This window comes from Clostridia bacterium, assembly GCA_017394805.1.
Classification (GTDB): Bacteria; Bacillota; Clostridia; order Christensenellales; family CAG-1252; genus RUG14300.
Genome location: JAFPXC010000013.1, coordinates 1 through 182,376, shown reverse-complemented (window position 1 = coordinate 182,376; position 182,376 = coordinate 1). Strand labels below are relative to the sequence as shown.

General features: G+C 52.2%; 155 protein-coding genes, 6 tRNA genes and 1 pseudogene. 55 read left to right on the top strand and 107 right to left on the bottom strand.

Features of this window, described 5'->3' with window-relative positions; translation table 11 throughout:
• From II896_03955 to II896_03870, 18 genes are all read right to left on the bottom strand, one after another.
• A partial coding sequence (locus tag II896_03955; GenBank protein ID MBQ4443798.1) for a ParB N-terminal domain-containing protein occupies positions 1-561 on the bottom strand: 561 nt, incomplete at its 3' end.
• Positions 562-856: 295 nt separating this feature from the next.
• Positions 857-1,414, bottom strand: a complete 558-nt coding sequence (locus tag II896_03950; GenBank protein MBQ4443797.1) for a hypothetical protein — start codon at positions 1,412-1,414, stop codon at positions 857-859.
• Positions 1,415-1,423: 9 nt separating this feature from the next.
• A complete protein-coding gene (locus tag II896_03945; protein ID MBQ4443796.1) occupies positions 1,424-1,978 on the bottom strand; it encodes a sigma-70 family RNA polymerase sigma factor in 555 nt (184 codons plus the stop codon).
• Positions 1,975-2,745 carry an HNH endonuclease gene (locus II896_03940; GenBank protein ID MBQ4443795.1) on the bottom strand — a complete coding sequence of 257 codons (771 nt, stop codon included), beginning with the start codon at positions 2,743-2,745 and terminating at the stop codon, positions 1,975-1,977. The genes II896_03945 and II896_03940 overlap by 4 nt, the downstream gene beginning before the upstream one ends.
• 25 nt (positions 2,746-2,770) lie before the next feature.
• Positions 2,771-3,025 carry a hypothetical protein gene (locus II896_03935; GenBank protein ID MBQ4443794.1) on the bottom strand — a complete coding sequence of 85 codons (255 nt, stop codon included), beginning with the start codon at positions 3,023-3,025 and terminating at the stop codon, positions 2,771-2,773.
• A gap of 3 nt (positions 3,026-3,028) precedes the next feature.
• Complete coding sequence (locus II896_03930) at positions 3,029-3,502, bottom strand: hypothetical protein (GenBank protein MBQ4443793.1); 474 nt, start codon at positions 3,500-3,502, stop codon at positions 3,029-3,031.
• A 90-nt stretch (positions 3,503-3,592) separates the two neighbouring features.
• A complete protein-coding gene (locus tag II896_03925; protein MBQ4443792.1) occupies positions 3,593-3,946 on the bottom strand; it encodes a hypothetical protein in 354 nt (117 codons plus the stop codon).
• Positions 3,946-5,016, bottom strand: coding sequence for a hypothetical protein (locus tag II896_03920; GenBank protein MBQ4443791.1), 1,071 nt, complete (start codon positions 5,014-5,016; stop codon positions 3,946-3,948). Before II896_03920 ends, II896_03925 begins: the two co-directional genes overlap by 1 nt.
• A complete protein-coding gene (locus II896_03915) occupies positions 5,006-5,293 on the bottom strand; it encodes a hypothetical protein (protein ID MBQ4443790.1) in 288 nt (95 codons plus the stop codon). The genes II896_03920 and II896_03915 overlap by 11 nt, the downstream gene beginning before the upstream one ends.
• Positions 5,293-5,688: a hypothetical protein gene (locus II896_03910; GenBank protein MBQ4443789.1), complete on the bottom strand. Its 396-nt coding sequence runs from the start codon at positions 5,686-5,688 to the stop codon at positions 5,293-5,295. The genes II896_03915 and II896_03910 overlap by 1 nt, the downstream gene beginning before the upstream one ends.
• 18 nt (positions 5,689-5,706) lie before the next feature.
• The gene (locus II896_03905; protein ID MBQ4443788.1) at positions 5,707-6,264 is read right to left on the bottom strand and encodes a hypothetical protein; all 558 of its coding nucleotides are present in this window, start codon (positions 6,262-6,264) and stop codon (positions 5,707-5,709) included.
• 33 nt (positions 6,265-6,297) lie between these two features.
• Positions 6,298-6,552 carry a hypothetical protein gene (locus II896_03900; protein ID MBQ4443787.1) on the bottom strand — a complete coding sequence of 85 codons (255 nt, stop codon included), beginning with the start codon at positions 6,550-6,552 and terminating at the stop codon, positions 6,298-6,300.
• Positions 6,552-7,565, bottom strand: coding sequence for a phage replisome organizer N-terminal domain-containing protein (locus II896_03895; GenBank protein MBQ4443786.1), 1,014 nt, complete (start codon positions 7,563-7,565; stop codon positions 6,552-6,554). Before II896_03895 ends, II896_03900 begins: the two co-directional genes overlap by 1 nt.
• Before the next feature lie 24 nt (positions 7,566-7,589).
• Positions 7,590-8,099 carry a hypothetical protein gene (locus II896_03890; protein MBQ4443785.1) on the bottom strand — a complete coding sequence of 170 codons (510 nt, stop codon included), beginning with the start codon at positions 8,097-8,099 and terminating at the stop codon, positions 7,590-7,592.
• A 9-nt stretch (positions 8,100-8,108) separates the two neighbouring features.
• Positions 8,109-8,315, bottom strand: a complete 207-nt coding sequence (locus tag II896_03885) for a hypothetical protein (GenBank protein ID MBQ4443784.1) — start codon at positions 8,313-8,315, stop codon at positions 8,109-8,111.
• 20 nt (positions 8,316-8,335) lie between these two features.
• A complete protein-coding gene (locus II896_03880) occupies positions 8,336-8,665 on the bottom strand; it encodes a DUF3846 domain-containing protein (GenBank protein ID MBQ4443783.1) in 330 nt (109 codons plus the stop codon).
• Positions 8,666-8,861: 196 nt separating this feature from the next.
• Entirely contained in the window at positions 8,862-9,176 is a 315-nt protein-coding gene (locus tag II896_03875) for a hypothetical protein (GenBank protein ID MBQ4443782.1), read from the bottom strand.
• Between the two features lie 13 nt (positions 9,177-9,189).
• Complete coding sequence (locus tag II896_03870; GenBank protein MBQ4443781.1) at positions 9,190-9,354, bottom strand: helix-turn-helix domain-containing protein; 165 nt, start codon at positions 9,352-9,354, stop codon at positions 9,190-9,192.
• Positions 9,355-9,560: 206 nt separating this feature from the next.
• Between II896_03870 and II896_03865 the strand changes: the two genes are divergently transcribed.
• From II896_03865 to II896_03850, 4 genes are all read left to right on the top strand, one after another.
• Positions 9,561-9,932, top strand: coding sequence for a helix-turn-helix transcriptional regulator (locus II896_03865; GenBank protein ID MBQ4443780.1), 372 nt, complete (start codon positions 9,561-9,563; stop codon positions 9,930-9,932).
• Positions 9,933-9,943: 11 nt separating this feature from the next.
• On the top strand, positions 9,944-11,293 hold the full coding sequence (locus tag II896_03860; protein ID MBQ4443779.1) for a hypothetical protein: 1,350 nt from the start codon (positions 9,944-9,946) through the stop codon (positions 11,291-11,293).
• Positions 11,294-11,392: 99 nt separating this feature from the next.
• Positions 11,393-12,520, top strand: coding sequence for a site-specific integrase (locus tag II896_03855; protein ID MBQ4443778.1), 1,128 nt, complete (start codon positions 11,393-11,395; stop codon positions 12,518-12,520).
• A gap of 11 nt (positions 12,521-12,531) precedes the next feature.
• Positions 12,532-13,281: a hypothetical protein gene (locus II896_03850; GenBank protein ID MBQ4443777.1), complete on the top strand. Its 750-nt coding sequence runs from the start codon at positions 12,532-12,534 to the stop codon at positions 13,279-13,281.
• A gap of 108 nt (positions 13,282-13,389) precedes the next feature.
• Here the strand turns inward: II896_03850 and II896_03845 are convergent.
• Positions 13,390-13,465, bottom strand: a tRNA-Val gene (locus II896_03845).
• Between the two features lie 243 nt (positions 13,466-13,708).
• On the opposite strand from II896_03845, the gene II896_03840 reads away from it, so the two are divergent.
• From II896_03840 to II896_03825, 4 genes are all read left to right on the top strand, one after another.
• A tRNA-Met gene (locus II896_03840) sits at positions 13,709-13,785 on the top strand.
• A gap of 62 nt (positions 13,786-13,847) precedes the next feature.
• A tRNA-Glu gene (locus II896_03835) sits at positions 13,848-13,922 on the top strand.
• Between the two features lie 571 nt (positions 13,923-14,493).
• Entirely contained in the window at positions 14,494-14,664 is a 171-nt protein-coding gene (locus tag II896_03830) for a hypothetical protein (GenBank protein ID MBQ4443776.1), read from the top strand.
• Positions 14,665-14,767: 103 nt separating this feature from the next.
• Complete coding sequence (locus II896_03825; GenBank protein ID MBQ4443775.1) at positions 14,768-14,944, top strand: hypothetical protein; 177 nt, start codon at positions 14,768-14,770, stop codon at positions 14,942-14,944.
• 60 nt (positions 14,945-15,004) lie between these two features.
• Here the strand turns inward: II896_03825 and II896_03820 are convergent, their stop codons facing one another.
• The 15 genes from II896_03820 to II896_03750 form a co-directional block, all read right to left on the bottom strand.
• Entirely contained in the window at positions 15,005-15,751 is a 747-nt protein-coding gene (locus tag II896_03820; protein MBQ4443774.1) for a histidinol-phosphatase, read from the bottom strand.
• Positions 15,748-16,395: a bifunctional phosphoribosyl-AMP cyclohydrolase/phosphoribosyl-ATP diphosphatase HisIE gene (locus II896_03815; protein MBQ4443773.1), complete on the bottom strand. Its 648-nt coding sequence runs from the start codon at positions 16,393-16,395 to the stop codon at positions 15,748-15,750. Before II896_03815 ends, II896_03820 begins: the two co-directional genes overlap by 4 nt.
• A gap of 24 nt (positions 16,396-16,419) precedes the next feature.
• Positions 16,420-17,181 carry an imidazole glycerol phosphate synthase subunit HisF gene (gene hisF / locus II896_03810; protein ID MBQ4443772.1) on the bottom strand — a complete coding sequence of 254 codons (762 nt, stop codon included), beginning with the start codon at positions 17,179-17,181 and terminating at the stop codon, positions 16,420-16,422.
• Positions 17,178-17,891 (bottom strand): 1-(5-phosphoribosyl)-5-[(5-phosphoribosylamino)methylideneamino]imidazole-4-carboxamide isomerase, encoded by a 714-nt coding sequence (gene hisA / locus II896_03805; GenBank protein MBQ4443771.1) that lies wholly within the window; start codon positions 17,889-17,891, stop codon positions 17,178-17,180. The genes hisF and hisA overlap by 4 nt, the downstream gene beginning before the upstream one ends.
• Positions 17,888-18,505, bottom strand: coding sequence for an imidazole glycerol phosphate synthase subunit HisH (gene hisH, locus II896_03800; protein ID MBQ4443770.1), 618 nt, complete (start codon positions 18,503-18,505; stop codon positions 17,888-17,890). Before hisH ends, hisA begins: the two co-directional genes overlap by 4 nt.
• Positions 18,505-19,092, bottom strand: coding sequence for an imidazoleglycerol-phosphate dehydratase HisB (gene hisB / locus II896_03795; protein ID MBQ4443769.1), 588 nt, complete (start codon positions 19,090-19,092; stop codon positions 18,505-18,507). The genes hisH and hisB overlap by 1 nt, the downstream gene beginning before the upstream one ends.
• Positions 19,089-20,153, bottom strand: coding sequence for a histidinol-phosphate transaminase (locus tag II896_03790; GenBank protein MBQ4443768.1), 1,065 nt, complete (start codon positions 20,151-20,153; stop codon positions 19,089-19,091). Before II896_03790 ends, hisB begins: the two co-directional genes overlap by 4 nt.
• A 1-nt stretch (position 20,154) precedes the next feature.
• Entirely contained in the window at positions 20,155-21,429 is a 1,275-nt protein-coding gene (gene hisD, locus II896_03785) for a histidinol dehydrogenase (GenBank protein ID MBQ4443767.1), read from the bottom strand.
• Positions 21,426-22,994, bottom strand: a complete 1,569-nt coding sequence (locus II896_03780; GenBank protein MBQ4443766.1) for an ATP phosphoribosyltransferase — start codon at positions 22,992-22,994, stop codon at positions 21,426-21,428. The genes hisD and II896_03780 overlap by 4 nt, the downstream gene beginning before the upstream one ends.
• Positions 22,994-23,293, bottom strand: a complete 300-nt coding sequence (locus II896_03775; protein MBQ4443765.1) for a TrpR-related protein YerC/YecD — start codon at positions 23,291-23,293, stop codon at positions 22,994-22,996. Before II896_03775 ends, II896_03780 begins: the two co-directional genes overlap by 1 nt.
• A 161-nt stretch (positions 23,294-23,454) precedes the next feature.
• Positions 23,455-24,642: a phosphoribosylaminoimidazolecarboxamide formyltransferase gene (locus II896_03770; protein MBQ4443764.1), complete on the bottom strand. Its 1,188-nt coding sequence runs from the start codon at positions 24,640-24,642 to the stop codon at positions 23,455-23,457.
• 12 nt (positions 24,643-24,654) lie between these two features.
• The gene (locus II896_03765; GenBank protein MBQ4443763.1) at positions 24,655-25,374 is read right to left on the bottom strand and encodes an inosine monophosphate cyclohydrolase; all 720 of its coding nucleotides are present in this window, start codon (positions 25,372-25,374) and stop codon (positions 24,655-24,657) included.
• A gap of 547 nt (positions 25,375-25,921) precedes the next feature.
• Positions 25,922-26,551, bottom strand: a complete 630-nt coding sequence (gene upp, locus II896_03760; protein ID MBQ4443762.1) for a uracil phosphoribosyltransferase — start codon at positions 26,549-26,551, stop codon at positions 25,922-25,924.
• A gap of 37 nt (positions 26,552-26,588) precedes the next feature.
• Positions 26,589-27,044 carry a ribose 5-phosphate isomerase B gene (gene rpiB, locus II896_03755; protein ID MBQ4443761.1) on the bottom strand — a complete coding sequence of 152 codons (456 nt, stop codon included), beginning with the start codon at positions 27,042-27,044 and terminating at the stop codon, positions 26,589-26,591.
• 106 nt (positions 27,045-27,150) lie between these two features.
• Positions 27,151-28,086, bottom strand: coding sequence for a DUF4037 domain-containing protein (locus II896_03750; protein ID MBQ4443760.1), 936 nt, complete (start codon positions 28,084-28,086; stop codon positions 27,151-27,153).
• 371 nt (positions 28,087-28,457) lie between these two features.
• Between II896_03750 and II896_03745 the strand changes: the two genes are divergently transcribed.
• A tRNA-Leu gene (locus tag II896_03745) sits at positions 28,458-28,545 on the top strand.
• Between the two features lie 335 nt (positions 28,546-28,880).
• Here II896_03745 and II896_03740 read toward each other — a convergent pair.
• Entirely contained in the window at positions 28,881-33,467 is a 4,587-nt protein-coding gene (locus tag II896_03740) for a DUF4011 domain-containing protein (protein ID MBQ4443759.1), read from the bottom strand.
• Between the two features lie 58 nt (positions 33,468-33,525).
• On the opposite strand from II896_03740, the gene II896_03735 reads away from it, so the two are divergent.
• Complete coding sequence (locus II896_03735) at positions 33,526-33,933, top strand: hypothetical protein (protein MBQ4443758.1); 408 nt, start codon at positions 33,526-33,528, stop codon at positions 33,931-33,933.
• A 354-nt stretch (positions 33,934-34,287) separates the two neighbouring features.
• On the opposite strand, the gene II896_03730 is transcribed toward II896_03735, so the two are convergent.
• From II896_03730 to yyaC, 8 genes are all read right to left on the bottom strand, one after another.
• The gene (locus II896_03730) at positions 34,288-36,498 is read right to left on the bottom strand and encodes an ATP-dependent RecD-like DNA helicase (protein ID MBQ4443757.1); all 2,211 of its coding nucleotides are present in this window, start codon (positions 36,496-36,498) and stop codon (positions 34,288-34,290) included.
• Positions 36,489-37,676, bottom strand: coding sequence for a methionine adenosyltransferase (gene metK, locus II896_03725; protein MBQ4443756.1), 1,188 nt, complete (start codon positions 37,674-37,676; stop codon positions 36,489-36,491). The genes II896_03730 and metK overlap by 10 nt, the downstream gene beginning before the upstream one ends.
• A gap of 70 nt (positions 37,677-37,746) precedes the next feature.
• Positions 37,747-41,373: a DNA-directed RNA polymerase subunit beta' gene (gene rpoC, locus II896_03720; protein MBQ4443755.1), complete on the bottom strand. Its 3,627-nt coding sequence runs from the start codon at positions 41,371-41,373 to the stop codon at positions 37,747-37,749.
• 14 nt (positions 41,374-41,387) lie between these two features.
• Entirely contained in the window at positions 41,388-45,116 is a 3,729-nt protein-coding gene (locus tag II896_03715; GenBank protein MBQ4443754.1) for a DNA-directed RNA polymerase subunit beta, read from the bottom strand.
• A 420-nt stretch (positions 45,117-45,536) separates the two neighbouring features.
• On the bottom strand, positions 45,537-46,418 hold the full coding sequence (locus tag II896_03710) for a cation diffusion facilitator family transporter (protein MBQ4443753.1): 882 nt from the start codon (positions 46,416-46,418) through the stop codon (positions 45,537-45,539).
• Positions 46,419-46,533: 115 nt separating this feature from the next.
• Positions 46,534-47,967 (bottom strand): glycosyl hydrolase 53 family protein, encoded by a 1,434-nt coding sequence (locus tag II896_03705; GenBank protein MBQ4443752.1) that lies wholly within the window; start codon positions 47,965-47,967, stop codon positions 46,534-46,536.
• 184 nt (positions 47,968-48,151) lie between these two features.
• Positions 48,152-48,850: a DUF421 domain-containing protein gene (locus II896_03700; protein MBQ4443751.1), complete on the bottom strand. Its 699-nt coding sequence runs from the start codon at positions 48,848-48,850 to the stop codon at positions 48,152-48,154.
• Complete coding sequence (gene yyaC, locus II896_03695) at positions 48,844-49,299, bottom strand: spore protease YyaC (protein ID MBQ4443750.1); 456 nt, start codon at positions 49,297-49,299, stop codon at positions 48,844-48,846. The genes II896_03700 and yyaC overlap by 7 nt, the downstream gene beginning before the upstream one ends.
• 118 nt (positions 49,300-49,417) lie before the next feature.
• Here yyaC and II896_03690 point away from each other — a divergent pair, with 118 nt between their 5' ends.
• From II896_03690 to II896_03680, 3 genes are all read left to right on the top strand, one after another.
• Positions 49,418-50,896 carry a metallophosphoesterase gene (locus II896_03690; GenBank protein ID MBQ4443749.1) on the top strand — a complete coding sequence of 493 codons (1,479 nt, stop codon included), beginning with the start codon at positions 49,418-49,420 and terminating at the stop codon, positions 50,894-50,896.
• A gap of 158 nt (positions 50,897-51,054) precedes the next feature.
• Entirely contained in the window at positions 51,055-52,869 is a 1,815-nt protein-coding gene (locus tag II896_03685) for an MFS transporter (GenBank protein ID MBQ4443748.1), read from the top strand.
• A 1-nt stretch (position 52,870) separates the two neighbouring features.
• Positions 52,871-53,857 carry a metallophosphoesterase gene (locus II896_03680; GenBank protein MBQ4443747.1) on the top strand — a complete coding sequence of 329 codons (987 nt, stop codon included), beginning with the start codon at positions 52,871-52,873 and terminating at the stop codon, positions 53,855-53,857.
• A gap of 56 nt (positions 53,858-53,913) precedes the next feature.
• Here II896_03680 and II896_03675 read toward each other — a convergent pair whose 3' ends face one another.
• The 4 genes from II896_03675 to II896_03660 all read right to left on the bottom strand — a co-directional run bounded on the left by II896_03675 (position 53,914) and on the right by II896_03660 (position 57,133).
• On the bottom strand, positions 53,914-55,332 hold the full coding sequence (locus tag II896_03675) for an MATE family efflux transporter (GenBank protein ID MBQ4443746.1): 1,419 nt from the start codon (positions 55,330-55,332) through the stop codon (positions 53,914-53,916).
• Positions 55,333-55,446: 114 nt separating this feature from the next.
• Positions 55,447-56,322, bottom strand: a complete 876-nt coding sequence (locus tag II896_03670) for a hypothetical protein (GenBank protein MBQ4443745.1) — start codon at positions 56,320-56,322, stop codon at positions 55,447-55,449.
• Position 56,323: 1 nt separating this feature from the next.
• A complete protein-coding gene (locus II896_03665) occupies positions 56,324-56,593 on the bottom strand; it encodes a hypothetical protein (GenBank protein MBQ4443744.1) in 270 nt (89 codons plus the stop codon).
• A 297-nt stretch (positions 56,594-56,890) separates the two neighbouring features.
• Positions 56,891-57,133: a helix-turn-helix transcriptional regulator gene (locus tag II896_03660; protein MBQ4443743.1), complete on the bottom strand. Its 243-nt coding sequence runs from the start codon at positions 57,131-57,133 to the stop codon at positions 56,891-56,893.
• A 184-nt stretch (positions 57,134-57,317) separates the two neighbouring features.
• Here II896_03660 and II896_03655 point away from each other — a divergent pair, with 184 nt between their 5' ends.
• From II896_03655 to II896_03645, 3 genes are all read left to right on the top strand, one after another.
• A complete protein-coding gene (locus II896_03655) occupies positions 57,318-59,414 on the top strand; it encodes a leucine-rich repeat domain-containing protein (GenBank protein ID MBQ4443742.1) in 2,097 nt (698 codons plus the stop codon).
• Between the two features lie 41 nt (positions 59,415-59,455).
• On the top strand, positions 59,456-60,868 hold the full coding sequence (locus tag II896_03650) for a hypothetical protein (protein MBQ4443741.1): 1,413 nt from the start codon (positions 59,456-59,458) through the stop codon (positions 60,866-60,868).
• 215 nt (positions 60,869-61,083) lie between these two features.
• Positions 61,084-62,172 carry a glycerate kinase gene (locus II896_03645; GenBank protein ID MBQ4443740.1) on the top strand — a complete coding sequence of 363 codons (1,089 nt, stop codon included), beginning with the start codon at positions 61,084-61,086 and terminating at the stop codon, positions 62,170-62,172.
• A gap of 82 nt (positions 62,173-62,254) precedes the next feature.
• Here II896_03645 and II896_03640 read toward each other — a convergent pair whose 3' ends face one another.
• The 3 genes from II896_03640 to II896_03630 are packed head-to-tail and all read right to left on the bottom strand — an operon-like array spanning position 62,255 to position 66,786.
• Complete coding sequence (locus tag II896_03640) at positions 62,255-63,133, bottom strand: alpha/beta hydrolase (protein MBQ4443739.1); 879 nt, start codon at positions 63,131-63,133, stop codon at positions 62,255-62,257.
• Positions 63,134-63,187: 54 nt separating this feature from the next.
• The gene (locus II896_03635; GenBank protein MBQ4443738.1) at positions 63,188-64,903 is read right to left on the bottom strand and encodes a hypothetical protein; all 1,716 of its coding nucleotides are present in this window, start codon (positions 64,901-64,903) and stop codon (positions 63,188-63,190) included.
• Entirely contained in the window at positions 64,903-66,786 is a 1,884-nt protein-coding gene (locus tag II896_03630; GenBank protein MBQ4443737.1) for a hypothetical protein, read from the bottom strand. Before II896_03630 ends, II896_03635 begins: the two co-directional genes overlap by 1 nt.
• A 257-nt stretch (positions 66,787-67,043) precedes the next feature.
• Between II896_03630 and II896_03625 the strand changes: the two genes are divergently transcribed.
• The 3 genes from II896_03625 to mgtE all read left to right on the top strand — a co-directional run bounded on the left by II896_03625 (position 67,044) and on the right by mgtE (position 70,430).
• Entirely contained in the window at positions 67,044-67,475 is a 432-nt protein-coding gene (locus tag II896_03625; protein ID MBQ4443736.1) for an NfeD family protein, read from the top strand.
• A gap of 22 nt (positions 67,476-67,497) precedes the next feature.
• Complete coding sequence (locus II896_03620) at positions 67,498-68,475, top strand: SPFH/Band 7/PHB domain protein (GenBank protein MBQ4443735.1); 978 nt, start codon at positions 67,498-67,500, stop codon at positions 68,473-68,475.
• Between the two features lie 533 nt (positions 68,476-69,008).
• Entirely contained in the window at positions 69,009-70,430 is a 1,422-nt protein-coding gene (gene mgtE / locus II896_03615) for a magnesium transporter (protein MBQ4443734.1), read from the top strand.
• Between the two features lie 96 nt (positions 70,431-70,526).
• Here the strand turns inward: mgtE and II896_03610 are convergent, their stop codons facing one another.
• Positions 70,527-71,369 (bottom strand): PrsW family intramembrane metalloprotease, encoded by an 843-nt coding sequence (locus tag II896_03610; protein MBQ4443733.1) that lies wholly within the window; start codon positions 71,367-71,369, stop codon positions 70,527-70,529.
• Positions 71,370-71,590: 221 nt separating this feature from the next.
• Here II896_03610 and rplM point away from each other — a divergent pair, with 221 nt between their 5' ends.
• Together rplM and rpsI are read left to right on the top strand one after the other, a co-directional pair.
• Entirely contained in the window at positions 71,591-72,040 is a 450-nt protein-coding gene (gene rplM, locus II896_03605; protein MBQ4443732.1) for a 50S ribosomal protein L13, read from the top strand.
• A gap of 14 nt (positions 72,041-72,054) precedes the next feature.
• Positions 72,055-72,474: a 30S ribosomal protein S9 gene (rpsI, locus tag II896_03600; protein ID MBQ4443731.1), complete on the top strand. Its 420-nt coding sequence runs from the start codon at positions 72,055-72,057 to the stop codon at positions 72,472-72,474.
• A 165-nt stretch (positions 72,475-72,639) separates the two neighbouring features.
• Here rpsI and II896_03595 read toward each other — a convergent pair whose 3' ends face one another.
• The 12 genes and pseudogenes from II896_03595 to II896_03540 form a co-directional block, all read right to left on the bottom strand.
• Positions 72,640-73,032, bottom strand: coding sequence for a hypothetical protein (locus tag II896_03595; protein ID MBQ4443730.1), 393 nt, complete (start codon positions 73,030-73,032; stop codon positions 72,640-72,642).
• A gap of 62 nt (positions 73,033-73,094) precedes the next feature.
• On the bottom strand, positions 73,095-74,018 hold the full coding sequence (locus II896_03590; protein ID MBQ4443729.1) for a SufD family Fe-S cluster assembly protein: 924 nt from the start codon (positions 74,016-74,018) through the stop codon (positions 73,095-73,097).
• Between the two features lie 9 nt (positions 74,019-74,027).
• Positions 74,028-74,744: an ATP-binding cassette domain-containing protein gene (locus II896_03585; protein MBQ4443728.1), complete on the bottom strand. Its 717-nt coding sequence runs from the start codon at positions 74,742-74,744 to the stop codon at positions 74,028-74,030.
• A gap of 251 nt (positions 74,745-74,995) precedes the next feature.
• Entirely contained in the window at positions 74,996-75,301 is a 306-nt protein-coding gene (locus II896_03580; GenBank protein MBQ4443727.1) for a hypothetical protein, read from the bottom strand.
• A gap of 3 nt (positions 75,302-75,304) precedes the next feature.
• Positions 75,305-76,573 carry an ABC transporter ATP-binding protein gene (locus tag II896_03575; protein MBQ4443726.1) on the bottom strand — a complete coding sequence of 423 codons (1,269 nt, stop codon included), beginning with the start codon at positions 76,571-76,573 and terminating at the stop codon, positions 75,305-75,307.
• Entirely contained in the window at positions 76,563-77,858 is a 1,296-nt protein-coding gene (locus II896_03570) for an ABC transporter ATP-binding protein (protein MBQ4443725.1), read from the bottom strand. The genes II896_03575 and II896_03570 overlap by 11 nt, the downstream gene beginning before the upstream one ends.
• Before the next feature lie 11 nt (positions 77,859-77,869).
• Positions 77,870-79,531 (bottom strand): ABC transporter permease, encoded by a 1,662-nt coding sequence (locus II896_03565; GenBank protein MBQ4443724.1) that lies wholly within the window; start codon positions 79,529-79,531, stop codon positions 77,870-77,872.
• Between the two features lie 237 nt (positions 79,532-79,768).
• Positions 79,769-79,903, bottom strand: a pseudogene (locus II896_03560) (ABC transporter permease).
• 155 nt (positions 79,904-80,058) lie between these two features.
• Positions 80,059-81,066 (bottom strand): ABC transporter permease, encoded by a 1,008-nt coding sequence (locus II896_03555; GenBank protein MBQ4443723.1) that lies wholly within the window; start codon positions 81,064-81,066, stop codon positions 80,059-80,061.
• A 149-nt stretch (positions 81,067-81,215) separates the two neighbouring features.
• Positions 81,216-83,945 carry an ABC transporter substrate-binding protein gene (locus II896_03550; protein ID MBQ4443722.1) on the bottom strand — a complete coding sequence of 910 codons (2,730 nt, stop codon included), beginning with the start codon at positions 83,943-83,945 and terminating at the stop codon, positions 81,216-81,218.
• A gap of 477 nt (positions 83,946-84,422) precedes the next feature.
• Positions 84,423-85,100 carry a hypothetical protein gene (locus tag II896_03545; protein ID MBQ4443721.1) on the bottom strand — a complete coding sequence of 226 codons (678 nt, stop codon included), beginning with the start codon at positions 85,098-85,100 and terminating at the stop codon, positions 84,423-84,425.
• Between the two features lie 233 nt (positions 85,101-85,333).
• Positions 85,334-86,191, bottom strand: a complete 858-nt coding sequence (locus II896_03540) for an uL15 family ribosomal protein (GenBank protein MBQ4443720.1) — start codon at positions 86,189-86,191, stop codon at positions 85,334-85,336.
• Between the two features lie 256 nt (positions 86,192-86,447).
• On the opposite strand from II896_03540, the gene II896_03535 reads away from it, so the two are divergent.
• From II896_03535 to II896_03520, 4 genes are read left to right on the top strand one after another with little or no spacing between them, the layout of a single operon-like run.
• Complete coding sequence (locus II896_03535; protein MBQ4443719.1) at positions 86,448-87,824, top strand: 2-isopropylmalate synthase; 1,377 nt, start codon at positions 86,448-86,450, stop codon at positions 87,822-87,824.
• 21 nt (positions 87,825-87,845) lie between these two features.
• Positions 87,846-88,496, top strand: a complete 651-nt coding sequence (locus II896_03530; GenBank protein ID MBQ4443718.1) for a GntR family transcriptional regulator — start codon at positions 87,846-87,848, stop codon at positions 88,494-88,496.
• The gene (locus II896_03525; protein ID MBQ4443717.1) at positions 88,496-90,427 is read left to right on the top strand and encodes an aconitate hydratase; all 1,932 of its coding nucleotides are present in this window, start codon (positions 88,496-88,498) and stop codon (positions 90,425-90,427) included. The genes II896_03530 and II896_03525 overlap by 1 nt, the downstream gene beginning before the upstream one ends.
• 8 nt (positions 90,428-90,435) lie before the next feature.
• Positions 90,436-91,584 (top strand): isocitrate/isopropylmalate dehydrogenase family protein, encoded by a 1,149-nt coding sequence (locus II896_03520; protein MBQ4443716.1) that lies wholly within the window; start codon positions 90,436-90,438, stop codon positions 91,582-91,584.
• 102 nt (positions 91,585-91,686) lie between these two features.
• Here the strand turns inward: II896_03520 and II896_03515 are convergent, their stop codons facing one another.
• From II896_03515 to II896_03505, 3 genes are all read right to left on the bottom strand, one after another.
• A complete protein-coding gene (locus tag II896_03515; protein MBQ4443715.1) occupies positions 91,687-92,790 on the bottom strand; it encodes an ATP-binding cassette domain-containing protein in 1,104 nt (367 codons plus the stop codon).
• A gap of 7 nt (positions 92,791-92,797) precedes the next feature.
• A complete protein-coding gene (locus II896_03510; protein MBQ4443714.1) occupies positions 92,798-93,439 on the bottom strand; it encodes an amino acid ABC transporter permease in 642 nt (213 codons plus the stop codon).
• 98 nt (positions 93,440-93,537) lie between these two features.
• Complete coding sequence (locus II896_03505) at positions 93,538-94,311, bottom strand: transporter substrate-binding domain-containing protein (GenBank protein MBQ4443713.1); 774 nt, start codon at positions 94,309-94,311, stop codon at positions 93,538-93,540.
• A 307-nt stretch (positions 94,312-94,618) separates the two neighbouring features.
• On the opposite strand from II896_03505, the gene II896_03500 reads away from it, so the two are divergent.
• The 7 genes from II896_03500 to II896_03470 all read left to right on the top strand — a co-directional run bounded on the left by II896_03500 (position 94,619) and on the right by II896_03470 (position 98,839).
• Entirely contained in the window at positions 94,619-95,695 is a 1,077-nt protein-coding gene (locus II896_03500) for an acyltransferase (protein MBQ4443712.1), read from the top strand.
• Between the two features lie 221 nt (positions 95,696-95,916).
• Positions 95,917-96,285: an XRE family transcriptional regulator gene (locus II896_03495; protein ID MBQ4443711.1), complete on the top strand. Its 369-nt coding sequence runs from the start codon at positions 95,917-95,919 to the stop codon at positions 96,283-96,285.
• Positions 96,275-96,838, top strand: a complete 564-nt coding sequence (locus II896_03490) for a hypothetical protein (protein MBQ4443710.1) — start codon at positions 96,275-96,277, stop codon at positions 96,836-96,838. The genes II896_03495 and II896_03490 overlap by 11 nt, the downstream gene beginning before the upstream one ends.
• A 238-nt stretch (positions 96,839-97,076) precedes the next feature.
• Positions 97,077-97,709, top strand: coding sequence for a DUF4417 domain-containing protein (locus tag II896_03485; GenBank protein MBQ4443709.1), 633 nt, complete (start codon positions 97,077-97,079; stop codon positions 97,707-97,709).
• Entirely contained in the window at positions 97,699-98,097 is a 399-nt protein-coding gene (locus tag II896_03480) for a hypothetical protein (GenBank protein ID MBQ4443708.1), read from the top strand. The genes II896_03485 and II896_03480 overlap by 11 nt, the downstream gene beginning before the upstream one ends.
• Complete coding sequence (locus II896_03475; GenBank protein ID MBQ4443707.1) at positions 98,094-98,372, top strand: hypothetical protein; 279 nt, start codon at positions 98,094-98,096, stop codon at positions 98,370-98,372. The genes II896_03480 and II896_03475 overlap by 4 nt, the downstream gene beginning before the upstream one ends.
• Before the next feature lie 185 nt (positions 98,373-98,557).
• The gene (locus II896_03470; protein ID MBQ4443706.1) at positions 98,558-98,839 is read left to right on the top strand and encodes a hypothetical protein; all 282 of its coding nucleotides are present in this window, start codon (positions 98,558-98,560) and stop codon (positions 98,837-98,839) included.
• Between the two features lie 85 nt (positions 98,840-98,924).
• Here II896_03470 and II896_03465 read toward each other — a convergent pair whose 3' ends face one another.
• From II896_03465 to II896_03420, 10 genes are all read right to left on the bottom strand, one after another.
• Positions 98,925-101,429: an AMP-binding protein gene (locus II896_03465; GenBank protein ID MBQ4443705.1), complete on the bottom strand. Its 2,505-nt coding sequence runs from the start codon at positions 101,427-101,429 to the stop codon at positions 98,925-98,927.
• Positions 101,429-102,781: a hypothetical protein gene (locus tag II896_03460; GenBank protein MBQ4443704.1), complete on the bottom strand. Its 1,353-nt coding sequence runs from the start codon at positions 102,779-102,781 to the stop codon at positions 101,429-101,431. The genes II896_03465 and II896_03460 overlap by 1 nt, the downstream gene beginning before the upstream one ends.
• A gap of 20 nt (positions 102,782-102,801) precedes the next feature.
• Positions 102,802-103,863 carry a branched-chain amino acid aminotransferase gene (locus II896_03455; GenBank protein MBQ4443703.1) on the bottom strand — a complete coding sequence of 354 codons (1,062 nt, stop codon included), beginning with the start codon at positions 103,861-103,863 and terminating at the stop codon, positions 102,802-102,804.
• A gap of 30 nt (positions 103,864-103,893) precedes the next feature.
• Positions 103,894-104,433, bottom strand: coding sequence for a 2-oxoacid:acceptor oxidoreductase family protein (locus II896_03450; GenBank protein MBQ4443702.1), 540 nt, complete (start codon positions 104,431-104,433; stop codon positions 103,894-103,896).
• Positions 104,433-105,185, bottom strand: coding sequence for a 2-oxoglutarate oxidoreductase (locus II896_03445; GenBank protein ID MBQ4443701.1), 753 nt, complete (start codon positions 105,183-105,185; stop codon positions 104,433-104,435). Before II896_03445 ends, II896_03450 begins: the two co-directional genes overlap by 1 nt.
• Entirely contained in the window at positions 105,182-106,243 is a 1,062-nt protein-coding gene (locus II896_03440) for a 3-methyl-2-oxobutanoate dehydrogenase subunit VorB (protein ID MBQ4443700.1), read from the bottom strand. The genes II896_03445 and II896_03440 overlap by 4 nt, the downstream gene beginning before the upstream one ends.
• Positions 106,244-106,246: 3 nt before the next feature.
• Complete coding sequence (locus II896_03435; GenBank protein MBQ4443699.1) at positions 106,247-106,453, bottom strand: 4Fe-4S binding protein; 207 nt, start codon at positions 106,451-106,453, stop codon at positions 106,247-106,249.
• Positions 106,454-106,481: 28 nt separating this feature from the next.
• Entirely contained in the window at positions 106,482-107,141 is a 660-nt protein-coding gene (locus II896_03430) for a hypothetical protein (protein ID MBQ4443698.1), read from the bottom strand.
• A complete protein-coding gene (locus II896_03425; GenBank protein MBQ4443697.1) occupies positions 107,138-109,333 on the bottom strand; it encodes an AMP-binding protein in 2,196 nt (731 codons plus the stop codon). Before II896_03425 ends, II896_03430 begins: the two co-directional genes overlap by 4 nt.
• A 93-nt stretch (positions 109,334-109,426) precedes the next feature.
• Positions 109,427-111,700 carry an AMP-binding protein gene (locus tag II896_03420; protein MBQ4443696.1) on the bottom strand — a complete coding sequence of 758 codons (2,274 nt, stop codon included), beginning with the start codon at positions 111,698-111,700 and terminating at the stop codon, positions 109,427-109,429.
• 272 nt (positions 111,701-111,972) lie between these two features.
• On the opposite strand from II896_03420, the gene II896_03415 reads away from it, so the two are divergent.
• The gene (locus tag II896_03415) at positions 111,973-112,767 is read left to right on the top strand and encodes an amidohydrolase family protein (GenBank protein MBQ4443695.1); all 795 of its coding nucleotides are present in this window, start codon (positions 111,973-111,975) and stop codon (positions 112,765-112,767) included.
• Between the two features lie 268 nt (positions 112,768-113,035).
• On the opposite strand, the gene II896_03410 is transcribed toward II896_03415, so the two are convergent.
• Positions 113,036-116,764 (bottom strand): hypothetical protein, encoded by a 3,729-nt coding sequence (locus tag II896_03410; GenBank protein ID MBQ4443694.1) that lies wholly within the window; start codon positions 116,762-116,764, stop codon positions 113,036-113,038.
• A 524-nt stretch (positions 116,765-117,288) separates the two neighbouring features.
• Positions 117,289-117,365 (bottom strand) — tRNA-Pro (locus II896_03405).
• Positions 117,366-117,490: 125 nt separating this feature from the next.
• Here II896_03405 and II896_03400 point away from each other — a divergent pair.
• The gene (locus II896_03400; protein ID MBQ4443693.1) at positions 117,491-119,074 is read left to right on the top strand and encodes an MFS transporter; all 1,584 of its coding nucleotides are present in this window, start codon (positions 117,491-117,493) and stop codon (positions 119,072-119,074) included.
• A 163-nt stretch (positions 119,075-119,237) separates the two neighbouring features.
• Here II896_03400 and II896_03395 read toward each other — a convergent pair whose 3' ends face one another.
• The gene (locus II896_03395; protein MBQ4443692.1) at positions 119,238-127,778 is read right to left on the bottom strand and encodes a leucine-rich repeat protein; all 8,541 of its coding nucleotides are present in this window, start codon (positions 127,776-127,778) and stop codon (positions 119,238-119,240) included.
• A 172-nt stretch (positions 127,779-127,950) separates the two neighbouring features.
• Between II896_03395 and II896_03390 the strand changes: the two genes are divergently transcribed.
• Positions 127,951-128,181, top strand: a complete 231-nt coding sequence (locus II896_03390; GenBank protein MBQ4443691.1) for a helix-turn-helix transcriptional regulator — start codon at positions 127,951-127,953, stop codon at positions 128,179-128,181.
• A gap of 106 nt (positions 128,182-128,287) precedes the next feature.
• Here II896_03390 and eno read toward each other — a convergent pair whose 3' ends face one another.
• A complete protein-coding gene (gene eno / locus II896_03385; GenBank protein MBQ4443690.1) occupies positions 128,288-129,583 on the bottom strand; it encodes a phosphopyruvate hydratase in 1,296 nt (431 codons plus the stop codon).
• A gap of 431 nt (positions 129,584-130,014) precedes the next feature.
• On the opposite strand from eno, the gene II896_03380 reads away from it, so the two are divergent.
• Positions 130,015-130,091: transfer RNA gene (locus tag II896_03380), tRNA-Arg, on the top strand.
• Positions 130,092-130,556: 465 nt separating this feature from the next.
• Here II896_03380 and II896_03375 read toward each other — a convergent pair.
• The 7 genes from II896_03375 to II896_03345 form a co-directional block, all read right to left on the bottom strand.
• Complete coding sequence (locus II896_03375; GenBank protein MBQ4443689.1) at positions 130,557-130,931, bottom strand: hypothetical protein; 375 nt, start codon at positions 130,929-130,931, stop codon at positions 130,557-130,559.
• Positions 130,932-130,936: 5 nt separating this feature from the next.
• Complete coding sequence (locus II896_03370) at positions 130,937-131,455, bottom strand: hypothetical protein (GenBank protein ID MBQ4443688.1); 519 nt, start codon at positions 131,453-131,455, stop codon at positions 130,937-130,939.
• 87 nt (positions 131,456-131,542) lie between these two features.
• Positions 131,543-134,152, bottom strand: a complete 2,610-nt coding sequence (locus II896_03365; protein MBQ4443687.1) for a DEAD/DEAH box helicase family protein — start codon at positions 134,150-134,152, stop codon at positions 131,543-131,545.
• An 11-nt stretch (positions 134,153-134,163) separates the two neighbouring features.
• Positions 134,164-135,783, bottom strand: a complete 1,620-nt coding sequence (locus II896_03360) for a site-specific DNA-methyltransferase (GenBank protein ID MBQ4443686.1) — start codon at positions 135,781-135,783, stop codon at positions 134,164-134,166.
• Entirely contained in the window at positions 135,784-136,101 is a 318-nt protein-coding gene (locus tag II896_03355) for a hypothetical protein (GenBank protein ID MBQ4443685.1), read from the bottom strand. It abuts the gene before it with no gap.
• A gap of 14 nt (positions 136,102-136,115) precedes the next feature.
• Positions 136,116-137,237 carry a DUF2971 domain-containing protein gene (locus II896_03350; GenBank protein ID MBQ4443684.1) on the bottom strand — a complete coding sequence of 374 codons (1,122 nt, stop codon included), beginning with the start codon at positions 137,235-137,237 and terminating at the stop codon, positions 136,116-136,118.
• Between the two features lie 160 nt (positions 137,238-137,397).
• Entirely contained in the window at positions 137,398-138,762 is a 1,365-nt protein-coding gene (locus II896_03345) for an ATP-binding protein (protein MBQ4443683.1), read from the bottom strand.
• 445 nt (positions 138,763-139,207) lie between these two features.
• On the opposite strand from II896_03345, the gene II896_03340 reads away from it, so the two are divergent.
• Positions 139,208-140,254 carry a hypothetical protein gene (locus II896_03340; GenBank protein MBQ4443682.1) on the top strand — a complete coding sequence of 349 codons (1,047 nt, stop codon included), beginning with the start codon at positions 139,208-139,210 and terminating at the stop codon, positions 140,252-140,254.
• 268 nt (positions 140,255-140,522) lie between these two features.
• Here II896_03340 and II896_03335 read toward each other — a convergent pair whose 3' ends face one another.
• The 17 genes from II896_03335 to II896_03255 all read right to left on the bottom strand — a co-directional run bounded on the left by II896_03335 (position 140,523) and on the right by II896_03255 (position 154,255).
• Positions 140,523-141,152: a site-specific integrase gene (locus tag II896_03335; protein ID MBQ4443681.1), complete on the bottom strand. Its 630-nt coding sequence runs from the start codon at positions 141,150-141,152 to the stop codon at positions 140,523-140,525.
• A 208-nt stretch (positions 141,153-141,360) separates the two neighbouring features.
• Positions 141,361-141,531, bottom strand: coding sequence for a hypothetical protein (locus tag II896_03330; GenBank protein ID MBQ4443680.1), 171 nt, complete (start codon positions 141,529-141,531; stop codon positions 141,361-141,363).
• A complete protein-coding gene (locus II896_03325) occupies positions 141,528-141,920 on the bottom strand; it encodes a flavodoxin (GenBank protein ID MBQ4443679.1) in 393 nt (130 codons plus the stop codon). The genes II896_03330 and II896_03325 overlap by 4 nt, the downstream gene beginning before the upstream one ends.
• A 40-nt stretch (positions 141,921-141,960) precedes the next feature.
• Complete coding sequence (locus tag II896_03320; protein MBQ4443678.1) at positions 141,961-142,773, bottom strand: nitroreductase; 813 nt, start codon at positions 142,771-142,773, stop codon at positions 141,961-141,963.
• Positions 142,774-142,789: 16 nt separating this feature from the next.
• Positions 142,790-144,220, bottom strand: a complete 1,431-nt coding sequence (locus tag II896_03315) for a GNAT family N-acetyltransferase (GenBank protein MBQ4443677.1) — start codon at positions 144,218-144,220, stop codon at positions 142,790-142,792.
• 3 nt (positions 144,221-144,223) lie between these two features.
• Positions 144,224-144,691, bottom strand: a complete 468-nt coding sequence (locus II896_03310; GenBank protein ID MBQ4443676.1) for a glutathione peroxidase — start codon at positions 144,689-144,691, stop codon at positions 144,224-144,226.
• Between the two features lie 35 nt (positions 144,692-144,726).
• Positions 144,727-145,635 (bottom strand): thioredoxin-disulfide reductase, encoded by a 909-nt coding sequence (gene trxB, locus II896_03305; GenBank protein ID MBQ4443675.1) that lies wholly within the window; start codon positions 145,633-145,635, stop codon positions 144,727-144,729.
• A gap of 3 nt (positions 145,636-145,638) precedes the next feature.
• The gene (trxA, locus tag II896_03300) at positions 145,639-145,950 is read right to left on the bottom strand and encodes a thioredoxin (protein ID MBQ4443674.1); all 312 of its coding nucleotides are present in this window, start codon (positions 145,948-145,950) and stop codon (positions 145,639-145,641) included.
• 34 nt (positions 145,951-145,984) lie between these two features.
• Positions 145,985-146,524 (bottom strand): glutathione peroxidase, encoded by a 540-nt coding sequence (locus II896_03295; GenBank protein ID MBQ4443673.1) that lies wholly within the window; start codon positions 146,522-146,524, stop codon positions 145,985-145,987.
• 45 nt (positions 146,525-146,569) lie between these two features.
• A complete protein-coding gene (locus tag II896_03290) occupies positions 146,570-147,034 on the bottom strand; it encodes a MarR family transcriptional regulator (GenBank protein MBQ4443672.1) in 465 nt (154 codons plus the stop codon).
• Between the two features lie 406 nt (positions 147,035-147,440).
• Complete coding sequence (locus II896_03285; GenBank protein ID MBQ4443671.1) at positions 147,441-148,028, bottom strand: ANTAR domain-containing protein; 588 nt, start codon at positions 148,026-148,028, stop codon at positions 147,441-147,443.
• Between the two features lie 4 nt (positions 148,029-148,032).
• On the bottom strand, positions 148,033-149,247 hold the full coding sequence (locus II896_03280; protein MBQ4443670.1) for a glutamine synthetase: 1,215 nt from the start codon (positions 149,245-149,247) through the stop codon (positions 148,033-148,035).
• 37 nt (positions 149,248-149,284) lie between these two features.
• Entirely contained in the window at positions 149,285-150,001 is a 717-nt protein-coding gene (locus tag II896_03275; GenBank protein MBQ4443669.1) for a glutamate synthase, read from the bottom strand.
• A complete protein-coding gene (locus II896_03270) occupies positions 150,001-151,224 on the bottom strand; it encodes an NAD(P)/FAD-dependent oxidoreductase (GenBank protein ID MBQ4443668.1) in 1,224 nt (407 codons plus the stop codon). Before II896_03270 ends, II896_03275 begins: the two co-directional genes overlap by 1 nt.
• 1 nt (position 151,225) lies before the next feature.
• Entirely contained in the window at positions 151,226-151,657 is a 432-nt protein-coding gene (locus II896_03265; protein ID MBQ4443667.1) for a 4Fe-4S dicluster domain-containing protein, read from the bottom strand.
• Position 151,658: 1 nt separating this feature from the next.
• Positions 151,659-153,164 carry a 4Fe-4S binding protein gene (locus II896_03260; protein ID MBQ4443666.1) on the bottom strand — a complete coding sequence of 502 codons (1,506 nt, stop codon included), beginning with the start codon at positions 153,162-153,164 and terminating at the stop codon, positions 151,659-151,661.
• Positions 153,161-154,255, bottom strand: coding sequence for a hypothetical protein (locus II896_03255; GenBank protein ID MBQ4443665.1), 1,095 nt, complete (start codon positions 154,253-154,255; stop codon positions 153,161-153,163). The genes II896_03260 and II896_03255 overlap by 4 nt, the downstream gene beginning before the upstream one ends.
• A 415-nt stretch (positions 154,256-154,670) precedes the next feature.
• On the opposite strand from II896_03255, the gene II896_03250 reads away from it, so the two are divergent.
• The 11 genes from II896_03250 to II896_03200 all read left to right on the top strand — a co-directional run bounded on the left by II896_03250 (position 154,671) and on the right by II896_03200 (position 169,685).
• Positions 154,671-156,767 carry a glutamine synthetase III gene (locus II896_03250; GenBank protein ID MBQ4443664.1) on the top strand — a complete coding sequence of 699 codons (2,097 nt, stop codon included), beginning with the start codon at positions 154,671-154,673 and terminating at the stop codon, positions 156,765-156,767.
• A gap of 47 nt (positions 156,768-156,814) precedes the next feature.
• Positions 156,815-158,584 (top strand): ammonium transporter, encoded by a 1,770-nt coding sequence (gene amt, locus II896_03245; protein MBQ4443663.1) that lies wholly within the window; start codon positions 156,815-156,817, stop codon positions 158,582-158,584.
• A gap of 61 nt (positions 158,585-158,645) precedes the next feature.
• A complete protein-coding gene (gene asnB, locus II896_03240) occupies positions 158,646-160,226 on the top strand; it encodes an asparagine synthase B (protein ID MBQ4443662.1) in 1,581 nt (526 codons plus the stop codon).
• Positions 160,227-160,292: 66 nt separating this feature from the next.
• Positions 160,293-161,894 (top strand): CTP synthase, encoded by a 1,602-nt coding sequence (locus II896_03235; GenBank protein ID MBQ4443661.1) that lies wholly within the window; start codon positions 160,293-160,295, stop codon positions 161,892-161,894.
• An 866-nt stretch (positions 161,895-162,760) separates the two neighbouring features.
• Entirely contained in the window at positions 162,761-163,462 is a 702-nt protein-coding gene (locus tag II896_03230) for a response regulator transcription factor (protein ID MBQ4443660.1), read from the top strand.
• A 1-nt stretch (position 163,463) separates the two neighbouring features.
• Positions 163,464-164,834, top strand: a complete 1,371-nt coding sequence (locus tag II896_03225) for a sensor histidine kinase (GenBank protein MBQ4443659.1) — start codon at positions 163,464-163,466, stop codon at positions 164,832-164,834.
• Positions 164,835-164,852: 18 nt separating this feature from the next.
• Complete coding sequence (locus II896_03220; GenBank protein ID MBQ4443658.1) at positions 164,853-166,109, top strand: hypothetical protein; 1,257 nt, start codon at positions 164,853-164,855, stop codon at positions 166,107-166,109.
• 122 nt (positions 166,110-166,231) lie between these two features.
• The gene (locus tag II896_03215) at positions 166,232-167,419 is read left to right on the top strand and encodes a glycosyltransferase (GenBank protein MBQ4443657.1); all 1,188 of its coding nucleotides are present in this window, start codon (positions 166,232-166,234) and stop codon (positions 167,417-167,419) included.
• 25 nt (positions 167,420-167,444) lie between these two features.
• The gene (locus tag II896_03210; protein MBQ4443656.1) at positions 167,445-168,431 is read left to right on the top strand and encodes an alpha/beta hydrolase; all 987 of its coding nucleotides are present in this window, start codon (positions 167,445-167,447) and stop codon (positions 168,429-168,431) included.
• A gap of 8 nt (positions 168,432-168,439) precedes the next feature.
• Entirely contained in the window at positions 168,440-168,637 is a 198-nt protein-coding gene (locus II896_03205) for a helix-turn-helix transcriptional regulator (protein ID MBQ4443655.1), read from the top strand.
• A 355-nt stretch (positions 168,638-168,992) separates the two neighbouring features.
• Positions 168,993-169,685, top strand: a complete 693-nt coding sequence (locus II896_03200; GenBank protein ID MBQ4443654.1) for a nicotinamide mononucleotide transporter — start codon at positions 168,993-168,995, stop codon at positions 169,683-169,685.
• Between the two features lie 252 nt (positions 169,686-169,937).
• Here II896_03200 and II896_03195 read toward each other — a convergent pair whose 3' ends face one another.
• Genes II896_03195 through II896_03185 form a run of 3 tightly spaced genes read right to left on the bottom strand, consistent with a single transcriptional unit; the run spans position 169,938 to position 172,495 of the window.
• Positions 169,938-171,152 carry a DUF4263 domain-containing protein gene (locus II896_03195; GenBank protein ID MBQ4443653.1) on the bottom strand — a complete coding sequence of 405 codons (1,215 nt, stop codon included), beginning with the start codon at positions 171,150-171,152 and terminating at the stop codon, positions 169,938-169,940.
• Positions 171,153-171,185: 33 nt separating this feature from the next.
• Positions 171,186-171,857: an Abi family protein gene (locus tag II896_03190; protein MBQ4443652.1), complete on the bottom strand. Its 672-nt coding sequence runs from the start codon at positions 171,855-171,857 to the stop codon at positions 171,186-171,188.
• Positions 171,854-172,495, bottom strand: coding sequence for a hypothetical protein (locus II896_03185; protein ID MBQ4443651.1), 642 nt, complete (start codon positions 172,493-172,495; stop codon positions 171,854-171,856). Before II896_03185 ends, II896_03190 begins: the two co-directional genes overlap by 4 nt.
• Positions 172,496-172,670: 175 nt before the next feature.
• Here II896_03185 and II896_03180 point away from each other — a divergent pair, with 175 nt between their 5' ends.
• The 7 genes from II896_03180 to II896_03150 all read left to right on the top strand — a co-directional run.
• A complete protein-coding gene (locus II896_03180; GenBank protein ID MBQ4443650.1) occupies positions 172,671-172,880 on the top strand; it encodes a helix-turn-helix transcriptional regulator in 210 nt (69 codons plus the stop codon).
• 17 nt (positions 172,881-172,897) lie between these two features.
• Positions 172,898-173,737 (top strand): GIY-YIG nuclease family protein, encoded by an 840-nt coding sequence (locus II896_03175; GenBank protein MBQ4443649.1) that lies wholly within the window; start codon positions 172,898-172,900, stop codon positions 173,735-173,737.
• 2 nt (positions 173,738-173,739) lie between these two features.
• Positions 173,740-176,241: a toll/interleukin-1 receptor domain-containing protein gene (locus II896_03170; protein MBQ4443648.1), complete on the top strand. Its 2,502-nt coding sequence runs from the start codon at positions 173,740-173,742 to the stop codon at positions 176,239-176,241.
• A 63-nt stretch (positions 176,242-176,304) separates the two neighbouring features.
• Positions 176,305-178,671 (top strand): DEAD/DEAH box helicase family protein, encoded by a 2,367-nt coding sequence (locus II896_03165; GenBank protein ID MBQ4443647.1) that lies wholly within the window; start codon positions 176,305-176,307, stop codon positions 178,669-178,671.
• Positions 178,672-178,674: 3 nt separating this feature from the next.
• On the top strand, positions 178,675-180,192 hold the full coding sequence (locus II896_03160; GenBank protein MBQ4443646.1) for an SAM-dependent DNA methyltransferase: 1,518 nt from the start codon (positions 178,675-178,677) through the stop codon (positions 180,190-180,192).
• A complete protein-coding gene (locus tag II896_03155) occupies positions 180,185-181,201 on the top strand; it encodes a DUF1016 family protein (GenBank protein MBQ4443645.1) in 1,017 nt (338 codons plus the stop codon). The genes II896_03160 and II896_03155 overlap by 8 nt, the downstream gene beginning before the upstream one ends.
• On the top strand, positions 181,198-182,376 hold a 1,179-nt coding region (locus II896_03150), incomplete at its 3' end, for a restriction endonuclease subunit S (protein MBQ4443644.1). The genes II896_03155 and II896_03150, both read left to right, overlap by 4 nt.

The window sequence follows — 182,376 nt, the reverse complement described above, 5'->3', positions numbered from 1 at the left end:
CAATAAAGCCCCCCCCCCCCCCCCCGTGGCTTTGTTCACAATTTCCTCTTTTGTGCTGTCGCCGCATACGAGGGTATGACGGCCGAGTTGCCAAACCTCGCCCAGCTTGACGCGGTCGGGAATATCCTCGCCGGGCGTATAGTCGTCCTCCACTACCGCCGCGCCTTCATCGACGGCTACAAGCAGGCCGAAGGCGGACATATCGGAGTTGATCAGACGTGACAATTCCTCTTGCACTTTTTGCATGTCCATTCCGGTGTCGAGCGTGATGGAGTTATGGACCAGCGTATACTCTCGCCGTTCCTCGTCGGTGAGGTGGTCGAGGCGGACGATGCACGGCACGGTCTTATAGCCGAGACGTTGCAATGCAATCACCCTGCCGTGTCCCTCTACTATCGTATTGTCGGGGCCCCACACCGCCACTGGGTCATTAAAGCCGTATCGGCGGATGGACTCCATGATTTCCTCGATCTGCGCGTCGGTGTGTATCTTTGCGTTGCCCTCATAGGGGTTGAGTTTTTCGATGTCAAAGTCCTCTACAAATACCAATTTTTTCTGCATAACTTCTCCTTTTTTCTGCAAACATCCGCCCTTTTTATACAATAGGGCGGCGATTTCTCAATTTTCCGTGAAAAATGTGTAAGAGGGTGTTCCTCCGCGTTGTTGTGTTGCAAGGGGTGGGGGTGTCGATGCCCCCCTCTCTCTGCGGACGACGACGCCATCGCCTGTCTGCATAGCAGACATTCAGCGCAGATTGCGCTGATATGGCGACGCATCACACTTGGTGCATGGTGCTTTGTGCCGGCTTGCGGGTGGTTGCGGTCACGGTTTCAAAATCTTTTGAAAAACCGCCTTCTTACGCGTCATTATCCAATAGCACGATGCCCTTTGCCAACTCCATCGCCGTTTTGATCTCGTCACGCATGCCGTCGGATATTCCATAGCGACAGCCAACAACGACATAGTCACATGCTTTCAACAAGGCAAGGCCGAGATCGAGGCCTCGCCGGCGTTCTATCGGGTCGTTGTCGTCCAGCACAGCGGGGATGTAGAGGTGCGGTGTGATAGGCGCAAAACCGCGCCTGATCGCTTGTGCCATAATCTCTTTTGCGTATGCCACGTTGCGCTCAACGTCGCCTCGGTAGGGGCTACACACATACGCTATCGGTGCTTGCTGATATCCGCCGCGCGCATTGGTTTCTATTCTTGCCATCTTGTCTTGTAGCCTGCGTTCAAAGAGTCGGCGAGCGTGGTTATCTGCTCGCTCTGCCGCGTGCTCTTTGGCGTCGGTAATCGGCCGATGGTTAAGGCATCCGCCTTGCATCGTGCAGGGGATACAGTCATGCGTGCCATTGTAGGCACAGTCGGAACAACTGTTTGATAACCACGCAAATGGGGGTTGTTGTATTCTCATATGTCCTCCTCAATCGCTCGTCGGCGGCCCTAACCGCCGCGCTTTTTCTACGATGCCCTTCCATTCCGGGAGCGCCTCGAATCCGGATCCACAGCGCTTAATACCCGCGTGTGCCGGCCGTAACACTACGTAGACTTCGGTGCGGCTCTTGCCATCGAGAAGGAGGCGCAGCACTTTGCGCTCTTTTCGGTTAAGCAACAGTCGCAATTCATCAAACCACGCCGAGATGTCGGCATCATGGTCGTCGGGCGGACGTTCCGCGCTCTCATCAAGGGGCACCTCATACATCCCTCGCCCGGCGTTGTAGTCTTTCACCCATCCGGCAAGTGCCTGCTTTGCGATGAGGAGGCAATAAGCGTAGACGGTGCTACGCGTGTTGTCGTATGTCCTCATTGCCTTCAGGCACCTGTCGAGGGCTATCTGCGCGAGGTCTTGGTGATACTCCTCGTATTGTTGATAGTTCTTGCGTAGCAAACGCCACACGACGGGTAGCATCATCTCGTAGATGTCATCGGCGGTCATCGCCTTGGTGCCCTCTTTGGTCTTGACTATGTACTCTTTCATGGCTTTTTCTTTTTCCTTTTGCCGATGGCAGTTGCGATTTTGGCAATCGCTATACCCGCTTGGGTTGCCTGTGGATCATCGTAGCGCAGGTGCATTTGATTGAGGCGTGCATTGGTCGGAAGATCCACGAGAGCCAAATTATCCGCCGCGCAGTTGATGGGGTTGCCATCGAGGAATATCACGGCGTGATGAGGCGGAATCGGACCGTTTTCTTGCTCCCATACGATTCGGTGCTTAAAGCGCCATATATTGGGCTCTGCTATCTTGACCTTGATGTATCCGTCTTTGGTCAGTCTCTCACTGCCAACTGTCAGATGGGTTTGTGGTATGTTCCCCTTTTGGAATCGCGTTGCTACCGTGCGCCGTATGGCATCCTCTGACATATACTCAGTTTGGCGCTTTCCTTTGTTATGCGACACGTGTCCCTTTTGAAAGCATCCGGAGTTGGGCACCCTCGTCTTCAGCCCGCTGACCGCTCCAACCTTGTATCGCTTCGCGTTGATCTGCGCAATCGTGAGCTGCGTGCCGAACGTTGCGTTGAATTGTGCCGTCAGGTCTTCGCTGTTTGTTCCCGGTCCGTGTTCTATGAGCCATGCTGCCCACTCGTGAGTCAGGCGCTCGCTATACCGCTTGGTGTGGATCTTATGGTTTTTTGCGTAAGAGTTCACCATGCACGCGGTCATTTGCACCCCAAATGTGCGCTCAAAACCCTCTGCGACGGTCGCGCACGACTGGAGAGGGATATGCTCTCTCAACCAGTCGTGCATCTCTTGTGTGTATCGCCGCGCCATGTCAGTCGGTTTTGTCGCCGATGAGGAGCGTTGCCGCATCGGAATCGCCGGATTCTACGCCGATGGTGTCCGTTGTTTTCATCGCCGCCAACATCAGTTGACCGTTGTTGATGATTGTTTGAGCGGTCTTATTGATGGCCGCCGCGCGACTGATTTCTTTTTTTTGCGCCTCCTCGTCCTTCATCGCCTCGTCATCGTTCAGACGTTCGAGCTCGGCAAACAGGATATCGTTCAGATCTACAAGTTTGTTTCTCATTGTCTACACCTCCATTGTGCCGGTATCCGTGTATGAGTACCGGACTTGCAACTTGCATTTGTTGTTGAGCTTGATTTTTACGCGCATCCGCATCCAGCGGCACACGAGTTCGCCGGCTTCGCCGTCCAAGACAAGGGTGCCGCCGCGCACAAGCATTTCTCTCGTCTTGTCGCCGAAGGGCACACTGTGATCCTCGCAGTATCGGGCGAGGTCGTCGAGACGGTCATTCAGGGCGGCGAGGTTGATTTCGCGCTGGCGTTCCTTTTCTCGCTTGATCCTGTGCTCGATGGCGCCGACACAGTTGCAGGACATCGCCGCATCCTCGTCGGCCTCCTGCTGGCTCTTATAAAAGCCCATCGGCAGCCGCTGCGCCCCGCAATAGGGGCAGGTCGGGGTGAAGGTCGGCGCATCCGTCGCGCCCTCGGAATCGGTGTCGAGATCTTCCTCGATGTAGCCGTTCAAATGTTTGTTGCTCATATCGCACCTCCTTTTGCGAAACTTGTTGTTTTCTTGTTTATGACCATGATTACATCGCCCTTCAGTTTGAGCGCAAACGCCCAAGCCGCGTCAGTCGTCAAACGGAAACGTCGATGCCATTGTTTGTTGTTGTCGCGCCACACTATTCGTGTCATCGCTTTCACCTCCTGTGTAGTTTCTTCCGAACTCCGCCGCGAATGGCTTGTCCGGGTATGCTTTTTCAAACGCATGTTGCCCTATGCGTCGCAGGTAGTCCATACGCTCGCGGTTGTGGTGGACGCCGTTCGGTGGCTCATTGTGGCAGTAATGGCATAGATACACCCATAGGCCGTAGTGCTCGCTTTTCTGCCTGAATGCGCCGCCGAATATGTGATGACGTTCCATCCATTGCGTCGAGCCACATAGATAGCAGATGCGTTGGTTGCTGATGATGGATTTTGCCATTATTTCTTGTCCACAAACTTTTCAAGAATTGTTCGCCTCAGCCCATCGAACAGTTCTTCGGCGTTAATGGGCCGGGTGGCGTTACCGTCGGGCACTCTGTCGTATTGGTGGGCAAAATAATACCGGCGAGCATATCCAGCCAGCCATAATCCGGCAGATCTATCTGCCTCGTGGAATAGGTTGCGAATCTCACGATTGACCTGATCGGAGAAGAACGCATAGAGGTCATCGACCATGAGGTTACAATTCTCACATTGGTCTTTCTTGTCGCCTTTGCCTGCGCAAAGATTATTGCACCCGACCGACGCGGCAAAGTTCTTGACGATGTTATGCAACTCATCAATGATGCTGTTTTCTCTCGGCAATACCTCGTGCCACCCGTTGGCGATGATGGTGTCCGCCATCCTTTTACAAAGGTCGCAGGCCTCACCGTGCTTTTCGACACAATGGCATTCCGTGACCGTGGTGATTATTTGTAGTAGTCTATCTTTTTGGGTTTGTTCAGTAAACATATCGCCTCCTATACTTCGTTTCCCCAGCAGTCCCATCCTTGACGTTGGCGCCGGGCATACATTTCGAGCCGCTTGGCATCCGGATACAATCTTTCGATGATCTCGTAGGACACATCGGGCTTGCGGCTGTGTTGCCTTCTCGGTGAACACGCTGTGGACCTTGCCGCGCTCGTCCCTTGCCACCGGGGGCAGTCTACCCTTGTACATGTACAGTAGATATTCGTGCCCAAAGCGAATGGTGAACGCCGCAGGGATGCCTGTTACTTTATTCCAAATCATCCGGGCGTGTAGCTTGTAGCCGAGGTCTGCCGCTATCTGCTCCGCCGCGCCGAGATACTTGTCAATCGTCCATAGGAACAGTACCGCGTTGTCCGTCGTGAGCGACGTGGCTTGCGCCAAGTGCTCTTTGATCTGAGCAAGGGTGCACGTCGGATAACTAAGGGGGATGCCGCTGCTCTTGGCGCGCACGGCCTTCTTGCCGCCGCGCGATTGTTGCCACGGAGGATCGGCGCAGATTAAGTCGTACCCCACCCCGCAGTTGAATATGTCAACGACCATTTTTCTTACCCCCTCTAAACTCATCGGCATTGGGGCAGGTTGCCCAATGGGGCACGTAACCGAGCCCAGTCAAATCCGACGGCTTGATGGTGCCGCCGTCCGGCAAGGTGCATCTGACGGTCTTGCCATTTGGTAGTACCACCGTACTCTTGCCGTTCTCATCCGCCATATAGGCTCGCTCCGCCGCATCGCAGGGCATGTTTTTGCCAGATGGCGTCCGAATCCACACGATCTCGGCGCCGCAGCGTTTGCATCTCGAAGTCTGCAGTTTCGTCATTAATCATCACCTCCGTTTGTTATAAGGGCGTTTAGGTCGCGCCGAGCAGTGTCAACGCAGGCCGACAATTCTTCGATCGTCCTGTCAATCTGTTCAAGCGTGACGACAAGTAGCCTGCGCGTGGCATCGTTCTCATATTGCTCATAGAGATACATGATGCTCTGATACTTTTTCTCGCCGATGTAGCCGTATCCGTAGGCGCTATGGATCTCGCCGATGTTACCATAATCTGCAAGGGCTTTTTTGAGCGGCGCATATTTTTTATTGAGATACTGGTCTACCGCCTTCGGCAATTCCTCGCGGTATAGCCTATATGCCGCTAAGTTGGCTTGATGGTTGCGTAGTCTTGTCCTTGCAAAGTTAATCGCTTTGTCTTTGCTTGTAGATCTGTCCATTGCCATCACTCCTCGCCCCTATTTGGATTTGGGATCATGCGCCGCTGTGGCGGTCAGTTGATAGTCCGTGCCGTGTTCCGCATTGAACGCATCGAGCTTTGCCTGCTCCAGCGACGTGAGGAACTCGGCAGCCGCCACCGCTTTGGCATAGTCGTCATACCAAGTGTGGTCGGTGCGCTCCGGCTGTTCCACGTTGAGCCGGTTAAGAAAATCGATATTTTCGTCCCGCCCATCGTGGTTGCCGTAGTAATACCCCTTCCCTACCTTACGATAGAGTTCAACCGTCACGGTGTGATAGGTGCTTGGTTTCCATTCGTCCGCCTCCACGCGGTCGCGGAATCCGTATACGCGGTATCTGCGGACGACGACGCGATGCACTCTCGATATCATCGCGCCCGGTTGTTGGCAGTGAGGGCAACGCTCGGTGATGCCGTTAATGGTGATCTGATGGGTGCCGTCGCACATCTTGCATTTGGCTTGTAGGTTGACGGTGTCCACCTCTTGCAGGCGGTAGAACACGTCGCCGATTTTGATGGGACGCGGTGCCTCGTAATTGATGGTTGTTTGATAGTTCATAGTTCACCTCCGTATCTGCCATGTTGGCAGTTATTATTCATCTTGCGGCGTCACCGTTTCGGTGACGGCCGGTGTTGCCGTCGGGACGGCTTTGATTGCGTAGTAAAAGAACTTGTCGTAGAGTTTGTTGGGCGGGTGGATGATTGCGCAATTGGGGTGCAGTGTGTAGATGTCGAAGGTATTGACAAACGGGTTATATACCAGCACCTGCGTCCCACTCGGCAGGGCGGCCGCCTCTTTTCGGGTGATCTCTACGGTTTCGATCTGATAGCCAAAGTGAAGATCCATTAGGCCACCATCCCTTGCTTGATGCGCGTATAAAGTGTTGCGACCAAATACGCCAGCTGATTGCCGATGCCCCCGTCTGCTTGCTTGTCGGTCACCTGCTGTAGGGCGGCGATGGTTGCTTTGGCGTTTCCGCTTGCCATTCCTTCGGTCAGGGTGTCCAGCACTTCGGATGCCGCAATGTCCTCATCGTGGATCCGGAACGTCGCCCGCCGCGCCACCTCGTGTCCGATGGTATCCATAATGCGTAGCATTTGGTCGTGGGTATCGACCGACATCCCGCCGGTCGGCCCATCCTCTCGGCACCAATACAGTTGGTCGATGTATCTCTCGTAGGCGTCGAGGTTGGCGGCATCGATGCGCTTATGGTTGCTCGCGTACACACACGCGCCCGCAATTTCTTTCTTTGCTATTTCTTTTAGATCATCACAGTCACTATCAGTCAGTCTGTCAGTCATCTCTATCTCTATCTCTCTATTTTCTTTGGGGGTTATGGGGGGCGTTTCTTTTGCCGATGTAACGCTCGATGTAACGGCGGTGTAACGTTCTTGTAACGGTTGTGTAACGTTACATTGCGTTACATCATTGTTACAATGTAACGCACCCACGGCCTGCCCATTACCCGGACCGAGTTCCTTTTGCGCGGCTCTGTATTTGCGGACACGCGCTGCGCTGGCGCCCTCGCTTCCGACCATGTCGTCAAAATTGGCGATCCACAGGATGCCGTCCTCTTGTTCATAGACAAGCCCAAAGCGCCGAAACAGATCCAGCGCGCAGATAATTTCGCTCTTTGTAAAATACTTACATTCTGTACGTATTTTTTCCGTGTCGAACGGGATGATGATGTCGCCGATGCGCGACGCCAATTCGCCGGCGTTGTTGAGCGTCTTCATGCACAGCATCTGATAGAGGACGATGTATCGGCTGCCGTCAGATTGACGCATGATGTAGTCGAACACCTCATTGTCGAAGAAGAAGTTGAATTGAAGCTTCAGCCAGTAGTATCTTTTTTCCATAGTTCACCTCCTATCCGCCGCGCCTTATATAACGGCGGCCACTTCTCTCACAATCTCGGCGAGACTGTCTTTTGTCACATTCACCCGCCGCGTCAGATTTGTCATTTCGCTGTCGCTGTAAAGCTCCACAACCTCGTCTTCGCCTCTCACCGTATATAGCACCTCGCGGATCCGCCAATCGCTCGCCTCTACCACCACATTGGCAAGGTATCGATGCACGAAATTCATCTTGTCGGCTCTTTCTTGGCAAAGCTCCATCTTTTGACTCCACAGATCTGCGAGCCCGGCAAATTCGCCAGCCTCGATTTCGTCGCTATCCCACGCTTGCGCATTGGTGAGTCGCAACAGCAGCTCCACTCCGTCCGGATCCTCCAGCCACCCAATAGCCTCGGTGATTGCGACATTAGGAGACATGTTTTGGAGGTCGGTGTAGTAGCGCAGCATTGCAACAAGGCCCTTTTGTTTGAGGCCAACCTTGCGTGCTAAACTGCGCAGCAGAATGTAGTTTTCGTCTTGTTTGATCATCTCGTCCATAGTCCCCTCCTACTGTTCGAGCCGGCGAATAAAGCAGGCGTCTTGAAAAGCGTAAAAGCCGGATTGGCTCTGCCGCTCCTCCAGCTCCTCGATGCGCTCGGCCTCGTACTCGGCGAGCTCGCGCTCGTAGTCGCGTTGCGCCCGGTCGAGGTCTATGGCCTCGCCATCCGGCGTGTTGTCGACTATCTCTTGCAGATATTCCTTGGGTATTTTCATGTGTTCACCTCCATGTTGTTCTATACCGACCTCACGTCCAACCAGTTGGTGGCGAAGGAGATCTCTCTTTTGTTCAGCCCGCGGAAGTCATCACCGCCGCGCGTGATGCCTGCGATCACAACGGGGCCCACCACGTAGTCCGTGATGTTCCCTTTGAATGGCAGCACGATATTGATGACACTGTCCCTCTTGAGCTTGCCTTCCTCGTCTGCGATGAGGACCAGCGTATCCGAGATGGGGACTGTTTCGATGTATCCGCCGACCGCTGCCTGCAATTCGGCGAGCAGGTCGCCCTCGTTGAACTCTTTGACTTCGGGGTATTGCCCCGGCTGTTTGACCAATAGTTTCATTGCTACGCCTCCTTGTCCACGAGTATCTCGCCGTGGTGTATTCCCATCAGACCGCCGCGTTTTGCGTATGCGATTGCACTGCGCAACGTGGGCGACAAGGTATATTCGTACGCGACTCCGGTGCCGACGGTGCCGCCGCGAGCAACTAAAAATGTTGCACTATACCCGTCGGTGCGTTTCTTTATCACCCAATACCTCACGTCGCACCTCCTGTCGATGGCGCCCTGACGCCGATGGCGTCTTGATTTTGGCGCTCGCGTTCGCGCAGTAGTTGCTGATACTCGCGCCATTGAATGAGCTCCGGCACGGTGATACCGGTAGCGTGGCAGTAGTCGCCAATGGTGATGGCCCCCGCCATGTTGCTGACGTCGCGCCCCTCTTTTTGGAGTGCGCGCTTGTAGTTGCCCATCTTTTCGGCGGCGGTGTTGTAGCACACGCCCAGTTGCTCCATCAGGTCGTTGACCGTTACAATGTCCATGCCGGCGGCTGTTTCGGTTGATTTCTTGGCCATAGTGTCCTCCTTGTTAAACAGCGCGATGCTCAAAGGCATCGATATCCTCTTGACGAACACGGTAGTAGCGGTCAATGCGAATGGCCTTCAGTTTCCCCTCTCGGATCCACTTCCAAACTGTTTTGACTGCTACCTTGTACATTTCGGCCACTTCCTCGCAGGTGTAATACTTTGTCATTTCGCCCTCCCTTTTTAATGATTTTTAGCGCCCCCCACTTGCTTTTAGTTCCTTTTAGTGATATACTAAAAAAAGAAAAGTGGAGCGAATGCGTGTTTTCAAGCCGTTGCCTTGCGTTGGCTCGATTTGTCTTGATTGTACTACCGTTTAGTGCCGTTGTCAACCCTTTTGTTCTCATTTTTCGCAATTTTTTCTTGGAGGCGCCTATGTTCTACGAAAAACTAAAAATGCTATGCGATCAAAAGGGGATATCGGTAACGCAGCTCACGAATGAGTTGGGATGCAGTCAAAGCAATGTCACGCGCTGGAAGGCCGGGGCAAATCCGCGGCCGGGTATCGTAAGAGCAGTGGCCGATTATTTTGGCGTGGATGTTTCCTTCTTTTACGGCGGAACAGCCGCGCAAGGCAACAACATTGTGCAAGGGATAAACCATAGCACGGTGACCATCACGAATGATAGTTCTCATACGCGGGAGCTGTCCGAAATAGAGGCGGAATTATTGAGGGTTTGCGAAAAACTCGATACTCGTAAAAAAGCAGAATTGCTTGCAAAAGCATATTCGCTTCTTGAGGAATAATGGGGTGATATATGGCAAAACTAAGATTACAAAAAGGCGAGAGCATGCTTGCATGCGTGGATAAATATGTAGTGATAGACATAGAAACAACCGGTCTTGATACGCGATGGGATTCCATCATCGAGGTTTGCGCGGTGCGTTTCGTTTCCGGGGAGCGTGTAGACAGTTATAAGAGTTTGGTTAATCCGCATCGTGAACTTGATGATTTTATTGTTGAACTGACTGGGATTACAAATGAAATGGTGTCTATTGCACCTGACATTGAGGAGGTTTTGTCATCACTGCTGGCATTCGTTGGCGATGCCGTTCTCGTTGGGCATAACATTAATTTTGATGTCAATTTTTTATATGACGAAGCAGAACGAATTGGGCTTGGCGGATTCTATAATAATTTCATCGACACAATGAGACTTGGTCGTCGAGTATTCCCCAATATGCCTAATCATAGGCTCGCCACTATGGTGGATGTCCTCGGAATCACAAGTAGACCTGCGCATCGCGCGGAGGCAGATTGCAATGCAACCGCTGCGCTTTACGAGCGAATCAAAGAGAGGATAGCGGCGGACAATATAGATCTTGCAACAAAACGCAAAACAAAAACGGGATTAAAGGCGACCGATATTGCCGCCTCGGTATCAGAGTTTGACGAGGAGCACCCGCTATTCGGGAAAGTGTGCGTTTTCACTGGAGCCTTATCTATCCCTCGACGAGAGGCGATGCAGTTGGTTGCCGATGTCGGCGGCATCAACGCGGACGGCGTGACAAAAACTACCAATTTTTTGATTTTAGGCAATACGGAGTACAATGCCTCACTGAAAGGTGCCAAGAGTTCAAAACAAAAGAAAGCAGAGGCTTATATCCTTGCCGGGCAGGATTTAACCATCCTTAGTGAGGTGACATTCTTTGATTTACTAAAAGATAGTCAGGTGAGGTCGCAACTTCCACTTCCTGAAAACAAAATGTCAGCCCTACAATACGAATACGCAGAGAGATTATTCGCGCTAATACAGGAGGCAAAATTAGATACAGAATACCTGAGGTTTTTTGCCGACGAAAAACACCTTGATTTGCGGTTTTACTATCAAGTGCTCCGTATAGAGTTCACGACGAAAAAGGTCTTTATAGTTGGCAAGGGCGATGGATCGAATTTCTTGTCAATCATTCCAACTGCTCCAATTATAAGGCTCACGCACAATTATCATATCGAACTCCTTACGCCCGATGATTTGATCTTATATCAAAGATACATCGTTGAGGAATACAAAAGGGCCGTCGAACAGTTGCGTGAACTATTAACCGAAATACCCGACGCTATGGAAAAATCGATAAAGCGCTACTGTAAAGACGGTATTGCTTTTTAGCATTTTTCGGTCGCAAATGTACATATATTCGGTTGATATTGTACATTTTTAATTGATTTCGTGCATTTTTCAACGAAAGATGCACGTTGCGGGGGCAGTATGTATTATATCAAATCTACCAAGTTCTCCACGCGCAAGCGCACTACCAAGAAGGGCGAGGTCTACGACGTCGTATTTCGCGTGGTGGACGAGCGCGGGGTGCAGCACCAAAAAACGCTTTGCGGCTACGAGACACCAAAGCTCGCCGCGAAGGCCTATCGGCAGTTCGTCACAACGCAATGTACCGAGCAACCGGCCAATCTTGAGGTCGCAAAAAAGCGGGTGCTATTCGATGACGCCTATCGGGACTATATAACCTACCTGACCGCCAGCACCAAAGAGTCCTCGCTTGTGACGGTCGAGGGCGCCATGCGCAACTTTGTTTTGCCCGCGTTCGCAGGCCGGGCGCTCGATTCTATCACCGAGGGAGATCTATACAGGTGGCAGGACGGAATGTTGGCGCGGCGCAAGTCGAATGGGCAATTATACGCGCGTGGGTATGTGCTACGCATTCAAAAGCGCTTCAAGACCTTTTTTGCGTGGGCGGCTTTGCGCTACAACGCGCGTAATCCGTTTGCCCGCGTGACAATGCCTCGCACCGTCCAAAAGTCGCTCGCAGGCCCAAAAATCGAGTTTTGGGAGCGCGACGAGTTTATGCAGTTTATCGACGTCGTGGATGACGACGTCTATCGCGCCCTGTTCACGCTGCTATTCTACACCGGCATCCGCAAAGGCGAGGCGTTCGCGTTGCGCCCAGAGGACTACGATGGATCCTCTCTGCGCATCAATAAGACGGTGACCACCAAGACCACCGACGACGCCGCGTGGAAGGTGACCAGCAATAAGACCGAAACCGACCACACCATTCCTCTCGCGGATCCTGCCCGCCGCGCCCTCGATGAATATATCACTAAGGTGGCGCCGGAGGGGCCGTTTCTCTTTGGCGGGGCGCGCCCCTTGCCGGCCGAAACCGTGCGCCGCAAGTTCGCCCGATACACCGCCGCGGCCGGCGTAAAAGCAATAAAAATACACGGACTCCGGCACTCTTTTGTATCCATGTGCATTCACGTTGGCGGCAATTACACGGTAATCGCCAGCCTGATCGGCGACACGCCCGAACAGGTGCTCAAGACCTACGGCCACATGTGGGCATCCGACAAAGATGCCATTATTAAACTATTAGATTAGGAGGAATAGCCATGGAATTTCAAGGCACAAGAGAGGAAATAATCACGCAATTAGTCCAATACATGTCGAAAGAAGATGCAATAAAATTCTTTTATAATGAATTTATAAGCATACCTGCTGTAACTAATAGAGGTCTCGGTAGTCGCAAACTCTCGCGAGTTAACTTACATTCACGGGCTCGTGCTCGCATGGGGAAAACTTATATTTACAGAAAACGAGTCGCGCGGAAGCGGAATATGATCAGAATTAAGTACGCGGCTAAACCGTCCACAGTTGTCTCCGTAAAAGGGAGGAGTATAGAAGACGATGGCCAAGAAATGGGTATTAACATAGAACCGGCACCTTATGCCAATGTTTATTCTCATTCTGATTCCGCAAAAGCTCATGACAATATACCTCTCGTAGAAATTAATAAGAAAAAAATATATTTTAGGAAGTATACAACTTTTGCCTTTATTATCGCATGTGTTGCATTGGACATTACGTTATCAATTACACTTGGTTTTGCGCCAATAACAATGATTGCGGGTATCACAGCGGCCGTTTCCCCTCGCGATGAATTAATGAGTGTAAAGCGCTGCATTATCGACACAGTTAAAAATGGTGGATGTCTACCAAAACGGATTAGGAATCGGAATTGTAAAAATATAAGTTGGAATTGCCCATTCGCAACTGGAATAAAATGCAAAATCCCGGAGAAAAAATACTACGAGATTGTATCTGAATTAATAGAATCAAACTATCTCATAATAAAACGATGATTTTATGTCACAATTTATGTCACACAAATAAGCAAAAGTATTCAAAAATATTGTGAAAAAAGTCCAAAAAATGAGAAAAACGCCTCGTTTCGGGGCGTTTTTGGTGGTTGGTGGAAACAACAGGGCTCGAACCTGTGACATCTACCTTGTAAGGGTAGCGCTCTACCAGCTGGGCTATGCTTCCATATATTCGGTGTTTGCATTATATACCCTCGCAACGATAAAGTCAAGCGTTTTTTTGGGCGTTTGCGGGCGGCGCATAAATATGGCTGCGGGGGTTGCATTATGTGCGCATACAAACTATATATAGTTTAGCCCAAAGAGAATGGAAACGCGCAAAGGTACGCAAGAAATCATTTTCAAAAAAATATGCGCAATTTTTGTTGACAAAAGGGCAAATAAAGGGTAAAATACAAAGGCATTATGTGGCGGCGTAGCTTAGTTGGTTAGAGCGGCCGGTTCATACCCGGCAGGTCGTTGGTTCGAATCTGACCGCCGCTACCAAAGAAAACAAGTGTGCCCTCGAGCCGCGCTTATAGTTTGTACGATTGGGTACAAACACCCGAGGCCCCATGGTCAAGTGGTTAAGACACCGCCCTTTCACGGCGGTCACCCGAGTTCGAACCTCGGTGGGGTCACCAAAAAGCAGGTCTTTATGGCCTGCTTTTTTGTTGCCCCCAAGCGGTTCGAACTCTCCGCGCCCGCCGTGAACACGACGGTTGCGCCATCACTACGCTCTGGGCAATAGACCACCCTCGTCCAAACCTCGGTGGGGTCACCCAAAAAAGCAGGTCTTTATGGCCTGCTTTTTGATTGCCCCAAGCGGTTCGAACTCTCCGCGCCCGCCGTGAACACGACGGTTGCGCCATTGCGCCTAAAGGGCAATAGACCGCTACGCTCCGAGCAATAGACCACCCTCGTCCGAACCTCGGTGGGGTCACCAAAGAATCGTTCGGTTATCGGACGATTCTTTATACCATTATGATTTGATAGATTCGGTGGGAAATGTGGAGGCGGTGGGGAAGGAAATATTGACATTCGGGAGAGGTTGGGGTATGATAGAAGAAGCGAACGCGTAAGCACGAGGTTTTGCATAATGCTTGCGCGACATTGCAACCGAACGCAAGGAACGGGGCAATCATCTATATATAATATAGATGCCATTTGGGAGAATGGACGTTCGCGTGGTCGCAGAGAAAAGGAGAACGAAGTATGGAAAAACAAACGATCGAGATTGTCATTCAAACGAAAGGGGACGTGTGCGAACTGTCGGACGAGGAAATCAAGGCGTGGTACGAAACCAACGTGGCGAAATTGTTTAATCCCGCGTACGGTACGCCCGAAATAAGCGTCCGCGTCACGCGCGAGAAAACGAACGATTAGGACGACAAAAAGAGCCTCGTTCCCGCTAGAAGCGGGCGCTATAGCGGCTTGACTTACAAAGAAAGGCGGCGCTCTCCGATCGGGTGCCCGTCAAGATACCGCCATCGACGAAGCGTGCAAAACGAGTGGAAAACCATACACCGTATCCATCTCGGCGGGTTACGCCCGCTGTGAAAACGCGAAACTGTCCCTCTCATCCTATATCGACCAGGCCGACGAAATGCTGTACAAAAACAAGCGCATTTCCCACGACGGAGCCGAGCAACGGCGGGCCTCGTAACGCGTTTCGGAAAAAATCGTCCATCGGGTAAGCTGATGGACTTTTTTGATTATTCTTTGTTTATAGGTCGGGGAAGCGGTCGAAGGCGAAGGCGATAAAGGCGGGGGCGTGGGCGTCGCTCGAAAGGACGAGGGGCGCGCCGATGCGGCGGATATAGGCGAGCAAGGGCGCGTTGGGATAGGGAACGGTGCGCAAGCCGCGCGCCATGGCGCCCGTGTTGATTTCGAAGGTTTTACCCGCCGCGGCGAGCAGGTCGACAGAGCGCTCGGCGGCCGCAAGGTAGCGGGGGTGCGTTTCGTCAAACAACGCGCCGCCCTCGTTGAACTTGGCGATGAGGTCGAAGTGCCCCACGATGGACACGTCCGCACGAGAGGCGAAGCGGGCCACCTCGGCGAAATAGGCCTCGGCAAGGGCGTAGAAATCCCCGCCGAACGCGGTGCGGCAGAGGTATTGCAACATCTCCGCGCTTTCGTCCAGCGGCCAGTAGCGGCCGCACGCGTAGAGGTAGTGGACCGAGCCGATGGCGTAGTCGAAGGGGGCTGTGCTTTGGTCGGAATAGAGGTCCTGCTCTACCCCGCAACGCACGGTGATACGGCCCGCGTAGGCCGTTTTGAGGGCGGCTATCTCGCGGACGTAGGCGGGGACTGCCACGCGCCGCATACAATAACTCTCGTCAAACGACGTGTACGAGTGGTCGGATATGCCTATCTCCGTAAGGCCTTTGCCGAGAGCGGCCTCCACCATCTCGGCGGGCGAAGCCGTGCCGTCGCTATAGGTGGTATGGGTGTGCAAATCGCGCCGTATCACACCATTTTCTCCTGCTTGACTTTTTTGTCGATGACGTGGCGGGAGGCCAACTCCTTGACGACGTCGTCAATGGAGATATCCATATCCACCATCAAAACCATCACGTGATAGACGAGGTCGGCGATCTCGTACACGGTTTCCTTTTTGTCGTCTGCCTTGCCCGCGATGATAACCTCGGTGCTCTCCTCCCCCACCTTTTTGAGTATCTTGTCGCGGCCTTTCTCGAAGAGGTAGGTCGTGTAGGAGCCCTCTTTCTTCTCGGTCTTGCGCCCCTCGATCTGCCGCATCAAGGTCTCCAACGAGAAGGAATAGTTGGTCTCGCTCTCACAGAGGGTGTTGAAGAAGCAGGACGTCGCGCCCGTGTGGCAGGCGGGGCCGTCGGGATTGACCAGTACCAACAGAGCGTCGTTGTCGCAGTCCGCCGTGATGGATACCACGTGTTGGTAGTTGCCGCTGGTCTCGCCCTTGAGCCACAGCGTCTGACGCGAACGGCTATAGAAACAGGTGAGTTCTTTCTCGAGCGTAATGCGCAGGCTCTCCTCGTTCATATAGGCAAGCGTGAGCACGCGCTTGGTGGCGGCGTCGGCCACGATGGCGGGGATGAGCCCCTTGTCGTCGAATTTCAGTTGGGAAATCTCTATCATAATCTCTCCTTTGGAGTGCTACTCCTATATTATTCTCGCGGGAATACCATTGGCGGCCATGGCGGCCTTGAGGTCCCGAATGGCGACCTCGCCGAAGTGGAAAATGGAGGCGGCAAGCCCCGCGTCCACCTTGGGCAAAGCCTTGAACAACGTGATGAAGTGGTCTATACAGCCCGCGCCGCCCGACGCGATGACGGGCACGTTGCTTATATCGCACACCGCCCGGAGCATCTCCAGGTCGAAGCCGTTTTTGACCCCGTCCGTGTCGATGGAATTGAGCACAATCTCGCCCGCGCCGTCGTCTATGCCGCGGCGTATCCAATCCAACGCGTCCAACCCCGTGTTTTCGCGCCCGCCCTTGGCGAAGACGGTGAAGCGACCGTCGACGCGCTTGACGTCCACCGACAGCACCACGCATTGGTTGCCGTACACCTTGGCGGCCTCGCGAATGAGCGAGGGGTTGCGAATGGCGCCCGAATTGACGCTGACCTTGTCCGCGCCGCATTTGAGCACACGGTCGAAGTCCTTGACCTCGTAGATGCCGCCGCCCACGGTGAGGGGGATGAAGACGTTGCGCGCGGTCTCCCGAAGAACGTCGGTGAAAATCTTGCGCCCGTCCGAGGAAGCGGTGATGTCGTAGAAGACCAACTCGTCCGCGCCCATTCGGCTGTACTCCTCGGCCAACGCCACGGGGGAAGATATCTCCCGAAGCCCCACGAAATTGGTACCTTTGACCACCTTGCCGTCTCTGACGTCCAGGCAAGGGATAATGCGTTTGGTAATCATTTGCTCACCTCTATCGCCTCGGTGAGGTCGATGGCGCCCACGTAGTAGGCCTTGCCGATGATGGCGCCGTACAAATTCATCCCTCGTAGGCGCAGTACGTCTTCCATAGAAGACACGCCGCCCGACGCCACAACGTTGAGCGAAAAGCGCGAAGCGAGCGCTTGGTACAAGCCCCCGTTGGCGCCCTGCATGGCGCCGTCGCGGCCTACGTCCGTGCATATCACGGTGCGCACGCCCTCGGCCTCCAAACGGGCGCAAAAGTCGAAGACGTCCAACCGCGAGGTCTCCGTCCAGCCTTTGATGGCCACCAGGTTGTCTTTGACATCCACGCCTACGGCGACTCTGTCGCGATAGGTCGCGGGAAGACGACGAATAAAGTCGGGATCTTCCACCGCCACCGTGCCCAATATGACGCGATCCACGCCCGCGTCGAGATAGGCCGCCACGTCCTCGTAGGTGCGGATGCCGCCGCCTACTTCGGTAAAAAGACCTGTACGATTTTTGATGGTCGCGATGAGGTCGAAGTGCGTCCGCGCCCCCGTCCTCGCGCCGTCCAAATCCACCAAATGGACGTGGGTGGCGCCCTTTCTTACGAAGTCTTCGGCCACCGACAAAGGGGAATCCGAATAGACGGTTTTTTGGCCGAAATCGCCCTTGTAGAGGCGCACGGCCCGACCTTCCGACAAATCTATGGCGGGGAATATGATCATAAGTCGCCCTCCTTGAGCGCGACGAACGCGCGCAGTATGTTCAACCCCACGTCACCGCTCTTCTCGGGGTGGAACTGGCACCCCATGACGTTGCCTCGGGCGACGGCCGCCGTGACGACGGTACCGTACTCGGTGGTGGCGACGAGCGAGTCGGCGCAACCGACCGCGTGATAGGAATGCACGAAATACACATAGTCTCCTTCCTTGACGTAGCGGAACAGGGGGTGCGGACGGGTGAATGCGAGCGCGTTCCACCCCATGTGGGGAATTTTGAGGGAAGGATCGGTCTCGATGGGACGTACCTCGCCGCGCAAAAGCCCCAACCCGCGATGCTCGCCGTATTCGAAACTGCGCTCGAACAGCAGTTGCATCCCGAGGCAAATGCCCATGACGGGCACGCCCTTTGCCGCGACCGAGCGCACCACGTCGGCAAGACCGCTGTCTTCCAACTTGCGCATGGCGTCCGCAAACGCGCCTACGCCCGGCAGAATGACGCGGTCGGCGCGGGCTATTTCGGCCCCGTCCGACGTGACCTTGGAGGCCTCGCCTATTTTGTTGAGGGAAGACGCGAGCGAAAACAGATTGCCCACGCCGTAGTCCACGATAACGGTCATCACAGCACTCCTTTGGTGGAGGGGATCTCCCCCGCAAACCGCGCGTCGTAGGTCACGGCCTCGCGCAAACTACGCGCCACCGATTTGAACATACCCTCGATGATATGGTGCGAATTGCGCCCCGAAAGTTGGCGCACGTGCAACGAACAACCCGCGTTGCGCACGAAGCCGTACCAAAATTCCTCCACGAGTTCGGTGTCGAAATCCCCCACCTTTTCGGTGGGAATGGCGGCGAAATAGCCGAGGTATACGCGCCCCGAAAAATCCACCGAGGACAAGATGACCGCCTCGTCCATATTGAGAATGCAGTCGCCGTAGCGGCAAATGCCGCGCTTGTCCGATAGGGCTTTGGCAAACGCCGCGCCCAACGCGATGCCGATATCCTCGGTGGTGTGATGGTAGTCCACCTCTACGTCGCCCACGCACTTGACCTCGAGGTCGAATTTGCCGTGCGCGGCGAACAGGGTGAGCATGTGGTTGAGAAACCCGCAGCCCGTGTCCACCGTGCTCTTGCCGCTACCATCGAGGTTGAGCGTAAGGGCGATATCCGTTTCCGCCGTTTTCCTCGTAAGCGTTGCCGTTCTCATAGGCGACCTCCCGTGATACGCGCGAGTTTTTGGGTAAGAACGGCCATCTCCGCCGCGCTGCCCACCGTGATACGCACGTACTCGCGCAATCTTTCCTTGTCGAAATAGCGCACCAACACGCCCTGCTCTTTGAGCCGACGATAGATTTCTTCGCCCGAAAGACGACTGTGCCTTGCGAAGATAAAATTGGCTTGAGAGGGCGTACACTCGAAGCCCAGCGCCGTCAAGGAAGCGATGGTCTGCTCTCTCATCTCGACGATGGCTTGGACGTTGGCGCGGAAATATTCCTCGTCCAACAACGCGCCCATGCCCGCCGCCGCGGTCATGGAATTGACGTTGTAGGGATTGAAGGAATACTTGATTTTTTTGAGGTCGGCAATGACCGCCGCCGAGGCGAAGCCCATGCCCAACCGACCGCCCGCAAGCGAGCGGGATTTGGAAAAGGTCTGCGTGACCAAGAGGTTGTCGTACTCCTTGACGAGGGGCAACACGCTCTCCTCGGCAAAGTCCACGTAGGCTTCGTCCACCACGACCATGCGCGTGGGGTCGGCAGCCACCAACCGCTCTATCTCCTCGGCGGGCAAGGCGATGCCCGTGGGCGCGTTGGGGTTAGCGATGAACACAGTGCCTTTCTCTCCAATATAGTCGTCTACATCCAACGTGAGATCCTCATTCAAAGGTATCTCGCGGTAGGGCACGCCGTTGCGGCGGGCGAACACGGGATAGAACCCGTAGGTCACGTCCGCAAACAGCGCGGGCGTGGAGGCGTCGCAAAAGGCCGCGAAGGCAAAGTCCAACACCTCGTCCGAGCCGTTGGTGAAGATGATATTGTCCGCAGTCAACCCGAACTTCTCCGCCGCGACCGAGGCAAGCGCGCTCGACTCGGGATCGCAATAGAGTTGCAACTCGGAGGCCGCCTGCCGCGCCAAACGCATGGCGAAAGGCGAAGGCGGGAAGGGGCTTTCGTTGGTGTTGAGTTTGACGTATTTTTTATCCTGCGGTTGCTCGCCCGGCACGTAGGCCGAAAGCACGTCGAACCGCTTGCTCATAAACTTGCTCATATCATTCTCCCTCGCGTATGGTCGCGCTGCGGGCGTGACCGGTCAAGCCCTCTTGGTTGGCGAAATAGGCGACGTCCTCGGCCACCTCGGACAAAGCCTCCCGCGTGTAGTAGGCGTATTGGGTCTTCTTGACGAAATCGTCCACCGACAAGGGGCTGGAAAACCGCGCCGTGCCGCAGGTGGGCAAGGTGTGGTTCATGCCCGCGTAGTAGTCGCCCAACGCCTCGGGGCAGTTCTCGCCGAGAAATACGCTGCCCGCGTTTTTCACCTTGTCAAGGTAGCGGAACGGCTCGCGCAAGACGAGCTCGAGGTGCTCGGGCGCAATCTCGTTGGCGATGGCGACGGCCTCGTCTATGGTGTCGGTGAGAATGATCTTGCCGTTGCGTTCGATGGACGTCCGCGCGATCTCCTCACGCGCCATGCCACGTAGCAACCGCTCTATCTCGGCGGCCACCGCCTCGCCCAACGCCACCGAAGGCGTGACGAGTACGGCGCTGGCGTTCTTGTCGTGCTCGGCCTGGGACAGCAAATCCGCCGCAAGGTGCGTGGGGTTCATACCCTCCTCGGCCACCACCAATATCTCGCTGGGGCCGGCAATCATGTCGATGGACACTTGGCCGAACACCTGCTTTTTGGCCTCCGCGACGAAGGCGTTGCCGGGACCTACGATCTTGTCCACTTGGGGCACGCTCTCGGTGCCGTAGGCCAAAGCGGCCACCGCCTGCGCGCCGCCCACTTTGTATATCTCGTCCACGCCGGCGACCATGGCCGCCGCGATGATGACGGGATTTAAGCGCCCGTCCTTGCCGGGGGGCGTGACGATGACCACTTTGTCGCACCCCGCGATCTTGGCGGGAATGGCGTCCATCAATACGGTGGACGGATAGGCCGCCGTGCCGCCCGGCACGTAGAGGCCCACCTTGGCCAACGGGGTGACTTTTTGTCCCAATACCACGCCGTTTGCCTTGCGTATTTCAAAGCCCTTTCGGCGCTGTCTCAGATGGAATTGGCGTATGTTGCGCGCCGAGCGGCGAAGTATGCGCAAAAACTTGGCGGGCACCACGGCCATCGCCTCCGCTATCTCGTCCTCGCTGACGCGTAAAGATTGCAATCGCGCGCCGTCGAATCGAGCGGTATATTCGTACAAAGCCGCGTCCCCGCGGGCCTTGACGTCCGCCAAAATGGCGGCCACCGCGTCGGCCACGTCGGCGGTGGGCGTCGGCGTGGACAAAATGGCGCGATCGACTACGTTTTTCGCTTCTATTATGCGTATCATTTGTTTTCCTCCACTACGCTGCCGAGGCTCTTGGCAAGCCCCGTGATCGTCTGCTGTTTGAACCGCATCGACGCCTTGTTTGCGATAAGACGCGCGCTGATGGGGAATATGGTCTCCACCACCTCGAGGTTGTTTTCGCGCAAGGTCGTGCCCGTCTCCACGATGTCCACGATGACGTCCGAAAGTCCCAGAATGGGGGCGATCTCAATGGAGCCGTTGAGGTGAATGACGTCGATATCACGCCCTCTGCCGCGATAGAACGCCCGCGCCACGTCGGCGAATTTGGTGGCTACGCGCAAGGGGCGCGACGCGTCCTCGACGAAGCCTTTTGGCGAGGCGACTGCCATCTTGCACACGCCTTTTTTGAGGTCCAACAACTCATACACGTCGGGGGCGTATTCGGCCAAAATATCCTTGCCCGCCACGCCCACGTCGGCCACGCCGCGCTCGACATAGATGGCCACGTCCGAGGGCTTCACCCAAAAGTAGCGCACCCGCTTTTCGACGTTTTCGAAGACGAGTTTGCGGCTCTCTTCCAACAAGGCGGGACAGGGATAGCCCGCTCGATCGAACATGGCGTATACCTTTTCGCCCAAGCGCCCTTTGGGCAGGGCCACGTTGAGCCAATCGTCCGAGGGAACGCCCGTCTCGCGCACGGTTTCGGAGGCGAGATCGGTGTAGACGGCAAAGCCGATGGCCGAGGCGTTGCGCTTGAACTTGCGCATGAGAAGATCGTAGCGCCCGCCAGACAGCACGGACGTGGGAATGCCCCGAAGGAACCCCTTGAATACGATGCCGTTGTAGTAGTTGACGTCGCCCACCACCGAAAAGTCCACGCGCATTTTGGCGGCTTCCGCACGCTCGGCGAGCAGGGACAGGACGGCGAGAAACTCGCGCGCCGCCTCGCCTACGCACAAGGGACTACTCTCGATGACAGCGATGGCTTGGGGCAAGGGGGCCGACACCCACAGTAGGCGCATGGCCTCGTCCGCGACCTCTTGCATGACGCCCTGCGCGGCGAATAATTCGGCCGCTTTGGCCTTGTTCTTCTGCTCCACGGCCTCGTACATGGCGCGCTTGTCGTCCGCGGAGAAACCGCACGCCGCGAAGACGGCTTCGGCCACCGCGAGGCTGGAAATGTCCACCACGCAGTCCTCGTTCATCATGCCGAGGCTCTTGACGGCGAGGGTGATGACCTCCGCCGTTTCGGCAATGCCCACGTCGCCGTAGCACTCCACGCCCGTCTGCCGTATCTCGCGGAAGCAGTCTTCGGGCGAAGGACGATAGACGTTTTCGCTGTAGAAGACCTTTTGCACGCCCATTTCGTCACGGCTCCCCTTGATGATGGAGAGCGTCACGTCGGGCTTGAGGGCCATCAACTTGCCGTTGACGTCCGTGAACGTGAGTACGCTGTCCGACACGAGAAAATCCTTGTTCATCGCGTAGAAGTCGTACTCCTCGAATTTGCTCATTCGATAGTAGCGATAGCCGCTATCGGCGTATAGTTTGCGCAACGCAAGCGCCGTGCGCTCGCTGCTTTGTAAAATGGCGTCGTCTATTTGCATTATCGTTCTCCCTTTTTGTCCTTGTAGATGGCGATGGCCTTGTCGTAGCCGCCCGCGCCGTATTTCAGGCAACGGCTGACGCGGCTTATGGTGGCGGCGCTCGTCTTGACCGTAGCCACGATATCCTGATAGGTCGCGCCGTCCGCGAGCATCAGCGCCGCCTCGAAGCGCTGGGCCATGTCCTGCAACTCCTTGACCGTGCATAAATCGGCGAAAAAGTCGTAGCAATCGTCAGCCGAATCCAGACGGGCAATCACTTCCATTAGGTTGTCGATGGTTTGATTACGTATTTTATCCATATTCTTTCCTCTTGCGCTTTAATGCTTTATCATTTTAGCACACTAAATTGATGATGTCAAACGATTGACGGGGGGAAAAACGCAACGAATCATAAAAAATGGGTGAAAAATCATAAAAAAAAGGGGGCAAAGCCCCCCTCTTGCGCACGACGCGCACAAAATCAATGGTGAAACAGGCGAATGCCCGAGAAGGTCATGACCATACCGTACTTGTCGGCTGTGGCGATGACGTCCTCGTCGCGCACCGAGCCGCCCGGTTGGACGACGTAGGTGACGCCGCTACGGTGGGCGCGTTCGATATTGTCCGCGAAGGGGAAGAACGCGTCGCTCACCACGGTGACGCCGCATATGCCCGCGAGGTAGGCGTCTTTCGCCGCCCGCGTGAAGGGTGCGGGGCGGGTGGTGAAATAGCGCGGCCAATTGGCGTCGGACAGCACGTCCTCCGCGTCGTAATCGGACAGATAGAGGTCGATGACGTTGTTTTTGTCCGCGCGTTTGAGGTCGGGACGGAAGGGCAAGGACAGCACCTCGTCCGTCTGCCGTAGGTGCCATAGGTCGGCTTTGCCCGCGGCAAGGCGGGTACAATGGATGCGGCTTTGCTGTCCCGCGCCCACGCCGATGGCTTGACCGTCGTAGGCAAAGCACACCGAGTTGGATTGGGTGTATTTGAGGGTGATGAGCGCAACGACGGCGTCTAATTGCTTGTCGGAGGGGAAGTCGGCGTTGGCGGTGACGACGCGCCCGAGGCTCTCCGTGGACAATGCCACGTCGTTGCGGCCTTGCTCGAAGGTGACGCCGAACACCTGCTTGCGCTCCACGGGGGCGGGCACGTAATCGGGATCTATGCGCACGACGCTGTAGTTGCCGCCGCGTTTGGTGCGAAGAAGCGCCAAGGCTTCGTCATTGTAGGCGGGCGCGATGATGCCGTCCGACACCTCGCGGGCGATGATTTTGGCAGTGGTGAGGTCGCACTCGTCCGAGAGGGCTATCCAATCGCCGAAAGAGGACATACGGTCGGTGCCGCGGGCACGCGCATAGGCGCAGGCGACGGGGGAATCGTTCAATCCCTCGATATCGTCCACGAAGCAGGACTGCATGAGGCGGGGCGAAAGGGGGTTGCCAATGGCGGCCGAGGTGGGCGATACGTGCTTGAACGAAGTGGCGGCAACCTGCCCCGTGGCCGCCTTGATCTCGCGGACGAGTTGCCACGAGTTGAGCGCGTCGAGGAAGTTGATATAGCCGGGGCGGCCGTTCAATATCTCGAAGGGCAATTCGGCGCCGTCTTCCATATAGACGCGCGCGGGTTTTTGGTGGGGATTGCAACCGTATTTCAAATAGAACTCTTGCATTTTTTATCTCCGTTACGCTTGATTTTTGTTGTAGATTTTCTCTTCCATTTCGCCCGTTTGTACGTTTTTGGCACATACGTATAGGGCTATTTTGTTACCTTCGTCCAACGAGGCCCACAGGCTGTCGCCCAAAGCGTCAAGGCTCGACGGCAGGCGCACCGCTCGCGGCGCACCGCAGAAAGAGGGCAAGGGATTGCCGTCCGTTTGGTAGGTGTGAATAAGATGGCCGAGCCCGTCCTTCCCCTCGTAATCGAAGTAGGCGCGAATGCAATCGGGGCTGTCGTCCGCTTTGCGAAGAATGCTCATGCCGTAGGTGTACGTGCCGCCTTCGCCAAAACTAAGCAAAGCGCTGATGCGCGGGGTGTAGTTGGGGGCGTCCGGCTCGTAGGTGCGTGTATCGAGTGCGTCCGCGAAGCCCTTGGCGCAAGACAGCGCGTCGTACACGGTATCGGTCTGGTCGCCGTTGGTGACGATGACGCCACGGGGCACGAAACGCGCCGCGCGATAGATGATAAGCGAAGGATCTTTGACCTTGCTCGCGTCGAATGGGCGCGTAAACAGGCTGTCGCCCTCGCGCACCAGCACGCGGTTGCGGCTGTTGTTGCTGCGCCCCATAATGAAGTAGGCAAAAACGGCGTATTTGCCGTCCGCGCTCTTGCCCACCAAGATCCCTCTGCCGGGATAGGCGTTGCCCGATAGCAATTCCTGCACGTTTTTCGCTTCCGTATCCATAGCCTCCTCCTTCACCTCGACCGCGTTTCTACAAAAAAGGCATACTCTCCCCGAGTATGCCCAGACGGTCGGCCTCTTGGTCCTTGCTCCCCGTGGTACGCTCCACTGATCCGTCAGTCACAAGAACGTATCCATTATACAACCATACGAACGCCGTAGTCAATAGTCCACCGCATTTTCGGTGGGAACGATGCGTAAATTATACGGAATTCAATCGCCCGTCGCCGTCGAATAACAAAACCGCTCCGTGAAAATCCGCGAAGCGGTTGCGTTCTACGACAAGTAGTCGCAGAATTGAGATGAGTGAGTGTGCTTTCTAACGAAGTGAATCGCGTGCCTAGTGTACTAGGCGTACACGGCGCAAGTGAACGAGCGAAGTGTTTTCACATAAAAACGTGGCTATACGAGAACGGGATAAGAAAGGCTCGGCTTTGTAATGAGAAAAGGGGCGTCCTAACGTCGCCGTCGAATACCCAGTGTACTATGACGTACACGGTATGAGCGGCAACGCGAACGTCCCCTTTTATCGCGCAAAGATGAGCCTTGTTTATTTCGTTCCGAAGATACGGTCGCCGGCATCCCCAAGACCGGGCACGATATACTTGTGCTCGTTGAGGTGGTCGTCCATGGCGGCGATGAAGATATCCACGTCGGGATGCGCTTCGGAGAGGGCTTTGAGGCCCTCGGGCGCGGCGATAAGGCACATGAACTTGATGGTCTTGACGCCCTTGGCCTTGATGAAGTTGATGGCCATGATGGCGCTACCGCCCGTGGCGAGCATGGGGTCGACCACGATGATCTCGCGTTGCTCGGCGTCAACGGGAAGTTTGCAGTAGTACTCCACGGGAGTGGCCGTCTCGGGATCGCGATAGCAACCGATATGCCCGACTTTCGCCGCGGGGACGAGCTTCAAAATGCCGTCCACCATGCCCAAGCCTGCACGCAAAATAGGCACGATACCGATTTGGCGCCCGGCCAACATCTTTTGTTTGGTTTTGCAAATGGGGGTTTCGATTTCCACTTCTTCCAAAGGAAGGTCACGCGTAACTTCGTAGCCCATGAGGAGAGAAATCTCGTCCAAGAGAGCGCGGAAATCCTTGCTCGGCGTGTTCTTGTCGCGCATCATGGTGACTTTGTGGGTGATAAGCGGATGATCGAAAATGACGATTTTGGACATATATGTAAACCTCCTAAAATTTTCTTACGTGTGACCGTCAGGAACGGCTCTTTTGACTCTTTTCGATAGCGGTGATTTTGTCGAGACGGTTTTGGTGGCGCCCGCCCGCATAGGGGGTGTTGAGCCAGATATCCACCAATTTGACGGCCTTCTCGGGGGTGACCACGCGCCCGCCAAGTCCCAAAATATTGGCGTTGTTGTGCTCGGCGGTGGCGGCGGCGCAAAACTCGTCGGACACGACGGCGGCGCGTATGCCGTCGAACTTGTTGGCGGCGATGGTGATGCCGATGCCCGTGCCGCACATCAATATACCTTTGTCGGCGGCGCCGCTCTGCACGGCCTCGGCGACGGGAACGGCGTAGTCTGGATAGTCCACCGAGTCGGTGGTGTAGGTGCCGTAATCTACGTATTCGATACCTTTGTCTTCCAAATATTTCAAAATGGCGGGTTTCAAAACGATGCCGCCGTGGTCGCAACCGATAGCAATGCGCATAGTGCTCTCCTCTCGTTTTTTGTATTGTACCCCATACCCGTCGGTGCTGTCAACGCATACGCGACAATAAGGTATCAAGAAATTTGATAGGGCATCGCCATTTTCGCTATACCCCGTGCATGACGTGCATGAGGCGCAAGGCAGAGTCCTTGATTTGACGGCGTACCTGGTAGGCGTGCGGCTCGAGATAGTCGTTGGGCGCGCAAGAAAGCCCCGCCTCGCGTAGGGCCTCGACTACCAGGCGGCACGCTTCGTCGATGAGCGCGACGTCCTCGCCCAACGTGGCGACCGTATGCGAACGGGTGAGCAACGCCGTAAGCTGCGGACGAACGGCCTGTCCCAAGGGGAACTCGTCCATGGCGCGCAACAGCCACTTGTAGTAGGGCGCGTATCGCCCCGCCAACAGGAACGCGGCCCTGGCTATATGCTCGACGAAGACGTGCAAGGCAAGCACCGCCGCGCCCTCTTCGCCGTGCGCCATACAGCGCGCGTAGTTGTACTGACCGCTCTGCGCGGCGAACAACAAATGCGCCGCGAGTTTTTTGAGCCGAACGTCCTCAGGGTAACGCAAAAGCCCCCTACGTATGCGGCTGAACGCATCCAAATCGTCGCGGAACACGACGCCGTTGGTCGCTTCGGCCAAGTAGGTTTCGTCGATGGCAAGCCACGCACGCAAATCCACGGGGGGCTGTACGTCGCCCACGTACGGACGGTAAAAATCGGATATGCGCATGACGCCGCGATAACTTTGGGCGTCCATGCCCGTGCGAGAAAGGCGCACGCCCTCGTACTCCTGCGGAAGATGGAGATAGGCGGTCTGGAGTTCTTGGCCGAACGAAAGATAGTCCTCGTCGGTGAGCCATAGGCAAAAGCCGCCACTGAAATCGTGATCGCGCGATACCTCGTCGTCATAGCCGAAGCACTCGCTGCCGTGCCCGACTAGACCGACGGCGATGCGATCGGCCACGTCGGCGAATTGCGCCGCTATCATGGGCGCGCCGAATTCTTTGTAGTAGCGTTTGGACAACTCTATTCCTTTCATACCGTCTCCTCTTTCGGTGCAGCGTGGCACGACTCGGGAGTATTATACAACCATACGAACGCCCATCCTTACGAATGGTATCTATACTGCGTATGGATTGGTCGCTGCGCTCCCTGCGTTCGGTTGCGATGGTGCGCAAGCGTTATGCAAATACTTCGCTTCGCTCGTGCTTGCACGCTTGCTTCGATTATAGCATACTTCGCCGCCTTGCGCCAAACGAATGAACGCAGCAAGACGATTCGGCCTTTCCTCTCCCCTTCTTGCGCCAACGCGACGCGCATACCGTCAAAACTTTTTGTGCCTTTCGGCAATTTTTTTATCAAAAATACTTGCCAAGCACCCGCCATTATGCTATTATTATTGAGCAATATGCCGAAGTGATGGAATTGGTAGACGTGATGGACTCAAAATCCATTGTACTAACCCTACGTGCGGGTTCGAGTCCCGCCTTCGGCACCAACACACAAGACACAGACCTCTAGGTCTGTGTTTTTTTGTGCGCGAAGTAGCATCTGTGCTTGCACAAGAGACGACTTTGCACACAAAAAATAGCACAGTATGTGCGTATCTTGTGTGTTGGTGCACGTCCCCCTTGGAAGGGCGGGACGGATTTTTCGCCACAGGCGAAAAATCTTGTACCACCTCTCACCATATCCAAATAAAACGAACCGTACTTCGCGGTTCGTTTTGTTTTACATGAAAGATTGCTTTGGGATAGGGTTTAGCAGGAATAATAACTTTTGAGTCTATTAGTATTTCTTGCATCCCATCTATGTTCAAAGCTCAATTACAAATCATTGATTAGGCTTTATATAGGAAAGTACTCCATTAGATTCCAAAACGTTTTTACACAATTTGAGTGCAGTATTTAGTCGACCATAGATTGCATCCCCGGTACGAGAAAAGCCTAGTTTTTGTACAATAAATTGGAAAAGATTGTTTTTATTTACCGTTACGTTCTGACGTACAATTTCCTCCAACCCGTTGGCCAATTCCTCTAAAGCTATATACTTGATTTCACGAGGAGAAAACTCGTTCTTGCCAGGTATACGCAACATGGGTATTGGGGCACCTATACGGTAAAGGAAGCCATCTTTTATGGCAATGCCTTTACTTTCGCATCCCCACATAAGCCTTTCATATTCATCACGAACCACGCTTGTTACTTTCTCTCTTCCGAAAATAGGAACTATCCGTTTCAACAGCCATTCCTCTGAAACAGGTGATTCTTTCTCGACTATAGAACGAATGAGGGCAAATGGATTGCTGTATGAATACTCTAATTCCCAAATTGAATAACTACGATAGATAGGGAAATCAAAACCAATGTCATCATTTGTAACCTCAAACGAAGGTGTGTCTTGCTTGGTGTCAACAGGTACTTCGGTAAAACATGTAGCCTTGAGCGCACTTGAGGCGGCGTCAAGAAGCTTTTGTTGTTCGATTGCTTTGTTTCTAAACCAATCAGTTGACCAAATACGATAGAACTTCCATCCCATACGCTCTAAGATTTCTTGACGTAATCTATCGCGGTCGCGTGCACTTCTTGAAGAATGATATGAAGCACCGTCACATTCGACGGCAAGGAGATAATGAGATGTGTTCGGTTCTTTTATTGCAATATCTATTCTAAACGAAGAGCAACCTACTTGTGTATCTATTGCATAGCCATTATCACGCAAATAATCACCAACTTCTAATTCAAAGTCAGAGTCATATTGTTCAAATGCATTCACTTGAATAGAACGCTCTAATGCTACTGTTCCATTCTCGGCATAATCCAAGTACTCTCGAAGCAAGCGAGTTCCATTAGAACTGGTTCGGGATAAATCGATGTTAAAAGCGTGAATGGATGATACAACTTTTACATTGTACTTAGCACGAGTAACAGCAACATTCAATCGCCGTTCTCCGCCATCTCTATTGAGGGGACCAAAATTCAAAATAAATCGACCTTGTGCATCTGGAGCGTAGGCAATACTAAAAATGATGGTATCTCTTTCATCGCCCTGCACGGTTTCAAGATTCTTTACAAAAAACGGTTCCGGTCGCTCAGTATTAAAAAAGCTTTCTTTAGAGACATCCTTTTGACGCCTCATTGAAATTAAACGATCTATCAATTCTTGTTGATTAATGTTGAATGCCACAACGCCCAAACTTCTATTTGGGAACTTTTCGAAATGGTCAAATACCATGTCAACAATAGCCTCTGCTTCAGCCCTATTTGTTTTTGTCTTTCTATCATATGTACCATTAGCGTTATAATAATTAACACCTACACCATCTCCATCTTGTAAAGCCGAAGGAAATGTGACAAGATCATTTTCATAAAAGTTTTTGTTTGAAAAGGCGATTAGTTGTTCGAATCTGCTTCGGTAATGCCACTTCAACCGAAGTTGCGGCATAAAAGACGAGCATATATCTAGTATTGATTCATAATCTGCAATACCTTCATCCTCATCTTCATCATCATCCTCTGTCAATGTCATAAAGAAATTGCTCGGTGGCATTTGCTTTGAGTCGCCAACAACAATCAACTGTTCTCCTCTATATATTGCGCCGACAGCATCCTGTGGCAGTATCTGAGATGCCTCATCAAATATAACAACATCAAACTTTGTTTCGGGGGCCAAGTAAGTGCTTACACTTAATGGTGACATTAAAAAGCAGGGCTTGATTGTTTGTATTAGTTCACCCGTTTCAAGGAGTAATGTTCGGATGCTTTTTAGTTTTCGTTTCTTTTCTCCTTCTCGCAAGATAATAGACGTTGAACTACCACCTGTAACCATATCCAAATCTGGGCGTTGTGCAGAAAGCTGTGATTTTATGTATGCGCGATTAATATCAAAACGCAAAGTGTCCTTTTGTCGGAACGTACTAATAGAATTATCATGCATAATACGTGTTAACGACACGAGAATAGGACTACTGTACATAATATTATCAATCCATTGAGTGATAAATACTTTTTCATATGCATCGCAAAGATCGTTGGCATGCAACCCTTTATCTATTGCAAAATCTATGAAGTCTTGAAGTCCCAAATCTTTAGCACTACCCATGAGCCTACTAAAATCGCTCCAATGCTCCATTAAATCGTATGATTTAAGCATAGCCTCCAATTTGTTTTGAACGCGATCAAACGAACTTCCTGCAATATCAAATTCGTCTGAGAAAAAGCTGTTTACAAGGCTATTATACTCTTGTTCCGTGCTATCTAATGTTTGCTGAATGATTTCGACATAGGGCTTGACATCCAACATTAACGTTTTGTAAGACTCATTAGTTATTGCACTAAATGCTGCTAAATCAAGCGTCCAAGTGTCAAGCTTGGATAGCCGATCCAACATCGTAATGATATCTTCATAACTATCAATGATTGTATCATCAACCTCGTCAAAATAGACGGCCAACGCTTCAAGTTCAGCCTTGTATTTTGCTTCGCTTTTTCTATAAGCACATATTTTTTCGAGTATTTCCGTCGCAGTTCGATAAGAAACCTTCTTCCCTCTTGAATAATTCTCAATTAAACAACAAATGTCCTTGTATTCTTTGGAAAACAATCGTGCGATAATACTGTGATACTTGTTCGTCAACAAATTATAATAACGTATCGCATCAATGGTTAAAATATCCTCATCGAAATATCTAGTAACTAAACCCCGAATCTCATTGAGGTTGTTTCTTCTTTCTTTTGCTTTCGTTAGAGCCACGCGACAACGCTTACGTGTTTCGGGTGCTATAAATAATGGATAGAACCATACGGATCCCGCCATTATTTCAAGCAATTCCTTTATTTGTACTATATCATTTGAACTGATAATTGCAATATGAAAGCGTGTTTGTATGCTTTCCGCTATAGCCGATAAGGCTATACCGCGGTTGATGACAGCCTCTAACGTATGCCTCAATTGTATTTTGGCTTCATATGTGCAACTACCCACCTTGAAACCATACCAAGGGGATTTGTGATAATCCTCCCCTATCGTTGAAGCAAAAACTGAATATCTTGATAATAATTCTAAAACATCTTTTAAATATGCCTTTCCTTTGTTTTGTATATTTGGGATAACATATTCTAGTGTTTGTGCAGAACGACAAGCTGCTGCGCTTTCAAACAACTGATACAAAGTCGTTTCTATAACAGGACGAACCGTATGCAACTCGGTTGTATAATCATCTAGACATTTTTGCGTACGGTATAATTCATCTAACTCTGTTTGTGCGCGAGGAGATACAATTGTTTTTGGTGCTTTAATGGTTCTTATGAGTTCTTTAACAACATCTTTTTTGTTTGCCTTATGACTATGCAACTCCAAACAAAAATCAGCCAACCCAACTCTTTTCAACTTATCATGCACGACATTTAGAGCTGCAAGCTTTTCAGAAACAAACAGCACCTTTTTCCCTGCGGAAAGACACTCGGCAATGATGTTAGTAATGGTTTGACTTTTCCCAGTCCCAGGAGGCCCTTGTATGACAAAACTCCTACCGCTTTGCGCCATACTTATCGCCTCAATTTGGCTGGAATCCGCATCTATTACTTCATGGATGTTTCTTATATCTATTGGTTGTTCGGTAGATTTTTCGTACTCAAATGATGCACTCTCCTGTTGATACTCATCCCCGAGCATACCTTTCACGTTCCCATTTTGGGCAATCAAAGCGGCATTATCTTTGATGTCCTGATACATATTTATTTTCAAAAACGAAAACAAACCTATTTTGCATTCATGAGAAACATCCCATTTGAGTTGAGATAGCAAGTCTGCAACATAATTGAGATATCCAATAACGCCTGTATCATCATAAGCGTGCAGTTTAATGCCATATTCGTTTTGTAGTTTATATGCAAACGTCGGGTTAACGATAATATCATCTACAACCGAGATATAAAAAGGATCGATCGAAGAATCATTGCGAATAGTAATGGGGGCAAGTAGTACAGGCGCACGCATAACGATTTCCGAGTCTTTGCTTTCAGTCCAATGTACAAACCCCATGGCAATATAAGCGACGTTAACACCAGTTTCCTCCATCGCGGATGCCGCTTTTTTCGAGATAGATTTTAGCACATTTAGATGCTTGCCTCTTTTGCTATAAACCACAATTTGGTTATGACGAATTGCCCCACGACAGGAGGCAATATAATTATCTTTTGAAATAGTTTCCGCGCCATCTTCATCGACAAACATCGGCAATGTTTCGGGGAAATAAACCTCTAACGTGCCATTAGAGCACACAAGGGAAAAAAGTCTATCAGGAGATGGAAGCACTATTTCCAAAGTAGAAGAAACAGTGTCTCTAAAATTGACTAGATTATTTCGTTTACCTGTGTCTAATAATAATTCAGCCCACCCGTCTATTCGTTCATTCGTCATAGCAGTACTCCATAGCATTTATCATACTATTCTTCGACACTAAAGTCAATAATGTGGCATGAAAACGACAGGTAGACTGGGAAAAGCCATCAATCTACAGATATTTCATATCCGCACTGTAGATGATTATTGTGAAAGTGCCTCCGCTATCCGTTCTAAGAACAACTTAACTTCTTCTATAGAAAGACATTGTTTACACCACTCTTCAACTATAATACTCCATATTTCTTGTTTCTATGCGCTGGTATTTGCCGTTACTCACGAATACGCCGAGTTCGGTGAGTGCTACTCTTTCCTCTATATCCCGGACGAGAAAGACGAATGGGACGATATAATTATGTTTTACAATACTCCTAATACCTACTACGCCTTTGCTTATGTCTGGAACAAGGACTATGTCTACGACAGCGAGTTCGGCTCAATCCTTGTGAAGACCCGTTACGGTGGTCTCAAACGCGTTGCTTAATGGAAGTGCTAAACAAGAAGTGTGATACAGCCTTTTATTCTATCCGCTGAACGACCAATTTGGCATGTTGGGTTGGGGCACGTCCCCTTTGGAAAGACGGGACGGATTTGGGGAGCATAGCGACCAAAATCTTATACCGCTTGTGTGGGAATAGACGAATACAAGAGAGGTTTGGGCAGCGGGGTTGGGGCGAAAAAGGGGGATACGTATGGGGGAAATTGGCACAAGAGCGAAGAAAGGTGACGAGGAAAAGGTTGCGGAAAAACGGGAGCGAACGCCGCTATCCCACAGGCTACGGCAAGTGCTCGACGATAGGTCGTGCCTCTATTTAGATTGGATTGGGGATAAGATAGGCTACGCCAGTTCCTTGATGAAGCGAACCAAGGCGGTGTAGCGGCGCTCGGTGCGCTTGTTGCGTACCATATATTGGAAAGTGCGCTTGTTGCCGACGAGAACGACCATCTCCTTGGCGCGGGTGACGGCGGTGTAGAGCAAATTTTTGTTAAGCACCATGGGATTGTACTGCGAAGCCACCACCAGCACTACGCGGAACTCGGAGCCCTGCGACTTGTGCACGCTGACGGCGTAGGCAAGCGAAACGTCCGAGAGTTCGTCCGCGCCGTACACCGCCACTCGGTCGTCCTCGAAGCGCACGGTGACGGTCATGCTGCCGCGGTCGATGGCGGACACGACGCCCACGTCACCGTTGAATACGCCCGTGCCCGAGGTGACTACACCCTCGTCCTCTTTGGTCCACTCGATGTCGTAGTTGTTGCAGGTTTGGATGACGCGGTCGCCCTCGCGCAGTACCAAATTCATACCCACGTTGATCTCTTTTTTGAACACGGCGGGAGGATTGACGGCGGCCTGCAAGACTTCGTTGAGGTGATTGACGCCCACTTCGCCCTTTTTGAGCGGTGCCAAAACCTGTATCTCGGCGGGAGTGACGTCCAGATAGGTGGAGATGCGCTTGGTGCAGAATTGCACGACGTCCTCGAGCATCTTGGACTCGTCGTCGGTATAGTCGAAGAAAAAGTCGCGGCTGGTCTTGTCCGGCTCGGGCAAGGTACCCTTGTTGATGAGGTGCGCGTTGGTGATGATGAAACTGCCCTCCTGCTGGCGGTAGATATGGTCGAGCATAACGACGGGCATGACGCCGCTCTCGATGATATCCGCAAGCACGCAACCCGCGCCCACCGAGGGCAGTTGGTCTTTGTCTCCCACAAGGATAAGTCGGGCGCCGCGCCTGACGGCACGCAATAAGGCGTAGAAAATACTCTCGTCCGCCATAGAGATTTCGTCTACTATGATGACGTCGGCGGGCAAGGGATTGTCCTCGTTGTAGGTGTAGGACACGTTGAGGGCCTTGGGCGTGAGAACGAGCAAGCGATGTATGGTCTTGGCCACGCGCTCGGTGGCCTCGCTCATGCGTTTGGCCGCCCTGCCCGTGGGCGCGGTGAGCACGTAGGAAGACTCCACGCGCTCCAAAAGGTGAATGATGCACTTGATGATGGTGGTTTTGCCCGTGCCAGGGCCGCCCGTAATGACCACGCCGCCCGAATTCATGGCGGCGGTGACCGCCTCGCGCTGTTTGGGGTGCAACCGAATATGGTATAGACTCTCGAAGAAGTCTATCTCGCGCTCGTAATCGAAGTGATACCGAATGGCCTCCTGCATGAGCTGCACCAACCGCTTGGCAATGGCTTGCTCGCGGTTGAAGTGCTTGAATAGCATCACGCCCGTGCCGCCGTCCGGCTCGTTGATACGCTTGACGTCGCCCACGATTTCCATAGACTCCAACGTGTCCATCACGAGGTTGGCCTGCTCCTCTTCGAACTCCAACAATTTGAGCGTCATGGCCACCACTTGCCCGTAGGGCAAATAGGTGTGTCCCAAACGATTGGCGCCGTCGTCCAAGGTGTGGCGAAGCCCCGCGCGCACGCGGTTGACGTCGTCTTTGGCCACGCCCATGCTCAAAGCGATGGTGTCGGCCGTGCGGAACCCCACGCCGTCGATATCCTCCACCAACTTGTAGGGGTTGGTCTTGATGATGCTCTCGGTGAGATCTTCGTAATGCTTGTAAATCTTGATGGCAAGGTTGAGGGAGACGTGATACTGCGTCAAAAACATAATGGACCGCTGCATTTTGCGCAATTCGACGTAGCGCTCGGTGATGGCGTCGGCCTTGCGGCGGGAAATGCCGCGTACCTCGGCCAATCTCGCGGGATTGAACTCGATGACGTCGAAGGTATCAGCACCGAACGTGCGCACGATGGAGCGCGCCGTCACTTCGCCTACGCCGGGGAACAGACCGCCCGACAGATAGCGCACCATGTTTTCGGGGCTTTTGGGCGGGGCGACGATGACCTGCGACACGACGAACTGGTCGCCGTAGCGGGCGTTCTTTTTGTACTCACCCACCAAGACCACGTCCTCACCCTCGGTGATAGGCGGAAAAATGCCCACAGCCGTAATCATCAAGCCGTGGGCGTCTACTGCCGCAACCGTATAACCGTTCTCGGCGTTGCGGAAAATCAAGCCTTCTACCGTGCCTCTTATTTCCAAGCAGCAAACTCCTTCTTCAATGCCTCTACTCTATCTACCTGCTCCCACGGCAAGTCGGGCTTGCCGAAATGGCCGTAGTTGGTCGTCCTCTTGTAAATAGGGCGTTTCAACCCCAGCTGGTCGATGATGGCGGCGGGACGGAAATCGAACACCTTGGCCACGATTTGCTCCAAGACGTCGTCCGCCACCAACCCCGTGCCGAACGTGGACACGCGAATGCTGATGGGGTGCGCGCGCCCGATGGCGTAGCTGACCTCGAGCTGACAGCGCTCCGCAAGGGAGGCCGCCACCACGTTTTTGCACACGTAGCGGGCGTAGTAGGCCGCGCTACGGTCCACCTTGCTGGCGTCCTTGCCCGAAAAAGCACCGCCGCCGTGCGGACAATAGCCACCGTACGTATCGACGATGATCTTGCGCCCAGTGAGGCCGCTGTCCCCGTCGGGGCCGCCGATAACGAAGCGCCCGGTGGGGTTGACGAAGATGCGCGTGCCCTCGTAGAGAAGGTCCGCGGGAAGCGCCTTTTGTATCACTTCCCTTATGACGTCCTCACGAATTTGGGTCTGCGACACCCATTCGTCGTGCTGGGTAGACACCACGACCGTGTGAATGCGCACGGGTTTGAGTCCGTCGTACTCCACCGTGACCTGCGCCTTGCCATCCGGACGAAGATAGGGCAAAACGCCCTCTTTGCGGACGGCGGTGAGCCGCGCGGTCAAGGCGTGCGCCAACGTGATGGGCAAGGGCATCAAACACTCGGTCTCGCGGCAAGCGAAACCGTACATCATGCCCTGGTCGCCCGCGCCCTGACGGTCGTACGCGTTGTCGTCCGCCTCTTCCTGCGCCTCTTCGGACGTGTCCACGCCCTTGGCGATATCGACGGACTGCGCGTGCAGTCGATTGATGACGGTAAGCGTATGGCTGTCGAACCCGCAACAATCGCGGTCGTAGCCGATATTCTTCACCGTATCACGAACGATTTGGTCTATGTCAACTCGTGCGTTAGAACGGATCTCGCCCATCACCAACACCATGTCGGTAGTGGCGCACGTCTCGCACGCACAATGCGCGTCCGAATCTACGGTCAGCACGGCATCCAACACGGCGTCCGATATGCTGTCGCACACCTTGTCGGGATGACCTTCGGTCACGCTTTCGCTGGTAAAAAGTCTGTATTTCATATTTCTCCTTGTCGGCAAGCCCCGCTTTGCCGAAAGCGAGGCTTTGCCGTAGTAACGCTTACGCTAATCTTTAGTCGTCGTCACCGATATCGGGAATGTCCACCTCGGCCTCTTGAATGTTGCTGACGGGCATGACCGTGATATCGTTATATTGCTTGAGACCGGTACCCGCGGGAATCAACTTGCCGAGGATAATGTTCTCTTTGAGACCGATCAAGGGATCGACCTTGCCTTTGATGGCGGCGTCGGTCAGCACGCGGGTCGTCTCTTGGAAAGAGGCGGCGGCGAGGAAGGACTCGGCGGCCAAAGAAGCCTTGGTGATGCCCAACAGGCAACGCTTGCCGAGGGCGGGCTTGCCGCCTTCGTCGATAGTCTTGGCGTTGACTTCTTGATATCTGGCGATATCGACCAACTCACCGGGCAGGAAGCTGGTGGTACCCGAATACTCCACGCGCACCTTGCGCAGCATCTGACGAATGATAATCTCGATGTGCTTGTCGTTGATGGTAACGCCCGAAGCTTGGTAGGCCTTTTTGACTTCCCACGTGAGGTAGTCCTGCACGGCACGCGCGTTGCGCACGCGCAACAACTCCTGCAAGTTGATGGCGCCGTGGGTAAGTTGAGCGCCCGCTTCGACCTCGTCGCCCGTCTTCACCAACAATTTGGCGTTGTAGGCGGGGTTGTAGGACTTGGCATCGCCGCCGTTCTTCGGCTCGATGGTAATGACCTTGCGCTTGTCTTGGTCAAGCACCGTAACGGTGCCCGCGATCTCCGAAATGATGGCTTGCGCCTTGGGAGGACGGCACTCGAACAACTCTTCGACTCTGGGCAAACCGGCGGTGATATCGTCGGCACCGGCAACGCCGCCCGTGTGGAAGGTACGCATGGTCAACTGCGTGCCCGGCTCACCGATGGATTGCGCCGCGATGACGCCCACGGCCTCTCCAATCTTGACCAACTGACCGTTGGACATATCCGCGCCGTAGCACTTGGCGCAAATGCCGTAGGGACGTTTGCACTCCAACACCGAACGAATGGCGACCTTCTCGATGCCCGCGTCTTCGACGGCTTTGGCTTGCGCCTCGGTGATCATGCTGTCGGCGGGAACCAACAACTCGCCCGTCCGAGGATGGCGAATCTCCTTGATGGAGAAGCGACCGATCAAACGCTCGTAGAGGTGCTCGATGATTTGACCTTGACCGTTGTAAATGTTGGTGACTTCGGTGCCGATGGTATCGCCGCAATCGTCCTCGCGAATGATGATGGGCTGGGCGATCTCGACCAAACGACGGGTGAGGTAGCCGGACTCGGCCGTCTTCAGAGCCGTATCGGCCAAACCTTTACGACCGCCGTGCGAACTGATGAAGTACTCCAACGCGTCCAAGCCCTCGCGGAAATTGGACTTGACGGGCAACTCGATGGTCTTACCGGTAGGATCCTTCATCAAGCCACGCATACCCGACAACTGACGGATCTGCTCCGTGCTACCACGGGCGCCCGAGTGTTGCATCATACGAATGGGGTTGAAGGTGTCCAAGCTGCCGTTCAATTCCTTGGTGACCTCGTTGGTGACGTCCGTCCAAATCTCGACGACCTTGCGCTCGCGCTCTTCGTCGGTGATGAAGCCGCGGTTGAAGAGGGCTTGCACTTTGCTGACCTCTTTGTCGGCGGCGGCGATGATGGACGCCTTCTTGGCGGGAATGTGCATATCGAACACGCAGGTGGTCAAGCCCGACAAGGTGCTGTACTTGTAGCCCAACGCCTTGATCTTGTCCAACGTGGCGGCGGTAACGGTGTTGCCGTGCGCACGGTAGCACTTGTCCACGATTTTCTTGAGTTCGTCCTTCTTGACCAAGAAGTCGACTTCCAAATCCAACTGTTGCTCGGGCGTCTCACGCGACACGAAACCGATATCCTGAGGAATGGCCTCGTTGAAAATCAAGCGACCGACCGTGGTCTTGATGAATTTGCTGTACACTTTGCCGTCGATTTCTTTGGAAACCTTGACGACAATGGGGTTTTGCAACCCGATATTCTTGGTTTGATAGGCCATCTTGGCCTCGTCCACCGAACCGTAGACGTGTTGGGTGCGACGCTTGTAGTCAAGCTCGCTCTCCCCCTCACGCTGCGCCTCGAAGGGACGCTCGATGGTGAGGTAGTAGCTGCCCAAAACCATGTCCTGCGTAGGCACGACGATAGGCTTGCCGTCCGACAGTTTGAGAATGTTGTTGGTGGACAGCATCAGGAAGCGGGCCTCGGACTGCGCCTCGATGGAAAGAGGAACGTGCACGGCCATTTGGTCGCCGTCGAAGTCGGCGTTGAACGCCGTACAAGCCAAGGGGTGCAACTTGAGCGCTCTGCCCTCGACCAACACGGGCTCGAAGGCCTGAATGCCCAAACGGTGCAACGTAGGCGCACGGTTGAGAAGCACGGGATGATCCTTGATGACGTCGTCCAAAACGTCCCACACTTCGCTGCGAACGCGCTCCACGTAACGCTTGGCGTTTTTGATGCTGTTGCAGTAGTTGCGGGCGACCAACTCCTTCATGATGAAGGGCTTGAAGAGTTCCAACGCCATCTCTTTGGGAAGACCGCATTGATACATTTTGAGCTCGGGACCGACGACGATAACCGAACGGCCCGAATAGTCCACGCGCTTGCCGAGCAGATTTTGACGGAAGCGGCCCTGCTTACCCGAAAGCATAGCGGACAGGCTCTTGAGCTCACGCGATTTGCCCGAGGTGGACTTGGCGCGTTTGGTGTTGTCGATGAGGTTGTCGACCGCCACTTGCAACATACGCTTCTCGTTGCGGATCATGGCGTCCACGCCGCCCGACTGCAAGAACTTCTTGAGACGGTCGTTGCGACTGACCACGAAACGATAGAGGTCATTGAGGTCGCTGGTGGCGTATCTGCCGCCCTCGAGGGGGATCATGGGGCGCAACTCGGGAGGCAACACGGGCAAGGCTTCCAAAATCATCCATTCGGGTTTGCTACCCGTCTCTTTGAAGGCCTCCAAAATATCCAGACGCTTGGCCGCCTTGACGATGTTGGCGCTGACGGTGGCCCTGTCTTTCTTGTTGGCCTCTTGGGCGGAAGCGATCTCCTTGCGCAACGCCTCGATCTCGGCGTCCAGATTTTTGCCGACTTCCATCAAGAAAATCTTGATGCTCTCGGCACCCATACCCACCTTGACGCTGTCGCGGCCATATTGCTCGATGATCTCGCCGTACTGCTTGTCGTTGATGATTTGCTTGCGCACCAAACCCGTCTCGGGCTTGGCCTCGAGGACGATATAACTCGCGTAATACACGACGTGTTCTACGTCTTTGGGGGGCAAAGCCAACACGGTGGCAATGCGCGAAGGGGCGCCTTTGAGATACCAGAGGTGCGCCACGGGGGCGGCCAACTCAATGTGTCCCATGCGCTCGCGGCGCACTTTGCTGTCCTCGACTTTGACGCCGCAACGCTCGCACACGATGCCCTTGTTGCGGGTGCGTTTGTATTTGCCGCAGGCGCATTCGCCCGTCTTGATGGGTCCGAAAATCTTTTGGCAGAACAGACCGTCCGGCTCGGGCTTTTGGGTGCGGTAGTTGATGGTTTCGGCGCGTTTTACTTCGCCGTGCGACCACTCCCTGATCTTTTCGGGAGAAGCCAAACCGATTTTGATGGAATCATAATTCTTTACTTCGTACATACTACCGTACCTCCTTAATTCAAGTTGCCGTCGTCGTCCGTATCCGTGCCGAAGAGACTTGCAAAGGGATCGTCTTCGTCAAATACGCTCTCCTCTTCCTCGGTGGATTGCATACCAGAGAAAATTTCGGAGAAGTCGATCTCGCTGGTGTTCTTGGGCTCGACTTCCTCCACGGTCTCGTCGGGCGTGCTGTCCGAAATCTCCTGGTTGCCCGCGCCGATGGGACGAATGTCCAACCCCAACGAACGCATTTCGCGTACCAACACGCGGAAGCTCTCGGGAATGCCCGGCTCGGCAATGTATTGACCGCTGGTGATGGAGGAATAGGCTCTGGCTCTGCCCTCGATGTCGTCCGACTTGACGGTCAGCATCTCCTGCAACACGTTGGCCGCGCCGTACGCCTCGATGGCCCACACTTCCATTTCGCCCAAACGCTGGCCGCCGAACTTGGCTTTGCCGCCCAAGGGCTGTTGGGTAACGAGGGCGTAGGAACCCGTGCTACGCGCGTGGATCTTGTCGTCGACCAAGTGGATAAGCTTGAGCATATACATATAACCGACGGTGATACGATTCTCAAAGGGCTCGCCGGTACGACCGTCGAACAACTGCATCTTGCCGTCCTCGGGCAAGCCGTTCTCGATGAGCAACTCCTGTATCTCCTGCTCGGTGGCACCGTCGAATACGGGGGTGGCAATGTGCCAACCGGCCGTCTTGCACACCAAACCCAAGTGGACTTCCAAAACCTGACCGATATTCATACGGCTGGGCACGCCCAAGGGGTTGAGCACGATTTGCAGGCTGGTGCCGTTGGCCATAAAAGGCATATCGGCCTTGGGCAACACGCGGGACACGACGCCCTTGTTGCCGTGACGACCGGCCATCTTGTCGCCCACGCCCAACTTACGCTTTTGCGCGATGAACACGCGCACCCACTTGGTGGAGCCGGTGTTCATATCGGCCTTGTTCTCTTTGGTGAAGACCTGCACGTCTACGACCACGCCGTGCTCGCCGTGCGGGACGGTCAAGCTGACGTCGCGGACGTCGCGGCTCTTCTCGCCGAAAATCATGCGGAGCAAGCGCTCTTCGGCGGTGGGATCGGCCTCGCCCTTGGGGGCGACTTTGCCGACCAGAATGTCTCCCGAACGCACTTCGGCGCCAACTCTGATGATGCCATCCTCGTCGAGGTCTTTGAGCATATCTTCGCCGCGGTTGGGAATGTCACGGGTGATCTCCTCGTTGCCCAACTTGGTGTTGCGCGCTTCGGTATCGTAGATGGAAATGTGCACGGACGTGAACACGTCGTCACGCACCAACTCGTCGCTGATGAGAATGGCGTCCTCGTAGTTGTAACCTTCCCACGTCATGAAACCGATGAGAATGTTGCGGCCGAGGGCCAACTCGCCGTGGTCGGTGGAGGGGCCGTCCGCCAAGACGTCGCCCACCTTGACCTGTTGACCGACCGACACGATGGGGCGTTGGTTGATGCAGGTCTCGTGGTTGCTACGCTCGAACTTCTGCAACTCGTACTCCTTGACGAAGCCGCCGTTCTCTACCGTGATGCGGTTGGCGGACACGTGGGTGACCACGCCGTCGGTCTCGGACAATACCATAACGCCCGAGTCGGTGGCCACTTTGTATTCGATGCCGGTGCCGACCATAGGCGCTTCGGGCTTGATGAGAGGCACGGCCTGACGCTGCATGTTGCTACCCATCAGGGCGCGGTTGGCGTCGTCGTTCTCGAGGAAGGGAATCAAGCTGGCGGCCACGGACACGACCTGCTTGGGCGAAACGTCCATATAGTCCACCTTTTTGGCGGGCACCTTGCGGATATCCTCACGGAAACGCGCGGCGACCTCGGCGTTGGCCAAGCGGCCGTCCTCGCCGATGGGCTCGGTGGATTGACAAATGATATATTGGTCTTCCACGTCCGCGGTCATATACTCGATATCGTCGGTGACGATGCCCGTCGCCTTGTCGATGCGACGATAGGGCGTCTCGATGAAACCGTACTCGTTGACGCGGGCGTAGGTAGACAAACTGTTGACCAAACCGATGTTTTGACCTTCGGGCGTTTCGATGGGGCACAGACGACCGTAGTGCGTATGGTTGACGTCGCGCACTTCCATACCCGCTCTCTCACGGTTGAGGCCGCCGGGGCCAAGGGCGGAAAGACGACGCTTGTGCGTCAACTCGGCGATGGGGTTCTGCTGATCCATGAACTGCGAAAGTTGCGCCGTGTTGAAGAACTCCTTGACCTTGCTGGTGACGGGCTTGGTGTTGATGAACTTCTTGATCTCGGCGTCGTCGGCCGACGTGGTGTTCATCTTCTCCATGATTTGACGCTCCATGTTTTGGAAACCTTTGCGCATTTCGAGTTGCAAAAGTTCGCCTACCGCACGGATACGACGATTGGAGAGGTGGTCGATATTGTCCAAAGAGCCGATGCCGTGAGGCAGGGCCAGATTGTAGTTGACGATGCTGACGATGTCCTCGATGCAGATCTGCTTGCGCACCAACTCGGGGATATGGGCTTTGACGGCCTCGATCTTCTCCTCTTCGGTGGCGCAATCCTTCCAAATCTCTTTGAGGGTGGGATAGTGCACCCACTCGGTGACGCCGATGCTGCGGGGATCGACCGAAATAAATCTGCCCAAGTCCACGGTGGCGTTGCCGATAATCTTGACCTTGACGCCGTCGTCGCCCACGACATAGGCTTGGTTGACGCCCATATTCTGAATGGCCCACGCAGTGTCGTAGTCCAATACGGTACCCTTTTCGGCAAGCACTTCGCCGCTTTCCTCGTCTACGATGTCCTCGGCCAACTCACGCTCGGCGATGCGGGCGGCAAGGGACAACTTCTTGTTGTACTTGTTGCGGCCGACGCGGGACAAATCGTAACGCTTCTTGTCGTAGAAAATAGAGGGAATGTTGGCGTTGACGCCCTCGTCCGTGATGACTTCGCCGCCGCGGATGTTGGAATACAACTCCTTCTTGGCTCTCATCAAATCGTGGAACTCCTCTTTGTCGTGCTCCAAGGTCTTGTTGAGCAAGTCGTCCTTGTCGCCGAACACGGCTTGGATATCGTCGTCGTCGACTTTGGAAGCGCCCTGTTTCATATTGAGTCCCAAAGCACGCAACAACAAAGTGGCGCTGATCTTCTTCTTGCGATCGACGTGCACCCACAAAATGTCCTTGTCCTGCTCGAACTCGAGCCAAGCGCCGTTCTTGGGAATGACCGTGCACTTGTAGCTGGCGTCGCCGTTCTTGTCCACCGATTTCTCGAAATAGACGCCCGGAGAACGCACCAGCTGGCTGACGACCACGCGCTCGGCACCGTTGATGATGAAGGAGCCGGTGTCCGTCATAAGGGGAATGTCGCCCAAGAAGATCTCGTCTTCTTTGATGAGGTCGCCCTTCTCGCGCAAAATCAAACGCACTTTGACCTTGAGCGGAGCACTATAGGTGGTGACGGCTTTGCATTTGCAGTCCCTGGCGCTCATCTTGGGCTCTTCGAAATAATAGTCGCCGAACTCCAATACGAAACGCTCTTGACCGCCGGTGGTGGCACGTTGCACGATAGGAGAAAACTCGTCCAAAATCTCGCGGATACCTTCTTCTTTGAACCGCTTGTACGAGTTAATTTGCAACTCCATCAAGTAGGGCAAATCCATTACCTGACGGGTCTTGGAAAAGCTCAATCTCTCGGTCGTGCCATACTTTACGATGTTCAATTTGTGAGACATATCTTCACTCCTCAAATAAAATTTTCTACGTTTGGCCTATATACGCGCGTGCGAGTATGCGCGAAATAAGGCAAGATACAATATAATTCATAAAAGTCAACTAAGTCAACTAAAAATATACAAATTGTATAAAATTAAATTACGGCTAAGATTATTAATTTTTTGATAATTTTTTATTCGTGCGAAAAATTCCGCAAAACGAGCCAGAAATCACGGGCAAGCAAGCCGACAATCGGCCTCGACGACGAAAAAAGCGCGTACGGTATTTCAAACAGGCGGACGATACGAACAAGGAAGGGAACGGTATATAAAACGCCCGCCATGCGGGGCGAGGGGAAACGGCGGCGTGCCCCTTACGCGCGACACGCGTAACATACAATTCGCGCGCAATATACGCGCATACGCCTACGCGCACATATATTACCCTGCCACGGCGTCCGTGCAAACGGGGACCAATCGAACGTCTACGCCCTCCTCGGCGAGAGAAGCGCGCACCTCGGCGGCCACCTCGGCCGCTTCCTCCACCGACAACGCGGGCGAGAACACGACCTCGGCGTAACCCGCCTTGCACCGATAGCCGAAATCGCTCAGCACGACCGCGCGCACCGCGTCTATCCCCACGGTAGCGGCAAGTACCCGTCGCACCGCGTCCCTCTCGGCCGACACGTCGCCCGCACCCAACAACAGGCGGGTATTGTCCACCACCATCTTGACGCCGAACGCCATGACGACCACGGACAACGCGATGCCGAACCAAGCGTCTGCCGCGTAAGAAGCGGCCTGTGAAATCGTAAACGAGGCGACGGACACGGCGGTAACCCCCACGTCCAACACGCTGTCCAACAGCAATGCGCGCAAGGCGTACGAGCGGACGCGGCGATTGACCAACCCGTAGGCCACGGTCATACCCACCTTGACGACGAGGGCGACCAAAATGATGATCATGCTGGACAAGCGATAGTACACCGGCTCGGCCATGGCCAATCTGCCCACCGAACGGAACAAAAACACCACGCCCATCACCACGGTGACGCACGCCACCACGAAGCCCGCGAGGTACTCCCCCCTGCCGAACCCGTGAGGGTGCCGTTCGGAACGCGGCACGAACAATACGCAAAAAGCCACCACGGTGACTACGCCCGTAGCGACGTCGAAAAAACTGTTCATTCCGTCCAACGTGACGACCAGCGAATTGCTGCGAAGCCCCACGTACATCTTGGCGATGGCCAATCCGAGGGAAGCGAGGAGGCAACTCGCCACCAACACGATGGCGGAAACCGTGCGTTGCTTGTCTTTGTCCATAATCGTATTATACCACTTCCGCGTGAAAATCGCAATACCTACGAAAAAAGGACGGGCAAGAAACGCGTTCTTGTCCGTCCTTTTGCATGAAATGCGTCCTTTCGGCCGGGTGGGCTTATTGCACCGCTTCTTTGAGCGCGTCAAACAGCACCTGCTTGGCCGTGGCCGTTTTGGCGGTATTGTCGAAATCGAACCAGGGATTGGCCCAATCGAGCTCGGGCGCCCAGGGACGAATGCCCGCCATACCGTTCTTCCTACCCCACGTGATGAGTTCCTTGAGGAATTTGGCGCCGTCTTCGTCGGTCAACTTATAGCCGTGCACCTCATTGTTCCAGCTGGCGAAGGTGCCCGAGGCAAGGCCGGTTTCGTTGGCGTAGCCGTATTCGGCCAACATCACGTTGACGTGGAGTTCACGATTGACGGCCAGCACGATTTGCTTGATTTGGGCGATCTTGTCCAAGATGACGCCCGTGGCGTTGGGATAGTAGCTGATGCCCGCTTGGTCGACCATATAGCCGTTTTCGGCAAGGGTCTTGAAATACTTGACGGTATAGTCCGCGCCCCAGGTGACAGTGGAGATATGCGAGGAGAACTTGGCCGCGGGATAGACCTCGACGATGCCCGCTTTGAGCGCCGCGAACATTTGCCCGTTGTAGCACCAGATATTCTTGGCGAGCCAATCCGCGCCGAAGTTCTTTTTGAGATAGGTGATCCAGAATTGCTTGGACGTGGCCTTGCTGACCGCGCTCTTCAAAGGCATCATCACGCCGCCGAAGCCGTAGTTGGTCTCGTTGCCGAGATCCCAATATTCCACGTCGGCGCCCACGGCCTTGACCTGCGTGGCGAGGAATTTGCCGTAGCCTTTGAGCACCAAGCAGATCTCCTCGATGGTCATATCTTTCCATTCTTTACGCACACCGTCCGCCGTGCGAGGATAGGTGATGCCCAATTCCTCGTCCGTATATTCGGAAAAGTCGGGATATTGGGACTCGAACGCGTCGCTGTACCCCGCGAAACACCCCACCTCTACGTTGATGGGCATACCCAACTCAACGGCCACTTGGCACGCTTTGAGCGACTCGTCCAAGCAGTGCATACGGGCGTGATAGAAGTCGTTGACGTCCGACTGGGGCGAGTGGCGCGTGGTGTTGATGCGCACGTACATTTCGGTAGCGCCGTACGCGTTGAACATCTCCTGCAACCCCTTGAGGTCGCCCGCATCCTTCTCCTCTCCGTTGAGGGTATATTTGTAGGTGTATTGGTAGTCGGCGTAATCGTAATCGTCGACGTTTTCCCAATGATTCATGGCCGACATACTCACGCGGAATTTCTCCACGGGGAACTCGGCCGCGTCGTCGAAGACCTGATAGTCCACCTTGTTCTTGTTGCGAATGAGGTTGCCCAACATAGACAAAGTGCCCGAAGCGACCGTCTGGTCCTTCTTGCTCTTGGCGACCGCCGCGCCCATAATGCTGACCAATATGATGACCACGGCCAACACGACGGCACCCGCTATAATTAAGGCTTTTGCTTTTTTGGTGAGTTGCATAGCGTTTATCCTTTGCTTTGATAGACGGATTATAGCATACGCACGGCGGTCTTGTCTAATATATTCGTTTCGTTCTTAAAATAATCGTTTCAAAATACGGTGCAAAAGGACGCGATTCGGCGAATTGCGCAGACGGCAAGACGGGGTGGGAGCGGCGCCGCACCGAAAACGCGCTGCGGACGACTTACCCGTCATTTTGCGGCAGGTGCTTGGGGTGCACGACCACCTCGTCCGTTTCGGCGAGGTAGTAGGCGATGGCGACGTCTTTGACGTCCACGCCGCCGAGTTTCGACCGAAGCCAGGCCTCGTCCTTGCCCAACTGCGCCAAGCACGCGTCTATCACCCTGCCGTCCATCACCACGTCCTTGCTGAGCGCGGCGGGGGCTTTGGGCCGTGCGCCCACGTCCAAGGCCGTGGCCGCTTCTCTGCCCGCTTTGGGCAAGACGGACAACTTGCCGCTGGTCTCGAAAATGCAATAGGCCACATCGTCCAGATTGAAATAGCCCTTTTCGCGGCAGAGGGACAAAAATTCGTTGAGGGACAGTTTGCTCTTGTTGAGATTGCGGTAATTGAGGCGGCCCTCTTCTATCAAAACGAGCGGCTTGCCCACGAAAACGCGCTTGAAAAAGTTGTTTTTGCGCCCCAATACGCTACACAGCAGATCCAAGACCGCAAACACGGCCATGCCCACGAGGTAGTACCATATCGGCCGCTCGATGTCGAAGGCCATATCCGCCGCGATGGACCCCAACGAGATGCCGATGGTGTAGTCCAGAAAGTCAAGTTGGGCGATTTGTTTCTTGCCGAGGATCTTGGCGATGACGAAAAGGAAAGCGAAACCGACAACGCTGTAGATAAGCACCTTTTCGAGCGCCGTCAACATACCGCCCGCAAGTCCTCCAACGCGGTCGCTATCCGGCGGGCGATATCCTCGGCCAACCGCTCCACCAAGGCGAAGGGCACCTCGAGCAAGGTGGAGATGGCGTCCTCGCCCTTGACGCCCACCACGCCCAGCACCGCCAACTGCCCTACGGCGGGGCTTTTGCGCCCCAACGCACAGCCCGCCTGCACGCCGCCCAAGCGATAGCGGATTTTGCCCACTTCGTCGACCTCGCCCAACGCCGCGTCCACCGCGATGACGGGCACGCCCGCGTAGTGCGCGTCCAAAAACCGACGGTACCGCTCGAGATTGGCACCGTTGACCGTGCGGCCCTCCACCCCGTACACGGGGCAAGGCACCGCGTAGCGATGGCGCAGGAGATTGCCCACCATGGGGCCCAAACTGTCGCCGCATATTTTGTCCGTTCCCACGCAAACGATCACACAATTCATACCGAAAGTGTTGCCCCTTTAGCCGCAGGTTATGCACGACTTTTGCGAAAAAGCGATATTGACAAACGCGCCAAACGATTATATAATAATAGTATTCTCAAAAGGAGAGGTAACGTCTATGACCGATATGGAAAATACGAACGACACGAACGTCCAAGAGGAAGCGACCGCCCAAGAGGAAACGGCCGTCCAAGAGCCCGTCCAAGAGCAAGCCGCCGCCGGCGTCGCCATCGAGGACAAAGAGCCTATGGAGCACACCAACCGCAACAAGAAAAAACGCAAACGCGGTTGCGCCATCGCCGCCATCGTGGTCGGCTCAATCGCTTTGGTGATTATCCTTCTCATCGCGCTCGTTCCCATTTTGAACGTCGTGACGACCAAGGCGCTTATCGAGCAGGCCAAGTCCTTCGAAAAAGTGGCCTACGCCGACCAACTCGTCCCCACCAAGGACGCGGACGGATACTACACCTTCACAACGGACAGAGATCTCAACGTATTGCAGTTGACGGACGTGCATATCGGCTCGGGATTTTTGAGCAAAGACGAGGATCCGTGGGCGATGAACGCCGTGGCCACCATGGTGCGCAAGAGCACGCCCGACCTCGTCATCATCACGGGCGACATATCCTACCCCGTGCCCTTTTCGTCGGGTTCGTTCAACAACCTCAACCCCGCCAAGGTGTTTGCCAACGAGATGGAAGCGTTGGGCGTATATTGGACGTTTGCCTTCGGCAACCACGACACCGAGGCCTATAGCTACTACACGCGCCAAGAGATTTGCGATTGGTACGCCGAGCAAAACTTCAAGTATTGCCTCTTCTCGGCCAACAACGATATCGCCGATAAGGACGAGGCCGAGAGTTTCGGCTACGGCAACAATATCATCAAGGTCAAAAACTCGGCGGGCGTCATCACCCAAGCGTTGGTCCTCTTCGACAGCCACAGTTATACGGACGGCGACGTCTTCGGCGCGCTGTGGAAATACGACAATATCCATCAAAACCAAATCGACTGGTACACGCAAGAGATGGCTAAGTTGCGCCAGCAAAACGCCGCGAAGGGCGTAGACGCACCCATCAAAAACCTCGCTTTCTTCCACATTCCTCTGCGCGAATACCGCGAAGCCTGGGGCGAATTGGTGGAGACCAACGGCAAAATGGGCGTGAGAGGCGAAGTGATGGCAAACAGCGAACACGTGGAATATATCTACGGCTACAACGACGAGATCACGGGCGCGTCCGCGAACCCCTTGGCCAAATCGGACGAAAATACCTACGGCGTGTTCTGCGGCGTCAAGAACGAGGCCCTCGCGGGCAAGTTCTGGGCGGCGGCCAAAGCCAACGCCATGCAGGGTGCGTTCTGCGGCCACGACCATATCAACAACTTCTCGGTGCGCTACACCAAAGACGACTACACCATGCGCCTGACCTACGGCATGAGCGTGGACTACCTGGCCTACGCGGGCATTTTCAAACAGCACAGCCAGCGCGGCTGCACCGCTATCGTCGTTCGTCCGGACGGCTCCTTCGATTGCCAACAACGCAACTATTACACCGACTTCAACGTGGACTACGAGGTGAAAGGCAGCGAAGAGTAATCGTATATCGTCAACAAACGAAGCAAAACGAAACCGCCGAGCGCACGCTCGACGGTTTTTTGTCGCCAAACGCCAAGCAATCGCCATTTGCCCCTTGAAACGGGAGAGGGATTGTGATATATTATATATATCAACGCACTTGGACGCGAGGTATTCCAGTGAAAAAAGAGAAACAACCGAAACCCTACGTAGATCCCAAAGACCGCGTGCCGATAGGGGAGATGATCGCCTACGGCTTGGGCGGCTTGATGGACGGCGGCGCGGTCGCCATGATTTCGTGTATCCTGTTGAAATATATGACGGATACGCTGTGCATTACCGCCGCGGCGGCCAGCACCATCATGATGCTGGCGAAGTTGTGGGACGCCGTCACCGACCCCGTGATGGGCTTTTTGTCCGACAATACCAGGGGACGTTGGGGGCGGCGCAAGCCCTATATGCTGGTGGGCGGCTTGTGCATCGTGGTGGCTCTGTTCCTCTTGTTCGCGCCCCTGCACCGTATGGGCATTACGTCCCAGGCGGGCATGATCGCGTGGATGCTGGTATTCTATCTCTTTTGGAGCACCTGCTCCACCGTGTCGCAAGTGCCGTACACCTCGATGGCGTCGGATATTTCGCCCTCTTTCCGCGAGCGCAACAACGCCAACACGGTCAAATTGGTCTTCACCTCGGCGGCGAGCGGTATCTCCTATATCGTTCCCCTCATTCTGCTGAACGCCTTGCAGGACAAAGGCACCCTCACCACCACGCAATTCTGGATCTTAACGGCGGTCGTATTCGGCAGTCTGTTTGGCGGCGGCCTCGTCGTCTGCTCTATCTTCGTCAAAGAGCGCGTCAAGCCCGCCCCGCACGAAAAGAAAGAGCGCTTCTCCTTCAAAAAATTCATCGAGGGCTACGTCAAGCCCTATAAGAATCGCTCGTACAAGTGGCATATCGCCATGTACGTCACCGCCTTTACCTGTATGGATATGCTGTCCGCCCTGGCCGCTTACTACGCCTCGCACGTGTGGCGCGGCTCGGTGCTGGATCTGGGCTTCACGACCATGCGGTTCAGCAGCCTGTTTATCGTCGCGCCCATGTCGGTGGCGGCCGTGCTGAGCTTCCCCTTGGTGCGCGTGATGATGGACAAAAAAGGCAAGGGATTCGCCTTCCGTATGGGCCTGCCCTTCTACATCGTGGGCGGCATCTTCTTCGCCGTGATGGATCCCTCGTGGTGCCCCTCGTGGCTGGTGCCCGTGGTCGCCTTCGTGATGGGCTTCGGCTTCGGCGGCGCGCAGATGATACCTTGGATGAACTTCCCCGACACGTTGGACGTGGCCGAACTCAAATTGGGCGAACACCCCACGGGTACGTATAGCGGTATGATGACCTTTGCGCGTAAGATAAGCGGCGCATTGGGCGTGGGCATGATAGGCTGGATATTGACGGGCGTGGGATACGACGGCTACAACGCCGCCGTGCAAGGCGCGGAAGCGTTGGTCAAAGAGGACGGCACGTCGGCCTTGGCCGAGGCCTACGCCGCCACCAAATCCACCACCATCGGCGATTTCTTTATGCAATTCAACGGGGAAATCACCGCCAAAGCGCAGGAATTGTCCCATTCGGGGCAACTCTCCATCAAGGCCGAAAACTTCTCCGCCGCGGCGGTGGGCGAACGAATCGGCGCGGTGCTGACGACCATACGCGTGCTGATGGGCGTGTCCATAGCCGTGCTCATCGCGTTGGCCATGTTCTCCTCTTTCCGCTTCAAACTCAACAACGCGGTGTTGACGCGCATACGCTTCTTTACGGACGCGGTGAAAGAAGGTAGATTCGACAGCCTCACCGAGGAAGAAAAAGCCGAGCGCGTCGCCCTCATCGAACGCCATTACGGCAAATACGACGCGGACGCGGACGCTAAGATGATAGCCGAAGCCAAGGCCGCGTGGGACGCCGCGCAACCCGCGACGCCGAGCGAGGACAAAAAGGACTGATATGAGAATAGAACGCACGGACGGCGGCGCCGTCATTTACAAGGAAAGAGGCAAACCCCTGCGCATTCTGCAACTGACCGACATCCACCTGGGGTGCGGTCTGTTGTGCCGCCGCAACGACAAATTGGCCCTCTCTGCCGTGGAGAAAATCGTACGTGCGGCCGAGGCCGATTTTTGCGTGATAACGGGGGACGTTGGGTATCCTTTCGTGACCTTGGGCGGCTCGCACGACAATCTCAAACCCTTCCGCATGGTAGGCGATCTGTTGGCCAAGTATCACCTGCCTTGGTGCGCCGTGTTCGGCAATCACGACACCGAGCCGCACGCACGCTACCAAAAGGAACAACTTGCCGACTATATGATCTCCCGGCCCGACTGCTACTTCGCCAAAGGCGAGGCGGGGCTGACGGGGTGCGGCAACTACTGCATTCCGCTCAAAGGGGAAGACGGCAAAGATATACTCGCGTTGATGTTCGTTGACAGCAACGCCTACGTCGGCAAGAGTTTTTTCTCGGGATTCGATATTATTCACCAAGACCAAGTGGATTGGTACGTCAAGACCATCAAAGATATGTCCGAGGACGTCGAACGCCCCCTGCCCTCTTTGGCATTTTTCCACATTCCGCCCAAAGAAATCAAAACGGCGTGGGATCATATCTATCGCGGAGAAACGGACGATGCCACCTATCATCTCGGCTTCGTGCAAGAGAAGGACAACTACTTCGGCTACCCCAAAACGCTGGAAGGCACGTTCTTCGCCGAAATGGTCAAGTTGGGCAGTTGCAAGGGTATGTTCTTCGGCCACGACCACCTCAATACGCTGTCCGCCACCTATCGGGGTATCCGTATGACGTACGGCATGAGCATAGACTACTTCGCCTACCCGCATATGCTCGAAAAACACACCCAACGCGGCGGCACGATCATCGAGATATACGATGACGCCACCTTCGACGTCAAATTGCTCCCATTGGACGATTTACAATAATTTTTTACTCCGAGTTTATTTAGAATAATAATAACCGCGCGCATTGCACGGGCGTTTTACGCTACGACGGGCGCGCCCTCGACGGGGGATTCGTCCGCGGGTTCGACGGGGGATTCATGCGTGCGTTCGCGGTAGAGGGTGTAGCCGTAGAGAACGCCCGACGAAACCACGTTGATGAGCCAGCTCAAGGGCCAGGACAAATAGAGCAACTCGGGCACGTGGTAGATTTGGCAAATCGTATTGACCCATATCACGCGGAAAACACATATACAGAAGAGGTTGGACATCATCGGCTTGACGGCGTGACCCATACCGCGCATACCGCCCGCGAACACCTCGGCCGTGCCGCACACGAAATAGAGGGGCAAGGTAACCCACAAACGGTTGTAGGCGTAGACGACGACCATGGGATCGTTGGTGTACAGCCCCAGGAAAAAGCGGCCGAATCCCAAAAAGAGTGCCGCGCCCAACCCGCACACCAAGCACTCCAACCCCACGCAGATGCCGACGGTGCGCTGTATGCGGTCGAAGCGCCGCGCGCCGAAGTTCTGCCCCGAAAAGGTGACGGACGCGTTGCCGACCGAGTTCATGCTGACGATGATGAAGCCTTCCAGACTGTTGCCGGTGGCCGAACCCGCGATGAGCGCGGCGCCGTAGGTGTTGACGTTGGACTGGATAAGCACGTTGGCGATGGAGAAAAAAGAACTCAATATGCCCGAGGGAAGCCCCACCTTGACGATTTGTATCAATTCGCGCTTGTAGAAGCGCAGATCCTTGAGAACGAGGCGGCAATAGCCTTTCTCCCTAACGAGGGCGGCGACGGTCAAAGCGCAACTGATATATTGGGAGACGATGGTGGCGAGCGCCACGCCCGCGACGTCCATCTTGGCGTAGATGACCAAGACCATATTGAGCCCCACGTTCAGTAGCCCCGCGGCAGCCAAATACAACAGCGGGCGGGTGGTGTCGCCCTTGGTCCGCAACACGGACACGCCGAAATTGAAGACGATATTGGCGGGCGCACCCGCAAAGTAGATGCGCAGATACGTCGTGGCCTTGTCGATGACCGTGGCGTCCGTCTGCATCCACTCGAGGAAAAGCCGCGCCATCGCGCAGCCTATGGCTGCGGTGGCCAACCCGCACACCACGGACAAGAGCATGGCGGTATGCAAAGCACGGTGCGCGCCTTCTTTGTCCCCTCGACCGATGGCCTGCCCCAACGCCACGTTGGCGCCCAAGGACAGCCCAATGGCCACGTTGATGATGAGACCGATGAGCGCCGTGTTGGAACTGACCGCCGCCAACGACACCGTGCTCGTCTCGGAATACTTGCCGATGACGACGAGATCCGCCGCGTTGAAGACGAGTTGCAAAATGCCCGACAACGCCAGCGGCAGAGCCACCGCCGCTATCTTGCCGAACAGACCGCCCTTAGTCATATCCATATCTTTGACGCGCATACCAGATCTCTTCATACTGCTATTGTAGTTTTGGATAGCGGATAATGTCAAATTATTGCCGAAACTATTTGCAAAACCGCACAAAAAAATAGCCGCAAAAACTTGCGGCTATCTCTTGTGATAACGTGATTATTCGCCGTCCGTGGTGTCGGTGGTGTCGGCAGCGGCCGTTTCGGCGGCGGCGGCACGCTCTGCCTCGGCTTTCAGGCGACGCGCTTCTCTGCGGGCGGCCTTCTTTTGCTCGGCGTTGTACACTCTCTCTTGCTCCAAATATTCGATGGTCAGGTCGGCAGTGCTCTTGGCTCTTGCCAAAGTATCTTCGTCAACCAAACGAATGGTGACGGGCGTGACCTTGATTTGCTTGGCACCCTCGGCGCGCATATAACGCTCCAGGCTGGAGTTGATCAACATGAATTGCAACGTGATGACGCCGCGACGCACGGTGGAAATGACCAAGCGGTCGGTCTTATATTTGAAGATGGCCTTGTTGGAAGTGGTGATCTGCTTGACGTTCTCCTTGGAGACCAAGTAGTTGACCAATTCCTCGTACAAAGCGTAAGTCTCTTTGTCCAAAGCGGCCAATTTGTCCAAATAGGTCTGCTTTTGCTCGGAAGCGATGAAGACCACTCTGCCCTCGGCGTCCAACTCGACTTCGCCCTCGGTGGCGTCGCCCGCAATCTCCTCCTCTGCGGCGGGTTGCTCGGCCTCGGCGGCTTGCTCCGCCTCGACTTCTTTGACGACTTCGACCTCTTTGACGACCTCTTTGACTACGACCTCGGCGGCGGGCAATTCTTTGATGACGTGTACGATACCGTCGGTAACGTGCAGATACACGTCCTCGCCCTCGGTGTGGGTGGTCACGTTCTCGATATCCAACTCGTTGGCGTTATCGGGGCGTTGCTTTTTGAGTTTGTTCTCCAACAGGCACAGCACGATGGCGCCGATGAAGTCCAGGCCCAACACGACTACGACTACAATCCAAAACACGGTAAACATAGTTGTCATATTACGCCTCCTCGCCGTCTGCGGCCACTACCACGTTGGTATCTTCTGCGGGAAGATCCTCCACTCCCTTGCAAAGAATGGTGGTCTCGCCTTGCTCTTGTGCGATGGCCAACACCTTGTAATCTTTCAACTCGATGGCGGCACCTTTCTTACTCTCTTTGTACCGAGCGTACACGGACGCGATTTTGATGATGACGCCGATGGTCAACAAGCCCAAAATCACGTAACCGATGATCATCACGGCCAAAAACAAACTGTTGTTATCCGTCATATATCCCTCCAAAATACACCTTACGATGCATAATCTATAACTATTCTATCACGCCCTCGCGTATTTTGCAATTCTTTTTAGACAAAAAATATACTAAAAGTATATGTTTTTTGCGCTTTTTTATGCCGATTTCAACCTGCGTGGGGGCGCAAATCCGCCGTTTGCCCCCCAACGAGACCGCGACGCGTGCTTTCACCGCCCGGCTCGGATGGGTCTACGCCCCTTTCGTTGCGATTTGCTCGGTACGTCCATGGGGTTTTCGGTTACGGCAGGCGCACTTTAAGAGGGGCGCGGGCACTATTTGATCTCCTGGTCCAAAGCGCTAAAGGGCTCTGCGTCAAAGAACTGCGCCAAACTCATATTCAATCCGTCGCAAAGGATTTTGATGGTAACAATGCCGGGGTTGCGGCTTTTCCCATACAGAATATTTTTGAGCGACGAACGGGACAAGCCCGCCTCTGTCGCCAATTTGTTGATGCTGATACCGCGTTGCGCACACAAGCTATAGATGCGCGTTTTGACTGCTTCACATACGTCCATAAGCCCTATCTCCTCTTGCAAAATCTCATCCTTTTCAAAATCGGGTGGGCTAATTGTAGCCCAAACTATTGACCTATGTGGGCTATATATGATACCATTATACTATTCTAATCATTTACCATATTTTTTTTGGGGCTCCCGATTGGCTTAACTGCGGAGCCCAAAACGTAAGGAGAACGAGAAAATGAAAAGATTTACGATTTGGCTGGGGATAGTTTTGACGATGGCGACCACTGCGCTTCTTTTGTCCGCGTGCGGTCCGTTATATTTGCAACGCATACAGCCTAACAAAAGTTTGGATCTGGAGTTTTCGGATGTGGGCGATGGTATGGCGGTCACAGGCTATTCCGTGAAGAATGACGATCGATTGGTCGCTTTTATCCCGCGCTCGTATAAAGGAAAACCTGTTGTCGCCATCAAGGACAGGGCTTTCGCGGGTTGCTCTAACTTGATTTCTATCAACATCCCCGATAGTGTAACCTCTATCGGAGAATATGCGTTCTCGGTCTGTAGCGGGTTGACTTCCATCACCATCCCCGACAGCGTGACCTCTATCGGGGGGTATGCGTTCTATGACTGTAGCGGGTTAATTTCTATCATCATTCCCGACAGCGTGACCTCTATTGGGGACGGTGCGTTCTATGGCTGTAGCGAATTGACCTCTGTCACGATACCCGACAGCGTGACCTCTATCGGGGAAGATGCGTTCAGCGGCTGTAGCAGGTTGAATCACGTGGTAATCGGCGCAAACGTGCGTAGAGTCGCGAGCCGGGCTTTCGAAGGATGCGACAGGTTGAGTACCGTCTTCTTTATGGGGGATAGCGAAGATTGGGACCGCATCGTTATTCAGATGTACAACCGTGACCTTGTCGCGGCAACTCGCTACTATTACAGCGAGACCGAGCCTATCGAAAAGGGCAATTTTTGGCATTACGTGGACGGCGTTCCCACCGAGTGGGAAGGAACGTCGAATTACTCTGCGCAGCAAGGGACGCAAGACTTTCAATATGCTTTGGCTGACGGTAAATATACCGTGACGGGATATATTGGTAGCGATACCGAGGTGGAAATCCCCGCGTTCTACCAAGACAAACTCGTGACCTCTATTGGGGACGGTGCGTTCTCTGGCTGTAGCGAATTGACCTCTATCACCATTCCCGAGGGTGTCATCTCTATCGGACAGGGTGCCTTTTACAATTGCACTCAACTTATATCCATTGTTTTGCCGCGAAGTATAGCCGAAATAGGAGGTAACGCGTGTTGCTATTGTGATCGATTGAATGCGGTTTTTTATCGCGGCACGTTTGAAGAGTACATTTCCATCGATATAGATGGGCTTAATCGAGGTTATATCGATGACGCTCTAATTCTGTACAGCGCCACCCAACCCACCGAGGCGGGTAACTACTGGCATTACGTGGACGGCGTTCCCACCGTGTGGGAAGAGACGGCTGGCCCCTCTGCACAGTCGGGTACCCAAGGCTTGCAGTACTATCTATCATTAAATGAATATCATGTTTCTAGATATATTGGTAGCGATACCGAGGTGGTAGTCCCCGCGATCTACCAAGGCAAACCCGTGACTGCGATTGGGAACCGGGCGTTCGAGAGCTGTAGCGGGTTGACCTCTATCACTATTCCCAATAGCGTGATCACTATCTGCGATCATGCATTCTCTCGCTGTAGCGGGTTGACCTCTATCACCATTCCCCATAGCGTGACCCATATTGGGGAATATGCATTCTATAAGTGTACTGGGTTGAACACTGTTACCTTTGCCGAGGGTAGCCAACTGACCACTATCTGGGATCATGCGTTCTATGGGTGTACTGGTTTGACATCTATCACCATCCCCGCGAGCGTGACCTATATCAGGGAATTTGCATTCTACAACTGTAGCAGATTGTACGATGTGGATATCCCCGGCAGTGTGACCTATATTTGGCCTTATGCGTTCAGTGGCTGTAGCGCATTGCCCTCTATTAGCATTCCAGACAGCATGACAACCATTGGAGAAGGCATGCTTCAGTACTGCTTTAACTTGACCGCTGTCTTTATCCCCGACAGTGTGACGTCTATTTGTTGGAGTGCATTCGATTACTGTAAAGCCTTGAGATTCGTCCTCTATAAGGGAACATCTGCGCAGTGGGAATCGATCGACATTATGTCAGGAAATACCGCATTGTTAGACGCCATCCGCTACTACTACAGCGCCACACAACCCACCGAGGCGGGTAACTACTGGCATTACGTGGACGGCGTTCCCACCCCGTGGAAATAAAACGACTAAATGATATTCATAAGGTTCAAAGGAGAAAGGACATGAAAAAAACCATTGGGATTACTATTATTATCTTCGGTGTTCTCGTCTTGCTACTGTCGATGACGGATGGGCTGTTTCAGTTGCTACCCGCGACAGGCGCTTGGGAGCATGGCGGTTCGGTGGATATTCCCGCACTCTTGCCCGCACTCTTGCCCTTGTTCGGCTCGATATTGGCGCTTTTGGTGGCGTTGATATTGGTAGGTATCGGCGTAAAAAAGGACAAAACGGGATTGCGGATCTGCGCGGCCGTTCTGTATGGCGGCGCACTGGGTTATTCTTTGTACGAACAAGTCCGATTATTCAGCACTCTCCTTGCCTTCACGGGATTGGGTGGCATAGCACCGTCCTACGTATCGGCAGCAGATGTATTTTATCCCCTTACGCGATGGCTCTTCCGAACACAGAGCGGATTGTATTTTTGGGCGGCGATTTGGGTCGCGCTATGCGCACTCACTTGTATCGTCTTCGTGTTGACCTGCGTCGAATGCGCATTGGCGCGGCAAACCGAAGAGGAAGAAGAGAGAAAGCCCGCGCGAGAGAAAACCCGCGGCGACGCGCCGCAGGCAGGCGCCCTTGCGCCCAACACGGTTCGTCCCACTTCGCCCGCCTATGCGCCATCCGCGACGAAACCCGCTTCGGCGCAGAGCGGCTTCCCAAGTGGTGCGGTCCGTCCCGTCGCAGGGAATGCCGTACCCGCACAATCGAACGGCAACGCGTACGGGGCCTTCTTGCCCGAGGAAGCGCGAGCGGAAGATGACGATTGGATGGATATAGACATCGCGCCGCGCGAAGACGCGTCTATGACGACGACGCAAGCGGTCGCCATTTCGGACGTGATATTCGATGACAAGCCGCCTTACAGCGACGAATTGGTCTTGCTGAGCGAGCCCAAAGTGCGACAGCCCAAAAACAAGAAGAAAAAGCCCAAAGAGCCGAAAGTCATCAAAAACTACGACAAAATGCACACGGCGGCGGTGGTTCTCGGTATCATCGCGTTGGTGTGCGTGGCCACGGGCGGCATTCTGCTGGGCGTGAAGGTGGGCGGTATGGCAGGATTAGCGGTCATCATCATCGGCGAATTGTGCCTCATCGTCGCAACCATTCTGTTCGCCAAAATCGGCTGTTCAAACGGGTTCGAAACCTTCCTTTACGTCATAGGGTGTATCCTTATCGTGATATTTGCCGTCGTGATGTTCATTCTCGAGCGGATGGCGGGCAACGACGACAATCAGTCCTCTTCGCGCAAGAAAAAAGAAGAGAAACCCGCCGAATACCAGGCCGGTTGCACCTATACGCGGATGGGCTCGACCTACCTTGCCACGAATAGTTGGAACCTGGTAGAGATGAAGACCTGGGACAAGGATAAACAAGAGGGAGAAGGAATAGACGGCAAAATCTACAAGGTCTGTTGACGACGATACGCAATCAAGGGAAATATACACAGCGCAGAACATTCTACCCGACAAGGGTACCGACCTCGGAACGATCCGACACCGCACAAAAACGGCATACAAAATGTGCCGCGCAGTCTTGGCAAACGGTGAGCGGATATGGTATACTGCCGATATAGGCGCCCACGCAAATGGGCACAAGAACGGCATTGGACCGAACACACGAGGAATGGGATATGAAGATCGTCATTGCAACGGATAGTTTCAAGGGCACGTTGTCTGCCGTGGAGATAGCCGACTGCGTAAGCGACCGCTTGCGCCGTCGTTTTCCGTCCGCGCAAATTTCCGCCGTGCCCGTATCGGACGGGGGCGAAGGATTGGTGGAATGTCTGGCGGCCGCCATGCCCGTCCGCACGATCAAGCGCACGGTGACGGGCCCCCTGTTTGAAAAGGTCGAAGCGCAGTTTCTGCTGGCGGGCGACCTCGCCGTCGTCGAAACGGCGCAAGCGGCGGGACTGCCCCTCGTCGATCCGCCCGACGTATTGCACGCCACCACCTACGGCGTGGGCGAAATGATACGCGAGGCCGAAGCGCTGGGTGCCAAACGCATTTTGTTGGGGTTGGGCGGCAGCGCCACCAACGACCTGGGGTGCGGCATGGCGGCGGCCTTGGGATGCCGCTTTTGGGACGGCGAACGCTACTTCGTGCCCACGGGCGGTACGCTCGCCGCGGTCCAACGCATAGAATACGCCGCGCCGCACGACGTAACGGCCCTCTGCGACGTCAAAAATCCCCTCTACGGCCCGAACGGCGCGGCCTACGTCTACGGCAGGCAAAAAGGCGCGACGGACGAAACCTTGCCCCTGTTGGACGAGGGATTGCGCAAAGTGGCCGCCATTCTCACAGCGGACGGCAAAACCGAGTTCGACGGGGAAGGCGCGGGCGCGGCGGGCGGTCTGGGCGCGGGCGTCGTGGCCTTTTTGGGCGGAAGAAGACGGCGCGGTATAGACGCCGTATTGGACGCCGTCGGATTCGACGAAACGGTACGCAACGCCGACCTCGTGGTGACGGGCGAAGGATGTCTGGACGACCAGAGTTTCCAAGGCAAGGTGATAGACGGCATTATCAGCCGCTGCAAGTCCAAAGTGGTCGCTTTGGTGGGACAGGCCCAAGCAGGGCTCGACTACGCGGCGTGGGGACTCGACGCGGTATTCACCACCGCCAAGTACCAAACCACCCCCGATTACCGCAAGGAAGCGCGAGAAACCTTACGCAAGGCAGCGGACGAATTGGCCGATTGGGTGGCGGATAATATCCGCCGATAACCGAAACAAAAACAAAGCGGCGAGGCACAGTCCTCGCCGCTTTTTGCTCGTTTCGGGGATATACGTATCCCCCCTATTTCGGTCACTCCGCCAAAAACGGCAACGTGACGGCCATCGTCCGCTCGGGCTCGTCGTAGAGGAAGACGTGCCCCGAACCCTCGAAGGTGACGAGACGCATCGCGGGCATGACTTTTTGCATAGTGGCCGCCTGGTAGTAGGGCATGGTCTTGTCCTCGGTGCCCCACACCACCAAAACGGGCACGCCCGACGCGGCCGTGCCGACGTAGCCTTTGAGGTCCTCGTCGAAATTGAGAATGGTGTGTCGAAGACTGCTCAGCACGCAACGCATCATTCCCTTGAATTGGGTGTAGTAGGCGAATTTGTCGCGGTAGGCGGCGACCACTTCGGGCGAACGGTGCGCCAACTCGGACGCGCAACCCTTGGTGAGGATCCCCGCTCCCAACGTGGCGAATAGCAAATCGCCGACGCCTTTGCACCGACAGAGTTTCATATAGGCGGGCGCGTCGAACACCATACCCGCAGAAGCGTACAATACCAATTTTTTGACGCGTTCGGGATGCGCCGCCACGTAGGTGGTCGTCACCGTGCCGCCCATGGACGTACCGAAGAGATAAAACCGCTCGTCGGGGATAAGCGCGTCGACCAACTGCGCAAGTTGGGCGCCCAACAGCGCGGGCGTGTAATCCGCCTCCACGCGCTCGGAAAGCCCCCGCCCCAATAGGTCGTACCGCAAAACGCGGTAGCCCGCCGCCACCAAAGCCGCCGCGACCTCGTCGTAGATGTACAAAGGCGTGGCATAGCCGTGGGTGAGCACGCACCACTCGCCCGTCTCGCCCTCGATTTTGTAATGGGTAAAGCCGCAAGGCAAGTCCACGAACGCGCCGTCCGCCGCTTGCTTCACTTCGTCGGTAATCTCTTGGCTGTTGACTTTGTATTTCATAATTCCCTCGCAAAAAATCCCCCGCAAGGCCGAGCCGTGCGGGGGCATGATTATTTATACGTCGAAGTCCAGAATGTCGCTGCCCGCCGCATCCTGCGGCTCCTCTTCCAACAAGTCGTCCGCGCTAACGTCGTTCTCTTGTTGCGGTTGCTCTTGCGAGGCCTGCTCGACCTTCTCTTGCTTCTTGTCTTTCTTGTCTTTCTTGGCTTTTTTCTCCTTCTTGGGGTTGGCCGAAGCAACGGCGCCGCCCTCCGCGAGTTTCTTCTCTTTCTCGCGAATGAGGCCCAACAAGACGGCGATCAATCCCATAAAGGGCGCGTAGGCGTAGAACAGCGTGCGCGTGGAGAACAAGGACACGATGATGTACAACAGACCTTGATTTTGCAACCAAGCGATCTCCATATAGCCCAATACGCCGCGATGGGCGTTAGAAGGCGTCAACGACAAAGTGCCCGTCTTGGCGTCCACGCTGATGTACAAAGGCGAACCCAAAAGTTCGTCCTCGGCGACGAGGTCGGCCACCACGGCCAACGCGTCGGGCACCAAATCGAGCTGGAACACGTCGGACACGAAACGCACGTTGAAGTTGGACAAAGCCGTCTTGATGCCGTCCTTGACGCCGGCTAGCGCGCCCTCCAAAGGCAGACTGTCGATAACGGCCAAGAGGTCGGTATCCATCATAGACTGCGACAGGAGATTTATATCCATCGCGGTGCCCATCATATCCAAAACGTGCCAACCGACGGAAGCCATGCGATAGTCGCCCACGAAATACTTGTCAAACTCTTCCTCGTGCGCGTACAACGCCGTGAGCGCCGCGCCTTTTGACTCGTATTGCGTCACTTCTTCGACGGTCTCGTTTTCGCGACGATCGATGATCTTGGTGACCAACGACCACTTGCCTTTGAACTTGCTGATGACGGCGACCTTGCTCGTATCGTATTGCACGTTGAGATCTTGGTCGGTCACGAAGAACGTGGCCGAGCCGTCCTTGTAGCCGTGATAGACGCGCACGTCCTCGTACAACAACTCGTCGTCCGTCTCACCCACCGAATACACGTCGTAGTAGGGTACGGCGATGGGGAGAGAGGGCAGATTGTTCTCTTTGGCGTAGTCGCTGTTGGCACCCTGCACGTTGCTGCGGTCGTCGAGGAACAGGTGCAGCAGGACGGGAATGGTCATGCGGTCGGCCTGCGCGTAGTCGATGGAGGGACCTTTGTAACTCGCGTAACCGTCGCTGTCTTCGCTGTGGAAGTCGGCGTTCAGCAGGGCTTTGAGTTCGGCGTTGCCGTTGGGCCCTTGCTTAATATAGTCCTCTTTGGTCTCGCCGTTGGGGGATTTGAGACGACCCAACTCGAAGTTCATCGTGACGTAGTCGTTGAGGAGTTTCTCCTGCACCTCGGCGCGAGCGCCCCAGTTGTCGGACAAGTCTTCCCAACGAAGGGTACTGCTGGTAGCGGTCTCGAGAGGCCCGGGGATAAAGGCGTCCAGCAAGGCCCAAAAACCGCACAGACAGCATATCGCCACGATGGCCACGATGATGTGCTGATTGCGAATGGAACGCTTCTTCTTGGTGCGCACCAAGAAGTAGGCGAGGTAGTAGACGAGCGCCATCACGGCGGCGACGATAACGCACACGAAGACGGCCAGGCCGTACATACTGCCGCCCGCAATGACGTTGCGGTTGAGGATAAACACCAACGCGATGAGCAAGGGCCACCCGACGACGTGCAAAATAACTTTGAAAACGGTAAGCAGAGTCTTATTCATTATTTCGCACCTCCTTTGACGTTATTGACCACAAGCGAGGCGATCACCTCGTTCTCGCGGTTGGCGAATTGGTAGAAGAGTACGATGCTCAAAAGCACGATACCCATAAAGATATACAGATAGCGACGGGCCGCCAACGCGGGGAACAGGGAAGGAATATACTCCTTGTCCGCTTTGAGTTGGTAGATTTGGTCCATCGTGAAGGCGTGCGACGCGGGATAGCCGGAAGTGGACATCGTGATTTGACCGATGTTGCCGTCCGCGTTGAGCAAAGCGCCCAAGCCGTCGTCGTTGTTGCCCACCAGCACCGAGCCGATGAAGGCGCCGTTGGTCTTGGCGTAGTAGCGCGCGTAGGCAAAGGTGCGCATTTCTTCCGCCGTGAAGGTGAGCGTCTTGGCGTCTTCGCCCACGCCCGTCTCTTTCTCAAAGTTGCCGATGAGGTTGCCGCCCGCATCTTTGGCTTCGCCAAAGAAATCGAACGCCGTGCGCACGGAAGGTGAATAGTAGTAGACGTAGTCCTCGAGAAGGGCCTGCAGATTCTCCTCGGTGATCAAAGCGGCGATGCCGTCCAAAGTCTCCTCGGGAATGAAGGCGACCAAGCCACCCTTGACCTCGTCGTTGAACCAATCGACCACGTCTTGCAACGTGTAATTCTCTTTGGCGAGCGTCTCGTTGAGTTTCTCCAAACTCAACAAACCGTTGACCATATCGTACAAGTCGGACACCACTTGGCTGCGTTTCAGGACGAACGTGACGTATTTGACCAACACGGGCAAAATCTCTTTGACCCGCTCGACCGTGAGCATATAGCCCTTGGCCGTGCCGTTTTCGCCATAGGCGGCGACGTACTCGTCGCTCGTTTGGTACGTCCTGTACTCTTCGCTCTCCTTGACGCGCTTGAGCTCGGCCTTGTACACGGCCTCCAACTTCTCTTGCGGCGTCATGGCGGCGATGCGCGCTCTGTATTGCGCGTCCGTTTCCAACTTCTCTTCGTGGCTCATCGCGGCGACGCGGGCCTTGTAATCGTTGGGCGTCTCGTCGTCGGCCATGGGTTGTTCCACCTCGATCTTGGCGACGTAGGGCGTCATATCCACGTTGAGGGTGGCGAACTTGTTGACGGCTTCGTAGTAGTTGATGAGCACGTTGAGCGCAAAATCGACCGAGTAGACGTAACTCTCGCTGACCACGCCGTTTTTGTTGAACGGAATGCCCGTGGCGGGATCGATGGTCGCCAAAGACAGGTCGGTATTGGTGACCGACTTGCCGTCCGCGGTGACCTTCTTGTTTTCGCCGTACAGGCTTACGTTATAAATGCGCTGGAAGTTGCCGAGCTCGGACAGGTAGGACTCGGTAACACTGCCGTAGCCGGGCGTAAGCGTGAGATAGTGACCTTTGAGGAAGTCGATGGTCTCGAACGTGACCGCCGTACTGCTCATCGTCCAAGTGGCGGTGCCCACTTTGCCGTCCGCACCCATACGGTAGGTGGGCACGGTGATCGTCTTGGCCGTGACGACCGTGTTGCCGTCCGCATCCTTGGTCTGGGTGGCGACGTAGCGCTCGTTCATATCCGCCATTACCTGCTTGCCGTTGAAGTCCAACGCCAAAGCGCAACCCAGCATACACACCGTGGAAACGATGCCGACGACCAAGGTCTTGAAGTATTGGTTTTGAGTAACGCAACCGAACGCTATCTGCAATATCGCGCCGACCAACCAGGGGATGAGCGCGATGACTATGCCGAGGTACCACGTGCCGCTGAACGCGCCCTCTTTCATAAAGGGCACGCTACCGATGGCGACGAACAGCACCATGAGGGGATAGCCCGCAAAATAGGCGATGGTCTTCAGTATACCCAACAACGTCTGCTTTCTTTTCAATTTCATATTCAGATGCATTTTGGTTATATCTCCTCGCCAAAAATCGAAATAGATACTATTCCGTATTTTCTATTATAATAGCAATTATCCTTTTCGTCAATACCATATTTTAAGTTTAGACACTTGTAAATATTTGGTGCGCTTATACCCGTGTTTCGCCGAAAAACACGTGAAAATGACGCGAGAGTATTGTCAATCGGGCGAAAAAGTCGTATAATAATCGTAAGCGCAAACGCGCTAACGCTAACAAGGAGGTGCGTTATATGCCTATTATGGTGTGGATTTGGCTGGGTATATTCGTCGTCACTTTGGTCGTCGAATTGGCCACGCCGCAATTCGTTTCGCTATGGTTCGCCATATCGTCTTTGCTGTGCTTGGGGCTGGCGTTCATCCCCGGGTTGCCTTGGTGGGCGCAAGTCATCATCTTCGTCGTCCTCTCCACGGTACTGCTCGTTTTCCTGCGCCCCATCTGCAACAAGTACTTTATGCACCGCCACCAAGCCACCAACACGGACAGCCTCATCGGCCGCGAAGTGCGCATGACGGTGGAGGCCAATTTCGACCAGCTTGGTCAGGCAAAGGTGGGGGACGTGGTATGGAGTATCAAGTCCAAAGACGACACGCCGCTTCCCGCGGGTGAAATCGTAACGATAATCGCTATCGACGGCAACAAGTTGATAGCCGAGCGCAAATAGCGCGTAAAATCAGGAGGTTTTTATGATTATTTTGGCAAGCATTTCGTCGGGTGCCATCGCCGGCATTATCATCGGCATTTTGGCATTCATCATTCTCATCATCGTCGCGTCGGGCATCAAGGTCGTGCGTCAATCCACCGCCGTCATCGTGGAGCGGCTGGGACGCTACCACCGCACGCTCAACACGGGTATCCATTGGATCATGCCCATATTGGACCGCGCGTCCAGACCTATCTCCCTCAAGGAGATCGTGGCCGACTTCAAGCCGCAACCCGTCATCACCAAAGATAACGTCACCATGCAGATAGACACCGTCGTCTATTTCGCCATCACCGATCCCAAACTGTACACCTACGGCGTCGACCGCCCCATCTCGGCTATCGAGAACCTGACGGCCACTACCCTGCGTAACATCGTAGGCGAATTGGAGTTGGACGAAACCCTTACCTCGCGCGACACCGTCAACAGCAAGATGCGTATCATTCTGGACGAAGCCACCGACCCCTGGGGCATCAAGATCAACCGCGTGGAACTCAAGAACATTTTGCCGCCCAAGGACATTCAGGAAGCCATGGAGAAGCAAATGCGCGCCGAGCGTGAACGCCGTGAGCAAATCCTCAAAGCCGAAGGTGAAAAGAAATCTTCCATCTTGATCGCCGAAGGTGAAAAGGAAAGCAAGATTTTGAGAGCGCAAGCCGATCGCGAAGCGCAACTATTGGCGGCGGACGCCCAAAAACAAGCGCGTATCATGGCCGCCGAGGCCGAGAAAGCCGCGCTCATCGCCGAAGGCGAAGGTAAAGCGCAAGCCATTACGTTGATTAATCAAGCCGCTCCCACCAACAGCTATCTCACCCTCGAAGGGTACGAGGCCTTGAAAGTGGTGGCGGACGGCAAGTCCACCAAGATCGTGGTGCCTACCGAAATCGCCAACGTCACCGGTCTTATCAAAGCCCTTGCCGAGACCACTACGGACAAGGTGGACAAGACGGACAAGAAATAAGCCGTCGCAAGGCGGTAACGAAAAAGCACGGGTACGTCCCGTGCTTTTTCGTTACCATACGCCCCGTCTCGCGGGCGAAAAGGCGGCGCGGACGACAAACGAAACGCGAGACGAAGTTTTTTGGCGGGAAGGGTTGACAGCACTACGCCGAGGGGCTTATACTGTATATATCTTAAAAAGGAGGTACGAGTCATGAAAGTTCACTTATGTGACGGAGACGATATCGGGCGAAGTAGCGTGGCTCGTTGCCTTGCTTGATTTTTCTCTTTTGACTCCATTTCACAATGGACAAAATTTTATTTGATTATTTGGCGGCCGACAATTACGAAGCGGCGGCCCGTTTGCTGGAGGAAAAAACCCTCGAGCAAATTGCCGCCGTACTCTCCGAACTGCCTCACGACCGACTCGTCGGCGTGTGTTCGGAAATAGACAGCGGGCTCTTGGCGGACGTATTGGTCCTCTTGGGGAAAGAAACGCAACGAATAATCCTCGAAGGCTTGCACGACAGGGAACTCGACGAAGTGTTGGACGAAATGAGCACCGACCAAACCACCGACCTATTGCGCGAGTTGCCCACGGACACGGCCTTGCGTATCGCCGAAAGCGACGACATAGTGGCCCTTTTGCGCGCGCGCGATTTCTCCACGTTGAAGCCGCTTTTGGCCCAAATGAACGCGGTGGATATCGCCCACGTCTTCGACGGGCTGGAGGACTACGAAACGCCCCTTTTGTTCCGCCTGCTGCCCAAAGACCTGGCGGCCGAAACATTCGTCGAATTGGACAGCGATCGGCAAGAGGCGTTGATCGAGCGGCTGAACAACCTGGAATTGCGCGCGGTGATGGACGAATTGTTCGTGGACGACGTGGTGGACATCGTGGAAGAAATGCCCGCCAACGTCGTCAAGCGCATCCTCGCGCAAAGCGACAGTGAAACACGCGCCTACGTCAACGATATTTTGAAATATCCCAAGGACAGCGCGGGGAGCATTATGACGGTGGAATTCGTTTCGTTGCGCCCCCAAATGACCGTGGACGAAGCCTACGACAAAATACGCGAAACCGCCATAGACAAAGAGACCATCTACACGTGCTACGTCGTGGACGACCACAACTACCTTGCAGGTATCGTCACCGCCAAGGACCTCTTGCTCGCGGACAAGCAAAAACGAGTGGGCGACATAATGGAAACGAATCCCGTCTACGCGCACACGACGGACGACAGGGAATATACGGCCAGACTGCTGACCGAATACGGCTTCTTGGCCATTCCCGTCGTGGACGACGAAATGCGCTTGGTGGGCATCGTCACGGTGGACGACGCCATCGACGTACTGCAAGAGGAAAACACCGAGGATATCGCCAAGATGGCGGCCGTCAAGCCGAGCGACAAGCCCTACCTCAAGACGAGCGTATGGGCCATTTGGCGCAACCGTATTCCGTGGCTTTTGGTCCTGATGGTGTCCGCCACCTTCACGGGATTGATCCTCAACAAGTACGAGCACAAATTGGCCATCATCAGCTCCGTCCTGTTCGCCTGCGTGCCTATGATCATGGACACGGGCGGCAACGCGGGCTCGCAAGCCTCGGTCACGGTCATCCGCGCGTTGGCGCTCGGCGAACTGACCACCAAAGACGGCTTGCGCGTGCTGTGGAAAGAGACGCGCGTTTCGGTGCTTCTCGGCGCGTCTTTAGCCGTGGCGTGCTTTGGCAAATTGATGGTCGTGGACAACCTTATCTTCGGCTACAAGGATTACACGGTATTCACCTGCGCCGTGGTGTCCTTGGCGTTGATGTGCACGGTGGTCATCGCCAAAGTCGTGGGCTGTATGCTGCCTATGCTCGCCAAAAAAGTGCGCTTGGACCCCGCCGTGGTGGCCAGCCCCTTCATCACCACCATCGTGGACGCGTTGAGCCTAATACTCTATTGCGGATTGGCAATCGCCATGCTGGGATAATTTCTTACGCGATTCATTACCGTTTACAAGAACACGCTACGACGTTTGGCACGAATACCACCCCTACGTAGCGTGTTTTTTGCACCGCGAAAGCGATCAGTCGAAATAGTCGTCGGGCGCGTCGGAAGAGGGATCGTCCGCTCCTTGCCGCTTGTCGCGCCAAGTGACGTTGGCCGCCGAGGCGCTGTCGTCGGGCGCGTCGGGCGTGCCGTCTATATAGCGGTCGCGCTTGGACGTACGCTTGACGAGAATAAAGGACACGATGAACAGCAACACGACGAACCCCACGAATATCCAACTGTACGTCCGGTCCGTCAACGTGGTGAGATAGTCGTAGGTGCCGTGCAACAGCATGGGCACGACGAGCGAAAGAATGCGGAACAAAACGCTCTTCTTGCGGTCGCCCAGATAGTCGTAGCGCTTGGCGATGCCGTAGCCTATGCCCATAAAGACGCCGAAACACGCGTGGCCGGGAATGGCCGTGACCGCGCGGACCAAAGCGGTGGACAGCCCGTCGAAGTGCAGAACGTAACTGATATTCTCCCACAAGGCGAAGCCCAACGAAACGAACACGGCGTACACCACGCCGTCGTATTGGCAGTTGAACTCGGGGCTTTTCCAGGTGCGGCGATACATCAACAGATATTTGGCGCCTTCTTCTGCGCCCGCGACGATGATGAAATAGAGAATGACGTTGTAGGCCGGCGAAGTTTCTGCGACGGTTTTGTCGAGAATAAAGGACAGTACGCGCTCGACGAGCAAGGCGATAAGCGCGGAGAGAATGCCCGCAAAGACGAGATTGCGCAAAAGCCGAGGGCTCTCTTTCTCCAATTTGTCGGCCTTGGCGACGAAAATCATCAGCGCCACGGCGGGTATGACGGCGGCGACGATGAGAATGGCGTTGTAGCCCAAGTTGGGTTGTGTCAAGAAGTAGAACATAGCGATACCTCTCCTATATAATACAATGTATCACGAATAAAATCAAGCATACCCCGCAAAAGTATGTGAAAATTGCTTGACAAGGTGGATAATACATAGTATTATAGTTAGGCAATATCATCGGGCAGTCTGCGAATTAGCCCCTCGCGGAGGTCGGATTAGGCGTCGCTATCCAAGTCGCCTTGGGATATTAACGTTAGAAAATCAGATGGAGGATTACCATGAAAACTTATATGGCAAAACCTGCTACCGTCGAGAGAAAGTGGTACGTCGTGGACGCCGAAGGTCAACCTTTGGGTCGCGTCGCCAGCCAAGTGGCGGCCGTGTTGCGCGGCAAGAATAAGCCCACCTTTACTCCCAACGTGGATACAGGCGATTACGTGATTATCATCAACTGCGCCAAAGTCGTGCTGACGGGCGACAAGTTGAATCAAAAGATGTATAGACATCACTCCGGCTACGTGGGTGGCCTCAAAGAGAAGACCGCCAAAGACGTGATGGAGCAAAACCCCTGCTTCGCCGTGCGTCAAGCCGTCAAAGGTATGTTGCCCAAGAACGCGTTGGGCCGCAAGATGTTCAAGAAATTGTTCGTCTACGAGGGCGCCGAGCACAAGCAACAAGCCCAACAACCCGAAGTGTTGGAGTTGGTGACCAAGTCCTACAACAAATAAGCGAGGTGTGAATTATGGCTACTAAGAAAACCGCGAAAAAGAAAATTCAATTTTGGGGCACCGGCCGTAGAAAACACGCCGTCGCTCGCGTTCGCTTGATTCCCGAAGGCGAAGGCACCATCATCATCAACAAAAAGACCATCGACGAGTACTTCGGCGGTTTGGAAATCGTGAAGTCCATCGTGCGTCAACCCCTTACCCTCACCGAGACCTTGGGCGCCTACGACGTGTACGTCAACGTGTCGGGCGGCGGCTACAACGGTCAAGCCGGTGCTATCCGTCACGGCATCGCCCGTGCCTTGGTCGAGGCGCAACCCGAGCTCAAGTCTACCATCAAAGCGGCAGGCTACCTCACCCGCGATCCTCGTATGAAAGAGCGCAAGAAATACGGCCTCAAGAAAGCCCGTAAAGCGCCCCAATTCAGCAAGCGTTAAGCGCACGCGAAAACAAAATCAACCGCACGATTTCGTGCGGTTTTTTGTTGCGAAAAAAAACCGACGCGGAATGCGTCGGTCATATTGGTTTCGGTATTTTTTTGCTCGTTTCGGTATTTTCTTTGGGATAGCCTTCGAAGAAATGGCGTGATGACGCCGCAGGTGCTATTCGTCCCAATAGAAGGAGAAACTGCCTTGATGGTGGTCGGCGGTCAACCGCACGGTGTAGGTACCCTTGGGGTAGTTGACGCCGAACCCGCCCGAAGCAACGTCCTCTTGGTCGTACATTACTTCGCCGTCTTCGTCCGTGATAAGGCAACTCAACTTGCCTTTGACCGTCTCGAAGCGCAGATTGACCTCGGTGGTCTTCTTCAAGGTAAATTTGTAGATGCGGTAGCCGTCGAACGACTCGTACTCCATCGAAAAAGAAGTGGGCGTTTGCTTGGATATGCACATCGTCACCAAATACTTGCCCTGTGACGAGCAGCCGACCAACGCGGCTGTCAGCACGCACACCACGAGGCAAGTCGCAATTAGGATTATACTCGTTCTTCTCATACGCTTCTCCCGTATCAAAATCGCTTTACGCCGGCGCAATTTCCTTCGTAGCGCAAACGCCGCTATTTCAAGAAACCGTTGATGATCATCTCTTCGGCCTGGCTCTCCGAAAGCCCCAACGTCATGAGTTTGTCCAACTGCTCGCCCGCAATCTTGCCGATGGCGGCCTCGTGCACTAGACGCGCGTCCACGTTGTTGGCGTTGACCTTGGGCACGGCCGACACCGTGCCGTGATCCAGCACGATGGCGTCGCACTCGGTATGCCCTACCGAGCGAGCGTTACCGTCCACCGACAAAAGGAAAGTCTGGTGCGACTCGCCCTTGGCGACCGAACGCGACACGACGTGCGCCGAACTGCCGTCGCCATTCAACGCCACGTCGAAGTCGGTGGTAGCCGTTTGGTGACCGTGCGTCATGATCTTCTCGGTGATAAGCAACTTGGCGTCCGCTTGCAACGTGGCGGAGGTGCGGCGATAGGTGCTGTCCACCCCTTTGATCTGCACGGTGTCCATCTCCAAACTGCCGCCCTCGTCGATATAAATGACGGTGGTGGGGTTGAGCACGCGCTCACCCGAACCGTCACCCTCGCCGTAGTGCTTCTCGATATACTTGGCGTGCGCACCCTTCGCTATGTGGAAGGTGTGAATGCCGTCGTGTTGGGACAATTCGGAGCCGTCGTTGTGAATGCCGCAACCCGCGACGATGACTACGTCCGCGCCCTCGCCGATATAAAAATCGTTGTACACCAAGTCCTTTAGCCCCGTCTTGGTGAGTACGACGGGAATGTCCACGCGCTCGTTCTTGGTGCCCGCCTTGACGATGATGTCGATGCCGGGCTTGTCCGTCTTGGTGACGATGTCGATATTGGCGGTGGTGTTGCGCCCCGCCAGCGCCCCGTCCGCACGGACGTTGTAGGCGCCCTCGGGCACGGACTCGATATCGGCGATGGTCTTCAACAGTTGCATTTTGACAGGATCTAATTTCATAGCCGCCTCCTACGCCCGTTTGAGCCTATCGCAATAGGTCGTGGTGAGCAATTTGGGCAGCACCTCTTCTTTGGTGCCGTCGTGTTCTATCCTACCGGAGGCCAGCACGATGATGCGGTCGGCGATATTGAGAATGCGCTCCTGGTGCGAAATGATGAGCATAGAGCCTTTGATTTTGGCGTACATATCCTCGAATACTTTGATGAGATTGGTGAAACTCCACAAGTCGATGCCCGCCTCGGGCTCGTCAAACACGGTAAACGCGGCGCTGCGAGCGGTGACGGTGGCTATCTCGATGCGTTTGAGTTCGCCGCCCGACAACTTGGCGTCGATTTCGCGGTTGATATATTCCTTGGCGCAGAGGCCGACCTCTGCGAGATAATTGCACGCCTCGGACACCGTGAGCGTGCGCCCCGCGGCCACGTTCAAGAGGTCGTGTACGGTGATGCCCTTGAACCGAACGGGTTGTTGGAAGCCGTAGCAAATGCCCATTTGGGCGCGCTCGGTGACGGACAGATCGGTGATATCGGTACCGTTGAAGATAATGCGCCCCGACGTAGGACGATACAGGCCCATAATCAACTTGGCCAAGGTGGACTTGCCGCCGCCGTTGGGCCCCGTGAAGGCGACGAAGCGCTCGGACAACACGAGACTGACGTCGTCGATGATACGCTTGACGCCCTCTTCCGTTTGCACTTCAAACACGATATTTCGTAATTCCAGCATATATATACACCTCTTAGTGAGTTTCGCTCAAATCATACACAGTATACCATATTTCCGCATAAAAAGATAGCGTTTTGTCGCAGTGGTTTGGGAAAAAAAGCGGTCCGTCCATCGGGACGAGCCGCTCTTGTTTTTACGACGTTTTATATAGGGGGCGCTCCGCTTCTATCGTATCGCGTGGACAGCGGCGTATACTTGCCGCAAAAATGGACGGAATGCGCGAGACAAGTCGTATAAGACTTGCGCCCGCATTAGCGCCACACCGCCCACAGAATGAGCACGACCACCGCCCCCGCGCCCACGAAGAGCAACAGATAGGGCAAAAATTGGCGTATCACGCCGCGAATGATGGCGTTGGTCTCCTTGCGATAGGCCTTCTTTTCCTCTTTGGAAAGGGAATTGTAGTCGAAATCGTCTTCTTGGGCCTTGCCGTCGTCGCCCAAAACCTTGTCCACGATGAGGTGGCGGTCGTGCCACGGCATCCCGTCTACGTTCATCGGGGCTATCACACGACCGTCATCATCGTCGTATTGTTTGCGTTTGCGCTCTTTCGCCATACCTTATTCGGCGTCCGTACCCGCGTGCTCAGCGAACAAGTGGCACTTCACGTAGTGCCCGTTGCCCAAGTCCACGGTGGGAGGCGCGACCTTCTTGCACACTTCCATACATTTGCTGCAACGCGTATGGAATTTACAACCCTTGGGAGGATTGGCGGGGGAAGGAATGGAACCCTCGAGAATGATGCGGTTCATCTTGCTCTTGGGATCGGGAATGGGAATGGCGCTGAACAAGGCCTGCGTGTAGGGGTGCGCGGGATGGGCGAACAACTCGTCCGTCTCGGCGTACTCGACCAAGTCGCCCAAGTACATGACGCCGACCGTGTCCGAAATATGCTCGACGACCGAGAGGTCGTGCGAGATGAACAGGTAGGTCAAACCGTATTCCTTCTGCAAATCCTTGAACAGGTTGATGATCTGCGCCTGAATACTCACGTCCAGAGCGGACACGGGCTCGTCGCAAACGATGAATTGAGGATTCAACGCCAAGGCGCGCGCGATACAGATACGTTGGCGTTGGCCGCCCGAAAACTCGTGCGGATAGCGCTCTTTGTAATACTCGGGCAAGCCGCAGTCGCGCATGATCTTGGTGATATACTCTTCGTATTGCTCCTTGGGCACTATTTTGTGCTCGCGCACGGCCTCGCCGATAATCTCGGCGACGGGCAGACGGGGCGACAAACTCGAATAGGGGTCCTGGAAGACGATTTGGATCTTGGGACGGAAATGCCTGAGCTCGCGCTTGGACATGGAAAAGATCTCCTTGCCGTCGAATAAAACCTGTCCCGCCGTCTTCTTGTACAAGCGCAGAATGGTACGGCCGGTCGTGGTCTTGCCGCAGCCCGACTCACCCACCAAGCCCATGGTGGTACCGCGCTTGATATTGAACGTGATGCCGTCCACCGCGCGCACGTAGCCCACGGTATGTTTGAAGAACCCCGCTTTGATGGGGAAGTATTGGCACAGGTTTTTGACCTCGAGCAAGTTGTCGGGATCGTGTTCGATGGGCTCGCCGTCGGACAGATTGAGCTTGGGCGCTTTGGGGAACACCTTGTCGACGAACTTGGCAAAGCCATTCTTAGCGGGGGCCGCGGGTGCGGACTGCTCTTCCGCCTTTTCTTCCTCGGCGGCCTCGTTGACTTCCTCTTCGACTTCGGCGACGTCCACGACGCCTTTCTCGTTGAGGACCTCTTGCTCGTTGAGGGCTTCCTCGTTGAAGACTTCTTCGTTGGGAATCTCTTGCGTTACGTTGTTTTCAAAATCACTCTTCATCTTTGCCCTCCATATCGCGGTAGCAGGCTACGAAGTGACCCTTCGATACCTCCACCAACTCGGGATATTGCCCGTCGCAACGGTCGCAACGATAATCGCAACGATCGCGGAAATAGCAGTAGTCGGGCATATTGACGGGGTTGGGTACGTTGCCGGGAATGTTGTACAAGCGGTCGATCTTGACACCTACGACGGGTTTGGAATGCATCAAGCCCAAGGTGTAGGGATGGCAGGGATTCTCGAAGATGTCTTCGGCGGTGCCCTTTTCGACCACTTTGCCCGAATACATAACGACCACGTAATCGGCCATTTCGGCAATGACGCCCAAGTCGTGCGTGATGAGCATAATGGACGTGCCCAACTTCTCCTTGATGTTGCGCAATAGTTCCAATATCTGCGCCTGAATGGTGACGTCCAAAGCCGTGGTCGGCTCGTCGGCGATGATCAAATTGGGGTTGCAGGCCAAAGCCATAGCGATCATAACGCGCTGACGCATACCGCCCGACAACTCGTGGGGATACATCTTATAAACGCCCTTGGAGTTGGCGATGCCCACCAATTCCAACAATTCGATGGCCTTGCGCTTGTTGCGCTCCTTGTTGGTCTCGAACTCCAACGCGTGCTCGGCCAACGCTTTGGAACGCTCCTCTTTGGACACCGTGCTGAGGGAGGCCAAAAACTCTTTCTTGGCCTTGCGATGGGCGCGCTCTTCCTCTTTGGTGTAGATATTGTCGTGCAACTCCAGCACTTCTTCCAATTGGTCGCCGATCTTGAACACGGGGTTCAAACTGGTCATAGGCTCTTGGAAGATCATACTCATCTTGTTGCCGCGCAACTTCTCCATCACCTTGGTGGGGGTTTTGACCACGTTGTAGACCTTGTCGCCGTCGTGGAAACGAATCTCGCCCGACACGGTCTGACCGGCGGGGCGCTGCACCAACTGCATCAAGGACAGGCTGGTGACGGACTTGCCGCAACCCGACTCGCCCACCACGCCCACGGTCTTACCCTTGGGCACGTTGAAACTGACGCCGTTGACGGCTTTGACCGTACCGACCGAGGTGAAGAAGTAGGTGTGCACGTCGTCGAACTCCACCACGTTTTGGGGATCTTTCATCTCGGAGAGGTACTCGGACTCGGGCACGTTCTTGCGATTGTGCTCCTTCTCCATCGCGCGGGTGATCTTGCGGTTCTCACGGGTGATACGCGCGGATTCCTTGACGGAGATATAGTTGGCGTCTCTGCGTTTTTCTCTCTTCTCTTTCAATTTGTCGATAACACTCATAAGACACCTCCTTATCTGCTCATCTTGGGATCGAACGCGTCACGCAAGCCGTCGCCCACGAAGTTGAAGGCGATAACCGCCAAACAGATGAGTGCGCCGACGGGTATCCAAATATAGGTATACGTCTGCATAGCGTCGATATCCTTGACGCTGTTGATGATCTGGCCCCACGTGGCGATGGGGAATTTGACGCCCAAACCCAAGAAGGACAGGGTGCTCTCGAGAAGGATAACGCCGCCCAAACCCATGGTGGCTTGCACGATGAGCTGGGGAATGACGTTGGGGATAAGGTGCCGCGCGATCTTGCGCTTGGCGGTAAGACCGCTCGCTTCGGCCGCGATCATGAAGTCCTGCTCGCGCAGGCTGAGGATCTGACCACGCACCAAACGCGCAATGCCCGGCCAACCGAGGAAACCGAGTATCATCATCATATAGACTACGCGCAAGGTGTTGTCTACCTTGAGGGTATTGAACATAGCGCCCAAAATGATGAGGATAGGCATCGTGGGTATACAGTAGAAGATATCCACGATACGCATGATAATATTGTCGACTATGCCGCCGAAGTAGCCCGAGATACCACCCATAATGGAGCCCAGGATGATTTCGATAAACACGACGATGAAGCCGATAAGCAAGGAGATACGGCCGCCGTACATGATACGCGCCAGCACGTCCATCGCGTTGCCGTCCAGGCCCAGGATATGCTCTTTCGAGGGGGGCGCGTTGATATCCGCCACCATCTTCTCTTGGTTGTTACGGAACACGAACTGTTGGCCGAAGCCTTTGTCCTCGGTCTTGATGTAGAATTCTTCGTCCGCGAATTGCAACGTACCGTCCTCGTCGTAGACGTAGTTGCCTTCGTCCAAATCTTCCATCTCGATCGTGGTCTCGTATTCTTTCTTTTCTGCAGCGATCATGCTGTCCATCACCGCGCGGAAAGCCAACTTGGTACGCACCGAGATGGTATCTTCACCCGTGTAGCGACGGATAGAATAGCTGCTCATATACACGTATTGCACGGTATCGCCACCCTCTTGATAGGTGATTTCGTAGTGGTCGTCCACCGCCGTGACGGTGTACTCTTTGCCACCCACGGTATACGTAGTGGTCGTAGCGGCGGCTGCAGCCATCGTGCCCAACGCATTGAAGGTCTCTTCTTTGAACTCCAGGGACAACTCCTCCGAGAGATTGTAGCGGTCGAAGTTCAACGTGGTGGCGTACAGCACGGGATAATCCTCCAGCAACTCGACGTGATAGCCCACGTTGCCCTTGCTGTTGTAGGTGCGCACGTAGAAGGTCTGCGAGCCCACGGAATAGCGATCACCCAGATGGTTATACGCTTCGTTGATGATTTCGTCGCCGAATTCGGGCAGTCGCGCACCCGTGTCCTCGGTCAATGCGGCGAACGTGCAAACCACCACTTTGTCGGTCTTGTCCAAAGTGTAGGTCGCGCCCTCGTATACCACGCTCACGTTCTCCACTTTCTTGGCCTTGGCGTTCCAATCGTCCTTTAGCAGTTGTTCCAAAGTGGCGTTGGCCTCGGTCAAACTGATGTTGATACCGATCTTATCCGCACTGAACGTACCCACGCTCTTGCTGGTTTGCAGATCCGCGACCTGCGTCCAGCCGTTATACTCCAGTTTGTACACCTTGTCGGCCAATTTGGTCATGACGTAGCGCGTGTCGTCGGAAGAGATCAACGCGCTTGCGCCGCCCTCGGCGATTTGCTTATCCAGATCCTTGATATAGATGTTGACCGAGTTACGCACGGTAGACTTGGGCATTCTATATTCGGGCACCACGTTCATATTGTTGTACGTCGTGTTGATTTTGGCGAAAGCATAGTCCACCTCGATCTCTTTGATGGTGGTAAAGGTTTCGCTTTGGCTGTAGGGATAGATAGCCGCGCCCAAGAAGCAGAACAGGAAGAGCACCACCAGGATGGTGAGGCCTGCCATAGCCAACTTATTGCGGAAGAAACGCTTGACGACCAATAGCCCCGGAGAGACGGCTTTGACGCGGCGAGCGTCGTCCAATTTCATCTCTTCGGCCACGTCGCTACCCTGCTGCACCAAACCGAGATTGAGGTTATCCTCTTTCTCTGCGCCTACTGCGCCATGGTCTACGTCTGCGTGCTTGGCGGGGGCGTTGTCTTGATCTTTTTCAAATCTGATTTTCGTACTCATAGCCACACCTCCTACTCAAGTCTTACGCGCGGGTCGACCAACGCGTAGCAAATATCGCTTATCAAGTTGCCTAAGAGCGTCAAGATGGCCATAAAGGTCAAATAAAACATCGTGAACGGTATATCGCCGTTGATCATGGCGTTATAAGAGGCGAAGCCGATACCCTCGATAGAGAACAAGGTCTCGGTAATGAGTGCGCCCGAGAAAAGACCGGGCAGGGAGCCGCCCAACATCGTCACCAAGGGAATGAGGGTGTTGCGGAACGCGTGTTTGTAGATGACCTTGTGCTCACTCACACCTTTGGCGCGAGCGGTACGGATATAGTCTGCGTTCAGCACCTCCAGCATATTGGTACGCGTATAACGCATCAATCCGCCGATACTCACGATAATCAAGGTCAGCGCAGGCAACACGAAGTGCCCTACGCTATCGAAGAAGTACTTGGCGTACGATGCGTCGCCCGACAGATAACTGGCGTATATACGCGGGTCATGCATACCACCCAACTCGAACCAGCCCAGTTTCATAGAGAACACCAGCTGCAGCAAAGCCGCGGTGAAGAAGGTCGGGAGCGAGATACCGATAAGGGAGATAACCGTCACGGCATAGTCTGTTTTGCTGTACTGTTTGCGTGCCGCCAACACACCCAAGGGGATGGCGATTAGCAATTCGGCAATGAAGGAAATCACGCCCAAGAGGAAGCTGTTCCAGATGGTCTTATGGAATTCCTGAGTTACGGGGATGGTATAGAACCAACTGTCGCCGAAATTACCGGTAAAGAAGCTGCGCAAATAGATAAAATAGCCTCCGAAAAGGCCTTTGTCCAAGCCATAACGCGCTTTCATCTCCGTCACCAACTGGTCAAAGGTCAGCAGGTTGCCGGGGCGCATGGCCAAAGCCCTCGCTTGCGTATCCACGAAGCTATGGGGCAAGGAATACATCAACGCGTAAATGCAGAACATCACGAACAGCAAGATGACCGCGCTGATAAGTAACCTTTTGATGATAAACTTAAACATAATACTCTCCTGCGGTGCAGTTTACACGTATACACGTGCGCCTGCGCATTTTAAAAAAACAAGGAAATGCGGACAACCCAAGAGTTGCCGCACCTAAAATAGGATTGTAGGGGCGAAATAAATTCGCCCCTATTTCACCTATAGGTTGATTACTCGTTGACTTCGAGTTTGTAGATCTCGGCCAAGTAGCTCCAGAAAGGCGTGGTGTCGGGAGTGATGGTGCTCACTTTGACGTTGTTGCCGTTGAAGACGTGGCAGTTCTTACGTTGATAGGTGGGAATTTCCACAGCCCAGTCGAGGATGATATCCAAGCACTCTTTGTAAGTGTTCTTACGGAAGGTCTTGTCGTCCTTGGTACGAGCTTCCATGATCTTCTCATCCAACGTAGTGTCGGCGATACGATAGTGGTTACTGCCCGTAGCATTGCTGCTGTGGTAGACTTGATACATATCGGGATCGATGGAGTTGCCCCAAGCAGCGACGAACATATCGACGTTACCTGCTTCCATACGGTCGAACAGGTTGTCGCTATCGTCGGTGATCTCGAGGGTGATGCCCACCGAGGCCAACACCTCTTTGCACTTGACGAGCAAAGCATAGGTGGGGTGATCGCCGGTGCCGTCGCCGCCGATGATGACTTCATAGCTCATCTTGGCGCCTTCGGGAGCAGCGGTGAACTTGGAGGTACCCTCGTCCCAGGTGTAACCGGCAGCTTTCAAGTAGCCGATCATAGCGGTCTTGGCAGCGGCCCAGCGTTGTTCTTCGGTCATACCATCGGTGTAGATAGCGGCGCCGTTCACATCGGTGGAGTAGGCGATCGCATAACCCTCATCAGCGGGTTGGGGAGCAGCCCAAGACGTGTTGGAGATGGGGTATTGGATGACAGAGGCACGAGGACCATAGTAGCTGTTGACGGTGTACTCTCTGTACGCGGCGAACAAGGTCGCGATACCTTTACGCAGGTTCTTGCTGGCCTCGCTGGCTTTGTCGGTACCGACCAAAACTCTGTCAGAGTTCAAGCCGATGTAGCCGTAACCGTTGTTGTCAACCAGGTCGGTCACGACGGTCAAGCCCTCTTCACGAGAGAGTTTGTTATTGCCGTTGGCTTTATTGATTTGGCTGACGGTGGAGTCGTTGAGGCTGGGCTCGGCGACGTCGATTTGACCTTTGGCCACAGAGGGCAGCTTGTTGGCATCGCTCATCTCTTTGAACATGATGTTCTTGATCTTGGGGGTGCCCTCCCAGTAGTTGTCGTTGGAAACGAAGGTCACGATACCGTCTTTGTACTCGACGAACTTGTAGGGACCTGCGCCCATGGGTTGGGTGGTCTTGGCACGCACGCCGTTCAAGTCGCCACGGGTGAAGCCGTAGCTACCCTCGGCGGGATTCCACAGAGCGGTGTTGCCGTAGTAGTGCATAGGAGCGATGGTGACGCCCAATTGATACACGGTGGTAGCGCTGAACTCGGTGGTGTGCACGTTGATCCAGTTCTCTTCGATGCTATAGGTGATACCGCTGATGCTGTTGACGTTCTCGTCACCCATTTCGGCTTTACCGGAGGCAGCGATCCAACGTTGCGCCACGGCATTCGCATAAGTGGCATAGTCACCATTGGCTTTCTCAGTGCCGGCGGCTTTGACGAGGTTGTTCTCATAGGCGGCCTTCAAGCAATCGACGTAGTCTTGGATGGTGGGTTCTTCACCGTTGGCATAGTTGTAGGTCTTGCCGTTGGAGTCGGTCAAAACGCCGTTTTCAAAGCCGGCGAAGCCCCACACTTCCATACCCATACCAACCTCACTGGTGTTACCGGGGGTGGCATAGGCGGCATAGTCTGCGCTCACTTTGCCCACGATATCCTTAGCGAGCTCGGCCCAACCACCTTCGTCCGCGTTGAGGGCGGCCACGAAGGAATCGAATTGAGCTTGGGTGTAAGCGGTAGACTCGGCATAGACGTAAGCACCGGCCTCTTCGCTATAGGTGGCGAGGATGGCGTCGGCGATCGCGGTCCACTTGGCGAGGACGTCTGTCTTCAGGTTGGTACGCCACTCACCCATACCTGCCACAGGCAAGCTGTAGAAGGTGGAGCTGCCGTCGTAGTCGGAGTCACACAGCACGTAGATGGAGAACACCACGTCCTTGATGGTGACGGGATTGCCATCGCTGAAAGTGACGCCCGAGCGCAACGTAATCTTATAATCGGCGCTGCCGTCCAGGTTTTGGGTAACGACGAGGCTGCCCATGCCGTAGTAGGTGTAATCGGTGCCGTTGTAGGGGGTGGTCTCACCTTCGATACCGTTGTAGACGATGTTGCCGCCACGATCGACAGCCAGCAAGCCTACTTGCGTCATACTGGTAACGTCCTGGTCATAGGCGCTGGTGGCGAAGAAGGGAGAGAACTTCTCGTTGAAGTTGTTGTAACCAACTACCAACGTACCGGCAGATCTCTCAACGGTGACGGAGTTATCGACCCACTTGGCCTCGACGGTCAAGTCACCGGTCAGAGTGGACTTCGCAGTGAATTGAGTCTCACCATTGAACCAGCCGCCGAAACCATGCCATGCGTCGGGAGCATAGGAGACACCGGGAGCGGTGGGCAATATGATTGCTTCGCCTTCGGTATATTCCTTGGTCGCATATGTTTCGTCATTCACCACGAAGGTGACGGTATACGTGGCGGGCTCAGCTTGACCTTCGCCTTGGCCGTTGCCGCCTTGCTCACCACCTTGCTGGTTGTTACCACTATTGTCGGTGTTGGTTTGCTCGTTGGTCTTGTTGCCTTCGTTCTTGTCTTTGCAGGCAATCAACGTAGACATGCAGCAAACGAGGAAGACAACTACGAGAATAGCGCAAACAACTGTCCAGAGTTTGGATTTCTTCATAATTTACCTCCATAAATAAATTTTCGTCATTACGTTCACACGGCACTCGCCGCGCGTTAGCCGTAGTATGTGCAGTACAAGCGGGAATACCAACGCCAAGGGGCGCAAGTACAATCCTACCTATACTACCCGTCCATTATACCAAAGATGAAAAAGCGGTGCAAGCAATTTGCGCCCCGTGAAGTATATTTTTTGACAAAATCCAAATAGAATCCTCTTTTATACGGCAAATGATGCGTTTATGCGTTGTTTTATGCAAATATGCACCCACAGGCGCGAGGAAGCGCGACTGTGGGTGAGAAATCCGAGGCAAGGCCTCGGGAGAAATCCGTGCGGAAGCACGGGAGAAACCCAACTTCGTTGGGTGAAATCCGACGTTCATCGGGACGTGGGCGCCGCCGGGCGGCGAATGATATTCACCGCGTGAATGATTTACACGCAAAACGTGCGTTGCGGTAGAGATAGAGTTGGAGCGTATCAGATGGCGTCGTCATCCGTGGAGGGCGGCGTGGGCGCTTCGGCAGCGGCGCGTTCCTCGTCCTCGGCGGAAGGAGCGGGCGCGGACGCTTCGGCGGCCGTCTCGGGGGCGGCGGGAGAAACGGGTTCGTCCTGCGACAGCTCGGGGGGCGCTATCCTATTTATTTTACGCGCGCGCACGTTAAGGACGAAAGCGACGTCCACCGCCAGTTGCGACAGCGCGCAACCCAGCGCAAGATAATCCAACCCCTTGGCGCCGTTGAGCCCCGCATAGACGGAAAAAGTCACCACGGACGCCAACGAAAGCACGCCGCACGCAACGGCGGATACCTTGGCGCGGGAGAACACCAGCGAAAAGACTTCCTCTCGGTAGGGGAAGGGGCGCACCAAAACGTTGTACGCGCCCATCACCATCATAAACACACAAAAAATCTCGGCCACGTAGGGCAAGGTGAAGTAGATGGTGCGCAAAACGTCGGTATCGAAGCACAGGGGCAACACGAAAAGAGGCACGGAGATCGCGGCGAACAGTACGTACAACACGCGGAACGCGGTCATTTGGTCGGGCTCTTCCAACGCGTAGAGCGCGCCGCGGTAGCGCACCTTGGTGCGTACCCTGCCCTTCTCGTCCAAATAATCGACGTTTTCGTAATCTCGGCGGATTTGTTTTTTATTCATAGATACAGTTTAGCATAGTGCGCCGCAAATTGCAATGTATTCGAGCGAAGTTTGGAAATCCGAGGCAAAGGCGCGGTGAATTGCGGACTGCGTCCGCGTGAATTGGCCTGCGGCCGTGAATTGTCGGCGCACGCCGTCGTGGATTGCAACTTCGTTGCGTTGCGGTTGGATAGGTGGGAGAGGCGGAGCAAAAAAACGCACCCCGAGGGGTGCGCTTATTCTCCATACTGCCGTTAGCAACCGACTGCTTTGCCGCCCGCGGCGACGATCATCTTGACCGCGTCGGCCGAGAAATCGTTGGCGACGACGGTGAGAGCCTTGTTGATGGTGCCTTGGGCCAACACGATGTAGCCGTTTTGCTTGCGCGGAACGATCCCTTTGGCCTGCAATGCCTGCAACGTAACCTCGTCGCCGTTCGCAAAGGTAGCGGAAAGTATACCCACGTTGACCGTGCACATAGGACCATCCACACGGTTGGACGAGCGAACCTCGATAAGGGCGAGGGCCTCGTCGTCCGACATGGTGACGCGCGCTTCTTCCACCGTGATGGTGGGACCGGCGGGCTCTTCGGGCACGGGCTCTTCAACGGCAGCGGGCGTCTCCTCGACCGATTCGGCGGGAATCGCTTCTTCGGGTTGCGTCTCTTCGACCGGTGCAACTTCCTCTTGCACTTCTTCCTCTTCGACGGCCTCTTCTATCGCCTCGGCGGCGACTTCTTCGGCGGCGGATTCTTCCGCGGCGACGTTCTCGGCAACTTCTTCTTCGGCGGCCACGACCTCTTCCGCGGGAGCGGCGACGGGGGCTACCTCAACGGGCGTTTGAGGGGCGACTTCGTCCGTTGCGGGGGCGATGGCTTCCTCTTTGTTCTTGCCATTCTTGACGTAATAGCATACGACGTACAGGATAAGGGCGGCCAACGCGATGGCGCCTATGACGATGACGGCGGTAACGCCTTTGGAATTCTCGGCGGCCAAACACGCGGCGACCAACCCCAACGTAAAGACGACGATGAGGATACTGCCCATAATGCCCCAGCCGAGGGGGCGATCCACTTTTTGGCCCAACTTGCACTTCGAATCACGATTTTCCATATATTCCTCCTAAGTATTATACGCCGACGGAGCCGTACTATCCCGAAATCGCGGAGACGACGGGGACGCGTGCGCACGGGCGGCGGCGGCATATATTGCAAACAGCATACATATTCTACCAAATATAGCCCCAAAAAGCAATCGTATTTGGATACAAATTGCACTTTTTACGGTGTACAGCGCGTATTTGCTTGACAGAATACTTGCATTAGAGTATAATTGTATACAGATATTCAAAAAAAAGGGGAGTCGACAAATGGTAGAAATTTCCGAAAAATCCAATCTTTTGGAACAAAAAATCGTCCGCTACAAGTTGCAAGAGGTGGACGAGCCCAACCTGTACCGCGATATTTTCCCGTACAACGAAGTACCCCGTATCGCCTTCAACCATCGGCGCGTCAATATCAATATGCCGCGCGAGATATGGATAACGGACACCACGTTCCGCGACGGACAGCAATCGGTGGAGCCGTACACGGTGAAGCAGATCGTAGACCTGTACAAGTTGATGTCGAGGCTTGCGGGCCCCTACGGCATCATTCGGCAGACCGAATTTTTCGTGTACAGCAAGAAAGACCGCGAGGCCTTGGAAAAATGCCGCGAATTGGGGCTGAAGTTTCCCGAAATCACCACTTGGATACGCGCGAGCCGCGAGGATTTCCGCTTGGTGCGGGATATGGGCATCCGCGAGACGGGCATATTGGTGAGTTGCAGCGACTATCATATCTTCAAGAAAATGAAGAGCGACCGCAAATCCATTATGGACAAGTATATCGCCACAATAGGCGACGCGTTCGAGGCGGGCGTTATGCCGCGCTGTCACCTGGAAGACCTGACGCGCGCCGACTTCTACGGCTTCGTCGTGCCCTTTGTCAACGAGGTGATGAAAATGAGCCGTGACGCAAACATCCCCGTACGTATACGGGCTTGCGATACCATGGGCTACGGCATACCCTACCCCGAGGTGGAGATACCGCGCAGCGTGCCGGGCATGATCTACGGCTTGCAACACTACTCGGACGTGCCCAGCGAAATGCTCGAATGGCACGGGCACAACGACTTCTACAAGGCCGTCACCAACGCCACGACGGCGTGGCTGTACGGCGCGTCGGGCGTCAACTGCTCGCTATTGGGTATAGGCGAGCGGACGGGCAACGTGCCCTTGGAGGCGATGGTCTTCGAGTACGCGGGGCTTCGCGGCAGTTTCGACGGCATGGACCCCACCGCCATCACAGAGATAGCCGACTACTTCCAAAAAGAGATCGGGTACAAGATCCCGCCGATGACGCCTTTCGTGGGGCGCAACTTCAACGTCACCCGCGCGGGCATTCACGCGGACGGATTGCTGAAAGACGAAGAGATATACAATATTTTCGACACCACCAAGATCCTCAACCGCCGCCCGACCGTTATGCTGGGGCAAAACTCGGGCTTGGCGGGCATCGCCTACTGGATCAACGAGAACTACAGCCTCTCGGCAAACGAGGCCATCGACAAGCGCGATCCTTTGGTGGTGGCCGTCAAAGCGTGGATTGACGAGGAATACGCGGACGGCAGACAGACCACCCTGTCGGTTGCCGAGTTGGAAGAGAAGATCGAAGTGCTGTCCCAAGGCAAATTGAGAAGACTATAACGACACGCAAAGGAGATTGCTATGTTTGAACACAAACCCGTATCATTATCAGACCAGGTTTTCGAACGGTTGGAGGACGAAATACTGTGGGGTAACTACCAACGCGGCGACACCCTTACCGAAATGAAGTTGGTAGCGGATTTGGGGGTATCGCGTACCCCTATTCGTGACGCTTTGCGCCGATTGGAGCAGGAAAGGCTGGTGGAAATCACCCCCCGCGGCATCCTCGTGCTCGGCGTCACCAAGAAGGACTTGGCGGATATCTACGCCATCCGTATCCGCATAGAGGGATTGGCGGCGCGCGAGGCGGCCAAGTACATTACGGACAAACAGTTGGCCGAACTCAAAGAGACCTTGGAGTTGCAGGAATTTTACACCGAAAAGCAAAACCCCGACAGCATCAAGGGTATGGACAGCCAATTCCACCGTCAAATCTATCAATATTCGGGCAGCACCATCCTGTACGACACGCTCATTCCTTTGCACAAGAAGATACAGCGCTATCGTCGGGCGGCCATGTCCGTTTCGTCGAGGGCGCAGGCTTCCGTGGCCGAGCACCGCGCCGTGTACGATGCGCTGGCGGCGCACGACGCCGACGCGGCGGACAAATTGATGATAGAACACGTGCGCAAGGCACGCGATCACACGTTGGAGCAGGAGGATAGATTATAATGGGACTGACGATTGCCGAAAAAATCATCAAAGCTCACCTCGTATCGGGTGAAATGGTCGCGGGGACGGAAATCGCCCTCCGCATCGACCAAACCCTCACGCAGGACGCCACGGGCACTATGGCCTATCTGGAATTCGAGAGTATGGGCGTGGGGCAGGTGCGCACCGAGAAGAGCGTGGCCTATATCGACCACAATACCCTACAGTCGGGCTTCGAGAACGCGGACGACCACCGTTACATTCAGTCGGTGTGCGCCAAACACGGCATTTGGTTCTCCCGCCCCGGCAACGGCATTTGCCACCAAGTACACCTCGAGCGGTTCGGCGTGCCCGGCAAAACCCTCATCGGTTCGGACAGCCACACCCCCACGGGCGGCGGCTTGGGTATGCTGGCATTCGGCGCGGGCGGTATGGACGTGGCGGTGGCCATGGGCGGCGGCGCGTACTATATCACGATGCCCAAAATGATCAAAGTAAACCTGACGGGCAAGTTGCGGCCCTTCGTGACCGCCAAAGACGTCAGTCTGGAAATACTGCGCATTCTGTCCGTCAAGGGCGGCGTGGGCTATATCGTGGAATGGGGCGGCGAAGGCGTCAAGACCTTGTCCGTGCCCGAGCGCGCCACCATCACCAATATGGGGACGGAGTTGGGCGCTACCACCTCTATCTTCCCCTCGGACGAGATCACCCGCGCGTTTTTGGCGGCGGAAGGTCGCGAAAAGGACTTCGTGCCCCTCGCCTCGGACGAGGACGCTCGTTACGACCGCGTGATCGATATCGACCTCGACGAGTTGGAACCCCTTATCGCCTGCCCCCACAGCCCCGACAACGTGGTGACGGTGGCAAGCCTGGCGGGTACCAAGGTGGACCAGGTGTGCGTGGGCAGTTGCACCAACAGTTCCCTCTTGGATATGTACAAGGTGGCCGCCATGCTCAAGGGACGCACCATCTCCCCCGACGTGAGTATGTCCGTGTCGCCGGGCAGCAAGCAAGTGCTCAAAATGCTGTCTGCATCGGGCGCGTTGGTGGATATTCTGTCGAGCGGCGCACGCCTTCTCGAATGCGCGTGTGGTCCGTGTATCGGCATGGGGTTCTCCCCCAACTCGGCGGGCGTGAGTCTGCGCACCTTCAACCGCAATTTCCTCGGCCGTAGCGGAACGGCGGACGCCAAAGTGTACCTCGTTTCGCCCGAAACGGCGGTGGCGGCGGCTCTCACCGGCTATATCACCGACCCCCGCACGTTGGGCGTGGACGTGAACGTCACCTTGCCCGACGCGTTTACCTTGGACGATACGGCGGTACTTGCGCCCGTATCGCCCGACAAGGCCGAACAGGTGGAAATAGTGCGCGGGCCGAATATCAAGCCCTTCCCCGAAGCAAGACCGCAAGGGGACGAACTGACGGCCGAGCTCGTCCTGAAAGTGGGCGACAATATCACCACCGACCACATTATGCCCGCAGGCGCCAAAATACTGCCCTACCGCAGCAATATCCCCTACCTCTCGCAATTCTGCTTCGCCGTGTGCGACAAGACCTTTGCCGAACGGGCCAAAGCCGCCGAGCAAAGCGTCGTGGTGGGCGGCGTCAACTACGGGCAGGGTTCCTCGCGCGAACACGCGGCGTTGGTGCCCCTCTACCTCGGCGTACGCGCCGTGGTGGCCAAGAGTTTCGCCCGTATTCACACGGCCAACCTCATCAACGCGGGCATCATGCCCCTCACCTTCCAAAACGCCGCCGACTACGACAAGATCGCCCAAGGCGACAAGCTGTCCATCGCGGGCGTTTGGAAGGGTATGGACGAGGGCAAAATGACCTTGGTGGACGAAACGAACGGGGTACGTATACCCCTTATCTGTGCCTTTACCGACCGACAAAAGGCCATCTTGAAAGCAGGCGGCCTGTTGGCCTACACGGGCACGCAATTACAATAGGAGGACGTATGAGCAATATCCAACAACAAGTGGAACAAGCGGTGGCGGCCTATCGCCGTTTACTCGAAGAACAACTCGAGCGGTGCGACCGCATGGCGGCCGAAACGGGCAAAGTGGACTGGATCAACGCGCCCCATATCACGGTGGGATTGTGCGCGGGCGACGGCATAGGACCCATCATCATGCGCGAAGCGAAGCGCGTGATGGAATACCTGCTTGCGGACGAAATAGCCAAAGGCCGCGTGGAACTGCGCGACATAGAGGGCCTGACCATCGAAAACCGCATCGCCGTAGGCAAAGCCATCCCCGACGACGTGCTGGCCGAACTCAAAGCGTGCGACGTCATTTTGAAAGGTCCCACCACCACCCTCAACGGCGGCACCTTGGAGAGCGCCAACGTGGCTATGCGCCGCGAGTTGGACCTCTACGCCAACGTGCGCCCCGTGGTCGTGCCCCAAGAGGGCATCGATTGGACCTTCTTCCGCGAGAACACGGAAGGCGAGTACGTGCTGGGTAGCCGCGGCGTGGAGATAGAGGGCAAGTTGGCGATGGATTTCAAAGTGACCACAGACCTCGGCACCGAGCGCATCGCGCGCGCCGCCTTCGAGTACGCCCGCCAAAACGGCAAAACCTCGGTGGCCATCATCACCAAGGCCAACATTATGAAGAAAACGGACGGCAAGTTCTCGGCGATATGCCATCGCATCGCCCAAGAATATCCGGAGATCACCGCGGACGAATACTATATCGACATTATGACCGCCAACCTGGTCAACGCGCGCAACCGCAACAAGTATCAGGTGTTCGTGCTGCCCAACCTCTATGGCGATATCATCACGGACGAAGCCGCGCAGATACAGGGCGGCGTGGGTACGGCGGGTAGCGCCAACCTCGGCGACCGCCACGCCATGTTCGAGGCGATACACGGCTCGGGCCTACGCATGATGCAGGAAGGTCGCGGCGAATACGCCAACCCCTCCAGCGTGATGAAAGCGGCGGCCATGCTCATGCGCCACATTGGCTACGGCGAAAAAGCGAGCCGATTGGAAAGCGCGCTCATCACGTGCAACGAAACCGAAAAACGCGTCGTGATGACGGGCAACAGTACGGGCGCGACCGCCAAAGAATTCGCGGACTACGTGATAGAGAAACTGTGATAGGCGGCGAAGAAAAAACCAAAAAAGGTGTGTACGTACACACCTTTTTTGGTAACAAGCACCCTTATAGGACGTTTCGCCACGCGCAAATACGGGGCGAAACTACATAAGCACCTTGGACAAAAACTCTTTTAGACGCGGGTTTTGGGGGTTCTCGAACAACTCCTTGGGGGTGTTGTCCTCGGCGATCTTGCCTTGGTCGATGAACAAGACGCGACTACCCACCTCTTTGGCGAAGCCCATCTCGTGCGTGACGATGACCATCGTCATACCCTCCTCGGCGATCTGCTTGATGAGGTCCAGCACCTCGCCCACCATCTCGGGGTCCAAGGCCGACGTGGGCTCGTCGAACAACATTACCTTGGGATTCATGGCCAAGGCGCGGACGATGGCGATACGCTGTTTTTGCCCGCCCGACAAAGTGGAAGGATATACGTCCGCCTTCTCCGCAAGCCCGATGCGCTCCAACAAGCGTCTGGCGTTGGCGTTGGCCGCTTCCACGATCTCTTTTTTGGTGGCGAACTCGGGCTCGATATACTGCTTGGGTTGCGGGTAGGTCGTGCGATCCACCACGCGCTCGGCGTTCTCTATCTTGGTGACCAATTTGAGTTTTTCTTTGGTGAGTTTGGGGTCGTAGCCCACCATCGTGCGCCCTTTGCGCTCGTAGTTGTATTTGGTCTTTTCCCACGCTTCCTCAACGGGCTTCAACTGTGCGTTCGTCTCCTCGATGACGGCGCGCGCTTTGGCCAATTTGGCGTCTATCCGCGCGTAGATGCGCTTCTTGTTGCGCTCCAACCACTTGTTGTAGGCGGGCATGACGCGGTTGTTGCGTTTGGCCGCTTTGAGCCGCTTTTTGCCCACGATGATGGGCGCCAAGGTGATGTTTTTCATCACAGTGAGGTTGTTGAACAGGTTGAATTGCTGAAACACCATGCCCATCTTCTGCCGACAAAGATTGATGTCGATCTTGAGGTCGGTGAGGTCGTCGCCGTCGAAGAAGATTTCGCCCGCCGTGGGGTCCTCCAACACGTTGAGACAGCGCAAAAACGTGCTTTTGCCACCGCCCGACGGGCCGATGATGACCACGCACTCCCCTGCGTATATCTTGGTGGAGATCTCGTCCAGCACCAAAAGGTCGCCGAACTTCTTGGTGAGATAGCGCACGTCGATAAGGGGCTGACGCGTTTCGGTCGTATCCGTATTCATAGTAGTATCAATGGCGTCGCTCATTTATCTTCATCCTCTTTTCTATGCCCTTTTGCACAAGCGTCAGCAGCAACACGACGATCAAGTACAAAGCCGCCGCCGTGTATAGAAACGCGTTGTAGGTGGCGGGCTTAGCCACGGCCATCTTGCTGGTAAGGCCCAATAGATCCCACTTCTGTATGCCGCCCATACGCAAGGCGATGACGCTGACGACCGAGGTCTCCTTGACCAAAATGATGATCTCGTTGAAGATGGTGGGAATGACCACCTTGATGGCCTGCGGAATGACGATCTTCCACATGGTCGTCACCCAACTCAAACCCACGCTGCGCCCCGCCTCGATCTGGCCGACGTCCACCGAATTGATGCCCGAACGAATGATCTCGGCCATATAGGCGCCGCTGTTGATGCCGAAGGCCACGATGGGCACGAGTATGTTGGTCTCGAGGTATTTGAACCCCACCATGATGGAGCTGTACATAATGAGAAGCTGTACCATCGTCGGCGTGCCGCGAATGACCGTGATATACAGTTGGGCGATCTTGTCAAGAAACTTGACAACGACGTTGGTCTTGGGAGCGATACGCACGACGGCGAGCAAAACGCCGATGACGAAGCCGATGATGATGGCGCCCAACGCGATTAACAATGAAATGCCGAGGCTTTCAAAAACCAAGCCTCGAACACTCCATATATACGTGATTGTTTCACTGAATGACATTCTTTCTCCCGTGCGGCAAAACTATATCAGTTGCCGTTGCTGTGATTGATGATATATTGGTTGATGGTGCCGTCCTTGATCATCTTTTCCAAAACGGTGTTGACGCTCTTGACGAGGTCGCCGGCATCCTTGTTGAAGTAGAGCACGTAACTTTCCGGCTCGGCGTCGATCTTCCAGCAAGAGAGGTTGCTCTTGGACGCGGCGATGGACTTGGCGGGCAATTCGTCAATGACGACGGCGCCCAAGGTCGAACCGATGTCCGTGCTGGCCACGATGGCGTTGGCATACTCGATGGTGCTGTTGGCGGCCGATTTCGCCGCAATGTAGTCCTCTACGAGGTATTGGCCGGTCGTACCCGCTTGGATACCGATCTTGTTGGCGGCGGCAAGGAGTTGGTCGAGCGTCACCACGGCGTTGTCGGCGAAGGTGCCGTTGGGGGCGATGACGTATTGGACGGAAGTGGCGTACACGATGGACGAAATGGCCACTTTGTCACGCTCGTCGTTCTTGGACATACCGGCGGCGCCTACGGCGAACTTGTTGCCTTGCACCTGGTTGAGTATCTCTTTGAACTCGATATCGTTGATGATAACTTTGTAGCCGAGTTCTTTGCCGATATAGTTCATAATGTCGATATCGACGCCCACGACCTTGCCGTTGGTGTCCACGTACTCGAAGGGCGCGAAGCCCGCGTTGGTGTAAACCTGCAAAGTCTTCTCCGTGTTGGAGCAAGCGGCCAAAGCCGAGCATCCGATGACGGCCAAGGCGACTACCATAATAATTGCAATCAATTTTTTCATATATTCGATCTCCTTTTTGTTTGGTTTTGTTTTGATAGTTATATCTTACAACAACCGACCGAATCTATGCAAGCAAATGCACCAACTTTTTAATAAATATCAAAAAATCCCCCATTATATGCATTTTTCGCCCGTTTATATGCGTTTATTCGTAATATTTATACATTTTACTTCGGGATATTCATACGCTGCAGGCCAAAAGGTGTCGCAAAACGCTTGATGTGACACGGGACGCCCGTTTGACATAACTTGACATTTTCCGTCGGATATACGATAATGGTCGTATTAGACCTTGGAGGCCTTTGGTATGGCTAAGACACGGAACAACTTGGTGGAATTAATGCGTTTTTTGTTCAGTTTGCTCGTGGTGGGATACCACGTCCAAATGACCTGGGCGGGCGAAGGCTTGCAATTCTTTGCGGGCGGCGCGTTGGCTGTGGAGTTTTTCTTTTTGCTGTCGGGCTACTTCCTGGCGCGTTCCATCGAGAAGATCGCCGCCAAAGACGCGTATAAACTCCTGCCCGAGACGGGTAAGTTTATGTGGGGCAAAGTCAAAAGCATATTGCCGGTACATTTTGTCGCCATCGTGGGCATAGTGGTCGTGTTGCTGTGCACGCGGCTTGCCGAGGCGGGCGGGCTCGTCGTCAAAGGTCTGCCCAGCGTATTCCTCGTACATATGGCGGTGGTGTGGGACGGCTCGTTCAATCAAGCCCTTATCGTCCCCGAATGGTACCTCTCCGCCATGTTGGTCACCATGCTCTTTATGGTGCCCACCGCCTTGGCCTTGCGCAAAAAACTCAAGGGCGTATTCGTCACCTTGATATTGGTCGGCCTACTCGTCGTCGCCTTGGTCGCCTGCGGCCTCGCCACCCATTGGGCGCTTCCGCAAAACTTCGTCTACGACCTCAGGGCCTGGGGCGAAATGTGCGTAGGTATGTTCGCCTACTACCTCGCCGCGTTCGTCGGCAAAAAGGAAACCAAACAAAGCGCGGCGAAAGTGCTGCCCGTCCTCGAGATCCTGTTGTACACCATACCCATCGTATTCGGTTTCGTTCCATTCCCCGCCGATTACGCCTACGTCACGATGATCGTCGCCGTGGTATGCACCTTCGGCGCCATCACCATCACCTTCGCGGGCAAAGGGCTCATCGTCAAGAACGCCCGCCTCAACGCGGCGTTCGGCTTCCTCGGCGGTATCTCCCTCGCCATCTACCTCTTCCACCCCGTATTCATTTCTCTCTTCGAGTACGCTTCGGTCGCGTTGCCCTTCGCGTGCTACCATCTCGTCATTTTCGCCCTTTCGCTGACGGCGGCCGTACTCTACGCCTTGTGCAAGAAAGGCCTGTCCGCCCTCTTCGCCCGCCGCAAAACGCAAGCGGCATAGCGCGTGCACGCGTATGCGTATACGCGCAGTACAAAAAATGATATCGCGCATACAAAGCTTACGCAAGGACTACCGCATTAAACTATCTCTTTGCTAAGGTACTACATTTTTTGTAAAAATAACCTTATGGGTTAATTTTTTGCAAATAATGGTTGACAATCGCTTTCATTTGCCATATAATGATAATGACCACAACACAAATATAAAGGAGGATATGACAAATGGGGTACACTACCTTTGGAAAGATTGTGAGAAAGTTGATGATAGATAATGATGAAACATTGTGTGATGTGGCTTCTTTTACGAGTGGGACAACAGCTTTTGTTTCTGCCGTTTTAACGGGGAAAAAGAACGTTCCCGATGGATGGATAGATGCAATTAGCACTCACTATCACCTTTCCGAAAAGGAACGGGAGGAATTATATGATGCGTATTGTGAACAAAAATCGAGCGTACGCATTGATATCGGGCAGATGAATATCAACGGGAAGAAACTCGCTATTATGTTTCAACGCAAACTGCCTGGCTTGACTGACGAAGAAATGGATTCGATAAGAGCAATATTAGGAGATTCGGACGATGGAGTATGAGGCGATAGTTGGATTATCTCGACAACAGATTAGAGATATTGCGGAGTGGATACGAAAGTTTTTTCGTATAAAAACGCTATGTTTCCCTGTGATGAAGGTGCTGAACCTAATTGAGCTCAAGTTCCCCGACCAAGTATATCATATTGTCGAAGAAGATTCTCTATTTGAAAAGGACTGCATGGCGTATCTAAGTGCGGAGGAAGATGATTGTTACTGTATCCACATAAGAAGGACCGTCTATGAGGGTGCGTGCAAAGGACATAGGAGTCATTTGAGTTTTATCAATCATGAGATTGCGCACTTTTTCCTTGTTCACGTGTGCGGAGTGAAGCCAAAATATAATGCAACCGGAAAACCTATTGTATATGCACGCAAAGTCGTACCTTGCTATAGGAGTACAGAATGGCAAGCGATGGCTTTGAGCGGAGAGTTGATGATACCGTACGACAAATGCAAAGATATGACATTCGATCAAATTGTTGCAAAAACAAAAAGTACGGATTCTCAAACAAAATATTTTTTAGAGAAGGTGGTGCCAAACGTAAAAGAATAGAAAATACTCAATGAAATCCTATCGAGAATAGGTTGCTGAAACAACAGCATTCAAATCGAATGCTTTACATAAAAGAAAAACTCCGACCTTTTGCTGCAACAATCGGTCAGAGTTAGTTGGTAAATGCTATAATAGCTCTCCCAATGTCTATATTAGCATATAACCTCTTTTATGTCAAGGTGTTTTGCTTTAGCCTTTCAAGAAAAGGCAAACAAAAATCTTTTTAAGGAGGTACATTATGCGTACTATCGAAGCGAGGTCGAAACAGACCTTTCTGCGCAATGAGTTCGATGCGTTCGGCAAGTGGAACATTCCGATTGTCCGTAAAAACGAACTTGATGTAAGCAAAGTCGATTTGATTTGTTATTCTGACATAAGAACAAACGATATCGACGAAAACAAAGCAAAAGGCGTCCATTTCTTTATCGACGACTATCGAATGGAAGGGATTTATTATAACTATGATAAATCACTCGGTAGGCTTAGTCAATACAAGTTCTTGCTGACGCCGGACTACAGCCTTTATGCGGAAATGCCCCGAGTGATACAGTTGTTCAACGTGTTCCGTAACCGGTGGTGCGGAGCGTATTGGCAAAGCAAAGGGCTGACTGTTGTTCCCACGGTTAGTTGGAGTGATACCGCAAGTTTCGACTTCTGCTTTGACGGCATTGAAGAAGGAGCAATTGTGGCAATCGGAATGGTAGGTTGCAAGCGTAACAAAACGGCTTTTCTTCGTGGCTATAATGCTATGATGGAAAAGATAAAGCCCGCCGCTGTTATCTGTCTTGGAGATCCGTTCCCCGAAATGCAAGGTAATATCGTGGCGATTGACTATCAAAAAACAAGGAGGGTCAATCGAAATGGGCGGTAGAGGTACTTTTGCAAGCGGAAACAATGTGGCATATAACTATGAGATGGTTGGGAAAATAGAAGGCGTTAAGGTCTTGGAAGGAATAAAAGGAAGCGGGAAACATGGTCTACCCGAATCTGCACATTCAAGTGCTGCATATATAAAATTAGACAATGGTGTTTTCAGAGAGATGCGGTTTTACGATAGCGATAAGTGTTTGTATTTGGAAATAGCTTATCATGCGGAAAAAAGCATAACGGGCACACAAGAACCCATATTACATTATCATACGTACGACAAATCGTTTAGTTTGAGTAAGACTGGAAATGGGGGAAGATCAAAAGCAAAGCCTTTGACTCCAGACATGATAGAAAAATATAAAAAGTATTTCAAAGGAGTATTGTTATGAGAGATGGAAATGCAAACGAGTTCATCGAAACACTTTATGGTGGATGTGATATTACATTTGTGTTTATGGGTGTAAAGTATATGATTCAAGGGTGGTGGGAGGACGGACAGTATGTTTTATCGCTGGATCAATTATATCCTAAAACAGATAATATTGGCATCTGGAAATACGTTGCTAATACTGCAAAAGAGTGTGTTGAAGCTTTTGAAAAGGCGTTGATTTTCAATGGTAAGTCATTTTGGAGCGTAGAGAATGAAATCCAATGGGTAGATTAAAAGTAGTTGGGTTCCCATTTTCGAGATTGGCTATCACTTTGAAGAAGGAATGTCAAAACACGGAGAACACGTTTTTCATGTTCACGATTATTCGTCGCCCGGGATAGATCACCGACTCCCTGCACGAGAAATTACCAAAAGTGAGTATGAAAAATATAAGAAATTCTTTAAAGGAGTGAAATAAAATGCACGGAAACTATTTAAATGAATTCATTGATGATTTATATCATAATCCCGAAAAAGAGATAGCCTATAATGGGAAACGATATATGATTGCCGGATTTGTCAACGAAACAGACGGACCATATACGTTAACTGTTTATACCATTGAAGAAGACTGCAAAACGCTGTTTTCATTTACGTCAAAAGATAGACGAGAATGCGTCGATGCCTTTGAAAATGCAAAAATCTTCGATGGCAAAACGATATTCGAGGCCGAGAAGGACATAGAAGTCATATATGGGTAAATAAGCAACGAAAAAGGACGTATCTTCCAACGGATAGATACGTCCTTTTTGAGTTTCGTTCGGTATGCGCCTACGCAATGCCGCCTTACTTCGTCGAAAGGGATTTGACGTAGGCTTTGGCGTCCTCGCGGAGTTGATATTTGAGTATCTTGCCTGCGGCGTTCATGGGAAACACGTCCACAAAGATGACGTAGCGGGGCACTTTGTGGCGCGCGATGTTGGCCAACATATAGGCTTTGAGGTCCTTCTCGGTGAGGGTTTCGCCCGATTTGAGAATGACGAACGCCGCCACTTCTTCGCCGTACTGCTCGTCGGGCACACCCACCACCTGCACGTCGCTGACCTTGGGATGGGTGAGAATGAACTCCTCCAACTCCTTGGGGTAGATGTTCTCGCCGCCGCGTATGATCATGTCCTTGAGCCGCCCCGTGATGCGGAAGTTGCCCTCGGGCGTGCGGCAAGCGAGGTCGCCCGTGTGGAGCCAACCATCGCGGTCGATGGTCTCGGCGGTGGCCTCGGGCATCTTGTAGTACCCTTTCATCAAATTGTACCCGCGCGCGAGGAACTCGCCCGTCACGTTATCGGGGCAATAGAACCCCGTGTCGGGGTCCACGATACGGCACTCGATATCGGGCAAGGGGCGTCCGACCGTGGCCACGCGCACGTCGATGGGATCGTCCGTACTGCTCATCGTACAGCCGGGCGAAGCCTCGGTCTGCCCGTAAACGATGGTGATCTCGCGCATATTCATCTCCTCGACCACTTGACGCATGGTGGAAATGGGACAGGGACTGCCCGCCATAATGCCCGTGCGCATATAGGAAAAGTCGGTCTTGGCGAAATCGGGGTGCTCGAGCATGGCGATGAACATGGTGGGCACGCCGTGGAAGGCCGTGATATGCTCGGCGTTGATACACGCCAACGAGGATTTGGCCGAAAAATACGGCAAGGGACACAGAGTGACGCCGTGCGTCATAGAGGCCGTCATCGCCAGCACCATGCCGAAGCAATGGAACATGGGCACCTGTATCATCATACGGTCGGCCGTGGACAAATCCATACGGTCGCCGATGGCTTTGCCGTTGTTGACGATATTGTAATGGGTGAGCATCACGCCCTTGGGGAAGCCCGTGGTGCCCGACGTATATTGCATATTGCACACGTCGTGCTTGTCCACCATGGCCGCCATGCGCAGCACCTTTTCCAAGGGCACGCGCTTGGACATCGCCCACGCCTCTTCCCACGTGAGACAACCCGCCTGACTGTACCCGACCGTGACCACGTTGCGCAAGAAAGGCAACCGCTTGGCGTGCAACGCGTCCTCGGGGGACTTGGAGGCCAACTCGGGACACAACTCGGCGATGGTGGCGCCGTAGTCGCAATCCTTGGCCCCCTTGGTCATAATGAGGGTGTGCGTATCCGATTGTTTGAGCAAATACTCGATCTCGTGTATCTTGTACGCCGTATTGACGGTGACCAGCACCGCGCCCAACTTGACCGTCGCCCAAAAAGCAATGTACCATTGGGGCACGTTGGTCGCCCACACGGCGACGTGCGAACCCGCCTTGACGCCCATGGCCACCAACGCCCGCGCGAAGGTGTCCACGTCTTGACGGAACTCGGCATAGGTGCGCGTGTACTGCAAAGTGGTGTATTTGAACGCGTATTGGTCGGGGAACTCCTCCACCATTCGGTCCAGAACCTGCGAGAAGGTGGCGTCTATCAAGGTCTCCTTCTTCCATACGAACACGCCCGTGCCCGCGTTATTGTGATATAAGGTGCGCCGTGCGCGGAACGCGGGATCGAACCCGTGCATATACTCCACGTATTGGGCCATGATGATGTCTTCGTCCGACAACTCCTCGCACCAAGTGGGATCCCATACCAAAGACAAATACCCGTCGTAGTTGACCGAACGCAGGGCGAGCATAATATCCCCGAGAGGCAGGTCGCCCTCGCCCATCAAGCGATAGTCGAAGCCCGCGTCCGACTTGACCGCGTCGTTGACGTGTACGTGGCGCACGTAGGCGCCCAAATTGCGAATGACCTCTTCGGGCGATTCGCCCTTGCCGAAATAGGCGGCGGACAGATTCCACAAAGCCGCCAAATTGTCGTCGGCGAATTCTTCCAAAAGCGAGCGTAGCACCGACGTGTCGGCGAACACGCCCGCCGTCTCGATGAGCAGCACCACCTTGGCGTGACGCGCCAAGGGCAGTACGTACCGCACGAAATCGGCCACGGCCGCCACGGCGGCCAAATCCTTGCGCTGTGTTTTGATGCGCACGTACGGGATCTTGAACGCCTCGGCCAGCACAATGCATTGGGTGACCTCGGCCGTGGCGCGTTCGTTGCCGACCGCGTCGGCCACGTCTGCCAAAGCGTCTATGCAGGGCAATTCGATCCCCTCTTCGTACAAGGTGCGACGGGTGCGCGGCGCGTTCTCCGCGTACAGATCGCCCGACTTGTCGGCGAACAGCGCGTTGGCGATATTGTGAAGCTCGATGCCCCCGAAGCCCAACGAAACGGCGCGTCGGCAAAAGCCGTCGAATTTATCGTTATGCCACCCTTTGGTGGAAAAAGACAGTTTCATCATTGCTCCTCGTACACGATTTTGTTGACGGCGGAAAGGTAGGCGCGAATGGAGGCGCCGATGATATCCGTCGAAACGCCGAAGCCCGCGAACACCTTACCCTTGGCGCGCAACTTGACCTGCGCCTGTCCCACGGCCTCTCTGCCCTCGGTGACGGCGCGGATCTGGAAATCGTCCAAATCGTAATGCGCGCCCACTATCTGCTCCAAGGCGCGGAAAGACGCGTCGATGGGGCCGTCGCCTATGGACACGCCGTGCAATACCGCGTTGTCTTTGAGGACGGTGATCTGCGCGCTCGACGTAATGATATTGCCGCTGTTGATGACGAAACTATCCAACTTGTAGACGATGGGCGACTGCGTAGCCACCGATTCGACGATGGCCGACAACTCTTTGACGCCCACCTTTTTCTTCTTGGCGACGCGCAAAAACTCCTCGTACACCGAGTCCTGCTCGTTGTCGGAAAGGTCGTAGCCGATGCCGGCGGCCACCTCCAACACGCGCTTTTTGTCGTCCGTCACTTTGAGAAGAACGTCATTGTCGTAATTGTGCGCGGTCTCCTCTTGCTTGAGAAGGTGCACATCCTTGATTTGGGCCACCGTGCGATGCAGACGCGTGGCGTCCACCGCCATATCCACACCGTAGAGTTCCCGCCCGTCTTTGAGCAATTTTACCAGCGTCTCGAGGTCCGCATAGGTGGTCGATACGCCGGCTTTTGCCCACGTAGCGCCCGCTTTGACGGCCAACGCCGCCCCCGCTACCGCGAGGCCTTTGTCGTCCGAGAGGCGCACGCCCACGGGTACCGCGACGAAATCCACGATCTCCTTGACCAACACGGCGAAGTCGTCGGGCAAAGTCTGCCCCGCTTCGTCCGAGACGGACACGAAGTCCGCGCCCCCCTTGACGGCGGCGTCGAGCGCGGCCAAAAGCACCTCTTTCTCGGCGCGCGTGGCGTCCAACGCGCAAAACTCCACCGTGTACGCGGTCTTGGCCTTGGCCACCGCTTGGGCAATCCATTCTATCATTTTGGATGCTTTCTTTTGGTGGAAATACTCCATACCCACGGTGGATACGGGCACTTCCACGCGCACGATGGCGCCCTCTACGCCGTCCAAGACCGCCATAGCCCGTTCGAGCTGCAAGTCGTCCGAGACGGCCACGGAAAGGTGGCTAAGTCGTACGAAAGAGGCCATGGTCCGTAGTAAAACCTCGTCCGACTTGGACTGCGTGAGCGCGGGCAACTCGATGGCGTCCACACCCAAAGCGTCCAGCTGCCGTGCGATTTCCAACTTCTCTTTGAAGGTATATTCCCCTTGACAAAGCGTCATATCTGCTATTTTGACCTGCTTCATACGTCTACCGCCTTATTGTTTCAGATTTGATACGTCCAACCGAATTCGTCCTCGATCTCGCCCCATTGAATGCCCGTGAGGGTGTCGTAGAGGTGTTGCGTCACCGCGCCGATACGGTTGTCGTTGATGATATATTTCTTGCCCAAATAGTTGAGTTCGCCGATGGGCGACACGACGGCCGCCGTACCGCAACCCCAGGCTTCTTCCAAGGTGCCGTCCGCCAAAGCCGCGCCCAACTCGTCCACGGACAACAGGCGCTCCTCTACGGTATAGCCCTCTTTCTTGAGCACTTCGATGCAACTCTTGCGGGTGATGCCCGGCAAAATGGAACCCGTCAATTTGGGCGTGACCACCTTGCCGCCGATCTTGAACATGACGTTCATAGCGCCCACCTCTTCGATATACTTGCGCTCCACGCCGTCCAGCCACAGCACTTGGGAATAGCCCTCGGCCTCGGCCTTCTTACCCGCGCGGGTAGAAGCCGCGTAGTTGCCGCCGCATTTGGCATAGCCCGTGCCGCCGCGTACCGCGCGAACGTCCTCGGACTCGATCATGATGCGCACGGGGTTGATGCCCTCTTTGTAGTAACTGCCCACGGGCGAAGCGATGATGATGAACTGCGCCTCTTTGATGGTGTGTACGCCCAAGGTCTTGTCGTCGCCGAAGAGGAAGGGGCGCAGATAGAGGGACGTGCCCTTCTTGTAAGGCGTCCAATCCTGCTCTACGCGGACGAACTCGGTGAGAATTTCGAGCGCCACGTCCTCGGGGATCTGCGGCAAGCACAAACGCTCGGCCGAATTGTTGAGACGGCGAATATTCTCGATGGGACGGAACAATTGCACCTTGCCGTCCGCGCGACGGTAGGCTTTGAGTCCCTCGAATATCTCCGCACCGTAGTGCAATACGGTGGAGGCGGGATGCAGGCTGATGTTCTCGAAGGGTACGATGCGAGCGTTGTGCCAACCCTCTTGGGGATTGTACTCCATGCGGAACATATGGTCGGAAAAGATTTGGCCGAAGCCCAAGGTATCGGGATCGGGTTTGGCTTTGGGACAAGTGGTTTTGACGAATTGGATATCCATAATACTACCTCTTTTATCGTTGCGTGCGGGTTACTCTCGGTAATCCGCGCCTAATTGCATAGCCTTTCGGTTGACTTCGAGCATATCCGCGTGCTTGGCCGATATGACCTTGTTGAGCGCCGCCGCGACGGACGCTTCATCGAAGTCCTCCAACACTTTGAGAATCTTGCCGATCAGCACCATGTTGGCCAAGGTGGGGAAGCCGTTGTCCGAGGCCAAGCGGGTGGCGGGTACGGCGTACACCGTGACGTCCGTCCTTGTCACTTTGCGCTCGATAAGGGAACTGTCCATAAAAATGATACCGCCCGACTTGACCGCCTTCTCGAACCTATCCAACGAGGGCAGGTTCATCGCCACCAGCACGTCGGGCTCGCTGACGATGGGAGAACCCACGGGGGTGTCCGACACGATGACCGAACAGCTGGCCGTGCCGCCGCGCATCTCGGGGCCGTAGGAGGGCAACCAACTGACTTGCTTGTTGTCCACCATGCCTTTGTACGCCACGAATTTGCCTGCGAACAGGATGCCCTGCCCGCCGAAGCCCGAAAACAAAAACTCTACGGTACTCATTATTTGTTACCTCCTTCGGCACTTCTGTCCTTGTAGACGCCCAAGGGATAGACGGGAATCATCTTCTCCTCGATCCATTTGAGCGCGTTTTGGGGCGTCATGCCCCAGTTGGTCGGGCAGGAAGACAGCACCTCGACCAACGAGAAGCCCTTGCCGTCCAACTGATTTTGAAACGCCTTTTTGATGGCCTTTTTGGCGGCCCGAATGTGGGGCACGGAATTGACGGTCACGCGCTCCAAATACTCGGCGCCGTCCAATTCCCTGAGCATCTCGCACACCTTGATGGGATAGCCGCACAACTTGGGATCGCGGCCGTAGGGAGAGGTCTGCGTGACCTGTCCCGCGAGCGAAGTGGGCGCCATTTGACCGCCCGTCATACCGTAGATGGCGTTGTTGATGAAGATGACCGTGATATTCTCGTTGCGCGCCGCGGCGTGCACGGTCTCGGCCATACCGATAGAGGCAAGGTCGCCGTCGCCCTGATAGGTGAACACCACTTTGCTGGGGTCGGCGCGTTTGACGCCCGTAGCCACGGCGGGCGCTCTGCCGTGCGCGGCCTCGATCATATCGCAATTAAAATAGTCATACGCCATGACGGAGCAACCGACGGGCGCGATACCGATGGTCTTGCCCTCGATGCCCAACTCGTCCATCACCTCGGCCACCAAACGGTGCACGATGCCGTGCGTACAGCCCGGACAATAGTGAAGGGGTACGTCGATGAGTGCGTGGGGTTTGTCGAAAACGATCATAGTCTACCTCCTTTGTCGGCGGCCAAAATGGCCTCCAACACCTGCTTGGGCGTGGGGATCATACCGCCCACGCGATTGCACAGCGTGACGGGCACTTTGCACTCGCTGGCCAAGCGCACGTCCTCTATCATTTGCCCCATGGAAAGTTCCACGGAAATGAATTGCTTGACTTTCTTTGCCGCCGCCAGATAGGGCGCCTTGGGGAAGGGCCACAAGGTGATGGGACGGATAAGTCCCGCCTTGACGCCCATCTTGCGCGCCTCGTCCACCGCGTTTTTGCTGACTCTCGCGGCGATGCCGAAGGCCGTCACGGCGACGTCGGCGTCCTCCATGCGGTACTCCTCGTAGCGCGTTTCGTTCTCCTCCACCACCTTGTACCGTTCGTAGCGGGCGATATTGAGCTGCTCCAACTCCTCGGGAACGAGGGACAGACTGTTGATGATATTGTGCTTGCGCGCGAGGTTGGTACCCGTGGTCGCCCAAGGCTTGGCGGGCTGAGGCGCCACTTCGAGGTCGAGGCTCACGGGCTCCATCATCTGCCCCATCGTGCCGTCGGCCAACACCATGGCGGTCATGCGATACTTGTCCGCCAACTCAAAGCCTTTGACGGTGAGTTCGGCCATTTCCTGCACCGAATAGGGGGCCAACACGATCATGTGATAGTCGCCGTGGCCGCCGCCTCTCGTAGACTGGAAGTAGTCGCTTTGGCTGGGCTGAATGCCGCCCAAACCGGGGCCGCCGCGTTGCACGTTGACCACGAATGCGGGCAGATCCGCGCCCGCAAGGTAGGACAAGCCCTCGCCCTTGAGGGACACGCCGGGGCTCGACGAAGACGTCATAACCCGCTTGCCCGCGCTCGCGACGCCGTAGACCATATTGATGGCCGCGACTTCGCTCTCGGCCTGCAAAAATACGCCGCCTATCTTGGGCATACGCTTGGCCATATAGGCCGCGATCTCGGTTTGCGGCGTGATGGGATAGCCGAAATAGTGGCGGCAACCCGCGATGATGGCCGCCTCGGCGATGGCTTCGTTTCCTTTCATCAATACTTTATCCATACGCTACCTCTCCACTTTGATGATGCAATCGGGGCACATCAGCGCGCAAGACGCACAACCCACGCACGCGTCGGGGTTGGCGGCTTCCACGGGGTGATGACCGCGCTTGTTGATTTTGTCGGTTGCCAAGCGCAACACCTGCTTGGGGCATACGTCCACGCAAAGACCGCACCCTTTGCAGTTGTCGCTTTTGAAGGTCAATTTTGCCATAATTACTCTCCTTATATCCCTTGCCCCGTCAATACGTCTTTTGCAAAGACAAGGCAAAAATATTCTCTATTTTGTCCGTGAGCCCGTGGGCGAGGTCGGCACGCACCGAGGTCATGACGAGGGGCAACCCCGCCGCCTCAGCCACCGCCCGCGCGTAGGGCATACTCGCCAGCACGTCTTCCGCGGTGGTTTCGCGCCCCAAATTGCTGTTGTTGACCACGCCCGTAAAGGGCATGCCGCCCGCCAACTCTATCTCGGCTTTGACCGTAAGACAGTCCTCGACGGTGCGCGTGAGGGGGCGGTACCTGTTGACGACCAACCACATTTCGTAGTCGTTTTCGGCAAGAAGCGCGGGGGCCAAACGCCCCAACACCAACGCGCCGCGGTCGTCGCCGCCTATATCCAGCACGGACACCAAGCCTCGGTCATCCGTGATGGCGTACATATCCTGCGGCAAGGCGGGAATGTCGAGGTTGCCGCCCGCGTAGGGCGAACAGATGAGGCGTATATCCCGCTCGGCAAGGTCGGCCTTGCTGTCCAACGCGCGGAAGTAGGGATTGACGATGTCGAGGTCGGCTACGGCCACCCGAGCATGCTTCTCGCGCAATCGGTACGCCCAATTGAGGGCGATATTCGTTTTGCCGCTGCCGTAGTGGCCGCAAAACAGGGTGACTCTGCGCTCGATCATAGTTTGTGGCGAATGATCTTGCCGCTCGTCGTTTTGGGCAACTCGTCGCGGAAGACCACGACGCGGGGATACTTGTAGGGCGCGGTATGCGTCTTGACGTACTGCTGTATCTCCTTTTTGAGTTCCTCGGTGCCTTCGGTGCCCTTGGTGAGCACGATGCTCGCCTTGACCACCTGCCCTCTGACTTCGTCGGGCACGGCCGACACGCCGCACTCCAACACGTACGGAAGTTCCATGATGATGCTCTCGATCTCGAAAGGCCCGATGCGGTAGCCCGAAGACTTGATAACGTCGTCCGCTCTGCCCACGTACCAATAGAAGCCGTCCTCGTCGCGCCAGGCCAGATCGCCCGTGTGATAGAAGCCACCGCGCCAAGCCTCGGCCGTATTCTCGGGATCGCGATAGTAGCACACGGCCAAGCCGCAGGGTGAACCGTTGCGCAGGTCTACGCATATCTCGCCCACTTCGCCGTCGGCCACGTCCTTGCCGTCGCCGTCCAAAAGGTGCACGTCATAGATGGGCGCGGGCTTACCCATAGACCCTATCTTGTGGGGTGCGCCCACCATATTGCCTATCATCATCGTGCCCTCGGACTGGCCGAATCCCTCGTGGATCTGCAAGCCCGTCAGGCGTTCGAATTGACGATAGACCTCGGGATTCAGCGCCTCGCCCGCCGTGGACATATGGCGCACCGAGGAGAAATCGTACTTGCCGATGTCCTCTTTGATCATCATGCGCAGCATCGTGGGGGGCGCGCAGAAGGTGGTGATATGGTATTGGGCGAACATGGGTAATATATCCGCCGCGTTGAAACGGTCGAAGTCGTACACGAAGGTCGCGGCCTCCGCGAGCCATTGTCCGTACAACTTGCCCCACATGGCCTTGGCCCAACCCGTGTCCGAAATGGTGAGGTGCAAGCCGTCGGGATCCACGTTGTGCCAATACTTGGCGGTGTGGAAATGCCCCAAGGGGTACTTGTGGTTGTGCGCGGCGATCTTGGGATAGCCCGAAGTGCCCGACGTGAAGTACATCAGCATCAAATCGTCGCCCTTGGGACTGTCGGGCGTGCGGTCGAAGTGGGTGCTGTACATATTGAATTCCTCGTCGAAACTGCGCCAGCCCTCGCGCTTGCCGTTGACGATCAACTTGTGCTTGAGTTCGGGACAGGTGGCCGCCGCCAAGTCCGCTTGGTGCGCCGTGTCCCCGTCCGCCGTGCAGATGATGGCCGACACGCCCGCCGCTTGAAAGCGGTACTCGAAATCGTGCGATTGCAGTTGGCAGGTGGCGGGAATGGCGATGGCGCCCAACTTGTTGAGCCCCAGCATGGCGAACCAGAATTGGTAGTGCCGCTTGAGCACGAGCATCACGCGGTCGCCCTTCTTGATGCCCAACGCCTTGAAATAGTTGGCGCAACGGGCCGAATTGCGTTTCATATCGCGGAAAGTGAAGCGCGTCTCCTCGTGATCGCGGGAGACGTACATCATGGCCGTCTTGTCGGGCTCACGCTCGGCCAAAGCGTCCACCAAATCGTAGGCGAAGTTGAATTCGTCGGTGTTTTTGAACGTAATCTTGGTGGGCGTGCCGTTCTCGTCCTCTTCTACGTCGATAAACTTTTGGTAGATACGCGGCTTGTCGTCCTTGGTGGGCGCCGTGCCGTCCGCGATGGCGGCTACGGGCGTCAACTCGGGAATGGGCTCGCCCGTGGGATTGAGGACGATGGCGTAGAACACGCAGTCTTTGCCGCCCACGGCGATCATGCCGTGCGGGGTGGCGCTGTTGTAGTAGATGCTGTCGCCTGCGCCCAATATCTCCTGGTGCTTGCCTACCTGCACTTTGAGGTAGCCTTCCACCACGATATCGCACTCCTGCCCCGCGTGCGAGGTGAGTTCGATGGGCTTATCCTGCGCCGCCTCGTCGTACGCACTACGCACGTAGAGCGGCTCGGCGATGCGGTTTTGGAAGGCGTAGGCCATATTGTAGTAGGTCATGCCGTGCGCGTTGGCGATGACCTGCCCCGAGCCCTTGCGGGTGACGGTGTACGATTGCAGTTGGGGGCTGTAGCCCTCGATGATATCGGTGGCGTTGACGCCAAAGGCGAGGGCGCAACGATAGATAAAGGTGAAGTTGAGGTCGCTCAACCCCCCTTCGCACGCCTTGTACTCGTCTACGGTGGTGCCCGTCTTCTGCGCCATATACTCTACGGTCAGTCCCTCGACTTCGCGTAGGTCTTTGATACGCCCGGCTATTTGCTTGATTTTCTCGTCCAGATTGATCACGATGTCTCCTTATAACAAGTTGCGTTGGATTTTGCCGCTGATGGTCTTGGGCAATTCGTCGCGGAAGACGACGATACGCGGATACTTGTACGGTGCGGTTTTGGATTTTACGTAGTTTTGTATTTCTTTTTTGAGTTCCTCGGTCGGCTCGGTGCCTTTGGTGAGGACGATGCTCGCCTTGACCACCTGACCGCGTACCTCGTCGGGCGCGGCGGATACGCCGCATTCCAACACGTAGGGCAACTCCATGATGACGCTTTCGATCTCGAAAGGCCCTATGCGATAGCCCGAGGACTTGATGACGTCGTCTACTCTGCCTACGTACCAATAGTAGCCGTCCTCGTCGCGCCAAGCCGTGTCGCCCGTGTGGTAAAAGCCGTCGTGGTAGACCTCTTTGGTCTTCTCCTCGTCGTGATAGTAGCCCACGAACAGACCGCACGGGGGCTTGTCGCCCACCTTGATGGCGATCTCGCCGATCTCACCGCTGTGGGTGATCTCGGCGCCGTCCGCGTCCAACAAAACGATATCGTAGGCGGGGGTGGGCTTGCCCATCGAGCCTATCTTATGCCCCTTGCCCAAGAGGTTGGCGATGGTGAGGGTGGTCTCAGTCTGCCCGAATCCCTCGTGAATCTGCAACCCCGTGAGGTTTTGGAATTGACGATAGACCTCGGGATTCAACGCTTCGCCCGCCGTGGTCATGTGCCAAATGGAAGACAGGTCGTATTGGGCGATATCCTCTTTGATCATCATGCGCAGCATCGTGGGGGGCGCGCAAAAACTGGTGATATGGTATTTGGCGAACATGGGCAGTATGACCGAGGCGTCGAAGCGGTCGAAGTCGTACGCGAACACCGCGCCCTCCGCGAGCCATTGCCCGTACAGTTTGCCCCACAGGGCTTTGCCCCAACCCGTGTCCGAGATAGTGAAATGCAAGCCGTTGTCCAGAGCGCCATGCCAATATTTGGCCGTGACGTAGTGCCCCAACGGATAGGTGAAAGTGTGCTGTGCGATCTTGGGATAGCCCGTCGTGCCCGACGTGAAAAACATGAGCATCACGTCCGAGCCGCACGCCGAATCCTCGGTGCGGGCGAAATTGGAATCGAACAAGGGATATTCGTCGTTGAAATCGCGCCAGCCGTCGCGCTTGCCGCCCACCAAAATCTTGTTTTGCAACGTGGGACAACTCGGCTCCACCAACTCCACTTGGTGCGCCACGTCGCCGTCCGCGGTGCACACGATGGTGCTGACCTCGGCGCGGTTGAAGCGATACTCGAAATCGTGCGCCAACAGTTGGTTGGTGGCGGGAATGGCCACCGCGCCCAACTTGTGCAGGGCCAAAATGGTCAGCCAGAATTGATAGTGGCGTTTGAGGACGAGCATGACCTTGTCCCCTTTCTTGACGCCTACCGACTTGAGATAGTTGGCCACGCGGTTGGAACCGACGCGCATATCCTCGAAGGTGAAGCGGCGCTCGACGCCGTCCTTCGCTATATGCAGAAGCGCCAACTTGTCGGGCGTGCGGCGGGCGATGACGTCCACCACGTCAAAGGCGAAATTGAACCGCTCCTCACCCGAGAAGGTCACCTTCTCGGGGTAGCCGTGCTCGTCTTCGACCACCCGTACGAAGTCGGAGGCCACCAACTTGCGGGTGGTCTTGGACTGCGCGGGGAGAAACGTGTCGCGTATCTCGGCCTCGGTGGACACTTCGCCGGGCAAGACGACCGCCAAGAACAAACACTCGGTGCCGCCCACCGCGATCATGCCGTGGGGGGTGGAACTGTTGTAGTAAATGCTGTCGCCCTCTTTGAGATACTCCACGTTGTCGCCTACTTGTATCTTCATACAGCCTTTGAGGACGTAGTCGAACTCCTGCCCTTGGTGGGTGGTGAGGTGAATGGGCTTGTCCTGCTGCTCGGCCACGTATTCGTAGCGCACCCAATACGGCTCGGCGATCTTGTTGCGCAACATGGGGGCGAGGTTTTGAATGTCGATGCCGTATTCCTTGGCGGTGACCTGTCCTTCGCCCGCGTGGGTGACGGTATAACTCGACAACGTGGCGCTACGGCCTTCCAAAAGGTCGGTAATGCCTATGCCGAAAATATGGGCGCATTTGTAGAGAAAGGTAAAGGGGAAATCCAGTTCCCCCAACTCATATAGATGATATTCCGCTTGACCGACTTCGGTCTTCTCGGCCATTTCGGCCTCGGTGTACCCGAAGATCAATCGCATCTCACGAATTCTCAGGGCTATTTCCGCCCGCTTTTCTCGTTCCGTATCTGCCATACGTTCCTCCAAAAAAACTACGTGCGCACGCCTGTCGCACCGCCCCGCGCGGGCGTTCACGAATTTGTGCATATATCAATATTATCATAATGAAAAAAGTCAAGTCAAAGAATTATGGCGCTTGCGGGCACATTTTTCCATCAATTTCGCATATTTTTTGCGTTGGAAAACACTTTTTCGATTATTTTTGCCTAAGGGCGTCAAACGTTTTGCGCTCGAAGAAAAATGTGCTAAGATTATTGCGTGCCGCTAAAAAAGCGCAAAGGAGCGTTATGTACACCATTTTCGATTGCCACGCCCATATCTATCCGCAGAAGATCGCCGTCAAGGCCGCCTCGGCCATCGGTGACTTTTACCACGTGCCCATGTTCGGGGACGGCACGCCCGAGACCTTGCTCCAAGAGGGCAAGGCGGCGGGTATCAGCCGCTTTTTGGTGCATTCGGTGGCCACCGTGCCTCACCAGGTGGCGTCTATCAACCGCTTCATCGAAGAGGAAGCCCAAAAGCACCCCGAATTTATCCCCTTTATGACCTTGCACCAAGACCTCACCGAGGACGAAATAGACCGTGCCGTCAGCGAGGCCATCGCCAAAGGTTTCAAGGGTATCAAGTTGCATCCCGACTTCCAAAAGTTTGCGATAAACGGCGAGGCGGCGCAGAAAATGTACCGAGTAGTGGGGGGACGTCTACCCTTTTTACTGCATACGGGCGACAAACGATACGACTATTCGCACCCCCAATATCTCGCCGAAATGGCGCGGGAATATCCCACCGTCCGCTTCGTCGGCGCGCATTTCGGCGCCTGGAGTTGCTGGGATTGGGGCTACGACTGCTACCGCGGCCTTAGCAACGTATGGTACGACACGTCGTCCTCGCTCTTTTGGTTCAAACCCGAAGACGCCGCAAAGCGTATCCACGACCTGGGCGCAGACCGCTACTTCTTCGGCACCGACTACCCTATGTGGAGCGCCGCGGAGGAGATAGAACGATTCCTGCGCCTACCTCTCACCGAAGAGGAACGCGAGATGATTTTTGCCAAAAACCTGCAAGATTTTTTGGGCTTGTAATTATTTGAGTTGCCTCAAATAACAGTGAAGTTTCGCATACGGCGAAGTGAAGTTTGCGTTCGCAAGTGAAGTTCAAGGCATAGCCTTGAGTGAAGTTCGCCTACGGCAAGTTGCGGTTTTTGATTTTAGCATTCCTTCCATATCCCACCGATAAGGTCTTTCGACTTGTCGTCTTGACGACTACGTTCAAGATGGCGCAATGCGACAATTTCTCCGACAAAAAAAGGGATTGCACGAGGCAATCCCTTTTTTTGTCGTCGTTTGACGATTATTTGAGAGTTTCCAAATCCAACATCGCAAAGACGGCGGTAAACTCACCGAAGGGAGAGTTGCTAAGTATAATGATAGTATTATCTTCTATAGTGCATTCCTGCACGAAAGGTTCATCATATACCTGTTCCTCCCCGTTGCAACTATAACCGGTAATAGAGAACGTGACGCCGTCCGCAGTAAATTCGTAGGTGCCTTTGCTGATTTGCTCCATCTCACCCAGATAGATGGGATCCGTGCCCATAAAGGTCTTATCGGATATACACTCGAACGTGCCGTCTTGATACAAAGTGATGCGTTGGGCACACACGTACTCGGCAAGCAACTCATAATTGTCGTTATCCTTCTCCGCGATATCCACGCCCACATAGACCAAAGCGTCATCTTGCTCAACAGACATGATCTTGTTCATCAAACCCGCAAAAATGCCGAAAGCCGTCATTTTGATATTCTCGAAGGGTTGCGCATTGGCGATCTCATCCTCGGTAAGGACCACGTGCTCCACTTCCTCGGCGGAGACCAACCTCACGCCGAAGCTCGTCGAAACGTACTCTACCAAATCTTCGTCATCGGCGCCGTTGCCGAGCGAGAACGTGACGCGCAAGCCCTCGTTGGTATCGACGATGAACGTGAAGTACAGATCGGAGAGAACGTCCTCGAGTTCGACGCCGACCACGTTGCGGAAGATGGCCTTAACGTCGGGCGCGTATTCGTTGTCGCTCATCTCTGCGAGATAGCCGAGCAGCAAATTCTCGTCGATGTCCACGAAACCGTCCTCGGAGGGGATGCCCACGAAGAGGTTGAGGATAGCCACGAGGTCAACGTCTTCGGCGTTGTTCAACGCAACGGTAAACGCACGAACGCCATCCGGGATCTCCTCGGAGGAGAACACTTGCTCGAACAATTCGCCGTTCTCTTCCAAAATGCCCTTGACGTTTTCGATGCTACCCATGATCATGGAGAGCATATCGTCAGCGGAAGTATCCACGAAGCGCAGATAAGGCAACACCTTCATTAGCGTAGCCAAGATACCGCCGTCCTCGTCTTCCTTTTCGTCCTCATCGCCGTTGTAGACGGGTACGGGCTCATCGTTGTCGTAATCAACGGTCACGACCTGTTTCAAATCCCCGTAGTAGACTAAGAAGTCCGTCGCACCCACTTCGAAACCTTCAATGGTATAATCATCGACGTCCTCTCTGCTGCCGTCGTCATAGACGATGGTCACGGTGATCATCTCGCGCACGTCTTCCTCCGTAGCGCCCTTTTCGAGCGTAATGCCGGCAAAGCATTCGAGGTCCACGGGAATCAGGTTTTCGGGATCGTACACGTGCAATGTGACCTCACAAGTAAAGTCGCCGCTTTGCACGGTGAAATCGTAATCACCGCCCATGACAAAGGCGAAATCGGCGGCAACCTCTTCGCCGTCCATAATTACGACGTACTCGCTGCACGCTTCGGTCCATTCGGACGTGCCGTCGGAATAGATATAATAGACGTACAAGCTCTCTTTGACGTCGTCAATCGTCGCGCCTTTGGCCGCATTGTCGGCATAGCCGTCAATGCCCGTGCGTTTCATCAATTCGGGATTGTAGACGATGAAGCTGAGGCCGATTGCCGACTCCTCGCTGAGCACGAGCTTCACGTTGGTCTCGCCCGCTTCGCTGGCATCATATTCCTCGATGACGTAGTCTTCGATGATGGTCTCATTGCCGTATTCGTCAATGGAGAACACCTCGATAAGCTTGCGGAACTCCGCCTCGGTGGTGCCGATGGCAACGATCAACTCATCGCCGCTGACGATGCGCACGTCGTAATCAACAAATTCTTTGTCGTAGTCGCCTTGGTCATCGCCTTCGATGGTCTTATCAATGGGATAGGGATAGGGGTCTTCTTCATAATTGCCGCCGAAACCGTTGGCGATGGCGTCGAACAATAGGTCGAGAATGGTGGCGGGCTCGCCGTCCAACTCGAACGCTTGGTAGAACGCCACGTATTGAGGTTCCTCTACCTCTTCGACCGCCAACAACTCGACAAGGCCGCTGACGTCAAGGTAGACATAACCGTTATTCAATACGAAACGCACAAGAGAGACTTCGCCGTTGTATTTGATCTCCGCGGTGAGGATATCTTTGTCCTCTGCGGCAAACATATCCGACGTATGCAGATACGCGTCCAACATGACGCTGAAGTCGTTCTCGGGCAACGCGAACGTCCACGTGAACTCCACGTCCTTGGCCTCGGCGTTGTCCGCCTCGGGCAATTCGGTCGCGTGATCCGCGACGGTCAACTCTGCGGCCAAACCGATGGAAGCGCCCGTCTTGGCGTTAGAGAGATAGGCCGTGACTTCCACGCCGTCCGCCTTGATCTCGAGCGTAACGTGTACTTTGATGTCACCCGCCGTGATGGCGCCGTCCAACCGGGCGTCCAACAAGTCGATGATGGCCATATAATCGAAGCCGCCTTCTTCCTCTTCGTCGGAAGACGCGAACGATTTGAGCAAACTCAGCAAGGTCTTGGAAGTGGCCTCGCAAGTATAGATGCCGTCCGCTTTGTTGAGCGTGACGTCATACGCGCTCATGCTTGCCATCATAAAAGGATTGGCAAGGACGCCGTCCAGCTTGTTCAGCAATTCGGAGATGGCGAGGAAACCTTCAAACAGGCCGTCGCCCAACTCCTCGTCGAAAGCGAAGTCCACGCCGCCCTCGATGCCTTCGCCGACTTCGATCTCATCGTCGCCCGCTTCGAGTACCAACTCTTCTTCGCCGCCTTGCAACATGGCCGCGATACGCGCCACGAGCATAGAAACGTCGACCTTGGCGTCGCCGATAATCAATTCGCCGTCCTTGTACATGACCAGCACTTTGGTGCTATCGCCTTCGCTGCACAAAGCGAATTGAACGCCTTCCTCTTCCAGCACGTTGCAGATGGCCTTGAGGGTGATGGCCTTAGGCTCGGCTTCGGCATTGGCAAGCGCGCGACCGGACAATTTAAGGACGAAAGACTTGTCGCCTTCCGCCGCGATCAGGTCGTAGATGGGCTTGAGGTCCGCACGGATCTCGGGCTCCTCTTCCGCCACATAAGGCAGTTGAATGGTCTTCTCCACGCCTTCGGCTTCGACGACCACTTCGAGATACAGGCCGTCCTCGCTGACCGCCGTGCTCTTCACCGTGAATTGCACTTGGCGCGTGGTGCCGTCGGCAGCCACGACTTCTACGCTGAGAGCGCTCGCAATGTCGGCGATGCTGTCTTTGTTGCCGGCGTTGACCACGAAGTTCTGGTCGAACGCGACGTTCAGGTTGACTTCGGTCTCGCCGCCTTGTTCGCCGGAGTTGCCGCCTTGCTCTCCACCTTGTTCACCGGAGTTGCCGCCTTGCTCTCCACCTTGTTCACCGGAGTTGCCGCCCTGCTCTCCGCCTTGTTCGCCGGAGTTGCCGCCTTGCTCTCCGCCTTGCTCGCCGGAGTTGCCGCCTTGCTCTCCGCCTTGCTCGCCGGAGTTGGTGTTTTCACCGTTGTTTTGTTTGTTGGCGTCATCACCCGTTTGGGCGGTTTCACCGTTATTGCCGGCTTGGTTGCCATTGTCCACGGTACCGTTGCCGTTGTCGGGGATCTTGCTGGGATCGAGCTGACCGTTGTTACAGGCAGACAGGACCAGCGCGCAGATCAACACCACGGCGATGATCGCGACAAACCAGGTCGCTCTGAAGATTTTGTTTTTCTTCGAAGACATATTTTATTCCTCCTTTATGTTTTTATACTATAAACCTATTAAATAGGCTATTTCCATATTACCATATTCGTCGGGCGTTTGTCAAGGCCTTGCCAAAAGTTGGCTTTTTGCCCGACTATCCTTGCGCTTTTTGTATGATTATTCATATACCGCCATATATAGTACCTTTCTTTTCGCAAAACCACTATATTTTGTGTATGGCGGCGGCGTAAAAAATACCCTCGCCCCCATCGGGCCGAGGATATACCATTGTAAACCTCGTGCGATACCCTCGAAATCGTGCGCTCGTCGCCTGCGGAAAGGGTGCGGCTACCTCGCTCGTCGTTTTGCCGTTCTCGGCCTCGCTCCGCCGTTCGTCCGTGCTTTCGATGGCACGGTATTCCGCCCTACGTATCCCCTTTTTCGGCGTCAACCGAACGATCGCATTATCTTCGCGGCCGGATCTCTCGGCATAGCGCAACATATCTTGCCCGATGGGCGAATAGAAAAAAAGTGTGATTTGATGCACAAATCACACTTTTCCTTGGTCTGGGTGAGAAGATTTGAACTTCCGACCTCTTGAACCCCATTCAAGCACGCTACCAAGCTGCGCTACACCCAGACGAGCATTGCTATTGTACTACAAAAACAATCTATCGTCAACTGTTTATTGCATTTTTTGCACGGCTTTTCACAAAAAAATCTTGCATTTTCCAAAAGTCGTGATACCATTAGTATAGGTAGATTATGAAACGAGCGCAACGGCAAAACGTACAATTAACCACGGCGCGGGCCATGATATACGGCGTGAGTATATGCGGTCTGCAACTTTTTGCTGGCTATATCAACGGATTCCAAACCCAATTCTACCGCGATATGTACTCGGGGATAGACGCCAATATCCTCTACGTGGTGGCGTTCGTCACCCTTGCCGCCAAGTTGATAAGTTGTTTTGCCGATCCCCTCATCGGCTCCCTCATTGACCGCAGCCACTTCAAACGGGGCAAAGTGCGCCCCTGGATAGGCATAGGCACCTTGCCCATCGCCCTCTTCACCACCGTCATCTTCATCTATATCCCCTTCGACCGCATTGGCGGAGGCGCGGGCAAATGGGTGATGTACGCCTACATTGCCTTGACGACGGTATGCTGGAATATCGCCTATTCCTTGGCCGATATCCCCGGACAGGGGCTGCTGCCTTTGCTCTCGCCCGACTCGCACGAGCGCAACAAAGCGGCGGGCATCACCAATACGCTCAAGAGCATTGCGGGCTCGGTGCCGGGGGTGTTCGTCACCTTCATTATGCTCATTTTGACGGCGGTCACCAACAAGAACAGTGACGATATAGGCTACGTACGTACCTACTATTTGACAACCGCTTTGGTGTTTTTCGTGCTGGGCGCGGGGCTGTATTCGCTCAACTTCTTCGTGACGAAAGAGCGCGTGCAAAGTTACTCGCACCATACGGTCACGGCCAAAGAAATGTTCGTGGAACTCAAACGCAACAAGTTGATGCGGCTACTGTTTATCTCGGCACTCATCGGCTTCTCGCGCGGTATGATGGGCACCATCGTCGTGCAGACGGGCGCCGTCCTCATCGGCAAGGTGTACGTGCCCGTGCTGTCCACGCTATTGGCGGGGGGCGAGCCGTTGGATCCCGCGTCCAACGCCACCTGGGTGGCGGGGCTTACCTCGGCGGTAACTTCTATGGTCAGTTTCGTCACCGTGCCCTTCATCAATAAGAAGTGGGGGGAGCGCAAGACATTTATCGTCTTCGCCCTGTACGGCTTCATCGTCGCCGCCGCCTGCACCGTCTTCTATTTCGCCCTGCCCGCGGGACACGCCATGCGTAGCGGTCTGCCCGCTCTCGTTATGCTGTGGACGATGAATTTCTTTATCGGCTATATGTACGGCACGCACGGCTACCTGCCTATGGTCATGACGGCGGATATCATTGACTACCAGGAGTGGAAGACGGGAGAGCGCCGCGAGGGCGTAGACTACGCCATATTGTCTATGGCCACCAAAATCTCTACGGCGTTGGCCGTGGGATTCGGCATATTGATGATCGCCATATCGGGCTACGTGGTGGGCTCTCCCATCACCCGCCGTATGCAGAATATCGTCTTCACCGCCTCGGTCACCCTGCCCGGCGTGGGGTGCTTGCTCTCTATGCTCCCCATTCTTCGCTACAAAATAGACGACAAAGTCAAGGAGCAAATGCACCGAGACCTCGCCCTCAGGCGCGCCCAAGCCGAAGAAACCGTGCCGTCGAGTGACGCCGCAGACGGCGCGACGGCGAACGCGTCGACGGACGACGCGGGCGATTGACGGTACCGAATACCCCCTATACGTATGAGGCAAAAAATATCCACGGCGGTGTGCCGTGGATATTTTTTTTGCGTTGCGCTCCGTTTTCAACGGAGCGTCCCGTAGGAACACTGCAATCGCTACGCTTCACGAAGCGAGTTTCCCATCCTTTCAAACGGGGGAACTATTCCTGCACCGCGGGCCACATCCGGATCGCCCCATTGACATAGTGCCAATAGTTTTTATCGGGATCCAAATCGGTCGGCTCATCCTCGCTGTAATAGCAGGTTTCTATCGTTTTGTAACTCAGAGCGGCCATATCCTTGTTCCATTGACTGTTCCAGTCCGCACCGTTTTCGGAGGCCATACAGTAAATGGTCAAGTGCGTGTTCCAACTGCCGATATCGTCGGCAAATACGGACGAACCGATAGTCGTAACGGATTGGGGAATAATGATCGTATTCAACGCATCCGTATCGGAGAATGCACCGTAGTCGATCTGTATCAAGCCTTCGTTGAGCGCGACACTTGACAGATTTCTACAATAATAGAAAGCACGTTGACCGATACGTTCCACATGGACGGGTATCGTGACCTCGGTCAAACCACCGCATCTATAAAACGCGTAATCGGGGATATATTTCACGTTGGGCCCGAATTCCACCGACGTAATGGCGCAACAACGGAAAATGCTCCCCTTCGTCGTACCGTCAGTACCGATGGCGCCATCGACGTCGCCCGAGAGCACTACGGATTGCAAAGATGCGGGTATACCGTACACATACGGCGTATAGATAGTCGTGGTCTTGCCGTCGATCTTCTCGCTACGCGAAGTATAATAGGATACATTGTCGGCACGGATACAAGCCGCTTCGGTCGATTCTTCTCCTACGGTATATCCGAAGATATATCCGAAAACTTGGTCGTAGCCCTCGGATGCCGTCATCGACTTGCCCGCGAAGGGAAGCGTCATCGATGCCAAAGACGAACACCCGCTGAACGCACCGTTTCCTATCTCGGTCACGGTGGCGGGAATGGTGACGGCGGTCAACTCAGTATGTCCCGCGAACGCATATTCGCCGATCACGGTGATATCATCGGGGATCGTCAACTCCGTCGTATCGGTACCTCTGTACGCAAGAAGTATCACGTCATCTCCGACGAAATCGCGGATGAATCCGCCTTCGGTTGAAGGATATTCCACCAGATAGCCGTAGATTGCGGCGTCGTTTTTGTTATCATTCCATTTTCCGGACCCCCATTTAATCTGCGCATAATGTTCTATACCGCCCGAATTGTTCGGCTCGCCGTCATCCCAATTGTTATATTCAAAATACTCTCCGTTCACCCAACGCCAGTTGCCTGCGGTCCCTTCGTCCGTCGCGCCGATCCAAAGGCTAATTTCAAGCGCCTGAATAAGGGGCAGCAACGACCCGTTTTCTTTGGAAGACGTGATGGAGGCAAGGTAGCCTTTCTTCTCCTCGGCGGCGGCTTTTGCATTCTGCCAGGTTATCGGCGAATCCGATCCCTCTTTGACGATAGTGTATCGTTTCTGCCCAGACTCATAGATATCTATCGTCAATTTCTGTTGAAGGTCACGGAAAGGCGTAAGATTCGAGCCAAAAGCGATATTAGGATTCCGTATGGAAATCGACATAAGGCCACTGCAACCAAAGAACGTACTATCCCCGAGGGAGGTAAACCCTTCTCCCAGCGTCAAGTTCTTAATCATCGTACAACGTTCGAACGCGCCGTAATAGGTCACACCGGCGACGATGGTGACGGATGTCAAACTTTTGGGAATATATCTATCACCACCCCAGTCGGAACCGGTATAATACGAATCAACCCGCTCGAATTTATCTCTTGCATTATATTGAGACGTCACTGAGGCACCATCCTTGTTGTAAAACTTTTGTTCAAAATACCCTTCTTCGCCAAAGATATAATCAAACAAATGCGATTTGTCGTTTGCCAACGCGAATTTCTTTCCACCGACGAACGGGATCGTCATCTCTTCAAGCCCCGCACAGCCGCAGAAAGCCGCCTCGCCGATTTCAATCATATTCGCGCCGATTCCATCGGCCCATGTAACCGATTTTATGGTATATCTGTTGCCAAAGGCTTTCTTTCCGATCGTTTGCAAAGACGCAGGCAAACTTAAGTAGATCGGCGTAGTGTTCTCCGACCATGTAAAGATTTCAAATGCCTGATCGCCGATCGTCTCTACACCTTCGGGGATACGGATTTCTGTTAACTCCGCACAATCCCAGAACGCGTCATAAGGAATGGCCGTTATACCTGTCGGCAAAGAGACTGTTTGTAACCGATAGCATCGAATAAACGCACCTACGGGCAATTCGCAAACACTATTCAAAATCACATTAATTGTTGCATTTGGTACCCAGTATCTCCACTCACTCGAACCGTCGTTGATGATCTTCGAATCATACGTATATGCGTTCGTATATTCCGACATGTTTTCATCATCGGGGGCAGCCATATTGAAGATAGCGCCAAAGAGAGAGTACTTGCCGCTTCGGGTATTGCGCTCCGTGCCGACAAAAGGCAGGGTGATGGTCGTTATTCCTTTGCACCCCGCAAACGCCTCTATGCCGATGCTATCCACGCCGGAGGGAACAGTCACCGTCGTCAAATCCTGGTTGTCTTTGAAGCAACGCTCGCCGATAGACTTGGTATTAGCGGGCAATGTAAGTTCACCGCTTAACTTGCATCCCGCAAACGCCTCTACGCCGATGATGAGTTCATTCTCATTGTCACCCCAGTCGATCCTTTCCACCCCCGAGCAACCACTGAAAGCCGCCTCGCCGATGGACACCAACGTGTCGGGGAGCTTGACCTGCGAAAGCCCGGTACAACCCTTAAAGGCAGACGCACCGATGGATGTGACGCCTTCCAGAATAAGATTGCCGAAGCCGAGACTCTTATTGTTCTGGAATGCACCGGATCCAATCGCACCGTCTCGCACAATCAAACTTGTCAATTTAGAAAATGCCAGCGTATTAGCGGGCACATCACCGACCACTTTGAGCGTGCGCATCGTAGACCGTTGCAATGACCACATAACGGAAGCGGGAATATGGGCTTCGCGGACAGGACAATCCTTAAACGGACTATTGTTAAAACCAGAGAACAACACATTGTAAGCGCTTGCCGTTGCGATATCTTTGGCGATCACCCACTCGCCTTCAACGAGCGTCAATATATCCACTCGGTCTAATTGCGAGCAAGACGCAAAGGCTTTGTCGCCGATTGCGATACAGCACTCGGGCTCAACGTGAATGATCAACGTGCGTAATTCATTGTTGTTGGCAAACGCTTCGTCTCGTATCGCCACCACCGGCTTGCCCATATAGGACGAGGGGATGACCAGCGTCCCATCGGTCAGCGTGGCACTGCCGATCCCGCGGACGACACACACCTCGTCCGTCTCGTCGAACAACAGTCCGAGCGTTGCTCCGCACTCGCAATTGCCATTGTACCCCAAGTGCATACCATAGTTGGCCGAGCCGCCCACTGTACCTCGATGGGAACGATAATCCGCCTCCGTCGCGTCTCGCCTCTTGGGATCGCATTGCGGACAGGATAGTTCCATCTTAGCCCAGTGATTGCAACTCCCGGTGCCATCCATCACGTGCATATACGCACCGCCGTGTTGTGTGGCCGCGATGGCCTCTTCCGCGCTTTCCCATGAAGTGGCGTCTTCCAACTCACCGTCCTGAATCTTAAAGTACGTATCGCACTTCGAGCAATAAGCATATAGATAGCCTTGTACGAGGTCTCCGTTCGCGTCGAAGTGGCAGTGCTCGTTTACAACCTCATACCCTTCATGGGCATACGCATACAATGTAACCATTTCCGTTAGCGTATGGCCCTCATCCACGATGATCGGCTCCCCTTGTATATGGACGCCGCCTTCTTCCCGACTATAAAAAGCGGTTCCGCATCCCATCGTGCATACATGATAATCCATGTGGCCATCAGAGGTACAGGTGGGTTCCACTCTTTCGACGTACGCCATTTCATGCCCAATCATCGGAATGGTGCGGACAGCCGTCTCATTGCAGACAGTACATTTCTCGATCCTACTCCCCTCTTGCATACAAGTAGGCTCCATCTCGATGTGATCTTCCACGAAATGATGGCCGAAAGCCGCCTTGGTTTCGAAGTTCAGTTGTTGTCCGCAGACCGAACATACCGATTTCGTATATCCGTCTTCGGTACAGGTTGGCGCTTTACCCTCGGTAACGCTCGTATGCCCTTTGGGTGCAGTCGTAGCCAACCGTTCGGAGACGGCGCAACGACGGCAGGTATGGAACGAATACCCGCTTTCCTCGCAAGTGGACTCCACTATTTCGGTATCCGCCCAGTCGTGTCCCAACGGATCGATGACCACACTCTCCGTCCGCGGACACAACGTACACACGCGCTGTCCCGTGCCTTCTTCCAAACAGGTCGGTTCGGTCAGTACGGTGACGGTAGCCCACACGTGCTCGTGATCGCTCTGGTCACGGCAGGGTATCTTACGCTCGTACACACTGTCGCAACGCGAACACTGTTTAATCTCCAGTCCCTCTTCCGTATACGTAGGCTCCAGGTAGGATACGACCACACTCCAGTCGTGCCCCAACGCCGCCGACAATATGACGCCGCAACGAGAGCAGGTATCCGGCCTCGTACAGGTGGCTCCGCCGCTCAGATGGCCCAAAGCAGGGCTGTCTTCGTACTCACGGACGCCGCACGAGACACATTCCTTGTAAATAACGCCGTCCTGCTCGCAACTCGGCTCTCGCTCCACCACACGGCCCGTCCAATTATGGCCGGTAGCCGGCAGCACCATCTCGCCGCCGACATCGCCGCAGCCATATATACAGACCTTACGTTGCAATCCATCCTCGGTGCAAGTCGGGGCAAGCACGACGAACCAGTCGCCGTAGTTGTGCGGGACAACGGGGCGTGTGGCGCGCAAATGCGCCTCACAACGAATACAGGTGTACTCGACCTCGCCTTCCTCCATACACGTTTCCTCTTTGATGTAATGCCAGGACGCACCGTTCTTGATCGAATCGGCATAGTCCATGTGGCCTAACGGCGGGATCGTCACAATTTCTTCGTAATCACATATCAGACAGTATTTGCGAGTGTGCCCTTCTCCTGTACACGTCGCCTCATTCAGCGTCGTTTCCACCTCGGTATGTCCATTAGGCTCACAAATCGTTTTTTTGCATACGGTGCAATGTACCCCGTCCGTACACGTCGGCTCCGTACGATCCAAGGTGTGTCCGGTGGGCAATATCGACCGCGTGGTCAACACGCGATTACACATAGTGCAACAAATATACTCACGGCCTTGCGAAGTGCAAGACGAGGCTTCTATCACAGTCCACTCGGCAGCGGGTGTATGCCCTTTCGCCGGTATTACGGTCTGCGCAACGAGAATCTCGCCGCAGCGGGAACATTGCGTTCCGCTGCTCAGTCCGTCCGAAATGCACGTGGCGTTTTGCGCGGCCAACTCATAGTGGGCGTGGCCCAATGCGGGCAAGACCTCTCGACTGTCGATCTCGACGCGAGGAGTAGCGTCCGTAAACATTTTGCGACACCTCATACACCGTACGGCGCTTTGCAATCCCGTCTCGGTACACGAGGCGGGCTCTTCCGCCAGATACATCAGCGCGTGTTCGGCGCAATTGAGCGCACAAATTACTTTTACTTGTATTGTAGGCAATTGCACCGAAGGTGAAGGCGCTTTGTCGTCGAATTTTGCCCATTTTTTATTCTTTGCCTCTATTCGTATGGTCAGCACGTCTTCAAAGGTCTCACCATACGGTGCGCCTCGCTTGATTTGCAATACCCGTTGTGTGCGATCGGACCGTCCGTCTACGGATATCTCAACGATTTCGAACCAAGAACCGAGATCGCTCAACATCAAGGTAACGTCGTATATATCGCTATTCCACAGATCAAGCGTCTCCGTTCCCTCGGAAAACGATGGCAATGACATCGTCTTGACGCCCATTAATTGCAGGTCTCCATCCAACGTGAACTGCCGCTTGTTCTCATTGCCTAAAACAAGTACCTCTTCTATATCGTATTGATAGCCGTATATTACCTTGTTGTTACCCATGCGTAACAACGGTATTTTGCCATTGCACAGACTGTTCTTTCCCGTCAACCATAACACACGCCATCTTATCCCAACGTCGTAGTATATACCCAGTTCGAAGTATGCCGCCGCATAGTTATCTCCGTCTATAGATACATGCAATATACCGGACAATTCCGCATATACGCCCAACTCGCCGTAAATACCGACACCGATGGAGCCCAAAGGCGTACTGACCGACAATTCTACGCCGACGCCGAGCTTTACTTCAACTTTTCCCGTCAACGTAAGCGACTGGGATTTTGTCTCGGATTCGCGTTCGTATATGGTATGAAATCCGTCGGTGACCGATATACGCGCGCCGCTCACGGTATGCTTCACAACATGATGTTCATAATGCAACGTCGCTTCGAACTTGAAGGACATATGGATATAGAACTTAAGGTTGAAGGTCAAGATGTAATTATACGTTAGACGGCCCAACTCCTTGTCTGAACTGAGCGTAGAGCCTTCTCCTTCCGTTGCCTTGCCTAATATATTGCGAATTTCGCCGACCGTATCTCCATAATCACGATAACTCATGGCCGCGGCAAAATTCTGATTCAATTCTTCCGTGGCGACCAGGTCGGTGTATTTGCCATCTTCGAGATACTTCTTCTTCTCTTTGGCCATACACGTACCACACGGATAATAGCCGTCGCGTTCCAGTTCGGTCAATGTCTTATCGGAATAGATTTTGTTGGACTCGAGCATCTGTTTAATGTGCCAGCATCCCTCTTTGTGAATGCACCCCGTGGCGGCATTGATGAGGAACATACTGCTTTGCGTAGTTGCGGAATACGTTACTTTGATATCGAAAGTAAATGTAGTATCTTCATCTTGAATATACCTTATTTCGAATCCTTTCTTTATGCCAGCCGTTTTGATCCAAGAAAACTGCAACCCGATGGCAATCTTCTCTTTCAATTCGAATTTGATCTCCACTTTGCCGCCCGCTTTGCCGAACTGCCCTTCCTTCTTGCCGAAATCTATATTCAACTCTCCAATTATCGTCAAAATCAACGCGTAATCTTTAATTTCAACTTTGGGCGTTATTTTCAAATTGTCCAAAAAAGACTTTGTGCTCTGCACTGAAGCATATCCGTTATCTTTTGCGTATTTGTCCACAGCCAATTGCGCCGAAGCCAAGAAAGAATGAAACTCCTCGTTTTCGTACAACGCAAGTTTCGCGTTTTCGATCAACGTGGGATCGTCGGGACTGAAGTACTTTTCCATCTCCACTTCGGTCTCCTGATACACGTCAAGTTCGGCAAACACGTCGCTCTCGTCCGCCATCTCCAATTCGACGAATATCAAGGGATACTCGGCAACACCGGACACCTTATTTAGATAATCGGGATTGATGGTATCACCCAAATATCGAATGTCCTTTACCCTGCCGAAAACGGTCTGTTCACTAATCTGATCAATAGATATGCGCCTATCCGAAGCGCGCACGATCCCGCCGCCGAATCCCACGATATCGCCGACCTTTAACGTCTTTTTGACGCCATTTCGTCTATACTCGATGTTCCCCGTAATGAAACCGCCGGGGACCTCATTATACTGTGAAGCAATTTCTTCGTCTTCGACGAACGAATTATAATAATCACGCATCGTTAAACCGTCGCCGATGCGCTCCAGAATCCACCCGTCCACATTGCTCCCGTTGGCATTCGGGTTGCCCTTATAGGAATATATAACTACTTTCTCATCAAGTACAATATTCGTGTGCGGCGTGTTATCTATTGAAAAAGCCATTTCGCCGACGCCTTGTTCCGCATCTAAAGTTGCGTCATCTTCAAAGGGGTCCGACGCCATTGCCAGATTGCTGTTATGTATTTTCGTAAACTCTTTCAGTATCGAAACGTTACCGTCCGCTTTGGCGAGATACGCACCGCTCGGATCGTAGTTTGAGTTGGGGTGTACGACGTACAAATTGCCGTTGATATTATCTATCTGGCCCAAGCCCTTGTTCGCATAGCTCTCGTAGCCTGCAACGACGGAACCTTCTTCCGTTAGGTAGTACTCATCGTATATGTTTAGGTGCTCTCGGATATATGTATCGGCCTCTTTTTCGGGACAATACACGACGACGGAAAAATCACCGCTGCAATGTAGCAATTCATTCTCGTCAGACATACTTGCCGAGACCTGTTGCGTCTTTTCCGCAAACACCGCGCGTAGCACGGTATTCGAGTTAATACTGAACGTAAACGATACGTCCGTGCCTAACAGGAAATAATCATCCGAATACCAGCCCGTAAAATAAAAGCCTTCTTTGGGATAGGCTACCACCGTGACTATGCCATTCGCGTCAAATGTTTTTTCAGCCAGATTCGTGCTGCCGCCATTGGTTGACAGTACTTGCAATTTGTATTGCGTCGGCGTTGGCACAACGGTATTTTCCGTTCCGCTTTCGGTACTTCCCTGCCCCGGGTCGACTACGGGGGCGTTGGGGGTATTGGTCTTCGTGTGCTTACAACCGACGAACATTACCGTTGCGAACAACAGAGCGATGACGCACAGAACTACAAGACAACAACTCTTTTTCCGTTTCATTTTTTCTCTCCTTTGTTGATCTACCGATATGGTTTTCACTGATATTACGCCAAAATGCATAACCGAACGTTAATTATGAACGAGCGCAGATGTAATGGTATACATATTTAGATTACGCCACTTTGTGATGTATGTCAAGAATGAATACACCACAAAATGATATATTTATAGTATGAGTACGGCCAAACACATCGGGAATAATCTCAAGGAAGCGCGTAAAGCAAGCGGCATGACGCAAAAGCAAGTGGCCACTGTTCTTTTTATGACGCAACAACAGTATTCTCGTTTTGAAACAGGTGTATTCGAATTGAATTATGACCAGATTCTGAGGCTGTGCAAATTATACGATATTACGCCAAATGATCTTTTCTGTATTCCATCCGAATTAAACATAGACAATTGAAATCGCAAAAAATATCCACGGCGAGGTGCCGTGGATATTTTTGAATTCGTTGAATGCTTGTCGGAAAGCGCCTCGGAAGAGGGCTCGTCGACGAAGGCTGAACCGATTAGAACTTGCGGTTGGCGAAAGCCTTGAGGCCGAGATAGACGGCTTCGTCGCCCAACTCTTCTTCGATGCGGAGGAGTTGATTGTACTTGGCCATACGGTCGGTACGGGAGGCCGAACCGGTCTTGATTTGGCCGGCGTTGACAGCCACGGCGAGGTCGGCGATGGTGACGTCCTCGGTCTCGCCCGAACGGTGAGACACCATGCAGGTGTAGCCGTTGGTCTGCGCCAAACGAATGGCGTCCATGGTCTCGGTGAGGGTGCCGATTTGGTTGACCTTGATGAGCACGGAGTTGGCGGTGTCGTTGATGATGCCCTTCTTGACGAACTCGGGGTTGGTGACGAAGAGATCGTCGCCGACCAACTGGATCTTCTTGCCCAAGCGCTCGGTGAGTTTCTTCCAACCCGCCCAATCGCTCTCGGCCAAACCGTCCTCGATGGTGATGATGGGATAATCCTTGACCATATCTTCGAGCATAGCGATCATTTCGTCGGTGGTCTTCTTGCCCTCGCCCGACTTCTTGAGGTTGTACATACCGTCACCCTCGTAGAACTCGCTCGAAGCCACGTCCATACCGAGGAAGATCTGCTCGCCCAACTTGTAGCCGGCTTTCTCTACGGCCTCGGCGATGAGCGCCAAAGGCTCTTTGTTGCCGTGCGCGCAGGAAGGAGCGAAACCGCCTTCGTCGCCGACGCCCGTCTCGTAGCCCTTGGATTTGACCACTTTCTTGAGGGCGTGGAAGCACTCGACGCCCGCTCTCAACGCCTCGCGGAAGGTGTCAAAGCCCGCGGGGATGATGAAGAACTCCTGGAAGTCCACGGTGGACTCGGCGTGTGCGCCGCCGTTGATGACGTTCATGCAGGGGGTGGGAATGACCTTGGCGTTGGTGCCGCCGATATAGCGATAGAGAGGCATACCGAGGGACGCGGCCGCCGCGTGTGCCACGGCCAAACTGACGCCCAAGATGGCGTTGGCGCCCAAGTTCTTCTTGAAGGGGGTGCCGTCCAATTTGAGCATCGTGTTGTCCACCAACACTTGGTCGGTCGCTTCCAGACCGATGACGGCGGGAGCCAACACTTTGTTGACGTTGTCCACGGCCTTCAAGGTGCCTTTGCCGAGATAACGACCTTTGTCGCCGTCGCGGAGTTCCAACGCTTCGCTTTCACCGGTGGAGGCGCCGCTGGGCACGATGGCGCGACCTTTCACGCCGTTGTCCAACAACACTTCGACTTCCACGGTGGGATTGCCACGGCTGTCCAAAACTTCTCTTCCATGCACGTTTACGATTTTTGCCATAAAAATATTCTCCTTATAAAAGATTTTCGTATTGTGCCCGAGACTCGCTCGGTCATATCCATTTTATACCAAAGCGTGCCATTAGTCAATCACTATTTTATGCGCCCTATATTTTTTATTACCATGTCTTCGCGCTAACGCGCGTATTCGTTCGCGCGTGCGCCGCGCCGAAGCCGTCTTTCGCGTCCATTCCCCCTATTTTTGTCCCTTTGCCCCTCATTTAGTAGACAATTCCGCCCAAATGTACTACAATACACTTGCGCGCGTTCGTGTACCTCAGTTGGATAGAGCGGCCGCCTCCTAAGGGAGCGCTCTATCCGCTGTAAACGGAAAATATATAGCAAAATATGCTCAGAAATGCGTGTTTTGCGGTAAAATGTAAATAGTAAAACAAAATCGGTATAAAAACCGGTATAAAAAATTAAAAAAATGTTCCCGTAGCGTAATAGGATAACGCAACCGCCTCCTAAGCGGTAGACTGTGGGTTCGATTCCCGCCGGGAACGCCAAACAAGACAGGTCAGCCTTCTGGTTGACTTGTTTTTATAAAATGATGCTAAACAGGCTATTTTGATAGAAAATATAAGGTTATTTTTCAAACTTTTTTATCCTTCTACCTAAAAGGGCTAAATTTGAAGAATAATTAAGTCCCTAAGTTAATTTTTTCTCTCTACTTAAAAGGGTTAAAAATTGCAATAATTCAAGGTTGCGCCCGAAACTTTTTTTGTCCCTCTATAATAAAGGGGCAAAAAATAGCATTTAAGGGGTTACAAATTTAAAATTTATTAAAATTTTTTAGACGAAAAGAAAGTGCCTCGTTTTGAGACACTCTCCTATTTCGCTTAACTCTTACTCGTTCTACTTTTATACGACCGCCGCGACTTCGTCCGTTACTTCCAATTCTTCTTTATGCCCATCGGCAAAGGTGTATAAGATGGTTTTCACAATAAATAGTCTTTATTAGGCAAATTATATTAGCTTATTTGTTTAACAACACACTCCGTCGATATTTCTTTTAAAGGCTTTCTTATTTGTCTTGGATTTTCTATTTCTTCAATTTGAGATCCCAAAAGTGACGTGTAGCCTCCTTTTTGGATTATTCTTTTTGTTGCACTGCTTTCATACAAATCAGATTCTAGAGTCGTCATTTTGTCTTGAACATGTTTCGCTACAGCTTCTCCACATACAATCTCCAAATTTCCTAAACTTTCGTTCGTATCCGGATCTTTCATTTCTTCTCCTATTTTATAGACCAAAAATCTATCGCCCTTCTTCACTCCAGCTTTTATGCCTTTATTAATAACGACTTGATACTCATCAATAATTTTAATTACTTTTGCAATAATCATTTTTATCACTCCTTATCTTGTAATATTTGTTTAGTCACATACGGTTTAATTTTAATACATTTTCTATGATCTTGATTTAAAAATTTTAGTTTCTCTTGTGCATTTTCATTTTTTGATCTCTCATAAAACCTTATTTGTCTGTATTGCTTGTCATTAATAGTTTCTATAAATCCAACTCCTAAAATTGTTTCAATGCTATCTTCATCTGCTTGAAAAACTATTGTTACTAAAGCTCCTTGCCCATATAATTCATTTGGCTCAACTATAAAAACAGGATCAGCATCTTCAAAATATATTGTTTTTACTGCTGGAAGTCTGTACATCTCTGTTTTGGGGTTCTTTAATAACGCATAAACTATTATTATAATCAAATAACATATTAAAAGTATGATAAATACAATCCATAATGGAACTAGTGTTTTAGCATCAAAAATCCAACATAACAAATTAATAATTAATCCAATAACTATTGTACACCCACCAGTTAATGCTATATTTATTCGTTTAAAAAAAGGTCTTTTCATACATTCTCCTTAATCATTATTTCTATATAAATTAATACATATTAATCTCACTCCATAGATTTAATCATTGAGTTCTTCGCTCAAGTATCACAGTTCCTTCATTATCCTAAGGAAAGCGTCCAGTGCCGTAGCGTCGGGATTGCTGGCAATAGGTTCGGCACTTACCATATAGTAGCGATATTTCGCACCGGCTAAATCTTGCCATTTCTTGCCGAGTTCCGCCTTGGCGCGGCTGTCGTCGTTGGACGTTAAGTGCTCTCCTTTCGTTTCGATCATAACGATCTTTCCGCTATTGGTCATAACCATAAAGTCGGGATAATGGTTGAGATAGCCGTTGATATAGAACTCCATTCTCTCCATATTTCTGTGCCACCACTTAACGTTTGGCAAAGAAGCGACTTTTTCTATCACTTTCAACTCAAATCCGTTTACTTCTTGCTCTTCGGCATACAAAGATTTATCCAACGCGCCGAAAGGTTTCCCGGGGTTGATCTCTCTGCTCAAACGAAACGACGGCAAGCATTCTACCGTACCCGTTTCAATCAAAAGTTTAAATCGTTGTACGCGATATTCGTCTATCAAACGTTCGATTTTAGCACGGATCTTCATTGCATATCCGTACAAATTCTTTTCCATCGCGGCGAGTTCATCACCGTTCATATTTTCAACAATGCGATCAATATACGCCGTCAAATCACTACTGGCAACACAATCTATCTTTTCCAAAATACCTTTTATAGTGCCTTTACACGTTCTTACACGGCTTTCAGGCGGCATATTTTTGAGCATACCCTTAAAGTATTCGCTTTCCGTATCCGACATCTGCCTGTATTTTGGTTTTTCGTTCTTCTGAACGTCGACTTCCACGACGGACTCAAGCGCCGCGCTGAAATCAATGGTTGCGTCCTTATCTTTCAAAGTGAAACCATTCGTCAGTTCTTCTTTAGTAAGCAAATCTTTGTGGTCGGGATCGTCAAGTGTAAACAGACTTGGCAATCCTTTGATAAAGAATTGCGGGATCTCAAGAGATAATGCTTCATCTTTGAATTGTTCATACATGCGGTAGGTAGTCACTTTACTTCTCACCTCCAAAGGTAAATTGCCGGCAGGCTCTTCCGTCGCCTGTTTCATCGCTTCGTCATAAGCGTCACTGCTTGCTTCTGCACCGGAAAGCATGGTGTCAATAGCCGACGTCGTTTCCGTTGTGTTCTTACGTTCTTCCATAATACTCTTAAGAGCGTCGTCGTCAAACTGCAAGAACTCCTCTTCGTTGCTATTATCGTCAAGTTGCATTTGCGTTTGAACAAGCTCCGGCGCAGGTGCGACAGCCGGCATTTCTTCGGCAATACGATATTCCTTTTCACTAAAGCCCGCGTCGTTCAAACCCTTAATAATCTTTGTGATCGTAGTATGAAAGTCGTTAGAACACGTCAAAACGTAAGACAAATTCAAAAACTTACTTTCGTTTTGTTGTGTATAAGGCAACCTTAGAACACGTCCCAAAATCTGTTCCACGTCCACAGTCGAAGTCTTATTCGCGAGCGTTGCAAGGATATACGCAAACGGACAGTCCCAACCTTCTTTCAATGCGTTAACCGTGATTATATACTTGATTTTGCAATCGGGCGATTGCAAATCTACGTTTTTGAGTTCGTTTATGTCCGCCGTCTTGATTGCGATCTCTTCTTCGGGTATACCGTTATCGACTAGGCGTTTCTTTAACTTTTCAAACGTCTCTACGTTTTCCGCTTGCTTGGGTTGCGCTTGAAACAATACGATAGGTCGGATATACCTCCCGTCCGTTTTCGTTTGCGCCAACTCGTCCAACTTGTTTCGCAAATCCAACGCGTCGGCGATCACTTCTTCTTGCGAAGGGCGGTTGTAGACAATAACAGGCAACTTGACCATATTTTCTGCCTTTAACTGCGCCGCATCCACGTAAGAAATGATATTGCTGTTTGCGCGCGGCGTCGCCGTCAGATCGAGAATAAAACTCGGATTGAGATTTTTAAGCATCTCAATACTGAGATCACCCGTCGTGTGATGGCTTTCGTCCACGATTACAACTGGAGAAAGTTGGTTGAACACTTGAATAAGCGCGGTTTCGTCCACGTTGTCGATCAAAGTGTCGGGGGTTTCGATAAACTTTGCGAATGGTTGAAGGTTGCCGTTCTCTTGATATACTTTTCTGCCTTCTTTATTGCGAATGCGGAAGCTATCAAAACTCATCACGACGATGCAAAGTTGCTCGTTTAAAGTCGTAGGATTGAACTGTTGCCCGTCCAAAACTTGTTGCTTGCTATATACCTGTACGCGCCCGTTAAAATGTGCTTCTATTTTTTGGCGGTATGGGTGCGACGGATCGGAAAGGTTTTTTAGCGTTTGCGTTAAAATGGCTTCCGACGGCACAAGCCAAACGACCAACTTTGCTTTCTTGCTCGGCAAGTTGTCAAAAATGGTTTTCAGCGCATTGCACGCCAAAAAGGTTTTGCCACCGCCTGTTGGCACTTTGAAACAAACGTGTGGCGTGTTTTCTATCGTGTTCTTATAAGGCGGAATCGCACCGAATCCGACGTGAACGTTTTTCTCCGCCCAAAACTCTGTATAGGCACCCGAAACGCTGTTGGTCGTATTCAACAGTTCACAATAGCGATTGAGATCGTTTATTACATCTCTTTGAAATCTTTTCAGTTCCATAAAAGCACCTCTTACAGTTTCTTAATGTCTCGCGGAATCTTCTTAAAAACAATTCCGTTTTTATCGAGTGTTTCTTTTGGCAAAGCGCAAATGTCCGCATAAATAAGGTATCCGCTTGCTTTCGTTTTCACCGTTGAAAGAAACTCTCTGTTCAGCGTTGTGGGCTTGTCTTTTTCGTAATAGAAATAGTACGCCGTATCATTGGCTTTGCCCATATAATAGCGATTATCGTCTGCGCCTACTTCGAGTGGCAGTTTCGTTTCCATATAATAGACGTATTTGCGGATCTCGTCTTCACCAACTTCTTCATTCAAGTTTTTGTCTTCTTTGAAAAGTGGTTCGCCGAGTTCATAATAACTGAAGTCACCGCCGAGCCCCGCAACCGCCTTGTTGCCCTCGCCATAACCGGCTATTACGCGCTTAACACGTTCGGCAGTGATGGTTTCGGCATAATCCATCATTTCCACAAGGATGAACTTCCTGTTGCCGCCATCCTGCTTATTCAAATCCAAAACAGCGTGTGCTGTGGTTCCGGAACCGGCAAAAGAATCAAGGATAATAGCATCTTTCTTATCTACAAACTGGATAAGATACTCTATTAAAGATTTGTCCTTAGGATAGTCAAAGACTTTCTTCCCGAAAATCGCTATTTGTTCTTTTCCAGCTTCTTCAGTTGTGGATACTCCAACTGTATCATCTATAAGGTTAGGCGGCACTTCTGCATCATAATTTGCTCTTTTGTAAGATAAAACCAATTGTTTCGACAAGTTTATTCTTGTATTGTTGCGGATGTTTTCTTCCAATGTTTCCTGTACCCATATAAATCTGTTCTCAAACCGAACCGCATTTGTATTAACGCCATTCTCAATTACAAGATCATCCAACAGCTTATTGGGAAATTTTGCCGTCCCATATATTCCTGCTTTTATCGTCCCATCGTTGCCTTTATAATGAATTGAACCAACAGGAAAGGTTAGGATTTTATATGAATTCTGCGGTTTTGTAAAAGGATCATCGCTTGCGCTATTTTTTTGAACTCCAGAAAACTTTAACGAATTTTTTTCTTTTTCATAGCATAACACATACTCTAAATTCCTTTTAATTTTATATGATAAATTTGGCGGTGTTGCAGATTTGTACCACATATATTGACCAACGAAACAATTTGGCCCGAAGATCTCATCACATATTTTCTTTAGATTGTATAATTCATTCTCATCTATTGAAATGAAAATACGCCCGTATGGGGATAACAGTTTTTGTAAAAGTTTCAGCCTTGGATACATCATACAAAGCCATTTATCATGGCGAGACAAGTCTTCTCCTTCATCTCCAACCACTTCTCCGAGCCACTTCTTGATATGCGGATCATCCACATTATCATTGTAAACCCATCTTTGATTGTTGTTTGTGCTGTGAGCCGTGTTATATGGTGGATCAATGTAAATACAATCGATTTGCCCCTCATACTGCGGAAGAAGAGATTTTAGCGCGAGCAAATTATCTCCGTGAATAATCATATTCTCGGACGACTCGGCATTGTATGTGTATTTTTTATCAAGAATCCGATACGGCACTTCTTGATGATGGTTTATGACTTTATCTTTTCCTATCCATTCCAGCGTCGGCATTTATTTATCCTCCGTCACCTTTTTGCCCGTTTCTACCTCGATATACGCCAATACAGCTTGACGCAACATAGTGATTATCTTTCTTCTTGCCCAGTAATTCGTTACATTTTCAAAAGGAATATCCCCATAGTGAAGTTTGTATTTTGCTCTCTCAACGGCTATAAACGGTAAGTATTCAATCTTATCCGCTATTTCATGATAAACCTTATTGGAATGTGCCCTAAACTTATTGGTATCATTCAATATCTCATCCATCTTGTTCAAGTCATCCTTTGCATCTTTCAAGTCTTTAATAGTCTTAATATCTTTTTCATCCATAGACGTCGTCTCCATCATCTCGAATATATCTCATAAATATGCTTAGTTCCAATATAATTAAGTTTCCGTATGTAAACGCCCCAGTTTCTTTCTTTTGCTAGGTCCAACAACTTTTTACCATTATCGGTATCAAGCATTGAATTTTCAATATATATTGCGCTTATTAAATCTGCATAGAGTTTATTCTCTGTGTTGCAAAGGAATAATCGCCACTCTTTCTCGTCTTCCCATTTCTCTTGCTTGGTTAGTAGTTGTGCAATCTTTGTTCTATTGGATTCCGCAAGTAATGCTTTGTCCTTATATCCGCCAAGAAAGTATTGAATATCGGGGACAAAAGAGAATCTTTCCTTCGTATCACTATAAAGAACTTTGCAGAAGTTCATAAATAGCCGTCTTTTTTCTATCGGAAGATTCAACACTTTCTTGAAGTCATATTCGATACAAAACCCTTTATTGTTTGTATAATACGCCCACATCGTATCCAAATCGTAGCATTCCGAGACACAAAACACATACGACATCTCTCTAAACTTTCTATTGATTGTTAAATAGTTGTCGCAGATTTTCTTTAACACGTCCTCATTTTTTATTAAATAGGTTTTGACAAAATCGTCAATTTTATCAAGTGTTGAATTGCACTCTTGCTCCGTACAACCAAAACTTAAAAACACTTTTTTTGCTTCTTCTCTATTGAGTTCTCCTGTTTCAAGATCATAACAAGCAATCGCCATTCGGAATAATGCCGTTTGCAATTGATCCCAACCAAATACCAAATCCCCGGATTCTTGTATCTTCCTAAACAACCATATAAATACTTCTATGGGATGTGAAAGAAGGTATTGTTTGACGTCCTCAATGTCCTTTTCAGGGTCAAAGTTGATAGTTGTATCAACGTCGTCATTAAGAGTTGTTGCTTGAGCCAGCCAAATATATCCTTTTTCGAGCGTGTCGTAGGCGTAATCGAAGTCTTGTCCTTCACCCTTACGATACTTATAGTACTTCCCGTCATTTGGCAAGCATTTCAAAAGACGGCGCAAAACCCGATCAACATCCGTTTCCGAATATTCATCGAGATTATTTGCGCCGGTCATTTCTTCAAAATGCTCGTTATATAATGTCTCTATCTCTTTTGCCATTCGTTTTTATCCTTTAGATTTCCTATCCTATTTTACCACTTTTCGTCGGAAAAATCAATGCCACCGTAGACCTACTGTGAATAATATCGTATCCTTTTTACTTTGTAAATCGTCATCTGTCCCAATATGGGTACACCTCGACTTATTCGTTTCGGAATGATCATTTTTTATCATTTAAGTCCGAGAAATCGGAGTTAAATATAACTTCATGCGGAAGTTCTTTTCTCAATAAGCACATAAGCATATAAATGGGGAAATAGGTGATCTTATCACGAACTTCGACGTTTCCATTGCAAAAAACGTATCCTTCGTCGATCGCATATTCGGGTAGTTCCAACACGTTGTCCATAGCATTGTGACGATAATAATCTTTGCCCGATTTGATCTCGATGGGTAAAACCTTGCCGTCCTTCTCGATAATGAAATCTATTTCGCCGAACTTCTTGCTATTGTAGTAGTATAGCGGATACCCGTGCGCGGTCAGTTCTTGAGCGGCGACGTTTTCGTAGATGGATCCGAAATTCATCGTCGTCTCGTGCTGTAAGATTTTCAGTTGAATATCCCCACCGTATTGCGCCGCGAGTAATCCTACGTCGTTGGAGAACAGCTTAAAAAGATTCTGCGACTTGGAAAGAAGCAGGGGCACTATCGGCTCGTCCACTACGTTTGCGGGAAGCGCGACGCCTGCGTTCTTCAGCCATAAAAAACTATCGTAATACTTATCAAACCGCGCCTTTTCGTTCAAGTTCTTTAAGATAAAACGTTTGTTTTTCGAGTTCAATTCACTGGGGATCAAGTCGAATATATCATTCAGATACAGGCGGCTTTTCTCGTCGTATTTGGAAACGTCGTGCTTATAAAGTTTGATGATTGAAGTCTGTTCATCCGCCACTTTGCGAAGATTTTTCGTTGCCAAATAGGTAGACACGGCGGCAGGCATTCCCCCGACTATCAAGTACAACTCGAAAAGAGACAGCATCCGCTCGTGAATAAACGCGTCCACCGGTGTTTTTTGCTCAAACGCTTTTCTCAAAGAATCAATAACGTTCTTCCCGACGCCGTTCGCCCAAGCGAATTCCTCAAAGTCCAAAGGATACATCTCCATAATATCCATATACCCGACGGGAGCGGAAACGATATCCTTAAAAATAGTGCCGAACAACGAACCGCTGAGAATGTAGTCGTACGTTCCATCTTGAACCAAATACTTGATTTGCGTGACCAATTCTTTGCATTCTTGCGCTTCGTCGAAGATGATCATCGTTTCGCCGGGGATCATCTTATCGCCAAAAAGCGCCGACATACGCAAAAGGATCTCTTCCGCACCTTCCGCTTTTGCAAAGATTGAAGCATAATCGGGATTCTCAATGAAATCGACCCTTATTACACTTTTATAGTGGGATTTCGCAAATTCATTGACGATATACGACTTGCCCACCTGCCGCGCCCCAATAATCATGAGCGCTTTATGCGGCTTGTTTTTGTAGAAGTCTTCTATCTTTTTTGAGATTTTACGTTGAAGCATATTCAACCTCCCTTATACATCTTCGCCCACATTATAGCATAAATACAATGGGAAATCAATATCAAAATAACACTTTTCCACGAATTATTTTGTTGAAAAACACATTTTTCCATTGCGATTAACGTTCCATAAATCAGCCGCACTTGACAAAAACTAAGGCCTTATGATAAGATATTTGTACATAAGGCTTGCGGGGATACGTCTTGCCCCGCATTCGCCTATAAACACGGCAGAGTAGATAATAGTGCTAAAACAAAAGGCTGATAAGCAGTATTGCCGCACGCTTGCGTCCCGCAATTATTGTATTATCGCAAGAAGTCGGTTTGCGGATTGCTATTACCGAATCTGAGTATGGTTAGCGTGGTGTTGTCTTATGTAAAACGCTTGATAATCAATCGAGCAGAGGCATTCTCTGATGGGAATGCCTCAGTTTTTAGAGAAAGGTATGAAAAGAGAAAGAACAAAACGGTTTATGAATCAAGAACTATATCGGGCAATGGATGACTATTATGTCAACGATGCTCCCGAAAACGAAATAGCAAAGAAGAATGCGATTTTAGCAAAATACGGGATAAGTGACCCATATTCCGACACACGTTTTTACGGTGTGTTTATTTTCGGCAAAGACAGACGCATAAAAATAGATCCGATTCGCTATGATAAAAGAATAGGCTTGGGTGAGCAACAAAAAGAAATAATGGATAAAAGAAAGACTCATTACTTTTATCCGACCAAAAGGTATTATACGGATTATAATTGCAATATTTTCAGGAGCGAAATTGCAGAAATCAAAAGCAAATGGAAAAATGAACACAAACCCATTGTTGACGCCGCAATCGCCAAGATCAAGTCGAAAAAATACACGCCCGGGGACGATTATAAACTTATGTGTGGGATCAGCGGCCCCGGAGCCGCAAATGCTCGTGCTCAATGGGCAACTATGATGGCAGAGCATGAAGCCGAACACAAACGTTTTGGACTCAAAACAAGTATGTATGCCCAGTTCTTTCATTTAATGGTTTCCAGAATAGAGGCAATCACGGTATATGTTTTAACTCAAAATGGATACGAAAAAGACAGATTCGATAGAAGTGCATTGTACACATTTAAAGGAAATACGCAGGAATCCATATCCAAGCTTGCTGGATTCAAAGATTACGATAAAATGTATTGCATTTGGAATTTCATTAAACACAATAGCCTTTCTACATATAGCACTCTTTATAGCAACTATCCTGAGGTCTTGAAAAATAAAGCTCAGTATGCACAAGGCGATTTAGCGATTTACTTTGTTGACCTGAACGAACAACTCATTCTTAGTCTGTTGGATGGTATTGCTTTATTCTTCGACGAGTACTGCAAACTTATCTTCAACGAGGATATTGAATCAGCTAATTGGAATTACGACCAATACTTTCTCGATTGTGTCAACGATGAAATCGAAAATTTCACTAATCCGCTGGGATTGGATATGTTTGATGATATAGATTAAAGCAGATATTGGTATAAAATCGGTATATAAAAGACATAAAAGTTGTTTTGAAAAGCGAAACTTGTTTGATAAAACGCAAAATAACAGGCGTTTTTGCTCGCATAAAGCGGCTTAAAACGTAAGATATTTGACGAAAATCAACGTTTTATATCGTTTTCAAAATCAAGGATTTCTCCTAAGGCGGGTGTCGGGGGTTCGACTCCCTTCACGAGCGCCAAAAAGAAGCCGTTTCTTGTTTAAGAAGCGGCCTCTTTTTATCCACAAATGGTTACGGCTTTTTCTTTGTATTGCTGTCCAATGCATCGATTACTTTCTCCTGTGTATCGTGTATAAAGTGGCTGTACACCTTCAATGTAGTTATTGAATCCGCGTGCCCCATGTACTTTGATACGGTTTGAATAGGCACGTTCTGAGCCAACAATAATGAACAATAAGTGTGACGCAATCCGTGACATGACACGTGCTTAAATCCGTTTCGCGTTTCAAATCTTGTTAGAACTGTTCGTAGTGTTAGCGGATGAAGCGGCTGACGATCTACACCTGCTGCCAAATAATATTCGTCTAACTTCTCGTCAAAGTGGTTATCCGCAACGCGGAACCATTCTCGATATTCAATTAAGGCTTCATATAAAGCTGATGGAATGGGAATGTCGCGTACTGAGTTCTTTGTTTTAGGTTCTTTCTCATATACGCCTAATTTGGGGCTGTACTGCTTGTTTCTTTTGACATGGACTAAGCGCTTTTCAAAGTCTATATCACTCCAACGAAGTCCATTCATTTCTCCGATTCTAACGCCCGTGAACAGTAGCACCTTTAAGCAAACATGATAGTTAATTGACTCTTCCGGCATACTGTCGAGAGCTTCGAGGAAATCTTGTACTTCGCCAAAGGAAAACACCTCCTTCTCTGCAACGGGTATAAGGCAGGTATTGTTGTTACCTCCGCCATTTAGTTTCGTTCTACTGACAGGGTTTTTGGTTATCCAATCATATCGTACTGCCTGCCTTCATTTTATTTACCTCGATAATTATGTACTTTAACGTGATTGTTTGATCAGACTCTCAACGAGTTCGCGCTTTTCATAGAGCACGCAGCCACCCGCGTGATCATCGTTCAAAAGATTGCCTTCTCGCAGTGCGGTAAACAGCGGCGAATTTCAGCATGAATGCGCTTTCTCTAGGGTTTTTCAGTGTTGCTTTTAACGCCTCTGAAACGATACGCTCCACACCCTCCGTCATATATTTCTGAATACCAAAATCTTTTCCGTTGTTCTTCATTCAAGCATCTTCCTTGTGAAATCCTTCGCTGCATCCGTGCGCGCTTTGATCCGCGTCATATGCGCATAAAAATACTTTTCGTCAACCGGTATGCCTTTGGCGCGAAGCTCCTTTTTGAGCGCTCTCACCGTTCGCCGCGACCAGTTTGACGTGGTGAACAGGACCGCGCGTCCTACCTGGTCGGCACTGAGCTTTTCGGCATAGGCGCGGAGTTCCGGCGCCATGATATTGGCGTATGGCGCGCCGCCGAGAAAGAGGACGTCGACATACTCCGCGAGATCGGGCTCTTCCGTTACCGACACCGCTTTCACGCCCGCGCCTTCCGCGATCGCTTCGGCGATCCTTTTTGTGTTTCCGAGTTTTGAATAATACCTTACTGCCGTTTTCATTTGGCTTTTCTCCTATATCATTCAGACGAAAGCGATCTTCTCATTTAAGGACGTAAGACGCAATGTAATGCGTATCGTCGCCGGGGCGCAGTTCCGGTTCCGCAATCTCAAACGTTACGTCAAGTCCGCGCTCCTTTGCGATAAGCTCAAAATGGCAAAGCGCGATGCCCATATCTATTTTCTGAATATCCCAGTCGTCGCCGGAAACGTATCCGTTGCTCCGCTTTTCGTAAAAATGCACTTTATCGCCTTGCACGACGACGCGCCACGGCTGCTTGTTGACCGCGGAGGGCGCGAGCCGCACCGCTATGAGAGCGTCTTTCAAAGCTCCCGCTTTTTCTTCGGTCAGCGGAGTTTCAAAGTCGCCGTCGAAGAACAGCTCTTCAAAATCCGATCTGCTGTCCGCTTTGATGCCTTTTCTCATCATCGTTTCCCTCAGCGACATCTTTTTCGCCGGGTATCCGATCGGGCTGACGCACGGCATGACCTCACCGGGATCAACGGCAAGAGCGCGTTCAAATGCGTTCCTGTTCATCGTCCCCGCGATCCACGTCGTGCCTACGCCTATTGATTCCGCGAAAATAACGATCTTTTCGAAAGAGTATCCGAACGCTTCCTCCGCGTGCGGAACGCGACGCATTTTCCCCGCCACATAGGTGTCGGCTCCGACGATCACGGGACTTGATAACCCGTACTTGCCGGCGTCGAGCATCTTCCACGTGATCGGTATGGCATATGGATTTTCGACGTTCTTTGCACATTCCATAATTGCCTGAGCGTCTTCCTCGCGCAGTTTCGTTCCGTCAAACGTGCGAACACTCCGTCTTTTTTCGATAACTTCCGATATTTTCATTTCAGTTTCTCCTTTTTTAATGGCTCGTCTCTTCTCTGCGTTCAAAATATTCATATGTATCGTCCCGCCTGACGGGGACGAATCCGTTTGCCGTGATCATGCGGCGCGACCTGATGTTTTCGCTAAAGCATCGCGCCGTGACACGGACGTTCATCGTGCGCTCCGCATAATCCGCCGTCAGCCCGAACGCGCGTCTTCCGTATCCCCTGCCTTGATAGGCGGGGAATATCCGGCACCCGACCTCGGCAAGACCCTCGGAGGTGAAGTTCCACAGGATCGTTTCTCCGATCATCGGCCCGTCTTCGATCTGCCGGACGGCGAAATTAACCGAGTCGCCCGCCCTCATATCGTATAGCAAGGACTCGTAAAAAGTATCCTCGGTCAAAGCCCCGTCGACGCTCGTATCATCGCGGTAATCATACCCCCAAAAACGGTTGTTTTCCTCGTCCGTATTCAAAGCCAGATATGCCTGCTTGTCGCTTTCTCGGATTTCCGTCAGAACCATATCATTTGCCGTCAGCACCGTTCCGTGAGTAACTTTAGCAGCCGGAGTGCCGACGTGAACGAGGTATTTGTGGACCAACGCCGTCGGATGATACTGCATTTTGGAAGTGCGAAGCCCCTCGTCGCCGGAATCGTCTTCACGGTTGACATATTTCGGCATCCGGTCAGCCGTGCCGCTGATCAGACGGACGAATCCAGAATACATAGTCGGATACGCTCCCTCGTATTTTCTCAGCGCCTTTTCCGTATGGATCAGCAGCATATCGCCCGAAATCTCTCCGATACTGAATGCCGCGAGCTCATCATCGACGAATAGCCCCGCGGCATAAAGTCCGAGCGCGCCGCAGACGTCAAAGAGTTTTTTCGTTTGTTCGAACTCGCGTTTTTCAAGCGCGCGCCAGTCGCGGTGCTCTTTCGCATACGTCTCAAGAAACTCCGCCGCGATCCCGCGGTCGTCCTCCGTCAAAAAACGGATATGCGGTTCTCCGTATAGCTTTTTGAATCGGTTTATATGATTCCTCTGCCCGCTGAATTTCTTTCCTTTGAACGTCATCGCGTCTTCGGCGCTGTAAATATAGTCGCTCCAGCGCCTTTCGTATGCCCACATGGCGTCCGCAAGACGTTCGTCCCCGCGTATCTTTTCCAGGATATCTTCATCCGCGGCAAAGAAACGAAGCGGCAATCGGTTTTGATACGCATACTCTTTCAGCTCGTCGATCATCCCTTCGGGATCCGCACCGATCGGGTAACTGAAAGCGATTTGTTCCCCGATGGTTTCGCTTATCGACAGAGTATCGTTCCACAGACAGAATCTAACGTCCGTATCCTTGTTCCACATATACAGATATCCCGCGGAAAACTCGCTGCAAAGCGAACGGTTTTTCCTGATATACGGAAGTATCTTGACGAGCAACGTCTCAGAAAACGGTTCAAATAGCAGCATAGATCACTTTGCAAGCTCCGCCTCGATCGCCGCTTCAAGCGTTTTCGGCTTATCTGTCGGCGCGAAACGTTCGACCACGTTTCCTTTGCGGTCGATCAGGAATTTAGCAAAATTCCACCCGATCTTTCCGGGTTTCTGTTCTTTAAGATAAACGTAGAGCGGATCGGCGTCGGATCCGTTGACCTTGATTTTTGCGAAACGCGGGAATTTTGTATCGTATTTGAGCTTACAGAACGAATCGATCTTTTCAGCATTACCCGGCGCCTGAAACGCAAACTGATTGCAGGGAAAATCAAGGATCTCAAAGCCTTGATCGCGGTATTTTTCGTAAAGAGCTTCAAGCCCTTCGTACTGCGGCGTCAGACCGCACCTTGTCGCCGTATTGACGATCAGCAGGACTTTTCCTTCGTATTCCTTCAATGAAACGTTGTTTCCCTTGTTGTCCGTTACAGTAAAATCATAAACACTCATTTTATGAGCCCTCCTTATTTTTTATCCAGGCGACCTCAAATATTGTTGATATACTTTACCGCCTCTGTCGCAGCCATCGCGCCGTCCGCCGCGGCGGTCACAAGCTGACGCAGCGTCTTTGTGCGGTTGTCGCCCGCGACGAAAATACCATCGCAGCTTGTATGGCAGTCTTCGCCCGCTTCCACGTATCCGGCGTCGTCAAGCTTTACGAGATTGGCGAAATTCCGGTTCTCGGGGATGCGTCCTACCGCGACAAACAGCCCGTTAAGCTCCACCGTTCTGACAGAGCCATCGAGATTGTTTGTGACCTCGATCGCACGGAGACGCTTATCGGAGATCAGTTTCGTCACGTTGGAGTTGTAGATGAATTCCACGTTTTCCCTTGCGGTCAGACGGCTGACGTTCGCTTCTTCACCGCGGAAGCTGTCCCTGCGGTGGATAAGATATACCTTTTCGGCGATATCCGAGAGGTAGAGAGCGTCCTCCAATGCCGTATTGCCTCCTCCCACTACCGCAACGACCTTTTTTCTGTAAAAGTTCCCGTCGCACGTCGCGCAGTATGATACGCCTTTACCGACGAGTCTTTCTTCATCTTCCAGACCGAGTTTTCGGCTTGCGGAACCCGTGGCAATGATAACGGTTTCGGCTTCATAGCTGTTTTTCGCCGTCACCACTACTTTCGTGCCGTTTTCGCTCTTTATGTCGACCGCCTTTTCAAAAATAAATTCCGCGCCGAGCTCCTTTGCCTGTTCATATAACTTGGTGGAAAAATCGTATCCGGAGATATGCGCCTCAGCCGGATAATTTTCAATATCCGGGGTGTTAAGGATCTGTCCGCCGTAGTTCACCGCTTCAAGAACCAAGACTGATTTTGCGGCGCGCCTTGCGTAAATGGCAGCGGTCATTCCGGCAGGTCCCGCACCGATGATTATTATATCATACATCGTTCAATCCTCCATCAGCGCAGCTATGGAATCCTTCGGGATCAGCCCGACGTTCCTGTTTGTTTCCACACCGTCTTTGAATACGACCAGGCATGGAATGGATGCCACTTCATATTCTTCGACAAGTTCATCCTCTTCATCGATATCGACAGAAACGATTTTGTATTTTGTGTTGTTATTCGCAAGTTCGTCAAGCATTGGTCTCATTGATTTGCAGGGACCGCACCAGCTCGCGTTGAAATCAACGAGCACAGGGATTTCCGATTTAAGAACTTCTTTTTCGAAATTATCTTTTGTTACTTCAATAACTGCCATTGTTTTATTTCCTCCTTCGGTTGAAAATATGCATTTAAATAAGCGCCGCTATCTCCGCGTCAAAATCCGCGGGATTGCTGGTGGGATCGTAACGCTTTACCACGTTGCCGTTGCGGTCAACAAGGAATTTCGTAAAATTCCACTTGATATCAGCCGGTTTACGATACGTTTCGCTGATTTTTGCGATCTTGTTCATAATGATCTTGTTCTTCATGCCCTTGACTTCTTCGTCGGGCGCCTGTTCTTTAAGGAAGGTAAACAGCGGTTCCTCGTTTTCGCCGTTCACGTCGACCTTGGCGAGCTGATCGAACTGAGTTTTATACTTCGCCGTGCAGAATTCATGGATCTCGCCTTCATCTCCCGGCGCCTGATGTCCGAACTGGTTGCACGGGAAGTCAAGGATCTCAAGACCTTTGTCGTGATACTTCTCATAAAGTGCTTCAAGCGCTTTATACTGCGGGGTAAAGCCGCATCCGGTGGCTGTGTTTACGATAAGCAGGACTTTCCCTTTGAGGTCCTCCATTCTGAGAGTTGCTCCTTTTCTCGCTTTTACGGTGTAATCATAGATGTTCATTTTTTCTTCCTCCTCCAATAATTAAAAATTATTATTATGCGTAATTTATTTTCGGTTTTTTGCGCATTTGTCTTTGGCTCTCTCTTCATCGAGTATCTTGTATAACGTTGCGTAAAGCGTCGCCGCTTCGTCGGGTGCCAGGTGAAACTCCTTTGAGATGGCTTCCGGCACGCAGAGCGCTTTATCCTGCAGCTTTTCGCCGGCTTTCGTCAGCGTGATCACGAGATTGCGCTCGTCGTCTTTGTCTTTTTCCTTTTTAATAAATCCTTTATCCTCAAGCTTCTTCAAAAGCGGAGCGACCGTGTTCGACTTAAGGCACAACGTTTCGCAGAGAAGCTTTTCATTCACCTGCTTTTCTTCCCAAAGAACCATCATAACGATGTATTGCGTATAGGTCAGATCGAGTTCGTCGAGCAGCGGCTTATACTTCCTTGTTATAATGTTCGAAACCGCGTAAAGCGGGAAGCATAGCTGGTTTTTTAGTCTGAGAGGAACGTATTTATCGACCATTTTTTACCTCCGAATTATATCGCGTGCGATATTTTCAAACTTATTATATCGCGTGCGATTTAATTTGTCAAGAGGTTTGATGATTTTTTTAAAAAAACTCGCTATAAAATTGCATCGCTTGTATTGATTTAGTTCTCGAATTAAAACCGACGGTAAATATGAATGAGTATTATTTGTGGTATTATTTTTGTTTGAAAATTATTATGCTGCACACAAATTGCTGACCGATTTATACAAGAATTCGCATAATTCAAGTCTACTTAGCATCGCAACAATCATCTGTATACTATCTATACTTGGCAAAAAGTCTGACAACTAATCTAACAAAGCGCGAGACCAATTTTGGGTAGTATTTCAGCATTTTTCATATAAAAAAGGTTCAAGCAAAAACAATCGGTATGCTACGTTAGTCTTTATAGGTGCGCAGAACGTCCTCGGCAACGGTGCGGCGGGAGACGCAACGGTTCATCGCCTGCTTTTCAATGTAGTGGTGGGCGGCGTCCTCGGTCATATTGAGGTGCGAGATAAGCGCCCACTTGGCGCGGTTGACCAAGCGGATCTCATCCATTTTGTCCTGTAGCGACACGGATTTCTTTTCGAGCGAGCGCAACCGCTCGCGGGTGGCCAATAGCCAATCGAACGCCTGCCGCACCAAAGCGGGCGCGGTGGGACGACGAAGCACGAATACGCCATACTCGAATACGTTGCCGTACACGGCGTCGTAGAAGTCGGTATGGACGAGGAGCATCGTGACCGTACTACTGCGAGTGGATACGTCAATGGCAAACCGCACGCCGAAGTCGTCCGGCAGCGGCGTGTTGACGATCACGAGGTCGTAGGCGCGTTCGGCCGCCTTGCGCTGCGCTTCGTTGACGCTCGCCGCCGAATCGACCGCAAAAGAAGCGGATTCGGGCAAAAGGGGCGTCAACTGTTCGCAAAACTTGGCGACAGCCGTTACGACCAATATGCGGTAGGTGCGTACGGTGGAGTCCATATCGTCAATCCTTGTTGAGATAGGCGTCGAGAATCATCTTGGGCAAAACCCGCTTGACGAAGGCGCTCTTGGCGGCCGTTTCGCGGGCTTGGCGCAAATCGGTGGGCAACGTGGGGTATTTATTCGTTACCGTTTGGGGCGCGGTATACAGGTTGACCGTGCACGGCTTGGGCAATTTGACGTTGTGCCGAATGCCGTCCAAGGCGGCGTATATCAACAGAGCGAATGCCACGTAGGGGTTGGCCGTGGGATCGGGGGAGCGCAATTCGGCCCGCCGATATTGCCCCTTGGCGGCGGGAATGCGCACGAGTTGCGACCTGTTTTCGGGCGACCAGGACACGAAGAGTGGCGCTTTGTGCCCGCCCAGGCGGAGATACGAATCTTCGGTGGGGTTGAGGAAAACCGTCAGCGCGCGAATGTGTTTGAGAATGCCCGCCACGGCCGCGTCGGTCACGGGGTTGCCGTCGCCGTCTACTACGGACAAATTGATATGCATACCGTTGCCCGGTGCGCCGTCGATGGGTTTGGGGGCGAAACTGACGCCGATGCCGTTGCGATGGCAGATAGCGCCCACCACGGACGTGAACGTCTTGGCATTGTCGGCGGCGGCGAGGGGTTCGGCGTAGCGAAAATCGATCTCGTTTTGCCCGGGGCCTTCCTCGTGATGCGAACTCTCGGGATAGACGCCCATCTGCTCGAGGGTGAGGCAAATCGCGCGGCGAATATTCTCTCCCTTATCCTCGGGCGCCAGGTCCATATAGCCCGCTCTGTCGTAGGGCGTATCCGTCATATTGCCCTCGGCGTCCAATTTGAACAGATAAAACTCGATTTCGGGCCCGAAGCGGAAGGTATAGCCCGCGGCTTTGGCCTCGGCCACCGCCTCTTGCAAAAGCCGTCTGCCGTCCGCCTCGAACGGGGTGCCGTCGGGATAGGTGATATTGCAGTACATACGCACCACGCGCCCTTGGTCGGGGCGCCACGGCAAAATAGCCAGCGTATCGGGGTCGGGGTGCAAAAACAAGTCGGAACGCGCCTCGTCGCCGAATCCCGCGATGGCCGACGCGTCGATGGCGATGCCCTCGTCGAAGGCACGCGCGATTTCGCTGTTCATGACGGACACGTTTTTCAGTTTGCCAAAGACGTCGCAAAAGGTCAATCGAATGAACTTGACGTCTTCTTCTTCGATGAATTGCATCACTTCTTGTTGGGTATAACTCATATCCACCTCTTTGGAAGCAACGGGCTCCCCATAGTAATCAATTTTGCACGTACATTTGCTTGTACGGATTGTTGGTATCGGGCGTTACGAGGGTAAACGCGCCCTCGAATACCGCGTCTTCGTCCACGTCGAACAGGCGGCAGTATTCCCGAATGCAGGGCGCGAACTCGCTATCCCGCGCCTCGATTCGTTCAGCGTGAACGCCCATCGGCAAGGATATGCCCCCAAGGTCGGAGCGGAGCAGCATCTTGCCCCCGTGCATACCCGTACAAGGGAAATTGCCGACGATGGGCTTGTCGCTATCGAGGCCCAATACCACGATGACGCCGCCCGCTTGGTACTCGCCCAAAAAACTGCCCGTCACGCCGCCCACGACGAGGTGGGGCACTTTGTCCCGATAGGCCTTCATGTGGATGCCCGCGCGATAGCCCGCGTTGCCTTTGACGTAGATACTGCCGCCGCGCATCGCGTAGCCCGCCGCGTCGCCTATATTGCCGTGCACCACCACTTTGCCGTCGTTCATCGTATCGCCCACCGCGTCCTGCGCGTTGCCGAACACTTCGACTTCGGCGCCGTTGAGGTAGGCGGCCAAGGCGTTGCCGGGCGTGCCGTGGATGGCGATATGCCGTTCGCCCGCGCCCGCGGCGACGAAACGCTGTCCCAACGCGCCGGTGATTTCCACCTCGTGGTCGGCGCATTGTCGAACGGTCTCGTTGAGGACGTCAAAGGTCATATCCGTCGCGTCTATTCTCATTATACCACACCTCCCAATATTTCTTTGCGTTTCGCGGCGCCCAAACCGACCAAAGTTGGTTCATTATTTATTATACCCGCTATATCTTCTCCCAAGGGGGTGCGGTCACGCACCATGGCCGTCAAGATGCCCGCGCGGGCGACGTCGCCCAACAGCATAAAGCCCACCAAGCGCCCGTTCTCCACGAACAAACGCTTGACGGAAGTATCGGTGACCACCTCGAACGTCTCCCCGCGATAGGCGCCCGCCGTCAGCGCGTGGTAGCCGAAAAACCCGATGGCGTTTAATGGCATACCATTGTCGAACGCCGCGTCGCCGCCCGCTATATTGACGCCCGCCGTATAGCCTTGCCGGTAGGCGTTGGGCAGAATTGCCACCACACGTGCCCCCTCTATCGAGGCGTCGTAGCCTTGCGCGCAGTCTCCCGCCGCGTAGATATGCGGGGCCGTGGTGCGTTGGTGCGTGTCGGTCAACAGGCCTCTATCTACGTCCGCGATGCCCTTGACCAACCCGACGTTGGCGCGCACGCCCACCGCCGTCACCAGCACGTCGAACGCTATCCGCGTGCCGTCCTGCAATACGGCCGTGCTACCCTCGAATCGCGCCACGCTGTTTTGGAGATAGAACTTCACGCCGTGACTTTCCAATACCTTTTGCATACGCGTAGCGCACGGCTTATCCAAAATACTGGACAGCACCCTGTCCGCGAGGTCGCACACCGTCACTTCTTTCACTCGGTGAGCGATGCCCTCGGCGCATTTCAAGCCGATCAATCCCGCGCCCACGATGAGTACGCGCGCGTCGGGCGTCAGCACGCTTTCCATATACAAAGCGTCCTTTTGCGTCATAAATCCCGTGCGGACGGGCACGTCCCCTATCCCCTCGAAGGGCGGCACGAAGGGCGTGGAGCCGGTGGCGAGGCACAACTCGTCGTAGGGTATCGCCTCTTCCCCGACGTACACCGTCCGTCGGTCGGCGTCTATCCTATCCGCCGTACCGTACACCAATCGACACCCCGCCTTGTCGTAGAAGTCGTCGGGGCGGTACTTCATCTTGTCGAGGGTGGTTTTGCCCTCCAAATAATAGGAGATAAGAGGGCGGCAATACGTGGGCACGCCCTCGCCCGCCACCATTACGATCTCGCCTGTCTTGTCCACCGAGCGGATGCCTTCGACGCAAGCCGCCGAGGCGATACCGCCGCCTACTATTACGTATCGTTTCATACTATCTTTCCTCATACACGATGGCGCGGTTGGGGCACCCCTTGACGCAAGCGGGCGCACCCGCTTGGTTATCCAGACACAGTTGACACTTCATCGCCGCCTTGCCATCGGGCGCAGGCGTCACCGCGCCATAGGGGCACAGCAATACGCAGGTAAAGCACCCCACGCATTTCTCTTGGTCTATCATCACCACGCCGTTTTCTACGTGCAACGCCCCCGCTATGCACCCTTTGACGCACAGAGGGTTTTCGCAATGTCTACACGACACGGCATAGGTGATTTTGCCGTCCTCCTCCACCCGAATACGGGGCGTCAACGGCTTATCTTTGAGCGCCTTGACCATATCGGCTATGCCCGAATTGGCCCAAGTGCAGTTGTATTCGCACAGCCTGCACCCCAAACACCACTCTTCATTGACGTAAACGCGTTTCATATCATTCCCCCGCGTGGGCAATGCCCAATATTTCCAATTCTTTTTCGTTGAGGCCTACGCCCCGCAGCATCAAGCGGTTGCCCCGCAGCGCTTCGATGGAGTTGATGCCCATACCGCCCATCAGTTCCTTGATCTCGTGTTGCCACGCGGTCAAGAGGTTGACGAGTCGTCTGCTACCCATCTCGGGGTTGAGGCGCTTGACCAACTCGGGGTTTTGGGTGGCGATGCCCCAGTTGCACTTGCCCGTCTGACAGGTGCGGCACAGATGGCAACCCATCGCAAGCAAGGCGGCGGTGGCGATATAGCACGCGTCCGCGCCCAACGCCACGGCCTTCACCACGTCGGCGGCCGAGCGGATGCTGCCGCCCACCACCAAGGATACGTTGTTGCGTATGCCTTCGTCTCTGAGGCGTTTATCCACCGCCGCCAAGGCCAACTCGATGGGTATGCCCACGTTGTCCCGAATGCGCGTAGGCGCCGCGCCCGTGCCCCCGCGGAAGCCGTCGATGGCAATGATATCCGCGCCGCTGCGGGCTATGCCCGAGGCAATGGCCGCGATATTGTGCACCGCCGCCACCTTGACGATGACGGGCTTAGTGTAGGCGGTGGCCTCTTTGAGCGAGTAGACCAACTGCCGCAGGTCCTCGATGGAGTAGATGTCGTGATGAGGGGCGGGACTGATGGCGTCCGAACCCTCGGGAATCATGCGCGTGCGGGATACGTCCCCCACGATTTTGGTACCGGGCAGGTGTCCGCCTATGCCCGGCTTGGCGCCCTGTCCCATCTTGATTTCGATGGCGGCGCCCGCGTTGAGATAGGCCTCGTGCACGCCGAAACGCCCCGACGCCACCTGCACGACGGTATGGGGGCCGTATTGGTAGAAGTCCTCGTGCAGACCGCCCTCGCCCGTGTTGTAGCAGATGCCCAACTCGGTGGCGGCCAGCGCCAAACTCTTGTGCGCGTTGTAACTGATGGAGCCGTAACTCATCGCCGAAAACATGACGGGCATAGCCAGCTCGATTTGCGGCGAAAGGTCGGTTACGAGGTCGCCCTTTCCGTCGCGCGTAACGGTTGCGGGCTTTTTGCCCAAAAACACCTTGGTCTCCATCGGCTCGCGCAGAGGATCGATAGAGGGGTTGGTCACTTGCGACGCGTTGATGAGTATTCTGTCCCAATAGACGGGCAGGGGATTGGGATTGCCCATGGACGAAAGGAGCACGCCGCCCGAATTGGCTTGCTTGTAGATCTCCTTGATGGTGCCGTCCGTCCAGTTGGCGTTTTCCCTGAGGCGGCAGTCGCTTTTGACTATTTTCAAAGCGTGCGTGGGGCACAGGGACACGCAACGCTGACAGTTGACGCATTTGCTTTCGTCCGACAGCATCAGTCTGAGATCGCCGTCGTAGCGGTGCACCTCGTTGGCGCATTGTCGCTCGCACACGCGGCACGCTATGCACCGTTCGCGGTTGCGCACCACTTCATACTCGGGGTTGATATACTCTACGCTCATATCTCCACGCCCTCCTTTACTTTCACCACGACGGGCTCGCCGCCCATCGGCGCCCATATATGCTCCGCATTCGGCTCTATGGCTCGTATGGCCGCTTCCTCGCTGGCGATATATACCTTGTCGTCCTTTTCGCCCACCACCATCGAGCGCAGTTTCAGGCGGTCGTTCAAGGCCATCAACCCGCCGTTGAAGCCCAATATGATGGAGAAAGGCCCCGTGACCAACAGGCTGGGGAACACCGTGCGCAGGTAGGTCAACTTGGCTTGCTCGGCGGGCGCTTTCTTGGCGATGGTCGTCCAAAAAGGCGCGGCGATGACCGAGGCCGTCTCTTCCAAGGTCAGCCCTTGTCTGCGCAGGAGATAGTCGGCTATGTAGGTAATGACTTCGGTGTCCGTTTGCAAGTTGCACTTGTACCCGAACATCTCGATAAAGCGGCGGTTGGCGTCGTAGGAAGATATTTCGCCGTTGTGCACCACGGTATAGTCCAACAGACCGAAGGGGTGCGCGCCGCCCCACCATCCGGGGGTATTGGTGGGATAGCGCCCGTGCGCCGTCCAACTGTAGGCCTCGTATTCGTCCAGGCGGTAGAAGCGTCCCACGTCCTCGGGGAAGCCCACGGCCTTGAATGCGCCCATATTCTTGCCCGACGAAAACACGTACGCGCCCGCGATATAGGTATTGACGTGCGTCACCGCGCGCACGACGTACTCCTTTTCGTCCAACTGCATACTGCGCAAGACCGATTGCAGAGGGGACACGAAGTAGCGCCAAATGAGGGGCTCGTCCGTAATGGCCGGTATCTTGGCGGTGGGAATAATCTCGGCTTTGACCACCTCGAACCGGTCTTTGAGGTACGCCTCGCATTCGCTCTTGGCGGCCTTGCCGTCGAAAAACACGTGCAAAGCGTATTGCTCGCGGTAGTCGGGATAGATGCCGTAGGCGGCAAAGCCGCCGCCCAAGCCGTTGGAGCGGTCGTGCATAGGCACCATACTCCGTATGATGGCCTCGCCCGACGTGCGCCGTCCCTCCCGCGAAATGACGGCGGCTATGGCGCAACCCGACGGAATGCGTATTTGACCTTCTTTTTGCATATCATCACCTCTTTCAACGAAAAAAGGCGCTCACCGTAGAAAAACTACAATGAACGCCTTTGCTCATATCTATTTCTATTCTACGACTTCGCAAAAGCCCAAGTCAACCGAAAAACGGGGGTGCGGGACAAATAAAAAAATATTTCAAATCCCCCCGAAAATCGTTTGACTTTGGCTTTTGCGAAGTGCTACGATGGGAATGTAGAAAGGCAACGGCGTCTTTGAGAATGGTCTCGAAGGCGCCTTTTCTTTTGATAGCAAACGCATCGCCAAGGCGGTGCCAAACGCACGAGGTATTTTGTCGATGGACGGGGTATCTCGTGCCACCGGATTGGATGGGGCAATGGAGTCCGCAAGGCTCTATTGCCCTCTTTTTTAGAAAATAAGGCGCAAAACGCCAAAAAGGAGAAGAATTATGGAATCGGTAACGGAAATGTTTGGAAGCATGGTATTCGACGACAGAGTGATGAAAGGAATGCTCTCGGCCAAGGTGTATCAATCCCTCAAAAAGACCATTGACGAGGGCACGCCTTTGGACTCTTCGGTCGCCAACGCGGTGGCGGTGGCCATGAAGGATTGGGCGGTCGCCAAGGGTGCCACCCATTTCACGCATTGGTTCCAGCCGCTTACGGGCATCACCGCCGAGAAGCACGACGGCTTCATCTCTCCCGCCCCCGACGGCAGGGTGATCATGGAGTTTTCGGGCAAGGAACTCATACAGGGCGAGCCAGACGCTTCGAGCTTCCCCTCGGGCGGCATACGCGCCACCTTCGAGGCCCGCGGCTACACCGCGTGGGACCCCACGAGTTACGCTTTCATCAAGGGCAAGACCTTGTGCATTCCCACCGCGTTCTGTTCGTACGGCGGCGAGGCGTTGGACAAAAAGACGCCGCTTTTGCGTTCGATGGCGGCCCTCAACAAGCAGGCCATGCGCATCTTGAAACTCTTCGGCAACGAGGACGTCAAGTGCGTGCGCACCTCGGTAGGGCCCGAGCAGGAGTACTTCTTGGTGGACAAGGCCATGTTCGAGAAGCGCAAGGATTTGGTGTGCTGCGGCCGCACCCTGTTCGGTGCCAAACCGCCCAAAGGGCAGGAGATGGAAGACCACTATTTCGGCGCCATCAAGCCCCGCGTGGCCGCCTTTATGGCCGAACTCAACGAGGAATTGTGGAAGTTGGGCATTTTGGCCAAGACCGAGCACAACGAGGTCGCGCCCGCACAGCACGAGTTGGCGCCCATCTACACCACCACCAACATCGCCACCGACCACAACCAGCTGACGATGGAGATCATGCAGCGCGTGGCCACCAAACACAATTTGGCGTGCCTATTGCACGAAAAACCCTTCGCGGGCGTCAACGGCAGCGGCAAACACAACAACTGGTCTATGGCCACCGACACGGGCGTCAACCTGCTGTCGCCCGGCGAAACGCCCTACGAAAACGCGCAATTCCTGCTGTTCTTGTGCGCGGTCATCAAGGCGGTGGACGACTACCAAGACCTACTGCGTATCTCGGTAGCCACCGCGGGCAACGACCACCGCTTGGGCGCCAACGAAGCGCCTCCCGCCGTAGTCAGCATCTTCTTGGGCGACGAATTGACCGCCATATTGGAGGCCATCGAGAAGGACGTGCCCTACGCGGGCACCAAAAAGACCACGCTCAAGTTGGGCGTGGACGTGCTGCCCAAGTTCCCGCGCGACACCACGGACAGAAACCGCACCTCGCCCTTCGCCTTTACGGGCAACAAATTCGAGTTTCGCATGCTCGGTTCCAGCAACAGTATCTCGTGCGTCAACATTATGCTGAACAGCGCGGTGGCCGAGTCCTTGCGCATTTACGCGGACAAATTGGAGGGCGCTGAGGACTTCGAGTCGGCGTTGCACGAAATGATCAAGAAGACCATTCACGATCACAAGCGCATTCTCTTCAACGGCAACGGCTACGACGACAGTTGGATCGCCGAGGCCGAACGGCGCGGCCTTTTGAACTACCGCACCACGCCCGACTGTATGCCCCATCTTTTGGACAAGAAGAACGCGGATATGCTGTTGGGGCACAAGGTGTTCACCCAAAAGGAATTGGAGTCGCGTTGCGACATTATGTTGGACAACTACGTCAAGACGGTCACCATCGAGGCCAATACCATGAGCGATATGGTGCGCAAAGAGATATTGCCCGCCGTGTCCAAGTACGTTGGCTCGGTGGCCGCCACCGCGCTGGCCAAAAAGGCCTTGGGAGCGGCCATCAGCACCGCGTACGAAGAGGACGTGGTGGAGAAGTTGTCCGCGCTGTCCGAGCAGATCCTTCGGGAGTGCGAGGGGCTTGAGCAAGCCGTGCTGTCCGTCGGTTTCGTAGACACGGGCATCGTGGACGTCAGTTACGCCGTGCGCGACAAGGTACTGCCCAAGATGGCGTCTTTGCGCGCCGCGGTGGACGAGGCGGAGACCATGGTCGCCGAGAAAGAGTGGCCCTATCCCAGCTACTGCGATTTGATGTTTGGCGTGAGATAGGGGGCAACGTATAGGGGGTATTCGATACCCTTTGGAGAGGTAAGAGTATGACTATCGAATATTGGTATTTGATCGGCGCCGCCTTGGTCTTCTTTATGCAGGCGGGCTTCGCAATGGTCGAGACCGGCTTTACGCGTAGCAAAAACGCCGGCAACATCATCATGAAGAACCTGATGGACTTCTGCATTGGCACCGTGGTATTCATGGTGTTGGGCTTCGGCTTGATGATGGGCGAGGACGCCTTGGCCGGCTTGGTGGGCATTCCCAATATGGACCTTTTCGCCAAGTTCGCCGCCTTCATTCAAAGCCCCGCCGACGGCTTTGCGGGCGCGAGCGTCTTCGTGTTCAACTTGGTCTTTTGCGCCACCGCCGCCACCATCGTGTCCGGCTCTATGGCCGAGCGCACCAAGTTCTCGTCCTACTGCATCTATTCGGCCGTTATTTCCCTCCTCATCTATCCCATCGAGGCGCATTGGATCTGGGGCGGCGGCTGGCTTGCTCGGTTGGGCTTCCACGATTTCGCGGGCTCTACCGCCATTCACATGGTGGGCGGCATCGCGGCTTTGATCGGCGCCATTATTCTGGGGCCTCGTATCGGCAAGTACGTCAGGGATAAGGACGGCAAAGTCACCAAGGTCAACGCCATTCCCGGCCATTCCATTCCCTTGGGCGCGTTGGGCGCGTTCATCTTGTGGTTCGGTTGGTACGGCTTCAACGGCGCGGCCGCCACGTCCTCGTCCGAGCTCGCCACCATCTTCCTCAACACCACCATCGCTCCTGCGGTGGCTACCGTGGTGACGATGATATTCACTTGGATCAAAAACGGCAAACCCGACGTGTCCATGTGCATCAACGCGTGTTTGGCGGGCTTGGTGGGCATCACCGCGGGTTGCAACGCCCTGGACGCCATCGGCGCCACCGTCGTGGGCGTGGTATCGGGCATCTTGGTCGTAGTGGTCGTAGAGATGTTGGACCTCAAATTGCATATCGACGACCCCGTAGGCGCCGTGGGCGTGCATATGGCCAACGGCATTTGGGGCACGTTCGCCGTGGGGCTTTTGGCCAACCCCGACGCCCCCGCAGGACTGCACGGGCTATTCTATACGGGCGAATGGCGGCAGTTGGGCGTGCAATGTTTGGGCATCTTGGCGGTGGCAGCCTATACGACGGCATTTATGATCGGCACCTTCCTTCTCATCAAAAAGACCGTGGGCTTGCGCGTCTCGCGTGAGGAAGAGATAAAGGGCTTGGACAGTACCGAACACGGTCTGCCGTCGGCCTATGCCGACTTTGCCTTGGCGCCCAAAGCCTACGCCGATTATATCGAGGACGGCACCGTCGTGGTGTCGGGCGATACCCCGCCCGCCGAGGCCATTCCCGTGCGGGTCGTGCCCATGGCGGCAAGTTCCGCGCTTGCCGAAGCGCCCGCGCCCGCCCCCGTCGACAAACCTCTCGCCGTGCCCAAGTTCACCAAGGTGGAGATCATCTTCAAAGAGGAGCGGCTGTACGCCTTGAAGGACGCTATGAGCAAATTGGGCATAACGGGCATGACCGTGTCGCACGTGATGGGCTACGGTCAGCAGTTGGGCAAACCCGAATACTACCGCGGCGTCGCCGTGGAGACCAACCTCTTGCCCAAGGTGCAGGTGGATATCGTGGTCAGCAAGATCCCCGTCCGCGACGTCATCGAGACGGCGAAAAAGGTACTGTACACGGGGCACATAGGGGACGGCAAGATATTCGTCTACGACGTGGAGAACGTGGTCAAGGTGCGCACGGGCGAAGAGGGCTACGACGCGTTGCAAGACGTAGAATAATAGAAATACGAGGATTTGCGGGCAAACTTCGTTTGCCCGACCTTGTTTTGAGGAGAACGATATGTGTGGAATAATGGTATATAGCGGCAACAAGATAGACCGCAACACTTTCGACAAAGCCTTCGCCGCTACCAAGTCCCGCGGCCCCGACGACACCCGCGTCGTGGATACGGGGTACGGGTTGATGGGCTTCCATCGGCTCGCCATCATGGGCCTGCACGACGAGGGAATGCAACCCTTCGCGCTACGGGGCGACTACGTCGTGTGCAACGGCGAATTGTACGGCTTCGCCGCGCAGAAGCAGATGCTTATGGACAAGGGATACACCTTCGTGAGCGACAGCGATTGCGAGATAATCCTGCCCCTTTGGCACGAATACGGCGTGGCCATGTTCGATATGCTGGACGCCGAATTTGCGTTGGTTTTGTACGACGGCAAGACTCGTTCCTTCGTCGCGGCGCGGGACCCCATCGGCATTCGCCCCCTGTACTACGGCTACGATGCGGACGGCAACGTCGTCTTTGCCAGCGAGGCCAAAAACCTCGTGGGTTTGGCGTCGACGATCATGCCTTTCCCCCCCGGTTGCTATTACAAGGGCGGCAAATTCGTGCGATACAGCAATATATCGCACGCCGAAGGGGTGATCGAGGACGATTTGGACGCGGTGTGCCGCAACATTCACGACAAATTGGTGGCGGGCGTGGAGAAGCGCCTCGTCGCCGACGCCAAGGTGGGCTTTCTACTCTCGGGCGGGTTGGATTCCTCGTTAGTGTGCGCCATCGCCCAAAAGAAAAGCGACCGCCCCATCAAGACTTTCGCCATCGGCATGGTGGGGGACGCCATCGATTTGAAGTACGCCCGCGAGGTGGCCGACTATATCGGCAGCGACCATACCGAGGTGTATATGACCAAAGAGGAAGTCATAGAGGCGCTGCCCACGGTCGTGCGCCTTTTGGGCACCTTCGACATCACCACCATTCGAGCCAGCATGGGTATGTACCTGTTGTGCAAGGCCATTCACGAACGGACGGATATCCGCGTACTTTTGACGGGCGAAATATCCGACGAACTGTTCGGCTACAAATATACCGACTTTGCGCCCGACGCGGCGGCTTTTCAAACGGAGAGCGAGAAGCGCGTGCGCGAACTGCATATGTACGACGTGTTGCGCGCCGACCGTTGCATATCCGTCAACTCGTTGGAGGCGCGGGTGCCCTTCGGCGATTTGGAGTTCGTGCGCTACGTGCTGGCGATAGATCCCGCCAAAAAGATAAACGTGTACGGCAAAGGCAAGTATCTGTTGCGCCGCGCCTTCGAGGGCGATTACCTGCCCGAGGACATTCTCTATCGCGAAAAAGCGGCGTTTTCGGACGCGGTGGGGCACAGCATGGTGGACTATCTCAAAGCGTACGCCGACGGTCTCTACACCGACGAGGAGTACGAAGCCAAGCGGCAGGCGTACGCGCATTGCACGCCGTTTACCAAGGAGTCCCTTTTGTATCGCGAACTGTTCGAGCGGTTTTATCCCAATCAAGCGCAGATGATAGCGGACTTCTGGATGCCCAACAAGGCGTGGGCGGGGTGCGACGTGACCGATCCGTCGGCAAGGGTTTTGTCAAATTACGGAGACAGCGGCAAATAGCGTGACAAGGGCGACGAAAAGTCGTAAAATAAGAAAAACGAACGAGGTGAGAGTATGGCTAAAATAATGACGAAATACATCTTCGTGACGGGCGGCGTGGTGTCCGGATTGGGCAAAGGCATCGTCGCGGCGTCTTTGGGCAGATTGCTGAAACAACGCGGGCTGAAAGTCGCCTCGCAAAAACTCGACCCCTATATGAACGTAGATCCGGGCACGATGAGCCCCTACCAGCACGGCGAAGTGTACGTCACCGAGGACGGCGCCGAGACCGACCTCGACCTCGGGCACTACGAGCGGTTTATCGACGAAGACCTCACCAAGTACAGCAACCTCACTTCGGGCAAGGTGTATTGGACGGTGCTCAACAAGGAGCGCCGCGGGGAGTACCTCGGCGAGACCGTGCAGATCATTCCCCACGTCACCAACGAGATCAAGGCGTTCATTCGCAAAAACGCCGAAGTCACCGAGGCCGACGTGGTCATCACCGAGATAGGCGGCACCATCGGCGACATAGAGAGCCAGCCCTTCCTCGAGGCCATTCGTCAATTTTCGTTGGAAGTAGGCAGGCGCAACTGCCTGTTCATTCACGTCTGTTTGGTGCCCTACATTTCGGGCTCGGACGAATACAAATCCAAGCCCACCCAGCACTCGGTCAAAGAGTTGCAGGCGATGGGTATTCACCCCGATATCATCGTCACCCGTTCGGACAGCGACGTGGGCAAGGACATTCGGCGCAAGATATCCATGTTCTGCAACGTAGCCGAGGACTGCGTCATCTCCAACACCACTTTGGACTGCCTCTACGAGGTGCCCATCATGCTCCACAACGAGGGCATGGACGAGGTGGTCTGCCGCGAGTTGGGCATTTCGCTTCCCAAGGCCAATCTGTCCGATTGGCAGGATATGGTGGACTCCGTTCACGCGAGAAAGGGCGAAGTGCAGATCGCCTTGGTGGGCAAGTACGTGCAGCTGCACGATTCCTACTTGTCCATCGTGGAGGCCTTGAATCACGCGAGTTTCGTGTGCGGCAAGAAGGTCAAGATCAAGTGGATAGACAGCGACAAACTCACCGAAACCAACGTGGCCGCCGTGTTGGCGGATTGCAAAGGGGTTTTGGTACCCGGCGGCTTCGGCAATCGCGGCATCGAGGGCATGATTTCGGCGTGTCGCTACGCCCGTGAAAACGGCTTGCCCTATTTCGGAATTTGCCTCGGTATGCAGATAGCCGTCATCGAATACGCCCGCCACGTCTTGGGCTACGCGGACGCCAACAGCCGCGAGTTCGACGAGCACAGCGCCCATTTGGTCATCGACCTTATGCCCGACCAGCAGGGCGTTATCAAGGGCGGCACCATGCGGTTGGGCGCCTATCCGTGCCAAGTCAAAGAGGGCACGACGCTCGCCCGCTGTTACAAAGAGTCGCTCATCAAAGAACGCCATCGTCATAGATACGAATTCAACAACGATTTCAAAGAGGCGTTGGAGCAGGCGGGTCTGACCGTCAGCGGCACTTCTCCCGACAAACACATCGTGGAGACCGTGGAACTGTCCGACCGCCCCTTCTACGTGGGCGTACAATTCCATCCCGAGTTCAAATCCCGCCCCAACAAGCCGCATCCTCTGTTCGTGGGCTTCGTTCAAGCCGCTATAGACTCCAACACGAAGTAGAGATAATTGAATGTATTACTTTTTGGTTTTGGATTAGTATTCAAAATAGCGATACCAAAATTTGGTATTATTTTGGTATTATTTTTGTTTGAAAACTAGTTTACAATTTTTGTTGAAAAAATATTCTCCATCACAACAACGGGAAGAAGGTTTATAATATGAAAAAATCCGAGCAATCGCTTGCCTGGATTACCGTTATCTTTAGTATTCATCTTTCTATCCTAACGCCGAAATAGTCGTTAGAAAAGAATAATACGAACTCCGATTTGTTCTCGGTGTTCGTATTATTCCCATCTGGCGGGCTCTGTACACACAAGTTTGAACCGTTTTTCAGCCAATTATATGCTGTTTTTACCTAGGATCTAATCATTTATAAGGTTAAGATGGGTTATTTGTATGTCGGGCAAAAAAATCAAGAAATATTTGTCTTTGTTGTGTATTGTAATTCTGCATGACCCTTCCACCCCAATTTGCAACTTACTTGCAAATTGTTATAGTAGTTGAAAAGGATTATGTAAAGAAATTTTGTGTTATAGCCACAAAAAGTGTTTTCAAAAAACCGTATAGGAGCAAACGACTCGGGAAAAACGGATAGAAAGGGCAAAACCATCTTTATCTTTTGATTGGTGAGGCCGCACGCGGCAGCGAAGGGACGGAATCTTCGTCACAGGCGACAAAATCTTGTACCGGTTGCCCACAGTGGCACGGGGCTTCGATAGAGGCATCTCATCCCTGTCTATACCCGACTGTTTTTGCCCACGGCTATTTCTCATTCGGCGATGTGACAGTTGTACGTATCACATTGACAGTTACGATGCAAATAGTTATAATAATATTAATATATCCGTTTTTACAAAGGAGAGCCTATGCGCATTGCCATTTGCGAAGACAAAGACGAGCAAGCACGCATTCTGATGGCGCACATAGAGCGCTATCAGAAAGAGCGCGATTTAGCCATCGAATATAAGCACTTCCCCAATGGATTGGCATTTTTGGATAAGTACCGCCAAGGCTTCGACGTGGTGTTTATGGACATCGAAATGCCCGTTTTGGACGGGATGGAAACGGCCAAACGCTTGCGCCAAATAGACCCTTACGTCCCCTTGGTGTTTATCACCGACCTCAAACAATTTGCCCTCAAAGGGTATGAGGTAGAGGCGCTGGATTTTTTGGTCAAGCCCGTGGTTTGGCCCGCCTTTGCTTCTATGATGGATCGTGTGCGCAAAAACCTTTCGAAGCGCGGCGCCGATACCGTCGCGTTGCAAACGGCCGAAGGCACCGTCAAGGTGTCGCTCGCCGACGTTTTCTATGTAGAAGTGGAGCAGCACTATGTCGTCTACCACACTTTGGGCGGCGAGTTTCGCTTTTGGGGCAGCCTTGCCGAGGAAGAGAAACGCTTGCCTGCCGATCGCTTTGTACGTTCGTCGTCGGCCTATTTGGTCAATTTGGGGCACGTAACTCGCGTCGATGGCGTCGACGTCTACGTGGGCGGGGCGTGCTTGCCCCTCTCGCGCGGCAAAAAAGCCGCCTTTTTGGAGGCATTGCTTGCCTTCGTCAACAGGAGATAGTATGCGCGCCTATTTGGATTTCTATCTTGCCATGCACTTATCTACGGCGTTGGGCATCGTGGTGTACGAGGCCATGTTCGCCTATTCTTTCCGTCGGCGCAAGCACATCGTTTTGCGCGTGATGTTGGGGCTGTTGGCGTTGGGCGGTTTTGCCACCGTCTCGGCCTTTTGGGTGTATCGGGCGCACGTAGCGGGGTTTGAATTTACGTTGCAAAACGTAGAAATATTGCGCGTCGTTGCCAATTTACTCTTTTTTGCCGCCGGCACCGGACTGTTCTTTCTGTTTTTCAAAGAAAGCCCCGTCGTCATATTGTTTGCCAGCGTCGCGGCAGCCGCCGCAAGGATGGCGGCCTCCGGCTTTTACGAGGCAACCATCGCTTTGTTGGGGTTTCGATCCCCCTTTTATTCCATGTTTACGGGCTACAACGTATGGAGTTTCGTGCTCTATTACGCATTCCACCTCTTGGTGATGGCCATCGTATTCTTTGTCTTTGCGCGGCCGTTTGCCGGCGCTATCAAATCCTTCGATAGAACGGGCAGCCGGGCGATGGTAGGCCTTTTCGTTATTTTTTCTTACGTCTTCGTGGGCATACAGGGCACCAACGTTTTCAACAACGACTTCAACGGAAGCGAACTCAACACCATACCCGTGGTATTCAATGCTTTTTTGGGCGTGTTCGGCGTGTTCGTGTTGTTCGTACAGCGGTTTTCGTTGGAATGGGTCAAAAGCACGCAGGAAAAAGAGGCCGAGCGGCAGTCGCACGAGGGTTTTCGCCGTCAGATGGAGACGCAACAGCAAAATATGCAGCTCATCAACCTCAAGTGCCACGACCTCAAACACCAGGTGCGCACCCTTTTGGCCGGGCGCAATATGGACGAATCCTTTGTCGAAGAGGTGCAACGCACCATCTCTATATACGACGCGCACATACGCACGGGCAACGAGGCCTTGGACGTGCTACTCACCGAAAAATCGCTGTTGTGCGACGTCAACCATATACAAATCACCGCTATGATAGAGGGCGAAGCGCTGGGGTTTATGAGCGTAGCCGATATCAATAGTTTCTTTGGCAATGCCATCGACAACGCCGTAGAGTATCTGTTGGGAGTGGAGGAGGACTGTCGCTTTATACGCCTCTCGTCCCAGCGCAACGGCGCGGTGTATGCGGTGCGCATCGAAAACTACTGCGTTGCCGATCTGGACTTTGACAAACGCGGCTTGCCTCGCACCACCAAGGGGAATGCCGACTACCACGGCTTTGGCACCCAAAGTATCAAAGCGGTGGCCACCAAGTATGGCGGCACAGCCGCTTTCGAGCGCGAGGACGACCTCTTTGTCGTGAGTGCTATGTTTATGCTATGTCAAAAGTAATATATTAGAGGAGTATATATGAAGAATCTCAACAAAATTATGAATATGGACTCGGTGTATCTAAAACGCCTTTACAATACGTCGTGCTTGGCGTTTCGCACCGAAAACAGATTTGCCAAAAAGGGCGGCGTGGTTTTTGTGGGTGACAGCATCACAGACTTCTGCAACCTCGATACCTACTATCCCGAGCTTAAGGCATTCAACCGCGGCATATCGGGCGACACGATCGAGGGGATTCGCGGCAGGCTCGAAGAGAGCGTATTCGGTTTGTCACCCTCGGTAGTAGTATTACACGGCGGCGCCAACAACTTCTCCGAGGGATACGATGACGTAGAGACTTTTATCATCGACACCTACCGCGACGTTTTGTCGCAAATCAAAGCGCGCCTGCCGTATGCCAAAGTGCTGGTGCAGTCGGTTTACCCCGTTTCCGACGTATCTTTCCACAACCGCTATAAGTATGGCCACGGGCATATCCGCTCCATCAACGCCAAACTCAAAGAACTCACGCTGTCCTTTGGCTACGTCTATGCCGACGTGTATTCGGTCATTGCCGCGGAGGACGAAGAGTTCGACCGCCGCTACACCGACGACGGCTTGCACCCCAACCAAGCGGGCTACGCGGCCATCAGCGCATACCTTAGGCCGATCATCGACGATATGATGGGGGTCAAGGGTTTGGCCGCCGTGGCCGCCGACGTCGTGGAGCAGGAGGAAGGCAGGGGCACCTTGACGATACACGGTAAGGAGATTGTGACGTCTTATATCGAGCGGATACTGGTTGCCATACTTGCCTTGGCCATGGGCATTCTGTTCTGCGTGAACGTCAGCGCTGCGGTCAGCATTACCCTGGGCGTCATACTCTGTGTATACGGCACCATCAATATCATCATCATAGGCGTGAGCCGCAGACCCCTTTTCAGCGTGATGGGCGCCTTGAACGCCGCCATCATCGCCGTGGGATGCGCCTTCTGCACGCACGACCTCGCCACCGTTGTCGCTTTGACGGTCCCCTTCCTTCTGACCTTTGTCGGTGCATTGGTGTTTATCGATAGTTTCGTGAGCCGTTTTCTATTCCATCACGGGGGCGTGGTGCGTGTGGTCGTGTTGGCCATCTTTGGCTCGGCTATGTTCTCGTTGGGATTGAGCCTTTTGACTGTGGAGGATTTCCGCTTGGGCTATACCAACCTTGTCTTCGGCATTATCCTTTGCTTGGCGAGCGTCGGCCTACTTGCCTTTACCGTGTCGGATATGGTAAAAAACAGAGAAAAATAATCGTTAAATTGCAAGTTAAGAGATGATTTTGACCTGTTAAGAGATGGGCATTGGCGCCCATCTTTTTTTATGTTAACTTGAATACGTGCTCGAGGGAGCAAAAAACGAGAGAGGTAACGGATATGAAAATTACAGTCGTTTGCGATATATACGGGAAAGAAAACAACGGCACCGCCGTGGTAACCTACAATTTGATCCGCTTCTTAGAGGGGCAAGGTCACGACGTGCGCGTGCTGTGCGCCGACCAAGCGAGCAAGGGCAAGCCCAACCATTACGTGGTGCCCAATATGCACTTCGGCAAGGCGTTGGACGCCTACGTCGCCAAAGTGGGCGTGAGCATCGCGAAGCCCCAAGAGCGCGTTATCAAAGCCGCGCTGGATGGCGTGGACGCCGTGCATATTATGTGTCCCATGCCTTTGGGACTATCCGCCATCAAAATTGCCAAAGAGATGGGGTTGCCCGTCACGGCAGGATTTCACATGCAGGCGGAAAACATCACCGCCTACTTCCATCTCAATAAGTCCAAGTTGGCCAACAAAGCCACCAATCGGTTTATGTGGAATCACCTCTATCGCCACGTGGATTGTATCCACTATCCCACGCAGTTCATTCGCGACACCTTCGAGAGCGCGATTGGGCGCTCTACCCCCGGCTACGTCATCAGTAACGGCGTGCATGGATACGTGCAAAAGCGCGAGACCGCCAAACCCCAAGAATTCGCGGACAAAATCGTCGTTCTCACCACGGGGCGCTATTCCACCGAGAAGAGTCAAGATACCCTCATCAAAGCCATTGCGCATAGCAAGTACAAAGACAGGATCCAACTTATTTTGGGTGGCGAGGGAGCTAAGGAAGAGCAATATCGCCGGCTGGCAGCCGATTTGCCCGTTGCGCCTATCTTCAAGTTTTTTTCTCGCACCGAGATCATCGACGTGCTGAATTATGCGGATATGTACGTTCACCCCGCCATTATCGAATTGGAGGGCATCAGCTGTATCGAGGCGATCGCTTGCGGCAAACTGACCATCGTATCGGATAGTAAACTGTCCGCCACGCACAATTTCGCCGTGGATGATAGATGTGTCTTCAAGGCGTTGAACGCCGAGGATCTTGCCCGCGTCATCGACTACTGGTTGGACCATCCCGAAGAAATGCGTGCTTGCGAAGAAAAATATTTGCATTCGGCGGTGGCGTTCGACCAACACGAATGTATGCTAAAGATGGAAAGAATGATTTTCAACGCCATCAAACAGGTCGAGCGTCGCAGCCTTCCCCTCGAAACCGATTACCACTATATCTCGATTCGCTAATGCACGATACGATTAGGAGAAAAATATGAATACTTACACAGGAAATAGCGCATACGTCAAACATATACACCAAAAGAGCCACGTCGATCCACCGTGTCCCACCGTCAAAAAAACGGGGACCAAGCGGCTTTTTATGATGGTAGATAAACTCTTCTACAAAAAACAAAATCCGCCCGATAAGATTGCAGACGCGATGAAAGGCTTGGTCATCAAGCGTGATATTCCCTTCGACCAAGAGACCGACCTCAAGTTGGATATCCTGTATCGCCCTCGTCCCGCAGAGCAAAAATACCCCGTCGTGTTCGAGATACACGGCGGCGGTTTCTCGGCAGGGGACAAAGAGTTTCGCCTCTATCACTGTGCGCAGATGGCAAGGAAGGGTGCAATGGTGGTCAACGTCAACCATCTCTTGGGCCCGGAATATCCTTGCCCCGCACCTATGCGTAGTTTGGTGCGTGCCTTCAACTGGGCGATCGACAACGCCGAGCGCTACCGTATGGATACCTCGCGTATGCTGGTGACGGGGGATAGTTCGGGTGCATACTATGCTGCGCTGATGGCTATGACTCCCGACAATGCCGAGTTACAAGAAGTGTATGGGCACATGAGGGGACGTTTCTCTCACGTGGTATATATCTGCGGTGTTTACGACGTAGAAGATTCGCTTAAGCACAGGTTGCCATTCGGCATCACCACAGGCGTGTGCAGGGACATCTCGGGCGTCAAGCCCAAAGACCTCGCTACGTGGAAATATTTGCCCTATGTATCGCCCGTAGACTTCGTCAAGCCCTCGCACCCCAAAACGTTGGTTATATATGCTCAAAAAGACTTTTTCGCAAAAGGACAAGCAGAAACGTTGATCGGCAAATTGCGCGACGCGGGCGTAGAGTGTGCAGAGTTCCACAGCACCCGTTTTGCCGATAATCACGCATTTACCATCAACAATGCCAATCGCATAGCGCGACATTCGCGCGAAGTAATGTATGATTTTATATATAACTTTTGTAAGTAATAGGGTAGATAAGATATAATGACCAATCGTTTTGCCGTCAACTAAAAGCATCACGCATAGAGCGTGGCGTCAGTCAGGTTCGGCTGGCACGTGAGATCGGCGTAAGCCTATGTATCATTAGCCTGTGGGAACATGGCAATCGTGAACCGTTGCTGAATGCGCTCGTTTCCTTTGCAGTCCTTTTCGACGCCCCCCGGAAGCGGTGAAATAATAGTGATACCCGATGTGGAATTATCCTTCGCCTATGGCGGAGGATTTTTTGTATATAATCTTCGCAGAAATTGTACGTTATCGTTACGCTGTCGTTATCTGAAATGACTCTCGGATAAAGGTTTTCACTATCAACTTGCGGACGGACATTTCCTGTATATCTCCGCAAATAACGGCGTTCAGATAACTTTCGATTTTCTCGACGGTCAGGAACTTTTGTAACTTTAAATAATTGATTTTCGGAGAGTTTTATGATAATATAATAATGTCAGCTACCGGGTTGACAAACTGACTTTGTCAGATAAAGTCCTCCGTTAGGTCTTAGAAGGAGACTTGTACAGGAGGTTTTTTATTTTGAAAAAAATATTTGATTTCTTATCTGTATTTGAATGGATTTTGTTTTCCATTTCGCTTGTTACCGTCATTGTTTGCTTTTCCATCTTTGATGGCAGAAATTATCTTTATCTATCCACATTTATAGTCGGCGTTTTCTATCTTATATTTTGTGCAAAAGGTCATCCGATAGGACAAGTTCTTGTTATAGTATTCGCCATCCTTTATTCAATAATATCATATAGATACAAATACTATGGCGAGATGATAACGTATCTTGGTATGACGGGCGGCATAGCGATCCTTTCTTTGATTTCTTGGTTAAAACACCCTACGAGCAAAAATGATAAAACGGTGGTCGTTAATAAGTTGAAAATACGGGAATATCTTTTTCTTATCGGATTATCAGTAATAGTTACAACGGCGTTTTATTATTTGCTGAATGCATTAGGAACAAATAATATAGTTATATCAACGATATCAGTGCTAACATCCTTTATCGCGTCCTATTTAACATTAAGAAGAAGCAAGTATTATGCCGCAGCATATTTAGCAAATGATATCGTTTTAATAACGATGTGGTCTACGGCGTCGTTAGAAAATAAGGCGTACATAAGTGTTGCTATATGTTTTGCTATATTTTTCGTGAATGACCTTTATGGTTTAATATCATGGTGGAAAAGAGAACGTAAGCAAGAAAATCATTATTGAAAAAATATTCTCCATCCGGGCAACGGGAAGAAGGTTTAATATAAAGAAAAATCCGAGCAATCGCTTGCCCGGATTTCTCTTTCTTTTCGTATTCATCGGTCTATCCTTACACCGAAATAATCGTTATAGAAAAATAATACGAACTCCAATTCTTCATCATTGTTCGTATTATTCTCTTCTGGCGGCGCACCTGAATGTCAGTTTGAACTTTATTGCACACAAAGGGATTATTTGTTGTTGCTCCAATTAGTTTTATAGCGTTATTTTTTCTGCGATTCTTTTCTCTAGTGTTGTAATGATATTGTGAAGTCGACCTAATAAATCGTCGTATGTCATAATATCTGCAATATTTTTATATTGACGTTTTACGAGTTCAAAATCGTCTTTTTGTTGTTGATTGAAAATATTGCTTCTGCCGAGAATTAATATTCCTTGGGGATTAACAACTTTAATGTTGATATTATCTAAAATTTTATCGGCTTTCAACTTTTCTATTACTTTTTTCTCATTTTTTTCGGATGAATTTAGACAAAATATGTATTTTTCGATTTGTTGAATAGCACCTGCTAATTCTCTAACGGGAACATAATTATTCCGATAAGACGCTTGTTTCGTTAATAGTTGAACATCGGGTTTCTTTATTTCTAATATATCAATGTAGCCATTAGAATCAACCAAGATAAAATCAGGTTTTTTATTGTATTTGTCAGCACCTTCAAATTCTACTTCTCGTTTAGAATAAATATATTTTGGATAGAGAATACAAATGATATCTTTGATCTTCTTTTGCCATTCTGCTTCGTCTATTGAAATTGAAGAGAAAAGCATGTCTTTGAGTTGAGACTCTATTGATGTAAACTGAGCATATTCTATTTTAAGATTAGTGTTAGGCGTTTCATTTTTCCTTAAGGTGTCTAACGAAAGATTTTTCTTATTGATGAAAGCATTAAATATATGTTCATATCGATCGGATTCGGGAAAGTATTCTTTTAGAATCGAGCTGATGCGGCTGTCAGCATACTTGTCCAATTCAGCTGTCTTTGGAAACAAATCCAACAGTTGCTTAAATGCTTCAAACGGTATTCCTTCATTCTTATCCCATTCACCGCCGATATAAAAATCTTTATCAATTAGAGAGTCTATTTTTTTTAGGATTGATATATTTCTGTAGGCAACAAACATGGAGGATTTTAATTTTATCTTTTTATCAAAATAAAAATTATGAATAGTTTCGATTACCTCAGAATCGATTTGAATATAAGAATCTTTGATTGTTCCAATGCAGAATATAACAGAATCTTCTACTTCATCTATTTCTGAGCGGCAATGCTTTTTAGTAAAACAAAAAGTGTTTTTAATAAGAATTGATTCGTTCTTTTCAAATTTGCGAATAATAAAATCAGTTCCGTTTTCAGGAGTGTAGCAAAACAACAGTTCTTTATCTTTTAATTCAAATTGTATACTCATTTTGTGTCCTCTATCTATTGTTTTAATTAACCATTATAAATTGAGTTTTTTAAGTTCTTGTGTTATTCCGCCCATTCCGTTTTCGCCAAAGCGATATAGCGAAGGCAATAACTGGCGCAAGTTTTGAATATTTGCGATTAATGAATCGGAATCAATTCCATCCACATTGCAGTCTTTGAATTTGTACAATTTAAGAAATTTGTGGTGGCTGACAGCATTGCGCAATTCCTTAACAGCGTCCAAGTTTTCGTCAGTTCCAACCCCATAAAACAATTCGTGCTTATCGATTTCAGGCAAACTCCTAACTTGTTTTATTAATGTGCCGAAATCGACATCTTCAAGGGTTTTGAAAAGAGGTTTCCCGCTCATTAATTGGGTTTTTATTTTGTTATAATCATATCGGCTAGTATCAATCCAAAAATCTTGTTGAGTAGCGGTGTCTTCGTATTTGTTTGAAATGTAAGCGCGAATGTATTCTTCGAGAGTCGCTAAATACTTATACAAAATATCTCGAAGCGCTTTATCGGAACGTAGCTCGTTGGATAGATCTGACCATTCCGGAATAGTCTTATTCTCTTTTTGACACAGATAATCAAGAATCGCTTTATGAAAGGCGATGCCCTTCATTTCTAAATAAAACTCGGCTTTCTGCCGTTCTTCCTCCGTTTTACAATGTATTTGTTTAAGCAGTTCTTCTTTTGTCATTGCAATTTGTTCCTTTGGTAGTAGTTATTTACTTCCTGATAGAAAAAATCTATCGTGGGACAACGAAGGCTTTTGTCCTTTTGTTTTTCGTTGATGATCCGTGGTATCAAATGGTTTTCTAGCAGTTCTCGTTGTTGCACACTATTGAGTCTTTTATATCGCTCATAAATATAAGTATTTCGAGATGGTAATTCATTCCAAGTGTACAAGCTTGGGCCGTTGCGCCGGATACGTTTTTCTTCATCAATGCTTATTATGACAAAATCGAAAGAAAACTTCTCTTTTGAAGCGTCGAATTTGCCTTGATTTTTTGAGTATCTGACGGTCACTACTGTCGTAGAATCTTCTACGCTTTCGTTATTGTTTCTGCAATCTGTAAATGCTTGCAAAAAAGCTTTTTTGATTGCAGTCGGGTCACCGTCACCATCTTTGGAATTCTTGGTTATTACTATTTGATAATCCAAGTCGTACTTGCCATTATTATCTTTAATGACACAACGTCGACTTTGCGACCCAATTGGGCGCAGAACAAACTTGTAGTGCTTATGTATTGAAGGATGCCTTCGTACGTCATGAATGAGTTTTTGCGCTCGCGCACGGGCTTCTTTATATTCTGAATATGGTACTAACTTTGCCATAATGATTCCTTTTCTTTTGTTTTGTAAACATTATACCATTAATAGGGATATTATTCAAGATGCTTCACCAATTTTTAAAAAATAATCTCCAATTTTTAGAGAATACCTTGAAAAGAAAAAGGAGATATGGTACAATAGACTTAAGTTCTATATTCTTAATAGATGGAGAATTAATATGGCAGTTAGTTATAAGAAACTTTGGAAATTGCTTATTGACAAAGACATGAAAAAAGAGGATCTGCGTAAGGCAACCGGCATTACTACAACCGCTATGGCTAAGCTGGGGCGCAATGAGAATGTTAACACCGAGATTCTTGCAAAAATATGCAAGGTGCTTGACTGCAATATCGGCGATATTATGGACTTTATTGACGTGGACAAATAGTGGAGAGTTCAGAAGATATGGCGACCAGTAAGAAATTGGAAATCATCTATCATAACGGACAACCGGATGGTATTCGGTCGATAAGACGACATCTGTCTACGATGACAACGTATGTCATTCCTCGTCCGCTTCTTTCGGAAGCAAAAAAGTTATCCGGTATCAATCGCCCCGGGATATACTATCTCATCAATGAAAATGACGAAAACATGATTGCTCAAATATATGTTGGGCAAACGCGGAATGGTATCACTCGTTTGGATGATCACAATAGACAAAAAGACTTTTGGAATAAAGCCATAATGTTTTTAGCGGACAACAAAACTTTTTCTTTGGATATGATCAGCGGGCTTGAAGAGTATGCTATTCAAAAAGCATACGAGTCCAAAAGGTATAAGGTAGAAAACACTGTAAACCCCAAATATGAGATTGACGAATACGATTTGCCGCTTATCGAAGAAGTTTATGAGGAAATACAATTTATTATGGCGACGCAAGGCTATAAGATGGACAACGCAAAAACCAATCGTAACTCAGCCGATATTCTACATACGACAAGAAATGGTATAAAGGCTTATGGCATTTATGATGGCGAGAAGTTCGAGGTTTTAGAAGGTTCGCAAATCAATTACGAAAAGCCTGTTCATCTTGCCAAGTACAACAAACAAAGAGCCGAACTATTTTCGAAGGGAGACATTCGAAAAGATGGTGATGTTTATCTTCTTAATGTGAATCTGATATTTAATACGCCGAGCGGTGCAAGTGATTTCGTTTTAGGTGGTTCGACAAACGGTTGGGTAGAATGGAAAAATGCTGATGGCAAATCGCTAGATATAACGATAAGGAAAGTTGAGGAATAGATATGAATAGAATTTTTTTATCACATAGTAGTAAAGATAAAGAATATGTTGAATATATTGCCAATAAATTTGGCAAAGACATTGCTTATTATGATAAGTATTCATTTGAGGGCGGGATGCCAACAATAAGTGAAATTCTTAACACTCTTTCAAATACAGATTTGTTTGTGCTTTTTCTTTCAGATACCGCACTAAATAGTCAGTGGGTTCAACGCGAAATCAAATTCGCTTTTGAAGGTATTCAAAATGAAAAGATAAAACAGTTTTATCCGATAATCATTGATCATTCAATTAATTATACGGATGATCGCATACCAGAGTGGCTCAAAAATGGGATTGGTGCATATAATTTACGCTTTATTGGTAGTCCTCAATTAGCGTATAGAAAAATTAAAAATCTTTTTGCGCAATTAAATGAAACCCAGCCCAATAATGACTATAGGCTGTATATTGGTCATGAAAATCTGTTAAAAGAATTCGATACTCATTATTACACGCAAAAAGCTTATCAAGGAATTATTGCTTACGGAATAGAAGGAATCGGGAGAGAAGCATTTATACGACAATGTATTAAGGTGCCTAGAACTTTTGGGGATTATTATGATCCAATAGTAATATCGCTTGAAAAAAATGATTCTATTGATGATGTTATTTCTAAACTGATAGATAATGGATTCGGTGAATACAATAAAGATTATCTTGCAGAGATAAATGCTTTAAGTTTGGATGATAAAATTAAACGTTTAGAATCCTGTTTTAAATTGGTCCAAAACAGTAAAGAGTTTATTATTTTCAGAGATGACGATGTGTTAATTCAGAGCGGAGATGTTGTATGGTGGCTTCTAAAATCAATAGAGAGCATAAGAGAAGAGTTGACTTTGGGCATTGTTGCTAATCAGAGAGTGCGTAACAACAAAAGGACGGGAGCATTCTTTATTAAAGAAATACCCGAATTAGATAATCCAAACAAACTGAAACTATTAGATAAATTGTCAAAAGAAAGTGGGCTTTCTCTTGGTATTGATGATATTAGGTTTTTCCAAAATATATTAACAGGGCATCCGTTACAAATACATTTTTGCATTGAAAAAATACTTGCAGACAGTTTGCAAGATGTAAAAAGAAAATCGCATGAGATAGTAGAGTTTGTCGCCCAAAGTACTATAAGAATTCTTGACAAGTATTTGGGGTTGATGAACTTTACAGACGATCGAAAAAACAAGTTTTTATCGTATCTATCATTCCTTTCGAGTTATTCGAATATTCCTATTTCGGAAATAGTAGAGATCAATAAACTTGATGAGGATTATAAAGACTTTTATAACATGTTATTACGTTTTTGTATTTGTAGAAGAACTGGCATTAACAATGATTTGTTAACTGTTTCATCTACAGTAATTGATTATATCGAACGAAATAGAATAAGTATTCCAAGTGATATAGTTAAGTATTTACAACTTGAATTTAGAAAATTCAAAGATTGCTTAAAAGTCAATGAATTAGATGACTATTGTTATTCTCAGATTTCCAAGAACTTGGGAGAACTAGTAAAAGAAAATACATGGCTGAATGATTGTCAATTAATATATCCTTCTATTATCTTAAAATCTATTATTCAATTATACAACAAAAAGGTTTATGATAGAGTTAAGGATATATGTCAAAAATGTTTAGATGCCGTAGAGGTATGGGAGTTGACATTAAAGCAAACATTCTATTTTTATTACGCCATGTGCCTGGTAAGGGAAAAGGATGGTAGTGTTTTTGAAATACTACAATTAAAGTATAAAAATGAGTATATCTTGAAAAAATTCCAAGCGGATTTTATAAAAGGTTTTTATTATAAACTTGTTGGGAAATATGATACAGCAGAAGAGTGTTTCATCTCATGTTTAAATGAGAATAGCTCTTATTTTAGAGCAAGTAGAGAATTGGTTGAAACGTATATTGCACTAGAAGAGTACGATGCAGCATTAGAGTTGGCAGAAAAAAACTATAATCGCTTCCAAGATAACATCTTCAACATTTTTCAATACTTTAAATGCGCAATACGTCAAAAGGTTATCAAATTGGATGTGGTAGAAGAACTTCTCAACAAAGCAAAAGAAGTAGATCGATTACCAATTACATCCAAACAGTTTTATCCCAACATGAAAGCATATTACAGCTTTTATGTTAAACATGACTATCATAATGCTTTAAGAATAATGATAGAGAATAAGTTATTATTTGAAAATCAAATCTATTATTATAGAGATCTATTTGATATTTATGCTGAACTTAAAGATATTACTAAAATGAGAGAATCGTATGTAACTTTGAAGGAATTAATTGATAAAGATAATAGTTTTATGCCGCTATTATTAAGACGAGAATGTATCTTGAATTATTTTGAAAATGGGGACATTAATCGTGTAAATCAGATTGTCAATATGGCTAGAATTGATCCCATGGCGAAGGATAGGATAAAAAGATCATTATATGGATTCATAGAAAAGCATTAGTTTTATCTTCTGGTTCCGATAAAATGGGATTATGAGAATTAGGAAGCAATATGGGAGAACGATATGACCATACTTGATAAGAAACAAATGACCGAAGAGGATATAAAGCTGAACTATATCACGCCGAGTCTTTTTGCAAAGGGTTGGCAGGATCAAATTACAATGGAGACAAAAGTTCAGTTCACCGATGGTAAGGTGAATCTTCGTGGAAATAAGATCAATCGAGAAGCGCCGAAAAAAGCGGATTATGTGCTATATTTCAGGCGAGAGTATCCCATTGCCATCATCGAGGCAAAGGACAACAATCACTCGATTTCTTTCGGCATGCAACAAGCCAAAGAGTATGCTAAAATGCTGGATGTCCCTTTTGCATATAGTTCCAATGGAGATGCGTTTCAGGAATATGACTTTTTGACCGGAAAAGAGAGAGAAATATCATTAGGCGCTTTTCCGACGCCCGATGAACTGTATGCAAGATACAATGCAGAACTAAATGGCGATAAGGGGTTCTCTGCTGTTCAAAAAGCCATCATTGATCAACCATATTATACTAGTCAAAAAACATATGCACCTCGCTACTATCAAAGAATTGCCGTTAACAAAACACTGGATGCGATTGCAAAAGGACAAAACCGCCTCTTGCTCGTTATGGCAACGGGAACAGGTAAAACCTACACGACATTTCAAATTGTATACAGACTTTTGCAAAGCGGATTAAAACAAAAAGTACTATATCTCGCTGATAGAAACATCCTTGTCGATCAAACCATCAGCGGTGATTTTAAGCCGCTGGAGAAAGTAATCCATAAGATCAATTTCGCAAAAGACGATAGAACGACGATTACGTCGCATCAAGTCTATTTCTCACTCTATCAGCAATTAGTCAGGAACAAGAAAGACGGAGAAGATGAAACCGACGAAGAAATGCTCGCACATTACAGTCAGTTGTTTGATAAAGACTTTTTTGATTTAGTTATCGTAGACGAGTGCCACCGTGGTAGTGCGAAAGAAGAAAGCCGTTGGAGAAAAATACTAGAATACTTTACTTCTGCGACTCAAATCGGTATGACTGCGACGCCCAAAGAAACGACGTTCATTTCCAACATTGACTATTTTGGCGAACCAGTTTATAAGTATAGTTTGAAAGAAGGTATAGACGACGGTTTTTTAGCGCCGTTCAAGGTTCTTCGCATAAAAACGGATATTGATGACGGCTGGCGTCCGCGCAAAGGTCAACTCGATATCTTTGGCTACGAAATCGAGGACAGGATTTACAACAATAGCGATTATGATTACAATATCATTTTGCAAGATCGCATTGACATGGTCGCCAAAGAAATAACCGAGTATCTCAAATCAACCGATAGAATGTCTAAAACTATCGTGTTCTGTGCGACAGAGGATGCCGCAGAACGTATGCGCATCGCGTTGACAAATCTTAACGCCGACATGTGTAAGGACAATCCGGATTATGTTGTGCGGATTACCGGTAGCGATACATATGGCAAAGGAAAACTGGATTATTTCATTTCGGTTTCAGCGCCATATCCCGTTATAGCGACCACGTCAAAGTTGCTTTCGACGGGCGCCGATTGTAAAATGGTCAAATTAATTGTATTAGATGAGATGATCGGCTCAATGACAGAATTCAAACAAATCATCGGCCGAGGAACAAGGCTTCGCGTTGCGGATGGGAAAACGCACTTTATGATTATGGATTTCCGTGGCGTGACACGTTTGTTTGCCGATCCCGATTGGGACGGACCTGTCGAACAAGATGAGCATTTTACGCATGTCACACCCAAACAAACGCCGAATGGCAAGACGGTATTGCCTACGCCACCCGTTGAGCCTAATCATAAATATGTCGTCGATAATCGTGGTTGTCGAGTGGAAGTCTTGCAAAAGATAGTTTCCGTATACGATACCGACGGAAAACTGCTACGGCAAGAAAGCATTATCGATTACACGAAAGCGAACATCTTTGGCGAATATGCTTCTCTTGAAAATTTCATTTTGGAATGGACGAAAGAAGAGAAAAAAGAAAAGATACGAGAGTTGCTTGCCGAGCGCGGCATTGACTTGGAACAAATCAAAGCGGCGGAAGGTATGTCCGATGTGGACGACTTCGACTTTATTTGCCATATAGCGTTTAATCAGAAACCTTTGACTCGTAGAGAACGTGCTGAAAACGTTAGAAAGCGCAATGTTTTTGCTAAATACGGCGGCGCGGCAAGAGAAGTTTTGGAAGCACTCCTTGAAAAATATGCAGACGGAGGCATTTACGAAATCGAAGATACAGACGTATTGAAACTTGATCCTTTTGTGAAATTCGGTAAACCTGCACGAATCGCACAGTTGTTTGGCGGTAAAGATGGCTACTTGAGAGCAGTCAGAGAATTAGCAAATGAAATCTATAAGGCGGCATAACATATGAGCAACATTTCTGGATTTGTGAAGAGAATAAGAGACATCATGCGCAACGACGCAGGCATTAACGGCGATGCGCAACGAATAGAGCAAATTGCATGGATGCTATTTCTGAAGGTCTACGATACAAAAGAAGCTGACTGGGAATTCAATGAGGACAACTATGTTTCCATCATCCCCGCGCAATGCCGCTGGCGTAATTGGGCACACGAAGAAAATGGCAGAGGCATGACCGGCGATGCTCTTTTGAACTTTGTCAACAATACTGTTTTCCCTGTACTAAAAGGAAACGATATTAAAGATGGTAATGGCAACGTACTTATTAAAGGTGTATCGGTTGATCCAACGACCCCGATCAAAAAAGCGATTGTCAAGACAACATTTGAAGATGCCAACAACTATATGAAAGACGGCGTTTTGCTTCGACAAGTCATTAACGTCATTGATGATCTTGATTTGAGTGATAACGAAGAGAGTCACGCATTTGGAGAGATATATGAGTCCATCTTGCGTGAACTGCAGAGCGCAGGCTCCGCCGGTGAATTTTATACGCCGCGCGCCGTTACCGATTTTATGGCGCAGGTGATTCAGCCAAAAGTCGGAGAAAAGGTTGCGGACTTCGCGTGCGGTACGGGTGGATTCTTGACAAGTTGGCTAAAAGAACTTGAAAAGAAAGTTCAAACGACCGATGACGTAAAAAAACTGAATAATTCCATTTACGGCGTGGAGAAAAAACAATTTCCGTATATGCTATGCATTACGAATATGCTATTGCACGATATCGATATGCCGGAGGTATATCATGACAATTCACTCCTTCACAATGTTCTTGACTATACTTTCAAAGATCAATTTGACGTTATTTTGATGAATCCTCCTTATGGCGGAAGTGAAAAGGCGGATGTAAAAAAACATTTTCCGTCCGATCTTGCCAGCAGTGATACTGCGGATTTGTTTATGTCCGTTATTATGTATCGGCTGAAATCATCCGGTCGCGCGGCGGTTATTCTTCCAGATGGATTCTTGTTTGGAACAGACAACGCAAAAGTTGCCATTAAGAAGAAACTGTTTGCCGATTTCAATCTTCATACGGTTATTCGCATGCCGCAAAGTGTGTTTTCTCCTTATACATCTATCACTACTAACATCTTATTTTTCGATAAGAGCAAACCCACCAAGGAAACGTGGTTCTACCGTTTGGATATGCCGGATGGATATAAGCATTTTTCCAAGACGAAACCAATGAAAATTGAGCATTTTGCGCCCGCCGTTGATTGGTGGGCGGATAGAAAGGAGATCGTCATAGACGAATTCCCCAAAGCGAAGAAATACACGGTTGAAGAGATCGCCGCGTTGAATTATAATATTGATCTGTGCGGCTACCCTCACGAGGAAGAAGAGATTCTTGCCCCGCAAGATTTGATAAAGAATTACCGCGAAAAGCGCGCCAGCCTCGACGCGGATATTGACAGAGTCCTTAGTGAAATTATGAGTTTGTTGGGAGATAACGCAAATGAATGAACTTCTCGATGTAAAATCGTACGAACAAATTAAACAGATACTTGAAAACACCCGTAATCAAGTTTATCAAGCGGCAAATACCGCTATGGTTTCAGCCTATTGGAATATAGGTAAGAAAATCGTGGAATTGCAGGGCGGGGAAGAAAGAGCAGAATATGCTTCCGACTTTATAAAAGAGTTATCCAAACGGCTGACCGTTGACTTTGGCAAAGGTTTTACCGTTACAAACCTGAGATATATGCGCCAATTTTATTTGACATTTCCGAATTACCACTCACTGCGTGGTGAATTGAATTGGACGCAGTATCGCTTATTGCTCAAGGTTGCAGATAATAACGCGCGCTTGTTTTATATGGATGAGTGTGCAAAGTCAAATTGGAGTTCTCGCCAACTTGAAAGGCAAATTAACTCTTTCTTCTATGAAAGACTGCTTGCAAGTAAAAACAAAGAGCAAGTAAAAGAGGAAATCTTTTCTCTTGAACCGTCAAAACAACCGAGCGACTTTATAAGGGATCCGTATGTGTTGGAGTTTTTAGGTATACAACCTTCTGCCGACCTGTACGAAAAGAAATTAGAGCAAGCCTTAATAGATAACTTGCAGAAGTTTTTATTGGAATTAGGGCGCGGTTTTTCCTTTGTCGCAAGACAAAAACATATTGATTTGGACGGCGACCACTTTTATATCGACTTGGTTTTCTACAACTATATTCTGAAATGCTTTGTTTTGATCGACTTGAAAACGACAAAACTTTCCTACCAGGATATAGGGCAGATGGATTCTTACGTTCGCATTTACGACCAAACGCAAAAGGGCGAAGACGATAATCCCACGATAGGTATCATTCTTTGCTCGGAGAAGAACGAAACCATGGCAAAATATTCCGTGTTAAACGACGGGAAAAACATCTTTGCTTCAAAGTATCAATTCACCCTGCCGACCGAAAAAGAATTGCAGGATTATATCGCCAAAGAACGACGCTTATTAGAGGAAAAAATAGATATACAATGAAAGCCGAACAATTAAGAAAAGCCATTTTGCAAATGGCGATACAAGGTAAACTTGTGCCGCAGGATCCGAACGACGAACCCGCGTCCGTTCTTTTAGAACGCATTCGCGCTGAAAAACAAAAGCTCATTAAAGAGGGCAAAATCAAGAAGGATAAAACCGATTCCATCATCTTTAAAGGTGATGATAATTGCCATTATGAGAAGATCGGGAATGAAGTACGTAATATCGAAGACGAAGTAAGCGATTTTGATTTGCCCGAAGGGTGGGCTTTTGCGCGGATAAGCTCTTTATTTTATATACAAACAGGAGCTTCTTTTAAGAAAGAACAAGCGACTAATGATATCACACAAACTCGTGTATTGCGTGGAGGTAATATACTTCAAGGAGAATACAGATTTTTGGATAACGACATTTTTATAAATCCGAAACTTGTATCCGACAGCATCCTTTTACAACGCAATGATCTGATTACTCCAGCTGTAACGAGTATTGAAAACATTGGAAAATTAGCATTGGTAGAACATAACTACAATAATGTTACGGCTGGCGGGTTTGTTTTTATTATAAGACCGTATTGTAGTTCAACCATCTTTGCTAAATATATGCTGTATGCTTTACAAAGCTCGTATTTTAATAAACAGCTGAGATCTATAACAAAAAAGTCAGGACAAGCATTTTATAATTTAGGGAAGGAACGTTTAATTCAGTTAATCATTCCTATTCCACCGCTAAAGGAGCAAAGTCTAATTGTTTATGAGATAGAAAAATATTTACCTTTTCTCAAAGAGTATGACCGTCTTGAACAGCAAAAAACCAAGATAGACAGCGAAATATACGATAAACTCAAGAAGTCTATCCTGCAATACGCTATACAAGGCAAACTTGTACCGCAGGATCCAAGTGACGAACCGGCAAGTGTATTGTTAGAGCGTATTCGCGCCGAGAAGAAGACAAAACTCGGCAAGAAATACGTCGAGAGTTACATCTACAAAGGTGATGATAACTGTTATTACGAACATATCGGCGGTAAAGACATAGATATTACCGAATCGATCCCGTTTGATTTGCCAAACGGCTGGGTGTGGAGTAGATTGGATAATTTAGCTTTATATAAAAAAGGTCCGTTTGGTAGTAGTCTAACAAAAGACATGTTCGTCCCAAAGTCAACATCAAGT

Coding starts and splice junctions, on each gene's coding strand:
- II896_03950 (MBQ4443797.1), bottom strand. CDS start 1,414: ATGAGAATACAACAACCCCCATTTGCGTGGTTATCAAACAGTTGTTCC.
- II896_03945 (MBQ4443796.1), bottom strand. CDS start 1,978: ATGAAAGAGTACATAGTCAAGACCAAAGAGGGCACCAAGGCGATGACC.
- II896_03940 (MBQ4443795.1), bottom strand. CDS start 2,745: ATGCACGACTGGTTGAGAGAGCATATCCCTCTCCAGTCGTGCGCGACC.
- II896_03935 (MBQ4443794.1), bottom strand. CDS start 3,025: ATGAGAAACAAACTTGTAGATCTGAACGATATCCTGTTTGCCGAGCTC.
- II896_03930 (MBQ4443793.1), bottom strand. CDS start 3,502: ATGAGCAACAAACATTTGAACGGCTACATCGAGGAAGATCTCGACACC.
- II896_03925 (MBQ4443792.1), bottom strand. CDS start 3,946: ATGGCAAAATCCATCATCAGCAACCAACGCATCTGCTATCTATGTGGC.
- II896_03920 (MBQ4443791.1), bottom strand. CDS start 5,016: ATGGTCGTTGACATATTCAACTGCGGGGTGGGGTACGACTTAATCTGC.
- II896_03915 (MBQ4443790.1), bottom strand. CDS start 5,293: ATGACGAAACTGCAGACTTCGAGATGCAAACGCTGCGGCGCCGAGATC.
- II896_03910 (MBQ4443789.1), bottom strand. CDS start 5,688: ATGGACAGATCTACAAGCAAAGACAAAGCGATTAACTTTGCAAGGACA.
- II896_03905 (MBQ4443788.1), bottom strand. CDS start 6,264: ATGAACTATCAAACAACCATCAATTACGAGGCACCGCGTCCCATCAAA.
- II896_03900 (MBQ4443787.1), bottom strand. CDS start 6,552: ATGGATCTTCACTTTGGCTATCAGATCGAAACCGTAGAGATCACCCGA.
- II896_03895 (MBQ4443786.1), bottom strand. CDS start 7,565: ATGGAAAAAAGATACTACTGGCTGAAGCTTCAATTCAACTTCTTCTTC.
- II896_03890 (MBQ4443785.1), bottom strand. CDS start 8,099: ATGGACGAGATGATCAAACAAGACGAAAACTACATTCTGCTGCGCAGT.
- II896_03885 (MBQ4443784.1), bottom strand. CDS start 8,315: ATGAAAATACCCAAGGAATATCTGCAAGAGATAGTCGACAACACGCCG.
- II896_03880 (MBQ4443783.1), bottom strand. CDS start 8,665: ATGAAACTATTGGTCAAACAGCCGGGGCAATACCCCGAAGTCAAAGAG.
- II896_03875 (MBQ4443782.1), bottom strand. CDS start 9,176: ATGGCCAAGAAATCAACCGAAACAGCCGCCGGCATGGACATTGTAACG.
- II896_03870 (MBQ4443781.1), bottom strand. CDS start 9,354: ATGACAAAGTATTACACCTGCGAGGAAGTGGCCGAAATGTACAAGGTA.
- II896_03865 (MBQ4443780.1), top strand. CDS start 9,561: ATGTTCTACGAAAAACTAAAAATGCTATGCGATCAAAAGGGGATATCG.
- II896_03860 (MBQ4443779.1), top strand. CDS start 9,944: ATGGCAAAACTAAGATTACAAAAAGGCGAGAGCATGCTTGCATGCGTG.
- II896_03855 (MBQ4443778.1), top strand. CDS start 11,393: ATGTATTATATCAAATCTACCAAGTTCTCCACGCGCAAGCGCACTACC.
- II896_03850 (MBQ4443777.1), top strand. CDS start 12,532: ATGGAATTTCAAGGCACAAGAGAGGAAATAATCACGCAATTAGTCCAA.
- II896_03830 (MBQ4443776.1), top strand. CDS start 14,494: ATGGAAAAACAAACGATCGAGATTGTCATTCAAACGAAAGGGGACGTG.
- II896_03815 (MBQ4443773.1), bottom strand. CDS start 16,395: ATGATAGAGATTTCCCAACTGAAATTCGACGACAAGGGGCTCATCCCC.
- hisF (MBQ4443772.1), bottom strand. CDS start 17,181: ATGATTACCAAACGCATTATCCCTTGCCTGGACGTCAGAGACGGCAAG.
- hisA (MBQ4443771.1), bottom strand. CDS start 17,891: ATGATCATATTCCCCGCCATAGATTTGTCGGAAGGTCGGGCCGTGCGC.
- hisH (MBQ4443770.1), bottom strand. CDS start 18,505: ATGACCGTTATCGTGGACTACGGCGTGGGCAATCTGTTTTCGCTCGCG.
- hisB (MBQ4443769.1), bottom strand. CDS start 19,092: ATGAGAACGGCAACGCTTACGAGGAAAACGGCGGAAACGGATATCGCC.
- II896_03790 (MBQ4443768.1), bottom strand. CDS start 20,153: ATGAGCAAGTTTATGAGCAAGCGGTTCGACGTGCTTTCGGCCTACGTG.
- hisD (MBQ4443767.1), bottom strand. CDS start 21,429: ATGATACGCATAATAGAAGCGAAAAACGTAGTCGATCGCGCCATTTTG.
- II896_03780 (MBQ4443766.1), bottom strand. CDS start 22,994: ATGCAAATAGACGACGCCATTTTACAAAGCAGCGAGCGCACGGCGCTT.
- II896_03775 (MBQ4443765.1), bottom strand. CDS start 23,293: ATGGATAAAATACGTAATCAAACCATCGACAACCTAATGGAAGTGATT.
- II896_03770 (MBQ4443764.1), bottom strand. CDS start 24,642: ATGCAAGAGTTCTATTTGAAATACGGTTGCAATCCCCACCAAAAACCC.
- II896_03765 (MBQ4443763.1), bottom strand. CDS start 25,374: ATGGATACGGAAGCGAAAAACGTGCAGGAATTGCTATCGGGCAACGCC.
- upp (MBQ4443762.1), bottom strand. CDS start 26,551: ATGTCCAAAATCGTCATTTTCGATCATCCGCTTATCACCCACAAAGTC.
- rpiB (MBQ4443761.1), bottom strand. CDS start 27,044: ATGCGCATTGCTATCGGTTGCGACCACGGCGGCATCGTTTTGAAACCC.
- II896_03750 (MBQ4443760.1), bottom strand. CDS start 28,086: ATGAAAGGAATAGAGTTGTCCAAACGCTACTACAAAGAATTCGGCGCG.
- II896_03740 (MBQ4443759.1), bottom strand. CDS start 33,467: ATGACGAATGAACGAATAGACGGGTGGGCTGAATTATTATTAGACACA.
- II896_03735 (MBQ4443758.1), top strand. CDS start 33,526: ATGAAAACGACAGGTAGACTGGGAAAAGCCATCAATCTACAGATATTT.
- metK (MBQ4443756.1), bottom strand. CDS start 37,676: ATGAAATACAGACTTTTTACCAGCGAAAGCGTGACCGAAGGTCATCCC.
- rpoC (MBQ4443755.1), bottom strand. CDS start 41,373: ATGTACGAAGTAAAGAATTATGATTCCATCAAAATCGGTTTGGCTTCT.
- II896_03715 (MBQ4443754.1), bottom strand. CDS start 45,116: ATGTCTCACAAATTGAACATCGTAAAGTATGGCACGACCGAGAGATTG.
- II896_03710 (MBQ4443753.1), bottom strand. CDS start 46,418: ATGGACAAAGACAAGCAACGCACGGTTTCCGCCATCGTGTTGGTGGCG.
- II896_03705 (MBQ4443752.1), bottom strand. CDS start 47,967: ATGCAACTCACCAAAAAAGCAAAAGCCTTAATTATAGCGGGTGCCGTC.
- II896_03700 (MBQ4443751.1), bottom strand. CDS start 48,850: ATGTTGACGGCGCTCGAAAAGGTGCTTATCTACAGCGTTGTCGGTTTC.
- yyaC (MBQ4443750.1), bottom strand. CDS start 49,299: ATGAATTGTGTGATCGTTTGCGTGGGAACGGACAAAATATGCGGCGAC.
- II896_03690 (MBQ4443749.1), top strand. CDS start 49,418: ATGACCGATATGGAAAATACGAACGACACGAACGTCCAAGAGGAAGCG.
- II896_03680 (MBQ4443747.1), top strand. CDS start 52,871: ATGAGAATAGAACGCACGGACGGCGGCGCCGTCATTTACAAGGAAAGA.
- II896_03675 (MBQ4443746.1), bottom strand. CDS start 55,332: ATGAAGAGATCTGGTATGCGCGTCAAAGATATGGATATGACTAAGGGC.
- II896_03670 (MBQ4443745.1), bottom strand. CDS start 56,322: ATGACAACTATGTTTACCGTGTTTTGGATTGTAGTCGTAGTCGTGTTG.
- II896_03665 (MBQ4443744.1), bottom strand. CDS start 56,593: ATGACGGATAACAACAGTTTGTTTTTGGCCGTGATGATCATCGGTTAC.
- II896_03660 (MBQ4443743.1), bottom strand. CDS start 57,133: ATGGACGTATGTGAAGCAGTCAAAACGCGCATCTATAGCTTGTGTGCG.
- II896_03655 (MBQ4443742.1), top strand. CDS start 57,318: ATGAAAAGATTTACGATTTGGCTGGGGATAGTTTTGACGATGGCGACC.
- II896_03650 (MBQ4443741.1), top strand. CDS start 59,456: ATGAAAAAAACCATTGGGATTACTATTATTATCTTCGGTGTTCTCGTC.
- II896_03645 (MBQ4443740.1), top strand. CDS start 61,084: ATGAAGATCGTCATTGCAACGGATAGTTTCAAGGGCACGTTGTCTGCC.
- II896_03640 (MBQ4443739.1), bottom strand. CDS start 63,133: ATGAAATACAAAGTCAACAGCCAAGAGATTACCGACGAAGTGAAGCAA.
- II896_03635 (MBQ4443738.1), bottom strand. CDS start 64,903: ATGAATAAGACTCTGCTTACCGTTTTCAAAGTTATTTTGCACGTCGTC.
- II896_03630 (MBQ4443737.1), bottom strand. CDS start 66,786: ATGAAATTGAAAAGAAAGCAGACGTTGTTGGGTATACTGAAGACCATC.
- II896_03625 (MBQ4443736.1), top strand. CDS start 67,044: ATGCCTATTATGGTGTGGATTTGGCTGGGTATATTCGTCGTCACTTTG.
- II896_03620 (MBQ4443735.1), top strand. CDS start 67,498: ATGATTATTTTGGCAAGCATTTCGTCGGGTGCCATCGCCGGCATTATC.
- mgtE (MBQ4443734.1), top strand. CDS start 69,009: ATGAGCACCGACCAAACCACCGACCTATTGCGCGAGTTGCCCACGGAC.
- II896_03610 (MBQ4443733.1), bottom strand. CDS start 71,369: ATGTTCTACTTCTTGACACAACCCAACTTGGGCTACAACGCCATTCTC.
- rplM (MBQ4443732.1), top strand. CDS start 71,591: ATGAAAACTTATATGGCAAAACCTGCTACCGTCGAGAGAAAGTGGTAC.
- rpsI (MBQ4443731.1), top strand. CDS start 72,055: ATGGCTACTAAGAAAACCGCGAAAAAGAAAATTCAATTTTGGGGCACC.
- II896_03595 (MBQ4443730.1), bottom strand. CDS start 73,032: ATGAGAAGAACGAGTATAATCCTAATTGCGACTTGCCTCGTGGTGTGC.
- II896_03590 (MBQ4443729.1), bottom strand. CDS start 74,018: ATGAAATTAGATCCTGTCAAAATGCAACTGTTGAAGACCATCGCCGAT.
- II896_03585 (MBQ4443728.1), bottom strand. CDS start 74,744: ATGCTGGAATTACGAAATATCGTGTTTGAAGTGCAAACGGAAGAGGGC.
- II896_03580 (MBQ4443727.1), bottom strand. CDS start 75,301: ATGGCGAAAGAGCGCAAACGCAAACAATACGACGATGATGACGGTCGT.
- II896_03575 (MBQ4443726.1), bottom strand. CDS start 76,573: ATGAAGAGTGATTTTGAAAACAACGTAACGCAAGAGATTCCCAACGAA.
- II896_03570 (MBQ4443725.1), bottom strand. CDS start 77,858: ATGAGTGTTATCGACAAATTGAAAGAGAAGAGAGAAAAACGCAGAGAC.
- II896_03565 (MBQ4443724.1), bottom strand. CDS start 79,531: ATGACCAAATTGGCCGACAAGGTGTACAAACTGGAGTATAACGGCTGG.
- II896_03555 (MBQ4443723.1), bottom strand. CDS start 81,066: ATGTTTAAGTTTATCATCAAAAGGTTACTTATCAGCGCGGTCATCTTG.
- II896_03550 (MBQ4443722.1), bottom strand. CDS start 83,945: ATGAAGAAATCCAAACTCTGGACAGTTGTTTGCGCTATTCTCGTAGTT.
- II896_03545 (MBQ4443721.1), bottom strand. CDS start 85,100: ATGAATAAAAAACAAATCCGCCGAGATTACGAAAACGTCGATTATTTG.
- II896_03540 (MBQ4443720.1), bottom strand. CDS start 86,191: ATGGAAAATCGTGATTCGAAGTGCAAGTTGGGCCAAAAAGTGGATCGC.
- II896_03535 (MBQ4443719.1), top strand. CDS start 86,448: ATGGTAGAAATTTCCGAAAAATCCAATCTTTTGGAACAAAAAATCGTC.
- II896_03530 (MBQ4443718.1), top strand. CDS start 87,846: ATGTTTGAACACAAACCCGTATCATTATCAGACCAGGTTTTCGAACGG.
- II896_03525 (MBQ4443717.1), top strand. CDS start 88,496: ATGGGACTGACGATTGCCGAAAAAATCATCAAAGCTCACCTCGTATCG.
- II896_03520 (MBQ4443716.1), top strand. CDS start 90,436: ATGAGCAATATCCAACAACAAGTGGAACAAGCGGTGGCGGCCTATCGC.
- II896_03515 (MBQ4443715.1), bottom strand. CDS start 92,790: ATGAATACGGATACGACCGAAACGCGTCAGCCCCTTATCGACGTGCGC.
- II896_03505 (MBQ4443713.1), bottom strand. CDS start 94,311: ATGAAAAAATTGATTGCAATTATTATGGTAGTCGCCTTGGCCGTCATC.
- II896_03500 (MBQ4443712.1), top strand. CDS start 94,619: ATGGCTAAGACACGGAACAACTTGGTGGAATTAATGCGTTTTTTGTTC.
- II896_03495 (MBQ4443711.1), top strand. CDS start 95,917: ATGGGGTACACTACCTTTGGAAAGATTGTGAGAAAGTTGATGATAGAT.
- II896_03490 (MBQ4443710.1), top strand. CDS start 96,275: ATGGAGTATGAGGCGATAGTTGGATTATCTCGACAACAGATTAGAGAT.
- II896_03485 (MBQ4443709.1), top strand. CDS start 97,077: ATGCGTACTATCGAAGCGAGGTCGAAACAGACCTTTCTGCGCAATGAG.
- II896_03480 (MBQ4443708.1), top strand. CDS start 97,699: ATGGGCGGTAGAGGTACTTTTGCAAGCGGAAACAATGTGGCATATAAC.
- II896_03475 (MBQ4443707.1), top strand. CDS start 98,094: ATGAGAGATGGAAATGCAAACGAGTTCATCGAAACACTTTATGGTGGA.
- II896_03470 (MBQ4443706.1), top strand. CDS start 98,558: ATGCACGGAAACTATTTAAATGAATTCATTGATGATTTATATCATAAT.
- II896_03465 (MBQ4443705.1), bottom strand. CDS start 101,429: ATGAAACTGTCTTTTTCCACCAAAGGGTGGCATAACGATAAATTCGAC.
- II896_03460 (MBQ4443704.1), bottom strand. CDS start 102,781: ATGAAGCAGGTCAAAATAGCAGATATGACGCTTTGTCAAGGGGAATAT.
- II896_03455 (MBQ4443703.1), bottom strand. CDS start 103,863: ATGGATATCCAATTCGTCAAAACCACTTGTCCCAAAGCCAAACCCGAT.
- II896_03450 (MBQ4443702.1), bottom strand. CDS start 104,433: ATGAGTACCGTAGAGTTTTTGTTTTCGGGCTTCGGCGGGCAGGGCATC.
- II896_03445 (MBQ4443701.1), bottom strand. CDS start 105,185: ATGATCGTTTTCGACAAACCCCACGCACTCATCGACGTACCCCTTCAC.
- II896_03440 (MBQ4443700.1), bottom strand. CDS start 106,243: ATGGATAAAGTATTGATGAAAGGAAACGAAGCCATCGCCGAGGCGGCC.
- II896_03435 (MBQ4443699.1), bottom strand. CDS start 106,453: ATGGCAAAATTGACCTTCAAAAGCGACAACTGCAAAGGGTGCGGTCTT.
- II896_03430 (MBQ4443698.1), bottom strand. CDS start 107,141: ATGATCGAGCGCAGAGTCACCCTGTTTTGCGGCCACTACGGCAGCGGC.
- II896_03425 (MBQ4443697.1), bottom strand. CDS start 109,333: ATGGCGCAGAAGACGGGCACCACCGTAGACGAGTACAAGGCGTGCGAA.
- II896_03420 (MBQ4443696.1), bottom strand. CDS start 111,700: ATGGCAGATACGGAACGAGAAAAGCGGGCGGAAATAGCCCTGAGAATT.
- II896_03415 (MBQ4443695.1), top strand. CDS start 111,973: ATGTACACCATTTTCGATTGCCACGCCCATATCTATCCGCAGAAGATC.
- II896_03410 (MBQ4443694.1), bottom strand. CDS start 116,764: ATGTCTTCGAAGAAAAACAAAATCTTCAGAGCGACCTGGTTTGTCGCG.
- II896_03400 (MBQ4443693.1), top strand. CDS start 117,491: ATGAAACGAGCGCAACGGCAAAACGTACAATTAACCACGGCGCGGGCC.
- II896_03395 (MBQ4443692.1), bottom strand. CDS start 127,778: ATGAAACGGAAAAAGAGTTGTTGTCTTGTAGTTCTGTGCGTCATCGCT.
- II896_03390 (MBQ4443691.1), top strand. CDS start 127,951: ATGAGTACGGCCAAACACATCGGGAATAATCTCAAGGAAGCGCGTAAA.
- eno (MBQ4443690.1), bottom strand. CDS start 129,583: ATGGCAAAAATCGTAAACGTGCATGGAAGAGAAGTTTTGGACAGCCGT.
- II896_03375 (MBQ4443689.1), bottom strand. CDS start 130,931: ATGATTATTGCAAAAGTAATTAAAATTATTGATGAGTATCAAGTCGTT.
- II896_03370 (MBQ4443688.1), bottom strand. CDS start 131,455: ATGAAAAGACCTTTTTTTAAACGAATAAATATAGCATTAACTGGTGGG.
- II896_03365 (MBQ4443687.1), bottom strand. CDS start 134,152: ATGGAACTGAAAAGATTTCAAAGAGATGTAATAAACGATCTCAATCGC.
- II896_03360 (MBQ4443686.1), bottom strand. CDS start 135,783: ATGCCGACGCTGGAATGGATAGGAAAAGATAAAGTCATAAACCATCAT.
- II896_03355 (MBQ4443685.1), bottom strand. CDS start 136,101: ATGGATGAAAAAGATATTAAGACTATTAAAGACTTGAAAGATGCAAAG.
- II896_03350 (MBQ4443684.1), bottom strand. CDS start 137,237: ATGGCAAAAGAGATAGAGACATTATATAACGAGCATTTTGAAGAAATG.
- II896_03345 (MBQ4443683.1), bottom strand. CDS start 138,762: ATGCTTCAACGTAAAATCTCAAAAAAGATAGAAGACTTCTACAAAAAC.
- II896_03340 (MBQ4443682.1), top strand. CDS start 139,208: ATGAAAAGAGAAAGAACAAAACGGTTTATGAATCAAGAACTATATCGG.
- II896_03330 (MBQ4443680.1), bottom strand. CDS start 141,531: ATGAAGAACAACGGAAAAGATTTTGGTATTCAGAAATATATGACGGAG.
- II896_03325 (MBQ4443679.1), bottom strand. CDS start 141,920: ATGAAAACGGCAGTAAGGTATTATTCAAAACTCGGAAACACAAAAAGG.
- II896_03320 (MBQ4443678.1), bottom strand. CDS start 142,773: ATGAAAATATCGGAAGTTATCGAAAAAAGACGGAGTGTTCGCACGTTT.
- II896_03315 (MBQ4443677.1), bottom strand. CDS start 144,220: ATGCTGCTATTTGAACCGTTTTCTGAGACGTTGCTCGTCAAGATACTT.
- II896_03310 (MBQ4443676.1), bottom strand. CDS start 144,691: ATGAGTGTTTATGATTTTACTGTAACGGACAACAAGGGAAACAACGTT.
- trxB (MBQ4443675.1), bottom strand. CDS start 145,635: ATGTATGATATAATAATCATCGGTGCGGGACCTGCCGGAATGACCGCT.
- trxA (MBQ4443674.1), bottom strand. CDS start 145,950: ATGGCAGTTATTGAAGTAACAAAAGATAATTTCGAAAAAGAAGTTCTT.
- II896_03295 (MBQ4443673.1), bottom strand. CDS start 146,524: ATGAACATCTATGATTACACCGTAAAAGCGAGAAAAGGAGCAACTCTC.
- II896_03290 (MBQ4443672.1), bottom strand. CDS start 147,034: ATGGTCGATAAATACGTTCCTCTCAGACTAAAAAACCAGCTATGCTTC.
- II896_03285 (MBQ4443671.1), bottom strand. CDS start 148,028: ATGGACTCCACCGTACGCACCTACCGCATATTGGTCGTAACGGCTGTC.
- II896_03280 (MBQ4443670.1), bottom strand. CDS start 149,247: ATGAGTTATACCCAACAAGAAGTGATGCAATTCATCGAAGAAGAAGAC.
- II896_03275 (MBQ4443669.1), bottom strand. CDS start 150,001: ATGAGAATAGACGCGACGGATATGACCTTTGACGTCCTCAACGAGACC.
- II896_03270 (MBQ4443668.1), bottom strand. CDS start 151,224: ATGAAACGATACGTAATAGTAGGCGGCGGTATCGCCTCGGCGGCTTGC.
- II896_03265 (MBQ4443667.1), bottom strand. CDS start 151,657: ATGAAACGCGTTTACGTCAATGAAGAGTGGTGTTTGGGGTGCAGGCTG.
- II896_03260 (MBQ4443666.1), bottom strand. CDS start 153,164: ATGAGCGTAGAGTATATCAACCCCGAGTATGAAGTGGTGCGCAACCGC.
- II896_03255 (MBQ4443665.1), bottom strand. CDS start 154,255: ATGCAAAAAGAAGGTCAAATACGCATTCCGTCGGGTTGCGCCATAGCC.
- II896_03250 (MBQ4443664.1), top strand. CDS start 154,671: ATGGAATCGGTAACGGAAATGTTTGGAAGCATGGTATTCGACGACAGA.
- amt (MBQ4443663.1), top strand. CDS start 156,815: ATGACTATCGAATATTGGTATTTGATCGGCGCCGCCTTGGTCTTCTTT.
- asnB (MBQ4443662.1), top strand. CDS start 158,646: ATGTGTGGAATAATGGTATATAGCGGCAACAAGATAGACCGCAACACT.
- II896_03235 (MBQ4443661.1), top strand. CDS start 160,293: ATGACGAAATACATCTTCGTGACGGGCGGCGTGGTGTCCGGATTGGGC.
- II896_03230 (MBQ4443660.1), top strand. CDS start 162,761: ATGCGCATTGCCATTTGCGAAGACAAAGACGAGCAAGCACGCATTCTG.
- II896_03225 (MBQ4443659.1), top strand. CDS start 163,464: ATGCGCGCCTATTTGGATTTCTATCTTGCCATGCACTTATCTACGGCG.
- II896_03220 (MBQ4443658.1), top strand. CDS start 164,853: ATGAAGAATCTCAACAAAATTATGAATATGGACTCGGTGTATCTAAAA.
- II896_03215 (MBQ4443657.1), top strand. CDS start 166,232: ATGAAAATTACAGTCGTTTGCGATATATACGGGAAAGAAAACAACGGC.
- II896_03210 (MBQ4443656.1), top strand. CDS start 167,445: ATGAATACTTACACAGGAAATAGCGCATACGTCAAACATATACACCAA.
- II896_03195 (MBQ4443653.1), bottom strand. CDS start 171,152: ATGAGTATACAATTTGAATTAAAAGATAAAGAACTGTTGTTTTGCTAC.
- II896_03190 (MBQ4443652.1), bottom strand. CDS start 171,857: ATGACAAAAGAAGAACTGCTTAAACAAATACATTGTAAAACGGAGGAA.
- II896_03185 (MBQ4443651.1), bottom strand. CDS start 172,495: ATGGCAAAGTTAGTACCATATTCAGAATATAAAGAAGCCCGTGCGCGA.
- II896_03180 (MBQ4443650.1), top strand. CDS start 172,671: ATGGCAGTTAGTTATAAGAAACTTTGGAAATTGCTTATTGACAAAGAC.
- II896_03175 (MBQ4443649.1), top strand. CDS start 172,898: ATGGCGACCAGTAAGAAATTGGAAATCATCTATCATAACGGACAACCG.
- II896_03170 (MBQ4443648.1), top strand. CDS start 173,740: ATGAATAGAATTTTTTTATCACATAGTAGTAAAGATAAAGAATATGTT.
- II896_03165 (MBQ4443647.1), top strand. CDS start 176,305: ATGACCATACTTGATAAGAAACAAATGACCGAAGAGGATATAAAGCTG.
- II896_03160 (MBQ4443646.1), top strand. CDS start 178,675: ATGAGCAACATTTCTGGATTTGTGAAGAGAATAAGAGACATCATGCGC.
- II896_03155 (MBQ4443645.1), top strand. CDS start 180,185: ATGAATGAACTTCTCGATGTAAAATCGTACGAACAAATTAAACAGATA.